Source organism: Variovorax paradoxus (assembly GCF_029919115.1).
Classification (GTDB): domain Bacteria; phylum Pseudomonadota; class Gammaproteobacteria; order Burkholderiales; family Burkholderiaceae_C; genus Variovorax; species Variovorax paradoxus_O.
Genome location: NZ_CP123990.1, coordinates 2,288,701 through 2,514,931, shown reverse-complemented (window position 1 = coordinate 2,514,931; position 226,231 = coordinate 2,288,701). Strand labels below are relative to the sequence as shown.

The following is a 226,231-nucleotide window of genomic DNA, read 5'->3' as shown; positions in this document are numbered from 1 at the left end:
CCGTTCAGCGCGGCGGGAATGCGAATCGAGCCGCCGGTGTCGGAGCCCAGGCCGATGTACGCGGCCCCGGTTGCAACCGAAATGGCGGCGCCCGAAGAAGAGCCTCCGGGAATGCGCGGCGTGGCGGCGTCGCTCACATTGGCCGGGGTGCGATGGTGCGGATTGACGCCCACCCCCGAGAAAGCGAATTCGGTCATGTTGGTGCGGCCGGTCAGCACGCCGCCCGCGGCGCGCAGCCGCGCCACGGCCACGGCGTCCGCCTTGGCGGCCGGCGCATGCGCAAGCACCACGGAGCCGGCGGGAGTCGGCTGCCCTTCGATGTCGAACAGGTCCTTGGCGGTGAATGCGAGCCCGGAGAGCCTGCTTTGCGGCGCCGATTGCGCATCCTGCCGACGGGCTTCCTCAAAAAGCGTTCGGGTGAAAACGTGGCTGCAGGCTGGGGATTCGGAGACTTCGATGGCACGCTCCATTTCGGTGCGTGCATCGCTGCCGCCTGCCAGAAGGTTCAGACGGGCGGCGTGAAGGTCGTTCATGGGTGGTTCTGCGAGGGCGCGGACGCTTGATTCCGGGAGGCGGGGCGGGGAGAAAGACAGGGGCAGGCGTGCTATACTCGTTGGGTTTCGCTGATCATGCGGCGGCTCCCGCCGCACCCCAGCCAGACACATTCGCAAACCGGCCCAATCAAGGTGTTGTGACTCCATTCGAAGGAGGCGCAAAACGGGCTGGATTTTAGACCCAACCTTTGGAGTAATTTCAATGTCGACCACCATGCGCGAAATGCTGGAAGCCGGTGTCCACTTCGGTCACCAAACCCGCTTCTGGAACCCCAAGATGGCTCCGTTCATCTTCGGCCATCGCAACAAGATCCACATCATCAACCTGGAAAAGTCGCTCCCGATGTTCCAGGACGCGATGAAGTACGCCAAGCAGCTCACTGCCAACCGCGGCACCATCCTCATGGTCGGCACCAAGCGCCAAGCCCGTGAAATCGTGGCTGCCGAAGCCCGCCGCGCTGGCGTGCCTTTCGTCGACACCCGCTGGCTCGGCGGCATGCTGACCAACTTCAAGACCGTCAAGACCTCGATCAAGCGTCTGAAGGACATGAAGGCCCAGCAGGAAGCCGGCCTCGAAAGCCTGAGCAAGAAAGAGCAACTCACGTTCACGCGTGAAATCGAGAAGCTCGAGAAGGACATCGGCGGCATCCAGGACATGACCGCGCTGCCCGACGCCATCTTCGTGATCGACGTGGGCTTCCACAAGATCGCCGTGGCAGAAGCCAAGAAGCTCGGCATCCCGCTGATCGGCGTGGTGGACTCCAACCACTCGCCCGAAGGCATCGACTACGTCATTCCGGGCAACGACGACTCGTCGAAGGCCGTCACGCTGTACGCCCGCGGCATCGCCGACGCGATCATCGAAGGCCGCAACAGCGCCACCGGCGACGTGGTCAAGGCCATCGCCGAAGGCAGCGACGAATTCGTCGAAGTCGAAGAGGGCGCCTCGGCCTGATCGAGTGCTCTCACGCGCCTGAAGAAGGGGCTTTGGTGCCCCTTTTTTTTAATCTGATTTTTTGGACACGGAGATAGAACAATGGCTGCAATCACCGCAAGCATGGTCGGCGAACTGCGCGCAAAGACCGACGCGCCCATGATGGAATGCAAGAAGGCCCTGACCGAGGCCGACGGCAACATGGAAAAAGCCGAAGAGCTGCTGCGCATCAAGCTCGGCAACAAGGCAGGCAAGGCTTCGGGCCGCATCACCGCCGAAGGCGTGGTCACGGCATTTGTCGAAGGTTCGGCCGGCGGCATGATCGAAATCAACTGCGAAACCGACTTCGTCACCAAGAACGACAGCTTCCTGGCCATGGCCAACGCTGCCGCAATGCTGGTTGCCAAGAACAACCCCGCCGACATCGCTGCACTCGGCGCGCTGCCCTATGAACAAGACGGTTTCGGCCCCACGCTCGAAGACGTGCGCAAGGGCCTGATCGGCAAGATCGGCGAGAACATGAGCTTCCGCCGCTTCAAGCACTTCGGCGGCAACGGCAAGCTAGCTTCTTACCTGCACGGCACGCGCATCGGCGTGATGGTCGAGTTCGAAGGCGACGACACCTCGGCCAAGGACGTTGCCATGCACGTCGCGGCCATGAAGCCGGTTGCCATTTCTGCTGCCGACGTTCCCGCCGACCTGATCGAAAAAGAGCGCGCCGTTGCTGCCGGCAAGGCCGAGGAAGACCGCAAGACGGCCGAAGCCGAAGGCAAGAAGCCGCAGCCTGCCGACATCGTTGCCAAGCGCATCGAAGGCGGCGTGCAGAAGTACCTCAAGGAAGTCTCGCTGCACAACCAGGTCTTCGTGAAGAGCACCGACGGCAAGCAGACCGTCGAGCAGATGCTCAAGGCCGCCAACACCACCATCAAGGGCTTCACCCTTTACGTGGTCGGCGAAGGCATCGAAAAGAAGGTCGACGACTTCGCTGCCGAAGTTGCGGCCCAAGTTGCTGCCGCCAAGGCCGCTGCGTAAAAACTGTTACGCCCCAAAGCGACGGCGCGCATGTGTGTGCCGTCGCTTTTTCACCGCCTCGTTCTACACTCGCCCCCGCCAACCCAAGTAAGGAAATTGCCCATGTCTGATCCCCGTCCAGCCCACAAGCGAATCTTGTTGAAGCTGTCGGGTGAGGCGTTAATGGGAGATGATGCCTTTGGTATTAACCGTGCGACGATCGTTCGCATGGTCGAGGAGGTGGCTGAGGTGGTGAACATGGGCGTGGAAGTCGCCGTTGTCATCGGCGGTGGCAACATCTTCCGCGGCGTCGCGGGAGGCTCGGTCGGCATGGACAGGGCCACGGCCGACTACATGGGCATGCTGGCCACGGTGATGAATTCGCTGGCGCTGGCCGATGCCATGAACAAACAAGGGCTTGTGGCGCGCGTGATGTCCGCCATTGCCATCGAGCAGGTGGTCGAGCCCTACGTGCGGCCCAAGGCACTGCAGTATCTCGAAGAGGGCAAGGTCGTGGTGTTTGCCGCGGGTACCGGCAACCCGTTCTTCACCACCGACACCGCCGCCGCACTGCGCGGTGCCGAAATTGGCGCCGAGCTGGTGCTCAAGGCGACCAAGGTCGACGGTGTCTATTCCGCCGACCCCAAGACCCATCCGGACGCAACGCGCTATTCCACGCTCACTTTCGACGAGGCAATCGCGCAGAATCTCGGCATCATGGACGCCACGGCTTTTGCGCTGTGCCGCGACCAGAAGTTGCCGATCAAGGTGTTCTCGATCTTCAAGAACGGCGCCCTCAAGCGCGTCGTCATGGGCGAGGACGAGGGCACGCTGGTGCATGCCTGAGGAGTATTGAGATGACGACCCCAACCATTGCAGAAATCCGCAGCACGACCGATGCGAAGATGAACCAGTCGCTGGCTGCGTTCCAGAACAACCTCACCAAGATCCGTACGGGCCGCGCCAATTCCGCGCTGCTCGACTCCATCCATGTGGAGTACTACGGCTCGCAGGTTCCCCTGAGCCAGGTGGCCAACGTGTCGGTGCTCGATTCGCGCACCATCAGCGTCCAGCCCTGGGAAAAGGGCATGGGCGCCAAGATTGAAAAGGCCATCCGCGAAAGCGACCTGGGCCTGAATCCGGCCTCCATGGGCGACCTGATCCGCGTGCCGCTTCCGGCAATGAGCGAAGAGCGCCGCAAGGAAATGACCAAGCTGGTCCGCAACGAGGGCGAAAGCGCCAAGATCGCCACGCGCAACCTGCGCCGCGATGCGAACGAAGCCGTCAAGAAGCTGGTCAAGGAAAAGCTCGCCTCCGAAGACGACCAGAAGCGCGCCGAGGCCGAGATCCAGAAGGTCACCGACCGCCACATCGCGGAAATCGACCGGCTGGTCGCGGCCAAGGAAGCGGAGATCATGGCCGTTTGAGGCTGCGCATGGCCTCGTCTTCGCTGCAGATTCCCCACCACATTGCCATCGTCATGGATGGCAATGGCCGCTGGGCCACGCGGCGATTCCTGCCTCGCGTGGCAGGCCACAAGCAAGGCGTCGAGTCGCTGCGCCGTTGCGTCAGGGCCTGCGTCGACCGCGGCGTGGGTGTTCTCACGGTGTTCGCGTTTTCGTCCGAAAACTGGAACCGGCCGCCCGAAGAGGTTTCGGGGCTGATGGAAATCATGGTTGGTGCTCTCGCACGCGAGGTGCCCAAGCTGAGCCGCGACGGCGTGCGGCTGCACTTCGTTGGCGAACGGGCCGGGCTCTCCAAGAAAATGGTGCAAGGCCTGGTCGATGCCGAAGAGGCAACCGCGCAGAACACGAAGCTCGTTCTCAACGTCTGCTTCAACTACGGTGGCCGGTGGGACATTGCACGCGCTGCCGCCAAGCTGGCGGAGCAGGGCGCGCCGCTCACCGAAGCCAACCTCGATCGCGCCATGGCCCTGGCCCATGTGCCAGACCCCGACCTGCTCATTCGCACCGGCGGCGAGCAGCGCCTGTCGAACTTCCTGCTGTGGCAGAGCGCCTATGCGGAGCTTTTCTTCAGCGACAAGCTGTGGCCCGAGTTCGATGAAGCTGAGCTGGATGCCGGAATTGCCGCATTCCAGCTTCGCGAGCGCCGTTTCGGCAAGACTTCCGCGCAGGTCACGGCCGGCAGCGATTCCACCTCAGATCGCCAGTTGGCCTGACGGCCTTCAACGGCCCGAAATACCGCCGCATGCTCAAACAACGCATCCTCACGGCCATCGTCCTGCTGGCGATCCTGCTGCCGGCGCTTTTCTATCCGTCGCACGTTCCTTTTGCCTGCGTCATGCTGGTGCTGATCGGTGCCGGGGCTTGGGAGTGGGGGCGTCTCAACGGTTACGGGCAGCGGCTCTCCGTGTTCCTGGGGCTGGAAACGGTCGCGCTTTGCGTGCTGTCGTGGTGGCTAGGGTTGCTCGAGCGGCCGCTCATGCTCATGTGGCTGCTGGCCAGCGCGGCCTGGGTGCTTGGTGGCGCCGCGCTGCTGCGCGTCGCGGTGCCGGGCTGGCCCCGGGTTCCGCGTGGCTTGCGGCTCGTGGGCGGGCTGCTGGCGCTCTGGGTGGCCTGGCTCGCGGCCGTGCAGGCGCGCATGGTCGGCATCAACTTTCTGCTTTCCATTCTTGTGCTGGTCTGGGTGGCCGACGTGTTCGCGTATTTCGCAGGCCGCGCCTTCGGCCTCAAGTTCACGCGCGGCAAGCTCGCACCCGCCATCAGCCCCGGCAAGAGCTGGGAAGGCGTGTGGGGCGGCATGGCCGGCGTGGTGGTGCTGGCTTTTGCGTGGGTCTGGGCCGACAGGGCGGCCGGTGCAACCGTGGCAAGCCTCTATACCCGGCTGCATGAACGCGGCTGGTGGCTGTTGCTCGTGGGCGTGGTGTTTCTTGCCGCGATGAGCGTGGTTGGCGACCTGGTCGAATCGCTGATCAAGCGCAGTGCCGGCGCCAAGGACAGCAGCAGCTTGCTGCCCGGCCACGGCGGCGTGCTCGACCGCGTGGATGCCCTCTTGCCGGCACTTCCCATTGCAATGATGCTGGCTTCCTTGTGAACACACCCAAACAACGCATCACGGTGCTGGGCTCGACCGGTTCGGTCGGGGTCAGCACGCTGGATGTCATTTCGCGGCATCCTGAGCGCTTCGAGGTTTTTGCTTTGTCGGCCTCCACCAAGGTCGACGAACTGCTGGCGCAGTGCGCGCGGTTTTCGCCCCGGTTCGCCGTCATGGCAAGTGCGCCACATGCGGCTTTGCTGGCGCAAAAGCTCGAGCAGAACAATCTTCCGACGCGTGTTCTGAGTGGGCCGGATGCTATAGAAAAAATAGCGTCGCACGAAGAGGTCGATGCTGTCATGGCCGCCATCGTGGGCGCTGCGGGCCTTGGGCCGTGCCTGGCTGCGGCACGCGCGGGCAAGCGGCTCCTCCTGGCCAACAAAGAGGCGCTGGTCGTTGGCGGCGAGCTTTTCATGCGCACCGTGCGCGAAGGCGGCGCCACGCTGCTGCCGATCGACAGCGAACACTCTGCCATCTTCCAGTCGCTGCCTGAAGACCCGTCCACCTGGCCGCGGCGGATCGACAAGATCATCCTGACCGCTTCCGGCGGGCCGTTCCGCACGCGTGCGCCCGGCACGCTCGGTACGGTTACGCCGGAGCAGGCCTGTGCCCATCCGAACTGGGTCATGGGGCGCAAGATTTCGGTCGATTCCGCCACCATGATGAACAAGGCGCTCGAGGTGATCGAGGCGCGCCACCTGTTCGGTGTGCTGCCCGAGCAGATCGAGGTGGTCATCCACCCCCAGAGCGTGGTGCATTCGATGGTCCAGTTCACCGATGCTTCGGTCATAGCGCAGCTCGGCACGCCCGACATGCGCGTGCCCATCGCCGTGGGCCTGGCCTGGCCGGAGCGCATTGAAAGCGGAGCGGGGCGCCTGGACTTCCGCCAGATGGCGGCGCTGAGCTTCGATGCCCCCGATGCAGCACTGTTTCCCGGGCTAGGCCTGGCCTGGCACGCACTTCGCGCAGCCCCCGGGACCACGGCGGTGCTCAATGCTGCCAACGAAGTCGCAGTCGAAGCCTTTCTTGACCGGCGCCTGCGCTTCGACCGCATTCATGCGGTCAACATGGAAACTTTGGAAACCGTTTCGCCCTCCAAGCCCGCATCGCTGGCGGACCTGCTGGCGCTCGATGCCAGTGCCCGCGCGGCCGCCAATGCCGCGGCGCTGCGCTTTGCGGCCTGATACGCCAGAGACAACCGAGGACCCGAATGCTCACCGTCATCGCCTTTGTGGTTGCCATCGGCGTCCTGATTGCCGTGCACGAATACGGCCATTACCGCGTTGCGGTCGCTTGCGGCGTCAAGGTGCTGCGGTTCTCGGTGGGGTTCGGCAAGACGCTGTACCGCTGGCAGCCCAAGCGCCAGCATCCTGGCCAGTCGACCGAGTTCGTCATTGGCGCATTCCCTCTCGGCGGCTACGTCAAGATGCTCGATGAGCGCGAGGGGCCGGTTGCGCCTGAAGAGCGACACCGCGCCTTCAACACGCAGCCGTTGCGCTCGCGCGCCGCCATCGTTGCCGCGGGGCCCATTGCCAACCTGCTGCTCGCGGTCGTGCTTTACACGGCCGTCAACTGGATCGGAGTGGACGAGCCGGTCGCCAAGCTGGCCCGTCCCGTGGCTGCCTCATTGGCCGAGGCCGCGGGCCTGCGCGGCGGCGAGCACGTCACCCGCGCCGGTTTCGACGGCGACCTGGCACCCGTGCAATCGTTCGAGGACCTTCGCTGGCGCATGACGCGCGGCGCCCTCGATGGCCGAGACCTGACGCTCGAAGTCGCAGGCGAGGGCGGCCGGCCCGAGCGCCAGATCGTGCTGCCCCTGAGCCGCATGCAGGCCAAGGACGCCGACCCGCAGATGTTCCGCAAGATCGGCGTGCTCGCTCCGCTCACGCGGCCCGAGATCGGCGAGGTCATGGCAGGCAGTGCCGCAGAGCGCGCCGGCCTTCGCAACGGCGATCTGGTGCGGGCCATCGGCAACACGCCAATCGTCGACGGGCAGCAGCTGCGCGAGGTGATCCGGACGTCGATCGACGGCGGCCAGCCGCGCGTGCAAGCCTGGCAGGTGCAGCGCGGCGGCCAACTGGTCGAGCTCGAAGTCAGGCCGGAGCTGCGTGAAGAGGCTGGCGTGAAGGTCGGCCGGATCGGCGCCTACGTGGGCGCGCCGCCCGAAATGGTCAAGGTCCGGCAGGGGCCTGTCGACGGTGTGTGGCACGGCATCGTGCGCACCTGGGAGGTCTCGGCGCTCACCGTTCGCATGATGGGCAAGATGGTGATTGGCGAGGCTTCGCTCAAGAACCTGAGCGGGCCGCTCACGATTGCCGACTATGCGGGCAAGTCCGCAAGCCTCGGGCTGACCCAGTACCTGGTGTTCCTTGCGCTGATCAGCGTGAGCCTGGGCGTGCTCAATCTCATGCCGCTGCCGGTCCTCGATGGGGGACACCTGATGTATTATCTTTGGGAGGGCCTGACCGGCAAGAGCGTCTCTGACGCTTGGATGGAACGGCTTCAGCGCGGCGGTGTCGCTTTGCTGCTGGTCATGATGTCGGTCGCACTCTTCAACGACGTCACGCGGCTCTTTGGTTAACTTTCTGCCGGCCCTTTCCGCGCCGGCCCAATTCACAGATGAACACAAACTTCAGTCGCTTTCGCCTGCGTAGCGTTGCCGCGGTAGTGGCCAGCGCGCTGGCGGCCACGGCAGCCTGGGCCGTTGAGCCTTTCACGGTGCGCGACATTCGCGTCGAAGGCTTGCAACGCGTGGAGCCCGGCACGATCTTCGCGTCGTTGCCGCTGCGTGTGGGCGACACCTACAGCGACGAACGCGGATCGGCCGCCATTCGCGCGCTGTTCGACCTGGGTTTGTTCAAGGATGTGCGCATCGACGTCAACGGCAATGTGCTGGTGGTGATCGTCGAAGAGCGGCCCACCATTGCAGACGTCGATTTCGTCGGCACCAAGGAATTCGACAAGGCTGCGCTCCAGAAGGCGCTGCGCGAAGTCGGCCTGACCGACGGCCGGCCGTACGACAAGGCGCTGGCCGACCGCGCGGAGCAGGAGCTCAAGCGCCAGTACGTGAGCCGCAGCCTCTACAACGCGCAGGTCGTGACCACGGTCACGCCCATCGAGCGCAACCGGGTCAACCTCACGTTCACCGTGACCGAAGGCGACTCCGCCCGCATCCGCGAAGTGCGCGTGGTCGGCAACAAGGCCTTCAGCGAATCGACGCTGCTGAGCCTGTTCGACCAGGACAGCGGCGGTTTCATGAGCTGGTACACCAAGTCGAACCAGTATTCGCGCTCCAAGCTGAACGCCGACCTGGAAACGCTTCGCTCGTACTACATCACGCGTGGCTACCTCGAGTTCCGTATCGATTCGACGCAGGTGGCCATCTCGCCCGACCGGCAGGACCTGACGGTGACGGTGAACATCACCGAAGGTGAAAAATTCGTGGTGGCCGGCGTCAAGCTCGACGGCAACTACCTGGGCCGCGACGAGGAATTCAAGTCGCTCGTGAGCATCAAGCCCGGCGAGCCGTACAACGGCGAGGAGGTGACCGAAACCACCAAGGCCTTCACCGATTATTTCGGTACCTTCGGCTATGCGTTCGCGCGTGTGCAGGCTCGCCCTGAGATCGATCGCGTTAACAATCGCGTGACGTTGACGTTGCAGGCCGAACCGTCGCGCCGCGTCTATGTGCGCCGCGTGGCCGTGGGCGGCAACGCCAAGACGCGCGACGAAGTGATCCGCCGCGAGTTCCGCCAGTTCGAAGCTTCGTGGTACGACGGCGACAAGATCAAGATCTCGCGCGACCGCGTGGACCGCCTCGGCTTCTTCACTGAAGTGAACGTCGAAACCCAGGAAATCCCGGGTTCGCCCGACCAGGTCGACCTCGTCGTGAACGTGGCGGAAAAGCCCACCGGCAGCCTGCAGCTCGGCGCCGGCTATTCCAGCGCGGAGAAGGTGGCTCTCACCTTCGGCATCTCGCAGGAGAACGTGTTCGGGTCGGGCAATTTCCTCGGCTTGCAGGTCAACACCAGCAAGTACAACCGCACGCTTTCGCTGACCACGACCGACCCGTACTTCACGCAGGACGGCATCTCGCGCACGGTGAGCGTCTATCACACCACCACGCGGCCGTACAACTACTCGGTCGACGGCGATTACAAGCTGGTTAACCAGGGCGCTTCCATCCGCTTTGGCGTGCCGTTCAGCGAAGTCGACACCGTCTTCTTCGGCGTCGGCCTCGAGCGCTACGCGTTCGACGCGCAGAGCTCGTTCGCCTTCCTCACGCCCAAGTCGTACCGCGACTACTTCCAGTGCAAGACGGACGCCTCAGGCCTTTTCGTCTCGCGATGCGACCAGGACAGCGTGTGGGGCGTGCCGCTCACCATCGGCTGGGGCCGCGACAACCGCGACAGCGCACTCGTTCCGACGAGCGGGCGCCTGCAGCGCGCCAACCTCGAGCTGGGCGTCGGCGGTGACATGAAGTATCTCAAGACGAGCTACCAGTACCAGCAGTTCTTCCCGATCAACAAGCAGTACACCTTCGCAATCAACGGCGAAGTCGGCTACGGCAAGGCGTTCGGCGGCAAGACGTTCCCGATCTTCAAGAACTTCTATGCGGGTGGCCTGGGTTCGATCCGCGGCTTCGAGCAGAACTCGCTGGGTCCGCGCGATGCTCCGCTGCTCGGCCAGACCGAAGGCGCCGCATTGGGCGGCACCAAGAAGGCGATCTTCAACGCCGAGCTGAGCACCCCGTTCCCGGGCGCCGGCAACGACCGCACTCTGCGCCTCTACGGTTTCTTCGACGTCGGCAATGTGTTCGGTTCGCGCGCAGAAGGCCTGACCGATGCGCAGTACAAGGCACAGAAGAAGTTGCGTGCTTCGGTCGGCCTCGGCGTCAGCTGGATTTCGCCGCTCGGCCCGCTGCGCCTGGCCTACGCGTTCCCCATCAAGTCGCAGAAGGAAGTGGTGGATCCGGCGACCGGCCTCGTCACGATCCCGAAGGATAGAATTCAGCGCTTGCAATTCCAGATCGGAACTTCTTTCTAAATGACGCATTTGATCCGCGCCGCAGCTGGCGCGTTGTTGATCCCCGTTTTTGCACTGGTTGCCGCGCCTGCCGCCCAGGCGCAGGAGACTTTTCGCATCGGATTCGTGAACCCGGACCGCGTGCTGCGCGAAGCCCAGCCCGCCAAGGCCGCGCAAGCCAAGCTCGAATCGGAGTTTCTCAAGCGCGAGAAAGACCTCACGACGCAGGGCGAGGCGTTGAAGTCGGCCTCCGAAAGGTTCGAGCGCGAGGCGCCCACCTTGTCGGAAAGCCAGCGCACCGCGCGCCAGCGCGCGCTGGTCGACCAGGACCGCGATTTCCAGCGCCGCCGCCGCGAGTTCCAGGAAGACCTCAATGCGCGCAAGAACGAAGAGCTCCAGCAGGTCTACGAACGCGCCAACCGAGTGGTCAAGCAAGTGGCCGAGGCCGAAAAGTACGACGCCATCCTGCAGGAAGCGATCTACATCAATCCGAAGCACGACATCACGGACAAGGTGATCAAGGCGCTGAACGCCTCGACCACTTCTTCCGCGCCTGCGGGCGGCAAATAACGCCGCGAAAACGGCGTGGCACTGCAGCTCGGAGCCATTGTTGACGCCTTGGGAGGCGAGCTCCACGGGGACGCGGCGCTGTGCATCGAGCGGCTTGCGCCGCTTCAAAACGCCCAGCCCGATGCGCTCAGTTTTCTGAGCCATCCCAAATACCAGCAGGAACTGGCGGCGTCCAAGGCCGCCTGCGTGATCGTTTCGCCCGCCATGCGCGAGGCGGCGGCGGCGCGCGGCGCGTTCATCGTCGTGGCCGATCCGTATCTCTACTTTGCGCGGCTCACGCAGCTCTGGAAGGCGCACCATGCGCGCCCCGAGGCCGATCGCATCCATCCCTCCGCGGTCATCCACCCGGAAGCCCATGTGGACCCGACAGCACGCATCAGCGCGCTGTGCGTGGTGGAGCGGGGCGCGCGCATCGGTGCCGGCACGGTCCTGAAGTCGCGCGTGACGATCAGCGAAGACTGCATTGTTGGCGAACGTTGCCTGCTGCACCCCGGCGTGGTGATCGGCGCCGACGGCTTCGGCCTGGCGCCGCACAAGGGAGAGTGGGTCAAGATCGAGCAGCTGGGCGCGGTGCGCATCGGCAACGACGTCGAAATCGGCGCCAACACCTGCATCGACCGCGGCGCGCTCGACGACACCGTCATCGAAGACGGCGTCAAGCTCGACAACCTCATCCAGATCGGCCACAACGTACGCGTGGGCAAGCACACCGCAATGGCCGGCTGCGTCGGCGTGGCGGGCAGCGCCACCATTGGGGCGCATTGCACCTTCGGCGGCGGGGCGATCGTGCTGGGCCACCTGACCGTTGCCGATGGCGTGCACGTCTCGGCCGCCACGGTGGTTACCCGCTCGATCCACAAGGCCGGCCAATACACCGGCATGTTTCCCATCGACGACAATGCGAGCTGGGAAAAAAATGCTGCAACGCTCAAGCAGTTGCACAGCCTGCGCGAACGACTGAAGGCGCTGGAGAAGGCCCCCCAGAAAAAGTGAAGACGATGCAGGAACAGAAAATCATGACGACGACGCTCGATATCCATCAAATCCTCAAGCTGCTGCCCCACCGTTACCCGTTCCTGCTGGTGGATCGCGTGCTGGACATGGAAAAGGGCAAGCGCATCACGGCGCTCAAGAACGTGACCATGAACGAGCCGTTCTTCAACGGCCACTTTCCTCACCGTCCGGTCATGCCGGGCGTGCTGATGCTCGAAGCCATGGCGCAGGCAGCGGCGCTGCTGTCGTTCCATTCGCTGGACATCGTGCCCGACGACAACACGGTCTACTACTTTGCCGCCATTGACGGCGCGCGCTTCAAGCGCCCCGTGGAGCCAGGCGACCAGCTCACGCTCGAAGTCGAAATCGAGCGCATGAAGGCCGGCATCTCCAAGTTCAAGGGCCGTGCCCTTGTCGGTGCAGAGCTCGCCTGCGAGGCCACGCTGATGTGCGCCATGCGCCAGATCAACTGATCTTGCGGCGGCTACAACAAGGCATGACGCAGGTTCACCCGACAGCGCTCATCGACCCGAAGGCAGAACTGGACGCCTCGGTTTCGGTCGGGCCGTACACCATCATCGGACCCCATGTGCGGGTTGGCGCGGGCACGAGCATCGGCCCGCATTGCGTGATCGAAGGCCGCACCACCATCGGCCGCGACAACCGGATCTTTCAGTTTTCGTCGCTCGGTGCCGTGCCGCAGGACAAGAAGTACGCCGGCGAGCCGACCGAACTGGTCATTGGCGACCGCAACGTCATTCGCGAGTTTTGCACCTTCAATCTCGGCGTGCCCGGGGCGGGCGGCATCACGCGCGTGGGCAACGACAACTGGATCATGGCGTACACGCACATCGCGCACGACTGCCGTGTCGATGACCACACCACGCTGGCCAACAACACCACGCTGGCCGGCCACGTGCACCTGGCCGACTGGGTCACGATCGGCGGCCTCACGGGCATTCACCAATTTGTTTCGGTGGGTGCCCACGCCATGGTCGGCTTTGCCAGCGCGGTGTCGCAGGACGTGCCGCCCTTCATGCTGGTCGATGGCAATCCGCTTGCGGTCCGCGGCTTCAACGTCGTGGGCCTTCGCCGCCGCGATTTCTCGGCAGCCCGGCTGGCTGCGGTGAAGCAGATGCACCGCCTGCTGTACCGGCAGGGCAAGACGCTCGAAGAAGCGCGCGCCGGCATCAACGCCTTGGCGGCTGAAATTCCTGAAGCGGCCGAGGACGTGGCGCTGATGGAGCGCTTTCTCGCCAATTCGACGCGCGGCATCGCGCGTTGAAGTAACAGTCGCATGGGCAAGGACGAACAGCGACGGTTCGCGCTGGTCGCGGGAGAAGCTTCCGGCGATCTGCTTGCGGGCCTGCTTCTTGACGGCTTGCAGGCGCGCTGGCCTTCGCTCCAGACTGTCGGCATCGGCGGTCCCCGAATGCTCGCGCATGGCTTGCAGAGCTGGTGGCCGCAAGAAAAACTCGCGGTGCGCGGCTATATCGAAGTGCTGCGCCACTATGCCGAGATTGCCGGCATTCGCCGCCAGCTGAAGGCGCGGCTGTTGCGCGAATGGCCCGAACTCTTCATCGGCGTCGACGCCCCCGATTTCAACCTCGATCTGGAGGCGGGCCTCCGCAGCCGAGGCATGAAGACGGTGCACTTCGTCTGTCCCTCGATCTGGGCTTGGCGCGCCGAGCGTATCGAAAAAATCCGGGCCGCGGCCGACCACGTGCTGTGCATCTTCCCGTTCGAACCTGCGCTGCTGGCTGAAAACGGCGTGCAGGGCAGCTATGTCGGCCACCCGCTGGCCAACGTGATTCCCATGGCGCCCGACCGCAGCGCGGCGCGTGCAGCATTGGGCCTGGCGCCCGATGCGGAGGTGGTCGCCTTGCTGCCAGGCAGCCGCCGTTCGGAAGTGCGCTATCTGGCTGCGCGATTCTTCGCCGCCGCGGCGCAAATGCTCAAGGCAAGGCCGGCATTGCAGTTTGTCGCCCCCATCCTTCCGGGGCTCCGCGTAGAGGTCGAGGCCTTGTTGCAGGCCAGTGGCGCGGCGGGCCGGGTGAAGCTGCTCGACGGCCAGTCGCATGCCGCGTTGGCCGCCTGCGACGTGACGCTCATTGCCAGCGGCACGGCTACGCTCGAGGCGGCGCTTTTCAAGCGGCCGATGGTCATTGCGTACAACATGAACTCGCTGTCATGGCGCCTGATGCAGCGCAAGCAGCTCCAGCCCTGGGTCGGGTTGCCCAACATCCTGGCGCGCGAGTTCGTCGTGCCTGAACTGTTGCAGGAGGCAGCCACGCCCGAGGCGCTGGCCCATGCCACGCTGGAGTGGCTCGATGCGCCCGAAAAGACCCGGGCGCTGCAACAAAAATTTTCAGAGCTGCACGTGCAACTGCAGCGCGATACGCCGACACTTTGCGCCGATGCGATCCAGAAAGTTCTTGAAAGCTGAGCAGGCGGCCCTGGTGTGGGACGCGCCGGGCCTGGTTGCGGGCGTCGACGAAGCGGGCCGCGGGCCGCTGGCCGGCCCGGTGGTGGCTGCGGCCGTCATCCTGGACGACCAGCGGCCGATTCGCGGCCTGGCCGATTCCAAGACCCTCACGGCCCTGCAGCGCGAGCGCCTGCACGACCAGATTCTTGCCAAGGCGCTGTGCTGCTCGGTGGCGCAGGCGAGTGTCGAAGAAATCGACACCCACAACATCCTGCAGGCCACGATGCTGGCCATGCGCCGCGCAGTGGAGGGGCTGCGCCTGAAGCCCGCAAAGGTGCTGGTCGACGGCAATCGCCTTCCGACCCTTGACGTGCTGGCCGAGGCCATCGTGAAGGGCGATGCGCGAGTCAAGGCGATTTCCGCTGCGTCCATCCTTGCGAAGGTCCACCGCGACCGGCTGTGCGAGCAACTGCACGTCGAATTTCCCCACTACGGCTTTGCCGGCCACAAGGGCTACGGCACGCCGGAGCATCTGGAGGCGCTGCTGCGCCATGGCGCCTGCGTCCACCATCGCCGGTCGTTCAGCCCGGTGGCTGCCGCGTTGGCGCGCACGGCCGGCGGAGCTGCCGTACCCGACGACGCGTCCATGGCGATCTCGATGGACTCCGCCACGGTCGAGATTGCACGTCTCGATTTGCGTGCCGCGCCCTGAGACGCCTGCCGCATGACCACTCCCGCCGGCGCGAGCCACATCAGCTCGCGCGACAACCCGCTGCTCAAGGACCTGCGCAAGCTGGCACAGGACCCCGGCGCCTACCGCAAGCTCGGCCGCGTGTGGCTGGAGGGCGACCACCTCTGCCGCGCCGCCCTCGCCAGGGGTATCAAGCCCGCCCTGGCTGTATTTTCAGAATCGTTCTGGCCGCAGTGTCCTGCCGAATGGACGAATATTGCTATCAAAACAGTAGTGGTCGGCGATGATCTCTTGCGCGGCGCCAGCGGACTGGAGTCGCCCGCGCCCATGGGTTTCGTGCTCGACTTGCCCGACCGGCCGGCGCTGCTGCCCGACGCGCCCAGCGTGGTGCTCGATCGCCTTCAGGATGCCGGAAATGCCGGCTCCATACTGCGCAGCGCGGCGGCCTTCGGGTTCAAGCAGGTGATCGCGCTCAAGGGCACCGCCGCGTTGTGGGCGCCCAAGGTGCTGCGGGCAGGCATGGGCGCCCATTTCGGCCTGCGGTTGATCGAGGGCGTGGAGGCCGATGCGCTCGACCAACTGAAGGTGCCGCTGGTGGCCACCAGTTCGCACCGGGGCGAATGGCTGCACAAAGCCAGGCTGCCGCATCCTTGCGCCTGGCTCATGGGGCACGAGGGGCAGGGCGTTTCAGCGGCGCTGGAGGCCCGCGCAACGCACCATATCCGCATTGCGCAGCCCGGCGGCGAGGAATCGCTGAACGTGGCCGCCGCGGCGGCCATCTGCCTGCACGCGAGCGGCGCGGCCGGCCTTGCGCGGGCGAATTCCTGATTCCCGGACGCCATAAAGACGTCGGCGCCGCATGTTTTCCGGCCTTTCAAGTCAGGAGGGTGACGCCGCCGGGCTACAATCGGGGGCTTACTCGCAATAGCGTCGCCCGGCCGCCTACAACGCCATCTTCCCCTTAAGCAGCAGTCCGCAGGCAACGCGCCTGGGGCTCCGGGCGACCGTAACCATCCGGAGAACCCAGTGCTTTTGTCTCTCAAGGGAAGTTTCCCGCCCGCCATCCTGGCGCTCGCAGACGGCACGGTCTTTCAAGGCAATTCGATCGGAGCCGCCGGCTCCACGACCGGTGAAGTGGTGTTCAACACCTCCATGACCGGTTACCAGGAAATCCTCACCGACCCGAGTTATTGCCAGCAGATCGTGACGCTCACGTATCCGCACATCGGCAATTACGGCGTCAACGGGGAAGACATCGAAGCCGACAAGATCCATGCCGCTGGCCTGATCATCAAAGACCTGCCGCTCGTCGCATCCAATTTCCGCAAGACCGCGACGCTGAACGAATACCTCGTGGCCGGCAAGACGGTGGCCATTGCGAACATCGACACCCGCAAGCTCACTCGCCACCTGCGCACCCATGGCGCGCAGAACGGCTGCATCCTGGGCCTGGCCACGGGCGAAGCCGTGACGCAGGCGCTGATCGACAAGGCCATTGCCGCCGCCAAGGGCGCGCCCAACATGGCCGGGCTCGACCTGGCCAAGGTCGTTTCGGTGAAGCAGACCTACGAGTGGACCGAAACCGAGTGGAAGCTCGTGAACTCGAACGGCAAGCCCGGCTACGGTGTGCAGATCACGCCCAAGTTCCACGTGGTGGCGTTCGACTACGGCGTCAAGAAGAACATCCTGCGCATGATCGCGCAGCGCGGCGCACGCATTACCGTGGTGCCGGCCCAAACGCCCGCTGCCGACGTGCTCAAGCTCAAACCCGACGGCATCTTCCTGGCCAACGGCCCGGGCGACCCGGAACCCTGCGACTACGCGATCAGCGCGGTGAGGGAACTCATCGAAACCGGCATTCCCACCTTCGGCATCTGCCTGGGGCACCAGATCATGGCGCTGGCCTCGGGTGCGAAGACCTTCAAGATGAAGTTTGGCCACCACGGCGCGAACCATCCGGTGAAAGACCTGGACAACGGCCGCGTGAGCATCACGAGCCAGAACCATGGCTTCGCGGTCGATGAGAAGTCGCTGCCGGCCAACCTGCGCGCCACCCACATCAGCCTGTTCGACAACACGCTGCAGGGCCTTGCGCGCACCGACAAGCCGGCGTTCTGCTTCCAGGGCCACCCGGAAGCTTCGCCCGGCCCGCACGACATCGGCTACCTGTTCGACCGCTTCACCGCGCTCATGGAGCAGGCACGTGGCTGATGCACCCGCGGTGCTCGACGTCTCGGTCATCGCCGCCTTGCGCGATGCCGAGGGCAAGATCTATGTGCTGCGCGGCCTGAAGGTCATGCTGGCGCAGGACCTTGCCGCGCTCTATGGCGTCGAGGCCCGGGTGTTGTTGCAGGCCATGCGCCGCAACCTCGATCGCTTTCCCGCGGACTTTGCCTTTACCCTGGAGAACCAGGACCTCGAGAATTTGAGATCACAACTTGTGATCTCAAAACCCGAGAAGCCGGGTTCCGGCGGCGCACGCTACCGCAGCGTGGCATTCACCGAACAGGGCGTGGCCATGTTGTCGAGCGTGCTGCGCAGCGAACGCGCCGTGGCCGTCAACATCGAGATCATGCGTACCTTTGTCAAGCTGCGCAGCATGCTGTCGGAGCACGCCGATCTCAAGCGCAAGCTGAACGCGCTGGAACAGCGATACGACCAGAACTTTCGCGATGTATTCAACGCGATCCATCAACTGATGGATGAGCCGAAGCCGGGCGCCTACAGCGGCCGCGGCATCGGTTTCACCAAGGATAAATAAGATGCCCAAGCGCTCAGACCTCAAATCCATTCTCATCATCGGCGCCGGCCCGATCATCATCGGCCAGGCCTGCGAGTTCGACTACTCCGGCGTGCAGGCTTGCAAGGCTCTGCGCGAAGAGGGCTACAAGGTCATCCTGATCAACAGCAACCCCGCGACGATCATGACCGACCCGGCCACGGCCGACGTGACCTACATCGAGCCGATCACCTGGCAAACGGTCGAGAAGATCATCGCCAAGGAGCGCCCCGACGCCATCCTGCCGACCATGGGCGGACAGACCGCGCTCAACTGCGCGCTTGACCTCTGGCGCAACGGCGTGCTCGACAAGTACACCGGTGCAGCCACCAACAAGCCGGTCGAGCTCATCGGCGCCACGCCCGAAGCCATCGACAAGGCCGAAGACCGCCTGAAGTTCAAGGACGCGATGACCAAGATCGGCCTCGGTTCGGCGCGCTCCGGCATCGCCCACTCGATGGACGAAGCGTGGGCGGTGCAGAAGTCGGTCGGCTTTCCGACCGTGATCCGCCCCAGCTTCACGCTCGGCGGCACCGGCGGAGGCATTGCCTACAACCCGGAAGAGTTCGAGACCATCTGCAAGCGCGGCATCGAAGCCTCGCCGACGAACGAGCTGCTGATCGAAGAGTCGCTGCTCGGCTGGAAAGAGTACGAGATGGAAGTCGTGCGCGACAAGGCCGACAACTGCATCATCGTCTGCTCGATTGAAAACCTCGACCCGATGGGCGTGCACACCGGCGACTCGATCACCGTGGCGCCCGCGCAGACGCTCTCCGACAAGGAATACCAGATCCTGCGCAACGCCTCGCTGGCCGTGCTGCGCGAGATCGGCGTGGACACCGGCGGCTCGAACGTGCAGTTCTCCATCAACCCGAAGGACGGCCGCATGGTCGTCATCGAGATGAACCCGCGCGTGTCGCGTTCGTCGGCGCTGGCCTCCAAGGCCACCGGTTTCCCAATTGCCAAGGTTGCAGCCAAGCTGGCCGTGGGCTACACGCTGGACGAGCTGCGCAACGAAATCACGGGCGGCGCCACGCCCGCGTCGTTCGAACCGTCGATCGACTACGTGGTCACGAAGATCCCGCGTTTCGCGTTCGAAAAATTCCCGCAGGCCGATTCGCGCCTCACGACGCAGATGAAGTCCGTGGGCGAAGTGATGGCCATGGGCCGCACCTTCCAGGAATCGTTCCAGAAGGCACTGCGCGGCCTCGAAGTGGGCGTGGACGGTCTCAACGAGAAGACGCAAGACCGCGAAGTGCTCGAAAAGGAACTGGGCGAGCCCGGTCCCGAGCGCATCTGGTACGTGGGCGATGCCTTCGCCATGGGCCTGAGCGTCGATGAGGTGTTTGCCCTGACCAAGATCGACCCGTGGTTCCTGGTGCAGATCGAAGAGATCGTGAAGATCGAACTCGAGCTCGAAACCAAGTCGCTCGACGACATCGACAAGGACACGCTGCTCGCGCTCAAGAAAAAGGGCTTTTCCGACCGCCGCCTGGCCAAGCAGCTCAAGACCACCGACACGGCCATCCGCGAGAAGCGCCGCGCCCTGGGCGTGCGCCCGGTCTACAAGCGCGTGGACACCTGCGCGGCCGAGTTCGCGACCAACACGGCCTACATGTACTCGACCTATGAAGACGAGTGCGAAGCCGACCCTACGGACAAGAAGAAGATCATGGTGCTCGGCGGCGGTCCCAACCGCATCGGCCAGGGCATCGAGTTCGACTACTGCTGCGTGCATGCCGCGCTCGCCATGCGCGAAGACGGCTACGAGACCATCATGGTCAACTGCAACCCGGAGACCGTGTCGACCGACTATGACACGAGCGACCGCCTGTACTTCGAGCCGCTCACGCTCGAAGACGTGCTCGAGATCGTCGACAAGGAAAAGCCGCTCGGCGTGATCGTGCAATACGGCGGCCAGACGCCGCTCAAGCTCGCGCTCGACCTCGAGGCAAACGGGGTGCCAATCATCGGCACCTCGCCCGACATGATCGATGCGGCCGAAGACCGCGAGCGCTTCCAGAAGCTGCTGCATGAGCTCAAGCTGCTGCAACCGCCGAACGCCACCGCGCGCACCGAACCCGAGGCGCTCGAGAAGGCCGCGGCCCTTGGGTATCCGCTGGTGGTGCGCCCGAGCTATGTGCTCGGCGGCCGCGCGATGGAAATCGTGCACGAGCAGCGCGACCTCGAGCGCTACATGCGCGAAGCGGTCAAGGTGAGCAACGACTCGCCGGTGCTGCTCGACCGCTTCCTGAACGATGCCGTCGAGTGCGACGTCGACTGCCTGCGCGATGCCGAGGGCCAGACCCTGATCGGCGGCGTGATGGAGCACATCGAGCAAGCCGGCGTGCACTCGGGCGACTCCGCCTGCTCGCTGCCGCCCTACAGCCTGAGCGCCGAAACCATTGCAGAGCTGAAGCGCCAGAGCGCCGCCATGGCCGCCGCACTCAACGTGGTGGGCCTGATGAACGTGCAGTTCGCCATCCAGCAGAAGGACGGCAAGGACGTCATCTACGTGCTCGAAGTGAACCCGCGCGCTTCGCGCACCGTGCCTTACGTGAGCAAGGCCACGGGCATCCAGCTCGCCAAGGTGGCGGCACGCTGCATGGCCGGCCAGTCGCTCAAATCGCAGGGTGTGACCAAGGAAGTGACGCCGCCTTACTTCAGCGTGAAGGAGGCCGTGTTCCCGTTCGTCAAGTTCCCGGGCGTGGACACGATCCTCGGCCCCGAGATGAAGTCGACCGGTGAAGTCATGGGCGTGGGCAAGACCTTCGGCGAAGCATTCGTCAAGTCGCAACTGGGCGCGGGCACGCACCTGCCGAAGTCGGGCAAGGTCTTCATCTCGGTGAAGAACAACGACAAGGCGCGCGCGGTGGAAGTGGCGCGCGGCCTGGTCAAGCTGGGCTTCGAGATCATCGCCACCAAGGGCACGGCCGCCGCCATCAGCGCGGCGGGCATCGAATGCGCAACGGTGAACAAGGTGACCGAAGGCCGCCCGCACATCGTGGACATGATCAAGAACAACGAGATCGCCCTGGTCATCAACACGGTGGAAGAGCGCCGCAACGCGATCAACGACTCGCGCCAGATCCGCACCTCGGCGCTGCTCGCGCGCGTGACCACCTTCACCACCATCTTTGGTGCCGAAGCCGCGGTCGAAGGCATGGGCTTCATGGACGAGCTGGGCGTGATCTCGGTGCAGGAGATGCACGCGCAGCTGGCAGCCGCCTGAGCGTGGCCATGGAAACGCAGCTCGTCGAACTCGGCCTCGCAGACTGGAATGCGGCCACGCCCAACGAGGCGTGGATCGCCGAACTGGAAGCGGGCAAGGTGCTGTACTTTCCGCGCCTGGGCTTCGAGCTGCTGGCCGAAGAGCGTAGCCTGCTCACGCCGAGCCTGCTGTCGCCGGACGTGCGCAACATCAGCCTCGACGCCAGCGGCAAGCTCAAGGGCGCCGCCGGCGACGAGGAGGTGCAGCGCAAGGCAGCGGCAATGGTGGGGCGGTTCCGCGCGCAGGCACAGCAGCTCATCCACGGCCTGCTGCCGCACTACACGCAGGCCCTGCGGCTCGCGCCAACCAGCTACCGCCCGGCGCAGGTCGAGACGCGCGTGCAGTCGTGGCGCGCCGACGACCGCCGCCTGCATGTGGATGCGTTTCCTTCGCGGCCCAACTATGGCGAGCGCATTCTTCGGGTGTTCACCAACGTGAACCCCGAAGGCGCGCCGCGCGTGTGGCGCGTGGGCGAACCTTTCGAGGACATCGCCAAGCGTTTTTTGCCGCGCGCCAAGCCCTATGTGCGCTGGCAGGCCAAGCTGCTGCAGGCGTTGCACGTGACCAAGTCTTTCCGCAGCGAATACGACCACCTGATGCTGCAACTGCACGACGGCATGAAGTCGGACATGGCCTACCAGGAAAATTCGCCGCAGGAGAAGGCCGAATTTCCGCCGGGCTCGGTGTGGGTGTGCTTTTCCGACCAGACCTCGCATGCCGTCATGGCGGGCCAGTACATGCTCGAGCAGACCCTTCATCTGCCCGCAGCTAAGCAATACAATCCCGATTCGAGCCCGCTCGCCATCCTGAGCCGGCTGACCGGACGCACACTCGTCTGATCCCTTCCCCCAATCGACCGCCGAACGGCAGCGTTCGGCGGTTTCGCTTTATGGAGAACCAAACATGGCCACCATCCCAATTACCAAGCGCGGTGCCGAAAAGCTGCGCGCCGAGCTGCATCAGCTCAAGACCGTGGACCGCCCCTGGGTCATCAACGCAATTTCCGAGGCCCGCGCGCAGGGCGACCTGAGCGAAAACGCCGAGTACGAAGTCGCCAAGGACCGCCAGGGCTTCATCGAAGGCCGTATCCAGGAAGTCGAAGGCAAGCTGTCGGCGGCGCAGATCATCGATCCGGCCGAACTCGATGCCGGCGGCAAGGTGGTGTTCGGCTCCACGGTGGAACTCGAGGAAGAAGAAACCGGCGAAGCGGTCAAGTACCAGATCGTCGGTGAAGACGAAGCCGACCTGAAGCTCGGACTCATCAATATCTCCAGCCCGATTGCGCGTGCGCTCATCGGCAAGGAAGAAGGCGACGTCGCCGAGGTGCAGGCCCCGGGCGGCCTCAAGCGCTACGAGATCGTGGCGGTTCGCTATATCTGACCACCTGATTCACGCCCGATGAAAGACCGCCTCGCGCTGTTGCTCGCCGCCTTCTGGTGGGGCAGCCTCACGACGATCGGCTTTCTGGTCGTGCCGATGCTTTTCGCGCGGCTCGGCAACCCCGCCGTGGCGGGCAATTTTGCAGGTCAGCTGTTCGAAGCGCAGAGCTGGATCGCCATTGGCTGCGGCCTGCTGCTGCTGGTTCACTTCAGGACGAAGATGGACGACCGCATCGACAACGCGTCGATGACCGCCATCTTCCTGATACTGGGTGCTTTGCTGCTGGCGCTGCTCCAGCAATATGCCGTGGCGCCCCGGATTCTTGCGCGCGACAACCTGAAACTCTGGCATGCCGTGGGAAGCGGCATGTACCTGGTTCAGTGGCTGTGCGCCGGTGCGCTGCTGTGGCGCATGGGCGCTGCCAAAGCGCCCGCGGCAAGCTGAGGACCGGCGGCGGGGGCGCTGCCGCTCGGCGCCCTTGTCCGCTCAGCTCATTCTTTCCAGAACTTCGCGACCCAGTTCGCCCGCCGGATGTAGCGGAAAGCGCGGTTGCGCCGGCCCGCCAGCGCGTCGGGCGGATTGCATTCGCCGTGGAACACCATGATGCGCGCGCCTTCGGGCACGAAGGGCTCTTCCCAGTAGTTGGCCGGCCAGGCGGGAATGCCGTGGTACTTGAAGCTCGGGCACCAGGCGGTCGGCCAATAGCCCAGCTTGCCCTGCTTGTGCATCATGGCGGACAGGTAGGTCTGTTCGTTGCGGTACTCGGCCTGTACCTTGTCCATGTTGTCGCGAAAGTACGCCAGCACGTCGGCATGGGCACCCAGTTCAAAGCGGTAGACCGACGAATTGCCGGTGATCCGCTGGCGACGCCAGGGACGTGCGTAGTCATGAATGATCAGGAACTCGCCCGGGTGCTCGAAGAATGCATCGAGGCTGCCGACGATCACCACGTCGACATCGAGGAAGAGGGCGGTGCCGCGCAGGCCGTGCAGGTCTTTTTCGAAGGTGGTGAGCTTTTTCCACGCGCCGTCGCGCTGGCCGGGCGCCAGCTGCAGGTTGAGCGGAGGAATCGGCAGGCAGGTCACTTCGGGACGAATGCCGGTGCCGTCGTCCGTCAGGCACACGAACTTGAAGTCGCCGCTCAGATTGCGGCGCACCATCGCGTAGAGGCGGTTGACGTATTCGGGGCCGTATTTCGTGCCCCACTTCATGCAGAGGATATGGCGCTGGGCGCCTTGCGCTGGCGCCAAGTTCAGTCTGCCTGGTTGCGTTTCTTGGCCGAGAGCGGCCTTTTGGCCTTGGCGCGCTTGATGGTGCCGCCAGGGGTGAGGCGCTGGTTGCCCAGCACCCGCAACGTCTTGATCTCGGGGCGCTGGCCGCCGCGCTTGCTGTACTTGAGCACCTTGATGTCGCGCGGGCCGGGCATGCGGTCTTCGTCGACCACGCGCTCCTTCTCGGGCTTGGGGCGCCACAGCACCAGCAGCTTGCCGATGTGCTGGATAGGCGCAGCGCCGAGTTCGTCGGCCAGTTCCTGCAGCATGGCGTCGCGCGCCAGGCGGTCGTCTGAGAAGACGCGGATCTTGATCAGGCCGTGGGCCTTGAGCGCCGCGTCGGCTTCTTTTTTAACGGCAGGGGTCAGCCCGTCTCCACCGACCATGACGATCGGATCCAGGTGGTGAGCGTCGGCGCGGTGCACCTTGCGCTCGGCAGGGGTAAGTTGAATGGCGGGCATCCCCGTATTATCGAGGGTAGAAAGCAACCTCTCGACCCGCCAGGCCGCTTCCAGGGCGAATACCGCAGCGCGAAGCACGAGAGGCCACCCATGAGCACCAAGGCAAAGAGCAAAAAAGTCAACAAGGCGTGGCTACACGACCACATCAACGATCCGTACGTGAAGCTGGCCACGCGGGAGGGGTATCGCGCACGTGCCGCCTACAAGCTCAAGGAAATCGACGAGTCGCTGGGCCTGGTCAAGCCGGGCCAGCTCGTGGTCGACCTGGGTTCCACACCCGGCGCCTGGAGCCAGTACCTTCGGCGGCGCATGTCGCCCGATGGCGCGGCTGCAGGGGGGTTGAACGGCACCATCATCGCTCTGGACATCCTGCCAATGGAGCCTATCGAGGGCGTGACCTTCCTGCAGGGCGATTTTCGTGAGCCAGAACTGCTGGAGCAGGTGCTGGGCGTGCTGGCGGGCCGGAAGGCAGACCTGGTGGTTTCCGACATGGCCCCCAACCTTTCGGGCATCCACTCGGCCGACGCAGCTCGTGTGGCGCACCTGATCGAGCTGGCCATCGACTTTGCACAGCATCACCTGAAACCTGAAGGGGCATTGGTCGCCAAGCTTTTCCACGGCAGCGGCTACGACGAACTCGTGAAGCTGTTCAAGGCGAACTTTCGCACCGTCAAGCCCTTCAAACCGAAGGCTTCGCGCGACAAGTCGTCCGAAACCTTCTTGGTGGGAATGGGGCTGAAGGCCCAGGAAACGCTTTGATACCTTGACGTGCCCGCCCCTGAATAAGCTGCCAAGGGGTGTCGAAGGGGTGCAAACCCTTCCGAGGCTATGGCCGCATTAGGGAAATGCCCGCTTTTCGTAGCTTGAAAAGCCTAAAATGGGGCGCAATTGCGTATCCACAGCGCGTTCTTTTCATAATCTTGTCACGCGCTTTCGACTGGAGCTTCGTTTGAACAATCAGTGGTTTTCCAAAGTTGCCGTATGGCTCGTCATTGCCATGGTGTTGTTCACTGTGTTCAAGCAGTTTGACACCCGCGGCGGCGTTGGCTCGGGAACAGTAAGTTATTCGGAGTTCCTTGATCAGGTCCGAAACAATCAGATCAAGAGCGCCGTCATCCCCGAAGGCGCGGGCGGCGGGGAAATCATCGCCGTCACCAACGACGATCGCAAGATCCGCACGACCGCCACGGTGCTCGACCGGGGCCTGGTCGGCGACCTGATCGATCACAACGTCAAGTTCGACGTCAAGCCGCGTGAAGAGGGCTCGCTCCTCATGACGCTCCTGGTGAGCTGGGGCCCCATGCTGCTCCTGATCGGCGTCTGGATCTACTTCATGCGCCAGATGCAGGGCGGCGGCAAAGGCGGAGCATTCAGCTTCGGCAAGAGCAAGGCCCGCATGATGGACGAGAACAACAACACGGTCACCTTCGCCGACGTCGCAGGCTGCGACGAGGCCAAGGAAGAAGTCCGTGAGGTGGTCGACTTCCTGAAAGACCCGCAGCGCTTCCAGAAGCTCGGCGGCCGCATTCCGCGCGGCCTGCTGCTGGTTGGCCCTCCGGGTACCGGCAAGACCTTGCTCGCCAAGTCGATCGCTGGGGAAGCCAAGGTTCCGTTCTTCTCGATCTCGGGCTCCGACTTCGTTGAAATGTTCGTCGGCGTGGGCGCGGCCCGCGTGCGCGACATGTTCGAAAACGCCAAGAAGAACGCCCCTTGCATCATCTTCATCGACGAAATCGATGCGGTGGGCCGCCAGCGTGGTGCCGGCCTGGGCGGCGGCAACGACGAGCGCGAACAAACCCTGAACCAGATGCTGGTCGAGATGGATGGTTTCGAAACCAATCTCGGCGTGATCGTGGTGGCTGCAACCAACCGCCCCGACATTCTCGACGCCGCGCTGCTGCGCCCGGGCCGTTTCGACCGCCAGGTGTATGTCACGCTGCCCGACGTCAAGGGGCGCGAGCAGATCCTCGCCGTTCACATGCGCAAGGTGCCGCTCGGCCAGGACGTCAATCCGAACGTCATCGCCCGTGGAACGCCCGGCATGTCCGGCGCCGACCTGGCCAACCTTTGCAACGAAGCCGCCCTCATGGCTGCGCGCCGCAATGCGCGCGTGGTCGAGATGCAGGACTTCGAAAAAGCCAAGGACAAGATCTTCATGGGCCCGGAGCGCCGCTCGGCGGTCATGGACCCCGAAGAGTTGCGAAACACTGCCTACCACGAAGCCGGCCACGCCCTCATCGGCAAGCTCCTGCCCAAATCCGACCCCGTTCACAAGGTAACCATTGTTCCGCGCGGCCGCGCATTGGGCGTGACCTTCACGCTGCCCGAGAAAGACCGCTACGGCTACGACAAGGAATGGGCGCTCAACAAGATCTCGATGTTGTTCGGCGGCCGGATTGCCGAAGAAGTCTTCATGAACCAGCGCACCACCGGCGCCTCGGACGACTTCAACAAGGCAACCCAGCTGGCACGTGACATGGTCACCCGCTACGGCATGACCGATGCACTGGGCCCGATGGTCTATGCGGAAAACGAAGGCGAAGTCTTCCTGGGCCGTTCCGTCACCAAGACGACCACCATGAGCGAGCAGACGATGCAAAAGGTGGACGAGGAAGTCCGCCGCATCATCGACGAGCAGTACGCCCTGGCCCGCCGCCTCATCGAGGACAACAGCGACAAGATGCACGCCATGGCCAAGGCGCTGCTCGAGTGGGAAACCATCGACAGCGAACAGCTCGACGACATCATGGCCGGCCGCGCACCGCGCCCCCCCAAGGACTGGACGCCCCGCATCCCGCCTTCGGGCAGCGGCGGCAGCGGCGGTACGCCGGCAGTGAAACCGGATCCGGCACCGACTGCTGCCTGAAGTGCATCATCCGGTGTCACACAACAACGGGGCCATTGGCCCCGTTTTCGATAGTGAAGGTGCCGCATGGCGATGGCCCCGTTGATCTGGCAGACCGCACGTTTCGCGATCGATCTCGCGCGGCCGCGCGTGATGGGCATCGTCAACGTCACTCCCGATTCTTTTTCCGACGGCGGGGCGCATGCCTCCACCGCCGCGGCCCTGCAGCATTGCGAGCGGTTGCTGAAGGAAGGCGCCGACATTCTCGACATCGGCGGCGAATCGACCCGGCCCGGTAGCCCGGCCGTGCCGCTCGATGCCGAACTGGCGCGCGTGCTGCCGGTGGTCCGCGAGGCCGTCAAGCTGAACGTGCCGCTGTCCATAGACACCTACAAGCCGGAAGTCATGCGCGCTGTGCTCGAGCTTGGCGCCGACATCATCAACGACGTCTGGGCGTTGCGGCAACCGGGCGCGCGCGAAGCCGTGGCCGCGCATCCTTCGTGCGGCATTTGCCTGATGCACATGCATCGGGATCCGCAAACCATGCAAGTCGCGCCCATGCAGGGCGACGTGGTGCCGGAAGTGCTGGCGTTCTGGGCGCAGCAGGTGGCCCAACTGCGTTTGCTCCAGATCAACCCCTCGCGAATCACCCTGGACCCGGGAATCGGTTTCGGCAAGACGGTGGCGCAAAATTTTGCGTTGCTGGCACGGCAGCGCGAGTTGCTCGAAGCCGGTTATCCGCTGCTGCTGGGCTGGTCTCGCAAGTCGTCAATCGGCACCGTCAGCGGCATTCCGGCCGCTGCCGAACGCCTAGTGCCCAGCGTCACGGCGGCAATGCTGGCGGTGGACCGCGGCGCGGCCATCGTGCGGGTGCACGACGTGCGCGACACAGTGGCGGCGCTCGCGGTCTGGCAAGCCATGAAAGCCCAAGAGCCGCAGGCGGGCGCACCGGCTTCAATCAATCAACAAAAACGACAAACCTCATGACCCGTAAATACTTTGGCACCGACGGCATCCGCGGCACGGTCGGCCAGTCTCCCATCACACCCGATTTCGTTCTGCGCCTTGCGCATGCGGTGGGCCGCGTGCTCAAAAAGAGCGAGTCGCGCCCCACGGTGCTGATCGGCAAGGACACGCGCATTTCGGGCTACATGCTCGAATCCGCGCTGGAATCGGGCTTCAACTCCGCAGGCGTCGACGTGGTGCTGCTGGGCCCGCTGCCTACGCCAGGCGTGGCTTACCTTACCCGCGCGCAGCGCGCGAGCCTGGGCGTGGTGATCAGCGCGAGCCACAACGCCTACCCGGACAACGGCATCAAGTTTTTCAACGCCCACGGCAGCAAGCTCGACGACGAATGGGAGCTTGCGGTGGAAGCCGCACTCGAAGAGGCGCCCGTGTGGGCCACCTCGGCCGACCTCGGCAAGGCCCGCCGCCTGAACGATGCGCCTGGCCGCTACATCGAGTTCTGCAAGAGCACCTTTGCCAACGACCTGACGCTGCGCGACATGAAGCTCGTGATCGACGCCGCGCACGGCGCGGCCTACCAGGTGGCGCCGAACGTGTTCCATGAGTTGGGGGCGGAGGTCACCAGCATCGGCTGCGCGCCCGACGGGCTCAACATCAACAAGGGCTTTGGCGCGACCCATCCCGCAGCGCTGGTAGAGACTGTGACGGCACAAAAAGCCGACTACGGCATAGCGCTCGACGGCGACGCCGACCGCCTGCAATTCGTGGATGCCAGCGGACGCCTTTTCAACGGCGACGAACTGCTCTACCTCATGGTGGCCGAGCGCATTGCGCGCGGAGAAAAGCCTGCCGGCGTGGTCGGCACCCTCATGACCAACAAGGCTGTCGAGATAGCGCTGCGCGACCAGGGCATCGAGTTCGTGCGTGCCAAGGTGGGCGACCGCTATGTGCTCGAAGAACTCGACAAGCGGGGCTGGCTGCTGGGCGGAGAGGGCTCCGGCCATCTGCTGGCGCTCGACCGACACACCACTGGCGACGGCATTGTGAGCGCGTTGCAGGTGCTGCAAGCCTGCGTGCGCAGCGGCAAGACGGTGGCACAGCTCCTGGCGGACATCACGCTGTTCCCCCAGACCCTCATCAACATTCGGCTCACGCCGGGGCAGGACTGGAAGAGCAACAAGGCACTGGCCAATGAAACGCAGCGCATCGAGGCCGAGCTCGGCGACGGCGGCCGCGTGCTGATTCGTGCCAGCGGCACTGAGCCGCTGGTGCGTGTGATGGTCGAGGCACGCGACGCCAGGCAGTCCGAGTCTTGCGCGAAGCGCCTTGCCGCGACGCTCGAGTCCGCACAGTAATGGCAATGATCGAAGTCGTCCTGGTGGACTACGGCAATGCAGCGCAATCGGCCGCGCTGGTCGATTTGCTCGACAGCTATGCGCAAGACCCCGCTGGCGGCGGCACGCCGCTCCAAGCCGAGGTGCGTGCCGGCTTGCCCGCTGCGCTGTCCGCGCGCCCGCAGGCCTTCAGCGTGCTGGCTTACGACGGCGCGCAGCCAGTGGGACTCATCAACTGCATCGAAGGTTTTTCGACCTTCGCCTGCAAGCCGCTGGTCAATGTGCACGACGTGGTCGTGCGGGCCAGCCATCGCGGCCAGCGGGTTGCGCAACGCATGTTCGAACGGGTCGAGCAAGAGGCTCGCGCGCGTGGTGCGTGCAAGCTCACGCTGGAAGTGCTTTCGGGCAATGCGCCGGCGTTGCGGAGTTACGAGCGCGAGGGGTTCGTCGGCTATCAGCTCGATCCGGCGTTCGGGCACGCGGTGTTTCTGCAGAAGAAGCTCTGAAAAAGAAAAGGCCGAGGCGAATTGATCGCCGTCGGCCCTCACCCCAACCCTCTCCCAAAGGGAGAGGGGGTAATGCAACAAATCAGAAGCGCGTGACGGGCGCTTCGGCTTCTGTTTTGCTGGGCGCGTACTTGCCCAGCTCCCACTTCGCGATTGCGTTGCGGTGCACTTCGTCGGGGCCGTCCGCAAAGCGCAGTGTGCGCGCGCCGGCGTAGGCATAGGCAAGCGGAAAGTCGTCGCACATGCCGCCGCCGCCATGCACCTGCATGGCCCAGTCGATCACCTGGCAGGCCATGCTCGGCGCCACCACCTTGATCATTGCGATTTCGTTCTTCGCAACCTTGTTCCCGGCCACGTCCATCAGCCAGGCGGCCTTGAGTGTGAGCAGGCGCGCCATGTCGATCTTGCAGCGTGCCTCGGCAATGCGCTCTTGCGTCACGGTCTGCGATGCAACGGTCTTGCCGAAAGCCACGCGCGACGAGGCACGCTTGCACATCAGCTCGAGTGCGCGCTCGGCCAGGCCGATCAGTCGCATGCAGTGGTGGATGCGTCCCGGGCCAAGGCGGCCCTGGGCAATTTCAAACCCGCGGCCTTCACCCAGCAGGATGTTGTCGACCGGTACGCGCACGTTCTCGAAGTACATCTCGACGTGCCCGTGCGGCGCATCGTCGTAGCCCATGACGTTGAGCGGGCGCACGATGCGGATGCCCTTGGCATCGGCCGGCACGATCACCATGCTCTGCTGCGAATGCCGTGGCGCATCGGGGTCGCTCTTGCCCATGGTGATGAACACGGCGCAGCGCGGGTCGGCGGCGCCTGAAATCCACCACTTGTGGCCGTTGATCACGTACTCGTCGCCCTGGCGCTCGATGCGGGTCGAGATGTTGGTCGCATCGCTGGAGGCCACGTCGGGTTCGGTCATTGCGAAGGCCGAGCGAATCTCGCCTTCGAGCAGCGGCTTGAGCCAGCGCGCCTTGATGGCCTCCGAGCCGTAGCGCGCAATGGTTTCCATGTTGCCGGTGTCCGGCGCCGAGCAGTTGAAGGCTTCCGAAGCCCATTGCACCCGGCCCATGATCTCGGCCAGAGGCGCGTATTCCTGGTTGGTGAGGCCCGCACCTTCGTAGCCGGAGGCGGAGGCGCTGTCGACCGGCAGGAACAGGTTCCACAGGCCCTGGGCCTTGGCCTTCGCCTTGACCTTCTCGACGGTCTTGAGCGCGGTCCAGCGCTTGCCCGCGGCCGTGTTGGCGGCCAGCTCGGCCGCGTACTCGGCTTCGGCCGGGTAGATGTTCTCGTCCATGAAGGCCGTGACGCGTTTCTGCAATTCCTTGGTCTTGGCCGAATATTCGAAATCCATGCTGTCTCCTGGTGGGGTTTTAGGGGCTGGTTACGCCTTTTGGGCGAACTGCCAGGCCATCTCGGCCATCGGTCGCGCGCCGCGCGCAGAGGCCACGGCTTGCTCGCTCGACGCGGTACCGGCTTCGACCCGCTTGGCAATGCCTTGCAGGATCGCGGCCATGCGGAACAGGTTGTAGGCCTGGTAGAAGTTCCAGTCCGGGGCCAGCGCCTCGGGCGTGCTGATGCGCGTGCGCTCGCAGTAGCGGCGGATGTATTCGCTTTCGGTGGGAATGCCCAGCGCCACGACATCCACGCCGCCGATGCCGCGGCCGGTGGTAGGAGGCATGTGCCAGGACATGCAGTGATAGCTGAAGTCCGCCAGCGGGTGGCCCAGCGTGGAGAGCTCCCAGTCGAGCACCGCAATGATGCGCGGCTCCGTGGCGTGGAACATCACGTTGTCGAGGCGGTAGTCGCCATGCACGATCGAGACTTTGCTCTCGTCGCGTGCGCTCGCCGGCATGTGGGCGGGTAGCCAGTCGATCAGGCGCTCCATGGCGTCGATCGGCTGCGACAGTTCGCCGGCGCCATCGGTCGAGGCCTTGTATTGCTTGCTCCAGCGGCCGATCTGGCGCTCGAAATAGTTGCCCGGCTTGCCGTAGTCGGCAAGGCCGCGCTCGGCAAACTTCACGGTGTGCAGCGCCGCGATGACGCGGTTCATCTCGTCGTAGTAGGCCGCGCGTTCGGAATTGCTCATGCCGGGCAGCGACTGGTCCCACAGCACGCGGCCCTGCATGAACTCCATGACGTAGAAGGCGCGGCCGATGACGGATTCGTCCTCGCACAGGCAGTGCATGCGCGGCACGGGCACATCGGTGCCCTGCAGGCCGCTCATGACCTTGAACTCGCGCTCCACTGCATGTGCCGAGGGCAGCAGCTTGGCAACGGGGCCGGGCTTGGCGCGCATCACGTAGCTCTGCGTGGGCGTCACCAGCTTGTAGGTCGGGTTCGATTGCCCGCCCTTGAACATTTCGACCGTGAGCGGGCCCTTGAAGCCGTCGAGGTTCTTTGTGAGCCAGGCCGCAAGCGCTTCGATGTCGAAGGCATGTTGCTGCGAAACGGCGCGGGTGCCGATGAAATTCGAGAAGTCCTGGCTCATGTCTCAGTCTCTTTTTGGTTTTCTCAGGTCTCAGCTTCGGAGACGCGCATCAAGGCTGCGCGGTCCAGCACGACCAGCCCGCCCGGCTCGATCCGGATGGTGCCCTCGCGCTCCATGGTCTTGAGCTCCTGGTTGACCCGCTGGCGCGAGGCGCCGAGCAGCTGCGCGAGTTCTTCCTGCGCCAGCTGCAGGCCGATGCGCGTCTGGCTGCCGTCTTCCAGGTTGGGCACGCCGTAGCTGCGCACCAGGTGAATGAGCTGCTTGGCCAGCCGTGCGCGCAAGGGCAGGGTGTTGAGGTCTTCCACCAGCCCGAACAGCGTGCGGATGCGGCGCGCCTGCAGCCGCATCAATGCTTCGTACAGCTCCACATGCGTGGCCAGGATTTTTTGAAAGTCGGCTCGCGCCACGCAGAGCACCGTGGTGTCGCCATGCGCGTAGGCATCGTGCGTGCGCCGGTCCCCGTCGAACATCGCCACGTCGCCGAACCAGATGCCCGGCTCCACATAGGTCAGCGTCACCTGCTTGCCCGATACGGCCGTCGAACTCACGCGCACCGCGCCCTTGGCGCAGGCAATCCAGTGATCGGGCGGATCGCCGCGGGCGGCAATCAGGTCGCCGTCCTTGTAGCGTTTGACAAAAGCACATCGAAGAATGTCGTGCCGTAGCGATGGAGAGAGAGAAGAAAACCAGCGACCACTGTTGATCGCTTCACGTTCTTCGATGGTAAGAATGGGGTCGTCCATTGGTCTGTCCTGTCGGCGACTGAAAGGCTGAAGGGTGTCACGGGAGTGACGTCGTGCCGCTATTCGTATTGCGGCGGCTTCTTCTCGAGAAAAGCGGCAATGCCGATGCCGGCATTCGGATGGTGAAGGTTGCGAACGAAGTGGTCGCGCTCCTGCGAGAGCTGCGACGCAAAGGTGGCGCCGCGCGCCTCGCTGAGCAGCTCCTTGATGCTGGCCAGCGAATTGGGCGCACGGGCATTGAGCTTGGCCGCAAGCGCCAGCGCGCTTGCGAGCGCCTGGCCGTTTTCGCTAAGTTCGTTGACCAGCCCCAGCGCATGCAGCCGCGGCGCGCCGATGCGCTCGCCGGCCATCAGCCATTCGCTGGCCAGCTGGCGCGGCAACGCCTGGCCCAGGTGCCAGCTCAGGCCGCCGTCGGGCGAGAGCGCCACATTGCTGTATGACGCCGCAAAAATCGCATCGCGTGCAGCCACCACGAAGTCGCAGGCCAGTGCCAGCGAAAAGCCCGCGCCGGCCGCCGCGCCTTCGACCGCCGCAATGATCGGCTTGGGGAAGGTGCGGATGGAGTCGATCCAGTTGTGCAGGCCCTCGATGCTTTCGGCCTGCACCGAAGGGTCGCGCTGGCGGTTGTCGGACAGCCGCTGCAGCGAGCCGCCGGCGCAGAACCACGCGCCTTCGCCCACGATGACGACGCTGCGGATCTCGTCGCTGCTCTCGGCGCCGTTGAGCGCCTCGATGCCTGCGGCGTAGATCTCGGGGCCCAGCGCGTTGCGCTGGGTCGGGTTGGCGATGGTCAGCACCATGGTGCGTCCTTCGCTGGTGCTCTTGAGTTCGGCGGTCATCGATGTCGTTGCTTTCCAGTATTGGCGTCCGTTTATTCTTCTTCGTGCAGCAGGCTCAGGCCAAGCGCACCGCGGCGGCGCAGCCACGGGCTCGGGCGATAGCGTGGATCGCCGTAGACGGTCTGCAGGTTGAACAGCACCTCGAGCATGTTGGTCGGGCCGTACAGGTTGCCCATGGCCAGCGGGCCACGCGGATAGCCCAGGCCCAGCTGCACCGCCGTTTCAAGATCGGCCGGCGAGCACACGCGCTGCTGGCACATGTCGGAGGCGATGTTCACGATGGTGCCGATCACGCGCTGCGTGACGAAGCCGCCGCTGTCGCGGATCACGCTCACGGCCTTGCCGTCGCGCGCAAAAAGGGCGTGCGCCGCATCGCGGATGTCGCGCCGCGTGGCCGGGTTTGTGGCGAGCACGCGGCGCTTGGTCGCGGCATCGTCGATCAGCATGTCGATGCCGACGGTGCGCGTCGCGTCCAGGCGCTCGACCGCGGCCACTGTGGTCACGTCGAAGCCCAGCGGCGCCACCAGGATGAGCGAAGTGGGCGCGGCGGTAGCGCCGCTGTCGATCTGGGCGCCCAGCGTATTCACCAGCCGCAGCAGCTCGGCGCGGCGCGCGGCGCGAGGCGAAACCCACACCGAGGGCAGCGCTGCCACGGTGGGAGGCGCGGCTTCGGCAGGCTGCTGCATCACGCCGTCGTTGTAGTTGTAGAAACCTTCGTTGGTCTTGCGGCCGAGCACACCGGCAGCGAGCCGCTGCGCGGTGATCACGCTCGGGCGGAAGCGCGGCTCCTCGTAGTACTGGCGATAGATCGACTCCATCACCGGATGCGACACGTCGAGCGCAGTCAGGTCCATCAGCTCGAACGGGCCAAGTCGAAAACCGGCCTGGTCCTTCAAGATGCGGTCGATGGTGGCGAAATCGGCCACGCCTTCGCCCACGATGCGCAGCGCCTCTGTGCCGTAGCCGCGGCCGGCGTGGTTGACGATGAAACCGGGGGTGTCTTGCGCCTGCACGGCGCTGTGGCCCATCTGCACCGCATAGCCGGCCAGCTGCTTGCAAACCTCGGCGGAGGTCTTGAAGCCCGCCACCACCTCGACCACCTTCATCAGAGGCACCGGGTTGAAAAAGTGAAAACCCGCCATGCGCTCGGGGTGCTTGAGGCCCGCAGCAATGGCCGTGACCGAAAGCGACGAGGTGTTGGTGACAAGGGTGGCCGTGGGCGCAACAACCGATTCGAGCTCACGGAACAGCGAGCGCTTGACCTCGATGTCTTCGACCACCGCTTCGATCACGAGGTCGCATGCAGCAAGGGCTGCCACCGAACCGACCGCCTTGACCCGGGCGATCTGCGCATCGCGCGCTGCGGCGTCGATCTTTCCTTTCTCGTGCAGCTTGTTCCATTGGGCAACGAGGGCTTCGCGCCCGCGCTCCGCCGCGCCTGCAAAACTGTCGAGCAGCAGCACTTCGCTGCCCGCTTGCGCGGCGATCTGGGCGATGCCTCGGCCCATGGCGCCGGCGCCGACGACGCCGATCCGGGTGTAGTTCACTGTCATTGGAAGAAGATTTTCGCTGGTTGAGGTGTATCCGGGCCTGATGGCAGGCGGGGCGCGGAGCTTGCACAGCCTTCGATTTTGCAGCCACCGGGCGCAGCGGCTTCCCGGGTTTTACGCGGGGCCGCGCTTTCAGGCCGCGCGGCGGCTGCGATCGATGGCCACGCTCAGGCCGATGGCGAGCAGCAGCAATGAGAAGCCGACCCAGTTCATCCAAGCCACCGCATCGTTGGCAAGCAGCCATCCGCCCAGCCCGGCACCCACCGCCTGCCCGATGTAGATGCCCGAGCTGTTGAGCGCCACGGAGCCTGGCGCAAGAGCAGGCGCCAGGCCCACCAGCCGCGCCTGCTGCGCCGAGTTGGTGGCAAAGCACCCCAGGCCCCACGGCACGAGAACGGCCGCCAGCCAGGGGAGGGTGCCTGCCCATGGCCAGAGAAAGAGACTGAGCGCGATCAGCGAACTTGTCAGCAGCACCATGCGGCCCGCGCCCGCGCGGTCGATGAAGCGGCTCACGAGCATGTTGCCCACCAGCCCGAAGGCGCCGAACAAGGCCCACATCAGGCTCAGCGTCGTGGGGTCTGCGCCAAAGTTCTGCTTCAGGATGGGGCCGAAATAGCTGAACAGGACGAATTGCCCGGCGCCCTGCAGCGCCGTGACCGAGACGATGCCCATCAGCACCGGGCTTCGCAGCACGCGCGACCACGCTGCCGCCGTGAGGGCAGCAGGCCGGATGCCGCTCGGAAGCGTCAGCCAGACGGACGCCGCACTCACCACGCTGAGCACTGCCACCGCCATGAAAGCCATGCGCCAGCCCAGGTGGCCGCCGATCAGCGCGCCCAGCGGCAGGCCCAGCACCGAGGCCATCGACCAGCCGAGAAAGACGAAGGTCACAGCCCGTCCGCGCTGCTCTGGCGCCACCAGCATGCCCGCGCACGCCGCGGCCTGTGGCGTGAAGACTGCAGGTGCCACCACCGTGAGCATGCGCACCGGCAGCAGGGCGCCAAAGCTCGGCATCAACGCCGAAACGATGTGCCCGGCGGCATACCAGACAAGGGTGAGGGCGAGCAGATGGCGACGGTCCCAGCCCGCGACAACAGCCGCCAGCAACGGCGCGCCGAGACACATCACGACCGCGGCAACCGTGATCAACTGACCCGCAGTTGCAACGGTCACCGCCAGCGACGTGCTGATTTCATTGAGCGTGCCGGGCACCACCATCACGCCCGTGCCGATCACGAAATTGCCGGCCAGCAGCGCCCAGAGCGCGCCCCGGGGCGCAGGGTGGCTCACCGGAGAACCTTTGCCTTCGGCTGCGGTATTCGCCGTGGGGCGGCCCGGCGGCTCATGAGCTCACCGGCGAACCTGCAGCGCGCCTGGATTCACGATGTTGGTGGGATTGCCCTTGATGAAACTCACCACATTGTCGAAGGCCTGCCCGAAATAGCTCTCGTAGCTGTCTTGCTCCACGTAGCCGATGTGCGGCGTGCAGATGCAATTCTCGAGGCGCAAGAGGGCGTGCCCCTGCAGCGGCGGCTCGCTCTCGAACACGTCGACGGCTGCCAGCCCCGGACGCCCGCGGTTGAGGGCGGCAAGCAGGGCATCGGGCTCGACCAGTTCCGCACGGGAGGTGTTGACGAACAGCGCCGTCGGCTTCATGCGCGAAAGGTCCTCTAGCGTGACCAGGCCCACGGTTTCCTCGTTCAGCCGCAGGTGCACCGACAGCACATCGGCGGCGGCAAAGAACTCGTGCCGGTTCTGCGCCACCTGGAAGCCGTCGGACCTGGCCTTGGCGCAACTTGCCTCGCGGCCCCAGATGACGACCTGCATGCCGAAGGCCTGCCCGTAGCGAGCCACCAGCTGGCCGATGCGGCCGTAGCCCCAGATGCAGAGCGTCTTGCCCTTGAGCACCGAGCCCAGTCCGAAGTTGGGCGGCATCGAGGCCGACTTGAGCCCCGATTGCTGCCACGCGCCATGCTTCAGGTTGCTGATGTACTGCGGCAAGCGCCGCATGGCCGCCATGATCAACGCCCAGGTGAGTTCGGCGGGCGCCTGGGGAGAGCCGGTGCCCTCGGCCACCGCCACACCCCGTTCGGTGCACGCAGTGACGTCGATATGGTTGCCCACCCGTCCCGTCTGCGAAATGAGCTTGAGCTTGGGCAGCTTTTCAATTAGCTGGCGCGAGATGTGGGTGCGCTCGCGGATCAGCACGATCACGTCGGCGTCCTTCAGGCGAATGGACAGTTGACCAATGCCCTTGACCGTGTTGGTGTAGACCTTGGCCGCGTACGCGTCCAGCTTGGTGGCGCAGCGCAGCTTGCGCACGGCGTCCTGGTAATCGTCGAGGATCACAATGTTCATGGCGTGCCATTGTGCCTCGCAGCATTGGCATGACGCGCGTGTGAACGTTTGGATACCCGCCCCGGGCAGTGGTCACCGGGGTTTGCATGGGGCTAGTGCAGGTGTGTGGAGGGCGCGGTGCTGGCGGCTTCCATGGCCTCGAGGGCCGCCAACCGGTCGAGTTCGGCGCAAACATCGGCCATGCGGCCCGAAATCACCATGCGGTTGGCGCTGCACTTTTCACCCCGGGGACCATCCACCACGCGAATGACGCGCAGCGGCCGTACGGGTGCCGGAGCGGCTTTGGGGGTGGCCGCGCCATGGGCGCGAGCCGTGCATGCCGGCCGGACCGCGACGTAGCGCAACCCTGCGGAGGCGCTGCCGTTGTCGCGGCGGCGCGGACGGCGCGCCGGCAGCAGCCGGTTTGCAAGCGTTTGCAGCGGCATCCACAAATCAGCGATGGCGAGGAGGGCGATTCCCATGTGAACTCCAAAAAAGTATGAGGTTGAACACAGGCAGGATTTCTTTGATCGGGCGCAACAGGGTGATGGCGACTTCGCGCCATACGCCCGCCACCTGTGGCGACCGGATAGGGTGCTGCTCTGGGCAGGCCGCAAGGCCTACATCAGCATGGTGTTGCGAATGAGGCCGACCGCCAGGCCTTCGATTTCGAAGGGCTCGCCAGGTTGGACCACGATGGTCGGATAGTCGGGGTTTTCGGCATGCAGTTCGATGACCTGCTTGTTGCGCTTGAGGCGCTTGACCGTGACTTCGTCGCCGAGGCGCGCCACCACGATCTGGCCGTTGCGGGCTTCCTTGGTGGCTTGCACCGCCAGCAGGTCGCCGTCCATGATGCCGGCGTCGCGCATGGACATGCCGCGCACCTTCAGCAGGTAATCGGGCTGGCGCTGGAACAGCGTGTTCTCGACATAGTAGGTTTGGTCGACGTGTTCTTGCGCGAGGATGGGCGAACCCGCCGCCACACGGCCGATGAGGGGCAGTGCCAGCTGCGCCATGCCGGGCAGTGAAAGCGAGAACTGGTTGTTGCGCGACTCGTTGAGCGAGCGCAGCGCATCGCCCTTGAGCCGGATGCCGCGCGAGGTGCCGCTGACGAGTTCGATGACGCCCTTGCGAGCCAGTGCCTGCAGATGCTCTTCGGCCGCGTTGGCCGACTTGAAGCCTAGCTCATTGGCAATTTCGGCTCGCGTAGGCGGAGCGCCGGTGCGTGCGATGGCGCTCTGGATCAGGTCCAGGATTTGCTGCTGGCGGGCGGTAAGCTTCACGGCGAACTGCATATGTTGTTCCTTGCGGCACTGGCTAGATATCCAGTACCTGTATTTTTAACCAGTTTTTAAAAGTTGGCAAGCCATGGTTAATTCGCTTTCGCCGAGCCTGCGGCGCATTGTGGTTCTGGGAATGGGCGGCACCATTGCCGGCCGCGCCGCGAGCGGCGGCGACAACATCGGCTACACGGCCGGGCAAGTTGGCGTGGCAGACCTGCTGGGCGGCATCGAGGCACCCGAAGGCCTGGAGCTCGGGGCCGAACAGGTGGCGCAGCTCGACAGCAAGGACATGGAACCCGGCGTCTGGCTGCAGCTCGCCCGGCGTTGCGCCTTCTGGCTGGCCGAGGCCGACGTAGCCGGCGTAGTGATCACGCACGGCACCGACACTCTGGAAGAGACGGCCTTCTTTCTTCAAACCGTGCTTTCACCCGGCAAACCCGTGGTGCTGACCTGCGCCATGCGTCCTGCTACATCGCTTTCGCCCGACGGCCCGCAGAACGTGCGCGACGCCATCGCAGTTGCGGCAACGCCGGCGGCACAGGGTGTAACGGTGGTTTGCGCGGGCGTGATTCACGGCGCCACGGATGTTCAGAAGGTGCACACCTACCGGCAGGATGCATTTGCATCGGGCGACGCCGGTCCGGTCGGCTATGTGGAAGAGGGCGCGGTACGGCGCCTGCGGGACTGGCCTCGATCACACGCAAGCAAGAACTCGCAAATCCTCGAAGCCAAGGAAGATGCCACGTCGCAATGGCCGAGAGTCGAAATTCTCACCAGCCACGCCGGTGCGAACGGGGCCGTCGTCGATTTGCTGCTTCAGGAGCGCGCAGCTGGCGTCGCCGAGCCGGTGCGCGGGCTGGTGTTGGCCGCGACTGGCAACGGCACGGTGCACCATGCGCTGGAGGCTGCCGCGCTTCGCGCGCAGGATGCGGGGGTCGCCGTGTTGCGCGCCACACGTTGCGCGAGCGGGCGCATTCTTCCGAGGCCTGATGACAAGCTGCGCGATGCCGGTGCCTTGACGCCGGTCAAGGCGCGCATTGCGTTGATGCTGGAACTGATCGAGAAGGCCGCCTGAGCGGCGGCAACACGCAAAACAGGCAAGCAGGCGGCGCAGCTGCAGCCGCGCGCCTGCGCGTGAACTTCAGTTGCTCAGTGCAGCCAGCGCGCGCTGGGTGATTTCTTCGACCGTGCCGACGCCCTTGATGGCACGGTATTTAGGCGCCGAAGCCGGATCGGCCTTGGCCCAGGCCGAGTAGTAGTCGACCAGCGGACGCGTCTGCTGGCTGTACACCTCGAGCCGCTTGCGCACGGTTTCTTCCTCGTCATCCTTGCGCTGGATCAGCTCTTCGCCCGTGACGTCGTCCTTGCCATCGACCTTCGGCGGGTTGAACTTGACGTGATAGATGCGGCCCGATGCGGGATGCGAGCGGCGGCCGCTCATGCGTTCGATGATGTCGCTGAAAGGCACGTCGATTTCGAGCACGTAGTCCAGCTTGACGCCCGCCGCCTTCATGGCGTCGGCTTGCGGAATGGTGCGGGGGAAGCCGTCGAACAGGAAACCGTCGGCGCAATCGGGTTGCGCAATGCGTTCCTTCACCAGGTTGATGATGAGGTCGTCGCTCACCAGGCCACCCGATTCCATGACCGCCTTGGCTTGCTGGCCGAGCGGTGTGCCGGCCTTGACGGCTGCGCGCAGCATGTCGCCGGTCGAAATTTGAGGAATGCCGTATTTCTGGCAGATGAAGGCCGCTTGCGTGCCTTTGCCCGCCCCGGGCGCGCCCAGCAAAATTAGTCTCATGGTGTCCTCGGACGGTTCTTAGATCTTGTGTCGCACCAAGCGGCGGCCCGGGAGCCGTGCAGGGCGGAATTGCGTCGAGGATAGCATGCGACAGCGTGAAGAATTTCCGTTACAGCCGCCCTGCGGCGCGATGCTTCAGGGCGTCGGCCTGGCTGCGAACAGTGCGCGCACGCGGGCCAGGTCTTCGGGCGTGTCGATGCCTGGGCCGGGAGCCGCATGGGTGACATGCACCGCGATGCGATGCCCGTGCCAGAGCGCACGCAGTTGCTCCAGCGCTTCGGTCGCCTCGACCGGAGCCGGCGGCAACGAAGGAAACTTGCGCACGAAACCCGCGCGGTACCCGTAGATGCCGATGTGGCGCAGTGGTGCCGGGCTAGGCAGCGCGGTTGGCACCCGGTTGACGGAACCATCGCGCCACCAGGGAACCGGCGCGCGGCTGAAGTACAGCGCATTGCCCTTTGCGTCGAGCACCGCCTTCACCACGTTCGGGTTCAGGAAGTCATCGAGCGAATCGATTTCATGGGCCGCGGTGCTCATGGCGGCCTCCGCGCGAAGGGCGAGCGCGGATGCAACAGCGTCGATCAGCGCAGGGTCGATCAGCGGCTCGTCGCCTTGCACATTGACGACGATGTCGCCGCCATCGAGTGCGAGTTGTTCGCAGGCCTCGGCAAGGCGGTCGGTGCCGCTCGGATGATCCTGGCGCGTGAGGATGGCCTCCACGCCGTGCTGCTTGCATGCCGAGACAATGGAAAGGTCGTCCGCTGCAACCACCACCCGCAGCGCGGTCGATTGGCTCGCCCGCTGCGCCACGCGCACCACCATGGGCAAACCGGCGATGTCCGCCAGCGGTTTGTTGGGCAGCCTGGTCGAAGCCAGGCGCGCCGGCACCAGAACGGTAAAGCTCACAGCCCCAGCTCTTCGTCGGACAGCGTGCGCGCCTCGTTCTCGAGCAGCACCGGAATCCCGTCTCGCACTGGATAGGCAAGGCGGGCGCTGCGCGAGCAGAGCTCCTGCTTTTCGGCGTTCCAGGTCAGCGGGCCCTTGGTAACGGGGCAGACGAGCAGTTCAAGCAGCTTGGTATCCATCGAGCGATGATAGCTTTGCGTCGAGCGCGGCGAAGAATTCCGGTGCGGGCTCGAAACGCAGCGGCACGGCAAGCGCGCCGGGTGCTTTGCGCCAGAGCTTGACCGCGTCTTTCTCGGTGCAGAGCAGCGGGTGTCCGGTATTGGCGGGCGCTTGCCAGTCGGCAAAATCGTAGTGGTCGGGTAGGGCGAAGGTCTCGGCCAGCGTGAGGCCGCGCGTGCGCAGCATGTCGAAAAACGCTTCAGGGCGTGCAATGGCTGCCAGTGCAGATACGGGCTTGCCCGCGAGAGCACTCAGCGGTACACGTTTGCCATCGCCCGTCATGGCCTCTTGCGCCAATGCGCGTGTCGCGGTGTAGCCACCGTCGAATGCCGGCCGCTCCCCGCTGTGAAGCACCAGGTCGCACCGGCGCGGCCAAGGCTCCCGCAACGGACCTGCGGGCAACCGCCAGCCATTACCGACGCCGCGGTCGTCAAACACGCAGATCTCGATATCGCGCGCAAGCGCAAGGTGCTGCAGCCCGTCGTCGCTCACGATGATTTGCGTGGCCGGATGCCGCGCCAGCAACGCCCGTGCGGCTTCGACGCGGCGCCGCGCCACGAAAACGGGCGCGCCGGTCGCATGGCGGATCAGCGCCGGTTCGTCGCCCACGTCCCGCGGGTCGCTTTCGTCCAGCACCTCACGGCAATCGTCGGTATGCCGGCCATAGCCGCGCGAGATCACCCCAACACGCAGCCCGCGCGCCTGCAGATGCCGAACCACGGCCATCACGACCGGTGTCTTGCCGGCACCGCCCGCAATGACATTGCCCACGACGATCACGGGAACCTGTACGCGTTCGGTTTTCAGCCATCCCAGCCGGTAGAACCAGCTTCGCAATGCGAAGAGCGCCGCATAGACAAGCGACAGCGGCCAAAGCAGCCAAGCCAGCACACCGCGATGCAGCCACGCGCGCTGCAGCCGCGAGGCCGATGCGCTGTGACTGCTGCTGCCGTAGGGCGGCACTCAGCGTCCCGCTTGCGCCGTCGATTGGGCTGCGAAGGTGATCTGCACCAGCCCGGCCCGGCGAGCTGCTTCCATGACCGTGATCACGGCCTGGTGCGGGCTGCTGGCGTCGGCGCTGATGATGACCACGCTGTCCTTGCCGCCCGTTGCTGCCGCGCCGAGAGCGGCGGCCACCGTCGCCACATTGCGGTCGGCAAGCGGCGTCTTGTTGATCGAGTAGCGGCCATCGGCCGACACCGCCACGATCACTTCCTTGGGATAGTCGCGCTGCGAGTCGACGTCCGCCGTTGGCAGGCGCAGCTGCATCTCCGTGAACTTGCTGTAGGTGGTCGACAGCATCAAGAAGATGAGAACAACCAGCAGCACGTCGATGAACGGGATCAGGTTGATCTCGGGCTCGTCCCGCGCGCCGTGGCGGAAATGCATGCGGCCGCGGCTCATGCCCGGTCTCCGTCAAGACCGGCAATGGCAAGCGTTGGGACGGCCATCATTTCCGCAGCGCGTTCAGATGGCGGGCAAAGCGCTCGCCCGACAATTCGAGATTCAACAGGTATTCGTCGACCCGGCTGCGGAAATAGCGCCAGAAGATCAGGGTCGGAATGGCCACGATCAGGCCGAAGGCCGTGTTGTAGAGCGCAATCGAAATGCCGTGCGCCAGCTGTGCCGGATTTCCGGAACCCACCGCACCGCTGCCGGGCGACTGCGAACCGAAGATTTCGATCATGCCGATCACAGTGCCCAGGAGGCCGAGCAGCGGCGCCGCCGACGCGATGGTCGCCAAGGCCGGCAGATAGCGCTCCAGCTTGTGCGCCACCGTGCGGCCCGAGGCTTCCATGGCCGCACGAAGGTCGTCTTCGGTGCAGCGGGGATTGGCGTTGAGTGCGCGAAGGCCGGCGGCCAGCACCTGCCCGAGCAACGAATTGCGTTCGAGCTTGGTCACTACGTCGGGGCCCGGAACCGAGCCGTGCGAGACGGTCATCGCCTCGTCGAGCAGTTTGGGCGGCAGGACCTTCACGGTCTTCAAGCTTGTGAAACGTTCTATAACCAGCGCGAGCGCGATGACCGAACAAGCGAGCAATGGCCAAATCGGCCAGCCCGCGGCAACTATGATGGAAAACAAGAAAATCCTCCGGCCCGTAGACTGCAAATGCGCGGCGATTATCCACCGAGCCCACCATCGCCATGCGGCTTGTTTGCTTGTAAGCAAAGACGCACAGATTCTGTGGATAACTTTGTGATTAACCCGTGGCGCAACGTGCCAAGACCCGCATGGCACGGGCTTTCCATTAGATCGATTGAATTTTGAGCAGCACTTTTTTCAATGAAATCAACGGCTTGCACGACAAACCGTGCGCCTGTTTCGTATCGGGCCCTCGCCGCCGGTGGGTGGCCGCTCACTGTGGAAGAGTGGTTGCCGGCCACTTTCGCGATTTGTGAACTTGCGTGAACCGAATGCCACACCCGGCCCGCGGATCTGGGCGGTAGGCGCGCTGTGCCGGGCGGTTGCCGATGCGCTCGACGCGCGGTTCAACCCGGTTGCGGTGCGTGGCGAAATCTCGGGTTTTTCGCGTGCCTCAAGTGGACATTGTTACTTCGCGCTCAAGGACCAGTCCGGCCAGCTGCGCTGCGCAATGTTCAGGCGGGCCGCCGGCCTGCTCGATTTTTCTCCGCGCGACGGGGACCAGGTCGAGGTGCGTGGGCGCTTGGCGGTGTACGAGCCGCGCGGCGACCTGCAACTGGTGGTCGAAAGCCTGCAGCGCGCCGGGCAAGGGGCATTGTTCGAGCAATTTCTGCAGCGCAAGGCGCGGCTCGAAGCCGAAGGGCTGTTCGATGCCGGCCGCAAGCGGGCGCTGCCCACCATGCCGCGTGCCGTGGGCTTGGTGACCTCGCTGGGCGCAGCGGCCTTGCACGACGTTGTCACCGCATTGCGGCGCCGCGTGCCGCACATTCCGGTGGTTCTGGCGCCAGCGGCGGTTCAGGGCGCAGGTGCTCCGGCAGAGCTAGTGCGTGCGCTGCAGTCGCTCTACGCATTGGAGCCCGCTGTCGATGTCATCCTGCTGGTGCGAGGCGGTGGCTCCATCGAAGACCTCTGGGCTTTCAACGACGAAACCCTGGCTCGCACCATTGTCCAAAGCCCGGTCCCGCTGATTTGCGGGGTGGGGCATGAAACAGACTTCACCATTGCTGACTTTTGCGCCGATCTGCGCGCACCCACGCCCACGGCCGCCGCGGAACTCGTCAGTGCCCCGCAGGCGATGTGGCTCGGCGCACTCGATCTGCTGGGTGAGCGGCTCAGCGACGCAGTGGGTACCCGGCTGGATGTGTTGGGCCAGCGGCTCGACCAGGCGGCCGCGCGGCTTGGACGGCCTTCGACACTGGTGGCCCGCCAGCAGCTTCAATTGGCGCACCATTCCCAGCGCCTGCGCTATGCGTTGCTATCGAGAACCGAGCGCCTTGCGCATGTGCCGCGCGCCATTTCCGCCGATTTCCCGTTGAAGCTCGAACGCGCGCTTGCGCAGCGGCGCGAGCGGCTCGAGCGCGTGGCCTTGCGCCTTCGGCTGCTCGATCCGGCGCTGGTGCTGCAGCGTGGCTATGCCTGGCTCACCGGCCCCGACGGGCGCGCGATCGTCAGTGCAAAGAAGCTGAAGGCCGGTGATGCCGTGGTCGCGCGGCTCGCCGATGGCTCGGTCGACCTGACCGTAAGGTCCGGCGAAACGGGACCGCGTCCGACGCCGGGCGCGTGATTCCTTTCTAGAATCCGCGATCCCTTATACGGCGCGCCCTCCCGGAGATTTCGCTAGGCAGCAGCTAGAGCTAGCGGTCGATTAGGCCGCGCTCTTGGCAACCCGGCGACGCTTCGTGACCGGGCGCGAAGGTGCCTTGGTTTGCTCTTCTTCCCATGTGTCGGTGGTGATGACGAGCGACTCGCGTGCAGCGGTGAGTTCCTTGGGGCTTGGGACCTTCACGAAGTAGAGCGTGCCGTCATGGCGGAAATAAACGTAGCAATTGACCGCTTGGGCTTTGCCCTTGCCCTCGGTCGTCCAAGCAGGCGACGGCGCGCCATTAACAGTGGCCTCGAATTGGTTGGTTCGCGGTGCAGTCGAATACTTCGCCGCAGGCAGATTGCTCAGGCGCTTGGAAGAGGGCGCTCCGATGGTCAGGTTGAAGTCGGTCATGGTTTGCTTTCCGTTGGTGACGAAGCAATACGTTCGTCCGACAAGAAATTCTGGGGCGTGTGTTCTGGAAAGACCTAGACATATCCGCTCATATCAGAGTGAAGCGCACGTGCATTCAGCAGGAGATTCAACGTAGCGCAACGGAAGTCTTTGTGGGAGAATTTTCCCGTCGCGTTGGGAAGCGCGCTCGTTCAGTCGGAACTTGAATTTCGACCAACTCTCGGGATAGCGCCAGCAGGCGCCATCGGGAGCGGCCCCGGCCAGTGACTGCAACGGTCACGAACATGCCCCCGCATCAATTCATCCCGAGGATCAAATCATGACGAAATCAGGTCAGGGCGAAGCCACGCCCGAATACCTCACCCATCGCGAGGTCGCCGCGCTGCTGCGCACGAGCGAGAACGCATTGCACGTTGCCTACACGAAGCGCAAGCCTCATCTGCCGCCACGACATAAGTTCGGACGCCGACTGCTCTACAAAAGAGTCGAGGTCGAGGCCTGCATTAAGCCGCTTCCTCAATAACGAAAGACGGCTCTCACGCGAGGAAAGCGCTCGCGTTCGGCTCGTTCGTTCTCTACGATCTAAAGGTATTAGTCCTCGCGGGTTAACAACCTTTCGCCCCGGACCGCGCCTGTGGCGGCCACCGGGCTCCCCCTCAACGTTTCGCAGTTTCAACCTCCCGGTTGGGCTGCCGCATGGAGATTTTCAAATGGCCAATGCATCGCAGTTGCCAAAAGTCCCGGACAACATCCCAAGGGCTGACCCTGACTCGCCCTTGCCCGGCTTCGTCACCTTCGCCCACTTGGCGGCACGCGTGGGAACCACCGCCGGTCATTTGCGGGTGATTTTGAGTCAAGTCGATGCGCCGAGAATCGAGCCGTCATATCGCATTGGTGGGGCGCACCTTTACAACGAGGCCGAAGCGAACGATTGGCTTAGGCGTCTTCGCGAATGGCGTGACGCCGCTCCCCTTCGTGCCGCCGCGAGGAGGAAAGAGCAGGAGCAGCGCGTGCTTCTCAAGCTAGAAGAGGAACAGAAGAAGCACCGTGCCAAAGTCGAGGCCGACGCTGCCCTGAAGGAAATGCAGGATGAGTACGCGGCCCGCGCCGAGGCCAATCGAAAAGACGTAGAAGACACCCAACGGCGCATGGGCCTTCTATAGGGCAGGAGCAGATCATGACCGATCAAATCCTGCGAAACCTAATCGAAGTCCGCTACCACCGCGCCACGAATACATGGAGTTTGGTCGACAGCAGCGGCTCGGTCGAAACCCTCACTCAAAACCGCATGCGGATGCGCGTGCAGCGGCAGGTAAAAGCAGCGGCAGCGCAGCGAGCGGCAGAAACATACCCCGAAGCCATCATGTCTCGCGCCGAAATCCGCCGACGTGCTGTTGCGCTCATGGAGGAAATCAAAGTCAAACAGAGCAGGGGGCTGACATGACCGCGCCCAGCCTCAAACGCGCACTGGCACGGCCTCCCTCCCAGGATCGAACCACTCCGCCCGGGCCGGGAATGCTAGGTTACGCACCCGGGTACCCACCCAAGACGCCGCCTCGCCGCGCGCGGCGGCAGATGCAGCAGATCGGCGGGAAGGGCGGTGCACCGTGAGCGCCGTGCTCGACATCCACAACCCAGCCGTCAAGTGGATGCAAGATGATCTGGCGAAATCCGGGCTCAAGCCGGAGGACATGGCGGCCTTTGCTGTCATGGGCGAAGGGCGCACGCCTTGGCCAGACGTTCAGATCATCGATGACGGTCAGAAAGACGCCCAGAACATGGCGGTCTGGGTGTCGATGCACTATGCATTTCCGTACTGGAATCCAGACGGTGCGCAGTGTGAGCAGGTCACCGTGCGCAAGCCGCGCTTCAAAGCGGGCACCCCGTACGAGATCAGCACAAAAAAGTACGTGCGCCCGTCGAAGCGCACTGCTGGTTTTTTAGCCTCAATCCCGTACATGCACCCCGGTCGAGTCGATGGCACGACCACCGCGATCCTTGATATCCACGAGGGCGAAAAGAAGACCGCATGCGCGGTCGTGAAGGGTGCTCAGTGCGCTATCGGCATAGCCGGCTGCAATAGCTGGGGCGACCCGGAGAACAAGGGGCAAATCCACCCGTGGATCGTCAGCGAAGTCGCCCGCATTCAAGCCGCATGTCCTGGCCAACGCGTGAAGGTTCGGGTCTGGCCGGATGCCGACTACAAGACCAATACGAACGTCGGCCAAGCCTACTCCGCGTTCGCCGCCGCGCTCATGGTTCTTGACGTGGACGTGGTCATCATGGATCTGTCGAGTCTGCGCGTCGGCGCGAAGTTCGATGATCTGGTGGCCGAGGTCGGATACGAAACCGTGATGGCCGGGGTAGTCGAGCAATCGACATTGACCCTGCCAGAGAACCCAGAGGCACTGGCGCGCAAATACCAGTTGATCACCCAGTCGGTCGGGCGGCGTGGCGAGGAACGGCAACTACCGCAGGCGATTGCTTACAACTTCGACCGACTGCTGGAGTCTCACCCGGAGTTTCGTGGCCGACTCTGGCTTGATCGGGACCGCAGACGCGCGATGTTCGGCGATGCGGAACTGGTCGAGAACGTGGGCGACAACGACATGCTGCACTTTTTTCAGAAGCAGCTCGGTTTCAATGGCAGTGGGCGCACTATCACGAGCCAAGCCATGCGCGAGGCTATTGCCAGTCGGATCGCGCGGGACCAGCGCTCACCGTTCAATGACCGCGTGCGTGCGTCGGCGGATCGGTTGCGCGAGGGGGGCACGGAGGCAATGCAGGCCGCTGACGACGCGCTCAATGCCTGGACGTTGCGATATTTACGCGCGCCGGACACACCGTGGAACTGTCGCTGGGGTCGGAAGTTCTTGATGGCTGTGGTGGGGCGTGCGCTTCGTCCCGGGTGCTCGATGCGCACGGCGTTCTGTCTCGCCGGACCGCAGGGCATCGGCAAGACGTTCTTCATGAACAGTATCGTTGGGCAGAGCAATGTTGCGCTCGTTTCCAAGGCGAACTCGGCGGGCAAAGACCTCGCGATGACCTACGGCTCGTGCCTAGTTGCGGTTCACGACGAAATGGCCGCGCTCAGCAGCAGCGGAATCGAACACGTCAAGTCTGATATCAGCACCGCGGTCGACAACATCCGCTTGCCCTACGGGCGCGTGAACGTCGACATGCCCCGGCGCTGCGTGTTCTATGTGCCCGTGGACAAGCCCGACTTCCTGTTTGAAGACTCGGCAGGCATGACGCGTTTCGCGGTGCTGGACCTGCTCGAAGTGGACTTCGTGGGGGGCAAGTTCGACTTCGCGGGCATGGAGGCGGCGGCTGACGATCTGCTCGGCGCGGCGCTCATCGCGGTCGAGTCGGGCGAGAAATTCGATGAGGTGGACGGTGCGGCCGAGAGCGCCTTGCGGCACGTGAAGACCGACCTCAACATGGAGCAGATCATCGATGTGATCGAAGGCGCCAACTTCGCGCCTCGGCTCCGTAGCGGCCCATATAAAGGGCGCGTTATCACTGGCTTCAAGCTCACCGATCTGACCGAACTGATGCCCCCGGGTTTTAAGCACGCGGGCGGTGGCGCGACTGCGCTGACGAACCCGCTGCGCAAGCTCGGATTCGAGCAGGCGGACCCAAACAAGAATCCGCTGGGCGAGCGGCGACTCTGGTTCATGGAAAAGACGAAGTTTGACGCGACGTTCTCTGTGAAGGCGAAGAAATATGACGCCTAGCGCGACCCCCCTTCAAAGCGGGCCGCGACCCCCCTTCAAGCGAGTCGGACCGGGGGTAGGAAAGCGGGCCGTTGGGCCGGTGTACCCCCTGTCAAACGATTCGGACCCCGGTTCGACCCCCTGTGCGGCGGACCTGGTGGAGGGGTCGCGGAAGCCCCGCCGCGTAAGGGATTCGACGCGCTACCCCCTGTCACCCCCTGTTCTCTTTTTAGATTTAGGAGGGAGAGAAAAAGGGGGCGCTTTGTTGCAGGAAAAGGGGAGAAAACGAGCCGGGAGAAAGTTTTAGAAAACGAGGGGGGTAGGGGGGTGACAAAGCCCGCAGCCTCATCAGCATGGACCCGCATACAGGAGCGAATATGGAAGAACCACTCATTGAGTATTGGACGCCTGAAGAGTGCGCCGCTGGCGTTTGCACTGAGCTTGAGATCGGCAAGATCAAGCCGCCGATGGTCGAAGCGCGCCGGCTGGCGCAGCGGGCGACTCCGAAAGCCGTAAAGGCGCTCATCGACGTTATCGAGCAAAGTGAAGACCTCAACGCCAAGGTAAAGGCCGCGTCAGCTTTGTTGGATCGAGGTTGGGGCAAGCCGGACCAGCACGTCAGCACCGACAACGTTCATCGGATTGATGAGATGCCTTGGATCAGCGCGCAGCGCCACGCCTACCGGCTCGGCACCGAGGCCGTGAAGCTCATCGAAACTGGCCTAACGATTTCTGACGCGACCGCGAAAACCGCCCCGAGCGTCGAAACCGCTGATGACGATCCGGCCTTGCCAGAGCCTGGCAGCGCGCGTTTTCCCGGCCCGTAGGTACTCGGATATCGATTCGGGCGATAGCGCGCCTACGGGCCGATTTTCGCGTCGAGCGACCCGGGTCTAGCTCATCTCATATCGACGCAGAGCTAAGTCATTGCTGTGCATAGATGGCGGCGTTCCCGAGGGGAATAACGTGTGCGCCGGGGGCTTCTGCGACAGGGCAGCTAGACGAGCCTGAAAGCTGAGCTCTGCTGCCTCTGATCCATGACCCATCACGACCATGCGCGACACGCGGCAGGCTCGACATGGAGGTGGGCTGGCCAGGCCTTCACATGGGGTACCCATGAAGCGGCGGGCCGGGTGGGTGGCTGTACTGTGCTGAGCCCCCTTCGCAGACTGGCAGCAGAAGTCGTGACATCAAAGTTCATCGTTATCTGCCGGCTTTGCTTTTTCTCCAGTGACCATTGGGTTCTTCAAGTCCGGAAGTTCAGCGCCATCGCGGACTTTTGCAAGCAAATCAAGTCCTGCTTGCGAATATTTTCTGAGCGGATTGCTTCTTGCTCCTGCAGGAATGCTTACGTGAAAATGATTGTCGCTTCCTCTTATGTCAAAGCCCTCTGTTTCTTTGAGCTTTGTAATGAGTTGATTGACTTTATTCCAATCTTTTCCATATCCAAGATATTCTGCAGCGGCAGTTGGGGAGTACGGATACATCACGTTAAGTAATGCTGGGTCAGCCATGGCCGCGATGCCGAAGACTTTGGCAAAATCTTCGGGGTGCTCAAGTGCGTGGTTGAGCATCTCGAAATTTATTTCCACTACATTTTTTGCGGCATCCTTACGAACAAGATCGACAACTCTGTGGCTGATCGAGCGCAAGAGTTTGACGTTGACTTTTTCAAGAGGCGCTTCGCTCTTGAAGGCTTTAAAGACCCACTCAAATGAATTGGCCGTAATGCTTTTTACTCGTGCCGTTTTTCCGTCATCCAAATCTATTATTTTGTCGTAAGGCGGTTGGCTTTCAGCGGAAATCTTGTCATCCCATTCCAGTAGGTAAATATTTTCGATCAGATTGCCTCCTTCCGGTAGCATGTGATCAATTTCCTGAAGGATTGCCTTAATGTTCGGGTCGCCAGCGGAATAACCGATGAAAAGCAAGGGGTGCTCAACGAAATAAGTAAAGAGCTTTGCGCTTAAATATTTCTTGTCATTTGCGAACCTGTCGTAATCTTCGTTAGTGAGTACAAGTGACGAGGCATCTGAAACGCACCCGTGGATTTTAAATATTTCTCCAATCGACATGTAAGCATGTCTAATGACCTGTTGGCCAATGATCGGTTTGTATTCCGGAAATATTGGCTCTAAAAGGGTGTCGTAGTTTGTGGTAATGACCGCGTGTGGATTGATCGACTTTAATGCGTCGATCTCGTCGTCCAGTGCTTGCAAGCCAAAAGAACCGGTTTTGTCTGGCCCCAACCCTTCGAGTCTTTTTGAAACCGCATGCTTTATGAAAATATCCTCGTGCACATTTGCGGTGTAGTATGCGTCAGGAAAAAACTTTCTGCCCTCTCCCCATGCCCACTCTTTAAAGGCTTTGGCGTAGATCGAGCCGACCTCGGGAAGGGTTGTTTTCGATTGAAGATAATAGGGGACATCGTGCTTTATCTCTGGGCAGTATCCCTTTAGCTCGGTCAAGAGTGCAGCCCAATTGGGCGCTCCACAGTACCGCTTGGAGAAGCCAGACCCTACAAAAAGAATCGGCTGACAAGATTTTTCCTTGATGATCTTGGCAACGTCTTTTGCAACTTGGAGTTGATACTGCTCGAAATTTGACATTAATTTTTATTAGGGGTAAATCCTAATTCCCTCATATATAGGTTTTAATTTACCGATCTTCGTAATTCGGCGAGAATTAAATATTCTCAGGCAATTGCGAAATGAATCGGAGTTCTTTATCAGCCGTTGATTTTCCGAGTAACGAGACGTACCCAGATGTTGGCAGGGAGCGCCTCGTTAGGGAAGATGGTTTGCGTCAATCGCTGCAAATTTATGAGCACCACGCCGTTGAAGCCGAGCGCGCGCTGCTCGAAGCGTTCAAGGTCGATCCCGCTGCCATGGATCGGCTCTATCCCCATCTGCGTAAGGCCCACCTTCCACGGCTTAAGCCCGACGCCTCACTGAACGCCGCGTTCACCACTGTGGAAGCTGCGCTCTCCCGAGCCGCTTTGCCGAAGAGCCCAACGCGCACCCCAACGCCGATGCCGGTGTTCTCGCCAAACCACCCGGAGCACGTGCGGCTGAACCCGGATGAAGAACTACGTCCGTACATCCGAGACAGCGCCGAGTCGGGGCTGATCGGATTGCCTCCGCTGCTGGCCGAGTACTTCGGGGTGGCGGAGGCTGCCCGTGCCGCCGAGTCGCGGCTGCGCAAGCAAGAACAACGCGCCGTGGTGTACCCGCGCGCTGCAGCCGTTCCCCAGATTGGTCCCCAGCCGTGGAAGCCGGTAACCCCAAGGAGTTGAAATGCCTCTGAAAATCCACCCCAACTACTTGGCCGACGATGAGATGGCGGTGCTATCTCGGCCCGGCATCCTCACCCATCTGAGATTGCTACGTGAGTCGAACCCGGAGGCTTACAAGCACTTCGTTCGGGACTTCCAGCAAATCCGCCGCGCCGAGAACGGTGAGCGTGCCCGGCCTGACGCGATCAATAACTCAACCGTCACCGACGAGGACCGCAAGGCGAACCCGGCATGGGCCGCTGGCCTCGCGACGCCGTTTGCTCCCCGTGACACGCATCGACCCGACCGCGCCGCCGATCCCGAGGTAATGCGATATCTGCGTGAGGCCAACCAGCGGTTGGAAGACGAGCAGTTGACGGACGGGCTCCAGCGGCAAATGGGGACCGACGCAGACCGCCCGCTGCCGCCCGAGACGCTGCGCGATCACATCGAGGCCGCGGTGAATGTCGTCGGCACGCAGGGCAACGAGTAACAGGAGCACACCATGCCTTCCATGAACTACTACGACGACATCAATCAACTGCCTGCTAGCTTCGGCAATTCCTCGCTCATCTTGCAGCAGCATCGTCTGCGTGACCGGGAAGCCGATCTCAAGGAGCGGATCAAGGCCGCGCGGGAGAAAGCGGCGCCGCAAGGACAGATGATTTCCGGGTACTACGTCCCGCCCGCCAAGACGCAGATGCTGACCCCGTTGGTCGAGCAGCTTACTCAGGCGATGGAGAAGAAGGGCTTGGACGCCGACCAGACCGGGTACGACAAATATGAGATGCAGGCCGTCAACCAGCACATGGCGATGAAGCCCCCGGATGACGCCCCGCAACCGACGAAGCTCGCGTGGGCCCAGCAGGGCGCTCAAATTCCTGCACTGCGGTCGCTCATGATGGACTACGCCAAGGATCAGCTGGTCAACGAACCGGAGCGGGTCGCAGTTCGCACCGATCGCAAGGAGGCTCGGGCCCAAACGATTGCCGAGAGCCAGCGCAAACAGCAGGAGGACTTGGAATACAGGCGCGACCGCGACGAACAGAGCATCCAGTTGCGGCGCGACCTCGCAGGTGACTCCAATGACCTGCGGCGCACGCTTGCAGCGGCTGTGCGGGCCAACGGTGGCGGAAGCAGCGACAAAGCCAGCAACTACCAGATCATCCAGGATGCTCAAGGTAACGCGCATCGGGTCAACAAGCTCACCGGAGAAGTGAGTCCCCTTGGCTCCATCGGTCGAGAGGCGTCATCGCTCACTGCGGACCGCACGAAACAAGGGGAGAACAAGAACAACGCTGCCAAGGCGCTCGAAGACCTGAACGAGGCCGAGACGTTGCTCAAGACGGCCACCGGCTCCAAAGGCGGATCGCTTCGTGATGCCATCGCCGGTGCTGCCGGCATCTCAACGGACGGCGCGAAGGCCGCCGCCGCGCTTGAAACCGTGGCGAACGGCATCGTGGCGAACATTCCCCGCATGGCGGGCCAGGTGTCGGACGCGGACTTGGCATTTCTCAAGAAGCAAGGCGGCGACCTCGCGAACAAGGAGTTGCCGACCGAGACGCGCCTTGCTGCGCTCAAGCAGGTGCGTCGGATCATGCATCGTGCCGCGAATGGCCCGGTACCCGCGCAGCCGTCTTCTGGACCGTCAATCCGCGATGCCGTGAGGACCGCCGTCGATCAGCAGTCCGCGCCCGCACCCAAGATTCGCGTCTACAACCCCGCCACTGGGCGGCTGGAATAAGCCATGGCAAAGCTCATCGCGCTTCCGGACGGGTCCACGGGCTCCTTCCCGGATGACATGGACGATGGTGCGATCACTGCGGTGCTTCGCAAACAGTTCCCACCGAAGGAGCCAGCGCCAAATCCCGCTGATGGCATGACCGCCACCGAACGATTTGTGACGGGCGTCGGGGGGGCGGCGGCACGGCTGCGCGACAAGATCTTTCCGCCCGGATCGCCCATCGATGCGATGACCTTCAGCCATACCGGAGACAACGGCAGGGCGCGCAAGGCGGACCTCGCCACCTACGAAGCGAACAAAGAGGCCTTGGGCACTGCGGGCAAGGTGGGCGAAATCACGGGTGAAGTCGCCGCCACTGCTATTCCGATTGGTCGAGCCGCCTCCCTCGGCGGAAAGGTGCTTGCTAAGACTCTCGGCCGCATGGCTCCGGCTTCCGCCGACATTGCCACGAACGCGGGCTATGCCGCTGCAACTGCTGAGCCTGACGAGCGCGGCACAGCGGCACTTGTAGGCGGGGCCGGGGCCGCTGGCGGCAGGGTGCTGACACGGGCGCTCGGCGGGTTGGCTCGCCCATTCGTTTCCAAAGAGGCGCAAGCCCTCATCGACGCTGGGGTGCGGCCGACGCCGGGCCAGCTGTTCGGGGACGGGCCCATCGGCAGCCTCGTGCGTTCGGCGGAAGACAAGATCACGTCGATCCCGCTCGTGGGTGATGTCGTTCAGCACGCCCGTCGCCGCTCCTTGTCCGAGTATGGCAACGCAGAGATCAACGCGGCGCTCAAGCCGCTCGGCGAGAAGGTGGCGGGGAGCGGGGCAGAGGCTGTAGAGCAAGCGAGCAAGGTCGTGTCTGACTACTATGATCGCGTGCTTCCGCAGACTTTCATCCCGCCGCAGGGCGTAGTACAGGCGGTCAAAAGCGTTCGATCCTCCATCGATGAGATTCCGTTGATCACGGACGAGCAGAAGGGGCATGTCATCAAGTACGTCGCCCAGAAGATCACGCCAGCGGTCAACGAAGCGGCGCAGCGCGGCGGGCCGATCAGCGGGGAGACGGCGAAGGCCATTGACGCTGAAATCGGCCACTACGCGCGCAAGTTCACTAGCTCGGTGAACCCGTCCGACCACCCGCTTGGGGAGGCGTTCTATGAACTCCAGGCCTCCTTGCGGGGTGCGCTGGAGGGCACGACTCCCGAGGCGATCAGGACGCTGAGCGCGACGAATGCTGCATATCGGCAAATGCTGCCCGTGCTCAAGGCGGCAGATCGGACGACCTCCGGCCAGTTCACTCCGCGTCAACTCAACCGCGCCAGCGGCCAATACAACCAGCGCCCGAGCGAACTGAATCTCGCTGGCCAGAAGGTTCTGCCGAACACCGTGCCCGACAGCGGTACAGCGGGCCGAGCCCTGCTTGGAGGGAGCCTGCTCGGTGGTGGCGCGGCGCTCACCGGCCAGGCGCTCCCTGCCGCCGCCGCGGCAGCGCTGTATTCAGGCCCCGGCATGTCGTTCCTGGTGAACGGTCTGCGCGGTGTCGTTCCGGACAAGGTCATCAGCCATATCGCCTCGCTCCCGCCAGCCGGCCAACGCACCGCGCTCGAACAGCTCGCGGCTCAAATTCCCGCCGTGGGGGCTCGGTTGCGAGAACTCGTGCCGCAGGTAGGCCGAGCTTTGGCGACCCAGAACAACTCGACACAGGAGGCGCAATGAGCTTTATGGACCCAAACGTAATGCCGTTTTCGGGGCAGCCTTCCTACAAGTTGTCGCCCGAGCAGATGAGGCAGCGCCAAAAGTGGATGGCCGACGAGGCGAACCGCCTGATCGAAGCTCGGCGCTCGACAGTTCGCCCCAACCCGCCCGTCACGATCATGGGGCAGACAGGCTCTCCATCCGCCACGCTCGGGTCGCAGGATCGCCCGGCGAACACCGACGCCATCGCGGCTCAGCTGGTGGAGCGTCTCGCTCAACGTGACAGGAGTCCCCGTGGCTTCTAACCCTCTCAGGCATGTCGCGTATCTCGGCACGCTCGCCATCGAGGATCAGGTCTACATCGGCCATCTGTTCGATCACCCGGAGGTCGGCCCCGATGCCTACTCAATGAGCGTGCGATCAGTGGACGCCGAGGGCAATCAGATGGTGGCCACCATGCGCGGGCGGTTCGGGCAGTTCGACACGGCGGTCACGTGGGCGCTGCTGCAAATGTTGGAGTACATGCTGTCGGTCGGCATCGACATTGGCGATCTAGTCACGGTCCACCCCGCATCGGTTCCCGGCCTCGATCTGGATCAGGTGTGCCTCGCCATCGTTGCGGAGGCGCAGCGGATTCGTGAAGAGAGCGCTGGAGCCACCAAACACTAGGGGCGAATGGTGAATTCAACGCTGTTCTGCACAAATGTAGAAGCGCGCGCGGACGGTAGCTCGGAAGTTTCGCCCGTAGCGCCCCCGGATCAATGCCTCGTGCAAGCTGGCAGATCGACGCAGACAACGGCGGCGAGCGGGGAGGGTACTCGGGTAGCGCCCGGGCCGGTCGGCGCGTTTACGGGGCTCGCCCTGCCGAAGGCGACGGGGTACGCCGGATCGGTCGGCCCCTACCTCCCGCCGCTGCGACCTGGCCTGCCGTACACGCCCATCGAGGCATGCCAGGAACTGATGCTCGCCATCGTGGCGCAAGGGCTCGCCGACGACGACCTAGCCTATGTCGTGAGCCCCACCTTCATCCACCATCTTCTCTACGTGGGGCTGGACCCGGACGTAGCGCTTCAGGTCAAGGTCAAATACCTGCGGGGCGAAGTAAACCCGATGCGAATTAGAGCGGATTTGATGGGGGCAGACCGGCGTCTGACGTGATTAAGCGTGCTTGCTCCAGTTATCGACGAGCCATTGGTGCACGTTCCTGTGACTGCGTACATCGCCCGGAAGATTGTTCTTGATCAGGCGCTCTCCCTTCAGCGCACTCTCTTTTGTCTTCGAGATGCGATTGAGGAAGGCGAGAACTTCATAGCCCTCCCCGCGATTGAGCAGTGTCGAATCGGGCTTGCCTGTAACGCGAGCGTCATCAGGCGGGATCGCTTTCCAAGCATAGTCTTTGAACTGAAGGTCATTCTTGCTGATCAAGTCGGCCACTGTCGCTCCTCGTAGTTGGTAACGATTTATGACACGAGCCGAGCGCCCCCGCAATCGGGAAGAGTCCTTGCTTGGGCTAGCGTCATCCAATGCCCTCAACTTACGATCCGCGACTAACAAAGGAGAAGGCAATGACAAAGTTGATTCTTGCGGTGCTTGTTTCGCTCGCGAGCGGAGGTCTTGCGGCTCAGACGAACGAGGGGGCCAGATACATGAGATTCGTAATGGGCACGGACCCGATTGTTCAAGTTGGTTTCGCTACGCCCGAGCTATGCCGAGCCTATGACGATGCCTCGAAGAAGCAGATAGCGGAGGGCGCGCCCTCCAACGGGATTAAGTTCAGTTGCTCGGAGACGAACGTAGCGTCGATGCTCCCGTATGAGGGCGTGCTGCGGGACGAGCTTTTCGGCGAAGCAGTGGTCGTCTCTTCCAAGACCGAACTGCGGTGCCTCAATACCCTCGCTGAGCTTCTCAAGATAAAAGACGCGAACTATGGCCGTCCAGTCTTCACTTCCATAGCTGCGTGCAAGCTGAAAAGCTGATCTAGCCCCTGACTCGATTCAGATGGCCCTTCACGGTGGCGTCTTCGAGAAATGCGTAGTGCTTCGCTGTCGTAGCCGCGTTGCGATGGCCGAGCAGCTTGGCGACCACCTCCATCGGGGTATCGTCATTCAGAAGGCGTGAGCCGAAGGTGCGCCGGAGGTCGTGGATCGTGATGTCGTTTTTGACCCCGGCCACCCTTAGGACGGTCTTCCACACGGGCCAGACTTCCTCGATATGCCCACTGTCAGCGCCGCTCGGAGTCGGAAATACCCATTCGGAGGGGTTGCCAGCCTGAGTTTTGAGCTGAGCCTCGAACAGGTCGACGGCCTCCTGGCGCAGGTGCACCCGCATTTCCCGTCCGTTTTTGCTGCTGCCCGGGGGGATCGTCCAGACTGCCTGCTCGAGGTCTATGTCAGCCCAGCGCGCTGCCGCCATGTTCGATTTCCGGGCTCCCGTGAGCATCAACAGGCGGAAGTAGGGCCGCACGTAGGGTAGGAATTGGGGGGCGTCCAGCGCCGCGATGATCGCCTCATATTCGGCATTCGACAGGACCCGCTCCCGGGAGGCTGACTTTTCCTTGTCCACGAGCTTGGCGACGTTCTTGCCCGTATACAGCTCCTTTTTCTCGGCGAACGCGAAGATGGCGCGCAAAGCCTTCAGCGAGGCGTTGGCCGCCTCCGGGCCGCGTTTTTCATGCTCCTTGTCGCCGAAGGCGATTCGTCTATGGCGCTCATCAACCATGGTCCGGGTGATGGCCGAAAGGGGGAGGTCCAGCCAATCCTCGTATGACCCCGGATAGCCTCTGTACCCCATAACGATGCGCTCAACCCAATACCAGCGCTTTCTGCCTTCCTGTTCGAGTTCGGCGGTGTAGGTTCGGGTGATTTCTCGCAACGTCGGGTCTTGGGATCGGACCTTTGGCTTGAGCCGAGGGTCTTCTCCATCCGCCAGCTTGGCGCTGTAGTCCCGCGCTAGCTTTCGTGCCGCCTCCACCGTCCGCTCTGGATGCCGGCCGATGGCGATGCGGACCGGGGCTCCCTTGCCACCCTTCCCGGCGGTGGGCGACCATTTGTAAACGCCGAAGGACCGCACGCCCTTGTCCGACACGTAGAACCGCAGGGCTTTCGTATCCTTGTCCTGATACTCACCGGGCGGCAGCGTTCGTGCTAGCCTTTCGGTCAGAGCCTGGACCTTCTCTGGTTTCTTCGCTTGGTCTGTCATAGCTATCCTATCGCTAGGAAGGGAACTAAGGAACGGGAAGCAACGTTATTCCCGTTTCTACCTGATTTGCCTATGCTGCCCAATGAAATCGAACGAAATCCGTAGCTAGGGAAAGGCCCGTAAAGATATGGTCTAGATACCTTTCTAGAATCCTTTATTCCCCGCAACCAACCCACGAGAAAAAACCATGGAACATGTGCTCCCACCCCTGCCGTATGCGCTCGACGCGCTGGCACCCGAGTACTCGAAGGAAACCCTCGAGTACCACTACGGCAAGCACCACAACGCCTACGTGGTGAACCTGAACAACCTGCAAAAGGGCACCGAGTTCGAATCGATGACGCTCGAGGAGATCGTCAAGAAGTCCAGCGGCGGCATCTACAACAACGCCGCGCAAATCTGGAACCACACCTTCTTCTGGAACTGCATGAAGCCCCAGGGCGGGGGCACCCCTACCGGCGCGCTGGCCAAGGCCATCGATGCCAAGTGGGGCAGCTACGACGCGTTCAAGGAAGCGTTCGTGAAGTCGGCCGTGGGCAACTTCGGCTCGGGCTGGACGTGGCTGGTGAAGAAGGCCGACGGTTCGGTGGACATCGTGAACATGGGCGCCGCCGGCACGCCGCTGACCACGGGCGACACCCCGGTGCTGACGGTGGACGTGTGGGAACACGCCTATTACATCGACTACCGCAACCTGCGCCCCAAGTTCGTCGAGACCTTCCTGGCCAAGCTGGTCAACTGGGACTTCGCGGCCAAGAACTTCGGCTGAACCGGGTTTTCCCAGTAAAAAAGCCGACCCTAGGGTCGGCTTTTTTTATTGGCGGCGCAGGCGGACTGGACTCAGCGCCTGGAGGCCGCAAACAGCTCGCCGCCCAGCTTGGCGCCTTTCTTGATGTTCTTCTTGGCGAACCAGCCCTGGTTCATTTCGAGTACATAGCGCACCGGCTCTTCGGAGCAGTGCGAGTTTTCGGTCATGGGCTGCATATCGACCAGGTTGACGATGCGGCCGTCGTCGGCCACGAAGGCGGCGGTCAACGGCAGCAAGGTGTTTCTCATCCAGAAGCACTGGGTGGCCGGCTGCTCGAAAACAAAGATCATGCCCTCGGACTGCGGCATTTCCTTGCGGAACATCAAGCCGATTTCCCGCTCGCGAGGGGTTTGCGCCACTTGCGCGTCGATCTTGTACAAGCCGAGCGACAACTTGGTGCGTGCGAGGCCGGTCTGGGGTTGCTGTTGTGCCTGTGCCGGGCCAACCAGAGAGGCGGCGAGCAGGAGCAGTGCGGCGAAACGCTGAAACATCGGAGCTTCTTTCAAGGCGGGTTCAAGGACGCAGGTTCAAAGGCGTGCGGCCAAGAAAAATGCCCGCTGATGCGGGCATTGGCAGGCATTGCCGGTGATCTCGGCAGCTTACACCTTCTTGGCTGCGGTCGCGTGGGCCTTGGCTGCGTGATGGCGCACCTTGTGCTTCTTCACGGCGTGCTTTGCAGGCTGCTTGGCCTTGTGCGTGGCGGCGGCCATGGGCGCGTCTGTCTTGGGTGCGGGTTCGGCCTGTTGGGCAAATGCACCGGCTGCGAAGAGACCGGCGACCAGGGCTGCGAGCAGCTTGTTCATGGAGAAATCCTTTGACATTGTTGATATGGACCACCTCCTTGCGAGAGGTCATCAATCAACGCGCCAGTCGCACGCCCCGGTTGACAGCCGTTCGGCAATCGGCGGCGAAAAAAAAGCGCTCCGAAGAGCGCTTTTTCGTGGAAGCTCGCCGAATTACTTCGGGGTGCTGCCTTGGGTCGACTTGCGCTTGACGCTGCCGTCCTTGTTGCGACGGCGCTGGTCGCGCGTTTCAGCGCGCTTTTCGCCGGAAGCCGCAGCCTTGTCGGCGCCGATGGCACCGCCTTCGGGCGTCTTGGCGATGTCGCCGGCGGGAGCAGCCACTTGACCTGCAGGCTTTGCTTCCTTCTTGGCTTCCGCACGGGCTTGCGGCTTGCTGTTGGTAGCGTTGCCTTGCTCGGGCGTGGTGCCGGTGGGGTTCTGGGCGTAAGCGCCAGCGGCGAACAAGCCAGCGATCATGACTGCGAGAATTTTGCTCATTGTGATTCCTCTATTCGAGAATTGGTTGGAAACGCCTCCCGGCGAGCAGAAGGTCAGCCACTAACGAAGCCATTGGCTCGCAGGTTGACAAACGCTCGCTGATGGGTTGCGTCTAAAATGTACAGCGATTTGTTCGCGGGCTGTACAGCGATTCCCCGTCGCTGTCTGAATTCGCAGACAGTCGTCCGAATTACGTCACTCCCGGAGTCATTCCCCCTCATGTCCAGCTACCAGCACATCAAAGTCCCGGCCGAAGGCCAGAAGATCACGGTCAACGCCGACAACTCGCTCAATGTGCCTGATCAGCCGATCATTCCCTTCATCGAAGGCGACGGCACGGGCCTGGACATCACCCCCGTGATGCTGAAGGTGGTGGATGCGGCGGTTGCCAAGGCCTACGGCGGCAAGAAGAAGATCCACTGGATGGAAGTCTATGCCGGTGAAAAGTCGACCAAGGTCTACGGCCCCGACGTCTGGCTGCCCGAAGAAACGCTGCACGCCGTGCGCGACTACGTGGTTTCCATCAAGGGCCCGCTGACCACGCCCGTAGGCGGCGGCATCCGCTCGCTGAACGTGGCGCTGCGCCAGGAACTCGACCTGTACGTGTGCCTGCGCCCCATCCAGTACTTCGAAGGCGTGCCAAGCCCGGTGCGCGAGCCGCACAAGACCAACATGGTCATCTTCCGCGAGAACTCGGAAGACATCTACGCCGGCATCGAGTTCGAAGCCGAAAGCGACAAGGCCAAGAAGCTCATCAAGTTCCTGCAGGACGAACTGGGCGTCAAGAAGATCCGCTTCCCCAACACCTCCGGCATCGGTGTCAAGCCCGTGTCCAAGGAAGGCACCGAGCGCCTCGTGCGCAAGGCGCTGCAGTACGCGGTCGACAACGACAAGCCCAGCGTGACCATCGTGCACAAGGGCAACATCATGAAGTTCACCGAAGGTGGCTTCCGTGACTGGGCCTACGCACTGGCCGCCAAGGAGTTCGGCGCCGAGCTGATCGACGGCGGCCCGTGGATGAAGTTCAAGAACCCCAAGACGGGCAAGGAAATCACCGTCAAGGACAGCATTGCCGACGCTTTCCTGCAGCAGATTCTCCTGCGCCCCGCCGAGTACAGCGTGATTGCCACGCTCAACCTCAACGGCGACTACGTGTCCGACGCCCTGGCCGCGCAAGTCGGCGGTATCGGCATTGCCCCGGGCGCCAACCTGAGCGACACCGTCGCCATGTTCGAAGCCACCCATGGCACCGCTCCCAAGTACGCCGGCAAGGACTACGTGAACCCCGGTTCCGAAATTCTCTCGGCCGAAATGATGCTGCGCCACATGGGCTGGACCGAAGCCGCCGACCTGATCATCAGCTCGATGGAAAAGTCCATTGCCAGCAAGAAGGTCACCTATGACTTCGCGCGCCTGATGGACGGCGCCACGCAGGTGAGCTGCTCGGGCTTCGGCCAGGTCATGATCGACCACATGTAAATTGCGCGAGCAATAGCGCTTTGGCGTCCGCGGACGCCGTGAGCCAAGGCCCTCGAGATCTTTGCGGTCTCGAGGGCTTTTCTTCTTTTAGCACGCCGCAGCCGCACCAGTTGGAGAAATGGCACACCCTGCTCCAAATACCCATTTTTTTCGAAGTGCGCGACGCGTAGTATTTACGCGTGCAGCATGTGCAAACGGCAGAGTTTTTTGCGTCGTTTGTGGTGTCGCACACGACGCAAGCCCCTTGATTTGTCGATTACGCGCCACCAAGTCTTCTTGCGCCGGCACGGTGCTTGCACGCTCTATAGAATCTTTTTTATGGCAACGAGAATTCCCAAGACTCCCAGCACTCCGCCGGCCCAGAAACCGGCAGGGGATGACGGAGATTCGGTCGTTCTGGAGCGGCGGCCGCAAAAAACCGCGCCGCCCCAGATGTACCAAGTGGTCATGCTGAACGACGACTACACCCCCATGGAGTTCGTAATCGTCGTCCTGCAAGAATATTTCAACAAGGATCGCGAAACCGCGACCCAGATCATGCTAAAGATTCATCTTGATGGCCGCGGCGTTTGTGGGGTTTATTCCCGCGATCTCGCGGCCACCAAGGTCAACCAGGTGATGGAGGCGGCGCACCAGGCCGGACATCCGCTGCAGTGCGTGAGTGAGCCTGTTGCGTGAACCAGTTGAATTGCGCAAGCTCCAACCCATCTGAGAACTTATTTACAGCAAGGCAAAAGGAAATCACATGATTGCCCAGGAACTGGAAGTCAGCTTGCACATGGCCTTCGTCGAGGCCAGGCAGCAGCGCCACGAGTTCATCACCGTGGAGCATCTGTTGCTCGCTTTGCTGGACAACCCGAGCGCCGCAGAAGTTCTGCGCGCCTGCTCGGCCAACGTCGACGACCTGCGGGCGTCGCTCACCAACTTCATCAAGGACAACACGCCGCAAGTGGCGGGTACCGACGATGTCGACACCCAGCCCACGCTGGGTTTCCAGCGCGTGATCCAGCGCGCCATCATGCATGTGCAGTCCACCGGCAACGGCAAGAAGGAAGTCACCGGCGCCAACGTGCTGGTTGCGATCTTCGGCGAGAAGGATTCGCATGCGGTGTACTACCTCCACCAGCAGGGCGTGACCCGCCTCGACGTGGTGAACTTCATTGCCCACGGCATCAAGAAGAGCGATCCGCCTGAGGCCGTCAAGGGCAGCAGCGAGTCGTCTTCGGGCGAGGGCGAAGAGGGCGGCGGAGAAAAGAACGAGAAGGCTTCGCCTCTCGAGCAGTTCACGCAAAACCTCAACCAGCTCGCGAAGGACGGCAAGATCGATCCGCTGATCGGCCGCGAATACGAGGTGGAGCGCGTCATCCAGATTCTCTGCCGCCGGCGCAAGAACAACCCGCTGCTGGTGGGTGAGGCCGGCGTGGGCAAGACCGCCATTGCAGAAGGCCTGGCATGGCGCATCACGCAGACCGACGTGCCTGAAATCCTCGCCGAGGCGCAGGTCTACTCGCTCGACATGGGCGCGTTGCTGGCCGGCACCAAGTACCGCGGCGATTTCGAGCAGCGCCTGAAGGGCGTGCTCAAGTCGCTGAAGGACAAGCCGAATGCCATCCTGTTCATCGACGAGATCCACACCCTCATCGGTGCGGGCGCGGCCTCGGGCGGCACGCTGGACGCGTCCAACCTGCTCAAGCCGGCGCTCTCTAGCGGCCAGCTCAAGTGCATTGGCGCCACCACGTTCAGCGAATACCGCGGCATCTTCGAGAAGGATGCGGCCCTGTCGCGTCGCTTCCAGAAGGTCGACGTGGTCGAGCCGACCGTGCAGGAAACCGTCGACATCCTGAAGGGACTGAAGTCGCGCTTCGAAGAGCACCATGGCGTCAAGTACGCGGTTGCGGCCCTGCAGGCCGCGGCCGAACTGAGCGCCAAGTACATCAACGACCGCCATCTGCCCGACAAGGCCATCGACGTGATCGACGAGGCCGGCGCCGCACAGCGCATCCTGCCCGCGAGCAAGCGCAAGAAGACCATCAGCAAGTCCGAGGTCGAGGACATCGTCGCGAAGATCGCGCGCATTCCCCCGGCCAACGTCAGCAACGACGACCGCGGCAAGCTGCAGACCATCGAGCGCGACCTGAAGAGCGTGGTGTTCGGCCAGGACAAGGCGCTTGAGGTGCTGGCTTCCGCCGTGAAGATGGCGCGTTCGGGCCTTGGCCGCGAAGACAAGCCGATCGGCTCGTTCCTGTTCAGCGGCCCCACGGGCGTCGGCAAGACCGAAGCGGCCAAGCAGCTCGCCTACATCATGGGCATCGAGCTGATCCGCTTCGACATGTCGGAGTACATGGAGCGCCATGCGGTGAGCCGGTTGATCGGCGCGCCTCCGGGCTACGTCGGGTTCGACCAGGGCGGCCTCCTGACCGAAGCCATCACGAAGAAGCCGCATGCGGTGCTGCTGCTCGACGAAATCGAGAAGGCGCACCCGGACATCTTCAACGTGCTGCTGCAGGTCATGGACCACGGCACCCTGACGGACAACAACGGACGCAAGGCCGACTTCCGCAACGTGATCATCGTGATGACCACCAATGCGGGTGCCGAGACCATGAACAAGGCGACCATCGGCTTTACCAACCCGCGTCAGGCGGGCGACGAAATGGCCGATATCAAGCGCCTGTTCACGCCGGAGTTCCGCAACCGCCTGGACGCGACCGTGAGCTTCAAGGCGCTGGACGAGCAGATCATCCTGCGCGTCGTCGACAAGTTCCTGCTCCAGCTCGAAACGCAGCTGGCCGAGAAGAAGGTCGACGTCACGTTCAGCGACGGTTTGCGCAAGCACCTGGCAAAGAAGGGCTTTGACCCGCTGATGGGTGCCCGCCCGATGCAGCGCCTGATCCAGGACACGATCCGTCGTGCACTGGCCGACGAGCTGCTGTTCGGTCGCCTCATCGATGGAGGCCGCCTGTCGGTCGACATCGACGACAAGGGCGAGGTGCAGCTGGACATCCAGCCGCTGCCCAAGAAGGAAGGCAAGTCCAAGCCTGAAGCCGAAGAGGCTGCGGCAGGATAAAGCGGGAGCCGGCAGCGCCGCTTCCGCGGTATTCCTGGCAACACTGAAAAGGCCGGTAGCATTCGCTGCCGGCCTTTTTTCTTGGGCCGGAAATTACCCGCACACAAGCTTCACCTTGATTCTTCCCGAGCTCAGCCAGGAATGGAAAACCGGCCTCTCTTTGGCTTGGAGCGGCTATATCGCCGTGCTCTCGGTATGGATCGTGATGCAGAAGCGCGCGCCGGTGTCCACGATGAGCTGGATCCTGTCGCTCGCGCTGTTGCCGTTTGCGGGCTTCGTCATCTATTACTTCCTTGGGCCGCAGCGTTTGCGCAAACAGCGGGTCAAGCGTTTGCGGAGCCGCGCCAAGGCTCACACGCAGGGCGAACTGGCCCGGCTGCGTGACGCGGCACAGAATGCGCCGCCGGCGCTGCAGCAGATGGCTCGGCTCGGCACCGCAGCTTGCGGGTTGCCGGTTTCCAGCGCCACGGGCGTGGAACTGCTGTCGGGCGGCGCGCGCACCTTCGACGCCATCTTCGATGCGGTGCGCGCCGCACGCGACCACATTCATCTCGAGTACTACATCTTCGAGCCCGACAAGATCGGCACTGCGCTGCGTGACCTCTTGGCGGAACGCGCCAGGCAGGGCGTGGCGGTGCGCCTTCTGCTCGACGCACTGGGTTCCAAGCGCATCGGCCGCAAGTTCATGGCGCCGCTTTCTGCCGCTGGCGTGGAGATTGCGCTGTTCCACGACACGCGCATCGGCCGGCGCCTGCGGCCGGTAACCAACTACCGCACCCACCGCAAGATCGTGGTGTGCGACGGCCGCGTGGGCTTTACCGGCGGCGTCAACATTACCGACGAGGAAGACAAGCGCACCCGGCCCGACGCCTACCACGACGTGCACCTGCGCATCGAAGGGAGCGCGGTACGCTGGCTCCAGACCACCTTTCTCGAAGACTGGGCCTATGCCACCGGCGAAGACCTTCGCAACATGGACCATCTGATGGAGGCCATGCTGCCGCAGGTGGAGGCGGGCGACATTCCTGTGCAAATTGTGACCAGCGGCCCCGACAACATGCTGGAGCCCATCCATCGCATGCACGTGGAGGCCATTCACTCGGCCAGCGAACGCGCCTGGCTCACCACCCCGTACTTCGTGCCCGGCGAGCCCGCCATGATGGCGCTCACCAGTGCGGCGCTGCGCGGCGTCGACGTGCGCCTGCTGGTGCCGCGCCGCAGCGACTCGGCCATTGTGAGCGCCGCCGCGCGCTCCTATTTCGACGAGCTGATTGCAGCCGGCGTGAAGGTGTGGGAGTACAAGGCACGCATGCTGCACTCCAAGACGTTGGTGGTCGATGACCATTGCGCGATGATCGGTACCGCGAATTTCGACAACCGCAGCTTCAGGCTCAACTTCGAGGTGAGCGCGGTGGTCTATGGGCCGGAATTGGCGCGGCCCTTGGCGGCGCAGTTCGAAACCGACCTTCACAGCTCCGGTGCGGTGCGCGCCAACCGTCCGCAGAGTTTCTGGCGCCGCCTTGGCGATGCCCTTGCACGATTGTTTTCTCCCTTGCTCTGAATGAACCACACCTTTCTCTGGCACGACTACGAAACCTTCGGCGCCGTGCCGCGCCGCGACCGGCCTTCGCAGTTCGCCGCCATTCGCACCGACGCAGAGCTGAACGAAATCGGCGAGCCGCTGATGATCTATTGCAAGCCGGCGCCCGACTACCTGCCCAGCCCCGAGGCCTGCCTCATCACCGGCATCACGCCGCAAGTCTGCCTGGAGCGCGGCATTCCCGAACATGCCTTTGCGGCGCAGATCGAAAAGGCGTTTTCGCAGCCCGGCACCATCGGCGTGGGCTACAACACCATCCGCTTCGACGACGAGGTGACGCGCTTCCTGTTCTGGCGCAACCTCATCGACCCCTACGCACGTGAATGGCAGAACGACTGCGGCCGGTGGGACCTGCTCGACGTGGTGCGCCTGACCTACGCGCTGCGGCCCGACGGCATCGAGTGGCCGAAGAAGGAAGACGGCAAGCCCAGCTTCAAGCTCGAAGACCTGGCGCGCGCCAACGGATTGCTGCATGAATCGGCGCACGATGCGCTGTCCGATGTGCGCGCCACCATTGCGCTGGCGCGGCTGATTCGCGACCGCCAGCCCAAGCTCTTCGAATTCGCCTTCGGCCTGCACAAGAAAGACCGCGTGGCCAGCGAACTCGGCCTGCCAGCGATGCGGGAAACGGCCAGGCCTTTCCTGCACGTCTCGGGCATGTTCCCTGTCGAGCGCGGGTGCCTCGGCGTGATGTGGCCGCTTGCGAGCCATCCGACGAACAAGAACGAACTCCTCGCCTGGGACCTGGCCCATGACCCGAGCGAGTTGCGCGACATCGACTTGGAAACCCTGCGCCTGCGACTTTTCACGCGCACCGCAGACCTGCCCGAAGGCGTGGTGCGTCTGCCGGTGAAGGGCATTCACCTCAACAAGTCGCCGATGGTCGTCGGCAACCTGCGCACGCTCGCTCCGGCCATGGCCGAGCGCTGGAACGTCGATCTCGATGCGGCCATGCGGCACGCCGCCATCGCGCGCGACCTGCCCGACATGAGCGCCATCTGGTCGCAGGTGTACGCCCGGCCCAAGGAGGCCACGCCAGACGTGGACGAAGATTTGTACGGCGGCTTCGTCGGCAACGCGGACAGGCGCCGCCTGAACCAGCTGCGCGCACTGTCGCCCGAGGAACTCGCAAAGGACCGCACGGGTTTCGACGATGGCCGCCTCGAAGAAATACTCTTCAGATACCGGGCGCGGAACTGGCCCGATCTGCTCAGCCCCGAGGAAACCGAGCGCTGGGAGGCGCTTCGTGTCGCGCGGCTCTTCAAGGGCGAGGGTGGGGCTCGCACCATCGAAATGCTGTTCAGCGAAGTCGATGCGCTGTCCGAAACCGCGGACGAGCGGGGCGAGGAAATCCTGGGCGCGCTCTACGAATACGCCGAAGCCATCGCGCCCGAAGCCTGAGGTGTCCTTTGTCCGCTTCTGAAAACGACCGAGGCGCCGTTCGCCGCCTGACAACAGCCGACGCCGCGGCCTACCGCGCCTTGATGCTCGAGGCCTACGCCACGCACCCGAGTGCCTTCACCACCACGGTGGACGAGCGCGCCGGGCTGCCGCTTCGCTGGTGGGAAGAGCGGCTGGGTGCCAATACAGGCGAGGCCAGCGTGGTCTTTGGTGCGTTCGACGAAGCGGCCATGCTGGTGGGCGCGGCGGGCTTGAGCTTTGAAGCAAGGCAACGCGCCCGGCACAAGGCCACGCTCTTCGGCATGACCGTGGCAACCACTGCGCGCCGCGCCGGCTTTGGCCGCCGGCTGGTGCTTGCGGTGCTGGCGCATGCACGCTCGCTCGAGACGCTGCGTCTGGTTCAGCTCACCGTGACCGAAGGCAACAGCACTGCCCAGGTGCTCTACGAGCGCTGCGGATTCCAGGTTTTCGGCGTCGAACCGCTGGCCATTGCGGTCGATGGCGCGTTGCTGGCCAAGGTGCACATGTGGTGCGATCTCAGGGGCGCACCGCCGCAGTGAGCCTGCGCGGCCAACGCTAGGGTTTTCGAATCATCCAGCTGGTGGTCTGCCCGCGGCCCGGAAGGTGCAGCGCGGCCGTGGCGGCCGGCGTTTCCGCCAGCAGCTTTCCTTTACGGAATACCTTGAGCCGGGTGGCACGCAGCCGGATCGCTTCGACCGCATCGCGCGCCTGCAAGAGCACAAAGCTCGCGTCGCAGCCTGCCGCGATGCCGTAGCCTTCAAGGTGCATCACGCGCGCAGCATTGGTGGTTACCGCCTCGTAGCACTGTCGGATGCCGGCCTGGCTGGTCATCTGCGCCACGTGCAGCCCCATGTGCGCCACCTCGAGCATGTCGCCTGAGCCCATGCCGTACCACGGGTCCATCACGCAGTCGTGGCCGAAGGCGACGTTCACGCCCGCGGCCATGAGCTCGGGCACGCGGGTCATGCCGCGGCGCTTGGGGTAGGTGTCGTGGCGGCCCTGCAGGGTGATGTTGATCAGCGGGTTGGAAACGACGCTGACGCCGCTCTGCGCAATGAGCGGCAGCAGCTTGCTCACGTAGTAGTTGTCCATCGAGTGCATCGACGTGCAATGCGAGCCCGTCACGCGGCCCTGCATGCCCAGGCGCCAGGTTTCGGCGGACAGGGTTTCGATGTGGCGCGAGAGCGGATCGTCCGACTCGTCGCAATGCATGTCGACCAGCTTGCCGCGCTCGGCCGCAAGCTCCATCAGCAGCGTGACGCTGGCCGCGCCATCGGCCATGGTGCGCTCGAAATGCGGAATGCCGCCGACCACGTCCACGCCCTTGTCGAGCGCGCGCGTCAGGTTGTCGACGCCGCCGGCCGAGCGCAGCACACCGTCCTGCGGAAAGGCCACGAGCTGCAGATCGAGATACGGCGCGACCTGGCGCTTGACATCCAGCAGCGCGTCGACCGCAAGAAGGCTCGGGTCGCTCGTGTCCACATGCGACCGCACGGCCAGCAGCCCCTTGGCCACCGCCCAGTCGCAGTACGCCAGCGCACGTTCGATCAGCGCCTCGGCCTTGAGCAGCGGCTTGAGCTCGCCCCACAGTGCAATGCCTTCGAGCAGCGTGCCGCTTTCGTTGACGCGCGGCAGGCCGTAGCTCAGCGTTGCGTCCATGTGGAAATGCGGATCGACGAAGTGCGGCGAGAGCAGCAGGCCTTGGGCGTCGAGCTTTTCATGGGCGGGCGCGTCGAGGCCTGCCGTCACTTCGGCGATGCGGCCTCCCTGTACGGCAACAGACATTCCGGTACGGCCGTCGGGGAGGGTGGCGTTGGTGATGAGCAGGTCGAGCATCGTGAAGATCTTCTTGTCGGTCGCTAGGCGGGCGTTCAGCGCGTGCGCTGCGCCCGGTAGCGGTATTGCCCCGGCGCCGGGCCGACCTCGATGGTGACGCGGCGCAGCTTGTCGTCGTGGCCCGATGCGGCTTTTGCAGTTACCACGATGCCGCGCGGTGTGGCGCGGCAGGTGAGATCGGTGAGCGCGACTTCGGCATGGTCGTTGTCGAGCTCTCCAATCGCCAGCGTGTGCTCGGCATGCAGGCTGCCGTTGGCGTCGCGCGCCATCCACTGCACATAGAGGAAGGACTGTGCGTACTGCTCGGCGTGAACCACGCGGTAGGTGCCCTGGTGGTCTTTGCCCCAGGTGCCGCACAGCTGAACCCAGCTGACCGGGTCGGGCGTCTTGAAGGTTTCATAGCCGAGGTCGCTGCCCAGCGCATGCGCGCCGGCGCTGCACCAGGCCACCAGCGCGGTGAGCAGCATCTTTCGCACTGGGGCAGCGCGCGGCATCAGCGCTCCCCCTTGCGATAAGGCTTCATCAGCGCCTGCGGGTAGCTGGCCTTGCGCGCCACCAGCACCAGCGCGAGGATCGAGAGCAGGTACGGCAGCATCAGGTAGATCTGGTAGGGCAGCACGGCATCACCCGATTGTTGCAGCCGAAGCTGCAGCGCGTCGAAGAAAGCGAACAGCAGCGCCCCCAGCAGGGCCTTGCCGGGCCGCCATGAAGCAAACACCACCAGCGCCACGCAGATCCAGCCGCGGCCGTTCACCATGTTGAAGAAAAAAGCGTTGAACGCGGAAAGCGTGAGAAACGAGCCGGCCATGCCCATCAGCGCCGAACCCGCGACGATCGCCCCGGTGCGCGTGCCCGCGACCGATACGCCCTGGCTTTCGGCCGCCTGCGGGTTCTCACCGACCATGCGCAGCGCCAAGCCGAGCGGCGTGCGGTACAGCACCCACGCAATGGCAGGCACCAGCAGCAGCGCGAACAGGGTGAGCGATGTCTGCGCATTCAGGATGGGCAGCGGCAGCCAGTCCATGGGCGCGAAAGGCGTGATGGTCGGCGGCGTGTTCACTTTCGGAAAACTCACGCGATAGCCGAAGTAGCTGAGTGCGGTCGCCAGCAGCGTGATGCCAAGCCCCGAGACATGCTGCGACAGGGCGAGTCCGACGGTGAGAAAGGCATGCAACAGCCCGAACACCATGCCCGTGAGCGCAGCCACCCCCACGCCGGCCCACAGCGGCGCGCCGGCATACACCGCGAGCCATCCGGTGAATGCGCCCGCGACCATGATTCCTTCGATGCCGAGGTTGAGCACGCCCGCGCGTTCGCACAGCAGCACGCCCAGCGTGCCGAGGATGAGCGGTGTTGCGATGCGCAGCACCGCGACCCAGAAGGCGGGGTTGGCGAGGATGTCGAGCAAATCGGTCATCGCGTATTTCTCCCTCCCCTTTCGGGGGAGGGCCGGGGTGGGGGCACGCGGCGCTCGCAGTGGGCGCTGATGCCCCCATCCCAGCCTTCCCCCAGCGGGGGAAGGAGCAAGACCGGGGAGCAGCGCGTTGTCATTTGAGTCGCACCCGGTATTGCGTCAGCAGCATTGCCACCAGCACCGCGATCAGCGAGGCGGCGACGATCACGTCGGCGATGTAGGTCGGCACCCCCACTGCGCGGCTCATGGTGTCCGCACCGACCAGCACGCCCGCCACGAACACGCCCGCGGCAATCACGCCCAGCGGGTGCAGCCCGGCCAGCATCGCAATCACGATGCCGGTGTAGCCGTAGCCCGGCGACATGTCGAGCGTGACGTAGCTGGTGCGGCCCGCCACCTCGATGGCGCCGGCCAGCCCCGCCAGCGCGCCCGAAAGCAGTGCCACCATGACCACGGTGCGCGTCACCGGCACGCCCGCAAATTCTGCCGCGCGCGCGTTCGCGCCGACCGCGCGGATGTCGAAGCCCAGCACCGTGTACTTGAAAATTGCCCAGACGATCACCGCCAGCGCCGCCGCCCAGAGCAGGCCGGTGTGCACGCGCGCCTGCTCGATGAGCTTGCCGAGCTCCAGGTCAGGCTGCAGCGATACGCTCTGCGGCCAGCCCATGGCAGTCGGGTCCTTCATCGGCCCATCGAGCAGTGCCGACACGCCGAGCAGCACGATGAAGTTGATCAGCAGCGTGGTCACTACCTCGTCGACGCCGAGCTTGTTCTTCATCAGCGCCGGGCCGAGCAGCAGCAGGGCGCCGGCCACGGCGGCGGCCAGCATCATCAGCGGAAACAGCAGCCACGGCTGAAGCTCGAAACCCGTGCCGCCGTGCATACCGCCCACGACCACGGCGGCAAGAGCGCCGGCGAACAGTTGGCCCTCGGCGCCGATGTTGAAAAGCCGCGCCTTGAACGCGACCGTCGCGGCGAGGCCGGTAAGAATGAGCGGGATCGCGCGCGTGAGCGTCTCGCTCCAGGCGAACACAGAGCCGAAGCCGCCTTGCAGCAGCAGCGCGTAGGTGCGGCCGACTGGTGCGCCGGCCCAAAGCACGAGCAGCGCGCTCACCAGCATGGTGAACAGCACCGCGCCGACGGGCGCCAACACCAGTGCGGCACGTGATGTTTCGTGGCGTCTTTCGAGCCGCATCATGGCCGCGCCTTTCCGCGCAAGGCGTCGGTCGCGCCGGCCATTGCAAGGCCGATGGCTTCACGTGTCCATGCCGATGCCGGGCGGGCCTCGCCCAAGTGGCCGCCATGCATCACGGCCACCCGGTCGCCGAGCGCCAGCACTTCGTCGAGGTCATCGGAAATTACCAGCACCGCCGCGCCGGCATCGCGCGCGGCGATGAGTTGCTGCTGCACGTAGGCCACGGCGCCGATGTCGAGTCCCCAGGTCGGCTGGTGCGCGACGATGAGGCGCGGTGCGCGGGTCGGGTACTTCTTGTTGTCGGCGTCTTCGACCTGTTCGGGCGCGAGCAGTGCCCGGCCGAGAATCAGTTTTTGCATGTTGCCGCCAGAGAGCGAACGGGCCGGTGCCATCAGCCCCGCGCCGCGCACGTCGAATGCTTTTTCGATGCGCCGCGCATGCACCCGCGCGGCGGCACGCCGCACGAACACGGACCAGCGCGAAAAGACCGGGCTGCGCAGCCGTTCCGACACCGCGTTCTCCCACACCGGCAGGTCGCCGACCACGCCGACTGCGTGCCGGTCTTCGGGAATGCGCGCCACCCCGCGCTGTACCAGACGAGAGGGCGAGGGCGGCAGCGCGCGGCCCATCAGCAGGGCCGTACCGGAAGTGGCGCGGCGCGTGCCGCACAGCAGTTCGGCCAACGCGACCTGTCCGTTGCCGGAGACGCCGGCAATGGCGGTGATCTCCCCGCCGCGCAGCGTGAGCGACACCTCGCGAAGCGGGCTTGAATGGTCTTGCGCACCGCTCTTGGCGGATGCGGTGCTCACACGGTCGAGCACGCAGACCGCATCGCTGACAGTACCGGCGGGCCGCCGCTGCGGCGCTTCGACCGCGTGACCGACCATCCACAACGCGAGTTGCGCGTGCGTGGTGTCCGCCGTGCGCGCCTCGGCCACCAGCTTGCCACCGCGCAACACGGCAATGCGCCGCGAAACCCGCAGCACCTCGCCCAGCTTGTGGCTGATGAAGATCACCGAGAGCCCCTGCGCCACCATCTGTGCGAGCGTGGCGAACAAGGCTTCGCTTTCCTGCGGCGTCAGCACGGCAGTCGGCTCGTCGAGGATCAGGATGCGCGCGCCGCGGTACAGCGCCTTCAGTATCTCGACGCGCTGCCGCTCGCCGACGGAGAGGCTGCCGATCTTTGCGTCGGGCTGAACCGGCAGGCCGAAGCGCTGCGCCACTTCGAGCAGCCGGGTGCGCGCGGCTGCGCGGCGCGAGAACACGCGCCAGAGCGGCTCCGTGCCCATCATCACGTTGTCGAGCACGCTCAGGTTGTCGGCCAGCGTGAAGTGCTGGTGCACCATGCCCACGCCCGCAGCCAGCGCCGCCTTGGGGTTGCCCGGAGGCAAGGGCGCGCCGAAGGCCTCGATGCTCCCTTCGTCGGCCACGTAGTGCCCGAAAAGGATGGACATCAGCGTCGACTTGCCTGCGCCGTTCTCGCCCAGCAGCGCGAGCACCTCGCCCGCCTGCAGGTCGAGAGAGATGTCGTCGTTGGCGACGAGGGAGCCGAAGCGCTTGGTGATGCCCTGGAGGCGGAGAACCGTGGCGTTGTTCATGAAGGTCTTGCTCCTTCCCCTTTCGGGGGAAGGCTGGGATGGGGGCAAGCGGCACCTGCCACACCGCCGCGATCGAGCGAGCGCCGCATGCCCCCACCCCAACCCTCCCCCGGAAGGGGAGGGAGTGAAGGCAGGATCACTTCCATGCAGCCAGGAACGCCAACATGACCTTGGCCGAGTTGTCGGCCGCAATGCCCATGAAGGTGCCCATCTCGTTGGCGCCTTCGCCGCCGCCGGCAAGGTCGCTGAGCGAGCGGAAGGCGATGTACGGCACGCCGTTGCTGTAGGCCACCATGCCCACGGCTGCGGTTTCCATGTCGAGCACGTTGGCCTGGAAGGTCTTGAAGGTGTATTCGCGATACGCCTTGTTGTCCATGAAGGCCTGGCCCGAGACGCCATTGCCACCGACGACCAGCTGGGGCTTGCGCGCCAGGCACTTGCCGGCGCTGCAGTTCGCGAGGTCGACGTTGCGGATGCTGCGCGCCACTTCGAGCATTTTCGGATCGGCTTCGAACCAGAACTTGCGCTCGATGCCTGGCTTTGCGGCCGAGCGCACCTCGACCGGGCGTGGATGCATCATGCCGAAGTTGGGCATCGTGGCATCTTTGATGAATGGCGGAGCGGTGAACTTGCCCGGCGCGGTTTCGCGCGCCATCAGCACTTCGAGGTACTGTCCCCATTGCGCCGGCACCGTCACGTCACCGACGTGCAGTTGCGGATTCACGCCACCCGCGATGCCGCTGAACACGATGCTGGACACGCGAAAGCGATCGAGCACCAACTGCGTGTTCATCGTGGCATTGGTCATGCTGATGCCAGAGAGGAACAGCACCACCGGCTTGCCTTCAAGCGTGCCGGTGGTGAACTCGACGCCGTTGACGCTGTGCCTGGCCGGCCCCTGCAAGCGGTTCAGCAACAGCTTGAGCTCGGGCTCGAAGGCCGAGATCACGGCAATGCGGGGGGTGTCGTCCAGCCGGATGCCGCTGGCGGTGGCACCGCCGGGTTTGTAGACGGCGGCACAGCCCGCAAGACCGATGGCCAGCGCGCCAGCCGCAAGAAGAGAACGCCAGCGCATCGTCAACAAGCCCTTCACTTGGCGGTCGATTTGGGCTGCGAGTCGTCGACCTTCACGGTGAACTTGCCGGCCAGGATGTCAGCCTGCTTCGCCTTGACCTTGGCCACGATGTCGGCCGGAACCTTCTTCTCGAAAGTGCCGAGCGGCGCGAGTTCGGAGCCCTTGTGCTTCATGGTCGAGTAAACGCCGTAGTCTTCGGCGGTGAACTTGCCTTCCTTCACGAGCTTGATGGCGCGGTCGGCCGAGGGCTCGAAATTCCACAGGGCCGAGGCAACCACCGTGTCCGGGTACTGCGCCTGCGTGTCGATCACGTTGCCGATGGCGAGCTTGCCTTTTTCCTTGGCCGCGTCAGAGACGCCAAAGCGCTCGGCGTACATCACGTCGGCACCCTTGTCGATCATTGCGAAAGCCGCTTCCTTGGCCTTCGGCGGATCGAACCAGCTGTTGATGAAGCTCACGCTGAATTCGACTTTGGGGTTGGTTTCCTTCGCGCCGGCCATGAACGCGTTCATGAGCCGGTTCACCTCGGGAATCGGAAAGCCGCCAACCATGCCGATGCGGTTGCTCTTGGTCATGCCGCCCGCCACCATGCCGCTCAGGTACGCCGGCTCCTGAATGTAGTTGTCGAACACGCTGAAGTTGGGCGCCTGCGGCTTGAGCGACGAGCCCATCAGGAAGGCGACCTTGGGAAAGTCTTTGGCCACCTTGCGTGCCGCCGCTTCCACGCCGAACACTTCGCCAAGGATCAGCTGGTTGCCGCCCGTGGCGTACTCGCGCATCACGCGCTCGTAGTCGGCATTGCTGACGTTCTCGGTCGCCTTGTATTCGATCTCGCCGCGCGCCTCGGCAGCCTTGAGCGCCTTGTGGATGCGGCCCACCCATTGCTGCTCGAAGGGCACGGTGTACACCGCCGCCACCTTGAGCTTGGCCTGCGCCAGCGCAAGGCCGGGTGCGCCCGCCGCAAGGGCCGCGGCAATGGCGGCGGAACGAATGATCAACTGACGGCGTGCTGTCACGGTGCTTCTCCTCGAGGTATGAAAATCTTCTTGTTGCCGACCGAATCGCGGCAGCCGCCGCCTGAGGCATCGGCTTTACTTCGTGCCGAATATGCGGTCGCCAGCGTCGCCAAGGCCCGGCAGGATGTAGCCGTGGCTGTTCAGCTCGCGGTCGATTGCGGCGGTGTAGATCGGCACGTCGGGGTGGGCCTTCTGCATGGTCGCCACGCCTTCGGGGCAGGTCAGCAGGCAGACGAACTTGATCGATTTCGGGTTCAGCTCTTTCAGGCGCTCGACCGCAGCCACCGCCGAGTTGCCGGTGGCCAGCATCGGGTCGACCACGATCACGTCGCGGTTCTCCATTTCGCCCGGCATCTTGAAGTAGTACTCGACGGCCGTGAGCGTCTTGGGATCGCGGTACAGGCCGATGTGGCCGACGCGCGCGCCCGGCACCACGGTGAGCATGCCGTCCAGGATGCCGGTGCCCGCGCGGAGGATGGACACCAGCACCAGCTTCTTGCCGTCGATGACCTTGGCCTGCATGGTCTCGAGTGGGGTCTCCACTTCGATGTCCTGCATCGGCATGTCGCGCGTGACCTCGTAGGCCATGAGCATGCTGATTTCGTTCAGGAGCCGCCGAAAGCTGTTGGTGGAAGCGTCCTTGCGGCGCATCAGCGTGAGCTTGTGCTGGACGAGGGGGTGGTCGACGAGATGGACGTTGCTCATTTGATTTTTCTGCCGTTGCTGGACCCGCGAGTCTAAAAGACGGTGCCGTCGCTTTCGATCAGGAGCGGTGGCGCTCCGTCACGCAAGCGCTGTGCCAGCACGCGGCCCGCCGCCCAGGTGCCGCCCTCGAGCACGCAGGCCAGCGGCAGTTCCTCCTCGGTGCGGTCGAGCATCTTGCGCACGCGGGGCGCCAGCTCGTCGAGCAGCGCCACGGTGAGTGCACGCCATTCGACGATGAACTCGTCTCCGGCTTTCCAGGTGCGCGCAAGAGAAGCCGGGTCTTTCGGCACGATCACGCCGCTGTCGATCAGGAGGCCGCCGTTGCGGTATTCGGGCAGGGCGGTGAGTGCATCGAGCTGGCGCACCTTCACGCCCGCCCACTCGAAGGGCTCGAGCAGCGAATAGGTGAGCCATTGCGAGAGTTTGTGGAACGGCATCCATCCGTTGGTGAGGCCGGGCCCGCGCACCGCGCTGTGGCGCCAGCAGTCGCCAAGCGCAAGGGCCGGGTCGCTCGAACCGATGCCGCCCGTGGTGTCGCTGCCGTCGACGGCAATGCTGTCGATGGAGTTGGCCGAGGGCCAGATACGCGACAGCGTTTCGAGCAGCAGCGACAGGATCTGGTGCGCGGTGATTTCTGCTGTGGGCGGTGCGGCAGCGCCGAAAGGAGCGACCAGCGCGTCGAACATGCCGGCTGGCCGTCCGTCGTCGCCGAAGGTTTCGGGCTGTTCGCTCATCGCTTCGCCCAGCCGGCGCAGCAGCACGGTGCGGCCGGCAAGGCCCACCAGCGGATTGACGTCGCTCACCTGGAAGGCATCGCCGAGCCGGTCGGTGACCAGGCCGCGCAATCCCGCCGCGTCGGCTTGCAGCGGATGGTCGGGGTCGGACGAGAAAAGCCCGCTCGTGAAGGCATGGAAGCTCGCCACGCCCAGGCCTTCGGATCGCGTGAAACGCTGGCCCGTGGCCGGCTCGGTGTAGTGCCAGTGGGGGCCGGCGCCGGCATCGAGCAGCACGCTCACCAGCACCAGGTCGATGTGCGCGCGGGCACGCTGCCGCGCATCGATGCCCTTGCCGAGCAGCGCATCGAGCTGCTTCAGCCGGTCGACGCCGCCAGCTTCGAAGTGGCGCCAGCGGCTGTGATACGGAATGGTGTCCCATGGGTAGCGCTCGCGCGTGACCTCGGCCACGGCGCGGGCCGCGTCGTCCGCTGCATCGTCGCCGCCGATGCGAAACCATCGCGACTCGCCGCTGCGTGCGCGAGCGAGCAGCGCGGCCGCGCGCTCGCGAATGGCACCGGTGGTGCGCAAGAGGGTGGCGGCGCCCGCGGGGCGGCTGGTGTCGGGCGCGAATTCGATCGCCGGATCGATGTCGCCCGCGCTGCCGTCCGGCAGGTTGCCCGAACCGTCGGCGGGCAGGTAGTTGTTGCTGTGTTCCTTGTTGTCGCTCATTCGCTCAATCCCCGGCCTTTGGCCTTCTTGAGTTCTTCGGCGGTCGGCACCGGGCCGGGCGTGAAGTAGCCGGCGGCCATCTTCGCGTCCATCTCGACCCGGGCGTCGGCCGGAATCAGTTCATCTGGAATGTTCACGCGCTCGCCGATCTCGATGCCGGAGCCGGTGATGGCGTCGAACTTCATGTTGCTCATCGACACGAGCCGATGGATCTTCTTGATGCCGAGCCAGTGGAAGACGTCTGGCATCAGTTCCTGGAAGCGCATGTCCTGCACGCCGGCCACGCATTCGGTGCGCGCGAAATACTGGTCGGCGGTGTCGCCGCCCACCTGCCGCTTGCGCGCGTTGTAGACCAGGAACTTGGTCACCTCGCCGAGCGCGCGGCCTTCCTTGCGCGAATAGGCGATCAGGCCGACGCCGCCGCGTTGCGCGCCCTGGATGCATTCCTCGATGGCGTGCGTCAGATACGGGCGGCAGGTGCAGATGTCGGAGCCGAACACGTCGGAGCCGTTGCACTCGTCGTGGATGCGCGCGGTGAGCTCCACCTCCGGGTTGGCCAGGTCGCGCGGGTTGCCGAAGATGTAGAGCGTCTGCCCGCCGATGGGCGGCAGGAACACTTCCAGGTCGGAGCGCGTGACAAGCTCGGGGTACATGCCCCCGGTTTCCTCGAACAGCGTGCGGCGCAGGTCGGTTTCGGAGCAGCCGAATCGCCGCGCCACTTCAGGCAGGTACCACACGGGTTCGATGGCGGCCTTGGTGACCATTGCGGCGCCGCCGGCCGTAAGAAAGTGGCCGTCGGCCTTGAGCCGGCCGCTCTGCAGGGCCTCGATCACCTCGGGCAGGATCACGTGCGCCTTGGTAATGGCAATGGTCGGGCGAATGTCGTAGCCGGCCGCAAGCTCGGCGGAAAACACATCGGCCACCAACGCGCCCCACGGATCGAGCGAAACAATGCGGCCCGGTTCGGTCCACTGCGGGTAGGGGCCGATGACGTCGGTGGGCGCGGTATTGGTGAGGTCGGCCTTGTGTTCGCGCTTGAGGGCTCCGGCCGCCACGGCAAGCGCACGGTAGACGCTGTAGGAGCCGCTGTGCGTGCCGATGACATTGCGGTGCGCCCGCTTGGTCGTGGTGCCGACCACCGGGCCGCGTTCGGTGGCTGTCGCTGCGCCCCATCGGATCGGCAGCGCGCCGAAGCCGCCGGCATGGGAGGTCAGCCGGATATGCCCGGTCGACGACGAAGGATGGAGCGCGGGAAGGGGAGAGACGGAGATCGCCGGATCCGCGGGAATGCCAGGGGTCGCGGGAGGCGCCGAGATGGAGGAACGGGTCGCTGTGCTATCTGCGGACATTGGAGGCCCTCAAAAAATGCAATGTACCGATGAGCCGCGCCGCTGGCAAGCAGGGCGCGTTCATGGCTCTTGCACTCGTCTATTGCACTCGCGGATGCGGCGGCCTACCCAGGCGGGCTTCAGGCAGGCGAGGAGCGAAGGCCGTAGGCCTTGCCGCCGACGAAGAGATATTCGGCCCGCAGCACCGCATCGCCCTTCTCGCCGGTGTAGGTGAAGCCCAGCACCGCGACCGGGGTGCCGGGCTTGATCTCTTCGACCCCCCAGGCCTGCAAGCGCGTGAGAGGCGCCAGCTCGACCAGCCATTTGCGGTCGCGCCGGGTCGGCAGCTGGGCCTTGGCCAGCAGCCCGGGGCCATCGACGGCCGTGCTCTGCTTGGGCAGCGGGCGTTGCTTCAGGTCCGGCGGCAGCGTCGGGTTTTCGGCCAGTTCCAGTTCCAGTTCGCCATGCGGGTTGCGCCACATGACCTTGGTTGCGCGCCCCTCCAGGTAGAGCGGGCGGTCCTGATCGAAACTGCTCCAACCATGGTGAGCCCACACCGGCAGGGCCAGGCCCAGCGAACCGGCAACGAACATGCGCCTGTGCATCATCTCGGACTCCTTCTTCAGATGTAAGCGATCCAACGCCCGCAGATGATGACAGCGAGCCAAAACCCCAACGACAGCAGGCATTGCAGCCTGGGTATGGCGCCGCTGGCCGCAAGGCCACCGCGTGCATGGAACCAAGCGGCGTTGGCGCCGGCCATGCAGATCAGGAACAGCTTGATGCGGAATGCGGAGTTGGAGAGCAACTCGCCGGGCTGGCTCGCGAACATCGTGAGGCCGCTGGCGGCGCACAGGCCAAAACCCGCCAGCGCCGGCAGCAGCGTGAGCCGAGCCAGCTGGCTTTGCGACAGTTCCTTGCCCACGCCGAGCACGCGCAGTTCGAAGACAAGCAGCCCGCCGAACAGCATGGCAATGCCCACGATATGCACAACCTCCAGTGCCGGATAGGCCCAGGGATGCGAAGCAAGGCCGGCCAGCATCGGCGCGCCTCAGGTCCGGGCCGTGGCCCGCTTGGGGGCCGAAGAGCAGTCCAAAGGGCAGTCGGCAACGGGTGGCACGGGCGCTCCTTCCATGGTTCGGGCGAGCTTAGCCGAGGACGCGATGCGGTGCCGCGCCATGGCGGCACAATCCGCCGGAACCTTTTTCTTGAAAGGGCTGTAACCAGCCGGTCCGATGGCACGAAACACTATGGACAGCAGGGCGCGATTGAGCGACGCCGAAGCGGCGCTGCGGAGCCTGTTTCTGCGCGGCCTTGCCGGCGACGCAGCGGCTTATCGCGAATTCCTGCAAAAACTCAGCGCGCACTTGCGCGCATTTCTGGGCAAGCGCCTTTTCGGCTGGCCCGACGAAGTGGAAGACCTTGTCCAGGAATGCCTGCTCGCCATGCACAACCAGCGCCATACCTACCAGAGCGACCAGCCGCTGACGGCGTGGGTGCATGCGATTGCACGCTACAAGATGATCGACCTGCTGCGCGCCAAGTCGGCACGCGAAGCCCTGCATGACCCGCTGGACGACGAGCTTGCCGTGTTCGCCGAATCGGCCACCGACGCCAGCGATGCGCGCCGCGACATCGGCGGCCTGCTGCAGACCCTGCCGGAGCGCCAGCGCCTGCCCATCGTGCACGTGAAGCTCGAAGGCCTTTCGGTGGCCGAAACGGCCAGCCTGACCGGCATGTCGGAATCGGCCGTGAAGGTCGGCATTCACCGCGGCCTCAAGGCACTTGCCGCCCGGCTCAGGAGCAACACGCCATGAAGACCGACGATCTCGTGGCCATGCTGGCCACCGGCGCCGCGCCCGTGCCGCGCCGTGCCGCGGGCCGGCGGCTGGCGCTGGCCCTGCTGGTCGGCGCACCGCTTTCGTTCGCCATCCTGTTCGCTGAATACGGTGTTCGCCGCGATCTGGTGCAGGCCATGTTCTGGCCGATGTTCTGGGTGAAGGTGCTGTTTCCGCTGTGCATTGCTGCGGCGGCCTTCGTGATGCTGCAACGCCTGGCGCGACCCGGTGTTCCGGTGCAGCGTGCCTGGGTCGGCATTGCGGTTCCGGTGCTCGTGGTGTGGGTGCTGGGGGCGATGTCGTGGTTCAACGCGCCGGCCGGAGCGCGCATGCCGCTGCTCATGGGGGAGTCGTGGCGTATTTGCGCGATCAGCATCGGGCTCATGGCGCTGCCGGTTTTTGCGGCGGCGCTGCTGGTGCTCAAAGGCTTGGCACCTACCCGCCCTGCGTTGGCAGGTGCGGCCGCAGGCGGGCTGGCCGGTGGCGTGGGCGCCGCCGTGTACGCGCTGCATTGCATGGAACTGACAGCACCGTTCCTCGCGGTCTGGTATGTCAGCGGCATTGCGGTGCCCGTGGTGCTGGGCGCCGTGCTCGGGCCGCGCCTGTTGCGCTGGTAACGCAGGTGGCCGGGCGAGCCGGCCCGGCCTCAGCGTTTCTTGGCGCCGAAGATACTGCCCAGCACGCCCCGCAAGATCTCTTTGCCGACCGAAGTGCCCATGGTGCGTACGGCCGACTTGGCCATCGTCTGCACCAGGCCATCGCGCTTGCCGCCGCGCGGGCCGGTGCTGCCGAAGAGCAGGTCGTTCAGCATGCTGCTGCCACCCTCGGAAGATTCCGCCGCACCCTTGGCGCCCGGCTTGGCTGCCGGTGCATCGGGCGCCGTTTCAGCGCGGCCCTTGAGCTTTTCGTAGGCCGATTCGCGGTCCACCGTCTTCTCGTACACGCCGGCGACAAGCGAATTGGCGATCACGGCCTGGCGCTGCGCCGGTGTGACGGGGCCGATCTGGCTGCCCGGCGGCACCACGAACACGCGTTCCGTCACGCTCGGGCGGCCCTTGGCGTCGAGAAAACTCACCAGCGCCTCGCCCACGGCAAGCTCGGTGATGGCGGTTTCGATGTCCAGGCCCGGCTTCTGGCGCATGGTGGTGGCCGTGGCCTTTACGGCCTTCTGGTCGCGCGGGGTGAACGCGCGCAGCGCATGCTGCACGCGGTTGCCCAGCTGCGCCAGCACCGAATCCGGAATGTCGAGCGGGTTCTGCGTCACGAAATAGACGCCCACGCCCTTGGAGCGAACCAGCCGCACCACCAGTTCGATGCGTTCGACCAGCGCCTTGGGCGCTTCGTTGAACAGCAGATGGGCCTCATCGAAGAAGAAGGCCAGCTTAGGCTGGTCGGGGTCGCCGATTTCGGGCAGCTGCTCGAACAATTCAGACAGCATCCAGAGCAGGAACGTGGCGTACAGCCGCGGGGAGTTCATGAGCTTGTCCGCGGCCAGAATGTTCACCACGCCCTTGCCGCCCACCGTTTGCATGAAGTCGGCAATGTTGAGCATCGGCTCGCCGAAGAACTTGTCGCCTCCCTGGGTTTCGATCTGCAGCAGGCCGCGCTGGATGGCGCCCACGCTGGCCGCGCTGATGTTGCCGTATTCGGTAGTGAACTGGCTCCCGTTTTCGCCCACGTACTGCAACATGGCGCGCAGGTCTTTCAGGTCGAGCAGCAGCAGGCCGTTGTCGTCCGCAATCTTGAACACCAGGTTCAGCACGCCGGCCTGGGTTTCGTTCACGTCGAGCATGCGGCCCAGGAGCAGCGGGCCCATGTCTGAAACCGTGGCCCGCACCGGATGGCCCTGTTCGCCGAACACGTCCCACAGCGTGACGGGGCAGGCGGCCGGTTCCGGCAAATCGATACCGCGTTCCTTCAGCGTGGCGGCCATCTTTTCGCCGATGCTGCCTTTCTGGCTCATGCCGGTCAGGTCGCCCTTGACGTCGGCCATGAACACCGGAACACCGATGCCCGAGAGCTTTTCGGCAATGGTCTGCAGGGTGACCGTCTTGCCGGTGCCGGTGGCGCCAGTGATCAGTCCGTGGCGGTTGGCCAGGCTGGGCAGCAGGGCGCATTCGGTGGCGTCGTGGCGCGCTATCAGGAGGGGGTCGGCCATTGAGGGCTCCGGGTCGTATCGAAGCGGGCAGTCTAATCAAGCGGCGCTCCTATAATCCACGGCCCCCGAGGTAGTTACGGAAAAAGTTTCAGGAGGTTTTTTTGTCATCGACTGCTCAGCCCCCCATTCCCGCCGTTGGCGATTCACCTGAACAGTCGCCGATTGAAAAAGAGTTGGCCGTCTTGCTGGTGAACGCGCTCAATCTGGAAGTCGCCCCCGAAGACATCGTGCCGACCGATCCGCTTTACGGCGAAGGCCTGGGCCTTGATTCCATCGACATCCTCGAGGTTGCACTCGAAGTGTCCCGGCGCTACGGCTTTCAGCTGCGTTCGGACGACGAACGCAACCAACAGATCTTCCAGTCGCTGCGCACGCTCGCGACCCACGTCGCCCAGCACCGCAGCGCCTCCTGATCCATGTCTCGATGGCGACTGGCGCTCCTGCTGCTGGTGGGGGTGGCCTATGCCGGCCTCTCTCACTGGATGATGCTGTTCCACCCCACCGAACCGTGGGCGGTGGTGGTCTTGCTCGGCCCGCTCTGGCTGGCCGCCATGGGTTTTGCCGCCAGCAAGCTCGGCCGCTGGGGCTTCGTTGCGGCCATGCTGCTCGGTATCGCGGGCTTTGCGCTCGTGTTCCTGGGTGAGGCGGGCGATACCAACCGGCTCTACGTGTTCCAGCATGTGGCCATCAACGGCCTCTTGTGCGGCTGGTTCGGCGCTTCGCTGCGCGGGCCCGGCCTGCCGCTGATCACCCAGTTTGCCCAGCGCGTGCATCCGCTCAAGGGACACATGCTGGCCTATACGACGCAGCTCACCCGCATCTGGACTGCATATTTCGCGCTCGTGGTGGCGTCGTCCATCGTCGTGTACCTGACCTTGCCGTTCTCGGCGTGGTCGCTGCTGGCGAACGTGCTGACGCCGCTTTCGGTGACTCTTCTTTTCGTGGGCGAGCACCTGGTGCGCTACCGTCTGCACCCCGAGTTCGAGCGCACGCGGCTCATCGATGCGGTGCGCGCCTTCCAGGGAACATCGACCATCGACAACGGCACCGGCAGCCGATAAAGCAGGGCACCCGCGTGACCGCCGAAACCCGCCTGCTGCCGCTCATTACCAACCGCGACCTCGACGCGCCGCTGGCCTGGCGCGCTGGCGTGCCGGTAAGCACGCGCCAGTTCCTGGCCGACGTCGCCCGGTTCGCGCCGCTGCTCCCCGCAGAGGGCAAGGCCGTCAACCTGTGCGTCGATCGCTACGCCTTTGCCGTCAGCCTGGCCGCGGCGCTGGTGCGAGGCCATGCAAGCCTGCTGCCGCCCGACGCGCGGCCCGACACGCTCGCGCGCCTGGTCGAATCAGGCGGGCCCAATCTTTTCGCACTGGCCGACGACGCCGGGCTGGCTACGCCCGGCATACCGCGCGTTCTCATCGAGGACCGTTCCAGCCCCGAAGGCGGCGCTGGCCTCGATGTGCCGGCTGTCGATGGCGGCATGCATGCGGTAAGCCTGCTGACGTCGGGCTCGACCGGCGTGCCGCAGCCGCATGCAAAGCGCTGGGAAACGCTGGTGGGCGATGTGGCCGTGGCGGTAGAGCGGCTCTCCAGCCTGCTCGGCCGGCCGTCGCTTGCCGGCCTGACGCTGGTCGCGACCGTGCCGGTGCAGCACAGCTACGGGCTCGAATCGTCGGTGTTGCTGGCAATGCTCGGCGGCGCCGCATTCGACAGCGGGCGGCCGTTCTTTCCCGCCGATGTGGTCAAGGCGCTGTCCTCCGTGCCGCGCCCGCGTGCGCTGGTCACCACGCCTTTCCACCTGAAGACCTTGCTGCTCTCGGGCATCGAGCTGCCGCCGGTCGACCTGATTCTTTCGGCCACCGCACCGCTCTCGCCGCAATTGGCCGCCCAGGCCGAGCAGGCGCTCGGCGGCGTCCTGATCGAAATCTACGGCAGCACAGAGTCCGGCCAGGTTGCCACCCGCCGCACGACGCAAAGCGAGGTGTGGGAGAACTTCGGCAACATTCGCGTGCATGCCGAACCGGGCGAGGGCGACGGGCCCGAACGGTTTATTTTCAGCGGCGACTTTTTGCCCGAGCCCACCCCCATGGCCGACGTGCTCGAGCTGCTCGATGCGCGCCGCTTCCGTCTCTTCGGCCGGGCCAACGACCTGATTCACGTGGCGGGGCGGCGCAGTTCGCTCGCGCATCTGAACTACCACCTCAACAGCATCGCCGGTGTCGAAGACGGCGCGTTCTGGCTACCCGATGAAGTGGCCGACGGCGTGGTGCGTCCGGTCGCTTTTGTCGTGGCCCCCACGCTCTCGGCCGGCGAAATCATTGCCGCGCTGCGGCAGCGGCTCGAGCCGGTGTTCGTTCCGCGCCGGGTGGTGCAGGTCAAGTCTTTTCCACGCGAAGGCACGGGCAAGCTCACGGTGCGCGCGCTTCGTGAATTTGCGCTTGCGCAAATGGCGGGCGACGACACGCCGGTGCAGCTTGCCCACGCGGTGCCGGTCGATCATCCGGCGTTTGCGGGCCACTTTCCCGGCCAGCCGCTGCTGCCCGGGGCACTGATACTGGCCGAGGTCATGCAGGCTGTGCAGCGCGTGCCTGCGCTGGTTGCCCGCCTGGGCACCCATCCCACGCTCGCGGCAGCCAAGTTTCTGGCGCCCGTACGGCCAGGGAGCATGCTCTCCATCGAACTGCAACCCGAGGCCGGCGCCGCGCGCGGCGTGCGTTTCGACGTGCGCTGCGACGGCGTGGTGGCCGTCACCGGCCGCTGGACCGCAGCGCCAGGCTCCGCGTGATGAAGCACACCGAAGCCGAGACGCACGCCGTGAAAGAGGCGGCGCAGACCGGGCAGCGCGGCGACTGGGCGCGCGCGCCCGAGCGCAGCAACATGCTTGCGCTGCGCTTCATCTGCATGATGGCGCTGGTTTTCGGGCGCCACGTTACCCGGCTGCTGCTGCCGCCGATCAGCCTGTACTTTCTGTTGTTCGCGCCAACGCCGCGCCGCCACATCAAGCGCTACCTGTTCAGGGCCATCGGCCCGCGCGCGGGGTGGATCGACGGCTATCGCCTGCTGCACGCCTTTGCCTCGACGGTGCTCGACCGCGTGTACTTTCTGCGCGGGCGCATGGATCTGTTCGACGTAAAGGTCAAGGGCAACCTTCCGCTGGAGGCCGAGGCCCTGAAAGGGCGGGGCGCCTTCTTGCTGGGGGCGCACGTCGGCAGCTTCGAGGCGCTGGGCGCCTGCAAGCACCACAGCCAGCACAAGCAGGCGCTGCGGCTCGCAATGCTGATGTACCCCGACAACGCGCAGCGCATCACGGCCATTCTCAATGCCATCAGCCTGCCCGAAGCGCGGCCCCACGTGATCGCGCTGGGCCGCCCGCATTCGATGCTCGACCTGCGCGACTGGCTGGACAACGGCGGCTTGGGCGGCATGCTTGCCGACCGCACGCTGCCGGGCAGCGAGGACCAGCCCGCGCAGCAGCGCGGCAACAACATCGTGCTGCCTTTCCTGGGCCAGCCCGCCAGCTTCAACGACGGTCCGTTCCGCCTTGCGGCGCTGCTGCGGCGCAAGGTGTTCTTCATGGCGGGCCTCTACGGCGGCGGTGCGCGCTACGATGTCCAGTTCGATTTGCTGGCCGACTTCAGCGAACGGGCCTCCGACCCCGCGGAGCGGGAACGCCGCATCCGCGCGGCGGTCGAAGCCTACGTGGTGCACCTCGAAGCGCTGTGCCGCGCCTACCCCTACAACTGGTTCAACTTTCATGATTTCTGGCTCGAAGATTCGGTTTGACTGGCTTTGCAGGAGCCTGCTGCTGGCACTGGCCTGCTGCGCCGCACCGGCGTGGGCTTTCGACCTGTCCGAACTGATGGGTCTTCTGTCCAAGCAGAAAAGCGGCGAGGCGCGTTTCACCGAACAGCGCTTCGTCCATGGCCTTGAAGGCCCGCTCGATGCCCGCGGCACGCTGAGCTTCGAGGCACCCGACAAGCTGGTGCGGCGCACCCTGTCGCCGCGTGTCGAAACCATGGCGGTCGAAGGCAACACGCTCACGCTTTCGCGCGGCGGCCGCAACCGAACGCTCACGCTCGACAGCATGCCCGAGCTGCTCGGCCTGGTCGAAGCCATGCGCGGCACGCTCACCGGCGACGGCACCACGCTGCAGCGCTATTTCCGCAGCACCGTGGGCGGCTCGGCCGGAAGCTGGACGCTCGACCTCACCCCTATTGACAGCCGCCTTGCGGCGCAGATGCGCAGCATCCGCATCTCCGGCCGCGCCAGCGAAGTGCTCGGCCTTGAAATGGAATTCGTCGGCGGCGACCGCTCGGTAATGAACATCACGCCCGAGCGCGCGGGCGCCGCTCCCGCTGCGCCGGCGGGCGCTGCCGGGCGCACCACGCCGTGACCGAAGGCGACACCGCGGGCGGCCCGCCGAGCTGGCAGCGCCGCGCGTTGGTGCTGCTGGTGTGGGCGCTCGTCCTGCTGGCAGGCGCATTGCAGATTGCGCGAACGCATTTCAGCGCCGACCTTTCGGCTTTCCTGCCCAAGAGCCCCGACGTGCGGCAGCAGGTGCTCATCGAGCAATTGCAAAGCGGCGTGGCTTCGCGCACGCTGCTGCTCGGTATCGAAGGCGGAGCGAGCGTGGAGCAGCGCGCCGCGGTGTCGCGCGCCGTGGCCAAGGCCATGCGCGAAAGCCGGCTGTTCGACCTGATCCAGAACGGCGACACGGGCGACTGGTCCGAAGCCGGCACCTGGGTGTTCGAGCACCGCTATCAGCTTTCGCCGGGCGTCAAACCCGAACAGTTCACCGTCGATGGGTTGCGCGACGCAATCAACGAAACGCTGTCGATGCTCGGTACGCCGGCGGGCAACGTGATCAAGCCCTTGCTCGACCGCGATCCGACCGGAGAAACGCAGCGCATTGCAGTCGACCTGGCCCCGGCCAGCGCACCGCGCAGCGAGGACGGCGTGTGGATGTCCCGCTCGGCGCCGCGTGCGCTCATGATTGCCACCACGCGCGCAGCGGGCAGCGATCTCGATGCTCAGGCTGTTGCCATTGCACGCGTGCATGCGGCCTTCGACGCCGCAACGCGCGACATGGGCGAGGCCAAGCCCAAGCTGCTGCTCAGCGGCCCGCCGGTGTTCTCGGTGCTGAGCCGCGACAAGATCAAGACCGAAGCGACCCATCTCGCCATCGTGGGCGGCATCGTGATGGGCGGGTTGCTGCTGCTGGCGTTCGCGTCGCCGCGTGCGCTGGTCATCGCATTCTTGCCCGTGGCCACGGGCGTGGTCATCGGTACGGCCGCGGTGAGCGTGGTGTTTGGCTCCGTGCACGGCATGACGCTGGGCTTTGGCAGCACGCTGATCGGAGAGACGGTCGACTACGCCATCTATTACCTCATCCAGGCGCGCGGCGCCGCTGTTGCGGGCACTGGTTGGGCGAGGTGGCGCGACGTGCATTGGCCCACGGTGCGGCTCGGGCTGCTCACATCGGTGTGCGGCTTTGCGGCGCTGGTGTTTTCCGGCTTTCCTGGTCTCGCGCAGCTCGGCGTTTTCTCCATCGCGGGGCTCGTGGCAGCTGCACTTGCCACGCGCTACGTCTTGCCAATGCTCGCGCCGGACGGCGCCACCGGCATGGGCATGCGCAAATACATGGCGCGCGGAGCCGGCCTGCTGGTTCGCGGCCTGCCGCGCCTTCGCTGGGTGCTGGCCGGCCTGGGCGTTGCCGCACTGGCGCTGGTTGTCTGGCAGGGCGGCCATCTGTGGCGCGCCGATCTCGGTGCGATGAGCCCGGTGCCCAAGTCGGCCCAGCAGCTCGACGAAATGCTGCGCGCCGATATCGGCACCGGAGACGGCAGCACGCTGGTGGTGGTCTACGGTGCCGACGAAGAGGCCGCTTTGCGCAATACCGAGGCGGCCGCGGCACGGCTCGAGGCGCTGGTCGACAAGGGCGAACTGGGCGGCTTCGAAACCGTGACGCGCGTGCTGCCGAGCATGGCAACCCAGGCGGCACGCCTGGCCAGCCTGCCCGATGGCGAAGCGCTGCGAACCCGCCTTGCCGAGGCCACGCAGGGGTCGCCGTTGCCGGCCACGCGCCTGGGGCCCTTCCTGGCCGAAGTCGAAGCCGCGCGCAAGCTGGCGCCTGTGCGGCGTGCGGACCTGAAGGATGGACCGCTCGGTTCGGTCGTCAACACGCTCATGTACCAACGGCCGGGCGGCGGCTGGTCGACGCTGGTGGTTCTGCACCCGGGCCCGAAATTCAACGCAGAGCGGCTCGAGGCGGCTCTTGCGGGGGTACCCGAAGTGCAGGTGGTCGACGTAGGCCGCGAACTGGCCGGCCTCTACCAGCGCTACCTGCACGAAGCCTTCGTGCAAGTGCTGCTCGGCGCCTTGGCCGTCGTGGTGCTGCTCGGCATCTACCTGCGTTCGGGCCGGCGCCTGCTTGCGGTGTGCCAGCCGCTGGTGGTCGCGGTGGTGCTCACCCTTGGCGGCATGGCTGTGCTCCAGGTGCCGTTGGGCATCTTGCACTTGGTGGGGCTGCTGTTGATCGTGGCGGTTGGCTCCAATTACGCGCTCTTTTTCGACCAGTTGCGTGTTTCCGGCCGAGCCGATGAAGACACACTGGCCTCGCTGATGCTGGCCAATGTGACCACGGTGGTCTCCTTCGGGCTGATCGCGATTTCGGATATTCCGGCGCTTTCGTCGATCGGCCGCGTGGTCGCACCCGGCGCCTTGCTCGCGTTGCTGCTCTCGGCCGCCTTCGCGAGCCGGGTGACGCCGCCGACCGCGCGCGGCTGATGGGAGAATCCTGCGCCATGTCTTCCGCATCCGCCGCCACTTCCGGACCCTGGCCCTTGCCTCCGGCCATCCGCGCGAGTGCGGTCGTGCACATGGCTGCCATCGGCGCGGGCGCGCTGGTGCCAGGGGCGATGCCCTGGGCCATCGGTGCGGTCGTGCTGAACCACGCGCTCATTACCGGCGCGGGGCTCACGCCGCGCAGCAGTCTTCTGGGCCCGAACGTTACGCGCTTGCCCGATGCAGCCGGCGCCAGGCGCGAAGTGGCCATCACCATCGACGATGGCCCCGAGCCCGAGGTAACGCCGCGCGTGCTCGACCTGCTGGACGCCCATGGGCAGCGCGCAACTTTCTTCTGCATTGCCGAGCGCGTGCTTGCGCACCCGGCTCTCGCGCGCGAGATCGTGGCGCGGGGCCACAGCATCCAGAACCACACAGCGCGGCACCGGCACAATTTTTCCTTTCTCGGCCCTCGCGGCTTTGCCAGCGAAATAGCGCGGGCGCAAGACATCCTGGCTGAAACCATCGGCCAGCGTCCCACCTGTTTTCGTGCGCCGGCAGGCTTGCGCAACCCGTTCCTGGAGCCGGTGCTGCATCGCCTCGGTCTTTCGCTCGTAAGCTGGACCCGCCGCGGCTTCGACACGCGCGAAGGAAATCCCGCCAAGGTCATGGCGCGCCTTGCCCGCAATCTGCAGGCGCGCGACATCTTGCTTCTGCACGACGGCAACGCCGCGCGCACCCCCGAAGGAAACCCCGTTTTGTTGGAGGTATTGCCCTTGCTGCTCGAACGCCTGCGCGCCGATGGCCTCAGCGCCGTCACCTTGCCCGAGGGCCTGAAGCCATGAGTGCGGTGCTGCCTTCTTCAACCGGCACGACCGACAGCGCATGGCGCGAACTGCATGAGGCCGCCACCATTCCCTACAAGAAGGGCGGCAGCTTTGCGTGGCATTTCGCGCGCGGCAAGCTGGGGCGCGATCCGGTCTTTCGCGGGTTGCTCGAGCGCGGGCTGATCGGGCCGGAGCATCGGCGCGTGGTCGACATCGGCTGCGGGCAGGGGCTGTTTGCCAGCCTGCTCGCATCGATGAGCCGCATGCAGGCGCAGGGCCGCTGGCCCTCGTCCTGGAAGGCCACGCCGCCGGCCGCCGACTACACGGGGATCGAACTCATGCCCAAGGACGTGGCGCGTGCCGAAGCTTCCATCGGGCATTTGCAGCCCGCGCCGAAGCTGGTCTGCGCCGACATGTGTACGGCGCCGCTGCCGGAGTGCGACCTGGTCGTGATTCTCGACGTGCTGCACTACGTGAACATCGACGCGCAAGACGGCGTTCTGCAGCGCGTGCGGGATGCATTGCAGCGCGGCGGCAAGCCGAACGCACGGCTGCTGCTGCGCGTGGGCGACGCATCGAGCAAGCGAGGCTTTGCCATCAGCCAGTGGGTCGACCGCACGGTAACGCGCATCCGCGGCCACAAGGTGTCGCCCACCTGGGGCCGTCCGCTGGCCGACTGGATCGCGGTGCTGCAGCGGCTGGGTTTCAGTGTGCAGAGCATTCCGATGAGCGAAGGCACACCCTTTGCCAACGTGCTGCTGGTGGCCGACCTGGAGCCCTCTGCGTGACGACGAGCCCGCAAACGCTCGACCGCGCAGGCATTGCGCAGCGCATTCCGCACAGCGGCAGCATGTGCCTGCTCGACCGGCTCGAGCGTTGGGACACCGAATCCATCCATTGCAGCACCCGCACGCATGCGCAGCCGGACAACCCGTTGCGGACGGCGGACGGCCTGCTTGCGCCCAATGCCATCGAATACGCAGCACAGGCCATGGCGCTGCACGGGGGCCTGTTGGCTGCCGAGGGAAGCACGCCCTCAGCCGGCTTCCTGGCGAGCGCGCGCAATGTGCGTTTCTCGGTTGCTCGCCTCGACGACATTGCGGGCGCACTGCAGGTGCAGGCGCGGCGCCTTTCGGGCGATACCAACCAGATTCTTTATGAATTCGCGGTGAAGGACAGCGACGGCCTCATGCTGGCCGAAGGCCGCGCCGTGGTGGTGCTGAACACACCGCTTGCAACCGGAGCGACCATCGCATGAACCTCGAAGGAAAACGCGCATTGATCACCGGCGCGAGCGGCGCACTGGGCACCGCCATGGCCGAGCGCCTGGCACGCGACGGCGCCACGGTGCTGCTGCACGCCAATTCGCGGCCCGAAGCGGTGGAGCAGTTGGAAGCCACGATTGCAGCCGCAGGCGGCAAGGCCGAGTGCCACGTGTTCGACCTGCGCAGCGACGAGGCTTGCCGCGTGGCGTGCGAGCGCATGCTCGAGGGCGGGCCGGTCCAAATCATTGTCAACAACGCGGGTGTGCACGACGATGCGGTGCTGCCCGGCATGCGCGCCGAGCAGTGGCACAAGGTCATCGACATTTCGCTCAACGGCTTCTTCCGGGTGACGCAGCCGTTGCTGTTGCCGATGATGCGCACCCGCTGGGGCCGCGTGCTCAATATCTCGTCCGTCTCGGCGCTGACCGGCAACCGCGGGCAGGTCAACTATGCGGCTGCCAAGGGTGCGCTCAACAGCGCGACCAAGGCGTTGTCGCTCGAAGTGGCGTCGCGCGGTGTCACGGTCAACGCCATTGCGCCGGGCATCATCGCCTCGCCCATGGCCGATGCCACCTTCGACCCCGCCATGGTCAACCAGATGGTCCCCATGAAGCGCGCCGGAACGCCACAGGAAGTGGCGGCACTGGCCTCGTTCCTGGCCAGCGACGAGGCGGCCTACATCACGGGGCAGGTGATTTCGATCAACGGCGGAATGATCTGAGTCTTGCTGCCGGGCGCGCCAACAAAGAAGCGCTATGCCTGAAACGGCGGAATCCCGCGCAGCTTGCGATAAACCAGCCCAGGTAGCCGCAGCACGAATTCGACCATCAACCGCGTGTGCATCCAAGTCAGCAGCACGTTGTCGCGCCCGTAGCGAAAGTGCGAAACCCCGCCTTCCTCGGCGCTCAGGTACTTCACCGGCGCATCGATGTTCACCGGCTTGACGCCGCGCCACGCCAGCCGCACGACGGCTTCGGTGTCGAAGTCGAAGCGGCGCATCCAGGGCTGCCGCGCCATCACGGCGATCAGGTCGGCCACCGGGTACACGCGAAATCCGTAGAGCGAATCGCCCACGCCGGCGAACAGGGTTTCGAGTTGGGTCCAGCCGTTGGACACGCGCCTTCCGCGCACGCGCAGCAGCGGGGCGGAGGCGTCGAACACCGGGCGGCCGAGCACCATGGTTTCGGGCCGCGCCTCTGATGCGGCCATGAACGAAGGAATGAGGTCTGCCGGATGCTGGCCATCGGAATCCATGGTCAGCGCATGCGTGAAGCCGGCCTCGCGTGCCGCTCGCAGGCCGTGCAGCACGGCCGCGCCCTTGCCCTGGTTTTGCGGCAGCAGCCAGACCCGCAGGCTCGGGTCGCCGGCGGCCATTTGCTGAAGGCGTTCGCCGGTGCCGTCGGTGCTGCCGTCCACCACCACCCACACGGGGTTCCATTGCGCGCGGGCCGCTTCGACGGTCGAGAACAGGCGCTCGCCCGTGTTGTAGCTGGGAATCAGGACAAGGTGTGTGCGCGAGGCGTCTGGCATGCGGGGGACGCGTCGGTGGCGCGCTGTTCCATATTTTGGCGAAAGTATTGTTCCAGCTCCGATTGCAGCACGTGGCTGTCCTGCATGGGCGCAAAACGCTGGCCCAGGCGGAGCGTGAAGACGATGGGCAGCGGCGGCACACGCCACAGCGGCCATCCCTTGCTGAGATACGGCGAGTCGGTTTCGATGAACACGGTCTGGATGGGTGCCTGCGCAAGCTTGGCGATCAGCGTCACGCCGTGTCCGAACGGGTTGAGCGGCGGCGTTACCGTGCGCGTGCCTTCCGGAAAAATGACCAGCTGCCCACCGTTGCGGAGGTCTGCCACTGCCAGGCGCACCATGGTGCGCGCCGATTCGTTGCTGATGTAGCGCGCAAGCCGCGCCCCCGCGCCCAGAAAAATGTTGCGCAGCAGGTCGGCCTTCATGATGCAGGCGCTGCGCGGCAGCCGCGCCACCAGCAGCAACGCATCGAGCATCGTGGGGTGATTGGCAACAAAGATCACGCCGGGCTCGCTGCGCATCGGGTCGAGGCAGCTCGCGTCGATGCGCATCATTCCGGTTATGGAGGCCAGGCCCCAGAACATGCGGTACGCAAAGGCAATGGTCAGGCGGCCCAGCTTGCGGGCGGGTGCTTCCGGCATGACCGGATAAAGCAGCATGGCAACAAAATTCCAGACCAGCGAAATCAGGCCCAGGAACAGCAGCAGCGCGTAGAGCATCAACGCGAGCGGAATGGTCGTGAGAATGCGCAGCACGCGGGTCATCGACGTCTTGCCGGTCTGGTCGGATCGCAACGACGGGTCAAGCCAGCAGGCGGCCCGGGGCGACAGCATGGGCCTCGATTTCCACCAGCAAGTCGCTTCGGCAGATGTCCGCCTCCAGGTAGACCGCATGGCGGATCATCGGCGCGTTGGCGCCGAGCGCGTTCTCGAGCACGCTGCGCACCGCGTCGGTGTCCGACGGGTGGCGCACATAGACCACGCAGTCGAGCATGGCAAGCGAAAACGTGGCCGTGACCTGGCTGTTGGCCGCCGCGATCACCGCTTCGAGGTTGCGCAGCGTTTCGCGCGTTTGCTCCAGCACGTCTCCCTGGTGAACTGTTTCGTGGCCCACGATGCTTGCGGTGCCCGAGATGAAAAGCGCCACGTCGCCGTTGCCGACATCGGCCAGCGCGGCTCGCGAAAAGGTGGGCGAGCGCGGGCCGTAGGTTTCGGGATAGCGGTAGGCGGAAACCTGGCGCGGGTTTTCGACCGGCACAGGGGCTGTTTGTCCGGCCAGGAACCGTATCGACAGCGCGCCTTGGTGAATGCCCAGCGCGCAAGCCGCCGGAGCGCCTTCGAACGCGGCGCGGCCGGCTTCGAAAAACGCCTCTTGGCGCCCTAGATTGAACTGGCGGTAGCGCTCCAGCCCGCCGCCGTCGGCATTGATTTGCGGCAGGTAGTTCCAGATGCGCAGCAAGTGCGGTGTTGCCGCCTGGTCGAGCGTCTTGAACAGGTCGCGATAGGCACTGTGCGCAATTTCGGCCAGGTTCTGTTTTTCCGCGGATTCGTCGATGTCGATGGCGCCCAGAAGCCACTGGCCGTTGCTGCGCCAGCGGGCAATGCCGGTGGTGCCTGATTGGACGTGCCCATTGTTCACGTGCCACACGTCCGCCATGGCGCCATGCGCCGAAAGCACGCGTGCGTTGACGGTGGGCATCCACGCCACGCCGTGCGGCGTGCCGTAGCCCAGCGCGGCAAAAGGCGCGTTGCCGTTGGCGGCCAGCGCGAGGCTGTCGGACAGTGAAAGGCGCTCGACGCGCAGATGGGAAATTTCGCCCTGTACTCGCACGGTCAGCCGGCCTCGACGGTGTTTTCTGGCTTGCGGGCCATGTATTCGGAAAAAACGCCAAGGCTCGCGTGCCGGCGTACATCGGTAAAGCCGGCGGCGCGCAAGGCTTCCAGCACGCGCTCGGGCGCAATGCAGGCCTCGATGGTGTCCCAGTAGTAGCGCCACAGTTCCGAAGTGTTGCTGCGGCGGCCGACGACGCGGGCAATCAGCGGCACCACCGCACGCATGTAGCCCTTGAGCAGGGCGGTGGCAATGCGGCCTTCGGGCTTGGTTATTTCGAGCACCACGAGGCGTCCGCCAGGGCGCAGCACGCGGTGGAACTCGCTGAAAGCGGCGGCCACGTCGCTGATGTGGCGCATGGCATAGCCCATGCTCACAAAGTCGCAGCTGGCATCGGGCCGGGGCAGGGCTTCCGCCACGCCCGGCACCAGTTCGACGCCCGGCAGGTTGATCTGTTCCATCATGCCCACGCTGGGATCCACGCCCACCAGCTTGCCCGTCGGGCCGATGATCTTGAGCGCCTCGCGTGCGACCAGCCCGGTGCCGATGCCCACGTCGAGCACCTGCGCGCCCGCACAGAGCCCGGCTTGCGTCAGGGCGGCCCGCCGGTAGGCCGGGCCGGTGCCGAAGGCGAGCACGCTTTCGATGCGGTCGTAGTCGGCGGCGGTGCTGTCGAAGATGCGGCGCAGAAACGCCTGGTGCTCCGCCTCGTTCTTGTAATACAGCGGCAGGGGGGTGTGCGGCGGAAGGATGGCCGGATTCCCGGGAGCGACAGAAGGCGATGGCGTCATCGAGGGATTATCACCAAAAGACATGGCCGCTTCGGCTCGGCGGCCCGGCCGTTGCGTGCGCCGGACAGTAAACTCGGAGCCTGCTTTGAAAACACAGGATTGCGAGAGAAAAGTCATGGCCGGACATAGCAAATGGGCAAACATTCAGCACCGGAAGGGCCGCCAGGACGAGAAGCGCGGAAAGCTCTGGACGCGCGCCATTCGCGAAATCATGGTGGCCGCACGTGCTGGCGGGGGCGACCTCAGCGGTAACCCCCGGTTGCGGCTGGCGGTCGAAAAAGCCAAGGCAGTCAACCTGCCGATCGACACCGTCAAGCGCAACATCGACAAGGCCACCGGAAACCTCGAAGGCGTGAATTACGAAGAAATTCGTTACGAGGGGTACGGAATCGGCGGCGCGGCGATCATCGTCGACACCATGACCGACAACCGCGTGCGCACCGTGGCCGAAGTGCGCCACGCATTTTCCAAGCACGGCGGCAACATGGGCACCGAAGGGTCGGTGGCTTTCCAGTTCAAGCACTGCGGCCAGATCATCTTTGCGCCCGGCACCGATGAAGACAAGGTGATGGAGCTTGCACTCGAGGCCGGCGCCGAAGACGTGGTGACCGATGACGACGGCGCCATCGAAGTGCTCACCGCCGTCGGCGACTTCGAAGCCGTCAAGAATGCGCTGGAGGCCGCCGGCCTGAAGCCCGAGGTGGCCGAGGTCACCATGCGGCCCGAAAACACCGTCGAAATAACCGGCGAAGACGCGGCCAAGATGCAAAAGCTGCTCGATGTGCTCGAAGACCTGGACGACGTCCAGGAGGTCTATCACAACGCGGCGCTTTCCGAATGAACGACACACAGCGAATGAAGGCCTGCGAATGAAGGTACTGGTAATTGGAGGAGGGGGCCGCGAACACGCCTTGGCGTGGCGCCTGGCGCAGGCCAACCGGGTCAGCCGCGTGTACGTGGCGCCGGGCAATGGCGGCACCGTGAGCGACGAGCGCTACGACTGCATCGACATCACCGAGCCCGCCGCGCTGCGCGAATGGGCCATGAAGGAAAAGATCGCGCTCACAGTGGTGGGCCCCGAGGCGCCGCTGGCTGCCGGCGTGGTCGATGAATTCCGCGCGCACGGCTTGCGCATCTTCGGCCCCACGCAGGCCGCGGCGCAGCTCGAAAGCTCCAAGGCGTTTTCCAAGGCGTTCATGAAGCGCCACAAGATCCCGACCGCCGAATACGAGGCCTTCACCGATGCGGCCGCAGCCCATGCGTACATCGATGCCAAGGGCGCGCCCATCGTCGTCAAGGCCGACGGCCTGGCCGCGGGCAAGGGCGTGGTGGTGGCCATGACGGCAGAAGAAGCGCACGAGGCGGTTGACTTCATGCTGGTCGACAACAAGTTCGGCGTGTCGCACAACGACGGCGGCGCGCGCGTCGTCATCGAAGAATTTTTGCAGGGCGAGGAAGCCAGCTTCATCGTGCTGTGCGACGGCAAGAACGTGACCGCGCTGGCCACCAGCCAGGACCACAAGCGCCTGCTGGACAACGACGAAGGCCCCAACACCGGCGGCATGGGTGCCTATTCGCCCGCGCCGGTGGTCACGGCCGAGGTGCACGCGCGCGCCATGCGCGAAATCATCCTGCCGACGATTCGCGGCATGGAAAAAGACGGCATTCCATACACCGGCTTTCTCTACGCCGGCCTCATGATCGATCCGTCGGGCCATCCGAAGACGCTCGAGTTCAACTGCCGCATGGGCGATCCCGAGACGCAGCCGATCATGATGCGGCTCAAGTCCGATCTGTTCGAGGTGTTCTGGCACGCGACCGACGGCACGCTCGACCAGGTCGAGCTGCAATGGGACCGGCGCGTGGCCTTGGGCGTGGTGATGGCGGCGCATGGCTATCCGCTGTCGCCGCGCAAGGGCGACCGCATTACCGGCATTCCGGCCGAGGCGCCCGATGCCGTGGTGTTCCATGCCGGCACCACGCAGCAAGACGGCGAACTGAAAACCAGCGGCGGCCGCGTGCTTTGCGTGACCGTGCTGGCCGACAGCGTGAAGCTCGCGCAGCAGCGCGCGTATGAGGTTGCGGCGCGCATCAACTTCGATGGCGCGCAGTACCGCAAGGACATCGGGCATCGCGCGGTTCATGCGCGCAACCCCCAGGCTTGATGCAGCAGACCAATCCGGCAGCGGTGGGCGACTACCTGCGGAGGCTCCAGCAGGAGATCGTCGCGGCGGTAGAAGCGGCGGACGGCGGCGCCTGCACGCGCGACGCATGGCAAAAGGAACCCGGAGAGGTTCTGCAGGGCAACGGCCTCACCTGCATTCTCGAAGGCGGCGAACTGTTCGAGCGCGCAGGCTGCGGTTTCTCGCAAGTGCGTGGCCCCAAGCTGCCGCCTTCGGCCACGCAGAACCGGCCTGAACTTGCCGGGGCGCCCTTCGAGGCCATGGGCGTGTCCCTGGTGTTCCACCCGCGCAACCCTTATGTGCCCATCGTTCACATGAATGTGCGCATGCTGGCCGCGCTGCCCGAGGGCAAGGAGCCGGTGTGCTGGTTCGGCGGCGGCATGGACCTGACGCCTTGCTACGGCTTCGAGGAAGACGCGGTGCACTTTCACACCGTATGCCGCGACGCACTCGCTGCCTTCGGCGACGACAAATACCCGCGCTTCAAGACCTGGTGCGACGAGTATTTCTTCCTGAAGCACCGCAACGAACAGCGCGGCGTGGGCGGCATCTTTTTCGACGACTTCGCCGAGGGCGGTTTCGAAAACGCGTTTGCCATGCTGCGTTCGGTGGGCAATGCCTTCTTGCCGGCGTACCTCCCAATTGTCCAGCGCCGCCGCGGCATGCCATGGGGCGAGCGCGAACGGGCGTTTCAACTGTACCGGCGCGGGCGCTACGTCGAGTTCAACCTCGTGTGGGACCGCGGCACGCACTTCGGGTTGCAGTCCGGCGGGCGCACGGAGTCGATCCTGCTTTCGATGCCGCCCCTTGCAAGCTGGGCCTACCGCCAGCAGCCCGAGCCCGGCAGCCCCGAGGCGGCTCTGTCCAGCGACTTCATCGTGCGGCGCGACTGGTTGTGAGCCCCTCCGGCGCTCCCCGCATCGGCGTTTTCGGCGGCGCATTCGATCCGCCTCACAACGCCCACGTGGCTTTGGCCGAAGCAGCGCTTTCGCAGCTCGGCCTGGCCGAGCTGCACGTCATTCCCACCGGGCAGGCCTGGCACAAGAGCCGCGCGCTCACGCCGGCGCAAGACCGCCTTGCAATGACCCGGCTGGCTTTCTCCGGTTTGAAGGGCACGGTGGTGGTCGACAGCCGCGAAGTGTTGCGCGATGGCCCCACCTACACGCTCGATACTCTGCATGAGTTGCGGAATGAACAACCCCGTGCGCAACTGGTCTTGATCATGGGCGCCGACCAGGCCACCGCCTTGCCGACATGGCACGGCTGGCAGGCTATACTCGGCATTGCTATTGTTTCTGTAGCGTATCGCGCACTATCGACGGGCGGCATTGCTCGTTTTGATCCGAAAATGCTGTCCGGCCTTCCGGCTGGCGCACGTTTCGAAGCGCTCGAATTACCGGCCATGGACACCAGCGCTACCGAAATCCGGCGGCGCGCGGCGCTTGGCGAGGACATTTCCTCGCTGGTTCCGTCCGCCGTTGCACGCTATATTGACCAACACCACCTTTACCGCCCTGCCTGATGACCACTGAAGCCGCCGCCAAGAAAGACACCCAAAAACTCCAGCGAGCCATCATCGATGGACTCGAAGACGTCAAGGCGCAGGACATTCAGGTTTTCGACACAGAGCATCTTTCGCCGCTGTTCGAGCGCGTGATCGTTGCCTCGGGCACCTCCAACCGCCAGACCAAGGCACTGGCCGCGAGTGTTCGCGACGCGGTGCGCGAGGCCGGTTTCGGCAAGCCGCGCATCGAGGGCGAGGACAACGGCGAGTGGATCATCGTGGACTGCGGCGCGGCCGTGGCGCACATCATGCAGCCCGCCATCCGCCAGTACTACCACCTCGAAGAGATCTGGGGCGACAAGCCCGTGCGCGCAAAGCTCGGCGGCACCAAGCCCGCCCTTGCAACCGCCGCCAAGGTGACCGAAGAGAAGAAGCCCGTCGCGGCCAAGATGCCCAACCTGCGCCGTACCAGCGCGGCCAAGACCGCCATTCGCGCGGCCGAGCAAGAGGCCAAGGCCGAAAAGGCCAGCCGGAGCCCGGCGAAGAAAACCGCCGCGAAGAAGGCGCCTGCCAAGAACGCTCCCGCCAAGAAGACCACGACCGCGCGCGTGCCGGTCAAGGTCGTCGGCAAGCCCGCCGCGAAGAAGCCCGCGGCAAAGAAGGCGCCTGCCAAGAAGGCGCCAGCGCGCCGCGCATGAAGCTCCTGGTGGTCGCCGTCGGGCAGCGCATGCCCGACTGGGCGCAGACTGCCTGGGACGACTACGCCAAGCGCTTCCCGCCGGAGCTCAAGCTCGAGCTGCGTGCGGTCAAGACCGAACCCCGCGGCTCCAAGTCGCTCGAAACCCTTTACGCCGCTGAACGCGAGCGCATCGAAGGCGCCATTGCAAGGGGCATGCGCATCGTTGTGCTCGACGAGCGCGGCACCGCGCTCACCACCAAGGCACTGGCCGCGCGCCTGCAAAGCTGGCAAGGCGAGGGCGATGACGTCGCACTCGTCATCGGCGGGCCTGACGGGCTCGACCCGGCTTTCAAGGCCGCGGCACATGAACGCATCCGCTTGTCCGACCTGACCCTGCCGCACGCCATGGCGCGCGTGCTGCTGGTCGAGCAGCTGTACCGGGCCTGGTCCGTCAACGCGGGTCATCCGTACCATCGGGAATGACACCAGACTTCATCTATCTCGCGTCGCAGAGCCCGCGCCGTGCCCAACTGCTCGGCCAACTTGGCGTTCGCCACGAACTGCTGCTTGCCGGCCCTGATGAAGACGCCGAATCGCTCGAAGCGGCATTGCCCAACGAATCGCCCACCGCCTATGTACAGCGCGTCACAGGGCTCAAGCTCGATGCGGCCGTCGCGCGCCGCAAGCGCCTCGGCCTGGCCGATGCACCGGTGCTCTGCGCAGACACCACGGTCGCGCTGGGCCGCTCGATTCTCGGCAAGCCCGAAGATGCGCGCGATGCCGAGCGCATGCTCGCGTTGCTCTCCGGCGCCACGCACCGCGTGCTGACGGCTGTCGCGCTTCAACACGGCCGTCGCCGCCATGCGGCGCTCAGCGTGTCGCGCGTGCGCTTCGCGGCAATCGGCAAGAAGCAGATCGCGCGCTATGCCGCCAGCGGCGAGCCGCTCGGCAAGGCGGGCGCCTATGCAATTCAAGGGGCTGCGGCTGCGTTCATCGAGCACATCAGCGGGTCCTATTCGGGCATCATGGGACTCCCGATGTTCGAGACCGCGCAGCTTCTTCGCAGCGCCGGTTTCAATACCTGAGAATTCCATGCAAGACATCCTGATCAACTGGTCCCCGCAAGAGACCCGTGTGGCGCTGGTCGAGCACGGCGCGGTGCAAGAACTGCACGTCGAACGCACGCTCGAGCGCGGGCTGGTCGGCAACATCTACCTGGGCAAGGTCTCGCGCGTGCTGCCGGGCATGCAGTCGGCCTTCATCGACATCGGCCTGGAACGCACGGCCTTCCTGCATGTGGCCGACATCGTGGCGCCGTTCACGCCCGGCTCGCGGCCGAGCGCGGCCGCGCCAGACCGCGACCACCGCAACGGCGGGCCGATGGTGCCCATCGAAAAGCAGGTGTTCGAAGGCCAGTCGCTGCTGGTGCAGGTCATCAAGGACCCGATCGGCACCAAGGGCGCGCGGCTGTCGACGCAGATCAGCATTGCGGGCCGGCTGCTGGTGTTCTTGCCGCAAGACAACCACATCGGCGTTTCGCAGAAGATTCCTTCGGACCAGCGCGAATCGTTGCGCACCCGCATGCTCGCGCTGATCGAGGCCGCAGCGGCAGCCGACAGCGGCGGTGTGGTGCCTGCCAACACCGGCGGCTTCATCCTGCGCACCAACGGCGAAGACTCGTCCGATGCCGAACTGGCCGAAGACATTGCCTACCTGCGCAAGACGTGGTCGCGCATTCGCGAGGCGTCGGGCAAGGTGCCGCCCATGTCGCTGCTGCACCAGGACTTGAGCCTGCTGCAGCGCGTGCTACGCGACATGACCAGCGAAGACACGCAGACCATCCGCATCGACTCGCGCGAGCAGTTTGAGGTGCTGCTCAAGTTCGGACTCGAATACATGCCGCAGGCGGCCGGCAAGTTGCAGCACTACAAGGGCGAGCGGCCGATCTTCGACCTGTATTCGGTCGACGAGGAAATTGCGAAGGCGCTGGGCCGGCGGGTCGATCTCAAGTCGGGCGGCTATCTGGTGGTAGACCAGACCGAGGCGCTCACCACGGTGGACGTGAACACGGGCGGCTTTGTGGGTGCGCGCAATTTCGACGACACCATTTTCAAGACCAACCTCGAGGCGGCGCAGGCGATTGCGCGGCAACTGCGGCTGCGCAACCTGGGCGGGATCATCATCGTCGACTTCATCGACATGGGGCGCGACGATCACCGCGAGCAGGTGCTGGCCGAATTCCGCAAGCAGCTTGCGCGCGACCGGGTCAAGACCACCGCGGGCGGCTTTTCGCAGCTCGGCCTGGTCGAGATGACGCGAAAGCGCACGCGCGAATCGCTGGCGCACATGCTGTGCGAGCCGTGCGCGGCGTGCGGCGGGCAAGGCATCGTGAAGACGGCTCGCAGCGTGGCCTACGACGTGATGCGCGAGATATTGCGCGAAGCGCGGCAGTTCACGCCGCGCGAATTCCGCATCGTCTCGTCGCCGCAGGTGATCGAACTGTTCCTGGACGAAGAAAGCCAACACTTGGCGGGCCTGAGCGACTTCATCGGCAAGCCCATTTCATTGCAGGCCGAGCCCGCCATCGGGCAAGGGCAATACGACATCGTATTGCTCTGAGCGGTCAGCTCAGAGCGTCGGGTCCTGTCCCGGCGTTGCACTGCGCACGGCCAGCGTCTGCAAGCGCGCATAGAGCCCGTCGAGCGCCATCAGCTGCTCATGGCTGCCTTGCTCGGCAATGCGGCCTTTTTCCATCACGATGATCCGGTCGGCGTGCTGGATGGTCGAGAGCCGGTGCGCAACGATCAGCGTGGTGCGGTTCTGCATCAGGCGCTGAAGGGCGTCCTGCACCAGCCGCTCCGATTCTGTGTCGAGCGCTGAAGTGGCTTCGTCGAGCAGCAGGATGGGCGCGTTCTTGTACAGGGCGCGCGCAATGGCCAGGCGCTGCCGCTGGCCGCCCGAAAGCTGCGTGGCGTTGTGGCCGAGCACGGTGTCGATGCCCTGCGGCAGGCTTTCCACATGGCTCGCAAGATTCGCGGCCTCTATGCATTGCTGCACCCGACCGCGGTCGATTTCGGAGCCCAGCGCCACGTTGGCGGCCAGCGTGTCGTTGAGCATCACCACGTCCTGGCTCACCATGGCGAATTGCGCGCGCAGGTTCTTGAGTTCCCAGTCGGCGGTGTCGTGGCCGTCGAGCAGCACCTGCCCGCCGCTCGGCAGCACGAAGCGGGGGAGCAGGTTGACGAGCGTGGTCTTGCCTGAGCCCGACGGGCCGACGAAGGCGACGACCTGGCCCGGCTCGATGGCGAGGCTCACGCCGTCGAGTGCGCGGGCCTCGTCTTCGCCGCGGTAGCTGACCACGGCGCCTTGAAGCTCGATGCGGCCTTGCGCACGTTCGATGCGAAAGCTGCCTTGCGGCTCGGGTGCCACGTCGTCGATCAGCACCAGGCCGCGCTCGAGTGCCGCCAGGCCGCGGGTAATGGGCGCAGCCATGTCCGCCAGGCGGCGGATGGGCGCAATCAGCATCAGCATGGCCGTGATGTAGGCGACAAAACCGCCTACCGTGAGGCCTTGCTCGCCGCTTTGCCAGAGCGCAATCATCACCACCACCGACAGGGCAAGCGAGGCCATCATCTGCGTGAGCGGCGTCGTGGCAGCCTGCGCGATGGTCGACTTCACGGCCAAGCGATTCAGGCGCTGGCTCAGCTGCTCGAAGCGTTCGCCTTGTGCTTCTTCGGCGCCGTGAAGCCGCACCATGCGGTGCGCGAGCACGTTTTCTTCCACCACGTAAGCCAGCTCGTCGGTGGCCTGCTGGCCCTGCTGTGTGAGGCGGTAAAGGCGCTTGGAAAACACCTTCATGATCCACGAGATGCTCGGCACCAGGAAGGCGACGATGAGCGTGAGCTTCCAGTTCAGGTAGACCAGGTAGGCGAGCAGTGCAACCAGCGTGAAGCCGTCGCGCGAAAGCCCGAGGAGCGCCTGCACCAGCAGCATGGAGCCCGTCTGCACCTCGTACACCACGGTGTTGGATAGCGCGCTGGCCGACTGCCGCGAGAACAGGGCCAGCTCGGCCCCGAGCAGCCGCTGGAACAGCACGCGGCGCAGCCGCTGCATGCCTTCATTGGCAATGCGCGAAAGTGCATATTGGGAAATGAACTGCGCAATGCCGCGCACGGCAAACAGCAGCAGCACGGCGGCCGGCACGATCCACAGCGCCAGCTGGCCGCGGTTGAACCCGCGGTCGAGCAGCGGCTTGAGCAGGGCAGCCATCAAGGGCTCGGTAATGGCGGCCAGCAGCGCGCCAACGAGGCCGACGGCCCACCAGTGGCGCGAGCCGCCGAACCAGGTCATGAGGCGCGCCAGCCGGCGAATCAGGGGAGGGCGTGCGGTCTCACTGCCGGGGGATGCTTGCATGGCGGCGGATTCTACGGGGCGCCCGCAGAGGCCCTCGGAGAGCGGCTTTGTAGGACTGCATCGCTCGATACACGTTTTGTGACGGCACTGTCAAACCAGTGTGTAACATGTGGCCCGTCGCATCGGGTAGAACTTTTTTCCCCGAAACATCTCCGAACCGCATGAACAAGCCGTTGCCAGTTTCCATTCCAACTCCTTCTTCATCGTTTTTTGCACGCCGCAGCCTTGTAGCGGCTCTTGCTGCAACTCCCATGATGCCCGCGCTCGCCCAGTTCCGGGTCGAGGTGTCGGGCGTCGGGCTGACGCAGTTGCCCATCGCGCTGGTCCCGTTCAAGGGCCAGGACGCCTCGCCCCAGAAGATTTCCGAGATCGTGCAGGCCGACCTCGAACGCAGCGGCCAGTTCCGCGGCGTCGATGCCTCGGGCCAGGCGCTCGACGAAGCCTCGCGCCCCGACCTCGCGCTGTGGCGCCAGCGCACCGCAGATTCGCTCGTCGTAGGCAGCGTCACGCGGTTGGGTGACGGCCGCTTCGACGTGCGCTTTCGCCTGTGGGACGTGGTGCGCGGGCAAGACCTCGGCGGCCAGAGCTACACCGTTCCGCAAGGCGACCTGCGGCTCGCGTCGCACCGCATTGCCGACTACGTCTATGAGAAGCTGACCGGCGACAAGGGCATCTTCTCGACCCGCATCGCCTACGTGACCAAGGGCGGCAGCCGCTATTCGCTGTGGGTGGCAGACGCCGACGGCGAGAACGCGCAGGCCGCGCTTGCGAGCCCGGAACCCATCATTTCGCCCGTGTGGTCGTCCAACGGCCAGCAGCTCGCGTACGTGTCGTTCGAGTCGCGCAAGCCGGTGGTGTACGTGCACAACGTGGCCAGTGGGCAGCGCCGGCTGCTTGCCAACTTTCGCGGCTCCAACAGCGCGCCCGCCTGGGCGCCCGACGGCAACTCGCTGGCCGTCACGCTCAGCCGCGACGGCGGCTCGCAGCTCTACACCATTCCGGCAAGCGGCGGCGAGCCGCGCCGCCTGACGCAAAGCGCCAGCATCGACACCGAGCCCGTCTACTCGGCCGACGGCGGCACCATCTACTTCGTGAGCGACCGCGGCGGCGCCCCGCAGATCTACAAGATGAGCGCCGGCGGCGGCGCGCCAACCCGTGTCACGTTCAGCGGCACCTACAACATATCTCCTTCTGTCAGCGGCGATGGCCGGTGGTTGGCCTACATCTCCCGCGTTGGCGGTGCGTTCAAACTCCACGTGATGGAGTTGGCAACCGGCAATGTCTCGGCCATCACCGACACCTCGGCGGACGAGAGTCCAAGCTTTGCCCCCAACAGCAAGCTGATCGTCTACGCAACGCACCTGCAAGGCCGCGAAGCGCTCATGACGACCACGCTGGATGGAAAAATCAAGGCACGGCTCGCGGGGCAGGCGGGAGACATAAGAGAACCGGACTGGGGTCCGTTTCAAAAGCAATGACCAAGGTTTATTTGAGGAGTTCCAGAATGTTGAAACGTACGATTTATTCGCTGGCTATCGTGGCTCTGATTGCCGGTTGCTCGTCGGGCACCAAGCTCAACGACACCCCGGTGACCGACCGCTCCGGAAGCGCCGGCAGCCAGCAGGGCAGCGCCAGCGGGGTCGCACCCGTCACCATCGACCCCAATGCCGGCACCGCCCAAGGTCCCGTCGGCATCGAACGGATCGTCTATTTCGACTACGACAGCTACACGGTCAAGCCCGAGTTCCAGTCCCTCATCGACGGCCACGCCCGTTTCCTCAAGGCCAACCCGCAGCGCCGTGTCTCCATCGAAGGCCACACCGACGAACGTGGCGGCCGCGAGTACAACCTCGCACTCGGACAGAAGCGCTCTGAAGCCGTTCGCCGCGCCCTCACCCTGCTGGGCGTGAACGACGCGCAGATCGAAGCCGTGAGCTTCGGCAAGGAAAAGCCGGCGGCTCAGGGCTCGGGTGAAGAAGTCTGGGCACAGAACCGCCGCGCTGAACTCCGCTACACCCGGTGATGCAACACGCTCTATTGCGAGGCGCGGCACTGGCTGCCGCCTTGCTTTGCGTTTCGGCAGGCTCGCAAGCCGCGTTGTTCGAGGATGACGAGGCGCGCCGCGCCATTCTCGACCTGCGCCAGCGTGTCGAGGCCATGCGCCAGCAGACCGACCAGCGGCTCACCGACGAAAACGGCCAGCTGCGCCGCAGCCTGCTCGACCTGCAGAACCAGATCGAGCAGATGCGGGGCGACCTTGCGCGCATGACCGGCCAGAACGAGCAGCTGCAGCGCACCCTGGCAGAAATGCAGTCGCGCCAGAGCACCATCGACGACCGGTTGAAGCAGAACGAGCCGACGAAGGTTTCCGTCGACGGACGCGAGTTCTCCGCCGACCCGAAGGAAAAGGCCGATTTCGATGCGGCACTCGGCATCTTCCGTGCGGGCCAGTTCGCCCAGGCGCAAACCGCCTTTGCCGAGTTCGTCAAGCGGTATCCGCAAAGCGGCTACAACGCCTCGGCGTTGTTCTGGCTGGGCAATGCGCAGTACGCCACGCGCAACTACAACGAGGCCATTGCAAACTTCCGCTCCATGCTGTCGCTCGCACCCGACCACGCCAAGGCTCCCGAGGCCGTGCTGTCGATTGCAAACTGCCAGATCGAGCTGAAGGACACGCGCGCCGCACGCCGCACGCTGGAAGACCTGACCAAGGCCTACCCGCAATCCGAAGCCGCCCAGGCCGGCCGCGAGCGTCTCTCGCGCCTGCGTTGAAGCTGGCGGAGCACTCCGCTTGAATGCAACCCTTCCGCATGCGTTGACCGTTGCCGCGGCTGTCGTCAGCGACACCGCGGCGCCTGACTTTGCGCGCCGCTTCGGCGGCCTCGAGCGCCTCTACGGCGTGGCGGGAGCCGCCGGCATCCGCAACGCCCATGTGGTCGTCGTCGGCATCGGCGGCGTAGGTTCATGGGCTGTCGAAGCCCTGGCGCGCAGCGGGGTGGGGCGGCTGACGCTGATCGATCTCGATCACGTGTCCGAGTCGAACATCAACCGGCAGATCCACGCGCTCGATTCGACCGTGGGGCAGGCCAAGGTCGACGCCATGCGCGACCGCATTGCGCAGATCAACCCCGAGTGCAAGGTGTTCGCCATCGACGAATTCGTCGAGCCCGGCAACTGGACGGCGCTGCTCGATGCAGCGCAAGCCGCAAACGGGCCCGCAACCGCAATCATCGACGCGTGCGACCAGGTGAAAGCCAAGCTCGCGATGGCGGCATGGGCGCGTGCATCGCGCGCCGCCTTCGTTACCGTGGGAGCGGCCGGCGGCAAGCGGCAGGCGCACAAGGTCGACATCGACGATCTCTCGCTCGTCACGCACGACCCGCTGCTTGCCCAACTGCGGCAGCGCCTGCGCAAGGAACACGGCGCGCCGCGCGAAGGCCGAAAGATCGGCGTGACCTGCGTCTTCAGCCGCGAAAGCGTTGCACCGCCCGACGCCTCCTGCGCCATTGAAGGTGACGGTTCGCTCAACTGCCACGGCTACGGTTCCGTGGTGAGCGTGACGGCCACCTTCGGCCAATGCGCGGCAGGTTGGGTTCTCGACAAAATCGCGACTAACGCCGCGCTATAATCTTTGGCTTTGCCGGATTCAACGTCCGCAAAGAAGAAAAAATGGTTCCGGGACGTTAGCTCAGTTGGTAGAGCAGCGGACTTTTAATCCGTTGGTCACTGGTTCGAATCCAGTACGTCCTACCACCCGAATCGCGCGAAAGCCAAAGGCCTGCTGTCGAAAGACAGCAGGCTTTTTTGTTTGAGCCACGCAAAAGCTCCGAATCGCTCCCGGCTGACACGCGCATCGGCCCAAACCTACGCTGGAAACCAAAGTCTTCACCTTCAATCGCGCCCACGTCGAACGGAGGTTGAGGCGTGCCGTACGTCTCCCCGTTGGCGGATCAGGAGACAACCATGCGCACTCAGAACGAGAAGAAGAACGATGAGGCCAACACCGGCGACCACGATGCCGGCATTGATCCCCCGCAGGGCCTGACAGGCAGTACCCGGCGCTCGCTTTTGCGCAGCGCCGTGCTGTTCGCGATGTTCTCGGGCACCGGAATCAGCTTGACCGCCTGTGGTGGCGGCGGCGGCGGTGGTGGAGGCGGTGGGGGCATCGGTATTGGGGGCGGCGGAGGGGGAGGCGGCGGAGGCACCCCACCCGAAAGCTCCGGCTCGCTGTTCAAGCACGGCATCGCCAGCGGCGATCCGTTGTCCGACCGCGTGATTCTCTGGACGCGCATCACGGCGCCTGCGCCGGGAACCATCAACCTCTCCTGGGAAGTGGCCAGCGACGAGCGCTTCGGGATCATCGTTGCGCGAGGCAGCACGAGCACAGGCCCCGAGCGCGACTACACCGTGAAGGTGGACGCCACAGGCCTCCAGCCTGCGAGCGTCTACTTCTATCGTTTCACAGTGGGCAGCGAGAACTCGCCCATCGGCCGCACCAAGACGCTGCCTGTGGGCGGCGTGGCGCAGGCCAGGCTGGCGGTTGTCTCGTGCTCCAACTTCCCGAGCGGCTACTTCAATGTGTATGCCGACATCGCCAAGCGCACCGACATCGACCTGGTGCTGCACCTGGGCGACTACATCTATGAATACGGCAGGGTGGGCTATGCGTCGCAGCTTGCCATTGCCATCGACCGCGAGTCGACCCCCGACCACGAGATATTGACGCTTGCGGACTACCGCCTGCGCCATGCGCAATACCGCACCGACAACGACCTGCGCACCCTGCATGCGCGGCTGCCGATGATCGCCGTGTGGGACGACCACGACCTGGCCGACAACGCATGGTCGGGCGGTGCCGAGAACCATGACGAAGCGACCGAAGGCAGCTTTGCCGCGCGCCGTGCCGCTGCCGTGCAGGCCTACCACGAGTGGCTGCCAACGCGGCTGCCCGAGCCGGCCAATCCGCTGCGGATCTATCGCTCGTTCGATTTCGGCACGCTGGCGTCGATCCACATGCTCGACACCCGGCTGATCGGTCGCGACAAGCAGGTCACGCTCGACCAGTACCTGGCCGGCGAGGCGGCCGGCTCGACGCGGCAACTGCTGGGCCAGCCGCAGGTGGATTGGCTTTCCGGGCGCATGGCTGCATCGGCGAGTACCTGGCAGGTGCTGGGCCAGCAGGTACTCATGACGCGCATGCACATTCCCTTGAGCATTGCAGCCAACTTCTCCCTTGAAACCTTGAGCGACTACCTCGCTGCGCAGGCGCTGCCGGATTCCGCGCGCAGCGACAGCCAGCGCGCCCTGCTTGCGCAGCAGAAGGTGCCTTACAACCTCGACGCGTGGGACGGCTACCCCGCCGCACGCGACGCCGTGCTGGCCATGGCCCGCACCCAGGGAAAGAACCTGATCTCGCTGGCTGGCGACACCCACAACGCCTGGGCCGGCAACCTGACGGATCCCTCGGGGCAACGCGTGGGGGTGGAATTTGCAACCTCGTCCGTTTCGTCCCCCGGCTTCGAACGGGCGCTGCCCTTGATTGCCAACGATCTGCTGGCCGACGGCTTCCGCCGCATGGTCGACGACCTGCGCTACGCCGAGACGAGCAAGCGCGGCTATGCCGTGCTCACCCTGACGACGGCCGAAGCGCGTTGCGAATACATCGAGATCAGCACCGTATTCAGCCGCGACTACACCGTAAGAGCTGCTGCCGTGCTGCGCGCACTGCCGGGTGCCACCAACCTGCAGGTGCTTGTAGCCTGAGCCTCCGCGGCGCCGCCCGGGCGGCATTGCGGTTAGCATATTCGGCTGCGTACGCAAGGCGGATGGATCAATGCGGATATTGCTTGTAGAGGACGACAAGGTACTGGCCGACGCTCTCTCGCGCGCGCTGGTGCAGTCCGCTCACGCGGTCGACATCGTCTCTACAGGCGAAGAAGCCGACCATTCGCTCGCGCTCGGCATCTATGACCTGGCCATCCTGGACATCGGCCTGCCAAAGCTGAGCGGGCTCGACGTGCTGCAGCGGCTGCGCTCGCGCAGGTCGACGATGCCCGTGCTGATGCTCACCGCCTTCGACACGCTGCAAGACCGCGTTCGCGGCCTCGATCTTGGTGCCGACGACTACCTGGCCAAGCCGTTCGACCTGCCGGAGCTCGAGGCCCGCGTGAGGGCACTGCTGCGCCGCAGCACCAATTCCACGCCGTATCTCGAGCATGGAAGGCTGCGTTTCGACACGGTGGGCCGCCGCGTGTTCTACGACAAGAAGCCGCTCGATCTTTCGCCGCGCGAGCTTGCCGTGCTCGAGCTGCTGATGATGCGCGAGGGCCGCGTGGTCGGCAAGGAGCAGATGGTGAACCACCTGTACGGGTGGGGCGACGAGGTCGGTGAAAACGCGATCGAAGTCAATGTCTACCGGCTGCGCAAGAAACTCGAGCCGCTGGGATGCGAGATACGCACCGTGCGCGGCATGGGCTATCTGATGGACCGCAGCGATGCGGAAACCTGAGCCCAGGCTGCAGCGCAAGCTGCTGGCCTGGCTGCTCGGTCCGCTCGCCGTGCTGCTGGTGCTCGACACCGGCGCTGCCTACTGGAACTCGCTGCGCTTTTCCAACCTGGCCTACGACCGTGCGCTGTACGAGATCGGGCGCGAGATCGTGCTGCACGTCAAGCTCGATGGCGCCCGCCCGCGGCTCGATCTTTCCGAGGCCGCGGGCAACGTGCTGCTGCTCGACCAGGAAGACCTGCTGTTCTACCGCGTCGTCAGCGAGGACGGCGTTGCGCTTGGAGGCGATGCCGAAATGCCCCCGCCGCAGCAGGAGGACCCTGCCAGGCCGCGCTTCTACCGCGACTCGGTGCGCGGGCAGCCGGTGCGCATGCTGGTCGCCCGCATGCCCATCGGCGGCAACCCCGGCGCGCCGATGGTGAAGGTGCAGGTTGCAGAAACGCTCCACAAGCGCACGCGGCTCGCGTGGGAAATGCTGGCCAACGTGGTGATACCGCAGTTGCTGCTGATCGTGATGGCCACCGCCGTGGTCTGGTTCGGCATTTCGCGCGGGCTCGAGCCGCTGCAGCGGCTGCGCCGCGCGGTGTCCAACCGGTCGCACCTGGACTTGAGCCCGATCGACATCCAGGACGTTCCGGGCGAGGTGCGTCCGCTGGTGGACGAAGTGAACGAGCTGATGGCACGGCTCGGACGGACCTTCGATTTCCAGAACCGCTTCGTGGCCGATGCCGCCCACCAGCTGAAGACACCCGTCAGCGGCCTCAAGGCCCAGATCGAACTCGCCCTGCGGGAAAACGATGCCGAACGCGTGCGCCATTCGCTTGCGCAGCTCTACATCAGCGCCGACCGGCTCTCCAGGCTGGTTCAGCAGTTGCTCTCGCTCGCCCGCAACGAGCCCGGCGCCCTCGACGCCATGCAGCTGGAGCCGCTCGACCTGAACGCCTACGCCCTGGAAGTCAGCATGGACTGGGTTCCGCAGGCAATCAAGCGCGACATAGACCTGGGCTTTGAAGGCGTGGAGCATTCGCTGGTGATCAACGCCGACCGCGACCGCCTGCGCGAACTGATCAACAACCTGATCGACAACGCCGTTCGCTACAGCCAGCCGGGCGGCCGCGTGACCGTGCGCGTGAGCCAGAGCGGCACCGACCAGTGCCGCCTGGCCATCAGCGACGACGGGCCCAGCGTGCCGGTGGAGGAGCGCGCGCGCATCTTCGAGCGCTTTCACCGCCTGCTTGGCACGCAGGAAGACGGCAGCGGCCTGGGCCTTGCCATCGTCAGCGAGATTGCCACGCTGCACGGCGCGCGCATTACGCTGGAAGAAGACATAGACGGCGTGGGCAACACCTTCAGCGTCTTCTTTCCGCTGCGCGCAGCCTCGGCCTGAGCCCGCGGCTGTAAGCTGGATGACAGCTGGCGGACAAGTTACTGACAGCGTACCGGCAGAAAGGTGACAGCGCAGGCCCGTAGCCTCGAACACGACGGAACCGCAGTGGTTCCGCGTTCACTTCGAGGAGACAACATGTCGTTTCTATCCAGTCCGGATTTCTGGATTGCCCTTTCGCAGATCATCCTGATCAACATCGTCCTGAGCGGCGACAACGCGGTCGTCATTGCCATGGCCTCGCGTTCGCTGCCGCCGGCACAGCAGAAAAAGGCCATCCTGTTCGGCAGCATGGGCGCCATCGTGTTGCGCGTGGTGCTGACGTTCTTTGCGGTGTACCTGCTCACGCTCCCGTACCTCAAGCTGGTCGGCGCCGCACTGCTGTTCTGGATCGGCATCGGCCTCCTGAAGGGCGACGACGGCGAAGAAAACCTCGACGGCCACTCCAGCCTTGCCGCGGCCATCAAGACCATCGTGGTTGCCGACCTGGTCATGAGCCTGGACAACGTCGTCGGCGTTGCAGCCGCAGCCAAGGGCAATGTTCCGCTGCTCGTGTTCGGCCTGGTGATCAGCATTCCGCTCATCATCTTCGGCAGCACCCTCATCCTGAAGCTGATGGACCGTTTCCCGATCATCATCACCCTGGGCGCCGCACTGCTCGGCTGGGTGGCCGGCGAAATGGCAATGTCCGACCCGTCCATCGCAGGCTGGGCCGCTGAGCAGCACGTGCTGCACAAGGTGGTTCCCGCCATCGGCGCGATCTCGGTCGTGATCGTCGGCAAGTGGCTGACCAGCCGTCAGCAGCCGGAACCCGCCAACGCCTGAAGGTGCCGCTGTGAGACGGCGCATTCTGGTCCCCATCGACCCGACCGACCCGGCCCGCACGCGGTCGGCCGTCGATCAGGTGGTGCGCATCTGCCAGCGCGAGCCGGTAGCGGTCCGGTTGCTGCGGGTGCAGCCCGTGGTCTCCGGCCACGTGGCAATGTTCTTCGACGCGCAAGAACTGCGCGAGCTCCAAGAGGACGCGGGCGCCGAAGAACTGCAGTTCGCGCAGAACCTGCTGGCCATGGCCGGCATCTCCTGCTCCACAACCGTGGTGATCGGCCGCAGCGCCGAGGCCATCGTTGCGGCGGCTCGCGACTTCGGCTGCGACCGCATCGTGTTCGGCCGGGAAGAGCCCAGCCTGGCAGGGCGCATCTTCGGTTCGCTGGCACAGCAAGTGCGCCAGCTGTCGGGCGCGAGCGGCGGCAACTTCCAGGTCATCGGCTCCTGAAGCAAGGCCCGAGGCCGGCCCTTGCGAGGGCCGGCTTCATGTTTGGCCCATGACCGGCCCGTATCTGCCGGCCAGGGTCAGCGGTACGAGAGCACCAGCCCGTGCACCAGCCGCGTCCATCCATCGAGCATCACGAACAGCAGCAGCTTGAACGGCAGCGAGATGGTGGTGGGCGCAATCATCGACATGCCGAGCGCCAGCAGCACCGTCGCCACGATCAGGTCGACCACCACGAACACCAGGTAGATGATGAATCCGATCTGAAAGGCGCGCGTCAACTCGGTCAGCGTGAAGCTGGGCACCAGCACCATGAAGTCGTCGTCCTTCAGCTGCTCGGCCCGCGCCTTGGGCCAGATGTTGGAGGCCGACTTCAGGAAGAACTGCCGCTCGCGCTCGTGCGTGTGCTTTTGCAGGAACTCCTTTACCGGCACCTTGGCTGCGTCGATCACGGCCATGATGTCGCCCATGCTCTCGCCCTTGATGCCGAAGTTGCGGTTGCGCAGCGTGTCGCCAATGTCCATGCCTACGGGCGCCATGATGTAGACAGTCAGGATGACCGCGATGCCGTTCAGCACCATGTTCGGCGGCGTCTGCTGCAGGCCCAGCGCCGTGCGCAGCAGGCCGAACACGATGACCAGCTTGGTGTAGCTGGTCACCATCAGCGCCGCGAAGGTCGCGAAGCCGAACGCGACCATGACCGCAACGAGTGTGAGAGGCTCCGGAATTCCGCCTTGCATGGATGAGAAGCCCGTTCAGACTTCGCCGGGAGCGAACTCCGACACGCGCACGCCCAGCCGGTCGCCTACCGCCACCAGGTAGCCTTTGCCCAGCACGTTGCCGTGCGCAAGGATGCGAACCGGGCTGCGGTTGAGCGGCTGCGCCAGGTCGAACACATGGCCCGCGCGAATGCTCTTCAGCTCGCCGAGCGACATCGACAGGTCCCCCACCTCGAAACGCAGCGTCACCTCCAGCGCATCGAGCCGGTCGAGCGGCAGGTTGACGTTGTCCGCAGCGGGCGCGGGGTCGGCGGGCGTGTCTGGCTTCATGGCACTGTCTCTCGATTGCTGAACGGTGATGCGCGAGCCTTCGGCAACCGCCCAGAGGTGCAGGCCCCCGGGGCCTCCCAGCTCGGCGGTGACGACGATGGCGGAGCCCGAAGAACTCCATTGCTCGATGCCGACGATGTCGCCGGGGCGGATGCTGCTTATTTCGCGAAGCTGGATCGGCGTGCTGCCAAGCCTGAAGCTCACCGGCAGGCGCAAGGCATGAAAGGCTTCGCTCGTTCGCGCGGCATGGCGGGGTCCGGTGGCGGCAGGCACCAGTGCATCGAGCGTGGCTGCATCGTCGAACTGCACGAAACCGCGCAGCATCGCGCCGCCGTCGGATGGCGTCGCCACGAAGAACGCTGCGCGCCCGGGGTCGCAGTGCAGCGTCGGGCGCGTCTCGGCTTCCGACGGCTGCCATTCGAAGTGCAGGCGCAGCGATTTTTCCAGCGCATCGATCACCGGGTGAAGCGCATCGGCAAGCAGGATGTAGCGCAGGTCGCGCGGCAGCAGGTCGATGCGGCGCTCGCCGAGCAGGGCCTGCATGCTTGGCGCATCCATCGCGATATGGCCGATGTGCGCGCCGAGCCTGAAGCTGTAGCTCTCGCGCGATGTGTGTGCAAAAGCTTCGTCGTGATGCCACGCGAGCCGGTAGCTCACACCCTTGACCTGCACGCCATGCGACGGCGCCGCCGAGTACAGGCGATTGAGTGCCCGCGCATTCGCCATATCGGCCCGAGGCAACGTGCGAGCCTCTCCGAGCTCCGTCACTGCTTCAGCAGCTTGGGCCGGCATGCATGCTTTCGTTCGAGCAAATGCTACGTCTTGTCACCATCTACACACCTTCACGCAAACGCGAAACACCTTCGTGTCGAAGTCGGCGGAGCTTAGCGAAACGGGCTCGGCGCAGGTAGTACGCAAATGCGTAGTGCCGCGCGCGCCACAGGTCGTTCGGACTTACGAGAACTCGTGGTTGCCGTGGACGAAGTGCGCCGCTTAGAGTCCAACGCCACGTGAGGTTCTCTTCACGTCAACAACTCCAAGAATCCAATAGGGCAAGGACGCAATGGCGAGTCCCTCGCGAACTCTTCGACAGTACCGCGGCAGCTTTCGCGATCTGCTGGGCAACGCCGGCCGCTACAACGACCTGCTGCTTGCAGGCTTGCTGGTTGTGGTGGTGGCGCTCTTCGTGTTGCCGCTGCCCACGCCGCTGCTCGACCTGCTCATTGCGAGCAACCTCGCCATCAGCCTGGTGCTGCTCATCGTTGCGATGTATGTGCCCTCGGCGCTTTCGCTTTCCACCTTTCCGTCGCTGCTTCTCTTCACCACGCTGTTCCGCCTGGCGCTCAACATTGCGTCGACCAAGCTGATCCTGCTGCAGGCCAATGCGGGCCACATCATCGATACCTTCGGCAAGCTGATCGTCGGCAACAACGTGGTGGTGGGTGGTGTGGTGTTTCTCATCATTGCCATCGTTCAGTTCATCGTCATTGCCAAGGGCTCCGAGCGCGTGGCCGAGGTGGCGGCGCGCTTCGCACTCGACGCCATGCCGGGCAAGCAGATGAGCATCGACGCCGACGTGCGCGCCGGCGCGCTTTCTTCTGCCAAGGCGCAGAAGAAGCGCCAGCTGCTGGAGCAGGAGTGCCAACTGCACGGCGCCATGGACGGCGCCATGAAGTTCGTGAAGGGCGATGCCATTGCCAGCATCGTCATTGCGCTCATCAATATCCTTGCGGGCATTGCCATCGGCACGCTGATGCACGACATGACGCTGGGCGCGGCGCTGCAGCGCTACGCCATCCTGACGGTGGGCGACGGCATGGTGTCGCAGATTCCGTCGCTGCTGGTGTCGATTGCAGCGGGCATCGTCATTACGCGCGTGAGCTCCGGCGACCGCCGCGAATCGCAGCTCGCGCAGCAGATCGGCGAACAAATGATGGCGCACCCCCGCGCGCTCATCATTGCCGGCCTTGCCGTCGCCAGCTTTCTCGTGGTGCCCGGTTTTCCGAAGTGGGTGTTCGGCCTGCTTGCCGCAATCTTGCTGGGCCTCGGGCTCGCCATGCGGATGCTGCGCCGGCAGCGCAACACCCCGGACTGGATATCGCACGGCGACGGCGTGGCCGCGGAGGAAACCGACACCGACCACGCCATTGCCGCACCGCTGGCGGTGCGCCTGTCTTCGGGCCTGCGCACCGCGGTCGACCGCTTCGTTCTCGACCAGCACCTGTCGCGGGTCAAGACCTCGGTCGAGTCGGACCTCGGCCCGATCTTTCCGCGGCTGCAGCTGAACTACGCGGAGGGCATGGCCGACAACGAGTACCAGGTGCTGGTGCACGACGTGGCAGTGGCGCGCGGAATGCTCAGGCCCGGCTGGCTGTTGCTCGATCCGGCGCAGGCTGCTGCAACACCGCCGGGCGCAGAAGTCGCAGAGCCGTTCGGCCCTTTCGCGCGGGTGGTGTGGATGCCGGCTCCGGAGGCCGGCAAGACCGCATGGACCTGCGCCGAAGTGGTGGGCCTGCATGTCGACCACACCGTGCGCCGCCATGTGAAAGACCTGATCGGCCTGCAGGAAGTGCAGCGCCTGCTGCATTCGGTGCAGCGCGATGCACCCGAGCTCGCGGCCGAAGTGCTGCGCGTTGCCTCTGCCCAGCGCATTGCCGAGGTGCTGCGCCGGCTGCTCCAGGAGGGCATTCCGATTCGCAACCTGCACGCAATTTTCGAGAGCCTGACCATGTGGGCAGCCAAGGAGCAGGACGGCATTGCACTGACCGAGCTGGTACGCATCCACCTCGGGCGCTACATCACCAGCCGCTATGTGGGCGCGAACCGGCAGCTGGAGGCGATTCTTTTCGAGTCGAGCCTGCTCGACCGGGTGCAGAACGCCATCGAGCGTTCGCCGCGCGGCAACCTGCTGCTGCTGAGCCCCGCCGTCACGCAGGACATCCGCGAACAGCTGCGCCGCATTCTGGGCTCCACGGCCAACCGCGTGGTGGCCATCGCGTCATCCGACGTGCGCCGCTACATCAAGAACCTGATCGAGCCTGTGGCACCGCACATGGCCGTGCTGTCTTACCAGGAGATCGACGACGACGTCGCCCTGCAACCCGTGGGCTGGATCACCAACCCCACCGCGCATTGATGAACGACAACAACCACCTGTTTTTCGAGGGAACCGAAAAAAGCCATGACACCGCAGAACATCCTGGACATCACGCGCGAGGGCCTGATGCTCGTGCTGTGGATCTCGCTGCCGGTGGTGGTGGTGGCAACGCTCTCGTCGCTGGTGGTGGCGGTGCTGCAGGCGGTCACGCAGGTGCAGGACCAGAGCATCGGCCAGTCGGTGCGGCTCATCGCGGTGATGGTGGCAATCATCGTCACGGCGGGCTGGCTGGGCCGCGACGTGATGCGCTTCGCGGAGCGCGCCTTCCTTTCGCTCACTTCGCTTTCATGAGCGCCGCAATGACGATTGCCGTGCGCCTTCTTCTCGCCCGGCGGCAGGCCTTCATGCTGCTGTGCGGCGCCGTGCTCATGCTGCTGCTTGTCCAGCATGGCGTGGCCGCGGAGTTCCGCTGGCAGAACAGGCCTTTTCAAATAGTGGCCAACGAGAAGCCGCTCAGCGACTTCATTCGCGAGCTTGCCGCGTCGCAGGGCATTACCGCGGTGATCGATCCCAAGGTCAACGGCGTCATCAGCGGCAAGTTCGATGGGCCCGCCAAGAACATCCTGAACAGCGTGTGCTCGGTGAACGGCCTCACCTGGTACTACGACGGCGCTTTTCTCTTTGTCGACCTGGCCGCCGATGCAAAAAGCGAGGTGTTGCCGATTGCGGCGGAGAACGCCGGGCGCATCGCCGAGACGCTGGTGCGGCTGCACATTTCCGACGAGCGCTATCCGCTCAGCATCAGCGAGCGCGACGCCAGCGTCTATGTGACCGGTCCGCGGCGCTATGTGGAGATGGTGCGCCAGGCGGTGAAGCTCGCAGACCAGAAAACCGCCATGGCCGAGGGCGCCGAGATCCGGCTCTTTCCGCTCAAGTACGCCTGGGCTTCGGACTTCCGCATCAACCGCTCCGGCAAGGAGACGGTGATTCCGGGCGTGGCCAACGTACTGCGCAGCCTGTACGGCCGCGCGGGCAACCAGTCTTCCGGCGGCGCCAGCGGGCGCGGAACCGGTGGGCCGCTTTCGGTGGGGCCCAACCGGCAGATCAAGCTGCGCAGCGGCGAGACCATCAACGCACCGAAGATCGACATCGCGGGTGCGGGCCAGGGCGCCGACGGCACCACGCTCGGCGGCATGTCCAGCCTTACCGGCAATGAGCTGCCGCAGTTCCAGGCCGACACGCGCATGAACGCGGTGCTGGTGCGCGACATGCCCGACAAGATGGCGCAGTACGCACGGCTGATCGAATCGATGGACACGCGCCCCCGGCTGGTGGAAATCGAAGTGACCATCATGGACATCAGCTCCGACACGCTCAGCAGCCTGGGCATCGACTGGCGCCTGCACGGCCGGCACGCCGACTTCCAAACCGGCCGCGGCGACCGGACGCCGCTCACCTGGGGCGGCACCGGCACCGAGGCCGGCCAGATCGGAAGCTTCGACACGTCCGGCAATCCGCTCACGCCGTTGGGCGGCATGTTCACCGCCGCCATCGGCAACAGCGCGCGCAACTACCTGCTGGCCCGTGTTACTGCGCTGGCCACCAACGGCAACGCCAACTTCGTGGCCCGGCCCAAGGTGATGACGCTGGACAACACCGAGGCCGTGCTGGAGAACCTGAGCGAGTTCTACGTGCGCGTGGACGGCTTCCAGGATGCGGGCCTTTTCAGCATTACCGCCGGCACCGCTGTGCGCGTGACGCCGCTCATCATCGACGAGAAGGCCGGGCGCGGCGTGATGATGTCGATCGACATCGTCGATGGCGACCTGAGCCCGCAGTCGGTCGACAAGATTCCGATCGTGCGCCGCCGCACGGTCAACACGCAGGCGCTGGTGGACGAGGGCGCAAGCCTCCTGATTGCCGGCTATTCGTCGGAAGAAAAGAGCAACGCGGTCACCGGTGTTCCGCTGCTGAAAGATCTTCCCGGCGTGGGCGGCCTCTTCAGGTACACCGACAAGAAGCAGGCCAACATGGAGCGCTTCTACCTGCTCACGCCGCGCCTCGTCACGCCCGGCTCCACGGCCTCGGTGCCGATGCTGCCCCTGCCAGAGCCCGGAGGCTGAGCATGGACCGCGAAGAAGTTCCGTTCGACGACGACAGCGCCAGCGCCGAGCCCATGGTGCCGCAGGGCATGCATGCGCAGGCCCCGGGCTGGTGCCTGCGCTTCCTGAGCGGCGCGGTGAAGGGCCGCACCATCGTGCTCAAACCGGGCATCAATGTGCTGGGCTCGGGCGGCGAGTGCGAGGTGATGCTGCCCGGCGGCGACGTGCTGCCGCGCCACCTGGCGTTTACCGTCGGCGAACTCGTGGTGTCGATGCAGCGCCTGGGCACCGCCTCGGCACGGCTCAACGGCGAAGAGATGCAGCAGCCGCGCAAGAGCGTGGTGGCAGGCGACATCGTGAGCGTGGGCCAGATCGACTTTCAGCTCGACCGCACTTATCCCGCCAGTGCGCAGGAAGACCGCATGTTCGCGCCGGTGCACGGTCCGCTGCACGAAGGCGAGGTAACGGCGCTGCAGCCGGCTTCGGGCGCACAGCGCCTGGGCCTGTGGGTGGGCGGCGTGGTGGCGCTGTTGGCCGTGCTCGGCATTGCAGTCATGGCGCTTGGCGTCGGGCAGGGCAGCGGGGTGAATGGCAACAGCGTGAACCTGGCGGAGGTCGAAAAAGCGCTGGTGCCGTTCCCCGAGGTCGAGGTCATTGCCGCACCGGGCGGGCAGTTCGGCGTCAAGGGCTACGTGGAGTCGAAGCAGCGCCGCAAGACGCTGGAGGACGCCATGGCGCGCTTCGGCAGCAAGGTCAGCGTGAATGTGCATTCGGCAGAAGACATGGTCGAGCAGGCGCGCCGTTATGTCGACGACCCGGGCGTGGCCGTGACCTACACGGGGCAGGGCCGCCTGGCGCTCACCGGCACGGTCGAAGACGCTGCCGTGCGGCAGAAGATCCGCCGGCTCAGCGAAGACCTGCATCCCTCTGTGCTGGTGTCGGACAAGGTGCAGTACCGCGAAAAGCCCAAGACCGAGAACAAGGACGACGACATGCGCGCCCAGTGGGACAGCTGGCAAAGCGTGCTGCCGGCCCGCATGGTGAGCATTACCGAAGACGGCGACGGCCTGCGCCACATCCAGCTTTCCAACGGCAACCGCTACTACGAAGGTTCGGTGCTGCGCTCGGGTGCCGAGCTGAAGCGCATCGATGCCGATGGGCTTGTCCTGAGCGGCGGCGTGCCGAACAAGAAACCCGCGAGGTGAGAGATGTGTGCAGACATGCCGCTTTCACCTCGCGCTCCCCGATTTCATGCTTTGGTGCCCCAGGGCCGATGCATGGAATGGCTTCGTCCCGCAGGGGCACGGAGCACTTTGATCCTCAAGTGAAAAACCCAACCCTTTGACAGGAGTTTCTTATGAGCGCAGTCGACACCTCGATCCAGCAAATGCAACAAGCCGCAGCCGACCAGGCTCGCCTGATGAGCGTCAGCATGGCTGCGGGCGCCACCATCTCCGGGGCGGCAGCCACGGCGCAGACGGTGAACGGCGCCAATGCGGCCGGCACCGAAGTGGCCAAGTCCACCGGCAACGACATCCGCCAGTCCGCCAAGCAGAACTGACGGGGAGGCCTGCGCGGAGCCGCAAGGCTTCGCGCGGCCCTTTTTCTTTTCCGAGGAGAGTAGACATGACCGATCCCATTGCGTCGGCGGCCGTTGGCGCGCCGCCACCCGAAGCCGCTGCCTCCGCCACATCGCAAGTCGCACAGGCTTCGCAGCAGAGCGCGGGCCCCTCGCGCTTCGAGCCGGGCGAAACGCGCATGTTCGCCAACATGATGCAGGGAGCGCAGCCACCCAGCGGAACGGCCGCGCCCAGCGCCATCGGCGATGCGGCCAAGTCGCTCGCCGCGCAGCTGTCGGGCAACGTGCGCTCCATCGAGGACATGCGCAAGAGCATGCTCGAGTCCATCGATTTCGCAGACCCCATCAAGACCATGTTCGTGATGACCGATCACGCCATGGAAGCCAACATGATGTTTGCGCGAATGCATATTTCCACCGGGCTGGCCAGCGCCGCGACCAGCCTGTTCGGCAGCCTGCTGAAGAACCAGCAATGAACAAGCTCCCACGCCCGCGCTGGCTGGCTGCGCTCGTGCTGTTGCTGGCGTTGGCCGGCTGCAAGGTTGCGCTTTATTCCAACCTCAAGGAGCAGGAGGCCAACGAGATCGTTGCCGCACTGTCGAACGAAGGCATCGGCGCAGCCAAGACCCGGCTCGAAGGCAGCAACTGGCAGGTGGAGGTGGACGAAGACCGCCTGAGCCAGGCGCTCGAAGTGCTGCGCGCCCAGGGCCTGCCTGCCGAACGCTACGTGAGCATGGGCGAGGTGTTCCAGAAGCAGGGGCTGGTGTCCACGCCCTCGGAAGAACGCATGCGCTACATCTACGCCATTTCGCAGGAGCTTTCGCAAACCCTGCGCAATGTCGACGGCGTGGTGTCGGCCCGCGTGCACGTGGTCATTCCGGCCAACGATCCGCTCAGCGAGAAGATCCGGCCCTCGTCCGCGGCGGTGTTCATCAAGCACCGGCCCGACGTGGACTTGCGCCTGCTGGCCCCGGCCGTGAAGGACATGGTGGCGCACAGCATCGAAGGGCTTGCGCACGACCAGGTGTCGCTGTCGCTGTTCGAGGCGCGCCGCGCCGGCAGCGCGCAACCCACTGCAAACGCCGGCGGCGCGCCGATGGTGCTCGGCATGTTCTCCACACAGACGGCCATGGTGCTGCTGGGCCTGCTGCTGCTGGCCGCCGTCTGCCTCATGGTGCTGCCCGGCCTGCTGCGCCGCCAGGGCCAGGACTGGCGCACCTGGATGCGCCGCCAGGTGCTCAAGCGCTGATCCGCCGATCAACCATGCAGGCACCGGCCACCGCTCCACCCACCCATGCCGCCATGCCCGGCCCGATGGACCTGGTGCGCCTGGTGATGCGCTTCAACCTGCACCCCGAAGCCGACCTGCACCCGAGCTGGCTGCCCGCGAACTGGCCGGTGCGGTATCGCTCGGTGGCGCGCATGGGACCCGCCGGCCGCGCCGTGCTGGCCGACCTGCTGCGGCGCGGGCAGGGCGCAGGCCATGCACAGCCCGCAGCACAGCTGCATGCGGCGGGCGACTACAACTTCGATTCGCGGCTCAAGCGGCTCGCGCTGCTCGACGCCGCGTCGCTGCGCCGCCTGGCGGCCTACATCGGCTTTTGCGCGCACCTGCCGCTTTTCAAGGTGCGCGGCGGGGCGGGCCTGCAGATTCGCCGGCAGGCGCGCCGATTCGACCACGATGCCGTCGACTTTGTGCTCGACCGCGTGCCCCAGCTCACCGAACTGCGCATGGACAGCACCGTGATGCAGCAGCGACCCATGGCCACCGGCCGCGTGGTGCTCGACCGCGGCTACCGGCTGCTCCTGGGTGCCGCCGCATCCGAAGGGCCGCTGGTGCAAGGCCGCCTGCAGCGCAAGCTGCCGCGCCGCATCTCCGCCTTGAGCGTGCCGGCCTTCGAGCCGCGCCAGGCCTCGCAACTCAACGAACTGATGCTCTCTTGCATCGTTCCCGAAAGACTGCCGCAATGGGACTGGCTTTTCTGATCACCACCGACAACCTGCAGCTCCTGAGCGAACGCAAGGTGCTGAAGGAAAACGAATACGCGGCACTGCTCGATGCCGCGGCCGTGGTCGACACCGCGCGCAAGGAAGCAGCGCGCATCGCACGCCATTCCGAAGACGAGGCCGAGGCCAGCCGCCGCAAGGGCTATGAGGAAGGCCTCGCGCAGGCGCGCGCCCAGTACGCCACGCAGCTCGTTTCCGAGAGCATGGCCGTCGAGCGGCAGCTGCACGCGCTGCGCGCATCGATGGCGCAGATCGTCGTCAAGACGCTGGGGCAGTTTCTGGAAGAGGCCGACCCCGCGGCGTTGTTCCGCTCGGCCCTGCTGCGGGTCGAGGCGCTGCTGCGCGTGGAGTCGTTCATTACCGTGCGCGTGGCGCCGGAGCAGGAGGCCCACATGCGCGAAACCCTGCACCGGCTGCGCAGCGATGCCAACTGGAACATGGCCATGACCATCACGCCCGACCCCGACCTGCCGGCCGGCGCGTGCATGGTGCAAACCTCGACCGGCGTGCTCGAGATCGGCGTCGATGCGCAGCTGGAGGCGTTTCGCCGCGCGGTCGAGCAGGGCGGAATGATGCCGGCGCAGGGGAGGGGTCAGTGAGCGCGCAAGCCACAACGCCCACTGCGGCACCGCTCGGCGTCGGCATGTCCGGCGCGGCCCTCGATATCGTGGCCGAGCTGGAGGCGGCGTTTGCGCATGTCACGCCGGTGGCCATGCGCGGCCGCGTCAGCAAGGCCGTCGGCATGCTGATCGACGCCACCGGCATCCAGGCGCATGTGGGCGAGCTGTGCGAGCTGGTCACGCCCGGCGAGCCGCCGCTGCTTGCCGAAGTGGTCGGGTTTCGCGGCAACACCGCCATCCTCACGCCGATGGGGTCGATCACCGGCATCTCCGCGCTCACCGAGGTGGTGCCGACGGGGCGGGGCCATGTCTGCCCGGTAGGCACCGGCCTGCTGGGCCGGGTGCTCGACGCGCTGGGCCAGCCCATCGATGAGCGTGGTCCGCTTGCGGTGCATGCGCGCCTGCCCGTGCATCGCGAGCCGGTGAGCCCGCTCGCGCGGCGCATGATCGACGCGCCGCTGGCAACCGGCATTCGGGCCGTCGACATGCTGCTGACGCTGGGCGAAGGACAGCGCGTGGGCGTGTTCGCACCGCCCGGTGTGGGCAAGAGCACCTTGCTCGGCATGTTGGCACGCGGATCGACGGCCGATGTGAACGTGATTGCGCTGATCGGCGAGCGCGGGCGCGAGGTGAAGGAGTTCATCGAGCACAACCTGGGCCCTGAGGGTCTTGCCAGGACGGTGATGGTGGTGTCCACCTCCGACCGGCCGCCGATGGAGCGCATCAAGTCCGCCTATGTGGCGACCACCATTGCCGAGCACTTTCGCGACCAGGGCAAGAAGGTGCTGCTGCTGGTCGATTCGCTCACGCGCTTTGCGCGCGCGCAGCGCGAAATCGGCCTGGCAAGCGGCGAGCCGCCCACGCGGCGCAGCTACCCGCCGTCGATCTTCTCGATGCTGCCGCAGCTGCTGGAGCGCGCGGGGCAGGGCAAGGCCGGCTCCATCACCGCGGTGTATTCGGTGCTGACCGAGGGCGACGAAGAAAACGACCCCATTGCCGAAGAGGTGCGCTCCATTCTGGACGGCCACATCGTGCTGTCGCGCAAGATCGCGGCGGCCAACCGCTATCCGGCCATCGACGTGCTGGCCAGCATCAGCCGCGTCATGCCGCTCGTCACATCGCGCGAGCATGGGGCTGCGGCTGCGCACTTTCGCAGCCTGCTGGCCAAGTACCAGGAGATGGAACTGCTGGTGCAGATCGGCGAATACCGGCCGGGCAGCGACGCGCTGGCCGACGAGGCCATTCAGGCGCGGCCCGCCATGCTCGAATTTCTGTCGCAGCCGCCAGGAACCAGCCTCGCTTTCGAGCAGTCGCTGGCGGCATTGCTGCGGGGTGCAGCCAAGATGGAGCACGCCGGATGAGCATCGACTGGAAGCTCCTGGCCGACGTGCGCGAGCGCCAGAAAACCGTGGCAATGGGCGTGGTCGCGCGAGACCGCGTAGCCGCCGAGCAGAGCCAGGCGCGGCTGATGCAGGCCGAAGCCCTGCGCGAGCAGCAGCAAGAAAACAAGCTGCGCCACTGGGAGGCCACCCGCGGCGCGCTCTCCGGCGGCCAATGCAGCGTGGCGGAGTTCCGGAGCGCGGGCGCATGGAGCGGCGCACTCGATGCGCGAATTGCACAGGCCGGCGAGGCGGCGGCACAGGCCGCGCGCGCGCACTCCGAGCGGGAGCAAGTGCTGGAGCAAAGCCGCCGGCAACTGCGCGCCGCTCATGGCGAGCTTGAAAAGGCCCAGCAAATGCAGCAGCGCGCACGCATGGAGCGCATGCACCTGCGCGAACTCCGGCTCGAAGACATCAACGAAGAGACCACCGCACAGGCCTGGGCCATGCGGCGGCCCGCCTAGGCACGGAGCAGGCATTCGAATGGAAAGCTTCGAACTCGGCCACATGGAGCAGTTTTTCTCGGCAGTGGTGCTGACGCTGCCCAGGCTGTTCGCCATCTTCTCGGTGGTGCCTTTTCTCTCGGGCGGAATGATCACCGGCACCGTGCGCAACGGCATCCTGCTGATGCTCGCAATCTTCATGTCGCCGGTGGCGGGCGACGTACCGGCCGCATCGATGGCCACCTGGGTGTTCATTGCGGGTAAGGAGGCGCTCATCGGCGTGATGCTGGGCCTGGGCTTCGGCATCTTCATCTGGGCCATCCAGAGCGTGGGCGACCTGATCGACTTCCAGACCGGCTCCAGCAACGCTTCTTTCTTCGATCCCGTGGCAGGGCACGAGAACGGCGTCACCAGCGAGTTCCTGGGCTGGATGGTCATCACGCTTTTCGTTTCGGCAGGCGGCCTGCTTGCCATGCTGGGCGTGATCGTCGACTCCTACCGCATTTGGCCGGTGGGCTCGTTCTTTCCCAACCTGGGGTTGGTGCTCGAACAGTTTGCCGTTCGCCAGGGCGACACGCTGTTTCTCTGGATCGTGAAGCTGGCCTCGCCGGTCATCGTGGTGCTGCTGCTGGTGGAACTGGGCGTGGGCCTGGTGGGCCGGGTGGCGCCGCAGCTCAACGTGTTCGTCTTTGCGCAGCCGCTCAAGAGCCTGCTCGCGCATTTGATGATGCTGCTCTTCCTGTTCTTCGTGTATGAGTCGCTGCAAGACTTTCTGCGGCCCGAGAACGGGGTGCTCGACTTCTTGCGGTCCACGCTGTAGCGGGTGAAGCATGGCTGAGAAAGACCAGGACCCAACCCCCAAGCGCCTGCGCGATGCGCGCAAGCGCGGCGAGGTGGTGTTCAGCACCGACGTCGCCTCCACGGTGGTGTTCGTGGTGGTCGTGGTGGCGCTGTGGCTGGGCGGGCAGCTCATCTACAACCTGCTGCGCGAGCTGTGGCTGCATGCAACCAGCACCACCCTGCTCACGGCACCCGAAGACCGCTTTGCCGAACTGCTGCTGCATACCGGCGAAACCCTGGTGTGGGGAACGCTGCCGGTCATGGCCCTTGCCGCCCTGGCGGGCATTGTGGGCTCGCTCTTTCAGGTGGGCGGCGTGGCGGCCTGGGAGCGCCTTCGGCCGGACATGAACCGCATGAACCCGGCCGAGGGCCTTGCGCGCATTTTCTCGACGCGCAACGTGATCAACCTGCTGAAGATGTCCACCAAGACCGCGCTGCTGGCGGCGCTGCTGTTCGTGGTGGTGCGCGGCTTTCTGGATACGGCCCTCAAGCTGGGCTACGCGCGGCCCGAGGGAATCATGACGGCCTCCGCCCACATGGTGCTGGTCGCCTTTGGCTGGGCGGTGCTGATCTACGCGGTGATGGCCGCGGTCGACTACGTGCACGAGCACCACGAGTTCATGAAGCAGCAGCGGATGTCCATCGAGGAGGTCCGCCAGGAATACAAGGAGATGGAGGGCGACCCCATCAACCGCTCGCGCCGCCGCACGGCCCACTTCGAGGCGGTGTACGCAAGTCTCAACGACCGGGTGCGCGCCGCGTCGGCGGTGATCCATTCGCCGCGGGTTGCCGTCGCCCTGCAGTACCTCGGCGAAACCGACCTGCCGCGCGTCATTGCGCGCGGCGAGGGCGAGGTGGCCGCACAGATCAGGCGCTTTGCCGGCGAAGGGCTGATACCGACCGAGTTCGAGCCCGCGCTGGCCGAGCGCATCTACGACGAAGTGCCCGAAGACCAGCCGATTCCGCGCGCGCTGTATGCGCCCGTGGCCAAGTTGCTGCGTTGGGCGCAAGGCAGCGAATGACTCTTGTCGAGAAACCGACGATCGAAAGGAACCAGCCATGTTGATTGCAGATGGTGGCGGCGGCGCACGCGTGCCGGTGAACGTACCCAACCCCGTGAGCAAGGCGCAACAGCCCGCGAGTTCGGCCGAGTCCGACGCCGCGGCGCGTGCGCGGGAACTGCAGCGGCAGCTGGAAGCGCTGCTCGAAAAGCTGCGCGAGGCGCAGCGCCAGGCTGAGGAGGCCCGCAAGCGCGCCATCGAGGCGCAGCGCAAGGCGGCCGAAGCCAGGAAGCGTGCGGAGGCCATGGAGGCCCAGGCGGAAAAAACCAGGCAGCTGGCCGACGCCAACAAGGCCAAGAAGGCGCAGCAGGAAGCCAAGCTGGAAGACGCGCGGGCCAAGGACGCGACCGCGCAAGCCAACCTGAAGGACAAGGACGTCACCCTGCTGAACGCCCAGGTCGGCCAGAAGCGCGAGGAAAAGAAGAGCCCCGAGGCCAAGGCCTCCGCCGCGACCGACAAGAAGGTGCGCGACGCGCAGGCCGAGCGCAACGATGCGCAGGAGACCAGCGACTTTTCGAAGCTCTATCTCGACGCGCAAAAAAAAGAGAGCAAGGCGCAGGACGCAGAGGCCAAGGTCGAGCGGCTGACGCCCACGCCGGGCCGCCCCTCGTACACCATTACCGAGAAGGAAACCAAGGCGCTCGGCGACGCCGAGAAAGAGGCCAAGACGCTGCGCGGCGAGGCCGATGCCGCAACGAAGAAGTTCGCCAGCCAGATCGGCGAAGAAGCCAATACCGAGTTCTGGGGGCCGCCGGCGCCTGACGCCAAGGCCGGGCCGCCCGCAAAGGCCAACGACGATCCGTTGCAGACGCCGCTCACGCAGTTGCTGCAGGTTACGCCCAAGCCCACTGGCAATCCGGCTGCGAACAACGGCTTGCTGTTCACCCCGACGCTGACTTCCGGCACCACCGGCACCACCGGCACCAGCGGCACCAGCGGCACCAGCGCAACCTCGCCGTTCATCACCTATCTCAAGGCGCCCGAGCCGGCTGTCACGCCGCAGGTGAAAAAAACGCTCACGGACATTGCCGACGGAAAGAGCGTGGAGCAGATCGCAAGCGACCGCAAGATGCGCGTCGACCAGGTGCTGTCGGAGGCCAACGCGGCGGGCGTCAAGATCACCACTGCCGCGCCGAAAGACGGCGTGCAGGCAACCACCATCCAGCGCGGCGATGGCTCGCTGACGTACAGCCGCAACGACAAGCAGGACACCCTTTCGGTCAAGGGCAACATTGCCGACCCGAAGGCGCCCGGCGGCCAGAAGGCCATCGACGCGACGGAAGACGCCAAGGGGCGCTACAGCCAGGCCACCAAGGACGCCAAGACCGGCGCCACGACCACCATCACCATCGACAGCAGCGCCGGCACGCGCACCGTGAGCGTGGTCGACAAGCACGGCAAGCGCACCGACACCACCACCTCGCTGACCGGCGCGCAGGTCACGCGACCCGTGGGCGACTACGAAGGCTACCTGGAGGTGGCCAAGGCTGCGGACCTGACGCCGGAACAGTTGCTGGCGCTGAACCCCGACGTGGACTACGGCAAGGCGCTCAAGCCCGGCCAGGAACTGGTTGTGGCCGGCGTGCCCACCACGGTCAAGACATTCAACAAGGACGGCTCCACGCTGGAGAAGACAACCGCGAGCGACGGCACGCTGCAAGTGGTGGCCACGAGCGCAAGCGGACGGCGTACGGTGCTCATGGGCGAGCCCGACGCGAAGAACGGCCCGGGCGAGGAAGCTCGGAAGTCGATCTTCGACGACAAGAAGTCCGTGGCCGAAACCGCCAAGGCGTTGGGCATGACGGAAGACGAAGTGCTTGCGGCGCTGCCCGAAGGCACGGTCGATGTAAGCAAGCCCAGCGCCGACAACGGCCACGTCGAGACCCGCACGATCTACGATCCCGCCACCAACCGCCTGGTGGTGGAGAGGAACGACTGGAACCACGGCGGTGGCAGCCGCGAGGACATCGACGACAAGACCAAGTACACGGTCACGCAGAAGGATCCGAAGACAGGCAAGTCCGAGCGCGTCGAGGTCAGCGGCGGCCTTGGCTACCTGCAGCACCAGGCCGAGGACAAGGCCAAATACGCCGACAGCTATGGCCAGCAGATCAGCGATCTGGACAAGACGATCCGTCTCTACAAGCGCATGGGCGAACCGGTGACCGAGCTGGTCGAGCAGCGCAAGCTCTTGGTGTCGCAGCAGACCGATGCACGCGGCGACGCCACGATTGCCAACACCAAGGCCACTGCAGCGCTCACCAAGCAGCAGCAGGTAACGGTCGACGAGCAGGCCCGCGTGGCCTATCAGAATCTTGCGTACGCGCGGCCCGGCAGCAAGGACCAGGCCACGGCTGCCAAGGCGCTGGACGACCGGCTCGAACTGCTCGACCATGTCGACCGGCTCGTCGACGTGGCCGACAAGGACGTGGACCTGGCCAAGGCTGGCGTTGATCAGGTGAAGAAGCAGGACGCCAAGGAGCAGGCCGATGCAGACCTGCAGACCGAGTTCCAGGCCTGGAAGCGCACGTGGCTCTGGAACGGGCTCGACGAAAAGGAAATCCAGAAGCGCGAGGCCCAGGGCGCCACTCCTCCGGGACCGATGTACCGCAACTCCGAGGAAGAAGACAAAGCCGCATGGAAGGCCTTCGTCCAGCAGCAGGAGATGATGGACGAGCATGGCGACAAATACCTTACCGATGCGGGGCGGCCCGCGCGCAATGCCTGGCTCAACCGCAACCAGGCCAGCGACGCGGCGCTGGATTCCGCCATTCGCTACGACCAGGCCTCCCTTGCGAGCGGTACGGCCAATACCCACCTGACCAAGGGCGAGTTCGACCGGCTGCAGCAGAAGAAAGACGCGTGGACCGACGCCAATCCGGCGGTCATGCCGGAGAAGTTCAAGGACCAGGAGAAGCTCGACACGCTGGCAAAGAACGTCGCCGACGGCGAGATTGGCAACCTCGAGGTCGGCGAGCACAAGAAGCACACCGAGTACCTGAAGACGGTCTCCGCGCCCGACCGCGCCGACCCCGAGGAACTCAAGAAGGCCGAGGACAAATACACCGAGGACAACCAGGAAGCCACCACCAGGCTCAACGGCCAGATCAAGGACATTTCGGAGCGGCCCCTGCGCGAGAAGACGCGCTCGGTGGACGACTACATCACCCAGTGGGGCAAGACCAATCCCGAGATCCAGAAAGAGCTGGACGCGCTGGGCAAAGACCAGGACCAGCGCAGCCTGCGCGCGGCCGAATATCGCAGCGGGCAGATCCACAAGCTCCTGTCCGCGTCCGACGAGGGCAAGGAGCTGCAGGCGGCGATCAACCTGGGCTATTCGCTCACGGATCAGTGGCTGAAGATCGGCGACAAGGACGACGACCGCCTCAAGAAGGACCTCGAGGGCATCGAGAAGGGCATCGAAGGGCACACCTGGGTGCGCGACGTCTGGGGCAACATGGCCGGCGACTCCGCCGAAGACGCCAAGAACTACACGGAGAAGCAGCGCGACGGGCTGCGCGACCTGCGCGACGACCTTCGTGCGGGACGGATCTCGGCCTCGGAGTACGCGAGCCGCGAGAACGAGTTCATGGACGCCTACGACGTCGAGTCCGACAAGATGGCCGACCGGGTGCGCGACAGTGACGGCACCTGGAGCGTGGTCGACGACGCGGTGCGCATGACGGTCACGGCGGCCGCGGGTATTGCCGCCACCATCGCTTCTGGCGGCAACGTGGCCGTGGGTTTTGGCACGGCAATGGCCGTGAGCGCACTGTGGGACACCACGGGCGACGTGGTCGCCGCCGCGCAGGGGCGCGACATCTACGCCGACGGCCACACCTCGCTGTGGACGCTCGAGGCCAAGGCACTCACCGGCAACGCAAGCTGGGACGACGTCAAGTTCACGCTGAAGGACGAGCTCGTCGATGCGGCCACCAACGCTGTTACCGCCACCGGCGTGGGCGCGGGCATCAAGACCAGCGCCGCCGTGAGCGCCAAGCTGCTGGCCAACGGAACGATGGTCGGCAGCAAGGGCGCGCTCAACCTTGGCGGGCGCGCGCTGGTGGGCGCGCGCGCGGGCATCACCTCGCAGGCCGTCGACGGTACCGGCCGCGTGGCGGTTGAAATAGGCCGTGTCGGGCTCGACGGCAAGCTCGGCACCGAAGAGGGCAACAGGCGCATCGGCGCAACCTTCGTCAGTTCGGCTGCGGGCCTGGTTACCGCGCCGGTCACGGGCGGCGTGTCGGGCGCAATCCCGTTGTGGAAGGCGGTGTCGCCCGCCGCGCAGGCGCAGGCGCAGGCCAGCGGCGTGGCGGCCAAGCAGCAGCTGACCTACGCCGGGCTTGGTGCGCAGTTCCTGAATGACGGCGCGGCGGGCCTGGGCACCGGCGACCTCATCTCGCTGGCCAACGAGGGCCGGCACATGAACCGCGGCGAGTTCATCGCCGCCTCGCTGCAGGTGATTCCGGGTACGCTCAACAACGTGGCGCTGCACCCGGCCATGGCTGCGCGTGCGCGCAGCCAGGCCGAGGCCGCGCAGGCTGCAGCCCCGGCCCGCGCCCTGCACGACGAGCTGGTGGTGACCGAGCTCACGATGCCGCACCTGGCGAATGAAGACAGCCTTTTGCCCGCGCAGGTGTCCGAAGCAATGGCGCCGGGCGGCCGCGTCGAGCTGCATGTTGCCGCCGATCGCCCGGACGGGCCGATGCCGCGCAACGGCGAAGCTGCGGACATCGATCCCGAGCAGGCAGCTGCGATCCACGAGCGGCTGCGCAGCGCCGGCTTCGACCAGATCCGCATCGAGCACAACCCCGATGCCGAAGCCGGCGCGCCCGGCTTCATCGTGCATGCCGTCAAGGAAGGCGGCGAGATCTCGACCGACGGCGTGGTACCGCTGCTCTCGCGCGCGGTGCCGACCGAATCCGAGGGGCAGGACGCGTCCAACGCGGCCGATGCCCCGGATGCCCCTGACGCCCCCGACTCTGCGAACAACGGCGTCGACGGGCCGAACAACAACAACGCCAACAACAACGACAGTTCCAACTACGCGCTGCCTCCGCCCGGCAGCAGCCTGCACACGGTGAACTGGGCCGGCACGCTCAAGTCCATCCTGCAATCGGGTGGCACGCTGCGCAACACCGCGTTCTACCTGCACGCCACGCCCTACGACGAGAACACCGGCCTCGCGCTCAACGCCGGCGAGCATGGCCTGCCCCGCGCGGTGGACGGCGAGACGCCTGCAGGGCGCAACGCCGCGTATGCCGGCGCCGACAGCCCCGAGGCTCTGGCCGCCCTGCCGCCTGCGCGCTACACCACGCTCAAGGACGCGTTGGACGCCGCGCAGGCGGGCACCGGCGACCGCGGCCACGACAACATCGCCATCGTCTACGAGCCCAAGCTCGGCGCGGATGGCCAGGTGCCGCCAGAGGCGGTGCTGGCCACGGTTCACATCGACAAGCCTGGCAACGCGCCGGCGACGCTGCGCGACGTGAGCCCGAATCCGCACAGCAACATCGCCGAGACAGTGGCGCTGCGGGTGAGCTATCCGGTGGTGCAAGCCGCCACGCGGGCGGCCTCGGGCCTCATCCTGCCGGGCAGCGCCGCGCGGGACAACTTCTTGCATGTGCCGGACGACGCCACCGTCTACTACATGGACAAGTCGAAGCGCGTCACGCAGATTTCTGTCAATGACCCGCGCGTGGCGCAGGCGCTCGAACGTGCGCACCGCTCGCGCGCCGAGTTGTTGCGGCTGCCGAGCCGGGAGCAGGGCCTTGGCCTCGACGCCGTGCAGGCCTGGCGCGAGCAGGCGGGCATGAAGCCGGTCGACCTGCGCGTGCTGAACCCGGATGAGATGCCGGGCATGGAAGGGCGCTATTTCCAGAGCGAGGGCGTGGCCCTTGTCGCGCGCAACCCGGCCCTGGAACGCGAGGCGGGTGCGCGGCCGGTGCAGCGCCGCGTTGCGCACGAGAGCGGACATGGCCACGAGGGAAAGCGCGAGGTCTTCGTGCTGCGCGACGCGCAGGACAGCGACACATTGCGGCCAACCTTCGACATCCAACCAGTGAGCGGCCTGCTGCGCTTCGACCCCGATTCCGGCCGCTACTCTGGCCGCGCGATCGAGGAGGGCGATGCCGAACGGATGGCGCAGCAGTTCGACGAGGCGACCTACGGGCCGAAGTCCGTCGACGACAGCTACACAGGCCAGCTCTCCCGCTACCAGAGACCGGGCGTCGACAGTGCCGACCACGGCGCATTCACCGCCGTGACGCTCGATGCGATGCTGCGCATGAACCCCGGGCTCGAGGCCTTGATGGAGCGCGCGCGCTTTTCCAATGCCGCGCACCAGGAACTGCAGCAGGTTCTCGGCCGCAAGTTCGACGCTTTCTATGCGGGCGCTGAGGATTTGTCGTCACCCGCACACCAGCAATGGGCCAGCGACCTGTACAACGCCGTGCAGCGCGGCGGCCCGATACCCATGCGCCCCGCCGAGGGCGCGGCGCCTCCGGACGCGCAGGGCCCGGTGGTGCTGAACAGCCGCCCCGTGCAGCGCGCCGCCGGTGCCGACTACGACGGCCTTCCGCTCAAGCCTTCGGCCTTTGGCACCGACGGCGACTGGATGGCTGCCGCGCCGCACCTGGAGGACACCATCGCGCAGCAGCACGCGGCCGGCCAGCCCGGCAAGCTGCCGGCCGGCATGATCCTCTCCGACTCCGACAAGGCCGTGACGCAGGCGCTCATGAAGAACCCGGCTCCCGGCTCGCAGGAGTGCTTCGTGGTGTCGAACCGCCCGCCGAGCAAGGGCATCTTCGGCGGGGATGACGTGCGTGCCAAGCGCAAGGAGGTCTTCGACAGCATCGAGAAGGTGCAGCAAGCGGTCTCCAAGCGCGGCGGCGGCGCGTGGGTCTACCGCGTTGCGCCCGAGGGCGGCGTCGGCGAGATGACTCGCGCGGGCAAGGCGCGCTCGCACAACATCGTCGGCGCTTTCTATGTGGACAAGGACAAGAGCGTCTTCCCCGTCGGCATTGCCAACCCGCAGTTCGACCGCTGGGATCTCACGGCCGCAGCGCCGGCCGGCCACCCGCACGTCTACAACGCCGCGCTCACGATGCCGGTCGGCCGTCCGGCCGAAGGCATCTTCCGCCAAGGCGGCATCGAGGAGGGCGCCGATGCGGCGACGGCGGCCATCGACCGTGCGGTGGCCGAGGGCCGTGCGCCGCGCGTGATGATTGCCGCCGGCTACACGATAGAGAACGGCCGCGCCGAGACCAGCGGCCCCGGCGGGGCGGCAGTGGCCGGCAAGGCGGCGCGCCTGTACTCGGGCCAGATGCACGGCGTGGATGCGCAGGTTACCTATGTGGCCGCGGGCCGCCGGCAGCGCAAGGTGCTCGAGGCCGCGCTTGCGGCGCTTGGCGAGCGCAAGGGCGAGCACTACGAGATCGTGAGCTTCAACGCGCGCGGCAAGTTTGCCGAGTGGCGCTCCAACGGCCTGCTCAGGCGCCACCAGCCCGACCTGCTGATGGGCTTCGACGTGCCCGGCCGCACCGAGAAGGGCGAATACCACAACAGCCACGGCCAGGCGATCGGCTATCACACCGCCGCGCGCGACCAGCTCTTCATCGATGCCACGCGCAACGACCGCATCACCACCGTGGCCGGCTTCGACCTTGGCAACGAGGTCGGCGGTGGCCATCCCGATGTGCACACGCGCGTGCAGCCCGCGCCGAACGGCACCCCCATCGCCTCCATCGTCACGGCCGACGTGGCGATGACGGGCGGGCGCACCAACTGGGTCGGCTATGCCTTCGGCACCGAGGTGCTGCGGCGCGCCGGCGCCTTGAGCGCCGTGCCGGACGAGCGCGCCATCCGCGGCATGGTCATGGACATGATGAAGGCCGGCGGCGTGGACAGCGAAACCCGCAGCCGCGTGCCGTTTTCGACCGATTCGCGCGGACGGACCTCGGGCGTGGGCGGCATGTCGCCCGACGTCGAGGCCGCCGTGGCCGCAATGCTGCGCATACGGGCCGAGAAGATCCAGATGGCACCGGCCATCGACCTGCGGGGCGTGCGGCTGCGGCTGGGCGTGTTCGATTCGGGCTCGGGCGGCATCATTGCCGCGGCCGAGATCAAGCGCGTGGTCGAAGAAACCACGGGCGCGCGCGTCGACCTGGTGATGGTGGGCGACCATGGGGCGGGCACCTACGGCGGCAAGCCGAAAGACTCGATTGCCGACCACACGCTGCTCGGGCTGCAGACGCTCGACAAGCTCGGTGTCGACCTGATCGTGATGGCCTGCAACACGGCTTGCACGTCGGGCAAGGGCGCCTACGCGCTCGACATCAAGGCGCCGGTGATCGACCTGATCGACAGCACGCGCGCGTTCCACGAGGGGCTGGTGAAAAAGGGCGAACGCGTCGTTGCCTTTTCCACCCAGAAGACGGCCGAGCTTCCGCTGCTGTCGGACCCGAGCGTGGAAGGCGTCTACACGGACAGGAACGTGCTGCCGGTGGGCGGCACCGACGACAACGGCAACCTTGACGTGGCCTCGCTGGTGAACCGGTTCATGGCCGACCCGATGAACAGGGAGATGCAGGGGCTGATGCAGGAGGCTGCCAACCACTACGTGCGCAAGATCCTCAAGGCCGACCCCGAGGTGACCACCATTTCGTGGTGCTGCACGCACTATCCCGAAATGGAGCCGTTCTTCACCAAGGCGCTTGCCGACCCGGCGATCCGGCCCCAGGAGAATGCCAGGACCATCAAGATGGTCAACCCCATGAGCAACCAGGCGCTGGAAGCCATCAAGGTGGCGCAGAACCTGCCGCCGGGTACGGGCACCGGCCCCAGCCGCGCCATCGGCATTACCACAGCGGTGGAAGACAAGACGACATCGACCAGGCCGCCCGAGCAGAAGCAGGTCGACCAGAAGGACGTGCTCGATACGCTGCGCATCGCACTCCAGCGCGACGACGTGACGCTGGTGCCGCTGAAGGAACTGGGGGCAGATGTCGATGTCGAACAGGCCCAGCGCCTGCTCGACCAGGACGAGGCCGGCGATCCCATCGATGCGCTGCAGGCCTTCGATCCCTCGGGCCGGGGCTTCCCCATTCACGTGCCGGGCGGCGCGTATGCGGCGGCAAAGATGCTCGGCGATGCCGGCAAGGTGGCGGTGGTGGCGGGCTTTCCGATTCGCACCGCGGCCGGCCGCGTGGCGCCCGAGTCGGACAGCACCAAGGGAGCCGCGGTGCTGGCCGCCGGGCTGGCCAAGCTCGGCAAGGACACGGTCTGCATCACCATTCCGGCCAACGTCAAGCCGCTGAAGGCTGCGCTTGCGGTGCTGGGGCGGGAAGACATCGACGTGCGGCCCTTCGGCCTGAAGATCGGCCCGCACGCCGAAGGCGAAGCCCTGCGGATGCTGGAGCGCCTCAACCCCGACGCGATCATCAGCGTAGAGGCGCCCGGGCGCGATGCCAAGGGCCAGTACTGGAGCTCCACCGGCGAGCGCGTGACCGGCCACGTGGCTGCGCTCGATGAATTCTTCTATGCGGCGCGGACGATCAACGAGGGCCGCACCGGCGCCGCGAAGATCAAGCAGCTCGCGATTCTCGACGTGGGCAACGAGGTCGGCGGCGGCAATGTCGACAAGCGCGTGCGCCGCGCACCGGATGGCCAGCGCATTGCATCCGAAGTCACGGTAGACCAGCTCGTGACGGCGGGCGTCGGCAGCTGGGGCGCCGATGCGACCCTGGCCGCGCTCGAGGTGCACCACAACCGCAGCGACCTGCTGCCCTCGGCCGACGAGGTGCGGCGCGTGATGCGCGCCATTGCGCGCGAAGGCGGCGTGGACAGCCAGTCGCGCACCGGCGTCGACCATGCCGCCGGCTACGACTCGACAGTGCACGTGGGCGTGGCCGAGCTGTATCGCCAGGCGGCGCTGGAGGTCAAGGCCGACGGCGGTCCGAACAACCGTCCGAACAGCGACGGCCCGGACGCCGGCGGGGCGGTGCCACCCAAGGGCGGCGCGCCGAAGCCCGGCGGCCCGCGGCCGGCCGAGCCGATGAGCGCCGCCTTCCGCGGCGACGAATGGCCCGCCGTGCACGCCAGGCTCACCAGCGGCGGCTTCGGCAACGAGAACATCTACGTCTACCGCGTGAAGGGCCAGCCCGGCCTGTACGCCGATGCGGCTCAGGCGGTCGACCTCACGGCGCAGCAGATCAGCGGCGCCGGCCGCGTGGCGCAGGGCACGAGCACGGTGCGCTGGTACGGCAACAGCACGCCGGGCCGCGGCGTGGGCGGGCTGATGCCGCGGCGCGAGATGGGCGCCAAGTTCGGCTTGGAGCCCAAGGGCGACAAGGAGACGGTCTACCGCATCAAGAACCGCGAGACGGCCGACATCACCTTCCAGACCGAGAAGCCCACGGCCGAGCAGCGCGCCGATCCCAACCTGCTGATCCGCTCGCGCAAGGTGCGCCCGCCGCGCGAGGCCACGCCGCAGCCGGTGGATGACTGGTTCATCGTTTCGAACCAGTCGCCCACGCGCGCCGGTGCAGCCAACGGTTTGCGCAACGTGACCCGCGGCAACGACGATTTCAAGCTCGGCGTGGTGGAGAAGACGCCCGGCCCCGCCACAGGCTGGAGCACCGGCAAGGTCATCAAGCGGCAGATCACGCTCGGGCTGGTGGCGGCGGTGGGTATCAGCGGGCTGAACCTGGTGAGCCCGATCGACACCGGCCACGACGTGCCCAGCGGCGTGGTCGGGTTGCCGCGCAACCCCATTGCGTCGGCCACGCAGCATACGAACGATGCGCCCGGCTTCCGCGCCACACCGGAGGCGTTCTCCGTGCCGGCCGAAGTCACGCTTGGCATGGCATGGCACCAGCAGGGCCAGGCCGACCAGTTGGCGCGGCAGCCCGGGGCCGACCCGGCCTCGGTAAAGGCACTGCAGGCCACGGCCGACGACCGCTGGGGCGCGTTCTCGGCGGAGATGCTCAAGACCATCCGCAACGACGTGCAGCAGGGCGCCAACCCGGTGGCCGCGGCCAACCGGCAACGCGCGCAGCTGCTTTCCATGGGCCGGCTCGACCTGCACAGCGACATTGCGGTTCGCAACGCCCTGCGCGACTCCGGGCTGCTCAAGGGCACCACCGCCGACGTCCAGGAACAGATGGACTACGCCAGGCTGGTGGCCGATCACCCCGCGTTCGTCAACGACAAGAGCCGCGAGCTCGCGCGCACCGATCCGGCCGCCTTTGCCACGGCCACCCTCATCGCGATCGGGCCTGATGGTGCGCCATTCAGCACCGCGGTGAAGAACAACGCCGCCATGCTGGGCCGCCTGCATTCCGAGGCCGTGGTGAAGGAGCGGCTGGCTGAAGGCGACGTGGCCGGCGCAGCAAAGGAGGCCCGCCTGCGGCTCGACGTGAGCGCCACGCCGGCCGAGCGCGACAAGGCCGCGGCGGCGCTGCTGCCGCTCTTCGCGCCGGAGCGCACGCGAGCGCTCGACAAGCTGGCCGGCATGCAGATGCAGGACGTGGGCGACTACCTTGCGCAGTACCGCGACGCGCCGCCCGAAATTGCGCAGCCCATGGCGCACGGCGCTCTCGAACTGCTGCAGAAAAACCTGCCGCGGCCGAGCGATGACCTGTCGAGCATGTCGCAGTTCGACCACCTGGTCGAAGGCCTGTCGATCCTGGCCGAGGCGGCCGACGCGCGCACGCCCACCTCGGCGTTCTCCGAAAAATTTGCGGCCGAGCTGATGAAGGACCGTTTCGTCGACCGGCCGGAGTTCGTTCTGACACTGCAGCGCGGTGTGGAGGGCGCAGTAGTGCAGGGCAGCGCAAAGCTGCCGGTCGAGCTGGCGAACGCGCTGCAGAAGCAGGGCCGCGGCGACATGCGAGACAGCGTGATCGCCGGCATTGACAAAGGCTTGCAGGCGCAGAACAAGCACTTGGGCGAGGCCGTCGGCAACCTGCGCGGCACTGCCGGCTACAACGCCGTTGGTGCCTCGATGGCCTTCTACGTGGCGAACTTCTCCGACGGCACGCCGCAGGGCGTTGCCAACGCCATTGCGCAGTACCGGCGCGTGAACCCGCAGGTGGCGGGCAAGATCGACGATGCGACACGCGTGATCGGCGACTGGGGCAGCACGCTGCACCAGACCCAGGAGAGCCTCAATGGCCTGCGCGTCGGTGCCAAGGGCAGTGAAGCCGAGCAGGGCCTGGAGGGCACGGTGATGAAGGTGTACGACAGCGAGGACGTGAAGCTGGCCATCAGCCAGAGCCCGCAGGTGCGCCAGGAACTGCTGAGCCGCGCGACGCAGGGCGTGCCCGACCCGCGCACCATGACCGAGTACCTGATCAACCCGGTGATGTTCGTGACGCGCCACGTCTCGGGCACCACCCGCATGGTGTGGTCGATGCTTGCCGACGCGCAGTTCAACGGCATGGTGAACGAGCCCGCGCGCTTTACCGCGCGCTGGGATGCCTTCAAGCTGAAGACGGAACGCATGGCCAACGTGCTCGGCCTGAACGCGGGCGAGGTGCGACAGGGCACCGCGCTGGTGGACAAGTACATGGAGGCGGTCACGAAGGTGGACCCGGGCTTGTCCGATGCGGCGCGCATCAACGCATATGCGCGCCTGGGCGGCGAGCTCGACGGCGAGCTGCAGAAGCTGCTGGGTGTGGAGGCGAAGACCATCAACAACGTCACCAACGCCAACACCGCCTTCGGGCAGGCGCTGCGCTGGGTGGCCAACGCGGGCTTTGTCACGCACAACGTGAGCACCGAGATAACCAACTTCCGCCCGATGGCCGACGGGGTGCAGGACTACGCGCACTGGTACCACCGCATCTACGCGCCGACGCAGGCCTTCTTCATGGCCAAGCCCTACACCACGCTGATGGCCGAGCGCTCGCTCGCGGGCAACCGCGTGATCGACGGCGCGGCAGCGGACATCGAGGGCAAGATGGCCTGGAAGTACGTCTTCGGCCTGGGCACGGCCGGCGTGGGTGCGGCCGACCTGTCGCTGGCCTTCGGCCAGAAGGACACGGTGCCGGCCTGGGTGACGTACACCAACGTGGGCATGGGCGTGGGCGGATTGGTGGACGGTGGTGTGGGCCTGGTGAACGTCACGGGCAAGGCGCTGGCGCGTGCGGGTGCGGTCGAGCTGGGCGCGCTGCTGGCCATTCCGGCCGAGGCGGCGACCATCGGCGGACTGGCGGTGGCCGTGTTCACCGGCATCAAGCAGTTCTACAACATTGCCCACCACTACGACCAGGTCGACGCGCGCGAGATGCAGCGCGACACGGCGCTGCGCGACGTGCTGAAGGACAGGGGCTTCTCCGACGAACAGACCCGCGCCATGCTCGATTGCACGCACGAGGGCGTGTCTCCGATGGTGGCCTGGAACGCCCTGATGAAGTCCGAAGGCAAGACGGTGGACGAGGGCATGCAGCTGCTGCGCGATCGGCTGGCCAAGGACGGCCCCAACGGCATACCCGCCACCGAGTGGACCCGGGTCATGCACGGGCTTACCGACCGCAAGATGAACGACAACGACGGCAGCTTTCCGGCGAACGATCCCAACTCGGCCGAGGCCGGGCAGATCGTGGTCCGGCAGGTGCCCACGCGCGGCGGCACGGCAACTTCGAAATCGACTGTGATGCCGCAGAGCATCGAGGGCCTGGAGAACTACGCGCGCGAAACCTGGAACCTGCGGTTGTGATGACTGTGTGAGCGGAAAGTATGAGAGCCGAAGGCATGTGAGCCGAAAGACGTAGCACTGCGCCATGCCCCTGCTCCATTGCGGGGCGCGGGCATGCATTTGCGTTATGACGCATGCCGCAATTGCATTGGTGTCGCCGCGCGTGCACTCCTAGACTGGGGGCAATGAATGCATTCGCGACTCTGATCAGCCCTGTGCCGGCGGTAACGATCCGCCCTTCGTTGTTCGTGCAGCGCCGCGCTGCTGCGCCGCCGGCCGCGGCATCCAGCGGGCCTGCCTTGCCCGTGTCGCGCGGCAGCGATGCGGCGGGTGCCGCTCCGCTTTTCTATTCGGACGACAAGCCCTTGCCGCCGCTCGCCAGCCAGGGCGATGCGACCGGACTGGTCGCCGGGCTGCGCAGCGCACCCGATCATTCGGCGCGCAAGGCGCTCGTGAAGGAGCAACTGCGGGCGATCGGTTTCGAATGGCTGGGCTATGGAAGCTTCGAAGACCTGCAAGGTGGTTTGCGGCCGCTGAGCGTTCTTGTGAGCTACGCCCACGAGGCCTGGGTTCGTGGCTATTTCTCGCAGCGCCATCACCAGGTGGATACGCGCGCCAGCGATGTGCCGGTGTCCGGCCTTCCACTGGTGTGGGACCTGGAATCGCTCGCGCAGTCGCAATGCAGGCAACCGCTGCAGGCCGAGACCGAAGCCCCCGACACCGCGGGCCGGCGCCGCATGCTGCTGGACGAAATGGAGGCGAGCGGCATTCGCAGCGGCATCTCCTTTCGGCTGGCCACGCCAGGGCACATGCATGAGCACACCTTCATCGACCTGATGTCCAGTGCGCCCGGTCGCAGTTGGATTGCTGGTGCCACCGTGGGCCGTGCCCTCATGCTGGGGCTGAGCGTGCATGAGCACGTGTCTCGCAATGTGCGCAAGCCCGTGGCGGCAATGCGAGGCCAGGACGAGCCGCTGCACGCCAAGTCGCCGATTTCGCCGACGCAGCAATCGATTCTCGAATCGCTTCTGCGAGGGCTCGGCGACAAGGAAATTGCCTACACGCTGGGGTTGTCGAGCCATGCGGTGGACTACCACATGCGCCAACTCCGGCGCCGCTTTGGCGTGCGCAACAGGGTTCAGCTGGTGAGCGCGGCGGCAGACTGGCAGCCTTAGCGGCTGCGGGCCCGCGCTCCTAGCCGGCAATGCCGTTGCGTGCGGATGCCGGCTGCAGGGCGTCGAGCGCCGAAAGCCTGCGGTAGTCGCCCGGCAACACGGCATAGGTGCCTAGAAAGGTCTTGTGCAAATGGCTTTGATCGGTAAAGCCGGCGGCGTGCGCTGCATAGGTAACGCGCGCACCGCCGGCGATGAGATCGCGTGCGTACTCGATGCGGTGGCCCACCAGCATTTCATGCGGGGTGAAGCCCATGGCGCCTTTGAAGCGGCGCTGCACATGCACCGGGTGCAGGCCCGCCGCATCGGCCAGGCTATCGAGCGTCATGCGCTGCTGAAAGCCCGAGGCGATCAATTCATACAGCCGGTTCATGCGCGCGTCGCCGCTGTCGACAACGCGGGTGGGCTGTGCCTGCAACGGAATCCAGCGGGCCAAGCGCTGGCGCAGCAGGGCGCGGCCGGCTGCACTGCTCTCTTCATCGCCGCTGCGCGCGGGCTCGTGCAGCAGCCTGTGGCATTCGAGAAAGCCGAAGGCCTCCGAGGGATCGAGAAAAACCGAAACGCCGGCGTCGTCTTCCACGCGGGCAAGCGGAGTGCTCTCGTGCGCTGCGCTGATGCAGCGGGCAACGGGGCCGCTGCAGTACATCGCTTCCTCGCGCCACGGCGCACTGCGCGCCTGCACGGCGTGCCAGACCTGCGGCGCCACGCGCAGCAGTGCGCCCGGCGGCACGACTGTCACGCGGGTGCCGGTGCGCACGTGCAGTTCGGTATCGGACACCGAGAGCGTGAATCCCACGTGCCTGTGCGGCCGGATCTCGCGATGCAGCAGCGTGTTGGCGGTCAGTTGAAGACCTGTGAGATCCGCATCTCGCCAGTAGCGGGAGGCCAGGAATTCCATCGAAAAGCAGGGCTCCCCGAAAGTCTTGGTTTATGGACAAGCAGCAATTGGCATGCCCGTGCATGCCTTGCCTGGATTGGCATTCATGCAAAGGTATTCACTCGCGCGCCGGCGTGGGATGCCACGGCCCGCCTTCAGCCCCCGAATGTGCCCGAAGCTAAGAATTTACAAGGCGGCATAACCGCCCTTTGGTAGTTTGGCTCCAACTCCGCAGCGTCTGCCCGATGCATGCGGCACTTCCATCAGGCCTCTCATGATTCTTGCCGGTTTGTTGCAACAAGCTCTCGATTCGACGGCGCCTTCGGGCGCGCCGTCAACTACACAGGCCGACGGCGCCGAGCCGCCGCTCGACGGGCCTTTTCCGCAACTGTATTCGGAAGAGCAACTCTATCTGCCGGAATCGGCGCACCGGCATGCGGAAGGCGTACCCGGCATCGTGGGCGACCTGCTGAATGCTTCGGGCAACAAGGAGCGCCGCGATCTCATCCAGGCCTTGCTGAATGCGCTTGGCTTCGACTGGCTTGGCTACGGCACCATTACCTTCCTGCGCGGCCGCTGGTGGCCGCTCAGCTTCTTTACCGCGCATGCAAACACCGAGTGGACGCAGCGCTACTTTTCGCACCGCCTCTACGAGGTCGACCTGCGGCAGCCTGGCGTTCCGGCCTCGAGCCTTCCGCTGGTGTGGGACATCGAGCAGATCGAAGCCTTGCCGTTGTCCGCTGCAACGTCCGCAGCCGCATCCGCGGCCGAGAACCCCGAAGGGCGCAGGCAGCGCTTTCTGGACGACCTGCGCGCCAGCGGCATCAGAAGCGGGCTGATGTTTCGGCTCGCGTCGCCCACGCAGGTGAACCAGTACACCGTCATCAGCCTGCAGTCGGGCGAGCCGGGCCGCGGCTGGATCACCGACGACATCGTCGGCCATGCGTTGACGCTGGGGCTGAGCCTGCACGAGTACGTGCTGCGCCATTCGCGCATGCCGAGCGAAGCGGGGGCTGCCGCGCGCATCGAGATCTCGACCACGCAGCAGTACATCCTCCAGCATCTGCTGCAGGGGCGCAGCGACAAGGAGATTGCCAACCGCCTCGATCTTTCGGCCCACACGGTGGACTACCACATGCGCCAGTTGCGCCGCCGTTTTGCCGCGCGCAACCGCGTGCAGCTGGTCAACGCGGTGCAGCAGGGCGACAGCGACTTCGGCGTGCTCAGCGACATATAGGGCCAAAAAAACAGCCCGCACAAAGGCGGGCTGGAAGGTGACCTGCTGGAGGAGGGAGGATCAGAGAGGGTGCAGGCCACAGGGAGAAAGAGCCTCCACTATGTTCGCCAAACCTGCACGCAACCTGACCGGAGGCGGGGGCGTCAGTCCTCGTCTTCCCACTTGCCGATGACGGTGCCCAGCACGGTGAACGGCGCGCGGATGGGCTCATGCCCCGGATTCAGCGGCAGCAGCCAGCGGCGGCCGTCTTCTTCCTTGAAGACCTTGAAGGTGATTTCATTGCTCGACTCGAGCCTTGCGATGATGCGTTCGCCGTCCTCGGGCGTTGTGCGCAGGGTGTCGACAAAGATGATCGACTCGGCAGGGTAGCTCTTCATGCTGCCCGTGGGAGCCGTCATGCTGTCGCCGCGCACGCGCAGCGCATAGGTGTTGCCGGGGCTGTGATGCGCAACGCAGGGAATCCACCGCTCGGACTCCACCGGCGCACGCCCGCCCTTGTTCCAGGAGGTGGCGTCGGCCCATGCGATGAGCGGCACGGTGCCGGGAGTGCCCGGGCTGAACGAAGGGATGGGAGGCGGGGTGCGCGTCACCCGGTAGGGGCCGGGTGGTTCGTTGGCGGTGTCGCGGGCCGGGCGCTGCTGCACCGGGTCCCATGGCGCGGGGCCATCGCCGGTGTCGAGCCAATTGGGGTCGACGCGGTACGCCCGCGCCAGCGCGAGCAGGCCCATCGAGCGGCCGGTATCGCCGCGCTCGATCTTCGAGATGTTCGACTGCTTGACGCCCGAAGCGGCCTCGGCCTGCTTCTGGGTCATCTTCGCGTATTTGCGTGCTGCCAGTGCACGCGCTGCAATAGTCTCCATAGGCGCAGATTTAAGCGCACGCGAATATTCGACTTGGACTTTAGAATAGTTGAAAGGGAGTATTTGCCATGAAACCACGCAAGTTGGTGCTGGCGCTGAAGGCCGCAGGGCCCACGCAAAAGCAGTCCGAAAAACCGGCGGACGGCGCACAGCCGCGCCGCAACCAGGTTCGCCCTCTGGGCTGAGCCATGAAAAAGCAATCGACACCGGGCCTCTGGCTCGACCGCACGCTGTGCGCGCTATTGGCGCTGCTGTCGGCCTTGGGGCTGTTCTATGGAATTCGCCTGTGCGACTACGGGCTGGGCGGGCTGGCCGCCGCAGGCTTGGCGGCGGCGGGTTGCGTCGGCACGGCGCTGTTCGACGACTCCGCGTTCAGGCGGGCGCGCGCGGTTCGGGAGGCGATAAGGCGAGGGTCGAGCTGACGCGCACGCAGTCCTTGATGTGCTGCTCGCCCAAAGCGCGCAGGGCGGCATAGCCGAGCGCGGCCGAAACGATCTGCCCGGCAACCGGCACGTACTTGGCGGCCTGCTTGGCAGTGAGCTTGACGCCGGCATGCCGGGCCAGCTTGATCAGCAGGTCGCGCGTGACAAGGCGGCCGACGAGAAGGGCGCCAACCGTGGTGGCCGCCTTCTGGATGCGCTCGCGCTGGTGCGGCGCGAGCCTCTCGACCTGGGTGACAGAAAGCCCAAACTCGGCGCTGATCTGCGGCACCAGCCGCGAGAGCAGGGCAGCATCGGCCGCCCAGTCGACGCCGGGCAACGGAATGGCGCTGGCGGCGGCGGCCATCAACGCCTTGCGGCCGATCAGGCGGCGGCTGCGGTGGACCGCGGCAATGAGCTTTTCGTCACCCCGGGCCAGTTCGATGGCGGACGGCATGGCGCATGTCTCCTTGGCAGGTTCAGGTCAGGCCGCCAGCGCCTCGAGCTGGTCCGACAGGGCCAGCCAGCGTTCTTCGAGGCGGCCGATTTCTTCGTTCAGGGCTTTCAGCCGCTTGCCTGCTTCGGCAATTTCGGCCGATGGCAGGGGCTGCGCCAGGCGTGCCTCCAGCGCGGTGCGCTCGGTGCCCGCCGCGGCCAGGCGTTCGTCGATCTGCGCGATTTCGCGCTTGATGGGCTTGGCCTGGTCGCTGCGTTGCTGGCGGCCCTGGGCGTCTTGCTTGCGCTGCTGCGGGTTCTTGGCGGCGGCCGTGGGTTCGCTCTCGGCGGCAACCGGCGCGGGCACAGCCACGGCGGGGGCAGCGGCACTTGCGGCCTCGCGCACGGCCACCTTGGCCTCTTCGCGCAGCCGCTTGGCTTCGTCGAGCAGGTAGCGCTGGTAGTCGTCGAGGTCGCCGTCGAAATCGGTGACCACGCCGCGGCCCACCAGCCAGAATTCGTCGCACACCGAGCGCAGCAGCGCACGATCGTGGCTCACGAGCATCAGCGTGCCTTCGAACTCGTTCAGGGCCACGGCCAGGGCCTCGCGGGTGGCAAGGTCCAGGTGATTGGTGGGTTCGTCCAGCAGCAGCAGGTTGGGGCGCTGCCACACCATCATTGCGAGCACCAGGCGCGCTTTTTCGCCGCCGCTCATGGTGCCCACGGGCTGCTTCACCATGTCGCCGCTGAAGTTGAAGCTGCCCAGGAAGCCGCGCAGAGCCTGCTCGCCGGTGGCCTCTTTCACGCTGCTGCCGAGCTCGCGCGCCATGCGCACCATGTGCTCGAGCGGCGTGTCCTGCGGGCGCAGCACGTCGAGTTCCTGCTGCGCAAAGTAGCCGATGTTCAGGCCCTTGCCTTCGGTCACCTGGCCGGCCAGCGCGCCCATTTCGCGCGCAATGGTCTTCACCAGGGTCGACTTGCCCTGGCCGTTGGCACCCAGAATGCCGATGCGCTGGCCCGCCAGCACCGAGCGGCTGACGCCGCGCAGAATGGTCTTGGGCTCTTCGCCTTCGATCTCGTAGCCGAAGCTCGCGTTGCTGATGGAGAGCATCGGGTTCGGAATGTTGCCGGGCTCCTTGAACTCGAAGGTGAAGTCGGCCTCGGCCAGGAGCGGCGCCACGCGCTCCATGCGCTCCAGCGCCTTGACGCGGCTTTGCGCCTGCTTGGCTTTGCTGGCCTTGGCCTTGAAGCGGTCGATGAACTTCTGCAGGTGGGCGATCTTGTCCTGCTGCTTGCTGAAGGCGACTTGCTGCTGCTCCATCTGCAGCGCGCGCATGTCCTCGAACTTGCTGTAGTTGCCGCCGTAGCGCGTGAGCTGGGCGTTGGCAATGTGCAGTGTCACGTCGGTCACGGCATCGAGAAACTCGCGGTCGTGGCTGATGACGATCATGGTGCCGGCGTATTTCTGCAGCCAGGCTTCGAGCCAGACGAGTGCGTCCAGGTCCAGGTGGTTGGTGGGTTCGTCGAGCAGCAGCAGGTCGCTCGGGCACATCAGCGCGCGGGCCAGCTGCAGGCGCATGCGCCAGCCGCCCGAAAAGCTGTTGACGGGCTCATCGAGCTCGTGCGACTTGAAGCCCAGGCCAAGAATCAGTGCCTGCGCGCGCGGCACCGCGTCGTGCTCGCCGGCGTCGGCCAGGTCGGTGTAGGCATGGGCCAGTTCCATGCCGATATCGCCGTCGTCGGGGTTGGCCTCGTAGGCGGACTCGATGGCGGCCAGTTTTTCGCGCAGCTCGGTCAGGCGGGTGTCGCCGCCCACCACGAATTCGGTGGCCGATTCGTCGGTTTCGGGCATGTTCTGCGCCACCTGGGCCATGCGCCAATGCCTGGGCACCGAAAAGTCGCCGCCGTCTTCGTGCAGCGTGCCGTTGAGCAGCGCGAACAGCGTCGACTTGCCCGCGCCGTTGCGGCCCACCAGGCCGACCTTTTCACCGGGGTTGAGGGTGACGGTGGCGCCGTCGAGCAGAACCTTGGCGCTGCGGCGAAGAATGACGTTTTTGAGAGTAATCATGAAATAGGAACCGTAGGGGCGATTATCCCGCCCAGCCCCGGACGGCCTGGCGCAAAGGGGCATAGGGGCGGACAGCGCCCGGTAAAGGGGCCGCAGCGCAGGCTGCGGAAAGCGGTGGGGGCTTGGCCGGGCGCAGCTAACGCGCGCCGCCGCCGGCCAGCAGGGCGGTGCGGGTGACCAGCAAGACCTGGTCCTCGCCCGCCGAGGTTTCGAGCCATACCACTTCGAGTTGCGGAAACGCCGCCTCGAAATAATCGCGCTCGTTGCCGATTTCAAGCACCAGCACCGCCTGCTCGCTCATGCGCGAAGGCGCATCGGCAAGCAGCTGGCGCACAAAGTCCATGCCGTCGGTGCCGCCGGCCAGCGCAAGCTCGGGCTCGGCGCGGTATTCGGCGGGCAGGGCGGCCATGCTGGCACTGTTCACATAGGGCGGATTGCACAGCACCAGGTCGTAGGGGCCGGCCACTTTCTTCAGGCCGTCCGACTCGATCAGCGTCACGCGGGTGTCGAGCTGGTGCCGCGTCACGTTGATGGCGGCCACTTCGAGCGCTTCCACCGACAGGTCGGCGGCATCCACAATCACATCCGGATAGGTCAGCGCCGCGAGCACGGCCAGGCTGCCGTTGCCGGTGCACAGGTCGAGCACGCGCTGCGTGTGCTCGCCCAGCCAGTAGTCGATGCTGCCGTCGGCAATCAGCTCGGCAATGAAGCTGCGCGGCACGATGGCGCGCTCGTCCACGTAAAAGGACACGCCCTGCAGCCAGGCTTCCTTGGTGAGGTAGGCGGCGGGCTTGCGCGTGGCAATGCGCTCTTCGACGAGTGCTTGCACCTTGCCGGCATCGGCCGAGGACACGGGGCTGTCGGCCACCGCGTCCAGGTCGTCCAACGGCAGCTTCAGGCGCCACAGCACGAGCCACGCGGCTTCGTCGAAGGCGTTGGCGGTGCCGTGGCCGAAGGCGACGCCGGCTTCTTCGAGCCGCTTGGCGCCGGCCTCGATGAGTTCGATGACCGTGCTCATGGATTTGCTCCTTCCCCTTTTGGGGGAAGGTTGGGATGGTGGCGGGCAGAGCGTCCAATAGATGCGCCGATTGCCCCCACCCCGGCCCTCCCCCGGGAGGGGTGGGAGAAAGACAAGCGCTTCATGATGGGTCGAGCAGCACTTCGAGCCGCTCCAGCGTGCGCTTGTAGATGTTCTTCAGCGTCTCGATCTCGGCCACTTCGATGTGCTCGTCGATCTTGTGGATGCTGGCGTTGACCGGGCCCAGCTCGACCACCTGCTTGCAGATCTTGGCGATGAAGCGGGCATCGCTGGTGCCGCCGCTGGTCGAGAGCTCTGTCTGGATGCCGGTTTCGTCGGCAATGGCCGCCTGCACCGATGCCACCAGCTCGCCGGGCGTGGTGAGAAACGGCAGGCCGCCGACAGTCCAGGCAAGGGTGTAGTCGAGCCCATGGGCATCGAGCACCGCGTGCACGCGCTTCTGCAGCGATTCGGGTGTCGATTCGGTCGAAAAGCGGAAGTTGAAATCGACAACGGCGCTGCCCGGAATCACGTTGCTCGCGCCGGTGCCCGAGTGGAAATTGCTGATCTGCCAGCTGGTGGGCTGGAAGTACGCATTGCCTGCGTCCCAGCCGCCGGCCGCGTTGATGGCTACCAGTTCGGCCAGCGCGGGCGCAAAGGCGTGAACCGGGTTTTTTGCCAGGTGCGGATACGCGATGTGCCCCTGCACGCCGTTCACCGTGAGCTTGCCGCTCATGGTGCCGCGGCGGCCGTTCTTGATCATGTCGCCGCAGCGCTGCACCGCGGTGGGCTCGCCGACGATGCAGTAGTCGATGGTTTCGCCGCGCGCGGCAAGGGCGTTGCACACGACGACCGTGCCGTCGACGCCGGGGCCTTCTTCATCGCTGGTGAGCAGCAGCGCGAGCGTGAGCTTGGGGTCGGGCGTGGCCTTGAGAAACTCTTCGATCGACACCACGAAGGCGGCAACCGAGGTTTTCATGTCGCAGGCGCCGCGCCCGTAGAGCTTGCCGCCGCGATGCGTAGGCGTGAAAGGATGGCTGGTCCACTGCTCGACCGGTCCGGTGGGCACCACGTCGGTGTGGCCGGCGAACACCAGCGTTTTTGTTGCCGCGGCGCCGGCGGGGCGGCGCACCGCCCACAGGTTGGTCACGCGAAAGTCGGCCGGGCCGCTCTCGATGGTTTCAAGCGTGAAGCCCAGCGGTGCCAGCCGCTCGCCGATGATCTGTTGGCAGCCCGCATCCTCGGGGGTGACGGAGGGGCGCGAGATGAGTTGTTCGGCGAGCTGGAGCGTACGGGACATCAGATAAAAAGCCAGGGGAGGGCCGGGTCGGTCAGAACTTCACGTCCAGCGTGATGTCGGTAAAGGTGGGTTCGTCGACCTGGTCCGTCAGGTGGCGGTCTTCGGTCTTGGGCTTGGGCGCGGCGCGGTTCTGCAGGCGCCACATCAGGTTGGTGGGCGAGTCGGACTGGGCCAGGCCTTCTTCGCGCGTCACGCGCTCTTCGGTGATGAGGCGGGCAATGTCTTCTTCGAAGGTCTGCGAGCCTTCGGCCATCGATTGCTCCATGGCTTCCTTGACGGCAGAGAAGTCGCCTTTTTCGATCAGCTCGGCCACCAGGGCCGTGTTGAGCATGACCTCAAGCGCCGGTACGCGGCCGCCGGTGGGCGTGCGCAGCAACCGCTGCGACACGATGGCGCGCAGGGCCGAGCCCAGGTCGCCCAAGAGCGTGGGGCGCACCTCGACCGGGAAGAAGCTCAGGATGCGGTTGAGCGCACGGTAGCTGTTGTTGGCGTGCAGCGTGGCCACGCACAGGTGGCCCGATTGCGCATAGGCAATGGCGGCCGTCATGGTTTCGCGATCGCGGATTTCGCCGATCTGGATCACGTCGGGCGCCTGGCGGAGCGCGTTCTTGAGCGCCACCTGCAGCGACTCGGTGTCGCTGCCCACGTCGCGCTGGTTCACCAGCGACTTCTTGTTGGTGTAGGTGAACTCGATGGGCTCTTCCACCGTGAGGATGTGGCCGGTGGCGTGCTCGTTGCGGTAGTCGAGCATCGAGGCCAGCGTGGTCGTCTTGCCCGCGCCGGTAGCGCCGACCATCAGGATCAGCCCGCGCTTTTCCATGATCAGCGTCTTGAGAATGTCGGGCAGGTTCAGGTCGGCAAAGCTGGGAATGGTCGAGGCAATGTGCCGCACCACCACCGCATAGCTGCCGCGCTGGCGCATGGCGCTGATGCGGTAGTTGCCGGCGCCCTCGAGCATCACGGCCATGTTGAGCTCGCCGGTTCTTTCGAGCTCCTGGATGCGGGCTTCGGGCACCACTTCGGCCAGCAGCGCGAGCGGCGCTGTGGCGGGCAGCACCTGCGCATTGATCGGCACGCAGGTGCCGTTCATGCGGATCAGCACCGGGGAGTGCGCCGAGAGATAGATGTCGGAGGCCTTGCGCTCGGCCATCAGACGAAGGATTCGCTCCATCATGTTCATCGATCTCTCTCCTCGGATGCTGTTGTTGTCTAACGGAAAAAAGCAGGCAGGAAGCTCAGTCGCGCAGCAGGTCGTTCAGGCTGGTCTTGGAGCGCGTTTGCGCATCGACGGTCTTGACGATGATGGCCGCGTAGGTGCTGTAGTCCTGGCCCGACTTGGTCTTCTTGGGCAGGTTGCCGCTGATGACCACGCTGCCGGACGGCACGCGGCCGAAGAAGGTCTCGCCGGTGTCGCGGTTGAAAATGGGGGTGCTCTGGCCGATGTACACCCCCATGCCGAGCACCGAGTTTTCTTCGATGACCACGCCTTCGACCACTTCGGAGCGGGCGCCGATGAAGCAGTTGTCTTCGATGATGGTGGGGCCGGCCTGCAGCGGCTCGAGCACACCGCCAATGCCCACGCCGCCCGACAGGTGCACGTTGGCACCAATTTGCGCGCAAGAGCCCACGGTGGCCCAGGTGTCGACCATGGTGCCTTCGCCCACATAGGCGCCGATGTTCACGTACGAGGGCATCAGGATGGCGCCCTTGGCAATGTAGCTGCCGCGGCGGGCCACGGCCGGGGGCACGATGCGCACGCCCGATTCCTTCAGCTCGCCGGCCGACAGGTGCGAGAACTTGGTCGGCACCTTGTCATAGAAACCGAGCGAGCCGGCCTGCATCTGCTCGTTGTCCTTCAGGCGGAACGACAGCAGCACGGCCTTCTTGATCCACTGGTGCACCGTCCACTTGCCCACGCCTTCGCGCGTGGCAACGCGCAGCTTGCCGTTGTTCAGTTCGGAGATCACGTGCTCGACGGCTTCGCGCACTTCGGCGGAAGCAGCGGTGGGCGAGACATTGGCGCGGTCTTCCCACGCGGCGTCGATGGTTTGTTGCAGTTGCTGGGTCATGGGAGAGTCTCAGGTAAAAAATGGGGCCGGGAAAGCAGCGGTTCAGCGCTCGCCTTTTGCGCCGGACTGGACGAAGCGGACGATGCGCTCGGCGGCTTCCACGCATTCGGCGGTTTCGGCCACCAGCGCCATGCGGATCCGGCCGCGGCCGGGGTTGGGGCTGTGTGCCGTGTCGCGCGCCAGATAGCTCCCCGGCAAAACCGTAACATTGTATTGAGCGTAGAGCTCGCGGGCGAAGGATTCGTCGTCGCCAGCCCACACTTCGGGCACCCCCGCCCAAAGGTAGAAGCTGGCGTCGGGCAGGCGAACGTCGAGCACCGGTTCGAGCAGTGGCGTGACGGCGTCGAACTTGGCCCGGTACTTGGCGCGGTTTTCGACCACGTGGGCTTCGTCGCCCCAGGCTGCAATGCTGGCCGCGGCCACGGTGCCGCTCATGGCGCTGCCGTGGTAGGTGCGGTACAGCAAGAAGCTCTTGATGATGGCCGCATCGCCGGCCACAAAGCCGCTGCGCAGGCCCGGCACGTTGCTGCGCTTCGAAAGCGAGGTCAGCGCAATCAGGTTCCTGAAGTCGCGCCGGCCCAGCTTTGCCGCAGCCTCAAGGCCGCTGAGCGGGGGCTCGTCGCGGAAGTAGATTTCGCTGTAGCACTCATCGGCCGCAATCACAAAGCCGAAGCGGTCGGACAGCGCGAACAGTTTCTTCCATTCGTCCAGGGGCATCACGGCGCCGGTCGGGTTGCCGGGCGAGCAGACGAACACCAGTTGCGTGCGCTCCCAGACCGAATTGGGAACGCTGTCCCAATCGACCGCAAAATTGCGCGACGCCACGCTCGGAACGTAATAGGGCTCAGCGCCGGCGAGAAGCGCCGCGCCTTCGTAGATTTGATAGAACGGGTTGGGCGAAACCACCACCGGCGCGGGTGATTTGCTGGCGTCGACCACCGTTTGCGCCAGCGAGAACAGTGCCTCGCGCGAACCGTTGACCGGCAGCACCTGCGCCGCCGGGTCGAGTTGCAGAGCGTAGCGGCGCTTCAGCCAGTCGGTAAACGCGGTGCGCAGCTTCAGGTTGCCGGCTGTGGCGGGGTAGGCCGCCAGAGTCGACATGCTGGCCGCCAGCGCCTCCTTGATGAACTCGGGCGTGGCGTGCTTGGGCTCGCCGATGCCCAGGCTGACAGGCGCGTAATCGGCATTGGGCTTGACGCCCTCGAAAAGGAGCCGCAGCCGCTCGAAGGGGTAGGGCTGGAGCTTGGAAAGCAGGGGATTCATGGAGAGCGATTATCGGCGACGGGTCGCCGGCCGCTCCGGTCGGCTCAGGTGCCGCTGCGCCGGTAGAACGCCAGCGAGCCGGCCAGCGCCAGCAGCATTGCGCCGCAGGTGCGGTCGATCCAGCGCGCTGCGGCGGCCGTGAGCAGCCGCATTGCGCGTGCGCCGACAAAGGCATAGACCAGCATGACGGCTGCATCGAGCGAGGCGAACAGCACCGAGATGATGGCGTACTGCATGCCCTGAGCGGCCGATGGGTCGATGAACTGCGGCATCAGCGCCGAGCAGAACAGGTAGCCCTTGGGGTTGGTGACGGCCACCAGGAATGACTTGAGGAAGACCTTACGGCCCTCCTTGGGAGCGCCGGATGAAGGGTCGCCCGCACTGGCCCGAGGCGCATCGAAGCTGCCACCCTTGGAGCGCAGCATGCGAATGCCCAGCCATGCAAGGTACACGGCGCCCACCCACTTGAGCATGGAGAACCAGAACTCCGAAGCTGCCAGCAGCGCGCCCAGACCCAGCGCCACCGCGCCCACCAGCACGAAGTCGGACAGCACCGCGCCCAGGATGCCGGGCAGTGCGCCGCGCACGCCGCGCCTCGATCCGTTGCTGAGGGCCAGCAACACCGTTGGGCCCGGCGTGGCAATGGCGGCCAGCGCCACGATGGAGAACAGCAAGGCGGTGGCGAGCGTCATGGCGGCGGGCTTCCTTTATGGGTTCAGATTTTCTTGACGAGCACCTGGCTCTTGCGGTCCCAGTTGTACTTGCGCTTGCGGGCTTCGGGCAGCCAGTCGGGGTTGACCTGCTGGAAGCCGCGCTTCAAAAACCAGTGCATGGTGCGCGTGGTGAGCACGAAGATGCTTTCCAGGCCCATGGCCTTGGCGCGATGCTCTATGCGCTTGAGGATGCGCTCGCCGTCGCCCTGCGATTGCGACTGGGGCGACACTGTCAGCGCCGCCATCTCGGCCGTGCGAGCCTCGGGGTAGGGGTAGAGCGCCGCGCAGCCGAAGATCACGCCGTCGTGCTCGATGACGGTGTAGTGGCCCACGTCGCGCTCGATTTCGGTGCGGTCGCGCTTCACCAGCGTGCCGTCGCGCTCGAAGGGCTCGATCAGCTGGAGGATGCCGCCGATGTCGTCCACCGTGGCTTCGCGCAGGCTTTCGAGCTTTTCGTCGATGACCATGGTGCCGACGCCGTCGTGCACGTAGATTTCAAGCAGCAGCGAGCCGTCGAGCGCGAACGGCAGGATGTGGTTGCGCTCCACGCCGGCCTTGCAGGCTTTCACGCAGTGCTGCAGGTAGAAGGCGGTGTCGGTGGGCCGCTGCGGCGGCGGCAGCGAGGCCAGCAGCTTCTCGGCTGCGGCAAGCGGCAGTTCGGTGTCGATGGGGTTGTCTTCGCTTTCGGGCAGTTCGCTGTCGATGCGGATGCCCGGAATTTCGGTCAAGAAGATCAGCTTGTCCGCCTGGATCGAAATGGCCACGCTGGTGGCAACTTCTTCCATCGTCAGGTTGAAGGCCTCGCCGGTGGGCGAGAAGCCGAAGGGCGACATCAGCACCATGGCGCCGAAATCGAGCGTGCGGCGAATGCCGACCGCATCCACCTTGCGCACCAGGCCCGAATGCTTGAAGTCCACACCGTCGACCACGCCGATGGGGCGCGCGGTAATGAAGTTGCCCGAGATCACGCGGACGGTCGAGCCGGCCATCGGCGTGTTCGGCAGGCCTTGGCTGAATGCGGCCTCGATCTCGTAGCGCAGCTGGCCGGCGGCTTCCTGGGCGGAATCGAGCGCCACCTCGTCGGTAATGCGGATGCCGTGCGAATAGCGCGCCTCGTGCCCCTTGGCGGCGAGCTGTTCGTTGACCTGCGGGCGGAAGCCGTGCACCAGCACGATCTTGACGCCCATGCTCTGGATCAGCGCCAGGTCTTGCGCAATGTTCTGCAGCTTGCCCGCCGCAATGGCCTCACCCGCGAGGGCGACCACGAAAGTCTTACCGCGGTGCGTGTGGATGTAAGGCGCGACCGAGCGGAACCAGGGCACGAAGGTGAAGTTGAAAACGGTGGACATGGAGCGTGATTGTGCATTCTTGAACGAAGGTTCGCGCGGCTCAGGCCAACGCGCGCAGCAGCCGGGCGGCACTGGCCCCCGCAACGGGGCCGCCCGGCGCCTCGGGAGGCTCCGAGCCGGGGAGCTTGCGGGCCTTGAAGGTGGCCAGCAGCGCGGCGTAGGCGTCGGTCGCATCGGCCGCATCGGTTGGCAGGTCGAGCATTTCGGCCAATTGCTGCGGCGCCACCGAGCCCTCGCGCACCAGCACATCCACCACCGCCATGAAGGCGGGCGTGTGCGCCTCGAGCAATGCCAGGGCGCGTGCATGCTCCTGCGCGAGCAGTGCTTCGATCTCGGGGTTGGTGGCCTTCAGGTCGGTGTTGAGGTTGTCATCGGCGTCGTTGGCCACGTCGGTGCGGCTCAGCCGTGTGCCGAAGGCGTAATGGCGCACGTACTGCGCGGCGTGGGCGGTGGCTTGGCGGAAGTCTTGCGACGCGCCGGAAGTACAGGCTTGTTCGCCGAACACCAGCTGCTCTGCCGCACGGCCCGCCAGGCTCACGCAAATGCGGTCGCGCAGGTTCTGCCGCGACCATGCCTTGCGGTCTTCGTAGCTGTTGTAGCCGCCTTCGAACGATGCGACGTTGATCTTGATCTCCTGCGGCGCGCGTCCGAAGAGCAGGCCGTAGGCCACGCCGTGGCCGGCCTCGTGCACGGCCAGCAGGGCCCGAAAATCTTCGTTCGAGCGTTGCTTGAGCCGATTGAGCTCGAGCGTGACCGCAAAGCTGCGGTGCGCCTCGCGCTTGCCCTTCCGGTACCGCGCCACGATGCAGGCCTTGTCCCCAGCCGTTTCCAGCGAGAGCCACACCGGCTCGGCGCCGCCCGCGCCTTGCTCCAGCGCCCAGAGCGCCGCGTTGACCAGCGTGGCGCTCAGGATCGCATGGATCGAAGAGAACAGCGGGCGCGTGCCCTGCGCCGGGAAAACGGCGTTGGCATAAATCTGCTCGTACACGCTCGATTCGAGCATGAAGCGCACACCCGAGCTTTCACGGATCTCGTCCACATAGCGGTCGCAGATAGAAAGAATCAGCTGCACATAGGTGGCCCGGCTGAACGACGGGTAGATGACGTGGTTGTTGCCCAGCCGTGCCACCTGCTCGGGCTTGAAGCGTTCGGAGAGCGCCTTCTTCACATCGATGAGAGAGAGCTTCCTGGTCAGCGCATGGAAAATGTCGGCATCGGTGTCGCAGTCTTCCACGCGGCGCGCGGTTTCGGCGTACATCTCATCGAGGTTGCCCGAGACGAACACCAGCAGCTTGCTGTAGTCGGTTTCCCAGCCTTGCTGCGTGTCGCGGAAGGCGCGCAGCCGGGCATGCACTTCGGCCGGCTTCCACGCCATGATCTGCAGCAGGGTTTCAGGCAGCTTGAGGCACCGCTTGATCTCCTGCGCTTCCCAGGGGGCGAGGTGAAGCTTTCGCTTCTTCATTTTCTTCTTGTCGGCCGGGCCGTCGCGGTCTTGCTCGTACTCGGCCTGGGCGAGCGAGGCCTCGATTTCGCCGAGCATCGACAGCGCCGGCGGCAGCCGGCCGTCGGAGAGCAGCGCCCACACGTCCTGGTAGCGCTCGACCTTGGCATCGTGGCCGTTGCCGTCGAGCGTGCGAAAGCGCTGGAACTCGTCGAGCACCAGGATGCCCGGCGTGCCTTCGTCGATGCCCGATTCGGCCAGCATGGCCGAAATGGAACCCCGGCTGCTGTAGCCCGAGCCATGGCTGAAGCCGTCCATCTGCACTTCGATGAAGCGGTCGTAAAAGCCCAGGTGCTGCGCGAGCCTGCGCACCAGTTGCGTCTTGCCGGTGCCGGTGAGGCCCCAGAGGCACACGATGACCGGGCGGCTGATGAGTTGTGGAAACACGTACCACGCCCGCAGCGAATCGATCACCCGGTCGATGATGCCGTCGATGCCGAAGAGCTCGGTCTTGAGCGCCTGGGCAACTGCCTGCAGGTGGCGCGTTCGCTCGGAAAGCGCCGCATGCAGGTCTGAATGAATGTCGTTGGACATGAAAAATCTTGAATAAAAGCAGGAATGAAGAAGCCGCCGCTCCTCGCGGGCGAGGAGGCGGCAATGCAGACGCTGTGTGAGGGTCGGGTGCTGCGCTTCGGCCGTGGAAGCGAGCAGGGCGTCCGGTGCAACGGACGCGCGGGCTTCTTCTTCAGGCCGGACGCGGCAGCTCGACCCCGCCATGCACCGGGGCATGGCTTGCGCGGCGGCTGCGCAAAGTGGGGGATACGAGGAAGGAGGTCATGGGCGCAATCGTAGCGGCGGGTTGCGCGGGAGTAAAGACTATTTACTCTGCCTGTTGCGTGGCAGCCGCGCAATGTGGGAGGCGTGCAACAGTGGCGGTGCGCGCCGATAATCGACGGTTTGCCCGCCGCGCCTCGCGAATAGCTTTTCCCTTGACGACCACGACACCTTCCGCCCCCTTGCGCATCGAGTTTCCCGAATCGCTACCCGTCTCAGGCCGGCGCGATGAAATCATGGCCGCCGTCGAGGCGCACCAGGTGGTGATCGTCTGCGGTGAAACGGGCTCGGGCAAGACCACTCAGCTGCCGAAGATCGCGCTGGCGCTCGGCCGCGGCAAGCTCAACGCGCCGCCAGGCAAGGGCCGGCTCATCGGCCACACGCAGCCACGACGTATTGCCGCGAGCTCTGTGGCCAAGCGCATTGCCGAAGAGCTGAAAACGCCCCTGGGCGATGTGGTCGGTTTCAAGGTGCGCTTTCAGGACCGGCTGAGCCGCGACGCCTCGGTCAAGCTCATGACCGACGGCATCTTGCTGGCGGAAACGCAGACCGATCCGCTGCTGAAGGCCTACGACACGCTGATCATCGACGAGGCGCATGAGCGCTCGCTGAACATCGACTTCCTGCTGGGCTACCTGCGCGAGATTCTTCCGCGCCGGCCTGACCTGAAGGTGATCGTGACCTCGGCCACCATCGACGCCGACCGCTTCGCGCAGCACTTTGCATCCGCCAAGGGGCCTGCGCCGATCATCTATGTGTCCGGACGCACCTTTCCGGTCGAGCAGCGCTACCGGCCGTTCGAGGAGTCGCGCGAGCATGACCTGAACGATGCCATTGCCGATGGCGTCGATGAGCTCTGGCGCGATCCGCACAACGCGGGCGACATCCTCGTTTTTCTGCCTGGCGAGCGCGAGATCCGAGAGGCCGCGGACTATTTGCGCCGCCACCTGAGCCACCAGCCGCTGCTGCGCAATGCCGAGGTGCTGCCGCTGTTCGCCCGGCTTTCGGGCCCCGAGCAGGACCGCATCTTCGACGGCCACACGGGGCGGCGCATCGTGCTGGCCACCAACGTGGCCGAAACCTCGCTCACCGTCCCGGGCATCCGCTATGTGATCGATACCGGCACGGCGCGCGTCAAGCGCTACAGCTTCCGCAGCAAGGTCGAGCAGTTGCTGGTCGAGCCGATCAGCCAGGCCGCGGCCAACCAGCGCGCGGGCCGTTGCGGCCGGGTGGCCAACGGCATTTGCATCCGGCTTTACGACGAGAAGGATTTCGAAGGCCGGCCGCGCTTTACCGATCCCGAGATCCTGCGTTCATCGCTGGCCGGCGTCATCTTGCGCATGAAGTCGCTGCGCCTGGGCGACGTGGCGCGTTTTCCGTTCCTCGAAGCCCCTTCGCCGCGTGCGATTGCGGACGGCTACCAACTGCTGAACGAACTGGGCGCGGTCGACGACGCCAACGAGCTCACGGCCACGGGTGCCGAGCTGGCCAAGCTGCCGCTCGATCCGCGCGTGGGCCGGATGATCCTGGAAGCGCGCACACGCGGCGCGCTCGAAGAAGTGCTCGTCATTGCATCGGCTCTCAGCGTGCAGGACGTGCGCGACAGGCCGATGGACGCGCAACAGCAGGCCGACCAGGCCCACTCCAAATTCGACGATGAAAAGAGCGAGTTCAGCGGCTACCTGCGGCTGTGGAAATGGATCGCGGATGCGCGCGGCGGCCACGGCGACACCCACAAGCTCAGCAACCGCCAGTACGAGCAGCTGCTGCGACAGAACTTCATCAACATCCGCCGCGTGCGTGAATGGCGCGACATTCACTCGCAGCTGCTCACGGTCGTCACGGAGCACAAGTGGCGCATCAACGCGGAGCCCGCAGGCTACGAGCCGCTGCATCTTTCGATGCTGGCGGGCCTGCTCGGCAATGTGGGCTGGAAGCTGGAAGACGACGAGGCGTATCTCGGTGCGCGCGGCATCAAGTTCTATCGTCATCCGGGTGCGCACCTGAAGAAAAAGCCCGGCCGGTGGATCGTTGCGGCCGAACTGGTCGAGACGACGCGGCTCTTCGGCCGCGGCATTGCCAACATCGAACCGCAGTGGCTCGAACAGGTGGCCGGCCATCTGCTGAAAAAGCAACTGCTCGATCCGCACTGGGAGAAGAAGGGCGCGCAGGTTTCGGCGCTGGAACGCGCAACGCTCTATGGGCTGGTCGTCTACAGCGGGCGCCGGGTCGATTTCACCAAGGTCGACCCCGTGGCGGCGCGCGAAATCTTCATTCGCGAGGCGCTGGTCGGCGGGCAATGGGAAAGCAAGTTTCCGTTCCTCGTGGCCAATCGCAAGCTGGTGCGCGAGGTCGAGGGGCTGGAGCACAAGGCGCGCCGGCAAGACGTGCTGGTCGATGAGGAGCTGATCTTCGCCTTTTACGACGCGCAGTTGCCTGCCGACGTGGCGAGCGGCATCACCTTCGAGAACTGGTACCGCCATGCCTCGAAGGAGCAGCCGCGCCTGCTGTACCTGACGCGCGAAGAGCTGATGCGCCACCAGGCGGCGGGCATCACCACGCAGTCGTTTCCGCCCACACTGCGGCTCGGCGGTGTCGATTGCGCGGCGAGCTACCTGCACGAGCCAGGCGATGCGAAAGACGGCCTCACGGTGAGCGTGCCGCTCTTCGTGCTGAACCAGGTGAGCGAAGAGCGCTGCGAGTGGCTGGTCACCGGCATGCTGAAGGACAAGATCCAGGCGCTGCTCAAGAGCCTGCCGCAGCGCCCGCGGTCGCGCCTGGTGCCGCTGCCCGATTCCGCGGCAAAGCTGGCGGAAGAACTCTCGGCGCCCGAGGTGTTCGGCCACGGCTCGCTGACCGACGTGCTGCTCAAGCGCGTGCGCGACGCCACGAGCATCGACGTGAAGCGCGCCGACTTCAAGCTCGACATGCTGCCGCCGCACCTGTTCATGAACCTGCGCATCGTGGACGAGCATGGGCGCCAGCTTGGCATGGGGCGCAACCTGGGCGCACTCAAGGCCGAACTGGGTGCGCAGGCGCGGGGCGCCTTCCAGGCGTTGGCGGGGCTCAACGTCAAGGCTTCCGCGGAGCGAAAGCCGGACGGCGGCGCCGAGGGACGCGCGCAAAACAAGGGCAACGCAGCCGCCGCGCCTGCACCTGCCGCGCCGAGCTTGCCGGCTGGCCAGCGCTACACGAACTGGAGCTTCGGCGAACTGCCCGAACTGATGGAAGTGCGCCGCGGATCGCAGTCGCTCATTGGTTTTCCCGCGCTGCGGGACGAAGGCGACGCCGTCACCATCGAGGTGTTCGACGAACCCGCCGTGGCCGCTGCAAAGCACCGCGCGGGCCTGCGCAGGCTGTTTGCGCTGCAACTGAAAGATGCGCTCAAGTACCTCGAAAAGAACATTCCCGATCTGCAGAAGATGGCCGTGGCCTACATGCCGCTTGGCACATCGGAAGAGTTGCGCACGCAGATCATCGATGTGGCCATTGACCGGGCATTTCTGCAGGAGCCGCTGCCCACCGACGAATTTGCCTTCAAGCGCCGGCTCGAGGAAGGCCGCGGGCGTCTCACGCTGATTGCCAACGAGGTGGCCCGGCTGGCTTCGGCGATCCTGGTCGAATACGCGGCCGCCGCGCGCAAGATAAAGGACACCAAGATCCAGCCCGAGGCGGTGCAAGATGCCGCACAGCAGCTGCAGCGCCTGGTCGGCAAGCGCTTCATTGCCGATGCGCCGTGGACGCAGTTGCAGCATTTCGCGCGGTACCTCAAGGCCATCGTGCTGCGGCTGGACAAGCTGCGCGCCGACCCCGCGCGCGACGCAGCCAAGCTGGCCGAGTTGCGCCCGCAGGAGCAGCGCTACTGGCGATTGGTGGCGGAGCGCAAGGGCGTGGTGGACGATCGCATGCTCGAGTTTCGCTGGCTGCTCGAAGAGCTTCGCGTGAGCTTCTTCGCACAGGAACTGCGCACGCCGCAACCGGTAAGCGTCAAGCGGCTCGACAAGGCCTGGGCGCAGCTGCAAGCCTGACCTGCAAGGCGGAAAAAAAGAAGCCCGCTTGCGCGGGCTTCCTTCAGGTGCGAGTAATTTCAGCAGGCGCTATATGCGTCCCATGAGCACCAGGATGATCACGATCACCAGGACAAGGCCCAGGCCACCGCTTGGCCCGTAACCCCAGCTGCGGCTGTAGCCCCAGCTCGGCAGCGCGCCGATCAGCAGCAAGATCAGAATGATCAGCAGAATGAACGAGAGGGACATGCTTTTCTCCTGGACGTTGTTGTTACGAGAGTGGATGCTCGTTGTCCGGGGGCGCAAAACACGCCGGAAAGCCGCTCCTTCGGCGGTCAGGACTGTCCTACCGTTCGCGTCGGCCTTGAAGCCGCCTCAGCCCAGTCAGAGCCGGGCGAGACGGTCCAGCGCGGAAATCAGCGTCTCGTCCTTCTTGGCAAAGCAGAAGCGGACCACGCGCTGGTCGAAACCGTTGCCATAGAACGCCGACAGCGGAATGGCCGCCACGCCGATCTCGCTGGTGAGCCAAAGGCAGAAATCTGCTTCGGAAAGCTCGCTCACCGCAGAGATGTCGACGCACTGGAAATAGCTGCCTTCGCTGCGCAGCAGCTTGAAGCGGGTCTTCTCGGCGAGCCCTGCGGCAAAAAGGTCGCGCTTGCGCTGGTAGAAGGCCGGAAGCTCGAGGTAGGGCTTCGGGTCGGCCATGTACTGCGCGAGTGCGTGCTGCATGGGTGTGTTCACGGTGAACACGTTGAACTGGTGCACCTTGCGGAATTCAGCCATGAGCGGTGCGGGCGCCGCCACGTAGCCGACCTTCCAGCCGGTGACATGGTAGGTCTTGCCGAAGCTGCTCACGATGAAGCTGCGTGCGGCCAGGCCCGGGAAGCGCGCCACGCTTTCGTGCTGCGCACCGTCGTAGATCATGTGCTCGTACACCTCGTCGGCAATCACGAACACGTCGGTCGGCGCGAGCAGCTCTTCGAGCTTGCGCATTTCGGCCGCGGTCCAGATGGTGGCGCTCGGGTTGTGCGGCGTGTTGACGATGATGGCGCGCGTGCGCGGCGAAAGTGCCGCGGCAATCTTGTCGAAGTCGGGCCGGAAGGTGCCCGGCGTGAGCGGCACGCGCACCACGCTGCCGCCGGCCAGTTCGATGTTGGGCACGTAGCTGTCGTAGCAGGGCTCCAGAACGATCACCTCGTCGCCCGCGCGCACCACTGCAAGAATGGCCGTGATGATTGCGTGCGTGGCACCCGCGGTCACCGTGATTTCGGTCGCCGCGTTGTAGCCGTGGCCGTAGAGCGCGGCGATCTTGCCGGCAATGGCTTCGCGCAGTGCGGGAATGCCGGGCATCGGCGGATACTGGTTGTGGCCGGCGGCCATGGCGGCCGTCACGTCTTCGAGCAGCTTCGGGTCGCAGTTGAAATCGGGGAAGCCCTGGCCGAGGTTGACCGCGTCCTTCTCGGTTGCCAGTGCGGACATCACGGTGAAGATGGTGGTGCCGACGGCGGGCAGCTTGGTGGCGATGTCCGGCGTGCGGGGGGCGGTAGAAACGGTGCTCATGGTCGTGTTCGGAAACTGGGGCTGCTGAATGTCAAAGGTCGTAGTCTTGCTGGTGGCCGCTCAGGGCTTTTGCAATGAGGTTGCGGTCGAGCCGGTCGGATAGCAGCTCGGCAAACTTGAACACGAAGTTGCGCAGGTAGGCGCTGCGCTTGAACGCCACGCGGGCGATGTTCTGGCCGAACACGTGCCCCATGGGGCGCACCACGAGGTCGGCGTTCGACTCGTCGCGCACAGCCATCTCGGCCACGATGCCCACGCCCAGGCCAAGGCGCACGTAAGTCTTGATCACGTCGGAATCGATGGCTTCGAGCGCGATGCGCGGCGTGAGCTTTTTCTGTGCAAAGGCGTGGTCTATGCGCGTGCGGCCGGTGAACGACGGGTGGTAGGTAATGATGGGTTCGTGCGCCAGGTCCTCGAGCGAAATGCGCTCCTTGGCAGCCAGCGGATGGTCTTTGGGGAGCACCAGCACGTGCTGCCATTCGTAGCAAGGCAGGGTCACGAGCTCGGCGTAGTCCGCGAGCGACTCGGTGGCAATGCCCACCTCGGCGATTTCATCGATCACCATGCGCGCCACCTGGTCGGGCGAGCCCTGGTGCAGGCTCACGTTGACCTTGGGATAGGCCTCGCGAAGCCGGGCCACCGGCACCGGCAGCACATAGCGCGCCTGGGTATGGGTGGTCGCAATGGAGAGGGTGCCGCTGTCCTGGGCGCTGAATTGTTCGCCAATGCGCTTGAGGTTGCCCACTTCCCGCATGATCAGTTCGATGCTGGCGATGACATGCTGGCCCGGCTCGGTGACCCGCTTGAGGCGCTTGCCGTGGCGGGCGAAGATCTCGACGCCGAGCTCCTCTTCGAGCTCGATGATGGCTTTGGACACCCCGGGCTGCGAGGTATGGAGCGCCTTCGCCGCCTCGGTGAGGTTCAGGTTGCGCCGCACGGCTTCCTGAACAAACTTGAATTGGTGCAGATTCATATCAAATTCCGTCTTATTGCGGAATTCATTATGCCTTCGGAGTCTATCGAAATGCCCGGGACTTCAAGATTTGGTTGCGATCCTGGCCAGTAGCTCGACCAGTTCGGGTTCTTCGCCGACGATGCTGGCTAGCTGGAATTCGACATTGGGCCAAGTGGCGCGCAGTGCGTTCAGCTGGAGCGGCAGGTCTTCGCGCGCGTGCTTGCCCATGCCCAGAAACAGCGGAACGACCCTGAGCGAGCGCGCGCCGCTCGCAATCAGGGCTGCGGAAGCGGTGCGCAAATCGGGCGTGGCCAGCTCCATGTAGGCGCAAACCACCCGCGCTTGCGGATCGAGCGCGGTGACGCGCGCAGCCACGGCCTCGATGGGCTCGCGCCAGCGCTCGTCGCGCGAGCCATGGGCCAGGAGGATGATGCCCCTTGAGTTCACCGTCGTCACGTCTGTCGTCCCGCTTCTATCGTCGAAGAACCAGCCAGCTGAACGCGGCAAGCGACATGACCGAATAGATGAGCCCTGGCGCCGCCGCCGTAAGCCAGGGCGACCAGTTGCTCAGGTTGCCGAGATAGCCGAACACGTTGTTCAGCAGGAAAAAGCTGATGCCGATCATCACGCCGCCGAACACATAGGTGGTGATGCCGGTCTGGCGGAAATGCAGGTACGCGAAAGGCAGGGCGAGCACGACCATCACCAGGCACGAGAGCGGATAGAAGACCTTGCGCCAGAACTGGATCTCATAGCGCTGGGCGGTTTGGCCGTTGGCTTCGAGGTGGCTGATGTAGTCGAACAGGTCGATGGTGCTCATGCGGTCGGGCCGCAAGAGGGCGACCGACACCATTTCGGCCGTGAGCGTGGTGGGCCAGTCCATCTGCGGCACCCGCGTGGTCAAGATGTGCGCCTTGTTGGCGTCGGTGCGGGTGTTGTAGTCCTGCAGCTCGACGTCAGAAAGGGCCCAGTGGTCGTCGACGATGCGCGCGGAAGTCGCGAGAAGCTGCCTGCGTACATAGCCCTTCTCGTCGAATTCGAAGATGCGCGCATTCCGAAGGGAGCCGTCGCGCGAAATGGACACCACGTTGACGGCGTAGGACACGTTGCCGCGCTTCTCCTTGAGCCACGCTCCCGTATTGCCGACCAGCGAGAAGGTGCCCTGGTAGCGCGACTTGAGCAGCTGCCCCGTGCGCTCCGACGCAGGCGCGATGTAGTCGCCGATGGCAAAGGTCAGAAAAACAAAGCCGACGCCCAGCAGGAGCAGCGTGCGCAGCGCACGCCATGGGCCGAGGCCGCTGGTGCGCAGAATGGTGTATTCGGAGCTTTGCGCCAGCCGCGCCATCACGAAGATGCAGCCGATCAGCACCGTGATCGGGAGCAGTTCATAAAGGTGGCTTGGAATGAGCAGGGTCACGTAGACCAGTGCCTGCCCGGGGCCGTAGGCAAGGCTTTCGGGCTTGCCGATGGATTGCAGTTCGTCGACGAAGTCGAAAAAGAAGAACAGGCTCAAGAAGCCGAGCGTCACGAAGGCCACGGCCTTCAGTGCCTCGACGTAGATCAGGCGTCGGATTGTTTTCACGAGGTCGGGTCGATCTTGGTGGGCTGGGACGGCAGGCCGCCGGCAATGACGCGTTCCGTCTTGCGTCGCCTGCCCCAGTTGTTGTTGCGCAAAGCCAGCCATGCAACACCGATCAGCAGCACACCGCCGTGGAGCAGCAGCATGAACGAGCCCATGCCGTAGCGGCCCGAGCTGATCCAGCTTTGGCCGAGGTTGAGCATGTTGTAGTACACGACGAAGGCGAACAGCGCGAGCAGCAGGTTGCCGCTGCGCCCCACGCGCGGGTTGACGCTGGAAACGGTCAGTGCGAGCAGCACGAAGTTGATGGCGGCCAGCAGCATGCCGATGCGCCAGGCGAGTTCGCCTCGGTTCGCGTCCCCCGGCTCCCGCAGGAGCTGGATCGTGGGCTTGGCGCGTGCCGGCGTGGTGTCGGCGGTAAAGGAGTCGTTGCCGCCTGCGCGGGTGCCGTAGGTTTCGAATTCGCTGATCTTGAGGCCCGAGGTTGCGGTTTGCACCAGGGGGCGCTCGACCCGCTGGCCGTTGCTCAACATGAGGTAGCGGTGCTCACCCACGTTCTCGATGCGTCCGCTGCGCGCCGAGGTGGTAATTTGCAGCCCCCGCTCGATGGCCCAGATGAACACGTTGGTCGCGGTGGCGCCGTCAGGCGTGTCCTTGTCGATGAAAAAGACGCGGATGCGCCCGGCCGATTCGCGGAATTCGCCGGGAGTGACGCGCTCGATGTCGCTGCGCCGTTCGTACTGCGCGCGCATGCCGATGGTCTGCGAGTTGGCCCACGGCCAGCCCAGCAGGGCCATGATGGCGATCAGGGCGAGCACCGGCCACGCAAAGCGGAACAGCGGCTGCAGGAAGTCGACGAGGCCGCGCCCGCTGGAGAACCAGATCACCATTTCGCTGTCGCGGTACATGCGCGACAAGGTGCCGACAATGGCGATGAACAGGCTCAGGCTCAGGATGGTCGGCATGTAGCCGAGCACCGTGTAGGCCATTACCAGGAACACTTCGGACGGGTTCACGCTGCCCTTGGAGGCGAGCCCGAGCGTGCGGATGAGCATCATGGTCATCACGATGGTGACCAGGACCACGAGGGTCGCTCCGAAGCTGCGCGACAGCTCCTTGCGTAGGGAAGAATGGAATAACATCGTTCGAGGAAAAAAAGGATTATGGACTTTCAGCTCAAGACCCTCACCGTCGCCCGCGCCGCGGCCGAAAAATCCGACGTGCTGATCGTGCTCGTCGCCGGCGCGCCCATCACCGCCAAAGACCCGCTTTCCGCCCTGGTTGCCAGTGCCCGCAAGGCCGGCGACCTGCCCGACAAGGCCGGCAAGCTGCTGGCGCTCTACCATCCGGACGAGGTGGTGGCGTCGCGCGTGGTGCTTGCCGCCATTGGCGACGGCAAGCCCGCGTCGGTGCGCAGCGGCGTCATTGCGGCGGTCAACGCGGCCAAGGCCCACGCGCCCAAGCGGGTGGTGATCGTGTTCGCGCACGAAGCCGACGCGGCGGCAGTCGCGTGCGCCGTTACCGCCGCAGCGGACGCCAGCTACGTCTACACCACGACCAAATCCAAGGCCTCGAACGGCGAGGGCGGGCGCACCATCCGCAGCCTCACGCTCGGCGTCGGCGACTCCGCGGCGGTGAGCAAGGCCTTCGAAGAAGCCCGCGCAACAGTGGCCGGCATCGAATTTGCCAAGGAGTGGGGCAACCGCCCGGGCAACTATTGCACGCCCACCTTGCTGGCCGACGCCGCGCAAGGCCTGGCCAAGCTGCCCCGTGTCAAATGCGAGGTGCTGGGCCCGAAGGAAGTGCAGAAACTCGGCATGGGGTCGTTTGCCGCCGTGGCGCAGGGTTCCGCGGAGCCGCTGCGCTTCATCGTGCTGCGCTATCAGGGCGGTCCGAAGGACCAGGCGCCCGTGGTGCTGGTCGGCAAGGGAATTACCTTCGACACCGGCGGCGTCTCGCTCAAGCCGGCGGCCGAAATGGACGAGATGAAGTTCGACATGTGCGGCGCGGCGAGCGTGCTCGGCACCTTCCGCGCACTGGGCGAAATCCAGCCTGCCATCAACGTGGTGGGCCTGGTGCCCTCGTGCGAGAACATGAACGACGGCCGGGCCATCAAGCCCGGCGACGTGGTCACCAGCATGAGCGGGCAGACCATCGAGGTGCTGAACACCGATGCGGAAGGGCGCCTCATCCTGTGCGACGCACTGACATACGCCAAGCGCTTCGAGCCGGCCGCAGTGATCGACATTGCCACCCTCACCGGCGCCTGCGTGGTGGCGCTGGGCGGCGTGCGCAGCGGCCTTTTCACGGCCGACGAAACGCTGGCCGCCGCGCTCCAGGCGGCCGGAGAAGAATCGCAAGACCGCTGCTGGCGGCTGCCGCTGGACGACGAATACGCAGACGGGCTCAAGAGCAACTTTGCCGACGTGGCCAATGTGGCGGGCCGCGCCGGCGGCGCCATTACCGCGGCCAAGTTCCTGCAACGCTTTGCCGGCGATTTTTCCTGGGCGCACCTGGACATCGCAGGCACCGCCTGGAAGAGCGGCGCGGCCAAGGGATCGACCGGGCGGCCTGTGGGCCTGCTGGTGTCGTACCTGATGGAGCGCGCACGCAGCGGCGCGGCCCAGGCGCCCGCACCAAAGGCTTCGCGCAAGAGCGCCGGGCCCGCCACGCGAAAGGCCCGGTCCGTACAGTGACGGAAATCGGTTTTCACTTCAATACGCCGGACAAGGTCAACTACGCCTGCCGGCTGGTGCGAAAGGCCGTGAGCGCGCGCGGGCTGCGTGTAGTTGTGGTGGGCGAAACGCAAATGCTGGATGCGGTGGATGCTGCGCTCTGGCAACTCTCTCCGTCCGACTTCATCGCGCATTGCCGCAGCAACGCCGAGGCGCACATGGTGGCCAGGTCGCCGGTCATTCTTTCGGCCGAGGGGGCAGATGTTGCATCGCTCCCCCACCGCGAGATGCTCGTGAACCTGGGGCCGGAGGTTCCGGCGGGTTTCGAACGCTTCGAGCGCCTGATCGACATCGTGAGCGACGAGGCCGAAGACCGCCAGATCGGCCGCTCGCGGTGGCGCCACTATGCCGACCGGGGCTACACCATCCAGCCGCACGACTTTGCGAGGAGCGCTTCCTGATGGCCAGCACGCTGCGTACACCGCCCCGGTTCGTTCCCACCCTGACCACGGTGCTCGATCTGCAAGCCGAGCCCGTGGCCGGCGAGGCGGGCAAGCCTTCTATCGCGAGCACGCCGGCGCCGCCGGTCGACCTTGCCGAAGCGGTTGCCTTGCCCCCGGCCGAACAGCGCTCCGATGCCGAAATCGTGCGCCTCGAAGAGCAATTGCTGCATCGGGTGCTGCAGCGCGTGGACCTGTCTTTGGAAGAGCGCTTGAGCGACACGGTTTCGGCCGCCGTTCAACAGCAACTCGATTCAATGGTGCCTCGGCTGCGTGAAGAAATCGAGGCCGTTTTGCGTGCTTTGGTTATAGAGGCGATGGCCGCCGAACTCTCGGAAAACACAGGGTCTACGCCAGCTTCCGGCGCATAAAGCTTCAGCTAAACTGCGCCGCAGGTCGGTAGGCGTGAGGGTGCCGCTGGTCTGCGGCGCGAAACTTGCGAGGTCTGCGCGCCCGGATCACACGACCGGTTTCTTGTTTAGTTTTATTTATCCATGTTCTGGAGGTTCTCATGCAATTGAAATGGACTGCGGTCGCACTGGCTGCACTCACGCTTGTGGCTTGCGGCAAAAAAGAAGAAGCTGCTGCACCCGCCGCACCGGCGCCCACGGCAGCGGCCCCGGCACCTGCAGCGCCTCCGGCAGACGCACTGGTCGTCAAGATCGGTCACGTCGCGCCCACCAGCGGCCCGATTGCCCACCTTGGCAAGGACAACGAGTTCGGCGCCAAGATGGCCATCGAAGATCTCAATGCCAAGGGCCTCAAGATCGGCGACAAGGTTGCCAAGTTCGAACTGCTGGCCGAAGACGACGCTGGCGATCCGAAGCAAGGCACTGCAGTGGCCCAGAAGCTGGTCGACAGCAAGGTCAACGGTATCGTGGGCCACCTGAATTCGGGCACCACCATTCCCGCTTCCAAGCTCTACAGCGACGCTGGCATTCCGCAGATCTCGCCTTCGGCAACCAACCCCAAGTACACGCGCCAAGGCTTCAAGACCACGTTCCGCGTGGTGGCTGACGACACGCAACTCGGCGGCACGCTGGGCAAGTACGCTGTCGAAACGCTCAAGGGCAAGAACATTGCCGTGATCGACGACCGCACGGCCTACGGCCAGGGCGTTGCCGAAGAATTCGAAAAGGCGGCCAAGGCTGCCGGCGCGACCATCGTCGGCCACGAATTCACCACCGACAAGTCGACCGACTTCAACGCCATCCTGACCAAGCTCAAGTCGTCCAAGCCCGATGTGCTGTTCTTCGGCGGCATGGACGCCGTTGGCGGCCCGATGCTCAAGCAGGTCAAGCAACTCGGCCTGAACGTCAAGTTCATGGGCGGCGACGGCCTGTGCACCGGCGAACTGCCCAAGCTGGCTGGTGACGCCATCGGCGAAGAGATGGTGGTTTGCGCTGAAGCCGGCGGTGTCGACGGCGACTTCAAGCAGCCGCTGGAAGACTTCAAGGCCAAGTTCAAGACCAAGAACGGCGTGGAGGTGCAGATCTATGCACCGTACGTGTACGACGCGGTCAACGTGCTGGCTGAAGCCATGGTCAAGGCCGGTTCCGCCGACCCTGAAAAGTACCTGCCGGAAGTCGGCAAGGTGCAATACAAGGGCGTGACCGGCCCGATCGCCTTTGACGAAAAGGGCGACATCAAGAACGGCGCGCTGACGCTCTTCACCTACAAGGGTGGCGTGCGTACGCAAATCGCCGTGGTGCGCTGATCGGCTTCACCGCGTAGCGCAGCAATGCGCAAAAAGAAAAAGGGCCTTCGGGCCCTTTTTTCATGTCTGCCGGATGGTGGCTACCGGCCGTTGGTGTGCAGTTGATCAGGGGAGGGCTGCAAAGCCCGAGGGCCGGTCGGTGTTGCAGTATTCGATGAAGGCATCGAGATCCCGCGATTTGTCGAAGACGGCATCGGCACCCAGCGCCTCGCAGCGGGCGCGAATGTCTGCCGTTACGTAGTTGCTCAGCACCACCGCCCGCTGGCCCGGCCCGCGGGTCTTGCAGCCCGAGAGCACGCCAAGGCCCGAGCCTTCCTTCAGGAACAGGTCGATGATGAGAAGCTGCCAGTCATTCGGATGGGCGGCAAGCCAGGCAAGCGCGGCCGACTCGGTTTCAGCAAACCCGACGACTTGGCCATTGACCAGATCCTCGAGGGCCGGGACCAGGTTGTCTCTGATGGTCTTGTTGTCCTCTACGAGGAACGTGATGAGGGCCATGCCGTGGTTTCGCTTTGAGAACCAATAGCGTAGCGTGCCGGATGAGTCCGCAGCGTAGGAGAAGGGATAAGGAGCAATCCATTCGGCCGGGACGACCGTGAAGACGGTCAGTCCGCAGCGCCAGCTCGGATTCTTGCCTTGAGTTCCTCGGCCTGAGCCTGGCTTTCGTCCCGCTCGGCAGTGGCTTCGAGCCGCTTTTCGATTTCTTCGCTCAAGGCCGCGTTGACCTCGGCCAGTGTTTCGGCCGACTTGGCCAGCTTTTCTTCAAGCTGGCTGGTGTGCTCGATGGCCTGGGCCACGTCGCCCACCTGAACCTCTTCAGGCAACCCTTGTTCGAGCACCGTGTTCACGACCGCAAGGTTGTCCGATGCCCGCTGCACATCGGCTGCAACCGCTTCGGTCTTCTCCAATGTCTGTTCGAGTGACGTGTCGCCACGCGATGAGGTTTGTTGCTGTCCGGCCATCCGGGCTCCTTTGCAGGCTTCAAAAGTAAGACCTTTGGATGGTACCGCCAGACGACCCCGGTTGGCGGTGCCGGGCGCGTTGCTGGGGTACAACGGCGCCCACAAAAAAGCCCAAGGTGCCTTGGGGCAACTCGGGCTTTCTTCTTTTCTGCATGTTCGTGAACGGTTACGAACAATCAATCTCTGGCGGAGCAGGCGGGATTCGAACCCGCGGAGGGCTATTAACCCTCACACGCTTTCCAGGCGTGCGACTTAAACCGCTCATCCACCGCTCCTGAGCCCTCGATTGTAGCAGTCGCTCAGGCCGGATTTTGCGGCTTGCCGGCTTGGACCATGCGCATGGCCGAGGCGATGAGCGCGGCGGTTTCGCTCATGTTGCTCGGCACGATCAGCGTGGTCTTGGAGTCGGCCGCAACCTTGCCGTACGCATCCACCGCACGTTCGGCCACCTTGAGCTGCACGGCCTGCTCGCCGCCCGGCTGGCGAATGGCCGCCGCAACCCGCTCGATGGCGTCCGCCGTGGCGGTGGCCACGGCCGTGATGGCCGCCGCTTCGCCCTGGGCGTTGTTGATCTGGGCCTGCTTCTCGCCCTCGGAGCGGGCGATGAACGCCTCGCGTTCGCCGGTGGCGATGTTGATCTGCTCCTGGCGGCGGCCTTCGGAGGCGGCTATGAGCGCGCGCTTGCCGCGCTCGGCGGTGATCTGCGCCTGCATCGCGAGCAGAATTTCCTTGGGCGGGGTCAGGTCCTTGATTTCGTAGCGCAGCACCTTCACGCCCCAGTTGAGCGCCGCCTCGTCGATGGCGGCAACCACTTGCGCATTGATGACGTCGCGCTCCTCGAAGGTCTTGTCGAGCTCGAGCTTGCCGATCACGCTGCGCAGTGACGTTTGTGCCAGCTGCGTTACCGCCACGATGTAGTTGGACGAGCCGTAGCTCGCGCGCATCGGATCGGTCACCTGGAAGTACAGGATGCCGTCGACCTGCAGCTGGGTGTTGTCCCGCGTGATGCAGATCTGGCTCGGCACGTCGAGCGGAATTTCCTTCAGGCTGTGCTTGTAGGCGACCTTGTCGATGAAGGGGATCAGGAAGTTGGGCCCTGGCGTCATGGTGCTGTGGTACTTGCCCAGGCGCTCGCGCACCCATGCGTTCTGCTGCGGCACGAACTTGACCGACTGGCTGATGACGATGATCGCAATGACCAGGATGATGATGGGAATCGAAAATTCCATGATGTTTCTCCTCTTGAATTCTGATTAGGTCTTTTCGACCACGAGGCGGCTGCCGACGACCTCGACCACGCGGTGCTCCCCGGCGGCCGACGAAGCGCGGCCCGCGCGCTGCACCACGGTCCACTGAGCACCACGATAGCGCACGGTGGCCGTGCCGTCGGGGTGCCATGCCTCCACGTGGATGATTTCGCCGATATCCATGTTCACGTCGCGATTCGCCTCGGTGGGCGGTGCCGGCGGCCGCCTGCGCTGCACGGCATACCAGACCAGGACGGCCCCCACGCCGACCACGGCCGCCACCACCAGTTGCGCGACGGTGCCCATGCCCAGGTGCGCTGCAACGGCCGCAGCTGCGAAGCCGGTGGCCAGCAGCAGCAGGTAGACCGTACCCGAGAGCAGCTCGAGCACGATCGCGGCTCCTGCTATCAGCCACCAGATGGTGGAATTCGCCATGTCTTCTCCTCTTTGATGGACGCTCGACATTCTGAGTCAAAAGCTCACGCAATCCTTCATCCGAATTCCGTACACTTCGCGCCTCATTGCCTGTCCGGAGCCCTGCTCATGAAATTTCGCTTCCCCATCGTCATCATCGACGAGGACTTCCGCTCCGAAAACACCTCGGGCCTCGGTATTCGCGCACTTGCGCAGGCCTTCGAAAGCGAGGGCTTCGAGGTGCTGGGCGTCACGAGCTACGGTGACCTGAGCCAGTTTGCCCAGCAGCAAAGCCGTGCCAGCGCGTTCATCCTGTCGATCGACGACGAGGAATTTACCGTGGGTCCCGACCTGGACCCGGCCGTGCTCAGCCTGCGGAGCTTCATTGGCGAAGTGCGGCGCAAGAACGCCGACGTGCCGATCTATATTTACGGCGAAACCAAGACTTCGCGCCATATTCCGAACGACATCTTGCGGGAGCTCCATGGCTTCATCCACATGTTCGAGGACACGCCGGAGTTCGTGGCGCGCCACATCATCCGCGAGGCCAAGAGCTACCTCGAGGGCGTGCAGCCGCCGTTCTTCAAGGCGCTGATCGACTACGCCGAAGACGGTTCGTACTCGTGGCACTGCCCGGGCCATTCGGGCGGCGTGGCGTTCCTGAAGAGCCCGGTGGGCCAGATGTTCCACCAGTTCTTCGGCGAGAACATGCTGCGCGCCGACGTCTGCAACGCGGTGGAAGAACTCGGCCAGCTGCTCGACCACACCGGCCCGGTGGCGGCCAGCGAGCGCAACGCGGCGCGCATCTTCAACGCCGACCATTGCTTCTTCGTGACCAACGGCACCAGCACCAGCAACAAGATGGTGTGGCACCACACGGTGGCGCCCGACGACGTGGTGGTGGTCGACCGCAACTGCCACAAGTCGATCCTGCACGCGATCATCATGACCGGCGCGATTCCGGTGTTCATGAAGCCCACGCGCAACCACTTCGGCATCATCGGCCCGATTCCCAAGAGCGAGTTCGAGCAGAGCGCCATCAAGGCCAAGATCAAGGCCAATCCGCTGCTCGCCGACGTGGACCCGAACAAGGTCAAGCCGCGCGTGATGACGCTCACCCAGTCGACCTACGACGGGGTCATCTACAACACCGAGACGATCAAGAACATGCTCGACGGCTACGTCGACACGCTGCACTTCGACGAGGCGTGGCTGCCGCATGCGGCTTTCCACCCGTTCTATGGCGCCTATCACGCCATGGGCAAGCGGCGCGTGCGTCCGAAGGAATCACTGGTATTTGCCACGCAGTCCACCCACAAGCTGCTGGCGGGCATCAGCCAGGCCAGCCACGTGCTGGTGCAAGACTCGCAGAACCGTGCGCTCGACCGCGACCTGTTCAACGAGGCCTACCTGATGCACTCGTCGACCAGCCCGCAGTACGCCATCATTGCGAGTTGCGACGTGGCCGCCGCCATGATGGAGCCGCCCGGCGGCACGGCGCTGGTGGAAGAGAGCATCTTGGAAGCGCTCGACTTCCGCCGCGCCATGCGCAAGGTCGAAGACGAGTTCGGCAAGGACGAGTGGTGGTTCAAGGTCTGGGGCCCCGAGAAGCTCGTCGACGAAGGCATTGGCCGCGCCGAAGACTGGATCATGCAAGGCGAGAAGAACGGCAAGCCGAGCAAGAGCAAGAAGTCGCCGCGCAACTGGCACGGCTTTGGCGAGCTGGCCGACGGCTTCAACATGCTCGATCCGATCAAGTCGACCATCGTGACGCCGGGCCTGGACCTCGAGGGCAACTTTGCCGAAACGGGCATTCCGGCGAGCGTGGTGACCAAGTTCCTTGCCGAGCACGGCGTGATTGTGGAGAAGACCGGGCTCTACAGCTTCTTCATCATGTTCACCATCGGCATCACCAAGGGCCGCTGGAACACGCTGCTCACTGCCCTGCAGCAGTTCAAGGACGACTACGCGCGCAACCAGCCGATGTGGCGCATCCTGCCCGAGTTCTGCCAGCAGCACCCGGGCTACGAGCGCCTGGGCCTGCGCGACCTGTGCCAGCACATCCACCAGCTGTACGCACGCTACGACGTGGCGCGCCTCACGACCGAGATGTACCTGAGCGACCTGACGCCGGCCATGAAGCCCAGCGACGCTTTTGCCCACATTGCGCACCGCAAAACCGAGCGCGTGGAAATCGACGAGCTCGAAGGCCGCATCACCACCAGCCTGATCACGCCGTACCCGCCGGGCATTCCGCTGCTCATTCCGGGGGAAGTGTTCAACAAGAAGATCGTCGACTACCTCAAGTTCTCGCGCGAGTTCAACTTGCAGTGCCCGGGCTTCGAAACCGACATCCACGGCTTGGTGGCGCGCATCGACGAGACCGGCAAGAAGCGCTATTACGCGGACTGCGTGGCCGCGCCGAAGAAATAGCAAAGAGCCGAGGAAGCACGCGGCACGCTCGGCGTGCTGCGTTCAAGAGGGCAGGTCGGTCCGCGCTCGCACGAAGCGCGCGAACCTCGGCAATCCGCTGGCGTTTGTGCCGTTGAAGCGGTAGGTCACCCAGCTGCCGACCGCGGGCGGATTGTCGCGTTCGGCATCGGTCAGGCCGGTGCCAAGCTTGAAGCGCTTGCCCTCGGGCGTTTCGACCAGCAACGCGCCCAGGCGGGCGCTGTGCCTGCCTTTGCCGGGCACATGCCCCACCACGCGGGCATCGGCGTCGTCATGGGGCTTTACCTTGAGGAGGTCGGTATTGCGCTCCGCGCGATAGAGCGAGGCGCCCCGGTGCAGCATGAGGCCTTCCCCGCCCATCTTCACCGTCTTGTCGAGCAGTGCCTGCAGGTCTGCGTGCGTGGTGGCCCGCTCTTGCGGCACCGGAATCACCCAAGGCGCAGCGGTAATCGGCAACAGTTTTCGCAGGGCTGCGAGCCGGGCCGTGAAATCGCCGCCTTGAGCCGGCAGGTCGAACACCATGAAGCGCATGCTGTGCCAAGCCGTGTCGTTGGGCGTTTGGCTGCGCACGGTGGAAACCGCATGCGAAAACTGGCCCCGGCCGGCCCACAGTTCGCCGTCGAGCGGCTGCTTTGGCAGCGGCGCGGTAAACCAGGCGGGCGCCACGACCGGCTCGCCGCCCCGGGTCCACAGCCGCTTGCCGTCCCAGTAGCCGCGCACGCCGTCGTACTTTTCACTCACCCAGTAGTCGGCCAGCGACATGCCGGGGCGGTAAACCTCGGCCAGCATGAGCGCGGGCGCGCCGTCGCGAGCCGTGGCCGCACGGGCCACGAGCGCGCCAAACCCGGCGAGCAGGAGGGAACGTCGCGTCAGCAAGAAGCGGTTGCCAATCGATGCAGAAATGTTCGACCGAAGGTTTCGGGCCAGCCCTTATTCGGCCATTCCCGCCACGACATTGCTGAAGCCGCCATCCACGTAGGTGATCTCGGCCGTGACGCCGCTGGCCAGGTCGCTCAGCAGAAAGGCGGCGACATTGCCGACTTCTTCGATCGTCACGTTGCGGCGGATGGGTGAGGCCTCTGCCACTGCCGACAGCATCTTGCCGAAGCCCTTGATGCCGCTGGCCGCCAGCGTCTTGATAGGGCCGGCGCTGATGCCGTTGACCCGCATGCCCTTGGGACCGAGCGAGGCCGCGGTGTAGCGCACCGAGGCTTCGAGCGAGGCCTTGGCCAGGCCCATGGTGTTGTAGTTGGGCAGCGCGCGCTCGGCGCCCAGGTAGGTCAGCGTCAGCAGCGCCGATTTGTCGTTCAGGTAGGGCAGGGCCGCCTTGGCCATGGCCGGGAAGCTGTAGGCGCTGATGTCGTGCGCAATCTTGAAGCCTTCGCGCGAGAGCCCTTCGAGAAAGTCGCCCGCAATGGCTTCGCGCGGCGCAAAGCCGATGCTGTGCACGAAGCCGTCGAACTTGGGCCAGGTCTGCGCCAGATCGGCAAAGAGCTTGTCGATCTGCGCGTCGTCGCCCACGTCGCAGTCGAAAATCAGCTTCGAGTCGAAATCGGCAGCGAATTCGGTGATACGGTCCTTGAACCGTTCGCCGACGTAGCTGAAGGCGAGTTCGGCGCCTTGTTCGTGGCATGCCTTGGCAATGCCGTAGGCAATGGAGCGATTGCTCAACACGCCGGTGATCAACAGTTTTTTGCCGGAAAGAAAGCCCATGAAGTTGCCTCGTGAAAATCTTGGGCAGAATTCTCGCATGCGAGGTTGGCTGCTTTTATTGTTGGCGTTCTCGGCGGCTCCTTCATGGGCCGCCCATGCCTATGCGCAATTCGGCGACATCAAGTATCCGCCCGGTTTCACACATTTCGACTACGTGAACCCACAGGCCCCCAAGGGTGGCGAGTTCAGGCTGGTGCCGCCCACCCGGCCGACGAATTTCGACAAGTTCAACCCTTTCACGCTCAAGGGCACCGCGCCATCCGGACTTGGCCCTCTCATGTTCGAGAGCCTCATGACCGGAAATTCGGAGGAGCCGACCACGGTATATGGCCTGCTGGCCGAAGACGTGGATGTTCCTGCCGACCGGCTCTCGGCGACGTTCAGGCTCAATCCCAAGGCACGCTTCAACGATGGTTCGCCGGTGCTGGCCGCCGACGTGGTCCATTCGTTCGAAACCCTTACCGGCAAGCTCGCCGCCCCACAGTTCCGCACCATCTACGCCGAGGTGAAGAAGGCGACCGCCATCGGCGAACGCACGGTGCGCTTCGATTTTGCAAGCCCGAACCGGGAGCTGCCCCTGGTGATCGGCGGCATGCCGGTCTTCGGCCGCAAGTGGGGCGCTGGCAAGCCCTTCGACCAGATCGTTACCGAGGTGCCCATCGCCTCGGGCCCCTACAGGCCCGCCAGCGACCGCCTTGGCCGCGACATCAGCTATGTGCGCCGCGCCGACTATTGGGGCGCCGACCTGCCGGTGCGCAAGGGGTTCTTCAACTTCGACCGCGTCACCTACAAGGTGTACCTCGACGAGACCGCGCGTTTCGAGGGGCTGAAAGCCGGCGAGTTCGACTTCATGCGCGAGTTCACTTCGCGCAACTGGGCGCGCCAGTACAAGGGTAAGCAATTCGACAGCGGCGAGATCGTCAAGCGCGCCTTCGAGAACCAGAACCCGGGCGATTTTCAGGGCTACATCTTCAACACCCGCAGGGACAAGTTCAAGGATGTGCGCGTCCGCCAGGCCATCGGCCTTGCCATGGACTTCGAATGGCTCAACCGGCAGCTGTTCTACGGGCTCTACAAGCGGGTGCAGGGCTATTTTCCGAACAGCGAGTTTCACGCCGACGGCCTGCCCAAGCCAGACGAACTTGCGCTGATGGAGCCCCTGCGGGACAAGCTCAAGCCCGAGGTGTTCGGACCCGCCCCAAAACCCTCCAGCACCGAGCCTCCTGGCAGCCTGCGCGACAACTTGCGTCAGGCAAGGGCGCTGCTGGCCGAAGCAGGCTGGACCTACCGCGACGGGGCCCTGCGAAACGGCAAGAACGAGGCTTTCACGATCGAATTCCTGAACGACCAGCCCTCGATGATCCGGGTCGTGACGCCGCTGCAGGCCGCACTGAAGAAGCTGGGTATCGAAACGAGTTTCCGCACGGTCGATTTTTCGCTGGCGCAGCAGCGCATGGACAACCATGACTTCGACATGACCACCCGGCGCATCCCCGGCAGCACTGCGCCCGGCGGCGAACTCTTCGAACTCTTCGGTTCGAAGGCCGCGGAAACCAACGGGTCGGCCAACTCCTGGGGTATTGCCGACCCGGCGGTAGACGCGATCCTTGGCAAGGTGGTTGCCGCGACCACGCGGCCAGAACTCGCTACAGCCATGCGCGTGCTCGACCGCGTGCTGTCGCACGGCCACTACTCGATTCCCATGTACTACGGCAGCGCCTTCCTGATCGGCTACCGGCCGGCCGGTGTCATGCTGCCGCCGACCATTCCGCCGTACTACGATGCCGGCGACTGGGCCCTCACGACCTGGTGGGCGTCGCCCACGAACAAGTGAACAAGGCCCACGTGACCCGGAGCACCGTAACCTGATGGCCAGCTACATCTTCAAGCGCCTGCTTCTGATGATCCCGACGCTCCTGGGCGTGCTGGTCATCACCTTCGCGGTCATCCAGTTTGTGCCCGGCGGCCCGGTCGAGCAGATGGTGTCGCAGTTGCAGGGCCGCGACTCGGGCGGGGAAAGGGCCGCGGCCGGAGGCGCAGGTTATCGCGGCCGCCAGGGGCTCGATCCGCAGCGCATCGAGGAGATAAAGAGACTCTACGGCTTCGACAAGCCCGCTCATGAGCGCTTCTGGCAAATGCTCAAGTCTTTTGCGCGACTCGATCTTGGGCAGAGCTTCTACCAGCGCAAAGCGGTTTGGGAACTGGTCAAGGAAAAGCTGCCGGTCTCGATCAGCCTGGGCCTCTGGACCTTCTTCATCAGCTATTTGATTGCTGTACCTCTCGGCGTCGCAAAGGCAGTGCGGGCCGGTTCGCGCTTCGACTTTGTCACGACGCTCATCGTGCTCGTCGGCTACGCGATTCCCGGCTTTGTGCTGGGGGTGGCACTGCTCGTCATCTTCGGCGGGCAGCTGCAGTGGTTTCCGCTGCGCGGGCTGACATCGCCCAGTTGGGAAAGCATGAGCTGGGGGGCGAGGATTGTTGACTATCTCTGGCACATCACGCTGCCCGTGACGGCCATGGTGCTCGGCAGTTTCGCCGTGACGGCCATGCTCACGAAAAATTCGTTCCTGGAAGAGATCCGCAAGCAGTATGTGTTGACCGCGCGTGCCAAGGGCCTGGCCGAGCGGCAGGTGCTGTGGAAGCACATATTCCGCAACGCGCTGATTCCGATCATTACCGGGTTCCCGGCCGCCTTCATCGGCGCTTTCTTCACGGGCTCGCTGCTGATCGAAACGCTTTTTTCCCTCGATGGCCTCGGACTGCTGAGCTACGAGAGCGTGATCCGGCGTGACTACCCGGTGGTGCTTGGCACGCTGTACCTGTTCACGCTGATAGGCCTGTTGACCAAGCTCATTTCCGACCTTTGCTATGTCTGGGTCGACCCGAGGGTGAAATTTGACTGACGCATTGCCTGTCTCGCTGAGCCCGGCGCGCCGCGCGTGGCGCCGCTTTCGCCGGAATCCGCTCGGATTCTGGAGCCTTGCCATCTTTACGGTGCTGGTGGTGCTCAGCTTGTTTGCCGAGCTGCTGTCGACCGACAAGCCGCTCGTTGTGCGCTATGAAGGGCAAACCTATTTTCCGGTGCTGCGCGACTACGCCGAAAAAACCTTTGGCGGCGACTTCGAAACGCCCGCCGATTACCTCGATCCCTTCATTCGCGAGCGGATCACGGCCGGCAAGAACTGGGCGATCTACGCACCCAACCCCTATGGCCCGCAAACGCTCAACTACTTTGCCAAGCTGCCGAATCCGTCAGCGCCGTCGCGCGACAACCTGCTGGGCACGGACGACCGGGGGCGCGACCTGCTTGCCCAGTTGATCTACGGTTTTCGCGTGAGCGTGCTGTTTGCCTTGGCACTGACCGCCATCGGCGTGGTGTTGGGAATCGTGACCGGGGCCATCCAAGGCTTCTTCGGCGGCAAGACCGACCTGGCATTTCAGCGCTTCATCGAAATATGGGGCTCGATGCCCGAGTTGTACCTGCTGATCATCTTCAGTGCGATCTTCACGCCCAGCGTCGCGTTGCTGCTGATTCTGCTGAGCCTCTTCGGATGGATGGGCCTGTCCGACTACGTGCGTGCCGAGTTCCTGCGCAACCGCCAGATGGATTACGTGCGTGCCGCCCGTGCCCTGGGCGTCGGCAACCTTCAGATCATGTGGCGTCACATCCTGCCCAACAGCATGGTGCCGGTCGTCACTTTCTTGCCGTTTCGCATGAGCGCGGCCATCCTGGCGCTGACCTCGCTCGACTTCCTTGGCCTGGGTGTGCCGCCGGGCACGCCGTCGCTCGGCGAACTGCTGAGCCAAGGCAAGGCAAACATCGACGCATGGTGGATTTCGCTTTCCACCTTCGGGGTGCTGGTAATCACGCTGATGCTGCTGACCTTCATGGGCGATGCGCTGCGCGATGCACTCGACCCGCGAAAGGCCGACAAATGAGCGAAATGACCCATCTGCCGTTGCTCGACGTGAAGGGCTTGAGCGTTTCTTTCGGCGGCAAGAGCGTGGTACACGGTGTCGACTTTCATATAGCCGCCGGCGAAAAGCTCGCGCTGGTCGGCGAGTCGGGCTCGGGCAAGACCGTTACGGCGCTTTCGCTCCTGCGGCTGGCGCAGAACGCCGACGTGACCGGGACCGCACAGCTGTTCGACGCCGAAAACGGCTCGAACGGGCGTGACCTGCTGTCGATTCCGGAGCGGCAACTGCGCGGCATTCGCGGCAAGGAGATCGCGATGATCTTCCAGGAGCCGATGACCGCGCTCAACGCGCTCTACAGCGTGGGCGACCAGATTGCGGAGGTGCTCGAGTTGCACGAAGGGCTTTCGGCGCGGGATGCCCAGGCCGCCGCAGTCCAGTTGCTGGCCGACACCGGAATTCCGGAGCCGGAACGCCGGGCGAGGTCGTTTCCGCACCAGCTTTCGGGCGGGCAGCGCCAGCGCGCCATGATTGCCATGGCGCTCGCCTGCAAGCCGCGCCTGCTGCTGGCGGACGAGCCGACCACCGCGCTCGACGTCACTGTTCGCGCCCAAATTCTCGACTTGCTTGCCGACCTTCAACGCAAGCACGGCATGGCCGTGCTGTTGATCACGCACGATCTCAATCTGGTGCGCCGGTTCGCCGACCGCGTAGCGGTGATGGAAAGCGGCCGCATCGTCGAGCATGGCGCCGTCGGCACCGTGTTCGAATCCCCGCAGCATGCCTACACACGCAAACTGATCGACAGCCATCCGGAGCGCGACGTCTCCGCGGTGGCCGCAGGCGCGGATGCGAAGCCGGTGCTCGAGGCCAAGGGCCTCCGGGTGAGTTATCCGGTGTCCAGGCCGGGCATCGCGGGCTGGTTCCGCAAGGGCGAATTCATCGCAGTGGAGAACGCCGATTTCCGCATCGCGCCCGGTGAAACCCTGGGCGTGGTCGGCGAATCGGGGTCGGGCAAGTCGACGTTGGCGTTGGCGGCGCTGGGGCTACTGAAGTTTCGCGGCGCGCTGAAAGTGGACGGCAAAGGGTGGGCGGTCAACCGCGCGTCGGACCTGACGCTGCGCCGGGCCATGCAGGTGGTTTTCCAGGACCCGTTTTCTTCGCTATCTCCCCGCATGACCGTTGAGCAGATCGTGGGGGAGGGGCTGCGCGTACACGCGCCTGAACTCGACACCGCGCAGCGCCGAGCCAGGTCTTTGGCAGCACTGGCCGACGTGGGCTTGACCGAGGCGCAGTTTCCGTCGCTGCTCGACCGCTATCCGCACGAGTTTTCGGGCGGGCAGCGCCAGCGGCTCGCGATTGCGCGGGCATTGATCGTCGATCCGCAATTGCTGGTGCTCGACGAGCCCACCAGCGCGCTCGACGTCACGATCCAGAAGCAGGTGCTGGGTTTGCTCCAGCGCCTGCAGCGCGAGCGCGGCCTGAGCTACTTGCTCATCACGCACGATGTCGAGGTGATCCGCGCCATGGCGCACCAGGTCATCGTGATGAAGGACGGCGCCATCCTCGAAGCCGGGCCTGTCGAGCGCGTGCTCGATGCGCCCGAGCATCCCTATACAAAGAAACTGGTGGCCGCAGCGCTGCTGGAATAGCAACGGAACTGAAGAAAAATGTCGGGAGTCGGACAAAACCGGCGCGGTGCCTGGCGCGCGGCGCTGGCCTGCATGGTTACTTTGGCTGTGGCCATGGGTTTGGGGCGTTTTGCCTTCACGCCCATGCTGCCGATCATGCTGCATGAGGGAAAGCTGCAGTTGGAGGCTGGAGGCGTGCTGGCTTCGCTCAATTACCTGGGTTACTTTCTGGGCGCGGTCAGCTGCGCGGCCATCGGCATCAAGGCCAAGAGCATGGTGCGCGGCGGCTTGGCCGCGACGGCTGTGCTGCTGATCGGCATGGGCGTGCTCCACAGCTTCACCAGCTGGGGCGTCCTTCGCACGGCAGCCGGCGTGATGAGCGCCTGGGTTTTCGTTTTTGCTTCAGGATGGGGGCTGCGGCGGTTGGCCGAAACCAATTCCCCGGCGCTGGCAGGCGTGATCTACACGGGCCCGGGCATCGGCATTGCCATGACCGGGCTGCTCGGCGGCGCATTGGGCCGCTGGGGTTCGGAAGCAGGATGGATTGGCCTGGGCGTGCTGGCAGTGGTGCTGGTGGCGCTCATCTGGCGGGTTTTCGACGACGGGGACCTGCCCGCCACTGGCGGTTCTGCGGCGGCACCCGCTGCGGCCGCGGGCTTCGCCGCGCCTGCCTCCGTGCGCAGCGACGCGATCTGGCTGGTCGCGCTGTACGGCCTGGCCGGCTTCGGCTACATCATCACGGCCACATTCCTCCCGGTGATCGCCCGCCAGGCGCTGCCGGGCTCGCCCTGGCCCGATTTCTTCTGGCCGCTGTTCGGGCTGGCCATCATTCCGGGCGCGCTGATCGGCGCCCGCGCGCCCATCCACTGGGACAACCGGCTGCTGCTGGCCGTGGCCTATGCACTTCAGGCGCTGGGCGTGGTGCTCTCGGTGGCGTGGCCGACGATCACGGGCTTTGCGCTCGGGAGCTTGCTGCTCGGCATGCCGTTTACCGCCATTACACTTTTTGCAATGCGAGATGCTCGCCGCTTGCGGGGCAATGCCGCGGCCGGGCTGATCGGCTATGCGACGGCTTCCTATGGCGTCGGCCAGATCATCGGGCCGCTGTTTGCCGCACCGCTGGCCCAGCGGACCGGTTCTTTCCAGCTTCCGCTGCTGGTTGCCGCAGCCGCATTGACGCTGGGTTCCATGCTGTTTGCGCTGGTCTGGTCCAAATCCCGTCGCCGATAGGCGCTTTGAGCGGCTCCATCCCCTTCATTTATCACGGGAATAGCATATAATTCGAGGCTCACGACCAAACGGGCGGGTACCAACCGCCCGTTTTTTTTGGTCTATGCATTTTCAATGCGTGGCATCCGTGGCGGGCGGGTGGCGCGTACAAGCATTTCGCACAGGCATTTTTACAAGGCGTTTTCGAACACGTGGCATTGCAGCAGATTGTGGAACAAACCGTGGCCGGACTCGGCTACGACCTGGTCGAGATCGAACGGTCGGCCGGGGGATTGCTGCGCGTGACGATTGATTTGCCCTGGACGGCCCCCACATCGGAAGCTGTGGCCGCCGGTATTCCCGAGCCTTTCGTGACCGTCGAAGATTGCGAAAAGGTCACGCGGCAGCTGCAATTTGCGCTCGAGGTCGATGGTGTCGATTACAAGCGGCTCGAGGTTTCCTCGCCGGGTATTGACCGTCCGCTGCGCAATGAGCAGGATTTCGAACGTTTCGTGGGCGAGGTGATCGACATCACGCTCAAGGCGCCGATGGGTGCCGCGGCGGCGGGGCAGGTGTCTGCCACCCGCAAGAAGTTTCGCGGCACGCTGGAACGCGTGGAAGGGGCCAACGGAGCCCCGGGCTGGCAAATCGTCTGGAGCGATGCGCCCGAGCCCAAGCCGGGTCAAAAAGTGAGCAAGAAGCGCGCGCCTGCAACGTTGCATGCGCTCGGCTTCGTGCTGGACGAGCTGCGCGATGCGCGGCTTGCGCCCATTGTGGATTTCAAGGGCCGCAAGGCCAAAACCCAACCGGGTTTTTCGGATATTGACGACGGAACGAATGTTCCGGACTGACTAGAGGAGTGGTGGCATGAATCGCGAAATGTTGATGTTGGTGGATGCGATCTCGCGCGAGAAGAACGTCGAGCGCGACGTGGTCTTCGGCGCAGTCGAGTCCGCACTGGCGCAGGCCACCAAGAAGCTCCACCAGGGCGACGTGGACATCCGCGTCTCGGTCGACCGCGACAGCGGCGACTATGAAACCTTCCGCCGCTGGCACGTCGTACCGGACGAGGCCGGCCTGCAGCTGCCCGACCAGGAAATCCTCCTGTTCGAGGCGCGCGAAGAAATGCCCGACATCGAGGTCGACGAATACATCGAGGAAGCGGTTGAATCCGTGCCCATCGGCCGTATCGGCGCCATGGCGGCCAAGCAGGTCATCCTGCAGAAGATCCGCGATGCCGAGCGCGAAATGCTGCTCAACGACTTCATGTCGCGCGGCGACAAGATCTTCGTGGGCACCGTCAAGCGCCTGGACAAGGGCGACATCATCGTGGAGGCCGGTCGCGTCGAAGGGCGCCTGCGCCGCAGCGAGATGATCTCCAAGGAAAACCTGCGCAACGGCGACCGCGTGCGGGCCATGATCATGGAGGTCGACCTGACGCTGCGCGGCGCGCCGATCATCCTGTCGCGCTCGGCGCCCGAGTTCATGATCGAGCTGTTCCGCCAGGAAGTGCCCGAAATCGAACAAGGCCTGCTCGAAATCAAGAGCTGCGCCCGCGACCCAGGTTCGCGCGCCAAGATCGCCGTGCTGTCGCATGACAAGCGTGTCGACCCGATCGGCACCTGTGTCGGCGTGCGCGGCACCCGTGTCAACGCCGTGACCAACGAGCTCGCAGGCGAACGCGTCGACATCGTGCTGTGGAGCGAAGACCCGGCGCAATTCGTGATTGGCGCCCTGGCACCGGCCAACGTGTCGTCGATCGTGGTCGACGAGGAAAAGCACGCCATGGACGTGGTGGTCGACGAGGAAAACCTCGCCATCGCCATCGGCCGCGGCGGCCAGAACGTGCGCCTGGCTTCCGACCTCACCGGTTGGAAGATCAACATCATGGACGCCAACGAGTCTGCGCAGAAGCAGGCCGTCGAAACCGATGCCAGCCGCAAGCTCTTCATGGAAAAGCTCGACGTCGACGAGGAAATCGCCGACATCCTGATCTCCGAGGGCTTCAACAGCCTCGAGGAAGTGGCCTATGTGCCGATCTCCGAAATGCTGGAGATCGAAGCTTTCGATGAAGACACCATCAACGAGCTGCGCACGCGCGCCAAGGATGCGCTGTTGACCATGGAAATCGCAAAGGAAGAGGGCGTCGAGACCGTCTCGCAGAATCTGCGCGACCTCGAAGGCCTCGACCCCGAGCTGATTCCCAAGCTGGCCGAGGCGGGTGTGCACACCCGCGACGACCTCGCCGACCTCGCGGTCGATGAACTCACCGAGATCACCGGCCACAGCGCCGATGACGCCAAAGCCCTCATCTTGAAAGCCCGCGAACATTGGTTCGCCGGCCAAGAGTGATGGTCATGGAGGCACGAAACCAATATGTCCAGTACCACTGTCGCCGAGTTCGCGAACGAGCTCAAGAAGACTCCCGAAACCTTGCTTGACCAGCTCAAGAGCGCAGGCGTGCCCAAAGCGGCACCCACCGATGCACTCACCGAGGCTGACAAGCAGCGCCTGCTCGGCTTTCTCAAAGCCAGCCACGGCACTGCCGAGCCCGAGCGCAAGAAGATCACGCTGACGAAAAAGTCGACCAGCGAGATCAAGCAGGCCGACGCCACCGGCCGCGCCCGCACCATCCAGGTCGAAGTGCGCAAGAAGCGCACCTTCATCCAGCGCGACGACGGCCACCCGGCCGTGCCTGAAGCGCAGCCTGTGGCCGAAGCGCCCGCCGCGGCACCCGCCGCACCCCGCATCGACGAGGCCGAGTTGGCCCGCCGCGAGGAAGAAGCGCGCCGCCAGGCCGAGCTGATCCGCCGCCAGGAAGAAGAGTTGGCCGAGAAGCGCCGCCTGCGTGAAGAAGCCGAAGCCCGCGAACGCGAGCAGGCCGAAAAGGCCGAGCGCGCCGAACAGGCCGAGCAGGAAGCTGCACGCGTCGCCGCCGAGAAAAAGGCCGCTGCCGAAGCTGCCGCTGCGCCCGCCAAAGAAGCGGCCAAGCCGCCGGTGGCAGCACCTGCGGCCGCCGCAGCCGCTGCCGCCGAGCAGCAAGCCGCAGACACCAAGCTGGCCGCCCAGACCGCCGCCACGCAAGCCAAGGAAGACGCAAAGGCCAAGGCCGCCGCTGAATCGAAGGCCCGTGCCGACGAGGAAGCCGCTCGCGCCAAGGATCTCGACGAGCGTCGCCGCAAGGCACTCGCTGAAGCCGAAGCCATTCGCGCCATGATGAACGCACCGGCCCGCGTGCTGGTGCCGCACAAGGCGCCCGAGAAGCCGCAGCCCGAAAAGGCCGCGGTCAAGGGCACGCTGCACAAGCCGGCCGCGCCCGCGGCTCGCCCCGGTGCGCCCGCCGCAGCCGGAGCTCCCGCAGCGCCTGGCGCCGCCGGTGCCGGCAAGGAAGTCAAGTCGGCCAAGCTCTCGTCGAGCTGGGCTGGCGATCCTGCCAAGAAGAAGGAAATCAAGACCCGCGGCGATGCCAGCGGTGGTGTCGGCCGCGGCAACTGGCGCGGAGGCCCGCGTGGCCGCCGTGGCAGCAATGACCGTGGAGGCCACGAAGAGCATGTGCAGGCCGCACCAGTCGAAGCGCGCATTCTCGAAGTGCACGTGCCCGAAACCATCACGGTGGCCGAGCTCGCGCACAAGATGGCCGTCAAGGCGCAGGAAGTCATCAAGCAGCTCATGAAGCTGGGCCAGATGGCGACCATCAACCAGTCGCTCGACCAGGACACCGCCATGATCCTGGTGGAGGAAATGGGCCACAACGCGGTCGTTGCCGCGCTGGACGACCCGGAAGCCTTCACCGACGAGGACGTGGGCGCGCAAACCGCCGAAGCGCTGCCGCGCGCACCGGTCGTGACCGTCATGGGCCACGTCGACCACGGCAAGACCTCGCTGCTGGACTACATCCGCCGTGCCAAGGTTGCCGCGGGCGAAGCCGGCGGCATTACGCAGCACATTGGTGCCTACCATGTGCAAACCGAGCGCGGCATGGTGTCGTTCCTCGACACCCCGGGTCACGAGGCCTTCACGGCCATGCGTGCCCGCGGTGCACAGGCCACCGACATCGTCATCCTGGTGGTGGCGGCCGACGACGGCGTCATGCCGCAGACCAAGGAAGCCATCAAGCACGCGAAAGCCGCTGGTGTGCCGATCGTGGTTGCCATCAACAAGATCGACAAGCCCGACGCCAGCCCGGACCGCGTGAAGCAGGAACTGGTGGCCGAAGAAGTCGTGCCTGAAGAGTACGGCGGCGACGTGCCGTTCGTGCCGGTGTCCGCCAAGACGGGCCAGGGCATCGACGACCTCCTCGAGCAAGTGCTGCTGCAAGCCGAAGTGCTGGAACTCAAGGCGCCGGTGGATGCCGCCGCCAAGGGCCTGGTCATCGAAGCCCAACTCGACAAGGGCCGCGGCCCGGTCGCGACCGTGCTGGTTCAGTCCGGCACGCTCAAGACCGGCGACGTGGTGCTGGCCGGCTCGACCTATGGCCGCGTGCGCGCCATGCTCGACGAAGACGGCCGGACCATCAAGACCGCGGGTCCGTCGATCCCGGTCGAGATCCAGGGCCTGACAGAAGTGCCGCAAGCGGGCGACGAGTTCATGGTGATGAGCGACGAGCGCCGTGCGCGCGAAATTGCCACCTACCGTGCCGGCAAGTTCCGCAACACCAAGCTGGCGAAGGCCCAGGCCGCGAACCTGCAGAACATGTTCACCGACCTTACGGCCGGCGAAGTGCAGACGCTGCGCATCATCATCAAGGCCGACGTTCAGGGTTCGCAGGAAGCACTGGCCCAGTCGCTGCTCAAGCTGGCGAACGAAGAGGTCAAGGTGCAGATCGTGTACGCCGGCGTCGGCGGCATCAGCGAGAGCGACATCAACCTCGCCATCGCCTCCAAGGCCATCGTGATCGGCTTCAACGTGCGTGCCGATGCCGGTGCGCGCAAGCTGGCTGAAGGCAATGGCGTGCAGCTGAACTACTACAGCATCATTTACGACGCTGTGGACGAGATCAAGGTTGCGATGTCGGGCATGCTGGCACCGGAGCGCCGCGAGGAAATCATCGGCTCGGCCGAGATCCGCACGGTGTTCGTGGCCTCGAAGATCGGTACGGTCGCAGGTTCGTACATCACCTCGGGTTCGGTCAACCGCAGCGCGCATTTCCGCCTGCTGCGCGACAACGTGGTGATCTACACCGGCGAAGTCGACTCGATCAAGCGCATGAAGGACGACGTCCGCGAAGTGCGCGAAGGCTTCGAGTGCGGTATCAAGCTCAAGAACTACAACGACATCAAAGAGGGCGATCAGCTCGAGTTCTTTGAAATCAAGGAAATCGCCCGTACGCTGTAACAAGCGTTCGATGCGACCGAGTCCATGCCAAAAAGAAAAGCCGCCGCCCCCAACCGCGCGTTCAAGGTTGCCGATCAGATCCAGCGCGATCTGACGGAGCTGATCGCGCGCGAGTTGAAGGACCCGCGCGTGGGCATGGTCACGATCCAGGCGGTCGAGGTCACGCCCGACTATGCGCATGCGAAGGTGTTCTTCAGCGTGCTCACGGGCGACGTGGACGAAACCACCGAAGCGCTGAACCAGGCCGCGGGGTTCCTTCGCAACGGCCTGTTCAAGCGCCTGCACATCCACACCGTGCCAACGCTGCACTTCCTGTTCGACCGCACCACTGAGCGTGCGGCCGACATGAATGCGCTCATTGCGCAGGCCGTCGCTTCGCGTTCGAAAGACGACTAGCCATGAACGCGCCACGCACAAGGGTGCAGCGGCGCCCTGTGCATGGGGTGTTGTTGCTCGACAAGCCGCTGGGACTTTCCAGCAACCAGGCCCTGCAAAAGGCCAAGTGGTTGCTGCGCGCCGAAAAAGCGGGGCATACCGGCACGCTCGATCCGCTCGCGACCGGCGTGCTGCCCCTGTGCTTTGGCGCAGCCACCAAGTTCAGCCAGTTGCACCTCGACGCAGACAAGATCTACGTGGCCACAGCCCGCCTGGGCGTAAAAACCGCCACCGCGGACGCCGAAGGCGAAGTCATCGCAGAGCGCCCGGTGCACGTCACCCCTGAAGACCTGGCCCGTGTCGAGGCGCAGTTCACCGGCCCGATCCGCCAGGTTCCGCCAATGCACAGCGCGCTCAAGAAAGACGGCAAGGCGCTGTACGAGTACGCGCGTGAAGGCATCGAAATCGAGCGCGCGCCACGCGACGTGGTCATTTATCGGCTGAGCATCACGCGAACGGACGAAACCGCCCTGCGGATCGTTGCCTCGGTGAGCAAGGGCACCTACATTCGCACCCTGGGCGAAGACATCGGCGAGGCCCTGGGTTGCGGCGCGCACCTGACCTCGCTGCGCCGCACGGCAACGGGCGGCTTCGGCGAGGCGCAGTGCGTCACGCTCGAGGCACTCGAGGCCATGGGCGAGGAAGAGCGCCTGGCACAACTCCTGCCTGCCGAGTCGCTTGTGGACGGCCACAGCCGCGTCATGCTCGGCAACGAAGATGCGGCACGTTTTCTCTCGGGCCTGCGCCGCCGCGGCAGTTGGGCCGATGCCGACGAGGTGGCGGTGTTCGGCATCGAACCGCCGGCCTTCCTGGGAACGGCCCACATCACGGCCAACGAACTGATTCCGGGGCGCTTGCTGAACCCCATCGAAATCCAGCAAATTCTTTTGAACGCACAACAGACCGAAGCGACACCATGAGTACCAAGCAAATCCGCAATATCGCCATCATTGCCCACGTGGACCATGGCAAGACCACGATGGTCGACCAGCTGCTGCGCCAGTCTGGCACCTTTGCCGAGCACGAGAAAGTGGTCGACACGGTGATGGACAACAACGCCATCGAAAAAGAACGTGGCATCACCATCCTGGCCAAGAACTGCGCCGTGACCTGGGAAGGCACGCACATCAACATCGTCGACACCCCGGGCCACGCGGACTTCGGCGGTGAAGTGGAACGCGCGCTGTCCATGGTCGACGGCGTGGTGCTGCTGATCGACGCGCAAGAGGGCCCGATGCCCCAGACCCGCTTCGTGACCAAGAAGGCGCTGGCCCTCGGCCTCAAGCCGATCCTAGTCGTGAACAAGGTCGACAAGCCGGGCGCCAACCCCGACAAGGTGGTCAACGCCGCCTTCGACCTGTTCGACAAGCTCGGCGCAACCGACGAACAGCTCGACTTCCCCGTGGTCTACGCGTCGGGCATCAACGGCTGGTCGTCGCTGGAAGAGGGCGCACCCGGTGAACAGTGGGGTCCCGACATGTCGGCCCTGTTCAACACCATCCTGAAGCACGTGCCGTCGCAAAAGGGTGACCCGGACGCGCCGCTGCAGCTGCAGATTTCCGCCCTCGACTTCTCGACCTTCGTGGGCCGCATCGGCGTGGGCCGCATCAGCCAGGGCACGCTCCGGCCCATGACCGACGTGCTGGTCATGGAAGGTCCGGACGGCAAGACCGTCAAGGGCCGCGTCAACCAGGTGCTGACTTTCCAAGGCCTGGACCGCGTGCAATCGACTGAAGCCGGCCCCGGCGAAATCGTGCTGATCAACGGCATCGCCGACATCGGCATCGGCGTCACCGTGACCGACAAGGACAAGCCCGCGCCGCTGCCCATGCTCAAGGTCGACGAGCCGACCCTGACCATGAACTTCTGCGTGAACACCAGCCCGCTGGCCGGACGCGAAGGCAAGTTCGTCACCAGCCGCCAGATCTGGGACCGCCTGCAGAAGGAACTGCAGCACAACGTTGCGCTGCGCGTGAACGAAACCGACGAAGAAGGCATCTTTGAAGTGATGGGCCGCGGTGAACTGCACCTGACCATCCTCTTGGAAAACATGCGCCGCGAAGGCTACGAAATGGCCGTGTCGAAGCCGCGCGTGGTGTTCCGCACCGTGAACGGCGAGAAGCACGAGCCCATCGAGCTGGTCACGGCCGACATCGAAGAGCAGCACCAGGGCGGCGTGATGCAGGCACTGGGCGAGCGCAAGGGCGAACTGGTCAACATGGAACCGGATGGCCGCGGCCGTGTTCGCCTCGAGTACCGCATTCCGGCGCGCGGCCTGATCGGCTTCACGAACGAATTCCTGAACCTGACGCGCGGCTCGGGCCTCATCAGCAACATCTTCGACAGCTACGAACCGCACAAGGGCGACATCGGCAGCCGCAAGAACGGCGTGCTGATCTCCATGGACGACGGTGAAATCTTCACCTACGCCCTGGGCAAGCTGGACGACCGCGGCCGCATGTTCGTGAAGGCCAACGATCCGGTGTACGAAGGCATGATCGTCGGCATCCACAGCCGCGACAACGACCTCGTGGTGAACGCTACGCGTACGAAGCAGCTGACCAACTTCCGCGTGAGCGGCAAGGAAGATGCAATCAAGATCACGCCCCCGATCGACCTCACGCTGGAATACGGCGTCGAGTTCATCGAGGACGACGAGCTGGTCGAAATCACGCCCAAGAGCGTGCGCCTGCGCAAGCGTTTCCTGAAGGAAAGCGACCGCAAGCGCGCCAGCCGCGAAACGGCGAGCTGATCGCCGGCACCGACACCGACCGATGCTGCGCCTGACGCACGGAGGGGCCGTGTGGATGATGGTCGCCGTGACCCTGATGTGGGCCACGGCGGGCGTCGTCACGCGGCACCTTGCGCAGGCGCACAGTTTCGAGATCACCTTCTGGCGCAGCCTCTTCACGCTGCTTGCGCTGCTGGTGATCCTGCCGCTTTGGCGGGGCCGGGCGGTGTTTTCGAAAATCCGGCGCGGCGGCCGCGCGCTGTGGATTTCAGGCGTCTGCTGGACGGTGATGTTCACCGCCTTCATGGTGGCGCTCACGCTGGCTTCCACTGCCAGTGTGCTGGTGACCATGGCGCTCGGGCCGTTGTTCACGGCGCTGGCCGCGCGCATCTTCATCGGCCACCGGCTGCCCGTTCGAACCTGGCTTGCCATCGTGGTGGCCGGGCTCGGCATAGCGTGGATGTACGGCACGCAGCTGGTGCAGGGCGGGGCGGCGGGCGGATCGCTGCTTGGAACGCTGGTGGCGCTTTGCGTGCCTTTGGCCGGCGCCACCAACTGGACCGTGGTTCAGCATGCGAATGCCAAGGGGCAGGACATCGACCTGGTTCCCGCGGTGCTGATCGGCGCGGCGCTGAGTGCGCTGTGCACGCTGCCCTTTGCGCTGCCTTTTCAGGCGAATGCGCATGATCTCGGCCTGCTTGCCTTCCTGGGCGTGTTCCAACTGGCGATTCCTTGCGTGCTTTCAGTGCTTTGCGCGAGGGTGCTGAAGGCGCCGGAAGTCGCATTGCTTGCGTTGCTCGAGGTGATCTTCGGCATTGCGCTGGCGTGGCTGGGTGCCGGCGAAACGCCTGCGCCGAGCGTGTTGACCGGTGGCGCGCTGGTCATTGGCGCACTGGTGTTCAATGAGCTGCTTGCATTGCGCGGACGACGCACCACGGCTGCCGACAGCGTGCTCCCCAGCGCTCACTGAGCCGGTTCAAAAAGAAAAAAAGGCCCCGGCTTTCACCGGGGCCTTTTGCATTCAGCATTCAGCAGATACCGAAGCTTAAGGACGGGCAACCTTCCAGGCGCCGTTCAGGACACCGTCGCCGGTCTTGTCGCCCGGCTTGCTGTCCTTCGTCCAGTAGTAGAGCGGAGCACCCTTGTAGGCCCACTGCTTCTTGCCGTCTTCGCGCACGATGATGGTGTAGCCGCCCATCGGCTTGGCGGACTCGGCCACGGGGAGCGGCGGCCAGTTGGCGGCGCATTGGGCGTTGCAGGCGGAAGTGCCTGCGCCGGGCGTATCGCGAGCGAAGGTGTAGAGCGTCATGCCGTTCGGTCCGACGAGCACGCCGTCGGCGGTGCGGGTGGGTGTGTCGGGTGCGCTGGCGGTCTTGTTGGACATGCCACCGCAGCCGGCGAGCAATGCCGCCGCGAGGATCGAGGCGCTGAGCAATTTCATGCAGTTTCTCCTTCAGTTGAAAAATCGCGAAAACAAAGCCAGTTGGTTGCGCGACCGGGCAGTTTATGCCGGCCTCAAGACAAATCGCGGTAGGCGAGCGTCGCGAGTTTCAGCAAAACATCACGCGGCAGCTTGCCGGCTACGGCATAACCGAAGCCCTGGTCCACCCAATAGAAACTCGGCACGGGCCCTTCCGAGGCAAAACGGAAGGCCGTTTCGCGCGAAGCGGCTGTGTTGGTGGTCGCCGGGCTGTCGAGAATGCCGATGTAGAGCGTGACACGCTCGCCGGATGCGTCCTCGAACATGAATTGGGCGCGCGCGCCGCTTTCTCCGGGCAGGAGGCGTCCGCCGACCAGCGTGTAGCCCATCGTCGTCAGGTCCGGCACCTTGAGTGGCCTGTCCAGGCGTTTGGACAGCCATTGGACGAGATGCTGCTGCTCGGTGGCGGCCACCTCGACCGGATGCCTCTTTTCGGGCGCATAGACGGCATGCGCAATCGATGCGTCGTGCACGAACTCGCGCGTTGCAGGCGCCTTGGCCAATCGGGCCAAAGACGCGGCGCCATGCGCCGCCCACTGGGCGTTGCCAAGCCAGCCGGCCGCAAATGCGACCAGTACGCCGGCCGCCATGCCGCCCCAGCGAACCCAGCTGCCTTGCCGATGCAAGCCGCTATCGAGGGCGCCCGCCAATGCGGCGGGAATCGGCTCGTCGAGCAGTTCGCCGTGCAGCCGCCGCAAGGCCTCCCGCTGGCGGCGCCAAGCCGCGATCCGTGCCGCAACAGCAGGGTCATGCGCTACGGCTTCCTCGACCTCGGCCCGGCGGTCCGGCGCGAGTTGGCCGTCGACCAGCGCATGCAGTTCTTCGTCGGTGGGGGGCGAGGCGGGGCGGTTCATGGTTGGGCGGCAGATTCACTTCAGGAGGCGCAGACCGGGGCGGTTCGGCACGGAGGCGCCGTCCATCAACTCGCGCAGCCGGATGCGGGCGCGCGACAGGCGAGACATCACGGTGCCCGCCGGAACGCCGAGCACCTTGGCCACCTCCGCATAAGAGAAGTCTTCGAGCGTTACCAGCAACAGCACGATCCGCTGGTCCTCCGGCAATTGCATCAGGCAGCGCTGCAGGTCGAGGCCGGTGCCGAGGTCTCGGCCCGGATCGACGCCGCCGTGCAGCTCCTGTGCGGCCTCGTCCAGCGGCACGACGCGGTGCGGTGGCGGGGAGCGCCGCAGCTGGCTTGCGAAGATGTTGTGCATGATGGAGAACAGCCATGCGCGCAGGTCGCTGCCCACCAGCCACAGGCGCCATTTGCTGCAGGCTCGCTCCAGGGTGTCTTGCACCAGGTCGTCCGCCGCCCAGGCATTGCCCGTGAGTGCGCGCGCATAGCGGCGCAAACTCGGGATCTGCTCGGCCAGCAGGCGGGCGTCCATTGGGAGCGAGGCGCGTACGGCTCAGGGCTTGGCGGTTTTCCAGGCACCGCCGACACCGTCGCCGGTCTTGTCGCCCGGCTTCGTGTCCTTGGCCCAGTAGTAGAGCGGCCAGCCCTTGGCGGCCCATTGCTTCTTGCCGTCGTCGCGGGTAACGATGGTGAAGTCGCCCGCTGGCTTGTCGGCATCGGTGGCCATGAAGGGCGGCCAGTTGGTTGCGCAGCCGCCGTTGCATGCCGACTTGCCACTGCCGGCGGTATCTTTGTCGAAGGTGTAGAGCGTCATGCCGTTCGGCCCGACCAAGGCGCCGTCCGCGGCCTTGGGCTGGGCGAGAACGGGAAGCGCGAGCAGGCTGCCAAGCAGGGCGGCGGCAATGCCGGCGGAAGAAACGCGAAAAGGCGACATGGAAGACTCCTGGTTGTGGCGCACCGACGATCCGGTGACACCGCATAAACGCCTGCAACCGGCGTTTTATTCCATGCGCGCAAAAAAGAAACTAGCGGCTGCGGCTTTTCATGGCGCGCTCGACCTCGCGCTTGCCTTCGCGGTCCTTGATGGTGTCGCGCTTGTCGTGCTCGGCCTTGCCCTTGGCGAGTGCAATCTCGCATTTGACCTTGCCGGCCTTCCAATGCAGGTTGAGCGGCACCAGCGTGTAGCCTTTTTGTTCGACCTTGCCGACCAGCCGGCGGATTTCTTCCTTGTGCAGCAGCAACTTCTTGGTGCGGACGGAGTCAGGGTTGACGTGGGTCGACGCGCTCTTGAGCGGGTTGATCTGCAGGCCGACGACGAACAGCTCGCCGTCGCGGATCACCACGTAGCCGTCGGTCAGCTGCACCTTTCCTTCGCGCAGGGACTTGACTTCCCAGCCTTCGAGAACGATGCCCGCTTCGAAGCGTTCTTCGAAGAAGTAGTTGTACGCGGCCTTCTTGTTGTCGGCAATGCGGGAGGAGGTATCTTGTTTCTTGGTGGCCATGGCTCGGAAAGATGGGGACGCATGGCTTCAATACAATCCGTCGCGCACGCTGTCCCGATTCTATGAAAACCGTCAACAAGTCCGTCCTCATCTGGTACAGCGCCGAAGAGATGTACGCGCTCGTCACCGATGTGGAGAAGTATCCGCAGTTCCTGCCCTGGTGCGACAAGGCCCGGGTCATCGAGGAAGACGAGGCTGGCATGACCGCCGAAGTCGGCCTGGCTTTTGCCGGCCTTCACCAGAGCTTCACCACCCGCAACAGCCATGTGCCGGGGCGCGAAGTGCACCTCAAGCTGGTCGACGGGCCGTTTTCCAACCTCGACGGCATCTGGAAGTTTGCGCCCGTGGGCGAGCCCGGCGACCGCGCATGCCGGGTCGAGCTGCACATGAGCTACGGCTTCAGCAACTTTGCGCTGCAGGCGCTGGTGGGGCCGGTGTTCGACACCGTTGCCTCCAGCCTGGTCGAGGCCTTCGTGAAGCGCGCCGAGCAGGTCTACGGCAAGGAAGGATGATCGAAGTCACGCTGAGCTGCTCGGCCGCGCCGCGCGAGGTGTTCGAGCAAGTGCAGCGGCTGGCACCCGGGGCCACCGTGGACGATGCCGTGAAGGCCAGCGACCTCGCGCAGCACTTTCCGCAACTGGATTGGCGCCAGGCCATGACGCCGGGAATCTGGGGCAGGGAAGTCGAATGGAACCAGCCGCTCAAGGACGGCGACCGTGTCGAGTTATGCCGGCCCTTGGCGGTCGACCCCAAGGTGGCGCGCCGCGAGCGCTTTCAGCGGCAGGGTGCGCGCGGTACCGGCCTTTTTGCAAACCGCCGCAAGGGCGGCAAGGCCGGCTACTGAGCCGGCCGCCTCGCCTTACTTGCAGTCGCTTTCGATGATCGACTGAAGACGCTTCTGCTCGGCGGCGCGTGCCGTGTCGTCCATGATCTCGCGCTCGCCCTTGGCGTTGACCTTGGCCACGCGGATCCCGCTGTCGAACGTGGCCTTGCCTTGGCGCGCGCGTTCGCAGTTTTCAGACTTGATCTTGGCGTTTTTCTCCGCCTCGGCGGCCTGCTTGGCCTTTTCTTCGGCCTGCGCCTTCTTGGTCTTTTCCTCTAGTTCCTTGTCGACCGCCGGAGGCTTGGGCGCTGCCGCGGCTTCGCGGGCCTTGGGTGCCGCTGCCTCGTCGGAGCCGGCGCCCTCGGCAGGAGCCGAGCTGAAGCCCGTGCGCGCCGGCGGCGGAGAGCCTGCGCGGCGCAGGATGTTCTTTTCCGGAATATCGGGCGGCGGGGCCTGGTCGCTGAAGACCTTCTTGCCGCTCTTGTCGATCCATTGCCATTGCGCGCTGGCCGACAGCGGCAGCAGGCAAACACATCCCAGTACGAGCCAATGCGCGAATTTCATGCGGCGAGTTTAGCTGCCCTTACGTTTTGCAACATGGGCGGCCCACAGTTTCGACCCCGTCGAGTTGGAAATTGGCGACGTTTGGCGCTCCCGCAGCTGGCGCCCATATCGGCCGAAGCCCCTCACGGGACGGGTAAGTACCGGGCATCGTTACAATCCGTCTTTTGGAGCTTCACCCATGCGCCTTCTCGGCAAAGCGCTCACCTTCGACGACGTGTTGTTGGTGCCAGCGTTCTCCCAGGTCCTGCCCAAGGACACCTCCCTCGCCACCCGCTTCTCCCGCAACATCGCGCTCAATCTGCCGCTGGTTTCCGCCGCGATGGACACCGTGACCGAGGCTCGCCTCGCGATCGCCATTGCGCAAGAAGGCGGCATCGGCATCGTGCACAAGAACTTCACCGCGGCCGAGCAGGCTGCGCAGGTTGCCAAGGTGAAGCGATACGAATCCGGCGTGCTGCGCGACCCGGTGGTGATCACGCCCACGCACACCGTGCTGCAGGTCATGCAGCTGTCCGACGAGCTGGGCATCTCGGGCTTTCCGGTGCTCGACGGCGGCAAGGTGGTGGGCATCGTCACGGGGCGCGACCTGCGCTTCGAGAGCCGCCTGGACGTGCCGGTGAGCGAGATCATGACGCCGCGCGAAAAGCTCATCACCGTGCCCGACGGCACTACGCTCGCTGAAGCCAAGGCGCTGCTCAACAAGCACAAGCTCGAACGCCTGCTGGTCATCAACAGTTCCTGGGAGCTCAAGGGCTTGATCACCGTCAAGGACATCACCAAGCAGACCAGCTTTCCCAATGCAGCGCGCGACCCGAGCGGCCGCCTGCGCGTGGGCGCGGCCGTCGGCGTGGGTGCGGGTACCGAAGAACGCGTCGAGGCGCTGGTCAAGGCCGGCGTCGATGCCATCGTGGTCGACACCGCGCACGGCCACAGCGCGGGCGTGATCGAGCGCGTGCGCTGGGTCAAGAAGAACTATCCACAGGTCGACGTGATCGGCGGCAACATTGCCACTGGCGACGCAGCGCGTGCGCTGGCCGACGCCGGCGCGGACGCCGTCAAGGTCGGCATCGGCCCCGGTTCGATCTGCACAACGCGCATCGTTGCCGGCGTGGGCGTGCCGCAGATCATGGCCGTGGACAACGTGGCCACCGCGCTGCAGGGCACCGGCATTCCGCTGATTGCGGACGGCGGCATCCGCTATTCGGGCGACATCGCCAAGGCCATTGCCGCGGGCGCAAGCACCGTCATGATGGGCGGCATGTTCGCAGGCACCGAAGAGGCACCGGGCGAAATCGTGCTGTTCCAGGGCCGCAGCTACAAGAGCTACCGCGGCATGGGCTCCATCGGCGCCATGCAGCAGGGTAGTGCCGACCGCTACTTCCAGGAATCCACCACCGGCAATCCCAATGCCGACAAGCTGGTGCCCGAAGGCATCGAAGGCCGTGTGCCGTACAAGGGCTCGATGGTTTCCATCGTGTACCAGATGTCGGGCGGCTTGCGTGCCAGCATGGGCTATTGCGGCTGCGCCACCATCGAAGAGATGAAGAACAAGGCCGAGTTCGTCGAGATCACCACGGCGGGCATTCGTGAAAGCCACGTGCACGACGTGCAGATCACCAAGGAAGCGCCAAACTACCGCGCTGAGTGAGCCTGATCTGGCCAGACCTTGAAAATCAGGCCAGATTGGGATTAGAATTTGGGCCAGATTCAAACTTTCTGGCCCAAATGCAATCCATCGGCATCGCCGAAGCCAAGAACAACTTCTCTGCCCTGATCGACATGGTCGAAAAGGGCGAGGAGGTTCGCATCACCCGCCACGGCAAGGAGGTGGTGCGCATGCTGCCAGTGCGGCGCAAGCCCGTCATCACCGACGAGCAGATCGAACGCGAACTCGGCCAGATCGACGCGCTGCACGCCGCCATCAAGCCCGGCCAGTCGGTCCGCGCACTGCTCGACGAAGGGCGCCAATCGTGACAGCCTTCGTCATGGACGCTTCCGTCACCGCCGCCTGGTTGCTGCCCGACCAGGCCAGCGAACACACCCGCAAGCTCTACGCCGCCATTCGCCGCGACGAAGTGGAGCCGCAGGCGCCCAACGCCTGGCAATGGGAATGCGCCAACATCCTTGCCAACGGCGTGCGCAGCGGCCGCATTCCTCCTTCTGCAGTCGAAGGGCTGTGGAGCGTGCTTGACGCCATTCGCCATCGCGTCGAACTGCATGAACTCGCGCCGGCCCAGCACAAGGCCGTGCTCGCCGTGGCCATCGACGCAGGCGTTTCGCTGTACGACGCGGGTTACCTGTGGCTCGCCAAGTCGCTCAATCTTCCGCTCGCCACTTTCGACGAGCAACTCATCCAGGCTGCGCCGCAAGCGGGCGTCAGGCTGTTCGACATCTCAACGCTCTGAGTCCTCTCGCCATGCAACACGACAAGATCCTCATTCTCGATTTCGGCTCGCAAGTCACCCAGCTCATCGCACGCCGCGTGCGCGAAGCACACGTGCTCAGCGAAGTGCACCCTTGCGACGTGACCGACGAATGGGTGCGCGAATACGCAGCCGACGGCCACCTCAAGGGCGTGATTCTTTCGGGCAGCCACGCGAGCGTGTACGAAGGAACCACCGACAAGGCGCCGCAGGCCGTGTTCGAGCTGGGCGTGCCGGTGCTCGGCATCTGCTACGGCATGCAGACCATGGCGCACCAGCTCGGCGGCAAGGTCGAGGGCGGCCACAAGCGCGAGTTCGGCTTTGCGGCTGTGCGCGCCCATGGCCACACCGCGCTCTTGAAAGAGATTGCCGACTTCACCACGCCCGAAGGCTTCGGCATGCTCAACGTGTGGATGAGCCACGGCGACAAGGTCACCGAGCTGCCGCCCGGTTTCAAGCTCATGGCCAGCACCGAGAGCTGCCCCATTGCCGGCATGGCCGACGAGGCGCGCCGCTACTACGCGCTGCAGTTCCACCCCGAAGTCACGCACACCGTGCAGGGCAAGGCGATCATCGATCGCTTCGTGCTCGGCATCTGCGAAGCCAAGCCCGACTGGGTCATGCGCGACCACATTGCCGAAGCCGTGCAGAAGATCCGCGAGCAGGTGGGCGATGAAGAAGTCATCCTCGGCCTCTCGGGCGGCGTGGATTCGAGCGTGGCTGCCGCGCTCATCCACCGCGCCATTGGCGACCAGCTGACGTGTGTGTTCGTCGACCACGGCCTCTTGCGCCTGAACGAAGGCGACATGGTCATGGAGATGTTCGAAGGCAAGCTGCACGCGAAGGTGATTCGCGTCGACGCCAGCGACCTGTTCCTGGGCAAGCTCGCCGGCGTGAGCGACCCTGAAGCCAAGCGCAAGATCATCGGCGGCGAGTTTGTCACCGTGTTCAAGCAGGAGGCCGCCAAGCTCAAGGCCGGCGATGGGGGCCACAAGGGCGCAACCTTCCTCGCGCAAGGCACCATCTACCCCGACGTCATCGAATCGGGCGGCGCCAAGAGCAAGAAGGCCGTCACCATCAAGAGCCACCACAACGTGGGCGGCCTGCCCGAGCAGCTCGGCCTCAAGCTGCTCGAGCCGCTGCGCGACCTGTTCAAGGACGAAGTGCGCGAACTGGGCGTGGCACTCGGCCTGCCGCCGGAGATGGTGTACCGCCATCCGTTCCCCGGCCCCGGCCTGGGCGTTCGCATCCTCGGCGAAGTGAAGAAGGAATACGCCGACCTGCTGCGCCGCGCCGATGCGATCTTCATCGAGGAACTGCGCAACTTCAAGGACGACGCAACCGGCAAGACCTGGTACGACCTCACGAGCCAGGCCTTCACCGTGTTCCTGCCCGTGAAGAGTGTGGGCGTGATGGGCGACGGCCGCACCTATGACTACGTGGTCGCGCTGCGCGCCGTGCAGACCAGCGACTTCATGACTGCCGACTGGGCCGAGCTGCCGTATGCGTTGCTCAAGAAGGTGTCGGGCCGCATCATCAACGAAGTGCGCGGCATCAACCGGGTGACGTACGACGTGTCGAGCAAGCCGCCGGCGACGATCGAATGGGAGTGAGGTTCACTTTCCTGTAAAAAAGCCGCTGTTGCCAGCGGCTTTCTTGTTCCTAGTTGCGCCTCCACGCGTTCCACCAGCGCCGGGAAGGTTGCCACGGTGCGAGCGGCCGGGTGTCGAGGTCGTGATTTACGGACGGTGTATTGCCGCGAAGCTTGCGCACTTTCACCTCAAGGGCGTGGGCGATGCCGCGTGCATGCCGGTCTCCGCGAAGCGCGCGTCGGCGCCACTCTGCCGCCTGGGCGGCCAAGGCATGCTGATCTGAGTCGTCGTCCAGTTCCACCATGCCGGCATTGTTTATTTTTGCCGGTCGCCGGCTGTAGGCGGATGGAGTACACGGTTGTACGAAAAGATACAAACGCCAGCCTTTTTTGGCACAGTGCGTTCAGGCGTCGGCGCTGCCGTCGCCGAACCCGGCCGCACTCAGGCCGCAACCACAATCGGGAAGCGCGCCCGCAGCCCATCCGCCGCCCGCTCGAACGGCACGGTAACAGCGTCCCTTGCGGCTTGGGGAAGGTTGCGCCAGAGATAGTCGCGCGCGTTGCCCGGGTCGCCGGCCACGTAGAGTTGCGTGGTCAGCAGTTCACGCGTGCCCAGCTTCACCTTGACGTGAATGTGCGGCGTCCGGCCGCTGTAGGGCACGGGCCGGATGGTGCGGAAGCGGTAGCTGCCGTCCTCGCCGACTGCCACGCGGCCGAAGCCCTGAAAGGCCGCATCGGCGCGATCACCGTCACCGGGGTGGTGGTAATGGCCGTTTTCGTCGCATTGCCAGATCTCGACCTGCGCGCCGCGCAGCGGCTTGCCGTCCAAGTCGGTCACCGAGCCGTCGACCCACGCGGGCTGGCCGCCACGGTAGTTCAGCGTGCCGTTGCGCAGCAGATCGTTGTCGGAATCGCTCGGCAGGCGGACGGGATAGAACGGCCCTTCGGTTTGCGATGGCGTGGCCATTCGGGCCGCTGCGGGCTGGGCACGGGCACCCAGCCAGAGCGCGGGAAAGGCGACCATTGCCGCGGCGACGGTGCGCCGTGGAAGGCCGCCCGCACGGCCAGTTTGCTCGGGCGGTGCTCGATCCGGTGCGGATTCAACCTGGACAAATCCTGGTTCTGGCGCGGCGTGCATGGTTTGTCAGAGCGGCGCCGCACGCGCGAGTTCCGCGCCTTCGTCAATCGGCATCGGGCGTGCTCGCGGCATCTGGAACGCGCTGCGACCACGCGCCGCCTTGGCCCGGACCACACACCCTTGCGCATGATCGTTGATGAGGCCCATGGCCTGCATGAAGGCATACACGGTCGTCGGCCCCACGAACTTCCAGCCGAGCTTTTTCAGTGCCTTGGAAAGCGCAATGGAAGCCTCGGATGTCGAAGCGCTCTGCGGCTCCGCAAGCGATTCGGCAGAGGGCTCATGGCTCCAGAAGAAGGCGGCCAGAGAGCCGTGGCTCGCAACCAGTTCTTGCGCCCGCGCGGCGTTGTGGATCACCGCTTCGATCTTGCCCCGATGCCGGACGATGCCCGCGTCTTGCAGCAGGCGCTCGACGTCTCTCGCGGTGAAGCGTGCCACCTTGTTGAAGTCGAAGCCATGGAACGCCGCGCGGAAGTTTTCCCGCTTGGCAAGGATGGTGCGCCAACTCAGGCCCGACTGGAAACCTTCCAGGCAGAGCTTCTCGAACAAGCGGCGGTCGTCGGCTACCGGAAAGCCCCATTCGGTGTCGTGGTAGGCAAGGAATTCGGGCGCGGTGGCGCACCAGCGGCAGCGTGGTTGGCCGTCTGGGCCGTTGATCAATGCAGTCATCGGGTGGCTGTGGCTGTAGGTGTGTAGGGATATCAGCCCAGCAGAAAGCCGAGCCGCTCGTCGGCGCGAGCCGGCGCAATTTCCATGATCTGGGCGCTCACGACGTTCTCGGCGACGAACGGATCGGCATCGACCCGCGCCTGCAACTCGTCCATGGTCGTGCGGTGCGCGAGCACGGCACCCCCCCGGTTGGGCTTGAGGCTGCCGGCGAGCATGAACACGCCGTCGTCGAAACCGCGCTGCAGCCATGCCTTGTGGCCTTCCATCCACTGGGCTGCATTCGCCTTGTTGCTTGAGAACTTGAGGAGCACGATGAACATGGGTTTTTCTTTTTGCAGAGATGATGAGCCTGGAGGTCAGCGGTTGCTGGCGGCTGGCTTGGGCGCGCAGGACTCGAGCCATTCGCACAGCTGACGGACTTCCTGCTTGACGAAGGACTTGTCATGAAAGGCGTTGGCCAGCACGGCCACGCCCTGGCTCCGGGCGAGCAGGTGCATGGCGAGCGCATCGGCATCGGCCTTGCGGCCCAGCAGCGCGAACTGCTTTCGCAGCCAGACGCGGAACAGGGTGAACAGGCCGCTGGCCTGCTTGAGCGAAGGATGGTCCAGCTTGGCGAGTTCGGTGGACAGGGTGCCCACCGGGCAGCCGTGCCGCATGATGAGAGCCTGGTTGGCAACCAGGATGTGGATGAAGCTTCGGATGCGGCTCATGGGATCGGGGCCGCATGCTTCCCATTGCGCCAGCATGCCGCGCGTCTGGCCAACGCGCGCGGCAATCACCGCATCCAGGATTTCGTCCTTGGTCTTGAAGTGATGATAGAAATTGCCGCGCGAGATGTTCACCACCTTGGCAATATCGGCGAACGATGTGGCCTCGAAACCGCGCTTGTAGAACAGCTGGTCCGCGGCGTCCACGATCTGCTCGCGGGTGCTCTTGTCGGCCACAACGGTCATCTGCAATGGAATCTCCCGCAAACTAGGACGACTGTCCTAGGCGGTGCGGAGAATAGGGCAACCGTTCGGGTTCGTCAAGAATGAAAACCACCGAGCGATGCGGGTGCTTTCGGTAAGCTATGGGTCCAGCAGCAGTCCGAATCTCCGGGGGAAGACGCTCTTATTCTTTGCCATGCCCGAACAGCTTCTTCTCCCAGGTATCGATCCTCCACCGCCCCCTTTGCGACGTAGGCGCACTGCCGCGCCCGGCAAGGAGCGGCTGTCCAGATCACTCTTCTTCGCGATCTTTCCGCACCCTGAAGACGCCGCTTCGATTGCCGCGCTTGGCGCGCGCCTCAGGGAACAGCATGCGTTCAAAGGAAAGCTGACCGAGGCGCATCGCCTGCATGTCACGCTGCATCATCTCGGAAGCTATCCGGCGGCAGTGCCCCGCAAGCAGGTGCAAGCCGCAATGGACGCAGCAGCCAGCATGGCGCCTCCGTCTTTCAATGTGGTGTTCGACGAGGTCATGCGTTTCGACAAAAGCAAGGCGCTCGTTTTGTGCGGCGCTGAAAGCGGGACATCGGCGCTTGCGGTCTTCAGGCAGCGTCTTGGCGAAGCACTGGCCGATGCGGGCTTCAAGCCCGAGCGCGGCTTTACGCCGCACATGACCCTGGCCTACACGCCCACCAAGGTCGAGCGCCGTTCGATCGAGCCGGTCCGGTGGACGGCCGATTCGTTCTCGCTCATCGAAAGCCACGTGGGCGAAAGCATCCATGAGGTGCTGGGGAAATGGCCTTCGGCGCGGCCTGCTTGAGTCCCGCGGTCGTTGCCTTCTAGTCGCTGTCCGCAAAATTGTCGAACAGCAATCCGCGCAGCCATTGGTTGCCCGGGTCGCGATGCACCTTTGCGTGCCAGAACAGGTTGATCGCAATCTGCGGCAGCGGCACGGGGTGAGGGCGCCACACCAGACCGAACGGCTCGGCGATGCTCTGCGCCAGCCGCTCCGGCACGGTGGCGATCATCTCGCTCGAGCGAAGGATGTGGCCAATGGCCACGAAGTGCGGCACCCTGAGGCGGATCCGCCGTTGGATGCCTTGCGCAGCCATCACGTCGTCGGCCTTGCCGTGGCCCGTGCCGGCGGCCTGCACCAGAACATGGTCGGCCGCGCTGAAGTCCTTGAGCGACACGCTGCGCTTGCGCGCCAGCGGATGAGCGTTTGAAAAGAGGCACACATAGCGCTGCAAGAACAGCCGGCGCTGAAACACGCCCGCCTTGAGCTGCGGCAGCAGGCCGATCGCAATGTCGACGTGGCCGGCCTCGAGCTCATCGCGCAGGCTGGCCGCGGTGTTGTTGCGCACCGTGCTGATCGTCACGCCCGGCGCCGTGCCGGACAGCGTTTCCATCAGCTTGGGCGTGAAGTAGATCTCGCCGATGTCGGTCATCGCCAGCGTGAAGCTGCGCGTGCTGGTGGCGGGGTCGAACACCACCTGCTGGTTCAGGGCCGAATGCAGCGCGCCCATTGCGTAGGCCACCGGTTCGGCCAACTGCAATGCGAAAGGCGTGGGCTCCATGCCGCGTGCCGTGCGCAAGAAGAGCTCGTCGCCCAGCAGCTTGCGCAGCCGCGCCAGCGCATTGCTGATGGCCGGCTGCGAGAGGCCGAGCGATTCGGACACGGCCGAGACGCGCTTCTCGGCGAGCATGCGGTCGAACACCAGCAGCAGGTTGAGGTCGATGTCCTTGAGTTGCATACGGACCTTTATTCATGGCGGTGATGTAGCTGATTCACCGGATTCTATTGGTCAATCTGAATTCGCCGCGCATCATCCGCTCCAGAGACAAGCCGGCCGAACAACCCGGCGCACACAAAAGCTCACGATGGACCTGCACATTCACCCGATTGCCCGCACGCTCGAAGTCCGCCCCGGCGCGAACCTGCTCGAGGTGCTGCGCGAACACCATGTGCCGGTGTCCTACAGCTGCATGTCGGGGCGTTGCGGCACTTGCCGCTGCAAGGTGGTGGCCGGCCAGTTGCTCGACGCCGGGCAAGACGCGATAAGGCCCGACGGGCAGGGCGAGCGCTACGTGCTAGCCTGCCAGAGCACGCTGACCGAAAGCTGCACCATCGAGATTCCGGAGCCCGACGAGGTGGTGGTGCACCCGGCGCGCATTCTCAAGGCGACCGTGACCGGCATCGACGTGCTCACGCATGACATCCGCCGCCTGCGGCTCAAGCCGAACAAGCCATTGGAGTTTTCACCGGGCCAGTACGCACAGCTGCAGTTCGCGCCGGACCTGGCACGGCCGTATTCCATGGCCGGGTTGAGCCGCGATGCGGAGCTTGAATTTCATATACGCAAGGTGCCGGGCGGGCGCGTCACCGCGCACATCTTCGAGCAGTTGCGCCTGGGCGATTCGGTGCGGGTGAGCGGACCGCTCGGCACGGCCTACCTGCGCACGAAGCACCGCGGGCCGATGCTGTGCGCGGCCGGTGGAACGGGGCTCGCACCAATTCTCTCCATTGTCCGCGGCGCCATCGAGGCCGACCTGATGCAGCCGATTCACCTGTACCTTGGCGTGCGCTCCGGCGCTGACGTGTACGGGCTGGCCGAGCTCACCGAACTGCAGGCGCGGCATCCGGGCCTGAAGGTGCATGTGGTGGTCGTTACCGGACCTGCGCGCGAGAACCAACGCCAGGGCCTCATCACCGATGCCATTCGCGCCGACTGGCCCGGCGGCCTCGACGGTTGGCGCGCCTACCTCTGCGGCTCGCCGCCCATGGTCGAGGCCGTGACGCAACTGGTGCATGCGCGCGGCCTCGCACCCGAGCAGACCCATGCCGATGCCTTCTACCTGCAAGGCACCTGAAGAACAGAGACAGACGGACAAGAAAAGGAGACCCGCGATGAGCACGCCAGATGTATTTCCGATCGAGCTGCGATGGGACAGCGAGAAGACCAGCCGCATTCCCTTCATGGCCTACACCGATGAGGCGCTGCACAAGAAGGAGCTGCAACGCTTCTTCTACGAAAAGCACTGGTGCTACGTAGGCCTGGAAGCCGAGATTCCGAATCCGGGCGACTTCAAGCGCACGGCCATTGGCGAGCGCTCCGTCGTCATGTCGCGCGACGAAGCGGGCGCCATCCACGTGTTCGAGAACGTCTGCGCCCACCGCGGCATGCAGTTCTGCCGCGAACGCCACGGCAACAAGAAGGAATTCGTCTGTCCGTACCACCAGTGGAACTACACGCTCAAGGGCGACCTGCAGGGCGTGCCGTTCCGCCGCGGCGTGAAGCAGGACGGCAAGGTCAACGGCGGCATGCCGGCGGACTTCAAGACCGAGGAGCACGGGCTCAACAAGCTGAAGGTGGCTTCGCGCGGCGGCGTGGTGTTCGCTTCGTTCGACCATGACGTGGAACCGTTCGAGGAGTTCCTCGGGCCCGACATCCTTGGTTATTTCGACCGCCTGTTCGACGGCCGCAAGCTCACTATTCTTGGCTACAACCGCCAGCGCATTCCCGGCAACTGGAAGCTGATGCAGGAGAACATCAAGGACCCGTACCACCCGGGCCTCCTGCACACCTGGTTCGTCACCTTCGGGCTCTGGCGTGCGGACAACAAGTCGGAGCTCAAGATGGATTCGCATGGCCGCCACGCCGCGATGATTTCCACCCGCGGCAGCGCCGGCAAGGCCGCACAGGTCACGCAGGTGTCCAGCTTCAAGGAAAGCATGCAGCTCAAGGACCCGCGCTTTCTGGACATCGTGCCAGAGCCTTGGTGGAACGGGCCCACGGCGGTGATGATGACGCTGTTCCCCAGCCTCATCCTGCAGCAGCAGGTCAACAGTGTGTCCACGCGCCACATACAGCCCGTGGGACACGACGCCTTCGATTTTGTCTGGACGCACTTCGGCTTTGAAGACGACACCGAGGAGATGACGCAGCGGCGCCTGCGCCAGGCCAACCTGTTCGGGCCGGCCGGCTTTGTCTCGGCCGACGATGGCGAGGTGATCGAGTTTTCGCAGGAAGGCTTCGAGCAGAAGCCGTATCACCGCACCCTGGCAGAACTGGGCGGGCGCGAGGTCGGGAACACCGATCACATGGTCACCGAGACGCTGATCCGCGGCATGTACCGCTACTGGCGCGAAGTGATGGAGGCGGCATGAACCTCGACGCCAACGCCTACCTCGAACTGTCGCGCCTGTACGCGGCCTATGCGCATGCCGTCGATTCAGGGCAGTGGGACTTGTGGCCCGCGTTCTTCATCGACGAGTGCAGCTACAGGCTGCAGCCGCGCGAGAACCACGAGCGCGGGCTGCCGCTTGCCACGCTGTCCTTCGAGAGCCGGGGCATGCTCGAAGACCGGGTCTACGGCATCAAGGAAACGCTGTTTCACGACCCGTACTACCAGCGCCACGTGGTAGGCCTGCCGCTGGTGCACAAGGTCGATGCCGACGGCACGATCCACAGCGAGGCCAACTACGCGGTGTTCCGCACCAAGCTTGACCAGGCCTCGACCGTGTTCAACGTCGGCCGCTACATCGACACGGTGGTTGCGACCCCTGAAGGACTGAAGTTCGCGACACGTCTTTGCGTGTTCGACAGCGAGATGATCCCCAACTCGATCATCTATCCCATCTGAGCCACAAGATCCGAAGGCATCCACCTATGACCACAGTGACATGGATCGACGCGGCGTCGGTCGACGAGGTTCCCGCCGACGACGTGGTGGGTATCGAAGTGCAGGGCAGGGACATTGCCCTGTACGGCACCGAAGACGGCATTCACGCGACCGACAACATCTGCACCCACGGCCACGCGCGGCTTTGCGACGGCTTCCTGGAGGGCCACGAGATCGAATGCCCGCTGCACCAGGGCCGCTTCGATGTGCGCACCGGCAAGGCCATGTGCGCGCCGCTCACCGAGGACCTGCGCAGCTATCCGGTGAAGATCGAGGGCGGGCGGGTGTACCTCGCCATCGAGCAGTAGCCGGTCTTCCGGCGATCTGTTGCGCATCGGGTCTGCGCAATCTGTACCTGTTGCGCCGAAGGTGGACGGCGACAATGAAGCCATCGTTTGATGGAGCCATGGAACCCGTATGACCGCGCAGACCCGAGACGAGATTGCCGACCGCATTGCCGCCGAACTGGGCCACAGCTTCGAAGGCGAGCTTGTTGCCGGCGGCAACTACATACCTGTCGTTCGCGACGGAAACGCCGTCTACACCAGCGGCCAGGTGCCGCGCGTGGGAACCACCGTTGTCGTCACCGGCCGCGTGGGCGACCAGGTGTCGCTTGCCAAGGCGCGCGAAGCCGCACAAATCTGCACCTTGCGCTGCCTCGCGCTGCTGCGGCGCGAGCTTGGGTCTCTGGACGAAATCGGCAAGGTGCTGCGCGTGGGTGTTTTTGTGCAATGCACCGCCGACTTCACGCAGCAGAGCGAGGTGGCCGATGCGGCGTCGGAACTTTTGCACCGTGTGTTCGGCGATGCCGGCGTGCATGTGCGCACGGCGGTCGGCGTTTATGCGTTGCCCAAGAACGCAAGCGTGGAGCTGGAGATGACCGTAGCCGCCAAGCCCGCCGCCCGTTGATGCGCTAGCGCTTCGGCAGGTTGACGATGTCCCTCGCCAGCGAGGCAATCGTCAGCGGCGCGCATCCTTCGGCGTTGTTGCTCACGGTGACGTAGGCGCGCTGGCCTGCGCCAGTGGTGCCTGCAATCACCTTGGCCAAAGCCGCGCGCGTTTCCGGATCGGGATCGACGATCTTGTCGAACGGCCCGTAGAGTTTTTCCGCATCTTCATAGCCGAAGCGGCCATGCCGGCGATGCAGGTTCCAGCGGCACACCAATGGGCCGGGCCACAGTGCGCGCAGCATCGGCAACTGGTCTTCGATGGGCGGCATCTTGGCGTGCAGGCCCATGCAGAAGGTTGCGCCCGTGCTGCGCAGCATGTCGGCGAAGGCGGGGCACAGCAGCTGCGGGTCGCGCACCTCCACGGCAATGACGGCGTCCGGTGCCGCCTGGTGCAAGCCGGGCAGGGCCTCCAGCATGTCGCCGATGCGGGTGAGCAGCGCGGGCTGGTCGGCCAGCAGTTGCGAAGGAATCGGACTCAGCTGGAACACCAATGCACCGATGCGGTGGCCAAGGCCCTCGAGCGCGGGCTGCACGAATTCCTGAATGGCGATCTCGCTGTTCAGGAACACCGGGTTCACTTGCGTGCCCCGGCCGCTCTCGTCGCGCACGGTGGCATCGGTCACCAGGCTCGGCGCCTTCACCACAAAGCGAAAGTCGTCGGGCACCATGGCCGCATAGCGCGCGTACTGGCTTGCCGTAAGCGCGCGGTAGAAGTTGCGGTCCAGGCTCACGGTGCGAAAGAGCGGGTGTTGTGCCAGCGCGGCAAGCCCGTTCTTCGAGAGCACCGATTCGGCGTATTCGCCGTCCCACACCAGGTTGGCCCAGCCCGGATAGCTCCATGAAGAGGTACCGAGCCGAAGCGCCGGCGGTAGCGCCGCGGCCAGCTCGATGAGTGCCGGGTCGGCCGCCGTCGCCGCCACAGTGCCGCCGCGTGGTTTCTTCTTCGCGGGCGGCTCGGCCTCGGGCTCTTGCGGCGCCGCTGGTGGCGCTTCGGGAGGGCGCGGAAGATCGGGGAAAAGAGTGTCCTGCAGTTCAGCCATGTCTGGGGCCGCATTCTCGGCCAACATCGGCCGGGCTTGCCGCGCCGGGCACAATCCGCGCCATGAAACAGTGGTTGCGTATGCGGGTTGGATGGTGGCTGGCGTGGCTGGCTCTCACTGCCGTGGGCGGTGTATGGCTTGCGCGCGCAGAGCTGGCCCGGCTGCAGCAGGTCTTCGAAGGCGACGTTCGCATCGCGCACCGGCTCATGAGCCAGCAGATGGTGCAGTACGACGCAGTGCTGGCCACGCTCGCGTTGCTCGAAACCGGCAGCGGCGCGGAGCGCCCGGAGCAGCGGCTGTCTTCGGTCTATCCATCCATCTTGCGCGTGCAGCGGCGCGAAGGCGACGAACCCTGGCCCGACGAAAAGCAGGCGGGTGCCTTGGCTGCGGCGGAAGCGGGCTCGCGCAGGCAGCGCCGCGCCGAACTCGCCGCGGTCGATTTCGCTCAGGGCCGTTACCAGCTCGTGATTGGCGCCACGCCCACAAGCTACGCCCTCGAAATCGACCTTGCGGGCTCGGTGCCCTGGCGCGACTGGCCGATGAACCCGAAGCAAAGCCCGGTGCGCGTGACCCTGCAGCGCGGCGCACAGCAGTTCGTCCTGCAACCGGGCCAGCCGGTGGATGCCGCAGCGCGCGGCTGGCGCTTCAGCCTTGTCAAGCCGCTGGCATCGCCAAGCCAGCCTTTCGACGTGGTGGCCGAGCGTCACGTGGGCTGGGCCGAACTGCCATGGCGCGCCATCGGAGGTTGGGCCATGGCGGTCGCACTGCTGCTGGCGGGCCTGTGGACCGCCCAGCGCCAGCGCATTGCGCGCCGGCGGGCCGAGGAGTTGCTGAGGCTCGGCCAGGTGGCCCGGCTCAATGCGCTGGGCGAGCTCTCTGCAGGGCTGGCACACGAACTGAACCAGCCGCTCACCGCCGTGCTGGCCAACGCGCAGGCCGCGCGGCGGCTGCTCGACGACGATCCGCCCGAGCTGGCCGCGGCGCGCGACGCAATGGGCCAGGCCGTGGAGCAGGCGCGCCGCGCGGCGGGCGTGGTCGGGCGCCTGCGCCGCGTGATCGAGCGACCCGAAGCGGGTGGCGACGTGAAGCCGCTGGTGCTGCAGGAGGTGGTGCGCAGCGCCATGCATCTGTTGGCGCCGGAGTTCGCGCAACGCGGCGTTGCCGCACAGTTCGACGCCACGGCCCAGGCGCCGGTTCGGGTGCAGGCCGAAGCCGTGGCACTCGAACAGATCGTGCACAACCTGCTGATGAACGCCTTGCAGGCGCTCGACCAGGTGCCCGTGTCCGAGCGGCGTCTGGCGGTTTCTGTCGGCCGCAACGGCCAGGAGGGCGTGTTGACCGTGACCGACAACGGGCGCGGCATTTCGCCCGAGGCCATGCCGCGCCTTTTCGAGCCTTTCTTCAGCACCCGTGAAGGCGGCCTGGGCCTTGGCCTGAGCCTCAGCGAAACGCTGGCAAGCGGCATGGGCGGCAGCCTGGGCGCGGCCAATGCGGCGCCGCGCGGCGCGCGCTTTACGCTGTTGCTCCCGCTGGTGGCGGCATCGACCGGGCGCGCGGCATGAACAGCCCGGCACCGCATTCACCGCAATCGCCTCTCGTTCATCTCATCGACGACGACCAGGCGGTGCGCGACAGCCTTTCGCTCCTGATCGGCACGGTGGGCCTGCGGGTGCAGGGCTGGGCAGATCCGCAGGCCTTCATCGATGGCTTCGACCGCGCGAGCATCGGCGCCATCGTGCTCGACGTGCGCATGCCCGGCATCAGCGGGCTCACCGTGCTCGACCGGCTGACGGCGCAAGGCGTCGACCAGCCCGTGATCATGCTCACCGGCCACGGCACCGTCGAGATGTGCCGCCGCGCATTCAAGGCTGGCGCGGCCGAGTTCCTCGAGAAGCCGGTGGACGACGAGCAATTGCTCGAAGCGCTGCAGCAGGCCGTGCGCCAGCATGTGCGCTCGCGGGAACGCGCGCAGGCGGACAACGCGGCGCGCGAGCGGGTGGCGCAGCTGTCGGAGCGCGAGCGCGAGGTGCTGGCCTTCATCGTGCAGGGCCTCACCAACAAGGAGATTGCGCGCGTGCTGGCGCTGTCGCCCCGCACGGTCGAGACGCACCGCGCCAACCTGTTTGCCAAGCTCGACTGCGACTCGCTGGCGCAGCTGATCCGCCGCTACGCCGTGCTTGTGGCCGGGGACGCCTGAACCCGGCGCTCCGTAGTTCTACGGAGCGCCGGGCGTAGCCGTACGAATGGCCGCGGCGGCCCATGTTTTCTACAGTGGCGCAGCTGTCGGCAACGCGCCGGCGCAACCACCCGCATCCACTGGAGAAATCGAAAAATGCGTTCCACCCTTCGCCTTGGCGGCCTCGCCATTCTGCTTGCCGCTTCCGCCGCACAGGCCCAGACCGCCGCACCCGCGGTGCGCTCCGAAAAGAACATCTCGCTCGCGCTGGCCAACCAGATCGCGGCCGAAGCCGTGGCTGCCTGCGCCGCCAACGGCTACAACGTGGCAGCCACCGTGGTCGACCGCGCCGGCACCGTGCGTGCCGTGCAGCGCGCCGACAACGCCGGTCCGCACACACTGGCGTCGAGCGAGCGCAAGGCCTGGACGTCGGCATCGGCCAAGAACGCGACGCAAGCCATGATGGAAGGCTCGCAGAAGAATCCCGCCGGCGCCAACCTGGTCTACCTGCCGGGCGTGCTGCTGCTGGGCGGCGGCGTGCCCGTGAAGTCGGGCAACGAAGTGATCGGCGCCGTGGGCGTGGGCGGTGCGCCCGGCGGCCATCTGGACGAGCAGTGCGCCAATGCCGCGCTGGAAAAGGTCAAGGGCCTGCTGGGTTGATGATGAAACGCGGCATCTGGTCCGGAGTGCTGGCGGTCGCGCTCGGCATGGGCGCGGCGCTTGGCGCGCAGGCCCAGGTGCCGCCGCAAGCGGCCGAGGTGCTGGCCTATGAAGGGCTGCATCGGGCCGCCTGGCATGGCGACGTGCCAAAGCTCAAGAGCCTGATTGCCGCCGGCGCCAACCTGGAAGCACGCGATGCGCGAGGCCGCACGCCCTTGCACGTGGCCACCCATGCGCGGCAGCGCGAGGCGGTAAAGCTGCTCGCCAAGGCCGGCGCAAAACTCGATGCACTTGAAGACGACCGCTACGACGCGGTCACCATCGCATCGGTGGCCGACGATGTTCCGACACTGGCGCTGCTGCTGTCGCTCGGCGCCAGTGCAAAACAGGTGACGAGCCGCTACGACGGCACCGCGCTCATCGCGGCGGCGCACCTGGGCCACGACGAAGTGGTGCGCCAACTGATCGCTGCCGGCGCGCCGCTCGATCATGTCAACAACCTGCACTGGACGGCGGCGATCGAAGCCGTCGTGCTCGGCGACGGCGGCCTGCGCCACCAGCGCACTCTTGCCGCACTGGTCGATGCCGGTGCCAACCTGCAGCTGGCCGACCGCCAGGGCAACACGCCGCTGCAGCTTGCCAAGGCCCGCGGCTACACCGCGATGGTGAAGCTGCTGGAGGCACCGCGCGCAAGATAAGGGCGGCTCGGGGGACAATCGGGCCTCTCCACGAGGAAACCGCCCCATGTACATGCCCCCGCAGTTCAACGCCAAGGATCCGGCCATTGCGCTGGAGCTGATGCGCGCACACCCGTTCGCCAGCCTGATATCCAACGACGATGAGGGGCTGCCCTTCGTCACGCACCTGCCCATCGTGGCCGAGCAGCGCGATGGCGACCAGCTCGTGCTGCTGGGCCACTGCGCCAAGCCCAATCCGCACTGGCGCTACCTGCAGGCGCGGCCGCAGGCGATCGTCACTTTCATGGGGCCGCATTCGTACCTGTCGCCTTCGGTCTACCCCGACCTGGCACGCGTGCCCACCTGGAACTATCTTGCAGTGCACTGCACCGTCGAGGCCCGGCTGATCGAAGAGCCCGGCGACAAGGATGCGCTGCTCAAGAAGCTCATTGGCGACCATGAGCCCGCCTATGCGCAGCAGTGGCGCGACCTCGGCGAGGAGTTCCAGCTCAAGATGCTTGCCGGCATCGTCGGCTTCGAAATGCGCGTGACCGCGCTGCAATGCAAGCTCAAGCTCAACCAGCACCGGCGCGAATCGCATGCCGCCATGCGCGCCGTCTACAGCGCCGGCACGCCGGACGAGAAGGCGCTGGCGGTGTGGATGGAGCGCCTCGGCATGACGGGCGAAGCCGCGGCGGCGCAAGGAAGCTGACATGCGCATGTTCGGATTGCTCGGCCTGGTGCTGGCGCTGGTGATCGTCGGGCTGCTTGCCAGGAAGCAGCTGACCGCCACTGCAAGGCCGGCATTGCCCGCGGTACCCGGCGCTGCATCGCCCGCGCCGGGCGAGACGCCGGCCCATGCGCGCGCACAAGTGCAGCAGGTGCAAACCCAGGTGAAGGAAGCGCTCGAGGCCGCGGCGCAAGCGCGCAAGATGCCGGATGACAACTGAGCCCGTGCAGCCTTTGCAGACAGGTGACGCGCATTGGATGAGCCTGGCGCTGGCCGAGGCGCGCCGTGCTGCCGAGGCCGGCGAAGTGCCCGTGGGTGCAGTGCTGGTGAAGAACGGCCAGGTCATTGCCACCGGGCGCAATACGCCGGTGGCGCAGCACGACCCGAGCGCGCACGCCGAAATCAATGCGCTGCGTTCCGCGGCCGCCGCACTCGGCAACTATCGGCTCGACGGCTGCGAGCTCTTTGTCACCCTCGAGCCGTGCGCCATGTGCGCGGGTGCCATGTTGCATGCACGGCTCGCGCGCGTGGTGTTCGGTGCGGCGGACCCCAAGACCGGGGCGGCCGGTTCGGTGGTCGATCTTTTTGCGGAACCCCGCCTGAACCATCGCACGCAGGTGCAGGGCGGTGTGCTGTCCGCCGAATGCAGCGCCGTGCTGCAAGAATTCTTCAAGGAGCGGCGCGATGCGGCGCGCGAGCAGGCCGAGCCCTTGCGCGACGACGCACTGCGCACGCCGGCCGAGCGCTTCGATGCGCTGGAGGGCTACGCATTTGCGCCACGCTACGTCCAGGACCTGCCCAGCCTGCGAGGCTGGCGCATGCACTACATAGACGAAGGCGAAGGCCCGAGCGACGCGCAGACAGCCTGTTGCCTGTGCGTCCATGGCCCCGGCGAATGGGGCTACTTCTTTCGCCATCTGGTGGGGGCGCCAGGGCTGCGAACGCTGGTGCCAGATCTTGTCGGCTTCGGCAAAAGCGACAAGCCCAAGCGCGAGGCGGTGCACACGCCCGAATGGCACTGCCAGGTGTTGAGCGAATGGCTCGACCGCATGCAGCCCGGGCCGATGGTGCTGGTGCACAGCGCCGCGGGTGCCGGTATCGCGGCATTGCTTCAGGCAACAAGGCCGGAGCGGTTCGCGGCCATCCTTCTTGCGCCCGATGGCGGCGAGCGGATCAGCGATGCGTGGCGCGCCCCATTCCCGGACCGCGGCTACCAGGCCGCGCTGCGTGCACTCGGCCCCATCGCATCGTCGTCGGGCCCGAGTGCCGAGCAGGCTGCGTCGCTGGCACGGCAGGCCCGCAATGCAATGGGATACTCGGCGGCGTGACCAAACACATCTACATCTATTCCCCCTCCAGCGCGATTCGCGACAAGGCCGCCTTTCGCCGCGGTGTGAAAAGACTCAAGGCCCTGGGCTATGAAGTCGAAGTCGACGAGGCCGCACTTGCCGTGCACCAGCGCTTTGCGGGCGACGACGCAACACGCCTCGCGTCGATCAGCCGTGCCGCCGCCAGCGGTGCCGACATTGCATTGATTGCGCGCGGCGGCTACGGGCTCACGCGCATCCTCGACGCCATCCCCTACAGGGCCGTGGCCAAGGCGATCCAGCGCGGAACCGAATTCGTGGGCCTGAGCGACTTCACGGCCCTGCAGAACGCGCTGTACGTCAAGACCGGCGCCGTCACCTGGGCCGGCCCTGCGGTGGGCGAAGACTTCGGCGCCGAAGGCGGTGCCGACGACATCATGGAAGCCTGCTTCGACGACCTGGTGAGCGGGCAGGGCGAAGGCACCGGCTGGCGCATGCCGGTGCGCGACGCCGGGCTGAAGCTCAAGCCCGTGCACGACGCCACCCTCTGGGGCGGCAACCTTTGCGTGCTGACCAGCCTGCTCGGAACGCCTTATTTCCCGCAGGTGGATAAAGGGGTGCTTTTCATCGAGGACACCAACGAGCATCCGTACCGCATCGAGCGCATGCTCGACCAGCTGCGCATGGCTGGCGTGCTGGCAAAGCAGCGCGTCATCGTGTTTGGCCAGTTCACCGGCATGCGCAAGGTGCCGGGCTACGACCGCGGTTTCGGCTTCGATTCAGTGGTCGACAGGTTGCGCGCAACGCTCAAGGTGCCTGTGCTCACGGGGCTGCCCTTCGGGCATGTGCAGACCAAGGTGCTGCTGCCTGTGGGCGCCAAGGTGGAACTGGCCGCCCAGGGGCGCGATGTCTTCATGGTCTGGGGCCATCGGCACGCGCATGCCCACGATGCGCATCACGCGCACGGCCACGCGCATTGAGCCAGCAGACGCCGGCGCTGTTATTGGTGCTGCGTAAAGCGCTGGTGCGCGCGCGGGCCCATCGAGCCCGGCAGGCCGCCTTCGAACATGCTGTTGATGGCTTTCATCTGGCGGCGGGCAGCGGCTTCGCCATCGATGGCGCTCAGCGCAACCATCACGTCCTGGCGCAAATACCAGAGCGACTCCACGTCGGCCGCAAACCGCACGCGCTGTGCAACGCGCTGTACCGAATGGCCTCCGTGCGCCTGCAGCACAGACAGCATGGCCGAGCGGATTCTTCCCAACTGGTTTTCTCCCATTCGGGGAGACCCGAAACCGGGAATTCCGAAGAAGCGAAAAAAGCGACGAAAAGTCAGCATGAGGACTAAAAGCGTATTGCCGGAAGCAAGGACGGTTGCTACCTTAAGCCTCAGTCCGACGATTAACAAGTTCTGAAACAGTGTTTCTTGTTTGCAAACAACACACTTTACGATTCAGATAAGAACGTCGTTGGTGTTTGACTACGAAAGTTGTAAAAATAAATGTCATCCTGCGGACGGTCGTACAAGTTCAGTGCACAGAAATGGGGTTAACAGGCTCGTACCACGCGTCGATCCGTCAACAGGCCGTTAATGTGTGGGCACCAGCAACTGCTGCCTTCGAGCTCTCCCCAACAGCATGGATGTGAATTCCACCGTCGTTTTTGCCGACCTGACTGGAAGCTCCCGGGTTTTTGAAGCCATGGGAAACGCGCGCGCCACCGAGACGGTGACGCGGCTCACCCAATGGATCGGCAGCATTTGCCAGGCGCACGGCGGCAGGGTGGTCAAGTCGCTGGGCGACGGCGTGTTTGCCATTTTCTCGAACGCCGCCGCGGCTACGCATGCGGTCATCGAACTTCAGCGCTATCACCAGAAGCGCCTGGTGGCCTGGCCGGCACCGCTGCGCATGGCGTTGCAGATTGGCGTGGCAAGCGGCGAAGTGCTCGAGGTGGAAGGCGACTGTTTCGGTGACGCGGTCAACCTGGCCTCGCGGCTGAGCGACCTGGCCGGGCCCGGCCAGATCTGGGCCACCGACGCCGTGATTTCGCAGCTGCGCGAGGTCGGCGTGCGGCACCGCGACCTGGGCCTCATCACCATTCGCGGCCGAAGTGAAATGTCGGCCGTCCACCGCATCGACTGGCAGGAGGAGGTGACCTCGTTCCTCACCGTGCCGGCCGCACTCATGCCCATGCGCCTGCCTGATTCTTCGTTCGGCCAGATCGAGCTTGCGTGGCTTGACGTGCGCTCCATGTTTCGCACCGAAGAGTTGCCAATTCACCTTGGCCGCGTGAATGACGCGCAGTTCGTGGTCAACGACCCGCGCGTTTCACGCCTGCACGCGCGCATTGAGCTGCGGCAGGGCAGTTGCGTGCTGACCGATCTCAGCACCTACGGCACCTGGGTGCGGTTTCATGGCAACGGCGGGCCGAGCAACGAAATTGCGCTGCGGCGCGAAGAATGCGTTTTGCACGGCAGCGGCGAGATCGGCCTTGGCGCATCGCTGAGCGATTTCACCGCGCCTACCATTGCCTTCAAGATGGCCGGCACCGAAATGCTGCTGTCGCCGGGCACCGCCCGGCGCTGAAAACCTACTGCGGCGCGGAAAGAATCGCGGCGAGCTGGCCGAAATCGATCGGCTTTTGAAGATGGTGGTCGAAAAGGTTCCGCGCCGAGGCGCCGGCCGCGTCTTCTGCTGAAAAACCCGAAATGGCCACCAGCAGCCGCGGGGCGCCTTCCGAGGCCTCGGAGCGCAAGCGCCGCGCCACCTCGGTACCCGGAAAATCGGGCAGGGTCAGGTCGATGAGCGCTGCATCGAAGTGCTCCGCCTTGGCCGCGTCCATGGCCTGCTGCGCCGTGTAGGTGCAGCGGGCGGTATGGTCCTGCAGGGTCAGCAGTTCCTGCAGCAGGTCGGCCGCGGCCTGGTTGTCGTCGACGATCAGCACATTCACAGTGGCACGCTTTCCATCAGCTAGGGCGAACCTCACAGTATCCCGGCCAATTGCACGGCATGCAGTAGGAGGGCGCCTACGCCTGCGTTGGCGCCGCAGTCGCGGCGACGGCCTCCAGCGGCAGTTCGACGCGGAACAGCGCCCCTTCGCCCGGCGTACTCTCCACCTCGATGCGGCCGTTGTGCAGGCACACGATCTGCCGCGTGATGTAGAGGCCAAGGCCGAGGCCGGATGCGTGCTTGCGGCTGTCGTCGGTGCGCTCGAACTGCTCGAAGATGCGTTGCTGGTCTTCCGGCGCAATGCCGATCCCCTGGTCGCGCACGGTGATGCGCGCCGTGCCGTCGGCCTGGCCCAGCATCATCTCGACAGGTTTGCCGCGGCCGTAGCGCAGCGCGTTGGTCAGCAGGTTGGTCAGCACCTGCTCGATGCGGAACTCGTCCCACACACCGCGCAGCTCGCCCGGCGCTTCGAGCGCAATCACCGAGCCTGCGGCTTCCGCCTGCTGCCGCAGGCCTTCCACCACGGCCCGTGCAAGGGCGGCCAGGTCTACCGACTTGGGCTGTATCGACAGCGCGTCCCTTCGCATGCGCGTCACGTCGAGCATGTCGTCGATCAGCCGCACCATGTTGCGTATCTGCCGCTGGTCGCGTTCGATCATCGAGGGCAGGCGGTCCGCTGCAAACGACTCCAGGTTGCCCTTGGCCACATGCAGCTGCCGCAGCTGCGTTTCGAGGTAAAGGGTGTTGAGTGGCGTGCGCAGCTCGTGCGAAACCATCGACATGAAATCGTCTCGCATCTGCACCGCACGCTCCAGCTCCCGCTGCGTATGCCGCAGCTGCTGCACCAGTTCTTCCTGCTTGTGGTTGGCGGCAGCGAGCTTTTCCATCTCCTGGCCGAGCGCCTTGCGGTGGCGGTGCAGGTCGACGAACACGTTGACCTTGCTCGTGACCGCATGCGGGTCGAGCGGCTTGTGCAGGAAGTCGACTGCGCCGCTTTCATAGCCCTGGAAGGCGTAGTTGAGCTCGCGGCCCGCCGCGCTCACAAAGATGATGGGAATGTGCCGCGTGCGCTCCGTGCCGCGCATGAGCTCGGCCAGCTCGAAGCCGTTCATGCCGGGCATCTGCACATCGAGAATGGCCAGCGCAAACTCGTGGTCGAGCAGCAGCGCAAGCGCTTCCTCGGCCGAAGTTGCGCGGTACACCGCGCGCCCGGGGCCGCGAATCAGGGCCTCGAGCGCAAGAAGGTTTTCTGGCAGGTCATCGACGATCAGCAACTTGCTCTCGACGTCAATGGGCATGGGCGGACTCCAGTTGCAAGAGCAATGCGCGAAGCTCGCGCAGGGGTAGCACGTGATCAGGGGAATGCAAGGCAATGGCCGCTTGGGGCATGATGGAAATCTGTGCTTCGTTGGGGTCCTGAACGGCTGTGATGCCGCCGGCCTGCTGAATGCGTTGGAGTCCTTCGGCGCCGTCTTCGTTCGCGCCGGTAAGCAGCATGCCGGCAAGCGCAGGGCCGTAGGCGTCGGCGGCCGAACTCATCAGTACGTCGATCGAGGGCCGCGAAAAATGCACCGGCGGCTCACAGCTGAGCGAAAACCGCCGGTCGCGCTCGATCGACAGGTGATAGCCAGGCGGTGCGAAGTACACATGCCCGGCCGCGAGCGGCATCTTGTCCGCAGCCTCGTGCACAGGCAGGTGCAGGCGGTCGGCAAAGATCTGGGGCAGGTGGCTCTCGTGGTTTTCGGGCACGTGCAGCACGATCACCACGGGCAGGCTCCATGACGGCGGAAGGCCATTCAGCAGCGTGAACAACGCCTCGATGCCGCCCGCGGATGCGCCAAGCACCACGGCTTCGACGCGCCGCTCCGGGGGTTGAGGTGCGGTCGGCTTCATGTGGCCTTGCGGTAGATGCGCTCCGGCTGCGAATGCGCATCGAAGCGTTGCGAGTAGCTCGAAAAATCGATGCTTTCCTTTGCACCCAGCCCAAGAAACCCACGGTGGCAGAGCGATTCGTGGAACAGGCCCAGCGCGCGGTCTTGCAGTTCGCGGTTGAAATAGATGAGCACATTGCGGCAAGACACCAGCTGCGTCTCGGCAAACACGCTGTCCGTTGCCAGGCTGTGGTCGGCAAAGATGACGTCGGCGCACAGCGATGGGTCGAAGCGGGCGGCCTCGTAGGCGGCCGTGTAGTAGTCGGAGAAAGAACTGCGCCCGCCCGCGCGCTGGTAGTTGGCCGTGTACCCGCGCACCGCCTCGATCGGAAAGATGCCCTGCCGCGCCTTTTCGAGCGAGGCGGGATTGATGTCGGTGGCATAGATCTGCGTGCGCGAGAGCAGGCCTTCTTCCCTCAGCAAGATCGCTAGCGAAAACACCTCTTCGCCCGTGCTGCAACCCGCCACCCACACCTTCACCGAAGGGTAGGTGTGCAAGATGGGCACCACATGCTGGCGCAGCGCCAGAAAATAGGCCGGGTCGCGAAACATCTCGCTCACCGGAATCGTCAGGTATTGCAGCAGCCGGCCGAACAGGGCGGGGTCTCGCAGCACTTTTTCCTGCAGCGCCGAAATGCTCGGCAGCCCGAGCTGCGCCAGCGCATGCAGCACGCGGCGCTTCTGCGACGCGACGGTGTAGTTTCGAAAGTCGTAGCTGTATTTGAGGTAGATGGCCTCCATCAGCAGCCGCAGCTCGATCTCCGTGTTGCTCAACGGGGAGGGCGGGGAAGCCGGCAGGGACGAAGGCGGAGCGGTGGAGGTCACAGCCGCTCCATTTTCGGCAGCCACACGCGCAAGAGCGAGAACAGGCGCTCCAAATCCACAGGCTTGGCCAGGTAGTCGCTGGCGCCCGCTGCCAGGCACTGCTCGCGATCGTCCTTCATGGCCTTGGCGGTAATCGCGATCACGGGCAGCT

At 65.2% G+C, this 226,231-nt stretch carries 221 protein-coding genes and 2 tRNA genes (2 of these 223 running past the window's edge); 135 read left to right on the top strand and 88 right to left on the bottom strand.

What is annotated here, in order from left to right:
• Window positions 1-533 carry the start of an amidase gene (locus QHG62_RS12240; RefSeq protein ID WP_281151093.1) on the bottom strand. Its footprint begins 793 nt before the window's first position, so only the first 533 of its 1,326 coding nucleotides appear in the window; the start codon lies at window positions 531-533; its stop codon lies off the left edge, out of view.
• 223 nt (window positions 534-756) lie between these two features.
• Between QHG62_RS12240 and rpsB the strand changes: the two genes are divergently transcribed.
• The 22 genes from rpsB (at window position 757) to QHG62_RS12130 (ending at window position 23,131) form a co-directional block, all read left to right on the top strand.
• Complete coding sequence (gene rpsB, locus QHG62_RS12235; RefSeq protein WP_126749808.1) at window positions 757-1,509, top strand: 30S ribosomal protein S2; 753 nt, start codon at window positions 757-759, stop codon at window positions 1,507-1,509.
• An 81-nt stretch (window positions 1,510-1,590) separates the two neighbouring features.
• Window positions 1,591-2,520 carry a translation elongation factor Ts gene (tsf, locus tag QHG62_RS12230; RefSeq protein WP_281151092.1) on the top strand — a complete coding sequence of 310 codons (930 nt, stop codon included), beginning with the start codon at window positions 1,591-1,593 and terminating at the stop codon, window positions 2,518-2,520.
• A gap of 102 nt (window positions 2,521-2,622) precedes the next feature.
• A complete protein-coding gene (pyrH, locus tag QHG62_RS12225) occupies window positions 2,623-3,345 on the top strand; it encodes a UMP kinase (protein ID WP_012747709.1) in 723 nt (240 codons plus the stop codon).
• 11 nt (window positions 3,346-3,356) lie between these two features.
• A complete protein-coding gene (gene frr, locus QHG62_RS12220) occupies window positions 3,357-3,926 on the top strand; it encodes a ribosome recycling factor (RefSeq protein ID WP_126749810.1) in 570 nt (189 codons plus the stop codon).
• A gap of 8 nt (window positions 3,927-3,934) precedes the next feature.
• Window positions 3,935-4,678: a polyprenyl diphosphate synthase gene (gene uppS, locus QHG62_RS12215; protein WP_281151091.1), complete on the top strand. Its 744-nt coding sequence runs from the start codon at window positions 3,935-3,937 to the stop codon at window positions 4,676-4,678.
• A 29-nt stretch (window positions 4,679-4,707) separates the two neighbouring features.
• A complete protein-coding gene (locus QHG62_RS12210) occupies window positions 4,708-5,553 on the top strand; it encodes a phosphatidate cytidylyltransferase (RefSeq protein WP_281151090.1) in 846 nt (281 codons plus the stop codon).
• Entirely contained in the window at window positions 5,550-6,737 is a 1,188-nt protein-coding gene (ispC, locus tag QHG62_RS12205; RefSeq protein WP_281151089.1) for a 1-deoxy-D-xylulose-5-phosphate reductoisomerase, read from the top strand. Before QHG62_RS12210 ends, ispC begins: the two co-directional genes overlap by 4 nt.
• Before the next feature lie 26 nt (window positions 6,738-6,763).
• Complete coding sequence (rseP, locus tag QHG62_RS12200) at window positions 6,764-8,134, top strand: RIP metalloprotease RseP (RefSeq protein ID WP_281151088.1); 1,371 nt, start codon at window positions 6,764-6,766, stop codon at window positions 8,132-8,134.
• A gap of 38 nt (window positions 8,135-8,172) precedes the next feature.
• Complete coding sequence (bamA, locus tag QHG62_RS12195) at window positions 8,173-10,599, top strand: outer membrane protein assembly factor BamA (protein WP_281151087.1); 2,427 nt, start codon at window positions 8,173-8,175, stop codon at window positions 10,597-10,599.
• Window positions 10,600-11,148 (top strand): OmpH family outer membrane protein, encoded by a 549-nt coding sequence (locus tag QHG62_RS12190; protein ID WP_126749816.1) that lies wholly within the window; start codon window positions 10,600-10,602, stop codon window positions 11,146-11,148.
• A 15-nt stretch (window positions 11,149-11,163) separates the two neighbouring features.
• Window positions 11,164-12,141, top strand: a complete 978-nt coding sequence (lpxD, locus tag QHG62_RS12185; RefSeq protein ID WP_281151086.1) for a UDP-3-O-(3-hydroxymyristoyl)glucosamine N-acyltransferase — start codon at window positions 11,164-11,166, stop codon at window positions 12,139-12,141.
• A gap of 23 nt (window positions 12,142-12,164) precedes the next feature.
• Entirely contained in the window at window positions 12,165-12,614 is a 450-nt protein-coding gene (fabZ, locus tag QHG62_RS12180; RefSeq protein WP_157614172.1) for a 3-hydroxyacyl-ACP dehydratase FabZ, read from the top strand.
• Between the two features lie 23 nt (window positions 12,615-12,637).
• Window positions 12,638-13,426 (top strand): acyl-ACP--UDP-N-acetylglucosamine O-acyltransferase, encoded by a 789-nt coding sequence (gene lpxA, locus QHG62_RS12175; RefSeq protein ID WP_281151085.1) that lies wholly within the window; start codon window positions 12,638-12,640, stop codon window positions 13,424-13,426.
• 12 nt (window positions 13,427-13,438) lie between these two features.
• On the top strand, window positions 13,439-14,587 hold the full coding sequence (gene lpxB, locus QHG62_RS12170) for a lipid-A-disaccharide synthase (protein WP_281151084.1): 1,149 nt from the start codon (window positions 13,439-13,441) through the stop codon (window positions 14,585-14,587).
• Window positions 14,559-15,278 (top strand): ribonuclease HII, encoded by a 720-nt coding sequence (gene rnhB / locus QHG62_RS12165; RefSeq protein ID WP_281151083.1) that lies wholly within the window; start codon window positions 14,559-14,561, stop codon window positions 15,276-15,278. The genes lpxB and rnhB overlap by 29 nt, the downstream gene beginning before the upstream one ends.
• 12 nt (window positions 15,279-15,290) lie before the next feature.
• A complete protein-coding gene (locus QHG62_RS12160) occupies window positions 15,291-16,085 on the top strand; it encodes a TrmH family RNA methyltransferase (RefSeq protein ID WP_281151082.1) in 795 nt (264 codons plus the stop codon).
• 198 nt (window positions 16,086-16,283) lie between these two features.
• On the top strand, window positions 16,284-17,468 hold the full coding sequence (gene carA / locus QHG62_RS12155; protein ID WP_281151081.1) for a glutamine-hydrolyzing carbamoyl-phosphate synthase small subunit: 1,185 nt from the start codon (window positions 16,284-16,286) through the stop codon (window positions 17,466-17,468).
• Window positions 17,469-17,478: 10 nt separating this feature from the next.
• Entirely contained in the window at window positions 17,479-18,018 is a 540-nt protein-coding gene (locus QHG62_RS12150; RefSeq protein WP_281151080.1) for an ORF6N domain-containing protein, read from the top strand.
• Between the two features lies 1 nt (window position 18,019).
• The gene (gene carB / locus QHG62_RS12145) at window positions 18,020-21,268 is read left to right on the top strand and encodes a carbamoyl-phosphate synthase large subunit (RefSeq protein WP_281151079.1); all 3,249 of its coding nucleotides are present in this window, start codon (window positions 18,020-18,022) and stop codon (window positions 21,266-21,268) included.
• Window positions 21,269-21,276: 8 nt separating this feature from the next.
• The gene (locus QHG62_RS12140) at window positions 21,277-22,146 is read left to right on the top strand and encodes a Kdo hydroxylase family protein (RefSeq protein WP_281151078.1); all 870 of its coding nucleotides are present in this window, start codon (window positions 21,277-21,279) and stop codon (window positions 22,144-22,146) included.
• Between the two features lie 64 nt (window positions 22,147-22,210).
• Complete coding sequence (gene greA, locus QHG62_RS12135; protein WP_126749827.1) at window positions 22,211-22,687, top strand: transcription elongation factor GreA; 477 nt, start codon at window positions 22,211-22,213, stop codon at window positions 22,685-22,687.
• Window positions 22,688-22,705: 18 nt separating this feature from the next.
• Complete coding sequence (locus QHG62_RS12130) at window positions 22,706-23,131, top strand: DUF4149 domain-containing protein (protein ID WP_258506659.1); 426 nt, start codon at window positions 22,706-22,708, stop codon at window positions 23,129-23,131.
• Between the two features lie 47 nt (window positions 23,132-23,178).
• On the opposite strand, the gene QHG62_RS12125 is transcribed toward QHG62_RS12130, so the two are convergent.
• Window positions 23,179-23,898, bottom strand: coding sequence for a glycosyltransferase (locus QHG62_RS12125; RefSeq protein ID WP_281151077.1), 720 nt, complete (start codon window positions 23,896-23,898; stop codon window positions 23,179-23,181).
• Window positions 23,899-23,939: 41 nt separating this feature from the next.
• Window positions 23,940-24,419 (bottom strand): YhbY family RNA-binding protein, encoded by a 480-nt coding sequence (locus QHG62_RS12120; protein ID WP_281151076.1) that lies wholly within the window; start codon window positions 24,417-24,419, stop codon window positions 23,940-23,942.
• A 90-nt stretch (window positions 24,420-24,509) separates the two neighbouring features.
• Between QHG62_RS12120 and QHG62_RS12115 the strand changes: the two genes are divergently transcribed.
• The 5 genes from QHG62_RS12115 to QHG62_RS12095 all read left to right on the top strand — a co-directional run bounded on the left by QHG62_RS12115 (window position 24,510) and on the right by QHG62_RS12095 (window position 30,070).
• Entirely contained in the window at window positions 24,510-25,178 is a 669-nt protein-coding gene (locus QHG62_RS12115; RefSeq protein WP_281151075.1) for an RlmE family RNA methyltransferase, read from the top strand.
• A 190-nt stretch (window positions 25,179-25,368) separates the two neighbouring features.
• Window positions 25,369-27,285: an ATP-dependent zinc metalloprotease FtsH gene (gene ftsH, locus QHG62_RS12110; protein ID WP_281151074.1), complete on the top strand. Its 1,917-nt coding sequence runs from the start codon at window positions 25,369-25,371 to the stop codon at window positions 27,283-27,285.
• A 66-nt stretch (window positions 27,286-27,351) separates the two neighbouring features.
• Window positions 27,352-28,251 (top strand): dihydropteroate synthase, encoded by a 900-nt coding sequence (gene folP, locus QHG62_RS12105; protein ID WP_281151073.1) that lies wholly within the window; start codon window positions 27,352-27,354, stop codon window positions 28,249-28,251.
• Window positions 28,248-29,585: a phosphoglucosamine mutase gene (gene glmM / locus QHG62_RS12100; protein WP_281151072.1), complete on the top strand. Its 1,338-nt coding sequence runs from the start codon at window positions 28,248-28,250 to the stop codon at window positions 29,583-29,585. The genes folP and glmM overlap by 4 nt, the downstream gene beginning before the upstream one ends.
• Window positions 29,585-30,070: a GNAT family N-acetyltransferase gene (locus QHG62_RS12095; RefSeq protein ID WP_281151071.1), complete on the top strand. Its 486-nt coding sequence runs from the start codon at window positions 29,585-29,587 to the stop codon at window positions 30,068-30,070. The genes glmM and QHG62_RS12095 overlap by 1 nt, the downstream gene beginning before the upstream one ends.
• An 82-nt stretch (window positions 30,071-30,152) precedes the next feature.
• On the opposite strand, the gene QHG62_RS12090 is transcribed toward QHG62_RS12095, so the two are convergent.
• The 9 genes from QHG62_RS12090 to lexA all read right to left on the bottom strand — a co-directional run bounded on the left by QHG62_RS12090 (window position 30,153) and on the right by lexA (window position 39,325).
• Window positions 30,153-31,424, bottom strand: coding sequence for an acyl-CoA dehydrogenase family protein (locus QHG62_RS12090; RefSeq protein ID WP_281151070.1), 1,272 nt, complete (start codon window positions 31,422-31,424; stop codon window positions 30,153-30,155).
• A gap of 30 nt (window positions 31,425-31,454) precedes the next feature.
• Window positions 31,455-32,561: a phosphotransferase gene (locus tag QHG62_RS12085; RefSeq protein ID WP_281151069.1), complete on the bottom strand. Its 1,107-nt coding sequence runs from the start codon at window positions 32,559-32,561 to the stop codon at window positions 31,455-31,457.
• Window positions 32,562-32,584: 23 nt separating this feature from the next.
• Window positions 32,585-33,304, bottom strand: coding sequence for a Crp/Fnr family transcriptional regulator (locus tag QHG62_RS12080; RefSeq protein WP_126749836.1), 720 nt, complete (start codon window positions 33,302-33,304; stop codon window positions 32,585-32,587).
• A gap of 59 nt (window positions 33,305-33,363) precedes the next feature.
• Window positions 33,364-34,143, bottom strand: coding sequence for an oxepin-CoA hydrolase, alternative type (locus tag QHG62_RS12075; protein WP_126749837.1), 780 nt, complete (start codon window positions 34,141-34,143; stop codon window positions 33,364-33,366).
• Between the two features lie 32 nt (window positions 34,144-34,175).
• Entirely contained in the window at window positions 34,176-35,696 is a 1,521-nt protein-coding gene (locus QHG62_RS12070) for a 3-hydroxyacyl-CoA dehydrogenase (protein ID WP_281151068.1), read from the bottom strand.
• Window positions 35,697-35,825: 129 nt separating this feature from the next.
• On the bottom strand, window positions 35,826-36,983 hold the full coding sequence (locus tag QHG62_RS12065) for an MFS transporter (RefSeq protein ID WP_281151067.1): 1,158 nt from the start codon (window positions 36,981-36,983) through the stop codon (window positions 35,826-35,828).
• Window positions 36,984-37,043: 60 nt separating this feature from the next.
• Entirely contained in the window at window positions 37,044-38,051 is a 1,008-nt protein-coding gene (locus tag QHG62_RS12060; RefSeq protein ID WP_281151066.1) for a D-2-hydroxyacid dehydrogenase family protein, read from the bottom strand.
• Window positions 38,052-38,143: 92 nt separating this feature from the next.
• Complete coding sequence (locus tag QHG62_RS12055) at window positions 38,144-38,512, bottom strand: hypothetical protein (protein ID WP_281151065.1); 369 nt, start codon at window positions 38,510-38,512, stop codon at window positions 38,144-38,146.
• Between the two features lie 138 nt (window positions 38,513-38,650).
• Window positions 38,651-39,325: a transcriptional repressor LexA gene (lexA, locus tag QHG62_RS12050; RefSeq protein WP_093023612.1), complete on the bottom strand. Its 675-nt coding sequence runs from the start codon at window positions 39,323-39,325 to the stop codon at window positions 38,651-38,653.
• A gap of 73 nt (window positions 39,326-39,398) precedes the next feature.
• On the opposite strand from lexA, the gene QHG62_RS12045 reads away from it, so the two are divergent.
• Window positions 39,399-40,388, top strand: a complete 990-nt coding sequence (locus tag QHG62_RS12045; RefSeq protein ID WP_281151064.1) for an asparaginase — start codon at window positions 39,399-39,401, stop codon at window positions 40,386-40,388.
• A gap of 66 nt (window positions 40,389-40,454) precedes the next feature.
• Here the strand turns inward: QHG62_RS12045 and adk are convergent, their stop codons facing one another.
• The 6 genes from adk to QHG62_RS12015 all read right to left on the bottom strand — a co-directional run bounded on the left by adk (window position 40,455) and on the right by QHG62_RS12015 (window position 44,319).
• Entirely contained in the window at window positions 40,455-41,111 is a 657-nt protein-coding gene (adk, locus tag QHG62_RS12040; RefSeq protein WP_281151063.1) for an adenylate kinase, read from the bottom strand.
• A 135-nt stretch (window positions 41,112-41,246) separates the two neighbouring features.
• Entirely contained in the window at window positions 41,247-42,017 is a 771-nt protein-coding gene (gene kdsB, locus QHG62_RS12035; protein WP_281151062.1) for a 3-deoxy-manno-octulosonate cytidylyltransferase, read from the bottom strand.
• Window positions 42,014-42,196: a Trm112 family protein gene (locus tag QHG62_RS12030; RefSeq protein ID WP_013541700.1), complete on the bottom strand. Its 183-nt coding sequence runs from the start codon at window positions 42,194-42,196 to the stop codon at window positions 42,014-42,016. Before QHG62_RS12030 ends, kdsB begins: the two co-directional genes overlap by 4 nt.
• Window positions 42,177-43,199, bottom strand: coding sequence for a tetraacyldisaccharide 4'-kinase (gene lpxK / locus QHG62_RS12025; RefSeq protein ID WP_281151061.1), 1,023 nt, complete (start codon window positions 43,197-43,199; stop codon window positions 42,177-42,179). Before lpxK ends, QHG62_RS12030 begins: the two co-directional genes overlap by 20 nt.
• Entirely contained in the window at window positions 43,200-43,625 is a 426-nt protein-coding gene (locus QHG62_RS12020; RefSeq protein ID WP_281151598.1) for an ExbD/TolR family protein, read from the bottom strand.
• A gap of 61 nt (window positions 43,626-43,686) precedes the next feature.
• Entirely contained in the window at window positions 43,687-44,319 is a 633-nt protein-coding gene (locus QHG62_RS12015) for a MotA/TolQ/ExbB proton channel family protein (protein ID WP_281151060.1), read from the bottom strand.
• Between the two features lie 313 nt (window positions 44,320-44,632).
• On the opposite strand from QHG62_RS12015, the gene xseA reads away from it, so the two are divergent.
• Window positions 44,633-45,943, top strand: coding sequence for an exodeoxyribonuclease VII large subunit (xseA, locus tag QHG62_RS12010; RefSeq protein ID WP_281151059.1), 1,311 nt, complete (start codon window positions 44,633-44,635; stop codon window positions 45,941-45,943).
• 81 nt (window positions 45,944-46,024) lie between these two features.
• On the opposite strand, the gene QHG62_RS12005 is transcribed toward xseA, so the two are convergent.
• Window positions 46,025-46,375: a hypothetical protein gene (locus tag QHG62_RS12005; protein ID WP_281151058.1), complete on the bottom strand. Its 351-nt coding sequence runs from the start codon at window positions 46,373-46,375 to the stop codon at window positions 46,025-46,027.
• A 319-nt stretch (window positions 46,376-46,694) separates the two neighbouring features.
• Between QHG62_RS12005 and QHG62_RS12000 the strand changes: the two genes are divergently transcribed.
• From QHG62_RS12000 to QHG62_RS11980, 5 genes are all read left to right on the top strand, one after another.
• Window positions 46,695-46,898, top strand: a complete 204-nt coding sequence (locus tag QHG62_RS12000; protein WP_281151057.1) for a helix-turn-helix domain-containing protein — start codon at window positions 46,695-46,697, stop codon at window positions 46,896-46,898.
• A gap of 187 nt (window positions 46,899-47,085) precedes the next feature.
• Window positions 47,086-47,538: a hypothetical protein gene (locus tag QHG62_RS11995; protein ID WP_281151056.1), complete on the top strand. Its 453-nt coding sequence runs from the start codon at window positions 47,086-47,088 to the stop codon at window positions 47,536-47,538.
• 14 nt (window positions 47,539-47,552) lie between these two features.
• Entirely contained in the window at window positions 47,553-47,819 is a 267-nt protein-coding gene (locus tag QHG62_RS11990) for a hypothetical protein (RefSeq protein ID WP_281151055.1), read from the top strand.
• Between the two features lie 163 nt (window positions 47,820-47,982).
• Window positions 47,983-50,112, top strand: coding sequence for a VapE domain-containing protein (locus tag QHG62_RS11985; protein WP_281151054.1), 2,130 nt, complete (start codon window positions 47,983-47,985; stop codon window positions 50,110-50,112).
• A gap of 356 nt (window positions 50,113-50,468) precedes the next feature.
• The gene (locus tag QHG62_RS11980) at window positions 50,469-50,918 is read left to right on the top strand and encodes a hypothetical protein (protein WP_281151053.1); all 450 of its coding nucleotides are present in this window, start codon (window positions 50,469-50,471) and stop codon (window positions 50,916-50,918) included.
• Between the two features lie 363 nt (window positions 50,919-51,281).
• On the opposite strand, the gene QHG62_RS11975 is transcribed toward QHG62_RS11980, so the two are convergent.
• Window positions 51,282-52,700, bottom strand: coding sequence for an SIR2 family protein (locus QHG62_RS11975; protein ID WP_281151052.1), 1,419 nt, complete (start codon window positions 52,698-52,700; stop codon window positions 51,282-51,284).
• Between the two features lie 191 nt (window positions 52,701-52,891).
• On the opposite strand from QHG62_RS11975, the gene QHG62_RS11970 reads away from it, so the two are divergent.
• From QHG62_RS11970 to QHG62_RS11940, 7 genes are all read left to right on the top strand, one after another.
• The gene (locus QHG62_RS11970) at window positions 52,892-53,386 is read left to right on the top strand and encodes a hypothetical protein (RefSeq protein WP_281151051.1); all 495 of its coding nucleotides are present in this window, start codon (window positions 52,892-52,894) and stop codon (window positions 53,384-53,386) included.
• A 1-nt stretch (window position 53,387) separates the two neighbouring features.
• The gene (locus tag QHG62_RS11965; RefSeq protein ID WP_281151050.1) at window positions 53,388-53,858 is read left to right on the top strand and encodes a hypothetical protein; all 471 of its coding nucleotides are present in this window, start codon (window positions 53,388-53,390) and stop codon (window positions 53,856-53,858) included.
• 12 nt (window positions 53,859-53,870) lie between these two features.
• Complete coding sequence (locus QHG62_RS11960; protein ID WP_281151049.1) at window positions 53,871-55,109, top strand: hypothetical protein; 1,239 nt, start codon at window positions 53,871-53,873, stop codon at window positions 55,107-55,109.
• A 3-nt stretch (window positions 55,110-55,112) separates the two neighbouring features.
• Entirely contained in the window at window positions 55,113-56,810 is a 1,698-nt protein-coding gene (locus QHG62_RS11955) for a hypothetical protein (RefSeq protein WP_281151048.1), read from the top strand.
• The gene (locus QHG62_RS11950; protein WP_281151047.1) at window positions 56,807-57,094 is read left to right on the top strand and encodes a hypothetical protein; all 288 of its coding nucleotides are present in this window, start codon (window positions 56,807-56,809) and stop codon (window positions 57,092-57,094) included. Before QHG62_RS11955 ends, QHG62_RS11950 begins: the two co-directional genes overlap by 4 nt.
• Window positions 57,084-57,458: a hypothetical protein gene (locus QHG62_RS11945; RefSeq protein ID WP_281151046.1), complete on the top strand. Its 375-nt coding sequence runs from the start codon at window positions 57,084-57,086 to the stop codon at window positions 57,456-57,458. Before QHG62_RS11950 ends, QHG62_RS11945 begins: the two co-directional genes overlap by 11 nt.
• 99 nt (window positions 57,459-57,557) lie before the next feature.
• A complete protein-coding gene (locus QHG62_RS11940; RefSeq protein ID WP_281151045.1) occupies window positions 57,558-57,947 on the top strand; it encodes a hypothetical protein in 390 nt (129 codons plus the stop codon).
• Here the strand turns inward: QHG62_RS11940 and QHG62_RS11935 are convergent, their stop codons facing one another.
• Window positions 57,948-58,223 carry a hypothetical protein gene (locus QHG62_RS11935; protein WP_281151044.1) on the bottom strand — a complete coding sequence of 92 codons (276 nt, stop codon included), beginning with the start codon at window positions 58,221-58,223 and terminating at the stop codon, window positions 57,948-57,950.
• A gap of 131 nt (window positions 58,224-58,354) precedes the next feature.
• Here QHG62_RS11935 and QHG62_RS11930 point away from each other — a divergent pair, with 131 nt between their 5' ends.
• On the top strand, window positions 58,355-58,765 hold the full coding sequence (locus tag QHG62_RS11930; RefSeq protein WP_281151043.1) for a hypothetical protein: 411 nt from the start codon (window positions 58,355-58,357) through the stop codon (window positions 58,763-58,765).
• A gap of 1 nt (window position 58,766) precedes the next feature.
• On the opposite strand, the gene QHG62_RS11925 is transcribed toward QHG62_RS11930, so the two are convergent.
• Window positions 58,767-59,987 (bottom strand): tyrosine-type recombinase/integrase, encoded by a 1,221-nt coding sequence (locus QHG62_RS11925; RefSeq protein WP_281151042.1) that lies wholly within the window; start codon window positions 59,985-59,987, stop codon window positions 58,767-58,769.
• A gap of 187 nt (window positions 59,988-60,174) precedes the next feature.
• Between QHG62_RS11925 and QHG62_RS11920 the strand changes: the two genes are divergently transcribed.
• The gene (locus QHG62_RS11920; protein WP_258506636.1) at window positions 60,175-60,756 is read left to right on the top strand and encodes a superoxide dismutase; all 582 of its coding nucleotides are present in this window, start codon (window positions 60,175-60,177) and stop codon (window positions 60,754-60,756) included.
• Between the two features lie 71 nt (window positions 60,757-60,827).
• On the opposite strand, the gene QHG62_RS11915 is transcribed toward QHG62_RS11920, so the two are convergent.
• The 3 genes from QHG62_RS11915 to QHG62_RS11905 form a co-directional block, all read right to left on the bottom strand.
• The gene (locus QHG62_RS11915) at window positions 60,828-61,286 is read right to left on the bottom strand and encodes a DUF192 domain-containing protein (protein WP_281151041.1); all 459 of its coding nucleotides are present in this window, start codon (window positions 61,284-61,286) and stop codon (window positions 60,828-60,830) included.
• A 108-nt stretch (window positions 61,287-61,394) separates the two neighbouring features.
• Complete coding sequence (locus tag QHG62_RS11910; RefSeq protein ID WP_281151040.1) at window positions 61,395-61,598, bottom strand: hypothetical protein; 204 nt, start codon at window positions 61,596-61,598, stop codon at window positions 61,395-61,397.
• Window positions 61,599-61,751: 153 nt separating this feature from the next.
• Window positions 61,752-62,075, bottom strand: coding sequence for a cell envelope biogenesis protein TolA (locus QHG62_RS11905; RefSeq protein ID WP_281151039.1), 324 nt, complete (start codon window positions 62,073-62,075; stop codon window positions 61,752-61,754).
• Between the two features lie 219 nt (window positions 62,076-62,294).
• On the opposite strand from QHG62_RS11905, the gene icd reads away from it, so the two are divergent.
• From icd to QHG62_RS11875, 6 genes are all read left to right on the top strand, one after another.
• Window positions 62,295-63,554, top strand: coding sequence for an NADP-dependent isocitrate dehydrogenase (gene icd / locus QHG62_RS11900; protein WP_012747756.1), 1,260 nt, complete (start codon window positions 62,295-62,297; stop codon window positions 63,552-63,554).
• Window positions 63,555-63,872: 318 nt separating this feature from the next.
• Window positions 63,873-64,232 (top strand): ATP-dependent Clp protease adapter ClpS, encoded by a 360-nt coding sequence (gene clpS / locus QHG62_RS11895; RefSeq protein ID WP_021007487.1) that lies wholly within the window; start codon window positions 63,873-63,875, stop codon window positions 64,230-64,232.
• 67 nt (window positions 64,233-64,299) lie between these two features.
• The gene (clpA, locus tag QHG62_RS11890; RefSeq protein WP_126746055.1) at window positions 64,300-66,621 is read left to right on the top strand and encodes an ATP-dependent Clp protease ATP-binding subunit ClpA; all 2,322 of its coding nucleotides are present in this window, start codon (window positions 64,300-64,302) and stop codon (window positions 66,619-66,621) included.
• A 115-nt stretch (window positions 66,622-66,736) separates the two neighbouring features.
• Complete coding sequence (gene cls / locus QHG62_RS11885; protein WP_281151038.1) at window positions 66,737-68,182, top strand: cardiolipin synthase; 1,446 nt, start codon at window positions 66,737-66,739, stop codon at window positions 68,180-68,182.
• Window positions 68,183-69,622 (top strand): exodeoxyribonuclease I, encoded by a 1,440-nt coding sequence (gene sbcB, locus QHG62_RS11880; RefSeq protein WP_281151037.1) that lies wholly within the window; start codon window positions 68,183-68,185, stop codon window positions 69,620-69,622.
• Between the two features lie 8 nt (window positions 69,623-69,630).
• Window positions 69,631-70,182 (top strand): GNAT family N-acetyltransferase, encoded by a 552-nt coding sequence (locus tag QHG62_RS11875; RefSeq protein WP_281151036.1) that lies wholly within the window; start codon window positions 69,631-69,633, stop codon window positions 70,180-70,182.
• A gap of 16 nt (window positions 70,183-70,198) precedes the next feature.
• Here QHG62_RS11875 and QHG62_RS11870 read toward each other — a convergent pair whose 3' ends face one another.
• The 12 genes from QHG62_RS11870 to QHG62_RS11815 all read right to left on the bottom strand — a co-directional run bounded on the left by QHG62_RS11870 (window position 70,199) and on the right by QHG62_RS11815 (window position 82,297).
• Window positions 70,199-71,479 carry an amidohydrolase family protein gene (locus QHG62_RS11870; protein WP_281151035.1) on the bottom strand — a complete coding sequence of 427 codons (1,281 nt, stop codon included), beginning with the start codon at window positions 71,477-71,479 and terminating at the stop codon, window positions 70,199-70,201.
• A 35-nt stretch (window positions 71,480-71,514) separates the two neighbouring features.
• A complete protein-coding gene (locus QHG62_RS11865; protein WP_281151034.1) occupies window positions 71,515-71,973 on the bottom strand; it encodes a hypothetical protein in 459 nt (152 codons plus the stop codon).
• The gene (locus QHG62_RS11860; RefSeq protein WP_281151033.1) at window positions 71,973-72,896 is read right to left on the bottom strand and encodes an ABC transporter permease; all 924 of its coding nucleotides are present in this window, start codon (window positions 72,894-72,896) and stop codon (window positions 71,973-71,975) included. The genes QHG62_RS11865 and QHG62_RS11860 overlap by 1 nt, the downstream gene beginning before the upstream one ends.
• A gap of 130 nt (window positions 72,897-73,026) precedes the next feature.
• A complete protein-coding gene (locus QHG62_RS11855; RefSeq protein WP_281151596.1) occupies window positions 73,027-74,088 on the bottom strand; it encodes an ABC transporter permease in 1,062 nt (353 codons plus the stop codon).
• A complete protein-coding gene (locus tag QHG62_RS11850; RefSeq protein WP_281151032.1) occupies window positions 74,088-75,686 on the bottom strand; it encodes an ABC transporter ATP-binding protein in 1,599 nt (532 codons plus the stop codon). Before QHG62_RS11850 ends, QHG62_RS11855 begins: the two co-directional genes overlap by 1 nt.
• A 136-nt stretch (window positions 75,687-75,822) precedes the next feature.
• Window positions 75,823-76,761 carry a 5'-methylthioadenosine/S-adenosylhomocysteine nucleosidase gene (locus QHG62_RS11845; protein WP_281151031.1) on the bottom strand — a complete coding sequence of 313 codons (939 nt, stop codon included), beginning with the start codon at window positions 76,759-76,761 and terminating at the stop codon, window positions 75,823-75,825.
• Window positions 76,762-76,775: 14 nt separating this feature from the next.
• The gene (locus tag QHG62_RS11840) at window positions 76,776-77,777 is read right to left on the bottom strand and encodes a BMP family protein (RefSeq protein WP_281151030.1); all 1,002 of its coding nucleotides are present in this window, start codon (window positions 77,775-77,777) and stop codon (window positions 76,776-76,778) included.
• 75 nt (window positions 77,778-77,852) lie between these two features.
• Window positions 77,853-78,482, bottom strand: a complete 630-nt coding sequence (gene upp / locus QHG62_RS11835) for a uracil phosphoribosyltransferase (RefSeq protein WP_013541661.1) — start codon at window positions 78,480-78,482, stop codon at window positions 77,853-77,855.
• A 32-nt stretch (window positions 78,483-78,514) separates the two neighbouring features.
• Window positions 78,515-79,927, bottom strand: a complete 1,413-nt coding sequence (locus tag QHG62_RS11830) for a URC4/urg3 family protein (RefSeq protein WP_281151029.1) — start codon at window positions 79,925-79,927, stop codon at window positions 78,515-78,517.
• Complete coding sequence (locus QHG62_RS11825) at window positions 79,924-81,276, bottom strand: GTP cyclohydrolase II (protein WP_281151028.1); 1,353 nt, start codon at window positions 81,274-81,276, stop codon at window positions 79,924-79,926. Before QHG62_RS11825 ends, QHG62_RS11830 begins: the two co-directional genes overlap by 4 nt.
• 119 nt (window positions 81,277-81,395) lie before the next feature.
• Window positions 81,396-81,863 carry a DUF6152 family protein gene (locus tag QHG62_RS11820; RefSeq protein WP_281151027.1) on the bottom strand — a complete coding sequence of 156 codons (468 nt, stop codon included), beginning with the start codon at window positions 81,861-81,863 and terminating at the stop codon, window positions 81,396-81,398.
• A 14-nt stretch (window positions 81,864-81,877) separates the two neighbouring features.
• On the bottom strand, window positions 81,878-82,297 hold the full coding sequence (locus QHG62_RS11815) for a hypothetical protein (protein ID WP_281151026.1): 420 nt from the start codon (window positions 82,295-82,297) through the stop codon (window positions 81,878-81,880).
• Between the two features lie 193 nt (window positions 82,298-82,490).
• On the opposite strand from QHG62_RS11815, the gene QHG62_RS11810 reads away from it, so the two are divergent.
• Both QHG62_RS11810 and QHG62_RS11805 read left to right on the top strand, forming a co-directional pair.
• Window positions 82,491-83,072, top strand: coding sequence for a sigma-70 family RNA polymerase sigma factor (locus tag QHG62_RS11810; RefSeq protein WP_432445599.1), 582 nt, complete (start codon window positions 82,491-82,493; stop codon window positions 83,070-83,072).
• The gene (locus QHG62_RS11805) at window positions 83,069-83,710 is read left to right on the top strand and encodes a DUF1109 domain-containing protein (RefSeq protein WP_281151025.1); all 642 of its coding nucleotides are present in this window, start codon (window positions 83,069-83,071) and stop codon (window positions 83,708-83,710) included. Before QHG62_RS11810 ends, QHG62_RS11805 begins: the two co-directional genes overlap by 4 nt.
• 29 nt (window positions 83,711-83,739) lie before the next feature.
• On the opposite strand, the gene QHG62_RS11800 is transcribed toward QHG62_RS11805, so the two are convergent.
• On the bottom strand, window positions 83,740-85,251 hold the full coding sequence (locus QHG62_RS11800; protein ID WP_281151024.1) for a helicase HerA-like domain-containing protein: 1,512 nt from the start codon (window positions 85,249-85,251) through the stop codon (window positions 83,740-83,742).
• A gap of 101 nt (window positions 85,252-85,352) precedes the next feature.
• On the opposite strand from QHG62_RS11800, the gene QHG62_RS11795 reads away from it, so the two are divergent.
• The 10 genes from QHG62_RS11795 to fabG are packed head-to-tail and all read left to right on the top strand — an operon-like array spanning window position 85,353 to window position 94,847.
• Window positions 85,353-85,664 carry a phosphopantetheine-binding protein gene (locus QHG62_RS11795; RefSeq protein WP_055796895.1) on the top strand — a complete coding sequence of 104 codons (312 nt, stop codon included), beginning with the start codon at window positions 85,353-85,355 and terminating at the stop codon, window positions 85,662-85,664.
• A 3-nt stretch (window positions 85,665-85,667) separates the two neighbouring features.
• Window positions 85,668-86,312, top strand: a complete 645-nt coding sequence (locus QHG62_RS11790; protein ID WP_281151023.1) for a hypothetical protein — start codon at window positions 85,668-85,670, stop codon at window positions 86,310-86,312.
• A 14-nt stretch (window positions 86,313-86,326) separates the two neighbouring features.
• Window positions 86,327-88,036 (top strand): AMP-binding protein, encoded by a 1,710-nt coding sequence (locus QHG62_RS11785; RefSeq protein WP_281151022.1) that lies wholly within the window; start codon window positions 86,327-86,329, stop codon window positions 88,034-88,036.
• Entirely contained in the window at window positions 88,036-89,034 is a 999-nt protein-coding gene (locus QHG62_RS11780) for an acyl-CoA synthetase (protein WP_281151021.1), read from the top strand. Before QHG62_RS11785 ends, QHG62_RS11780 begins: the two co-directional genes overlap by 1 nt.
• Entirely contained in the window at window positions 89,006-89,644 is a 639-nt protein-coding gene (locus QHG62_RS11775; protein WP_281151020.1) for a LolA-related protein, read from the top strand. Before QHG62_RS11780 ends, QHG62_RS11775 begins: the two co-directional genes overlap by 29 nt.
• The gene (locus QHG62_RS11770; RefSeq protein WP_281151019.1) at window positions 89,641-92,037 is read left to right on the top strand and encodes an MMPL family transporter; all 2,397 of its coding nucleotides are present in this window, start codon (window positions 89,641-89,643) and stop codon (window positions 92,035-92,037) included. The genes QHG62_RS11775 and QHG62_RS11770 overlap by 4 nt, the downstream gene beginning before the upstream one ends.
• A complete protein-coding gene (locus QHG62_RS11765; protein ID WP_281151018.1) occupies window positions 92,037-92,879 on the top strand; it encodes a polysaccharide deacetylase family protein in 843 nt (280 codons plus the stop codon). Before QHG62_RS11770 ends, QHG62_RS11765 begins: the two co-directional genes overlap by 1 nt.
• Window positions 92,876-93,649, top strand: a complete 774-nt coding sequence (locus tag QHG62_RS11760) for a class I SAM-dependent methyltransferase (protein WP_281151017.1) — start codon at window positions 92,876-92,878, stop codon at window positions 93,647-93,649. The genes QHG62_RS11765 and QHG62_RS11760 overlap by 4 nt, the downstream gene beginning before the upstream one ends.
• Window positions 93,646-94,119, top strand: coding sequence for a hydroxymyristoyl-ACP dehydratase (locus QHG62_RS11755; RefSeq protein WP_281151016.1), 474 nt, complete (start codon window positions 93,646-93,648; stop codon window positions 94,117-94,119). Before QHG62_RS11760 ends, QHG62_RS11755 begins: the two co-directional genes overlap by 4 nt.
• A complete protein-coding gene (gene fabG / locus QHG62_RS11750; protein ID WP_281151015.1) occupies window positions 94,116-94,847 on the top strand; it encodes a 3-oxoacyl-ACP reductase FabG in 732 nt (243 codons plus the stop codon). The genes QHG62_RS11755 and fabG overlap by 4 nt, the downstream gene beginning before the upstream one ends.
• Before the next feature lie 32 nt (window positions 94,848-94,879).
• On the opposite strand, the gene QHG62_RS11745 is transcribed toward fabG, so the two are convergent.
• The 4 genes from QHG62_RS11745 to QHG62_RS11730 are packed head-to-tail and all read right to left on the bottom strand — an operon-like array spanning window position 94,880 to window position 98,277.
• The gene (locus QHG62_RS11745; RefSeq protein ID WP_281151014.1) at window positions 94,880-95,656 is read right to left on the bottom strand and encodes a glycosyltransferase family 2 protein; all 777 of its coding nucleotides are present in this window, start codon (window positions 95,654-95,656) and stop codon (window positions 94,880-94,882) included.
• Window positions 95,623-96,489 (bottom strand): lysophospholipid acyltransferase family protein, encoded by an 867-nt coding sequence (locus tag QHG62_RS11740; RefSeq protein ID WP_281151013.1) that lies wholly within the window; start codon window positions 96,487-96,489, stop codon window positions 95,623-95,625. Before QHG62_RS11740 ends, QHG62_RS11745 begins: the two co-directional genes overlap by 34 nt.
• A complete protein-coding gene (locus QHG62_RS11735; RefSeq protein ID WP_281151012.1) occupies window positions 96,458-97,486 on the bottom strand; it encodes a Rid family hydrolase in 1,029 nt (342 codons plus the stop codon). The genes QHG62_RS11740 and QHG62_RS11735 overlap by 32 nt, the downstream gene beginning before the upstream one ends.
• Before the next feature lie 2 nt (window positions 97,487-97,488).
• Window positions 97,489-98,277: a class I SAM-dependent methyltransferase gene (locus QHG62_RS11730; RefSeq protein WP_281151011.1), complete on the bottom strand. Its 789-nt coding sequence runs from the start codon at window positions 98,275-98,277 to the stop codon at window positions 97,489-97,491.
• Window positions 98,278-98,392: 115 nt separating this feature from the next.
• Here QHG62_RS11730 and QHG62_RS11725 point away from each other — a divergent pair, with 115 nt between their 5' ends.
• Genes QHG62_RS11725 through rng form a run of 8 tightly spaced genes read left to right on the top strand, consistent with a single transcriptional unit; the run spans window position 98,393 to window position 105,262 of the window.
• Window positions 98,393-99,118 carry a YebC/PmpR family DNA-binding transcriptional regulator gene (locus tag QHG62_RS11725; protein ID WP_281151010.1) on the top strand — a complete coding sequence of 242 codons (726 nt, stop codon included), beginning with the start codon at window positions 98,393-98,395 and terminating at the stop codon, window positions 99,116-99,118.
• Between the two features lie 28 nt (window positions 99,119-99,146).
• Window positions 99,147-100,442 (top strand): phosphoribosylamine--glycine ligase, encoded by a 1,296-nt coding sequence (purD, locus tag QHG62_RS11720; RefSeq protein ID WP_281151009.1) that lies wholly within the window; start codon window positions 99,147-99,149, stop codon window positions 100,440-100,442.
• The gene (gene hemF / locus QHG62_RS11715; protein WP_281151008.1) at window positions 100,442-101,359 is read left to right on the top strand and encodes an oxygen-dependent coproporphyrinogen oxidase; all 918 of its coding nucleotides are present in this window, start codon (window positions 100,442-100,444) and stop codon (window positions 101,357-101,359) included. The genes purD and hemF overlap by 1 nt, the downstream gene beginning before the upstream one ends.
• On the top strand, window positions 101,356-101,982 hold the full coding sequence (nadD, locus tag QHG62_RS11710; RefSeq protein ID WP_281151007.1) for a nicotinate (nicotinamide) nucleotide adenylyltransferase: 627 nt from the start codon (window positions 101,356-101,358) through the stop codon (window positions 101,980-101,982). The genes hemF and nadD overlap by 4 nt, the downstream gene beginning before the upstream one ends.
• On the top strand, window positions 101,982-102,662 hold the full coding sequence (rsfS, locus tag QHG62_RS11705; protein WP_258506581.1) for a ribosome silencing factor: 681 nt from the start codon (window positions 101,982-101,984) through the stop codon (window positions 102,660-102,662). Before nadD ends, rsfS begins: the two co-directional genes overlap by 1 nt.
• Entirely contained in the window at window positions 102,659-103,126 is a 468-nt protein-coding gene (gene rlmH, locus QHG62_RS11700) for a 23S rRNA (pseudouridine(1915)-N(3))-methyltransferase RlmH (protein ID WP_081270496.1), read from the top strand. Before rsfS ends, rlmH begins: the two co-directional genes overlap by 4 nt.
• Window positions 103,123-103,728: a Maf family protein gene (locus QHG62_RS11695; protein WP_281151006.1), complete on the top strand. Its 606-nt coding sequence runs from the start codon at window positions 103,123-103,125 to the stop codon at window positions 103,726-103,728. The genes rlmH and QHG62_RS11695 overlap by 4 nt, the downstream gene beginning before the upstream one ends.
• 7 nt (window positions 103,729-103,735) lie before the next feature.
• Entirely contained in the window at window positions 103,736-105,262 is a 1,527-nt protein-coding gene (gene rng / locus QHG62_RS11690; protein WP_281151005.1) for a ribonuclease G, read from the top strand.
• 9 nt (window positions 105,263-105,271) lie between these two features.
• On the opposite strand, the gene msbA is transcribed toward rng, so the two are convergent.
• Complete coding sequence (gene msbA, locus QHG62_RS11685) at window positions 105,272-107,056, bottom strand: lipid A export permease/ATP-binding protein MsbA (protein ID WP_281151004.1); 1,785 nt, start codon at window positions 107,054-107,056, stop codon at window positions 105,272-105,274.
• Window positions 107,057-107,307: 251 nt separating this feature from the next.
• Here msbA and tolB point away from each other — a divergent pair, with 251 nt between their 5' ends.
• The 10 genes from tolB to QHG62_RS11635 all read left to right on the top strand — a co-directional run bounded on the left by tolB (window position 107,308) and on the right by QHG62_RS11635 (window position 116,218).
• Window positions 107,308-108,534: a Tol-Pal system beta propeller repeat protein TolB gene (tolB, locus tag QHG62_RS11680; protein WP_281151003.1), complete on the top strand. Its 1,227-nt coding sequence runs from the start codon at window positions 107,308-107,310 to the stop codon at window positions 108,532-108,534.
• Between the two features lie 26 nt (window positions 108,535-108,560).
• Window positions 108,561-109,079 (top strand): peptidoglycan-associated lipoprotein Pal, encoded by a 519-nt coding sequence (pal, locus tag QHG62_RS11675; protein WP_281151002.1) that lies wholly within the window; start codon window positions 108,561-108,563, stop codon window positions 109,077-109,079.
• The gene (ybgF, locus tag QHG62_RS11670; RefSeq protein ID WP_281151001.1) at window positions 109,079-109,828 is read left to right on the top strand and encodes a tol-pal system protein YbgF; all 750 of its coding nucleotides are present in this window, start codon (window positions 109,079-109,081) and stop codon (window positions 109,826-109,828) included. Before pal ends, ybgF begins: the two co-directional genes overlap by 1 nt.
• Window positions 109,829-109,871: 43 nt before the next feature.
• Window positions 109,872-110,684 carry a tRNA threonylcarbamoyladenosine dehydratase gene (locus QHG62_RS11665; RefSeq protein WP_281151594.1) on the top strand — a complete coding sequence of 271 codons (813 nt, stop codon included), beginning with the start codon at window positions 109,872-109,874 and terminating at the stop codon, window positions 110,682-110,684.
• A gap of 49 nt (window positions 110,685-110,733) precedes the next feature.
• Window positions 110,734-110,809: transfer RNA gene (locus QHG62_RS11660), tRNA-Lys, on the top strand.
• A 210-nt stretch (window positions 110,810-111,019) separates the two neighbouring features.
• Entirely contained in the window at window positions 111,020-112,819 is a 1,800-nt protein-coding gene (locus tag QHG62_RS11655) for an alkaline phosphatase D family protein (protein ID WP_281151000.1), read from the top strand.
• Window positions 112,820-112,889: 70 nt separating this feature from the next.
• Window positions 112,890-113,564, top strand: coding sequence for a response regulator (locus tag QHG62_RS11650; RefSeq protein WP_281150999.1), 675 nt, complete (start codon window positions 112,890-112,892; stop codon window positions 113,562-113,564).
• Window positions 113,551-114,948 carry a sensor histidine kinase gene (locus QHG62_RS11645; protein ID WP_281150998.1) on the top strand — a complete coding sequence of 466 codons (1,398 nt, stop codon included), beginning with the start codon at window positions 113,551-113,553 and terminating at the stop codon, window positions 114,946-114,948. Before QHG62_RS11650 ends, QHG62_RS11645 begins: the two co-directional genes overlap by 14 nt.
• Window positions 114,949-115,083: 135 nt before the next feature.
• Window positions 115,084-115,770 carry a TerC family protein gene (locus QHG62_RS11640; RefSeq protein ID WP_281150997.1) on the top strand — a complete coding sequence of 229 codons (687 nt, stop codon included), beginning with the start codon at window positions 115,084-115,086 and terminating at the stop codon, window positions 115,768-115,770.
• Window positions 115,771-115,780: 10 nt separating this feature from the next.
• Entirely contained in the window at window positions 115,781-116,218 is a 438-nt protein-coding gene (locus tag QHG62_RS11635) for a universal stress protein (protein WP_281150996.1), read from the top strand.
• A gap of 77 nt (window positions 116,219-116,295) precedes the next feature.
• Here the strand turns inward: QHG62_RS11635 and sctR are convergent, their stop codons facing one another.
• Together sctR and sctQ are read right to left on the bottom strand one after the other, a co-directional pair.
• The gene (sctR, locus tag QHG62_RS11630; RefSeq protein WP_281150995.1) at window positions 116,296-116,955 is read right to left on the bottom strand and encodes a type III secretion system export apparatus subunit SctR; all 660 of its coding nucleotides are present in this window, start codon (window positions 116,953-116,955) and stop codon (window positions 116,296-116,298) included.
• A 15-nt stretch (window positions 116,956-116,970) separates the two neighbouring features.
• Window positions 116,971-118,056, bottom strand: coding sequence for a type III secretion system cytoplasmic ring protein SctQ (gene sctQ / locus QHG62_RS11625; RefSeq protein WP_281150994.1), 1,086 nt, complete (start codon window positions 118,054-118,056; stop codon window positions 116,971-116,973).
• A 271-nt stretch (window positions 118,057-118,327) separates the two neighbouring features.
• Between sctQ and sctV the strand changes: the two genes are divergently transcribed.
• From sctV to QHG62_RS11550, 15 genes are all read left to right on the top strand, one after another.
• Window positions 118,328-120,400 carry a type III secretion system export apparatus subunit SctV gene (gene sctV, locus QHG62_RS11620; RefSeq protein WP_281150993.1) on the top strand — a complete coding sequence of 691 codons (2,073 nt, stop codon included), beginning with the start codon at window positions 118,328-118,330 and terminating at the stop codon, window positions 120,398-120,400.
• A gap of 45 nt (window positions 120,401-120,445) precedes the next feature.
• Window positions 120,446-120,712 carry a type III secretion system export apparatus subunit SctS gene (sctS, locus tag QHG62_RS11615; RefSeq protein ID WP_007834706.1) on the top strand — a complete coding sequence of 89 codons (267 nt, stop codon included), beginning with the start codon at window positions 120,446-120,448 and terminating at the stop codon, window positions 120,710-120,712.
• Window positions 120,709-122,484, top strand: coding sequence for a type III secretion system outer membrane ring subunit SctC (gene sctC, locus QHG62_RS11610; protein ID WP_281150992.1), 1,776 nt, complete (start codon window positions 120,709-120,711; stop codon window positions 122,482-122,484). The genes sctS and sctC overlap by 4 nt, the downstream gene beginning before the upstream one ends.
• Window positions 122,485-122,486: 2 nt before the next feature.
• Window positions 122,487-123,668: an FHA domain-containing protein gene (locus QHG62_RS11605; RefSeq protein ID WP_281150991.1), complete on the top strand. Its 1,182-nt coding sequence runs from the start codon at window positions 122,487-122,489 to the stop codon at window positions 123,666-123,668.
• Window positions 123,669-123,820: 152 nt separating this feature from the next.
• Window positions 123,821-124,024 (top strand): hypothetical protein, encoded by a 204-nt coding sequence (locus QHG62_RS11600; protein ID WP_007834711.1) that lies wholly within the window; start codon window positions 123,821-123,823, stop codon window positions 124,022-124,024.
• Window positions 124,025-124,089: 65 nt separating this feature from the next.
• Window positions 124,090-124,518 (top strand): hypothetical protein, encoded by a 429-nt coding sequence (locus tag QHG62_RS11595; RefSeq protein ID WP_281150990.1) that lies wholly within the window; start codon window positions 124,090-124,092, stop codon window positions 124,516-124,518.
• Complete coding sequence (gene sctJ, locus QHG62_RS11590) at window positions 124,515-125,291, top strand: type III secretion system inner membrane ring lipoprotein SctJ (RefSeq protein ID WP_281150989.1); 777 nt, start codon at window positions 124,515-124,517, stop codon at window positions 125,289-125,291. The genes QHG62_RS11595 and sctJ overlap by 4 nt, the downstream gene beginning before the upstream one ends.
• A 14-nt stretch (window positions 125,292-125,305) precedes the next feature.
• Complete coding sequence (locus QHG62_RS11585) at window positions 125,306-126,028, top strand: type III secretion system protein (protein ID WP_281150988.1); 723 nt, start codon at window positions 125,306-125,308, stop codon at window positions 126,026-126,028.
• Window positions 126,010-126,648 carry a type III secretion system stator protein SctL gene (gene sctL, locus QHG62_RS11580; RefSeq protein WP_281150987.1) on the top strand — a complete coding sequence of 213 codons (639 nt, stop codon included), beginning with the start codon at window positions 126,010-126,012 and terminating at the stop codon, window positions 126,646-126,648. Before QHG62_RS11585 ends, sctL begins: the two co-directional genes overlap by 19 nt.
• A gap of 44 nt (window positions 126,649-126,692) precedes the next feature.
• On the top strand, window positions 126,693-128,030 hold the full coding sequence (locus QHG62_RS11575; protein WP_281151593.1) for a FliI/YscN family ATPase: 1,338 nt from the start codon (window positions 126,693-126,695) through the stop codon (window positions 128,028-128,030).
• Window positions 128,027-128,512, top strand: coding sequence for a serine kinase (locus tag QHG62_RS11570; protein WP_281150986.1), 486 nt, complete (start codon window positions 128,027-128,029; stop codon window positions 128,510-128,512). The genes QHG62_RS11575 and QHG62_RS11570 overlap by 4 nt, the downstream gene beginning before the upstream one ends.
• 19 nt (window positions 128,513-128,531) lie before the next feature.
• Window positions 128,532-129,311, top strand: a complete 780-nt coding sequence (gene sctT / locus QHG62_RS11565; RefSeq protein ID WP_281150985.1) for a type III secretion system export apparatus subunit SctT — start codon at window positions 128,532-128,534, stop codon at window positions 129,309-129,311.
• Window positions 129,312-129,321: 10 nt separating this feature from the next.
• Entirely contained in the window at window positions 129,322-130,353 is a 1,032-nt protein-coding gene (locus QHG62_RS11560) for an EscU/YscU/HrcU family type III secretion system export apparatus switch protein (RefSeq protein WP_281150984.1), read from the top strand.
• Between the two features lie 37 nt (window positions 130,354-130,390).
• Entirely contained in the window at window positions 130,391-144,112 is a 13,722-nt protein-coding gene (locus QHG62_RS11555; protein ID WP_281150983.1) for a glutamate cyclase domain-containing protein, read from the top strand.
• Window positions 144,113-144,276: 164 nt separating this feature from the next.
• On the top strand, window positions 144,277-145,266 hold the full coding sequence (locus QHG62_RS11550; protein WP_281150982.1) for a helix-turn-helix transcriptional regulator: 990 nt from the start codon (window positions 144,277-144,279) through the stop codon (window positions 145,264-145,266).
• Between the two features lie 19 nt (window positions 145,267-145,285).
• On the opposite strand, the gene QHG62_RS11545 is transcribed toward QHG62_RS11550, so the two are convergent.
• Window positions 145,286-146,161, bottom strand: a complete 876-nt coding sequence (locus tag QHG62_RS11545) for a helix-turn-helix domain-containing protein (protein WP_281150981.1) — start codon at window positions 146,159-146,161, stop codon at window positions 145,286-145,288.
• A gap of 268 nt (window positions 146,162-146,429) precedes the next feature.
• On the opposite strand from QHG62_RS11545, the gene QHG62_RS11540 reads away from it, so the two are divergent.
• Window positions 146,430-147,377 carry a helix-turn-helix transcriptional regulator gene (locus tag QHG62_RS11540; protein ID WP_281150980.1) on the top strand — a complete coding sequence of 316 codons (948 nt, stop codon included), beginning with the start codon at window positions 146,430-146,432 and terminating at the stop codon, window positions 147,375-147,377.
• 143 nt (window positions 147,378-147,520) lie between these two features.
• Here the strand turns inward: QHG62_RS11540 and QHG62_RS11535 are convergent, their stop codons facing one another.
• Entirely contained in the window at window positions 147,521-148,237 is a 717-nt protein-coding gene (locus QHG62_RS11535) for a helix-turn-helix domain-containing protein (protein ID WP_281150979.1), read from the bottom strand.
• A 188-nt stretch (window positions 148,238-148,425) separates the two neighbouring features.
• Between QHG62_RS11535 and QHG62_RS11530 the strand changes: the two genes are divergently transcribed.
• The gene (locus QHG62_RS11530) at window positions 148,426-148,659 is read left to right on the top strand and encodes a hypothetical protein (protein WP_281150978.1); all 234 of its coding nucleotides are present in this window, start codon (window positions 148,426-148,428) and stop codon (window positions 148,657-148,659) included.
• On the opposite strand, the gene QHG62_RS11525 is transcribed toward QHG62_RS11530, so the two are convergent.
• From QHG62_RS11525 to QHG62_RS11480, 10 genes are all read right to left on the bottom strand, one after another.
• Window positions 148,610-149,113, bottom strand: a complete 504-nt coding sequence (locus QHG62_RS11525; RefSeq protein WP_281150977.1) for a hypothetical protein — start codon at window positions 149,111-149,113, stop codon at window positions 148,610-148,612. The genes QHG62_RS11530 and QHG62_RS11525 overlap by 50 nt on opposite strands.
• Before the next feature lie 27 nt (window positions 149,114-149,140).
• Window positions 149,141-151,159 (bottom strand): ABC-F family ATP-binding cassette domain-containing protein, encoded by a 2,019-nt coding sequence (locus QHG62_RS11520; protein WP_281150976.1) that lies wholly within the window; start codon window positions 151,157-151,159, stop codon window positions 149,141-149,143.
• A 136-nt stretch (window positions 151,160-151,295) separates the two neighbouring features.
• Window positions 151,296-152,177: a 50S ribosomal protein L3 N(5)-glutamine methyltransferase gene (prmB, locus tag QHG62_RS11515; protein ID WP_281150975.1), complete on the bottom strand. Its 882-nt coding sequence runs from the start codon at window positions 152,175-152,177 to the stop codon at window positions 151,296-151,298.
• A 121-nt stretch (window positions 152,178-152,298) separates the two neighbouring features.
• On the bottom strand, window positions 152,299-153,477 hold the full coding sequence (dapE, locus tag QHG62_RS11510; RefSeq protein WP_281150974.1) for a succinyl-diaminopimelate desuccinylase: 1,179 nt from the start codon (window positions 153,475-153,477) through the stop codon (window positions 152,299-152,301).
• A 31-nt stretch (window positions 153,478-153,508) separates the two neighbouring features.
• Window positions 153,509-154,657: a PilT/PilU family type 4a pilus ATPase gene (locus QHG62_RS11505; RefSeq protein WP_157614021.1), complete on the bottom strand. Its 1,149-nt coding sequence runs from the start codon at window positions 154,655-154,657 to the stop codon at window positions 153,509-153,511.
• A 55-nt stretch (window positions 154,658-154,712) separates the two neighbouring features.
• Window positions 154,713-155,546, bottom strand: a complete 834-nt coding sequence (dapD, locus tag QHG62_RS11500; protein ID WP_281150973.1) for a 2,3,4,5-tetrahydropyridine-2,6-dicarboxylate N-succinyltransferase — start codon at window positions 155,544-155,546, stop codon at window positions 154,713-154,715.
• Window positions 155,547-155,588: 42 nt separating this feature from the next.
• A complete protein-coding gene (dapC, locus tag QHG62_RS11495) occupies window positions 155,589-156,809 on the bottom strand; it encodes a succinyldiaminopimelate transaminase (RefSeq protein ID WP_281150972.1) in 1,221 nt (406 codons plus the stop codon).
• 44 nt (window positions 156,810-156,853) lie between these two features.
• Window positions 156,854-157,501 carry a LysE family translocator gene (locus QHG62_RS11490; RefSeq protein ID WP_281150971.1) on the bottom strand — a complete coding sequence of 216 codons (648 nt, stop codon included), beginning with the start codon at window positions 157,499-157,501 and terminating at the stop codon, window positions 156,854-156,856.
• 23 nt (window positions 157,502-157,524) lie between these two features.
• Complete coding sequence (gene argA, locus QHG62_RS11485) at window positions 157,525-158,871, bottom strand: amino-acid N-acetyltransferase (protein WP_281150970.1); 1,347 nt, start codon at window positions 158,869-158,871, stop codon at window positions 157,525-157,527.
• Between the two features lie 40 nt (window positions 158,872-158,911).
• Window positions 158,912-160,906, bottom strand: coding sequence for an AAA family ATPase (locus tag QHG62_RS11480; protein ID WP_281150969.1), 1,995 nt, complete (start codon window positions 160,904-160,906; stop codon window positions 158,912-158,914).
• 476 nt (window positions 160,907-161,382) lie between these two features.
• On the opposite strand from QHG62_RS11480, the gene hrpA reads away from it, so the two are divergent.
• Window positions 161,383-165,174 carry an ATP-dependent RNA helicase HrpA gene (gene hrpA, locus QHG62_RS11475; protein WP_432445609.1) on the top strand — a complete coding sequence of 1,264 codons (3,792 nt, stop codon included), beginning with the start codon at window positions 161,383-161,385 and terminating at the stop codon, window positions 165,172-165,174.
• Window positions 165,175-165,243: 69 nt separating this feature from the next.
• Here the strand turns inward: hrpA and QHG62_RS11470 are convergent, their stop codons facing one another.
• From QHG62_RS11470 to lptF, 6 genes are all read right to left on the bottom strand, one after another.
• Complete coding sequence (locus tag QHG62_RS11470; RefSeq protein WP_157614004.1) at window positions 165,244-165,402, bottom strand: DUF3309 family protein; 159 nt, start codon at window positions 165,400-165,402, stop codon at window positions 165,244-165,246.
• 135 nt (window positions 165,403-165,537) lie between these two features.
• Window positions 165,538-166,713 (bottom strand): pyridoxal phosphate-dependent aminotransferase, encoded by a 1,176-nt coding sequence (locus tag QHG62_RS11465; RefSeq protein ID WP_281150967.1) that lies wholly within the window; start codon window positions 166,711-166,713, stop codon window positions 165,538-165,540.
• Between the two features lie 31 nt (window positions 166,714-166,744).
• Entirely contained in the window at window positions 166,745-167,686 is a 942-nt protein-coding gene (locus QHG62_RS11460) for a CysB family HTH-type transcriptional regulator (RefSeq protein WP_258506514.1), read from the bottom strand.
• 63 nt (window positions 167,687-167,749) lie between these two features.
• A complete protein-coding gene (locus tag QHG62_RS11455) occupies window positions 167,750-168,124 on the bottom strand; it encodes a sirohydrochlorin chelatase (RefSeq protein ID WP_281150966.1) in 375 nt (124 codons plus the stop codon).
• Window positions 168,125-168,140: 16 nt separating this feature from the next.
• Window positions 168,141-169,250, bottom strand: coding sequence for an LPS export ABC transporter permease LptG (gene lptG / locus QHG62_RS11450; protein ID WP_281150965.1), 1,110 nt, complete (start codon window positions 169,248-169,250; stop codon window positions 168,141-168,143).
• Window positions 169,247-170,389: an LPS export ABC transporter permease LptF gene (lptF, locus tag QHG62_RS11445; protein ID WP_281150964.1), complete on the bottom strand. Its 1,143-nt coding sequence runs from the start codon at window positions 170,387-170,389 to the stop codon at window positions 169,247-169,249. The genes lptG and lptF overlap by 4 nt, the downstream gene beginning before the upstream one ends.
• A gap of 21 nt (window positions 170,390-170,410) precedes the next feature.
• Between lptF and QHG62_RS11440 the strand changes: the two genes are divergently transcribed.
• The 4 genes from QHG62_RS11440 to QHG62_RS11425 all read left to right on the top strand — a co-directional run bounded on the left by QHG62_RS11440 (window position 170,411) and on the right by QHG62_RS11425 (window position 174,139).
• Window positions 170,411-171,943 carry a leucyl aminopeptidase gene (locus tag QHG62_RS11440; protein WP_281150963.1) on the top strand — a complete coding sequence of 511 codons (1,533 nt, stop codon included), beginning with the start codon at window positions 170,411-170,413 and terminating at the stop codon, window positions 171,941-171,943.
• On the top strand, window positions 171,940-172,383 hold the full coding sequence (locus tag QHG62_RS11435; RefSeq protein ID WP_281150962.1) for a DNA polymerase III subunit chi: 444 nt from the start codon (window positions 171,940-171,942) through the stop codon (window positions 172,381-172,383). Before QHG62_RS11440 ends, QHG62_RS11435 begins: the two co-directional genes overlap by 4 nt.
• Window positions 172,383-172,793, top strand: coding sequence for a hypothetical protein (locus QHG62_RS11430; protein ID WP_281150961.1), 411 nt, complete (start codon window positions 172,383-172,385; stop codon window positions 172,791-172,793). Before QHG62_RS11435 ends, QHG62_RS11430 begins: the two co-directional genes overlap by 1 nt.
• 140 nt (window positions 172,794-172,933) lie before the next feature.
• Entirely contained in the window at window positions 172,934-174,139 is a 1,206-nt protein-coding gene (locus tag QHG62_RS11425; protein WP_281150960.1) for a branched-chain amino acid ABC transporter substrate-binding protein, read from the top strand.
• 105 nt (window positions 174,140-174,244) lie between these two features.
• Here the strand turns inward: QHG62_RS11425 and QHG62_RS11420 are convergent, their stop codons facing one another.
• The 5 genes from QHG62_RS11420 to QHG62_RS11400 all read right to left on the bottom strand — a co-directional run bounded on the left by QHG62_RS11420 (window position 174,245) and on the right by QHG62_RS11400 (window position 176,783).
• Window positions 174,245-174,637: a response regulator gene (locus QHG62_RS11420; protein ID WP_281150959.1), complete on the bottom strand. Its 393-nt coding sequence runs from the start codon at window positions 174,635-174,637 to the stop codon at window positions 174,245-174,247.
• A 107-nt stretch (window positions 174,638-174,744) separates the two neighbouring features.
• On the bottom strand, window positions 174,745-175,101 hold the full coding sequence (locus tag QHG62_RS11415; protein ID WP_281150958.1) for a hypothetical protein: 357 nt from the start codon (window positions 175,099-175,101) through the stop codon (window positions 174,745-174,747).
• A gap of 184 nt (window positions 175,102-175,285) precedes the next feature.
• Window positions 175,286-175,376 (bottom strand) — tRNA-Ser (locus QHG62_RS11410).
• A gap of 24 nt (window positions 175,377-175,400) precedes the next feature.
• Window positions 175,401-176,330 (bottom strand): SPFH domain-containing protein, encoded by a 930-nt coding sequence (locus QHG62_RS11405; RefSeq protein WP_281150957.1) that lies wholly within the window; start codon window positions 176,328-176,330, stop codon window positions 175,401-175,403.
• Between the two features lie 24 nt (window positions 176,331-176,354).
• Entirely contained in the window at window positions 176,355-176,783 is a 429-nt protein-coding gene (locus tag QHG62_RS11400) for an NfeD family protein (RefSeq protein ID WP_281150956.1), read from the bottom strand.
• Window positions 176,784-176,891: 108 nt separating this feature from the next.
• Here QHG62_RS11400 and QHG62_RS11395 point away from each other — a divergent pair, with 108 nt between their 5' ends.
• Window positions 176,892-179,195 (top strand): arginine/lysine/ornithine decarboxylase, encoded by a 2,304-nt coding sequence (locus tag QHG62_RS11395; protein WP_281150955.1) that lies wholly within the window; start codon window positions 176,892-176,894, stop codon window positions 179,193-179,195.
• 42 nt (window positions 179,196-179,237) lie between these two features.
• On the opposite strand, the gene QHG62_RS11390 is transcribed toward QHG62_RS11395, so the two are convergent.
• On the bottom strand, window positions 179,238-180,089 hold the full coding sequence (locus tag QHG62_RS11390; RefSeq protein ID WP_281150954.1) for a DNA ligase: 852 nt from the start codon (window positions 180,087-180,089) through the stop codon (window positions 179,238-179,240).
• A gap of 54 nt (window positions 180,090-180,143) precedes the next feature.
• Window positions 180,144-180,926: an enoyl-ACP reductase FabI gene (fabI, locus tag QHG62_RS11385; RefSeq protein WP_281150953.1), complete on the bottom strand. Its 783-nt coding sequence runs from the start codon at window positions 180,924-180,926 to the stop codon at window positions 180,144-180,146.
• Window positions 180,927-180,963: 37 nt separating this feature from the next.
• Between fabI and QHG62_RS11380 the strand changes: the two genes are divergently transcribed.
• The 12 genes from QHG62_RS11380 (at window position 180,964) to QHG62_RS11325 (ending at window position 197,151) form a co-directional block, all read left to right on the top strand.
• Entirely contained in the window at window positions 180,964-182,760 is a 1,797-nt protein-coding gene (locus QHG62_RS11380) for an extracellular solute-binding protein (protein WP_281150952.1), read from the top strand.
• A 34-nt stretch (window positions 182,761-182,794) separates the two neighbouring features.
• A complete protein-coding gene (locus QHG62_RS11375; RefSeq protein ID WP_281150951.1) occupies window positions 182,795-183,829 on the top strand; it encodes a microcin C ABC transporter permease YejB in 1,035 nt (344 codons plus the stop codon).
• A complete protein-coding gene (locus QHG62_RS11370) occupies window positions 183,822-184,865 on the top strand; it encodes an ABC transporter permease (RefSeq protein ID WP_281150950.1) in 1,044 nt (347 codons plus the stop codon). Before QHG62_RS11375 ends, QHG62_RS11370 begins: the two co-directional genes overlap by 8 nt.
• Window positions 184,862-186,493 carry an ABC transporter ATP-binding protein gene (locus tag QHG62_RS11365; protein ID WP_281150949.1) on the top strand — a complete coding sequence of 544 codons (1,632 nt, stop codon included), beginning with the start codon at window positions 184,862-184,864 and terminating at the stop codon, window positions 186,491-186,493. Before QHG62_RS11370 ends, QHG62_RS11365 begins: the two co-directional genes overlap by 4 nt.
• Window positions 186,494-186,511: 18 nt before the next feature.
• Window positions 186,512-187,702: a YbfB/YjiJ family MFS transporter gene (locus tag QHG62_RS11360; RefSeq protein WP_281150948.1), complete on the top strand. Its 1,191-nt coding sequence runs from the start codon at window positions 186,512-186,514 to the stop codon at window positions 187,700-187,702.
• A gap of 191 nt (window positions 187,703-187,893) precedes the next feature.
• Window positions 187,894-188,532: a ribosome maturation factor RimP gene (gene rimP, locus QHG62_RS11355; protein WP_281150947.1), complete on the top strand. Its 639-nt coding sequence runs from the start codon at window positions 187,894-187,896 to the stop codon at window positions 188,530-188,532.
• A 16-nt stretch (window positions 188,533-188,548) separates the two neighbouring features.
• A complete protein-coding gene (gene nusA / locus QHG62_RS11350) occupies window positions 188,549-190,033 on the top strand; it encodes a transcription termination factor NusA (protein WP_126745899.1) in 1,485 nt (494 codons plus the stop codon).
• 24 nt (window positions 190,034-190,057) lie between these two features.
• Window positions 190,058-193,015 carry a translation initiation factor IF-2 gene (infB, locus tag QHG62_RS11345; protein WP_281150946.1) on the top strand — a complete coding sequence of 986 codons (2,958 nt, stop codon included), beginning with the start codon at window positions 190,058-190,060 and terminating at the stop codon, window positions 193,013-193,015.
• Between the two features lie 24 nt (window positions 193,016-193,039).
• Entirely contained in the window at window positions 193,040-193,411 is a 372-nt protein-coding gene (gene rbfA, locus QHG62_RS11340) for a 30S ribosome-binding factor RbfA (RefSeq protein WP_126745896.1), read from the top strand.
• Between the two features lie 2 nt (window positions 193,412-193,413).
• The gene (gene truB / locus QHG62_RS11335; RefSeq protein WP_281150945.1) at window positions 193,414-194,370 is read left to right on the top strand and encodes a tRNA pseudouridine(55) synthase TruB; all 957 of its coding nucleotides are present in this window, start codon (window positions 193,414-193,416) and stop codon (window positions 194,368-194,370) included.
• On the top strand, window positions 194,367-196,202 hold the full coding sequence (gene typA, locus QHG62_RS11330; protein ID WP_258506473.1) for a translational GTPase TypA: 1,836 nt from the start codon (window positions 194,367-194,369) through the stop codon (window positions 196,200-196,202). The genes truB and typA overlap by 4 nt, the downstream gene beginning before the upstream one ends.
• A 22-nt stretch (window positions 196,203-196,224) precedes the next feature.
• Window positions 196,225-197,151 carry a DMT family transporter gene (locus tag QHG62_RS11325; protein ID WP_281150944.1) on the top strand — a complete coding sequence of 309 codons (927 nt, stop codon included), beginning with the start codon at window positions 196,225-196,227 and terminating at the stop codon, window positions 197,149-197,151.
• A 75-nt stretch (window positions 197,152-197,226) separates the two neighbouring features.
• Here the strand turns inward: QHG62_RS11325 and QHG62_RS11320 are convergent, their stop codons facing one another.
• The 5 genes from QHG62_RS11320 to smpB form a co-directional block, all read right to left on the bottom strand.
• The gene (locus tag QHG62_RS11320; protein ID WP_281150943.1) at window positions 197,227-197,622 is read right to left on the bottom strand and encodes a COG4315 family predicted lipoprotein; all 396 of its coding nucleotides are present in this window, start codon (window positions 197,620-197,622) and stop codon (window positions 197,227-197,229) included.
• A gap of 74 nt (window positions 197,623-197,696) precedes the next feature.
• Complete coding sequence (locus tag QHG62_RS11315; protein WP_281150942.1) at window positions 197,697-198,515, bottom strand: anti-sigma factor family protein; 819 nt, start codon at window positions 198,513-198,515, stop codon at window positions 197,697-197,699.
• A gap of 15 nt (window positions 198,516-198,530) precedes the next feature.
• Window positions 198,531-199,046: a sigma-70 family RNA polymerase sigma factor gene (locus QHG62_RS11310; protein WP_281150941.1), complete on the bottom strand. Its 516-nt coding sequence runs from the start codon at window positions 199,044-199,046 to the stop codon at window positions 198,531-198,533.
• 21 nt (window positions 199,047-199,067) lie between these two features.
• Window positions 199,068-199,448, bottom strand: a complete 381-nt coding sequence (locus tag QHG62_RS11305) for a COG4315 family predicted lipoprotein (RefSeq protein ID WP_281150940.1) — start codon at window positions 199,446-199,448, stop codon at window positions 199,068-199,070.
• 91 nt (window positions 199,449-199,539) lie between these two features.
• Window positions 199,540-200,016: an SsrA-binding protein SmpB gene (smpB, locus tag QHG62_RS11300; protein WP_157613979.1), complete on the bottom strand. Its 477-nt coding sequence runs from the start codon at window positions 200,014-200,016 to the stop codon at window positions 199,540-199,542.
• A 62-nt stretch (window positions 200,017-200,078) separates the two neighbouring features.
• Here smpB and QHG62_RS11295 point away from each other — a divergent pair, with 62 nt between their 5' ends.
• Both QHG62_RS11295 and QHG62_RS11290 read left to right on the top strand, forming a co-directional pair.
• Complete coding sequence (locus QHG62_RS11295) at window positions 200,079-200,528, top strand: type II toxin-antitoxin system RatA family toxin (RefSeq protein WP_126745891.1); 450 nt, start codon at window positions 200,079-200,081, stop codon at window positions 200,526-200,528.
• Window positions 200,525-200,860: an RnfH family protein gene (locus QHG62_RS11290; RefSeq protein WP_281150939.1), complete on the top strand. Its 336-nt coding sequence runs from the start codon at window positions 200,525-200,527 to the stop codon at window positions 200,858-200,860. Before QHG62_RS11295 ends, QHG62_RS11290 begins: the two co-directional genes overlap by 4 nt.
• Before the next feature lie 15 nt (window positions 200,861-200,875).
• Here QHG62_RS11290 and QHG62_RS11285 read toward each other — a convergent pair whose 3' ends face one another.
• Entirely contained in the window at window positions 200,876-201,403 is a 528-nt protein-coding gene (locus tag QHG62_RS11285; RefSeq protein ID WP_281150938.1) for a DUF4124 domain-containing protein, read from the bottom strand.
• A 178-nt stretch (window positions 201,404-201,581) separates the two neighbouring features.
• On the opposite strand from QHG62_RS11285, the gene guaB reads away from it, so the two are divergent.
• The 4 genes from guaB to guaA all read left to right on the top strand — a co-directional run bounded on the left by guaB (window position 201,582) and on the right by guaA (window position 205,439).
• Window positions 201,582-203,051: an IMP dehydrogenase gene (gene guaB / locus QHG62_RS11280; RefSeq protein WP_281150937.1), complete on the top strand. Its 1,470-nt coding sequence runs from the start codon at window positions 201,582-201,584 to the stop codon at window positions 203,049-203,051.
• A gap of 77 nt (window positions 203,052-203,128) precedes the next feature.
• On the top strand, window positions 203,129-203,377 hold the full coding sequence (locus tag QHG62_RS11275; protein WP_281150936.1) for a type II toxin-antitoxin system Phd/YefM family antitoxin: 249 nt from the start codon (window positions 203,129-203,131) through the stop codon (window positions 203,375-203,377).
• Between the two features lie 11 nt (window positions 203,378-203,388).
• Window positions 203,389-203,808 carry a type II toxin-antitoxin system VapC family toxin gene (locus QHG62_RS11270; RefSeq protein ID WP_126746073.1) on the top strand — a complete coding sequence of 140 codons (420 nt, stop codon included), beginning with the start codon at window positions 203,389-203,391 and terminating at the stop codon, window positions 203,806-203,808.
• 11 nt (window positions 203,809-203,819) lie between these two features.
• On the top strand, window positions 203,820-205,439 hold the full coding sequence (gene guaA, locus QHG62_RS11265; RefSeq protein ID WP_281150935.1) for a glutamine-hydrolyzing GMP synthase: 1,620 nt from the start codon (window positions 203,820-203,822) through the stop codon (window positions 205,437-205,439).
• Window positions 205,440-205,859: 420 nt separating this feature from the next.
• Here the strand turns inward: guaA and QHG62_RS11260 are convergent, their stop codons facing one another.
• From QHG62_RS11260 to QHG62_RS11245, 4 genes are all read right to left on the bottom strand, one after another.
• The gene (locus QHG62_RS11260; protein ID WP_281150934.1) at window positions 205,860-206,441 is read right to left on the bottom strand and encodes a protocatechuate 3,4-dioxygenase; all 582 of its coding nucleotides are present in this window, start codon (window positions 206,439-206,441) and stop codon (window positions 205,860-205,862) included.
• 120 nt (window positions 206,442-206,561) lie between these two features.
• The gene (locus QHG62_RS11255; RefSeq protein ID WP_281150933.1) at window positions 206,562-207,224 is read right to left on the bottom strand and encodes a DNA-3-methyladenine glycosylase I; all 663 of its coding nucleotides are present in this window, start codon (window positions 207,222-207,224) and stop codon (window positions 206,562-206,564) included.
• Between the two features lie 32 nt (window positions 207,225-207,256).
• Complete coding sequence (locus QHG62_RS11250) at window positions 207,257-207,544, bottom strand: YciI family protein (RefSeq protein WP_281150932.1); 288 nt, start codon at window positions 207,542-207,544, stop codon at window positions 207,257-207,259.
• Between the two features lie 36 nt (window positions 207,545-207,580).
• On the bottom strand, window positions 207,581-208,177 hold the full coding sequence (locus QHG62_RS11245) for a TetR/AcrR family transcriptional regulator (RefSeq protein WP_281151591.1): 597 nt from the start codon (window positions 208,175-208,177) through the stop codon (window positions 207,581-207,583).
• 97 nt (window positions 208,178-208,274) lie between these two features.
• On the opposite strand from QHG62_RS11245, the gene thpR reads away from it, so the two are divergent.
• Window positions 208,275-208,973 carry an RNA 2',3'-cyclic phosphodiesterase gene (thpR, locus tag QHG62_RS11240; RefSeq protein ID WP_348638689.1) on the top strand — a complete coding sequence of 233 codons (699 nt, stop codon included), beginning with the start codon at window positions 208,275-208,277 and terminating at the stop codon, window positions 208,971-208,973.
• 19 nt (window positions 208,974-208,992) lie between these two features.
• On the opposite strand, the gene QHG62_RS11235 is transcribed toward thpR, so the two are convergent.
• Entirely contained in the window at window positions 208,993-209,907 is a 915-nt protein-coding gene (locus tag QHG62_RS11235) for a LysR family transcriptional regulator (protein WP_281150930.1), read from the bottom strand.
• 127 nt (window positions 209,908-210,034) lie between these two features.
• Here QHG62_RS11235 and QHG62_RS11230 point away from each other — a divergent pair, with 127 nt between their 5' ends.
• From QHG62_RS11230 to QHG62_RS11210, 5 genes are all read left to right on the top strand, one after another.
• A complete protein-coding gene (locus tag QHG62_RS11230; RefSeq protein WP_281150929.1) occupies window positions 210,035-211,024 on the top strand; it encodes a 2Fe-2S iron-sulfur cluster-binding protein in 990 nt (329 codons plus the stop codon).
• A gap of 37 nt (window positions 211,025-211,061) precedes the next feature.
• Window positions 211,062-212,321 (top strand): aromatic ring-hydroxylating dioxygenase subunit alpha, encoded by a 1,260-nt coding sequence (locus QHG62_RS11225; RefSeq protein ID WP_281150928.1) that lies wholly within the window; start codon window positions 211,062-211,064, stop codon window positions 212,319-212,321.
• Window positions 212,318-212,797: an aromatic-ring-hydroxylating dioxygenase subunit beta gene (locus QHG62_RS11220; RefSeq protein ID WP_157613961.1), complete on the top strand. Its 480-nt coding sequence runs from the start codon at window positions 212,318-212,320 to the stop codon at window positions 212,795-212,797. Before QHG62_RS11225 ends, QHG62_RS11220 begins: the two co-directional genes overlap by 4 nt.
• 26 nt (window positions 212,798-212,823) lie before the next feature.
• The gene (locus tag QHG62_RS11215; protein WP_126745865.1) at window positions 212,824-213,144 is read left to right on the top strand and encodes a non-heme iron oxygenase ferredoxin subunit; all 321 of its coding nucleotides are present in this window, start codon (window positions 212,824-212,826) and stop codon (window positions 213,142-213,144) included.
• A 109-nt stretch (window positions 213,145-213,253) separates the two neighbouring features.
• Window positions 213,254-213,745, top strand: a complete 492-nt coding sequence (locus tag QHG62_RS11210) for a RidA family protein (RefSeq protein WP_281150927.1) — start codon at window positions 213,254-213,256, stop codon at window positions 213,743-213,745.
• Window positions 213,746-213,749: 4 nt separating this feature from the next.
• Here the strand turns inward: QHG62_RS11210 and QHG62_RS11205 are convergent, their stop codons facing one another.
• The gene (locus QHG62_RS11205) at window positions 213,750-214,826 is read right to left on the bottom strand and encodes a DUF72 domain-containing protein (RefSeq protein WP_281150926.1); all 1,077 of its coding nucleotides are present in this window, start codon (window positions 214,824-214,826) and stop codon (window positions 213,750-213,752) included.
• A 62-nt stretch (window positions 214,827-214,888) separates the two neighbouring features.
• Here QHG62_RS11205 and QHG62_RS11200 point away from each other — a divergent pair, with 62 nt between their 5' ends.
• The 8 genes from QHG62_RS11200 to QHG62_RS11165 all read left to right on the top strand — a co-directional run bounded on the left by QHG62_RS11200 (window position 214,889) and on the right by QHG62_RS11165 (window position 221,356).
• Window positions 214,889-216,388, top strand: coding sequence for a sensor histidine kinase (locus QHG62_RS11200; protein ID WP_281150925.1), 1,500 nt, complete (start codon window positions 214,889-214,891; stop codon window positions 216,386-216,388).
• Window positions 216,385-217,023: a response regulator transcription factor gene (locus tag QHG62_RS11195; RefSeq protein WP_281150924.1), complete on the top strand. Its 639-nt coding sequence runs from the start codon at window positions 216,385-216,387 to the stop codon at window positions 217,021-217,023. The genes QHG62_RS11200 and QHG62_RS11195 overlap by 4 nt, the downstream gene beginning before the upstream one ends.
• Window positions 217,024-217,158: 135 nt before the next feature.
• Window positions 217,159-217,662, top strand: a complete 504-nt coding sequence (locus tag QHG62_RS11190; protein ID WP_281150923.1) for a GlcG/HbpS family heme-binding protein — start codon at window positions 217,159-217,161, stop codon at window positions 217,660-217,662.
• A complete protein-coding gene (locus QHG62_RS11185) occupies window positions 217,662-218,360 on the top strand; it encodes an ankyrin repeat domain-containing protein (protein WP_281150922.1) in 699 nt (232 codons plus the stop codon). Before QHG62_RS11190 ends, QHG62_RS11185 begins: the two co-directional genes overlap by 1 nt.
• Window positions 218,361-218,406: 46 nt before the next feature.
• Entirely contained in the window at window positions 218,407-219,051 is a 645-nt protein-coding gene (locus tag QHG62_RS11180; protein ID WP_281150921.1) for an FMN-binding negative transcriptional regulator, read from the top strand.
• A gap of 1 nt (window position 219,052) precedes the next feature.
• Window positions 219,053-219,289: a hypothetical protein gene (locus QHG62_RS11175; protein WP_281150920.1), complete on the top strand. Its 237-nt coding sequence runs from the start codon at window positions 219,053-219,055 to the stop codon at window positions 219,287-219,289.
• A complete protein-coding gene (gene tadA / locus QHG62_RS11170) occupies window positions 219,279-220,397 on the top strand; it encodes a tRNA adenosine(34) deaminase TadA (RefSeq protein ID WP_281150919.1) in 1,119 nt (372 codons plus the stop codon). The genes QHG62_RS11175 and tadA overlap by 11 nt, the downstream gene beginning before the upstream one ends.
• Window positions 220,394-221,356, top strand: coding sequence for an LD-carboxypeptidase (locus tag QHG62_RS11165; protein ID WP_281150918.1), 963 nt, complete (start codon window positions 220,394-220,396; stop codon window positions 221,354-221,356). Before tadA ends, QHG62_RS11165 begins: the two co-directional genes overlap by 4 nt.
• 20 nt (window positions 221,357-221,376) lie before the next feature.
• Here the strand turns inward: QHG62_RS11165 and QHG62_RS11160 are convergent, their stop codons facing one another.
• The gene (locus QHG62_RS11160; RefSeq protein WP_281150917.1) at window positions 221,377-221,619 is read right to left on the bottom strand and encodes a hypothetical protein; all 243 of its coding nucleotides are present in this window, start codon (window positions 221,617-221,619) and stop codon (window positions 221,377-221,379) included.
• A 394-nt stretch (window positions 221,620-222,013) separates the two neighbouring features.
• On the opposite strand from QHG62_RS11160, the gene QHG62_RS11155 reads away from it, so the two are divergent.
• Window positions 222,014-222,961: an adenylate/guanylate cyclase domain-containing protein gene (locus QHG62_RS11155; RefSeq protein WP_281150916.1), complete on the top strand. Its 948-nt coding sequence runs from the start codon at window positions 222,014-222,016 to the stop codon at window positions 222,959-222,961.
• Window positions 222,962-222,965: 4 nt separating this feature from the next.
• Here QHG62_RS11155 and QHG62_RS11150 read toward each other — a convergent pair whose 3' ends face one another.
• The 5 genes from QHG62_RS11150 to QHG62_RS11130 form a co-directional block, all read right to left on the bottom strand.
• The gene (locus QHG62_RS11150; protein ID WP_281150915.1) at window positions 222,966-223,325 is read right to left on the bottom strand and encodes a response regulator; all 360 of its coding nucleotides are present in this window, start codon (window positions 223,323-223,325) and stop codon (window positions 222,966-222,968) included.
• A gap of 76 nt (window positions 223,326-223,401) precedes the next feature.
• Complete coding sequence (locus QHG62_RS11145; RefSeq protein WP_281150914.1) at window positions 223,402-224,622, bottom strand: hybrid sensor histidine kinase/response regulator; 1,221 nt, start codon at window positions 224,620-224,622, stop codon at window positions 223,402-223,404.
• Window positions 224,612-225,217 (bottom strand): chemotaxis protein CheB, encoded by a 606-nt coding sequence (locus QHG62_RS11140; protein ID WP_281150913.1) that lies wholly within the window; start codon window positions 225,215-225,217, stop codon window positions 224,612-224,614. The genes QHG62_RS11145 and QHG62_RS11140 overlap by 11 nt, the downstream gene beginning before the upstream one ends.
• Window positions 225,214-226,029 carry a CheR family methyltransferase gene (locus QHG62_RS11135; protein ID WP_281150912.1) on the bottom strand — a complete coding sequence of 272 codons (816 nt, stop codon included), beginning with the start codon at window positions 226,027-226,029 and terminating at the stop codon, window positions 225,214-225,216. Before QHG62_RS11135 ends, QHG62_RS11140 begins: the two co-directional genes overlap by 4 nt.
• Window positions 226,030-226,076: 47 nt before the next feature.
• A protein-coding gene (locus tag QHG62_RS11130; RefSeq protein WP_281150911.1) for a response regulator crosses the window boundary here: on the bottom strand, window positions 226,077-226,231 show its end. Its footprint extends 3,337 nt past the window's final position; only the last 155 of its 3,492 coding nucleotides appear in the window; its start codon lies off the right edge, out of view; it ends in the stop codon at window positions 226,077-226,079.

Coding starts and splice junctions, on each gene's coding strand:
- rpsB (WP_126749808.1), top strand. CDS start 757: ATGTCGACCACCATGCGCGAAATGCTGGAAGCCGGTGTCCACTTCGGT.
- tsf (WP_281151092.1), top strand. CDS start 1,591: ATGGCTGCAATCACCGCAAGCATGGTCGGCGAACTGCGCGCAAAGACC.
- pyrH (WP_012747709.1), top strand. CDS start 2,623: ATGTCTGATCCCCGTCCAGCCCACAAGCGAATCTTGTTGAAGCTGTCG.
- frr (WP_126749810.1), top strand. CDS start 3,357: ATGACGACCCCAACCATTGCAGAAATCCGCAGCACGACCGATGCGAAG.
- uppS (WP_281151091.1), top strand. CDS start 3,935: ATGGCCTCGTCTTCGCTGCAGATTCCCCACCACATTGCCATCGTCATG.
- QHG62_RS12210 (WP_281151090.1), top strand. CDS start 4,708: ATGCTCAAACAACGCATCCTCACGGCCATCGTCCTGCTGGCGATCCTG.
- rseP (WP_281151088.1), top strand. CDS start 6,764: ATGCTCACCGTCATCGCCTTTGTGGTTGCCATCGGCGTCCTGATTGCC.
- bamA (WP_281151087.1), top strand. CDS start 8,173: ATGAACACAAACTTCAGTCGCTTTCGCCTGCGTAGCGTTGCCGCGGTA.
- QHG62_RS12190 (WP_126749816.1), top strand. CDS start 10,600: ATGACGCATTTGATCCGCGCCGCAGCTGGCGCGTTGTTGATCCCCGTT.
- fabZ (WP_157614172.1), top strand. CDS start 12,165: ATGACGACGACGCTCGATATCCATCAAATCCTCAAGCTGCTGCCCCAC.
- lpxA (WP_281151085.1), top strand. CDS start 12,638: ATGACGCAGGTTCACCCGACAGCGCTCATCGACCCGAAGGCAGAACTG.
- lpxB (WP_281151084.1), top strand. CDS start 13,439: ATGGGCAAGGACGAACAGCGACGGTTCGCGCTGGTCGCGGGAGAAGCT.
- rnhB (WP_281151083.1), top strand. CDS start 14,559: ATGCGATCCAGAAAGTTCTTGAAAGCTGAGCAGGCGGCCCTGGTGTGG.
- QHG62_RS12160 (WP_281151082.1), top strand. CDS start 15,291: ATGACCACTCCCGCCGGCGCGAGCCACATCAGCTCGCGCGACAACCCG.
- carB (WP_281151079.1), top strand. CDS start 18,020: ATGCCCAAGCGCTCAGACCTCAAATCCATTCTCATCATCGGCGCCGGC.
- QHG62_RS12140 (WP_281151078.1), top strand. CDS start 21,277: ATGGAAACGCAGCTCGTCGAACTCGGCCTCGCAGACTGGAATGCGGCC.
- greA (WP_126749827.1), top strand. CDS start 22,211: ATGGCCACCATCCCAATTACCAAGCGCGGTGCCGAAAAGCTGCGCGCC.
- QHG62_RS12130 (WP_258506659.1), top strand. CDS start 22,706: ATGAAAGACCGCCTCGCGCTGTTGCTCGCCGCCTTCTGGTGGGGCAGC.
- QHG62_RS12125 (WP_281151077.1), bottom strand. CDS start 23,898: ATGAAGTGGGGCACGAAATACGGCCCCGAATACGTCAACCGCCTCTAC.
- QHG62_RS12120 (WP_281151076.1), bottom strand. CDS start 24,419: ATGCCCGCCATTCAACTTACCCCTGCCGAGCGCAAGGTGCACCGCGCC.
- QHG62_RS12115 (WP_281151075.1), top strand. CDS start 24,510: ATGAGCACCAAGGCAAAGAGCAAAAAAGTCAACAAGGCGTGGCTACAC.
- folP (WP_281151073.1), top strand. CDS start 27,352: ATGGCGATGGCCCCGTTGATCTGGCAGACCGCACGTTTCGCGATCGAT.
- glmM (WP_281151072.1), top strand. CDS start 28,248: ATGACCCGTAAATACTTTGGCACCGACGGCATCCGCGGCACGGTCGGC.
- QHG62_RS12095 (WP_281151071.1), top strand. CDS start 29,585: ATGGCAATGATCGAAGTCGTCCTGGTGGACTACGGCAATGCAGCGCAA.
- QHG62_RS12090 (WP_281151070.1), bottom strand. CDS start 31,424: ATGGATTTCGAATATTCGGCCAAGACCAAGGAATTGCAGAAACGCGTC.
- QHG62_RS12085 (WP_281151069.1), bottom strand. CDS start 32,561: ATGAGCCAGGACTTCTCGAATTTCATCGGCACCCGCGCCGTTTCGCAG.
- QHG62_RS12080 (WP_126749836.1), bottom strand. CDS start 33,304: ATGGACGACCCCATTCTTACCATCGAAGAACGTGAAGCGATCAACAGT.
- QHG62_RS12075 (WP_126749837.1), bottom strand. CDS start 34,143: ATGACCGCCGAACTCAAGAGCACCAGCGAAGGACGCACCATGGTGCTG.
- QHG62_RS12070 (WP_281151068.1), bottom strand. CDS start 35,696: ATGACAGTGAACTACACCCGGATCGGCGTCGTCGGCGCCGGCGCCATG.
- QHG62_RS12060 (WP_281151066.1), bottom strand. CDS start 38,051: ATGAACATTGTGATCCTCGACGATTACCAGGACGCCGTGCGCAAGCTG.
- QHG62_RS12055 (WP_281151065.1), bottom strand. CDS start 38,512: ATGGGAATCGCCCTCCTCGCCATCGCTGATTTGTGGATGCCGCTGCAA.
- lexA (WP_093023612.1), bottom strand. CDS start 39,325: ATGCAGTTCGCCGTGAAGCTTACCGCCCGCCAGCAGCAAATCCTGGAC.
- QHG62_RS12045 (WP_281151064.1), top strand. CDS start 39,399: ATGGTTAATTCGCTTTCGCCGAGCCTGCGGCGCATTGTGGTTCTGGGA.
- adk (WP_281151063.1), bottom strand. CDS start 41,111: ATGAGACTAATTTTGCTGGGCGCGCCCGGGGCGGGCAAAGGCACGCAA.
- QHG62_RS12030 (WP_013541700.1), bottom strand. CDS start 42,196: ATGGATACCAAGCTGCTTGAACTGCTCGTCTGCCCCGTTACCAAGGGC.
- QHG62_RS12020 (WP_281151598.1), bottom strand. CDS start 43,625: ATGCATTTCCGCCACGGCGCGCGGGACGAGCCCGAGATCAACCTGATC.
- QHG62_RS12005 (WP_281151058.1), bottom strand. CDS start 46,375: ATGACCGACTTCAACCTGACCATCGGAGCGCCCTCTTCCAAGCGCCTG.
- QHG62_RS12000 (WP_281151057.1), top strand. CDS start 46,695: ATGACGAAATCAGGTCAGGGCGAAGCCACGCCCGAATACCTCACCCAT.
- QHG62_RS11995 (WP_281151056.1), top strand. CDS start 47,086: ATGGCCAATGCATCGCAGTTGCCAAAAGTCCCGGACAACATCCCAAGG.
- QHG62_RS11990 (WP_281151055.1), top strand. CDS start 47,553: ATGACCGATCAAATCCTGCGAAACCTAATCGAAGTCCGCTACCACCGC.
- QHG62_RS11980 (WP_281151053.1), top strand. CDS start 50,469: ATGGAAGAACCACTCATTGAGTATTGGACGCCTGAAGAGTGCGCCGCT.
- QHG62_RS11975 (WP_281151052.1), bottom strand. CDS start 52,700: ATGTCAAATTTCGAGCAGTATCAACTCCAAGTTGCAAAAGACGTTGCC.
- QHG62_RS11965 (WP_281151050.1), top strand. CDS start 53,388: ATGCCTCTGAAAATCCACCCCAACTACTTGGCCGACGATGAGATGGCG.
- QHG62_RS11960 (WP_281151049.1), top strand. CDS start 53,871: ATGCCTTCCATGAACTACTACGACGACATCAATCAACTGCCTGCTAGC.
- QHG62_RS11955 (WP_281151048.1), top strand. CDS start 55,113: ATGGCAAAGCTCATCGCGCTTCCGGACGGGTCCACGGGCTCCTTCCCG.
- QHG62_RS11950 (WP_281151047.1), top strand. CDS start 56,807: ATGAGCTTTATGGACCCAAACGTAATGCCGTTTTCGGGGCAGCCTTCC.
- QHG62_RS11930 (WP_281151043.1), top strand. CDS start 58,355: ATGACAAAGTTGATTCTTGCGGTGCTTGTTTCGCTCGCGAGCGGAGGT.
- QHG62_RS11925 (WP_281151042.1), bottom strand. CDS start 59,987: ATGACAGACCAAGCGAAGAAACCAGAGAAGGTCCAGGCTCTGACCGAA.
- QHG62_RS11920 (WP_258506636.1), top strand. CDS start 60,175: ATGGAACATGTGCTCCCACCCCTGCCGTATGCGCTCGACGCGCTGGCA.
- QHG62_RS11915 (WP_281151041.1), bottom strand. CDS start 61,286: ATGTTTCAGCGTTTCGCCGCACTGCTCCTGCTCGCCGCCTCTCTGGTT.
- QHG62_RS11910 (WP_281151040.1), bottom strand. CDS start 61,598: ATGAACAAGCTGCTCGCAGCCCTGGTCGCCGGTCTCTTCGCAGCCGGT.
- QHG62_RS11905 (WP_281151039.1), bottom strand. CDS start 62,075: ATGAGCAAAATTCTCGCAGTCATGATCGCTGGCTTGTTCGCCGCTGGC.
- icd (WP_012747756.1), top strand. CDS start 62,295: ATGTCCAGCTACCAGCACATCAAAGTCCCGGCCGAAGGCCAGAAGATC.
- clpS (WP_021007487.1), top strand. CDS start 63,873: ATGGCAACGAGAATTCCCAAGACTCCCAGCACTCCGCCGGCCCAGAAA.
- clpA (WP_126746055.1), top strand. CDS start 64,300: ATGATTGCCCAGGAACTGGAAGTCAGCTTGCACATGGCCTTCGTCGAG.
- sbcB (WP_281151037.1), top strand. CDS start 68,183: ATGAACCACACCTTTCTCTGGCACGACTACGAAACCTTCGGCGCCGTG.
- QHG62_RS11870 (WP_281151035.1), bottom strand. CDS start 71,479: ATGCTCGACCTGCTCATCACCAACGCCACCCTCCCCGACGGCCGTACC.
- QHG62_RS11865 (WP_281151034.1), bottom strand. CDS start 71,973: ATGCCGCGCGCTGCCCCAGTGCGAAAGATGCTGCTCACCGCGCTGGTG.
- QHG62_RS11860 (WP_281151033.1), bottom strand. CDS start 72,896: ATGACCGATTTGCTCGACATCCTCGCCAACCCCGCCTTCTGGGTCGCG.
- QHG62_RS11855 (WP_281151596.1), bottom strand. CDS start 74,088: ATGCGGCTCGAAAGACGCCACGAAACATCACGTGCCGCACTGGTGTTG.
- QHG62_RS11850 (WP_281151032.1), bottom strand. CDS start 75,686: ATGAACAACGCCACGGTTCTCCGCCTCCAGGGCATCACCAAGCGCTTC.
- QHG62_RS11845 (WP_281151031.1), bottom strand. CDS start 76,761: ATGCGCTGGCGTTCTCTTCTTGCGGCTGGCGCGCTGGCCATCGGTCTT.
- upp (WP_013541661.1), bottom strand. CDS start 78,482: ATGAGCAACGTCCATCTCGTCGACCACCCCCTCGTCCAGCACAAGCTC.
- QHG62_RS11830 (WP_281151029.1), bottom strand. CDS start 79,927: ATGAGCGACAACAAGGAACACAGCAACAACTACCTGCCCGCCGACGGT.
- QHG62_RS11825 (WP_281151028.1), bottom strand. CDS start 81,276: ATGTCCGCAGATAGCACAGCGACCCGTTCCTCCATCTCGGCGCCTCCC.
- QHG62_RS11820 (WP_281151027.1), bottom strand. CDS start 81,863: ATGATGCACAGGCGCATGTTCGTTGCCGGTTCGCTGGGCCTGGCCCTG.
- QHG62_RS11815 (WP_281151026.1), bottom strand. CDS start 82,297: ATGCTGGCCGGCCTTGCTTCGCATCCCTGGGCCTATCCGGCACTGGAG.
- QHG62_RS11810 (WP_432445599.1), top strand. CDS start 82,491: ATGGCACGAAACACTATGGACAGCAGGGCGCGATTGAGCGACGCCGAA.
- QHG62_RS11805 (WP_281151025.1), top strand. CDS start 83,069: ATGAAGACCGACGATCTCGTGGCCATGCTGGCCACCGGCGCCGCGCCC.
- QHG62_RS11800 (WP_281151024.1), bottom strand. CDS start 85,251: ATGGCCGACCCCCTCCTGATAGCGCGCCACGACGCCACCGAATGCGCC.
- QHG62_RS11790 (WP_281151023.1), top strand. CDS start 85,668: ATGTCTCGATGGCGACTGGCGCTCCTGCTGCTGGTGGGGGTGGCCTAT.
- QHG62_RS11780 (WP_281151021.1), top strand. CDS start 88,036: ATGAAGCACACCGAAGCCGAGACGCACGCCGTGAAAGAGGCGGCGCAG.
- QHG62_RS11775 (WP_281151020.1), top strand. CDS start 89,006: ATGATTTCTGGCTCGAAGATTCGGTTTGACTGGCTTTGCAGGAGCCTG.
- QHG62_RS11765 (WP_281151018.1), top strand. CDS start 92,037: ATGGGAGAATCCTGCGCCATGTCTTCCGCATCCGCCGCCACTTCCGGA.
- QHG62_RS11760 (WP_281151017.1), top strand. CDS start 92,876: ATGAGTGCGGTGCTGCCTTCTTCAACCGGCACGACCGACAGCGCATGG.
- fabG (WP_281151015.1), top strand. CDS start 94,116: ATGAACCTCGAAGGAAAACGCGCATTGATCACCGGCGCGAGCGGCGCA.
- QHG62_RS11745 (WP_281151014.1), bottom strand. CDS start 95,656: ATGCCAGACGCCTCGCGCACACACCTTGTCCTGATTCCCAGCTACAAC.
- QHG62_RS11740 (WP_281151013.1), bottom strand. CDS start 96,489: ATGCTGTCGCCCCGGGCCGCCTGCTGGCTTGACCCGTCGTTGCGATCC.
- QHG62_RS11730 (WP_281151011.1), bottom strand. CDS start 98,277: ATGACGCCATCGCCTTCTGTCGCTCCCGGGAATCCGGCCATCCTTCCG.
- QHG62_RS11725 (WP_281151010.1), top strand. CDS start 98,393: ATGGCCGGACATAGCAAATGGGCAAACATTCAGCACCGGAAGGGCCGC.
- purD (WP_281151009.1), top strand. CDS start 99,147: ATGAAGGTACTGGTAATTGGAGGAGGGGGCCGCGAACACGCCTTGGCG.
- hemF (WP_281151008.1), top strand. CDS start 100,442: ATGCAGCAGACCAATCCGGCAGCGGTGGGCGACTACCTGCGGAGGCTC.
- rsfS (WP_258506581.1), top strand. CDS start 101,982: ATGACCACTGAAGCCGCCGCCAAGAAAGACACCCAAAAACTCCAGCGA.
- rlmH (WP_081270496.1), top strand. CDS start 102,659: ATGAAGCTCCTGGTGGTCGCCGTCGGGCAGCGCATGCCCGACTGGGCG.
- QHG62_RS11695 (WP_281151006.1), top strand. CDS start 103,123: ATGACACCAGACTTCATCTATCTCGCGTCGCAGAGCCCGCGCCGTGCC.
- rng (WP_281151005.1), top strand. CDS start 103,736: ATGCAAGACATCCTGATCAACTGGTCCCCGCAAGAGACCCGTGTGGCG.
- msbA (WP_281151004.1), bottom strand. CDS start 107,056: ATGCAAGCATCCCCCGGCAGTGAGACCGCACGCCCTCCCCTGATTCGC.
- tolB (WP_281151003.1), top strand. CDS start 107,308: ATGATGCCCGCGCTCGCCCAGTTCCGGGTCGAGGTGTCGGGCGTCGGG.
- pal (WP_281151002.1), top strand. CDS start 108,561: ATGTTGAAACGTACGATTTATTCGCTGGCTATCGTGGCTCTGATTGCC.
- ybgF (WP_281151001.1), top strand. CDS start 109,079: ATGCAACACGCTCTATTGCGAGGCGCGGCACTGGCTGCCGCCTTGCTT.
- QHG62_RS11655 (WP_281151000.1), top strand. CDS start 111,020: ATGCGCACTCAGAACGAGAAGAAGAACGATGAGGCCAACACCGGCGAC.
- QHG62_RS11650 (WP_281150999.1), top strand. CDS start 112,890: ATGCGGATATTGCTTGTAGAGGACGACAAGGTACTGGCCGACGCTCTC.
- QHG62_RS11645 (WP_281150998.1), top strand. CDS start 113,551: ATGCGGAAACCTGAGCCCAGGCTGCAGCGCAAGCTGCTGGCCTGGCTG.
- QHG62_RS11640 (WP_281150997.1), top strand. CDS start 115,084: ATGTCGTTTCTATCCAGTCCGGATTTCTGGATTGCCCTTTCGCAGATC.
- sctR (WP_281150995.1), bottom strand. CDS start 116,955: ATGCAAGGCGGAATTCCGGAGCCTCTCACACTCGTTGCGGTCATGGTC.
- sctQ (WP_281150994.1), bottom strand. CDS start 118,056: ATGCCGGCCCAAGCTGCTGAAGCAGTGACGGAGCTCGGAGAGGCTCGC.
- sctV (WP_281150993.1), top strand. CDS start 118,328: ATGGCGAGTCCCTCGCGAACTCTTCGACAGTACCGCGGCAGCTTTCGC.
- sctS (WP_007834706.1), top strand. CDS start 120,446: ATGACACCGCAGAACATCCTGGACATCACGCGCGAGGGCCTGATGCTC.
- sctC (WP_281150992.1), top strand. CDS start 120,709: ATGAGCGCCGCAATGACGATTGCCGTGCGCCTTCTTCTCGCCCGGCGG.
- QHG62_RS11605 (WP_281150991.1), top strand. CDS start 122,487: ATGGACCGCGAAGAAGTTCCGTTCGACGACGACAGCGCCAGCGCCGAG.
- QHG62_RS11600 (WP_007834711.1), top strand. CDS start 123,821: ATGAGCGCAGTCGACACCTCGATCCAGCAAATGCAACAAGCCGCAGCC.
- QHG62_RS11595 (WP_281150990.1), top strand. CDS start 124,090: ATGACCGATCCCATTGCGTCGGCGGCCGTTGGCGCGCCGCCACCCGAA.
- sctJ (WP_281150989.1), top strand. CDS start 124,515: ATGAACAAGCTCCCACGCCCGCGCTGGCTGGCTGCGCTCGTGCTGTTG.
- QHG62_RS11585 (WP_281150988.1), top strand. CDS start 125,306: ATGCAGGCACCGGCCACCGCTCCACCCACCCATGCCGCCATGCCCGGC.
- sctL (WP_281150987.1), top strand. CDS start 126,010: ATGGGACTGGCTTTTCTGATCACCACCGACAACCTGCAGCTCCTGAGC.
- QHG62_RS11575 (WP_281151593.1), top strand. CDS start 126,693: ATGTCCGGCGCGGCCCTCGATATCGTGGCCGAGCTGGAGGCGGCGTTT.
- QHG62_RS11570 (WP_281150986.1), top strand. CDS start 128,027: ATGAGCATCGACTGGAAGCTCCTGGCCGACGTGCGCGAGCGCCAGAAA.
- sctT (WP_281150985.1), top strand. CDS start 128,532: ATGGAAAGCTTCGAACTCGGCCACATGGAGCAGTTTTTCTCGGCAGTG.
- QHG62_RS11560 (WP_281150984.1), top strand. CDS start 129,322: ATGGCTGAGAAAGACCAGGACCCAACCCCCAAGCGCCTGCGCGATGCG.
- QHG62_RS11555 (WP_281150983.1), top strand. CDS start 130,391: ATGTTGATTGCAGATGGTGGCGGCGGCGCACGCGTGCCGGTGAACGTA.
- QHG62_RS11550 (WP_281150982.1), top strand. CDS start 144,277: ATGAATGCATTCGCGACTCTGATCAGCCCTGTGCCGGCGGTAACGATC.
- QHG62_RS11545 (WP_281150981.1), bottom strand. CDS start 146,161: ATGGAATTCCTGGCCTCCCGCTACTGGCGAGATGCGGATCTCACAGGT.
- QHG62_RS11535 (WP_281150979.1), bottom strand. CDS start 148,237: ATGGAGACTATTGCAGCGCGTGCACTGGCAGCACGCAAATACGCGAAG.
- QHG62_RS11530 (WP_281150978.1), top strand. CDS start 148,426: ATGAAAAAGCAATCGACACCGGGCCTCTGGCTCGACCGCACGCTGTGC.
- QHG62_RS11525 (WP_281150977.1), bottom strand. CDS start 149,113: ATGCCGTCCGCCATCGAACTGGCCCGGGGTGACGAAAAGCTCATTGCC.
- QHG62_RS11520 (WP_281150976.1), bottom strand. CDS start 151,159: ATGATTACTCTCAAAAACGTCATTCTTCGCCGCAGCGCCAAGGTTCTG.
- prmB (WP_281150975.1), bottom strand. CDS start 152,177: ATGAGCACGGTCATCGAACTCATCGAGGCCGGCGCCAAGCGGCTCGAA.
- dapE (WP_281150974.1), bottom strand. CDS start 153,477: ATGTCCCGTACGCTCCAGCTCGCCGAACAACTCATCTCGCGCCCCTCC.
- QHG62_RS11505 (WP_157614021.1), bottom strand. CDS start 154,657: ATGAACATGATGGAGCGAATCCTTCGTCTGATGGCCGAGCGCAAGGCC.
- dapD (WP_281150973.1), bottom strand. CDS start 155,546: ATGACCCAGCAACTGCAACAAACCATCGACGCCGCGTGGGAAGACCGC.
- dapC (WP_281150972.1), bottom strand. CDS start 156,809: ATGAATCCCCTGCTTTCCAAGCTCCAGCCCTACCCCTTCGAGCGGCTG.
- QHG62_RS11490 (WP_281150971.1), bottom strand. CDS start 157,501: ATGACGCTCGCCACCGCCTTGCTGTTCTCCATCGTGGCGCTGGCCGCC.
- argA (WP_281150970.1), bottom strand. CDS start 158,871: ATGTCCACCGTTTTCAACTTCACCTTCGTGCCCTGGTTCCGCTCGGTC.
- QHG62_RS11480 (WP_281150969.1), bottom strand. CDS start 160,906: ATGTCCAACGACATTCATTCAGACCTGCATGCGGCGCTTTCCGAGCGA.
- hrpA (WP_432445609.1), top strand. CDS start 161,383: ATGGCCGCCGTCGAGGCGCACCAGGTGGTGATCGTCTGCGGTGAAACG.
- QHG62_RS11470 (WP_157614004.1), bottom strand. CDS start 165,402: ATGTCCCTCTCGTTCATTCTGCTGATCATTCTGATCTTGCTGCTGATC.
- QHG62_RS11465 (WP_281150967.1), bottom strand. CDS start 166,713: ATGAGCACCGTTTCTACCGCCCCCCGCACGCCGGACATCGCCACCAAG.
- QHG62_RS11460 (WP_258506514.1), bottom strand. CDS start 167,686: ATGAATCTGCACCAATTCAAGTTTGTTCAGGAAGCCGTGCGGCGCAAC.
- lptF (WP_281150964.1), bottom strand. CDS start 170,389: ATGTTATTCCATTCTTCCCTACGCAAGGAGCTGTCGCGCAGCTTCGGA.
- QHG62_RS11440 (WP_281150963.1), top strand. CDS start 170,411: ATGGACTTTCAGCTCAAGACCCTCACCGTCGCCCGCGCCGCGGCCGAA.
- QHG62_RS11430 (WP_281150961.1), top strand. CDS start 172,383: ATGGCCAGCACGCTGCGTACACCGCCCCGGTTCGTTCCCACCCTGACC.
- QHG62_RS11425 (WP_281150960.1), top strand. CDS start 172,934: ATGCAATTGAAATGGACTGCGGTCGCACTGGCTGCACTCACGCTTGTG.
- QHG62_RS11420 (WP_281150959.1), bottom strand. CDS start 174,637: ATGGCCCTCATCACGTTCCTCGTAGAGGACAACAAGACCATCAGAGAC.
- QHG62_RS11415 (WP_281150958.1), bottom strand. CDS start 175,101: ATGGCCGGACAGCAACAAACCTCATCGCGTGGCGACACGTCACTCGAA.
- QHG62_RS11405 (WP_281150957.1), bottom strand. CDS start 176,330: ATGGAATTTTCGATTCCCATCATCATCCTGGTCATTGCGATCATCGTC.
- QHG62_RS11400 (WP_281150956.1), bottom strand. CDS start 176,783: ATGGCGAATTCCACCATCTGGTGGCTGATAGCAGGAGCCGCGATCGTG.
- QHG62_RS11395 (WP_281150955.1), top strand. CDS start 176,892: ATGAAATTTCGCTTCCCCATCGTCATCATCGACGAGGACTTCCGCTCC.
- fabI (WP_281150953.1), bottom strand. CDS start 180,926: ATGGGCTTTCTTTCCGGCAAAAAACTGTTGATCACCGGCGTGTTGAGC.
- QHG62_RS11380 (WP_281150952.1), top strand. CDS start 180,964: ATGCGAGGTTGGCTGCTTTTATTGTTGGCGTTCTCGGCGGCTCCTTCA.
- QHG62_RS11375 (WP_281150951.1), top strand. CDS start 182,795: ATGGCCAGCTACATCTTCAAGCGCCTGCTTCTGATGATCCCGACGCTC.
- QHG62_RS11365 (WP_281150949.1), top strand. CDS start 184,862: ATGAGCGAAATGACCCATCTGCCGTTGCTCGACGTGAAGGGCTTGAGC.
- QHG62_RS11360 (WP_281150948.1), top strand. CDS start 186,512: ATGTCGGGAGTCGGACAAAACCGGCGCGGTGCCTGGCGCGCGGCGCTG.
- nusA (WP_126745899.1), top strand. CDS start 188,549: ATGAATCGCGAAATGTTGATGTTGGTGGATGCGATCTCGCGCGAGAAG.
- infB (WP_281150946.1), top strand. CDS start 190,058: ATGTCCAGTACCACTGTCGCCGAGTTCGCGAACGAGCTCAAGAAGACT.
- rbfA (WP_126745896.1), top strand. CDS start 193,040: ATGCCAAAAAGAAAAGCCGCCGCCCCCAACCGCGCGTTCAAGGTTGCC.
- truB (WP_281150945.1), top strand. CDS start 193,414: ATGAACGCGCCACGCACAAGGGTGCAGCGGCGCCCTGTGCATGGGGTG.
- typA (WP_258506473.1), top strand. CDS start 194,367: ATGAGTACCAAGCAAATCCGCAATATCGCCATCATTGCCCACGTGGAC.
- QHG62_RS11325 (WP_281150944.1), top strand. CDS start 196,225: ATGCTGCGCCTGACGCACGGAGGGGCCGTGTGGATGATGGTCGCCGTG.
- QHG62_RS11320 (WP_281150943.1), bottom strand. CDS start 197,622: ATGAAATTGCTCAGCGCCTCGATCCTCGCGGCGGCATTGCTCGCCGGC.
- QHG62_RS11315 (WP_281150942.1), bottom strand. CDS start 198,515: ATGAACCGCCCCGCCTCGCCCCCCACCGACGAAGAACTGCATGCGCTG.
- QHG62_RS11310 (WP_281150941.1), bottom strand. CDS start 199,046: ATGGACGCCCGCCTGCTGGCCGAGCAGATCCCGAGTTTGCGCCGCTAT.
- QHG62_RS11305 (WP_281150940.1), bottom strand. CDS start 199,448: ATGTCGCCTTTTCGCGTTTCTTCCGCCGGCATTGCCGCCGCCCTGCTT.
- smpB (WP_157613979.1), bottom strand. CDS start 200,016: ATGGCCACCAAGAAACAAGATACCTCCTCCCGCATTGCCGACAACAAG.
- QHG62_RS11295 (WP_126745891.1), top strand. CDS start 200,079: ATGAAAACCGTCAACAAGTCCGTCCTCATCTGGTACAGCGCCGAAGAG.
- QHG62_RS11290 (WP_281150939.1), top strand. CDS start 200,525: ATGATCGAAGTCACGCTGAGCTGCTCGGCCGCGCCGCGCGAGGTGTTC.
- QHG62_RS11285 (WP_281150938.1), bottom strand. CDS start 201,403: ATGAAATTCGCGCATTGGCTCGTACTGGGATGTGTTTGCCTGCTGCCG.
- guaB (WP_281150937.1), top strand. CDS start 201,582: ATGCGCCTTCTCGGCAAAGCGCTCACCTTCGACGACGTGTTGTTGGTG.
- QHG62_RS11275 (WP_281150936.1), top strand. CDS start 203,129: ATGCAATCCATCGGCATCGCCGAAGCCAAGAACAACTTCTCTGCCCTG.
- QHG62_RS11270 (WP_126746073.1), top strand. CDS start 203,389: ATGGACGCTTCCGTCACCGCCGCCTGGTTGCTGCCCGACCAGGCCAGC.
- guaA (WP_281150935.1), top strand. CDS start 203,820: ATGCAACACGACAAGATCCTCATTCTCGATTTCGGCTCGCAAGTCACC.
- QHG62_RS11260 (WP_281150934.1), bottom strand. CDS start 206,441: ATGGTCGCCTTTCCCGCGCTCTGGCTGGGTGCCCGTGCCCAGCCCGCA.
- QHG62_RS11255 (WP_281150933.1), bottom strand. CDS start 207,224: ATGACTGCATTGATCAACGGCCCAGACGGCCAACCACGCTGCCGCTGG.
- QHG62_RS11250 (WP_281150932.1), bottom strand. CDS start 207,544: ATGTTCATCGTGCTCCTCAAGTTCTCAAGCAACAAGGCGAATGCAGCC.
- QHG62_RS11245 (WP_281151591.1), bottom strand. CDS start 208,177: ATGACCGTTGTGGCCGACAAGAGCACCCGCGAGCAGATCGTGGACGCC.
- thpR (WP_348638689.1), top strand. CDS start 208,275: ATGCGGGTGCTTTCGGTAAGCTATGGGTCCAGCAGCAGTCCGAATCTC.
- QHG62_RS11235 (WP_281150930.1), bottom strand. CDS start 209,907: ATGCAACTCAAGGACATCGACCTCAACCTGCTGCTGGTGTTCGACCGC.
- QHG62_RS11230 (WP_281150929.1), top strand. CDS start 210,035: ATGGACCTGCACATTCACCCGATTGCCCGCACGCTCGAAGTCCGCCCC.
- QHG62_RS11225 (WP_281150928.1), top strand. CDS start 211,062: ATGAGCACGCCAGATGTATTTCCGATCGAGCTGCGATGGGACAGCGAG.
- QHG62_RS11220 (WP_157613961.1), top strand. CDS start 212,318: ATGAACCTCGACGCCAACGCCTACCTCGAACTGTCGCGCCTGTACGCG.
- QHG62_RS11215 (WP_126745865.1), top strand. CDS start 212,824: ATGACCACAGTGACATGGATCGACGCGGCGTCGGTCGACGAGGTTCCC.
- QHG62_RS11210 (WP_281150927.1), top strand. CDS start 213,254: ATGACCGCGCAGACCCGAGACGAGATTGCCGACCGCATTGCCGCCGAA.
- QHG62_RS11205 (WP_281150926.1), bottom strand. CDS start 214,826: ATGGCTGAACTGCAGGACACTCTTTTCCCCGATCTTCCGCGCCCTCCC.
- QHG62_RS11200 (WP_281150925.1), top strand. CDS start 214,889: ATGAAACAGTGGTTGCGTATGCGGGTTGGATGGTGGCTGGCGTGGCTG.
- QHG62_RS11195 (WP_281150924.1), top strand. CDS start 216,385: ATGAACAGCCCGGCACCGCATTCACCGCAATCGCCTCTCGTTCATCTC.
- QHG62_RS11190 (WP_281150923.1), top strand. CDS start 217,159: ATGCGTTCCACCCTTCGCCTTGGCGGCCTCGCCATTCTGCTTGCCGCT.
- QHG62_RS11185 (WP_281150922.1), top strand. CDS start 217,662: ATGATGAAACGCGGCATCTGGTCCGGAGTGCTGGCGGTCGCGCTCGGC.
- QHG62_RS11180 (WP_281150921.1), top strand. CDS start 218,407: ATGTACATGCCCCCGCAGTTCAACGCCAAGGATCCGGCCATTGCGCTG.
- QHG62_RS11175 (WP_281150920.1), top strand. CDS start 219,053: ATGCGCATGTTCGGATTGCTCGGCCTGGTGCTGGCGCTGGTGATCGTC.
- tadA (WP_281150919.1), top strand. CDS start 219,279: ATGACAACTGAGCCCGTGCAGCCTTTGCAGACAGGTGACGCGCATTGG.
- QHG62_RS11160 (WP_281150917.1), bottom strand. CDS start 221,619: ATGCTGTCTGTGCTGCAGGCGCACGGAGGCCATTCGGTACAGCGCGTT.
- QHG62_RS11155 (WP_281150916.1), top strand. CDS start 222,014: ATGGATGTGAATTCCACCGTCGTTTTTGCCGACCTGACTGGAAGCTCC.
- QHG62_RS11145 (WP_281150914.1), bottom strand. CDS start 224,622: ATGCCCATTGACGTCGAGAGCAAGTTGCTGATCGTCGATGACCTGCCA.
- QHG62_RS11140 (WP_281150913.1), bottom strand. CDS start 225,217: ATGAAGCCGACCGCACCTCAACCCCCGGAGCGGCGCGTCGAAGCCGTG.